The sequence below is a fragment of the Conexibacter arvalis genome (assembly GCF_014199525.1).
In the GTDB taxonomy this organism is placed as follows: domain Bacteria; phylum Actinomycetota; class Thermoleophilia; order Solirubrobacterales; family Solirubrobacteraceae; genus Conexibacter; species Conexibacter arvalis.
On the sequence record NZ_JACHNU010000001.1, the window covers coordinates 554,873 to 776,515 of the forward strand.

General features: G+C 73.3%; 218 protein-coding genes, 3 tRNA genes and 2 pseudogenes (2 of these 223 only partly in view). 92 read left to right on the forward strand and 131 right to left on the reverse strand.

Annotation, left to right across the window (positions count from 1 at the left end):
- A protein-coding gene (gene tkt / locus BDZ31_RS02570; RefSeq protein ID WP_183338680.1) for a transketolase crosses the window boundary here: on the reverse strand, nt 1-150 show its start. It extends 1,845 nt beyond the left edge of the window; the window shows 150 of its 1,995 coding nt (coding positions 1-150); the start codon lies at nt 148-150; its stop codon lies beyond the left edge, outside the window.
- Nucleotides 151-351: 201 nt separating this feature from the next.
- Between tkt and BDZ31_RS02575 the strand changes: the two genes are divergently transcribed.
- The 3 genes from BDZ31_RS02575 (at nt 352) to BDZ31_RS02585 (ending at nt 4,097) form a co-directional block, all read left to right on the forward strand.
- Entirely contained in the window at nt 352-1,242 is an 891-nt protein-coding gene (locus BDZ31_RS02575; protein ID WP_343075509.1) for a haloalkane dehalogenase, read from the forward strand.
- Nucleotides 1,239-2,057, forward strand: coding sequence for a methyltransferase domain-containing protein (locus BDZ31_RS02580; RefSeq protein ID WP_183338682.1), 819 nt, complete (start codon nt 1,239-1,241; stop codon nt 2,055-2,057). Before BDZ31_RS02575 ends, BDZ31_RS02580 begins: the two co-directional genes overlap by 4 nt.
- A gap of 138 nt (nt 2,058-2,195) precedes the next feature.
- Complete coding sequence (locus BDZ31_RS02585; RefSeq protein ID WP_183338684.1) at nt 2,196-4,097, forward strand: N-acetylmuramoyl-L-alanine amidase; 1,902 nt, start codon at nt 2,196-2,198, stop codon at nt 4,095-4,097.
- A gap of 83 nt (nt 4,098-4,180) precedes the next feature.
- On the opposite strand, the gene BDZ31_RS02590 is transcribed toward BDZ31_RS02585, so the two are convergent.
- The 6 genes from BDZ31_RS02590 to BDZ31_RS02615 all read right to left on the reverse strand — a co-directional run bounded on the left by BDZ31_RS02590 (nt 4,181) and on the right by BDZ31_RS02615 (nt 9,071).
- Nucleotides 4,181-5,173: an ATP-grasp domain-containing protein gene (locus tag BDZ31_RS02590; RefSeq protein WP_183338686.1), complete on the reverse strand. Its 993-nt coding sequence runs from the start codon at nt 5,171-5,173 to the stop codon at nt 4,181-4,183.
- A complete protein-coding gene (locus BDZ31_RS02595; RefSeq protein ID WP_183338688.1) occupies nt 5,170-5,769 on the reverse strand; it encodes a sugar transferase in 600 nt (199 codons plus the stop codon). The genes BDZ31_RS02590 and BDZ31_RS02595 overlap by 4 nt, the downstream gene beginning before the upstream one ends.
- Before the next feature lie 92 nt (nt 5,770-5,861).
- Nucleotides 5,862-7,031 carry a glycosyltransferase gene (locus tag BDZ31_RS02600; protein ID WP_183338690.1) on the reverse strand — a complete coding sequence of 390 codons (1,170 nt, stop codon included), beginning with the start codon at nt 7,029-7,031 and terminating at the stop codon, nt 5,862-5,864.
- Nucleotides 7,032-7,083: 52 nt separating this feature from the next.
- Nucleotides 7,084-7,257 (reverse strand): PIN domain-containing protein, encoded by a 174-nt coding sequence (locus BDZ31_RS02605; protein ID WP_183338692.1) that lies wholly within the window; start codon nt 7,255-7,257, stop codon nt 7,084-7,086.
- Between the two features lie 290 nt (nt 7,258-7,547).
- Nucleotides 7,548-7,754: a hypothetical protein gene (locus BDZ31_RS02610; protein WP_183338693.1), complete on the reverse strand. Its 207-nt coding sequence runs from the start codon at nt 7,752-7,754 to the stop codon at nt 7,548-7,550.
- A 90-nt stretch (nt 7,755-7,844) separates the two neighbouring features.
- Nucleotides 7,845-9,071: a glycosyltransferase gene (locus tag BDZ31_RS02615; RefSeq protein ID WP_183338695.1), complete on the reverse strand. Its 1,227-nt coding sequence runs from the start codon at nt 9,069-9,071 to the stop codon at nt 7,845-7,847.
- 23 nt (nt 9,072-9,094) lie between these two features.
- Here BDZ31_RS02615 and BDZ31_RS02620 point away from each other — a divergent pair, with 23 nt between their 5' ends.
- On the forward strand, nt 9,095-10,033 hold the full coding sequence (locus BDZ31_RS02620) for a glycosyltransferase family 2 protein (protein WP_183338697.1): 939 nt from the start codon (nt 9,095-9,097) through the stop codon (nt 10,031-10,033).
- A gap of 109 nt (nt 10,034-10,142) precedes the next feature.
- Here the strand turns inward: BDZ31_RS02620 and BDZ31_RS02625 are convergent, their stop codons facing one another.
- Entirely contained in the window at nt 10,143-11,630 is a 1,488-nt protein-coding gene (locus tag BDZ31_RS02625) for an oligosaccharide flippase family protein (protein ID WP_183338699.1), read from the reverse strand.
- Nucleotides 11,631-11,675: 45 nt separating this feature from the next.
- On the opposite strand from BDZ31_RS02625, the gene BDZ31_RS02630 reads away from it, so the two are divergent.
- The 3 genes from BDZ31_RS02630 to BDZ31_RS02640 all read left to right on the forward strand — a co-directional run bounded on the left by BDZ31_RS02630 (nt 11,676) and on the right by BDZ31_RS02640 (nt 14,226).
- Nucleotides 11,676-12,140, forward strand: a complete 465-nt coding sequence (locus tag BDZ31_RS02630; protein WP_183338700.1) for a hypothetical protein — start codon at nt 11,676-11,678, stop codon at nt 12,138-12,140.
- Between the two features lie 43 nt (nt 12,141-12,183).
- Nucleotides 12,184-13,611 carry a carotenoid oxygenase family protein gene (locus BDZ31_RS02635; RefSeq protein WP_183338702.1) on the forward strand — a complete coding sequence of 476 codons (1,428 nt, stop codon included), beginning with the start codon at nt 12,184-12,186 and terminating at the stop codon, nt 13,609-13,611.
- A gap of 69 nt (nt 13,612-13,680) precedes the next feature.
- On the forward strand, nt 13,681-14,226 hold the full coding sequence (locus BDZ31_RS02640) for a YqgE/AlgH family protein (protein WP_183338704.1): 546 nt from the start codon (nt 13,681-13,683) through the stop codon (nt 14,224-14,226).
- A 13-nt stretch (nt 14,227-14,239) separates the two neighbouring features.
- Here the strand turns inward: BDZ31_RS02640 and BDZ31_RS02645 are convergent, their stop codons facing one another.
- Both BDZ31_RS02645 and BDZ31_RS02650 read right to left on the reverse strand, forming a co-directional pair.
- A complete protein-coding gene (locus BDZ31_RS02645) occupies nt 14,240-14,710 on the reverse strand; it encodes a MarR family winged helix-turn-helix transcriptional regulator (RefSeq protein ID WP_183338706.1) in 471 nt (156 codons plus the stop codon).
- A 122-nt stretch (nt 14,711-14,832) separates the two neighbouring features.
- Nucleotides 14,833-16,419, reverse strand: coding sequence for a nitrite/sulfite reductase (locus BDZ31_RS02650; RefSeq protein WP_183338708.1), 1,587 nt, complete (start codon nt 16,417-16,419; stop codon nt 14,833-14,835).
- A 97-nt stretch (nt 16,420-16,516) separates the two neighbouring features.
- On the opposite strand from BDZ31_RS02650, the gene BDZ31_RS02655 reads away from it, so the two are divergent.
- Nucleotides 16,517-17,182, forward strand: a complete 666-nt coding sequence (locus tag BDZ31_RS02655; RefSeq protein ID WP_183338710.1) for a peroxiredoxin — start codon at nt 16,517-16,519, stop codon at nt 17,180-17,182.
- 12 nt (nt 17,183-17,194) lie between these two features.
- On the opposite strand, the gene BDZ31_RS02660 is transcribed toward BDZ31_RS02655, so the two are convergent.
- The 7 genes from BDZ31_RS02660 to BDZ31_RS02690 form a co-directional block, all read right to left on the reverse strand.
- Nucleotides 17,195-19,009 carry a N,N-dimethylformamidase beta subunit family domain-containing protein gene (locus BDZ31_RS02660; protein ID WP_183338712.1) on the reverse strand — a complete coding sequence of 605 codons (1,815 nt, stop codon included), beginning with the start codon at nt 19,007-19,009 and terminating at the stop codon, nt 17,195-17,197.
- A complete protein-coding gene (locus BDZ31_RS02665; RefSeq protein ID WP_183338714.1) occupies nt 19,006-19,806 on the reverse strand; it encodes a phosphosulfolactate synthase in 801 nt (266 codons plus the stop codon). The genes BDZ31_RS02660 and BDZ31_RS02665 overlap by 4 nt, the downstream gene beginning before the upstream one ends.
- 25 nt (nt 19,807-19,831) lie before the next feature.
- On the reverse strand, nt 19,832-21,190 hold the full coding sequence (locus BDZ31_RS02670) for a LytR C-terminal domain-containing protein (RefSeq protein WP_183338716.1): 1,359 nt from the start codon (nt 21,188-21,190) through the stop codon (nt 19,832-19,834).
- A 67-nt stretch (nt 21,191-21,257) separates the two neighbouring features.
- Nucleotides 21,258-23,195 (reverse strand): polysaccharide biosynthesis protein, encoded by a 1,938-nt coding sequence (locus tag BDZ31_RS02675; protein ID WP_183338718.1) that lies wholly within the window; start codon nt 23,193-23,195, stop codon nt 21,258-21,260.
- Between the two features lie 61 nt (nt 23,196-23,256).
- Nucleotides 23,257-24,288, reverse strand: a complete 1,032-nt coding sequence (locus BDZ31_RS02680; RefSeq protein ID WP_183338720.1) for a DUF354 domain-containing protein — start codon at nt 24,286-24,288, stop codon at nt 23,257-23,259.
- Nucleotides 24,289-24,291: 3 nt separating this feature from the next.
- Entirely contained in the window at nt 24,292-25,392 is a 1,101-nt protein-coding gene (locus tag BDZ31_RS02685) for a DegT/DnrJ/EryC1/StrS family aminotransferase (RefSeq protein ID WP_183338722.1), read from the reverse strand.
- Between the two features lie 48 nt (nt 25,393-25,440).
- Nucleotides 25,441-26,268, reverse strand: coding sequence for an aldo/keto reductase (locus tag BDZ31_RS02690; protein ID WP_183338724.1), 828 nt, complete (start codon nt 26,266-26,268; stop codon nt 25,441-25,443).
- Between the two features lie 136 nt (nt 26,269-26,404).
- Between BDZ31_RS02690 and BDZ31_RS02695 the strand changes: the two genes are divergently transcribed.
- Complete coding sequence (locus BDZ31_RS02695; protein ID WP_183338726.1) at nt 26,405-27,073, forward strand: VTT domain-containing protein; 669 nt, start codon at nt 26,405-26,407, stop codon at nt 27,071-27,073.
- Nucleotides 27,070-27,891, forward strand: a complete 822-nt coding sequence (locus BDZ31_RS02700; protein WP_183338728.1) for an undecaprenyl-diphosphate phosphatase — start codon at nt 27,070-27,072, stop codon at nt 27,889-27,891. The genes BDZ31_RS02695 and BDZ31_RS02700 overlap by 4 nt, the downstream gene beginning before the upstream one ends.
- 91 nt (nt 27,892-27,982) lie before the next feature.
- Here the strand turns inward: BDZ31_RS02700 and BDZ31_RS02705 are convergent, their stop codons facing one another.
- Genes BDZ31_RS02705 through BDZ31_RS25775 form a run of 3 tightly spaced genes read right to left on the reverse strand, consistent with a single transcriptional unit; the run spans nt 27,983 to nt 34,173 of the window.
- A complete protein-coding gene (locus BDZ31_RS02705; protein ID WP_183338730.1) occupies nt 27,983-30,043 on the reverse strand; it encodes a class I SAM-dependent methyltransferase in 2,061 nt (686 codons plus the stop codon).
- Between the two features lie 57 nt (nt 30,044-30,100).
- The gene (locus BDZ31_RS02710; RefSeq protein WP_183338732.1) at nt 30,101-32,281 is read right to left on the reverse strand and encodes an FkbM family methyltransferase; all 2,181 of its coding nucleotides are present in this window, start codon (nt 32,279-32,281) and stop codon (nt 30,101-30,103) included.
- The gene (locus tag BDZ31_RS25775) at nt 32,278-34,173 is read right to left on the reverse strand and encodes a glycosyltransferase (RefSeq protein WP_183338734.1); all 1,896 of its coding nucleotides are present in this window, start codon (nt 34,171-34,173) and stop codon (nt 32,278-32,280) included. The genes BDZ31_RS02710 and BDZ31_RS25775 overlap by 4 nt, the downstream gene beginning before the upstream one ends.
- Before the next feature lie 77 nt (nt 34,174-34,250).
- Here BDZ31_RS25775 and purM point away from each other — a divergent pair, with 77 nt between their 5' ends.
- Nucleotides 34,251-35,330: a phosphoribosylformylglycinamidine cyclo-ligase gene (purM, locus tag BDZ31_RS02720; protein WP_183338736.1), complete on the forward strand. Its 1,080-nt coding sequence runs from the start codon at nt 34,251-34,253 to the stop codon at nt 35,328-35,330.
- 19 nt (nt 35,331-35,349) lie between these two features.
- On the opposite strand, the gene BDZ31_RS25780 is transcribed toward purM, so the two are convergent.
- The 33 genes from BDZ31_RS25780 to fliJ form a co-directional block, all read right to left on the reverse strand.
- Nucleotides 35,350-36,084: a LuxR C-terminal-related transcriptional regulator gene (locus BDZ31_RS25780; protein ID WP_183338738.1), complete on the reverse strand. Its 735-nt coding sequence runs from the start codon at nt 36,082-36,084 to the stop codon at nt 35,350-35,352.
- A 49-nt stretch (nt 36,085-36,133) separates the two neighbouring features.
- Nucleotides 36,134-36,823: a CHAP domain-containing protein gene (locus BDZ31_RS02730; protein WP_183338740.1), complete on the reverse strand. Its 690-nt coding sequence runs from the start codon at nt 36,821-36,823 to the stop codon at nt 36,134-36,136.
- A gap of 196 nt (nt 36,824-37,019) precedes the next feature.
- Nucleotides 37,020-37,814: a flagellin N-terminal helical domain-containing protein gene (locus BDZ31_RS02735; protein WP_183338742.1), complete on the reverse strand. Its 795-nt coding sequence runs from the start codon at nt 37,812-37,814 to the stop codon at nt 37,020-37,022.
- Between the two features lie 138 nt (nt 37,815-37,952).
- On the reverse strand, nt 37,953-38,171 hold the full coding sequence (locus BDZ31_RS02740) for a hypothetical protein (protein WP_183338744.1): 219 nt from the start codon (nt 38,169-38,171) through the stop codon (nt 37,953-37,955).
- Nucleotides 38,172-38,179: 8 nt separating this feature from the next.
- The gene (locus BDZ31_RS02745; RefSeq protein WP_183338746.1) at nt 38,180-38,608 is read right to left on the reverse strand and encodes a hypothetical protein; all 429 of its coding nucleotides are present in this window, start codon (nt 38,606-38,608) and stop codon (nt 38,180-38,182) included.
- 17 nt (nt 38,609-38,625) lie between these two features.
- Nucleotides 38,626-39,294 (reverse strand): PilZ domain-containing protein, encoded by a 669-nt coding sequence (locus BDZ31_RS02750; RefSeq protein WP_183338748.1) that lies wholly within the window; start codon nt 39,292-39,294, stop codon nt 38,626-38,628.
- A complete protein-coding gene (locus BDZ31_RS02755) occupies nt 39,291-41,210 on the reverse strand; it encodes a hypothetical protein (RefSeq protein WP_183338750.1) in 1,920 nt (639 codons plus the stop codon). Before BDZ31_RS02755 ends, BDZ31_RS02750 begins: the two co-directional genes overlap by 4 nt.
- Nucleotides 41,194-43,272 (reverse strand): flagellar biosynthesis protein FlhA, encoded by a 2,079-nt coding sequence (flhA, locus tag BDZ31_RS02760; protein WP_183338752.1) that lies wholly within the window; start codon nt 43,270-43,272, stop codon nt 41,194-41,196. Before flhA ends, BDZ31_RS02755 begins: the two co-directional genes overlap by 17 nt.
- The gene (gene flhB, locus BDZ31_RS02765; RefSeq protein ID WP_183338754.1) at nt 43,269-44,345 is read right to left on the reverse strand and encodes a flagellar biosynthesis protein FlhB; all 1,077 of its coding nucleotides are present in this window, start codon (nt 44,343-44,345) and stop codon (nt 43,269-43,271) included. The genes flhA and flhB overlap by 4 nt, the downstream gene beginning before the upstream one ends.
- A gap of 7 nt (nt 44,346-44,352) precedes the next feature.
- The gene (gene fliR / locus BDZ31_RS02770; protein WP_183338756.1) at nt 44,353-45,153 is read right to left on the reverse strand and encodes a flagellar biosynthetic protein FliR; all 801 of its coding nucleotides are present in this window, start codon (nt 45,151-45,153) and stop codon (nt 44,353-44,355) included.
- Nucleotides 45,150-45,425: a flagellar biosynthesis protein FliQ gene (gene fliQ, locus BDZ31_RS02775; protein WP_183338758.1), complete on the reverse strand. Its 276-nt coding sequence runs from the start codon at nt 45,423-45,425 to the stop codon at nt 45,150-45,152. Before fliQ ends, fliR begins: the two co-directional genes overlap by 4 nt.
- Before the next feature lie 10 nt (nt 45,426-45,435).
- On the reverse strand, nt 45,436-46,077 hold the full coding sequence (fliP, locus tag BDZ31_RS02780; RefSeq protein WP_183338760.1) for a flagellar type III secretion system pore protein FliP: 642 nt from the start codon (nt 46,075-46,077) through the stop codon (nt 45,436-45,438).
- Nucleotides 46,074-46,634: a FliO/MopB family protein gene (locus BDZ31_RS02785; RefSeq protein ID WP_183338762.1), complete on the reverse strand. Its 561-nt coding sequence runs from the start codon at nt 46,632-46,634 to the stop codon at nt 46,074-46,076. The genes fliP and BDZ31_RS02785 overlap by 4 nt, the downstream gene beginning before the upstream one ends.
- A 131-nt stretch (nt 46,635-46,765) precedes the next feature.
- Complete coding sequence (locus tag BDZ31_RS02790) at nt 46,766-47,128, reverse strand: response regulator (RefSeq protein ID WP_183340956.1); 363 nt, start codon at nt 47,126-47,128, stop codon at nt 46,766-46,768.
- Nucleotides 47,125-48,039, reverse strand: coding sequence for a FliM/FliN family flagellar motor switch protein (locus tag BDZ31_RS02795; RefSeq protein ID WP_183338764.1), 915 nt, complete (start codon nt 48,037-48,039; stop codon nt 47,125-47,127). The genes BDZ31_RS02790 and BDZ31_RS02795 overlap by 4 nt, the downstream gene beginning before the upstream one ends.
- Nucleotides 48,036-49,067 carry a flagellar motor switch protein FliM gene (locus BDZ31_RS02800; RefSeq protein ID WP_183338766.1) on the reverse strand — a complete coding sequence of 344 codons (1,032 nt, stop codon included), beginning with the start codon at nt 49,065-49,067 and terminating at the stop codon, nt 48,036-48,038. The genes BDZ31_RS02795 and BDZ31_RS02800 overlap by 4 nt, the downstream gene beginning before the upstream one ends.
- On the reverse strand, nt 49,067-49,573 hold the full coding sequence (locus tag BDZ31_RS02805) for a chemotaxis protein CheD (protein WP_183338768.1): 507 nt from the start codon (nt 49,571-49,573) through the stop codon (nt 49,067-49,069). The genes BDZ31_RS02800 and BDZ31_RS02805 overlap by 1 nt, the downstream gene beginning before the upstream one ends.
- Before the next feature lie 31 nt (nt 49,574-49,604).
- Nucleotides 49,605-50,201 (reverse strand): chemotaxis protein CheC, encoded by a 597-nt coding sequence (locus BDZ31_RS02810; RefSeq protein WP_183338770.1) that lies wholly within the window; start codon nt 50,199-50,201, stop codon nt 49,605-49,607.
- A gap of 26 nt (nt 50,202-50,227) precedes the next feature.
- Nucleotides 50,228-52,285, reverse strand: a complete 2,058-nt coding sequence (locus BDZ31_RS02815; RefSeq protein WP_183338772.1) for a chemotaxis protein CheA — start codon at nt 52,283-52,285, stop codon at nt 50,228-50,230.
- Between the two features lie 7 nt (nt 52,286-52,292).
- Entirely contained in the window at nt 52,293-53,162 is an 870-nt protein-coding gene (locus tag BDZ31_RS02820) for a CheR family methyltransferase (protein ID WP_183338774.1), read from the reverse strand.
- On the reverse strand, nt 53,159-54,259 hold the full coding sequence (gene cheB / locus BDZ31_RS02825; protein WP_183338776.1) for a chemotaxis-specific protein-glutamate methyltransferase CheB: 1,101 nt from the start codon (nt 54,257-54,259) through the stop codon (nt 53,159-53,161). Before cheB ends, BDZ31_RS02820 begins: the two co-directional genes overlap by 4 nt.
- A gap of 35 nt (nt 54,260-54,294) precedes the next feature.
- The gene (locus BDZ31_RS02830) at nt 54,295-54,777 is read right to left on the reverse strand and encodes a chemotaxis protein CheW (protein ID WP_183338778.1); all 483 of its coding nucleotides are present in this window, start codon (nt 54,775-54,777) and stop codon (nt 54,295-54,297) included.
- 76 nt (nt 54,778-54,853) lie between these two features.
- Nucleotides 54,854-55,234, reverse strand: a complete 381-nt coding sequence (gene fliN, locus BDZ31_RS02835; RefSeq protein ID WP_183338780.1) for a flagellar motor switch protein FliN — start codon at nt 55,232-55,234, stop codon at nt 54,854-54,856.
- A gap of 9 nt (nt 55,235-55,243) precedes the next feature.
- The gene (locus tag BDZ31_RS02840) at nt 55,244-55,687 is read right to left on the reverse strand and encodes a flagellar basal body-associated FliL family protein (protein WP_183338782.1); all 444 of its coding nucleotides are present in this window, start codon (nt 55,685-55,687) and stop codon (nt 55,244-55,246) included.
- Nucleotides 55,684-56,565, reverse strand: a complete 882-nt coding sequence (locus BDZ31_RS02845; RefSeq protein ID WP_183338784.1) for an OmpA/MotB family protein — start codon at nt 56,563-56,565, stop codon at nt 55,684-55,686. The genes BDZ31_RS02840 and BDZ31_RS02845 overlap by 4 nt, the downstream gene beginning before the upstream one ends.
- On the reverse strand, nt 56,565-57,371 hold the full coding sequence (locus tag BDZ31_RS02850) for a flagellar motor protein (protein WP_183338786.1): 807 nt from the start codon (nt 57,369-57,371) through the stop codon (nt 56,565-56,567). Before BDZ31_RS02850 ends, BDZ31_RS02845 begins: the two co-directional genes overlap by 1 nt.
- Nucleotides 57,368-57,718: a flagellar FlbD family protein gene (locus BDZ31_RS02855; protein WP_183338788.1), complete on the reverse strand. Its 351-nt coding sequence runs from the start codon at nt 57,716-57,718 to the stop codon at nt 57,368-57,370. Before BDZ31_RS02855 ends, BDZ31_RS02850 begins: the two co-directional genes overlap by 4 nt.
- A 91-nt stretch (nt 57,719-57,809) precedes the next feature.
- On the reverse strand, nt 57,810-58,682 hold the full coding sequence (locus BDZ31_RS02860) for a flagellar hook-basal body complex protein (protein ID WP_221242791.1): 873 nt from the start codon (nt 58,680-58,682) through the stop codon (nt 57,810-57,812).
- Nucleotides 58,683-58,764: 82 nt separating this feature from the next.
- A complete protein-coding gene (locus BDZ31_RS02865; protein WP_183338792.1) occupies nt 58,765-59,169 on the reverse strand; it encodes a TIGR02530 family flagellar biosynthesis protein in 405 nt (134 codons plus the stop codon).
- Nucleotides 59,166-59,708, reverse strand: a complete 543-nt coding sequence (locus tag BDZ31_RS02870; RefSeq protein ID WP_183338794.1) for a flagellar hook capping FlgD N-terminal domain-containing protein — start codon at nt 59,706-59,708, stop codon at nt 59,166-59,168. The genes BDZ31_RS02865 and BDZ31_RS02870 overlap by 4 nt, the downstream gene beginning before the upstream one ends.
- Nucleotides 59,709-59,724: 16 nt before the next feature.
- Nucleotides 59,725-61,059, reverse strand: a complete 1,335-nt coding sequence (locus tag BDZ31_RS02875; protein WP_183338796.1) for a flagellar hook-length control protein FliK — start codon at nt 61,057-61,059, stop codon at nt 59,725-59,727.
- On the reverse strand, nt 61,056-61,772 hold the full coding sequence (locus BDZ31_RS02880) for a lytic transglycosylase domain-containing protein (RefSeq protein WP_221242792.1): 717 nt from the start codon (nt 61,770-61,772) through the stop codon (nt 61,056-61,058). The genes BDZ31_RS02875 and BDZ31_RS02880 overlap by 4 nt, the downstream gene beginning before the upstream one ends.
- Nucleotides 61,769-62,215 (reverse strand): flagellar export protein FliJ, encoded by a 447-nt coding sequence (gene fliJ / locus BDZ31_RS02885; protein ID WP_183338798.1) that lies wholly within the window; start codon nt 62,213-62,215, stop codon nt 61,769-61,771. Before fliJ ends, BDZ31_RS02880 begins: the two co-directional genes overlap by 4 nt.
- Nucleotides 62,216-62,418: 203 nt before the next feature.
- Between fliJ and BDZ31_RS25785 the strand changes: the two are divergent.
- Nucleotides 62,419-62,556 (forward strand): annotated as a pseudogene (locus tag BDZ31_RS25785) (type II toxin-antitoxin system Phd/YefM family antitoxin); the annotation flags it as partial.
- A gap of 328 nt (nt 62,557-62,884) precedes the next feature.
- Here the strand turns inward: BDZ31_RS25785 and BDZ31_RS02895 are convergent.
- The 12 genes from BDZ31_RS02895 to BDZ31_RS02950 form a co-directional block, all read right to left on the reverse strand.
- Entirely contained in the window at nt 62,885-64,363 is a 1,479-nt protein-coding gene (locus BDZ31_RS02895; RefSeq protein WP_183338800.1) for a FliI/YscN family ATPase, read from the reverse strand.
- Between the two features lie 115 nt (nt 64,364-64,478).
- Nucleotides 64,479-65,102 (reverse strand): FliH/SctL family protein, encoded by a 624-nt coding sequence (locus tag BDZ31_RS02900; protein ID WP_183338802.1) that lies wholly within the window; start codon nt 65,100-65,102, stop codon nt 64,479-64,481.
- The gene (fliG, locus tag BDZ31_RS02905; protein ID WP_221242793.1) at nt 65,095-66,174 is read right to left on the reverse strand and encodes a flagellar motor switch protein FliG; all 1,080 of its coding nucleotides are present in this window, start codon (nt 66,172-66,174) and stop codon (nt 65,095-65,097) included. The genes BDZ31_RS02900 and fliG overlap by 8 nt, the downstream gene beginning before the upstream one ends.
- A 6-nt stretch (nt 66,175-66,180) precedes the next feature.
- Nucleotides 66,181-67,701, reverse strand: coding sequence for a flagellar basal-body MS-ring/collar protein FliF (gene fliF / locus BDZ31_RS02910; RefSeq protein WP_183338804.1), 1,521 nt, complete (start codon nt 67,699-67,701; stop codon nt 66,181-66,183).
- 9 nt (nt 67,702-67,710) lie between these two features.
- Complete coding sequence (gene fliE / locus BDZ31_RS02915; RefSeq protein ID WP_183338806.1) at nt 67,711-68,052, reverse strand: flagellar hook-basal body complex protein FliE; 342 nt, start codon at nt 68,050-68,052, stop codon at nt 67,711-67,713.
- Nucleotides 68,049-68,495, reverse strand: coding sequence for a flagellar basal body rod protein FlgC (flgC, locus tag BDZ31_RS02920; RefSeq protein WP_183338808.1), 447 nt, complete (start codon nt 68,493-68,495; stop codon nt 68,049-68,051). Before flgC ends, fliE begins: the two co-directional genes overlap by 4 nt.
- Entirely contained in the window at nt 68,495-68,848 is a 354-nt protein-coding gene (flgB, locus tag BDZ31_RS02925; protein WP_183338810.1) for a flagellar basal body rod protein FlgB, read from the reverse strand. Before flgB ends, flgC begins: the two co-directional genes overlap by 1 nt.
- Nucleotides 68,849-69,008: 160 nt before the next feature.
- The gene (fliT, locus tag BDZ31_RS02930) at nt 69,009-69,341 is read right to left on the reverse strand and encodes a flagellar protein FliT (protein WP_183338812.1); all 333 of its coding nucleotides are present in this window, start codon (nt 69,339-69,341) and stop codon (nt 69,009-69,011) included.
- Nucleotides 69,338-69,727 carry a flagellar export chaperone FliS gene (gene fliS, locus BDZ31_RS02935; protein ID WP_183338814.1) on the reverse strand — a complete coding sequence of 130 codons (390 nt, stop codon included), beginning with the start codon at nt 69,725-69,727 and terminating at the stop codon, nt 69,338-69,340. Before fliS ends, fliT begins: the two co-directional genes overlap by 4 nt.
- 96 nt (nt 69,728-69,823) lie before the next feature.
- Nucleotides 69,824-71,230: a flagellar filament capping protein FliD gene (fliD, locus tag BDZ31_RS02940; protein ID WP_183338815.1), complete on the reverse strand. Its 1,407-nt coding sequence runs from the start codon at nt 71,228-71,230 to the stop codon at nt 69,824-69,826.
- Entirely contained in the window at nt 71,230-71,568 is a 339-nt protein-coding gene (locus BDZ31_RS02945; RefSeq protein WP_183338816.1) for a flagellar protein FlaG, read from the reverse strand. The genes fliD and BDZ31_RS02945 overlap by 1 nt, the downstream gene beginning before the upstream one ends.
- 121 nt (nt 71,569-71,689) lie before the next feature.
- Nucleotides 71,690-74,128: a tetratricopeptide repeat-containing glycosyltransferase family 2 protein gene (locus BDZ31_RS02950; RefSeq protein ID WP_183338817.1), complete on the reverse strand. Its 2,439-nt coding sequence runs from the start codon at nt 74,126-74,128 to the stop codon at nt 71,690-71,692.
- A 292-nt stretch (nt 74,129-74,420) separates the two neighbouring features.
- Between BDZ31_RS02950 and BDZ31_RS02955 the strand changes: the two genes are divergently transcribed.
- Nucleotides 74,421-75,233 (forward strand): sigma-70 family RNA polymerase sigma factor, encoded by an 813-nt coding sequence (locus tag BDZ31_RS02955; RefSeq protein ID WP_183338818.1) that lies wholly within the window; start codon nt 74,421-74,423, stop codon nt 75,231-75,233.
- A 34-nt stretch (nt 75,234-75,267) separates the two neighbouring features.
- Here BDZ31_RS02955 and BDZ31_RS02960 read toward each other — a convergent pair whose 3' ends face one another.
- Nucleotides 75,268-77,085 (reverse strand): glycoside hydrolase family 97 protein, encoded by a 1,818-nt coding sequence (locus BDZ31_RS02960; RefSeq protein ID WP_183338820.1) that lies wholly within the window; start codon nt 77,083-77,085, stop codon nt 75,268-75,270.
- A 115-nt stretch (nt 77,086-77,200) separates the two neighbouring features.
- Between BDZ31_RS02960 and BDZ31_RS02965 the strand changes: the two genes are divergently transcribed.
- The 9 genes from BDZ31_RS02965 (at nt 77,201) to BDZ31_RS03005 (ending at nt 84,505) form a co-directional block, all read left to right on the forward strand.
- Nucleotides 77,201-77,899 (forward strand): flagellar hook-basal body protein, encoded by a 699-nt coding sequence (locus BDZ31_RS02965; RefSeq protein ID WP_183338822.1) that lies wholly within the window; start codon nt 77,201-77,203, stop codon nt 77,897-77,899.
- A gap of 136 nt (nt 77,900-78,035) precedes the next feature.
- Entirely contained in the window at nt 78,036-78,776 is a 741-nt protein-coding gene (locus BDZ31_RS02970; protein WP_183338824.1) for a flagellar hook-basal body protein, read from the forward strand.
- A 178-nt stretch (nt 78,777-78,954) separates the two neighbouring features.
- On the forward strand, nt 78,955-79,239 hold the full coding sequence (locus tag BDZ31_RS02975) for a hypothetical protein (protein WP_183338826.1): 285 nt from the start codon (nt 78,955-78,957) through the stop codon (nt 79,237-79,239).
- Nucleotides 79,236-79,775, forward strand: a complete 540-nt coding sequence (locus BDZ31_RS02980) for a flagellar protein FlgN (RefSeq protein WP_183338828.1) — start codon at nt 79,236-79,238, stop codon at nt 79,773-79,775. The genes BDZ31_RS02975 and BDZ31_RS02980 overlap by 4 nt, the downstream gene beginning before the upstream one ends.
- Nucleotides 79,776-79,787: 12 nt before the next feature.
- On the forward strand, nt 79,788-81,116 hold the full coding sequence (gene flgK / locus BDZ31_RS02985; RefSeq protein ID WP_183338830.1) for a flagellar hook-associated protein FlgK: 1,329 nt from the start codon (nt 79,788-79,790) through the stop codon (nt 81,114-81,116).
- A 9-nt stretch (nt 81,117-81,125) separates the two neighbouring features.
- Nucleotides 81,126-82,025, forward strand: coding sequence for a flagellar hook-associated protein FlgL (flgL, locus tag BDZ31_RS02990; protein ID WP_281381459.1), 900 nt, complete (start codon nt 81,126-81,128; stop codon nt 82,023-82,025).
- A gap of 20 nt (nt 82,026-82,045) precedes the next feature.
- Nucleotides 82,046-82,507, forward strand: a complete 462-nt coding sequence (fliW, locus tag BDZ31_RS02995) for a flagellar assembly protein FliW (RefSeq protein WP_183338834.1) — start codon at nt 82,046-82,048, stop codon at nt 82,505-82,507.
- 49 nt (nt 82,508-82,556) lie between these two features.
- Nucleotides 82,557-82,790, forward strand: a complete 234-nt coding sequence (gene csrA, locus BDZ31_RS03000; protein WP_183338836.1) for a carbon storage regulator CsrA — start codon at nt 82,557-82,559, stop codon at nt 82,788-82,790.
- A 209-nt stretch (nt 82,791-82,999) separates the two neighbouring features.
- Complete coding sequence (locus BDZ31_RS03005) at nt 83,000-84,505, forward strand: protein kinase domain-containing protein (RefSeq protein WP_183338838.1); 1,506 nt, start codon at nt 83,000-83,002, stop codon at nt 84,503-84,505.
- A 68-nt stretch (nt 84,506-84,573) separates the two neighbouring features.
- On the opposite strand, the gene BDZ31_RS03010 is transcribed toward BDZ31_RS03005, so the two are convergent.
- From BDZ31_RS03010 to BDZ31_RS03040, 7 genes are all read right to left on the reverse strand, one after another.
- Nucleotides 84,574-86,574: a Stk1 family PASTA domain-containing Ser/Thr kinase gene (locus BDZ31_RS03010; RefSeq protein ID WP_183338840.1), complete on the reverse strand. Its 2,001-nt coding sequence runs from the start codon at nt 86,572-86,574 to the stop codon at nt 84,574-84,576.
- Nucleotide 86,575: 1 nt separating this feature from the next.
- Nucleotides 86,576-88,024, reverse strand: a complete 1,449-nt coding sequence (locus BDZ31_RS03015) for a peptidoglycan D,D-transpeptidase FtsI family protein (protein WP_183338842.1) — start codon at nt 88,022-88,024, stop codon at nt 86,576-86,578.
- A complete protein-coding gene (locus BDZ31_RS03020; RefSeq protein ID WP_183338844.1) occupies nt 88,021-89,352 on the reverse strand; it encodes an FtsW/RodA/SpoVE family cell cycle protein in 1,332 nt (443 codons plus the stop codon). The genes BDZ31_RS03015 and BDZ31_RS03020 overlap by 4 nt, the downstream gene beginning before the upstream one ends.
- Nucleotides 89,353-89,437: 85 nt before the next feature.
- Nucleotides 89,438-90,679: a Stp1/IreP family PP2C-type Ser/Thr phosphatase gene (locus tag BDZ31_RS03025; RefSeq protein WP_183338845.1), complete on the reverse strand. Its 1,242-nt coding sequence runs from the start codon at nt 90,677-90,679 to the stop codon at nt 89,438-89,440.
- Between the two features lie 29 nt (nt 90,680-90,708).
- A complete protein-coding gene (locus BDZ31_RS03030) occupies nt 90,709-91,236 on the reverse strand; it encodes an FHA domain-containing protein (protein ID WP_183338847.1) in 528 nt (175 codons plus the stop codon).
- A 4-nt stretch (nt 91,237-91,240) separates the two neighbouring features.
- A complete protein-coding gene (locus BDZ31_RS03035) occupies nt 91,241-91,999 on the reverse strand; it encodes an FHA domain-containing protein (protein ID WP_183338851.1) in 759 nt (252 codons plus the stop codon).
- Between the two features lie 45 nt (nt 92,000-92,044).
- Nucleotides 92,045-94,048 (reverse strand): protein kinase domain-containing protein, encoded by a 2,004-nt coding sequence (locus BDZ31_RS03040; protein ID WP_183338853.1) that lies wholly within the window; start codon nt 94,046-94,048, stop codon nt 92,045-92,047.
- A 130-nt stretch (nt 94,049-94,178) separates the two neighbouring features.
- Between BDZ31_RS03040 and BDZ31_RS03045 the strand changes: the two genes are divergently transcribed.
- Together BDZ31_RS03045 and BDZ31_RS03050 are read left to right on the forward strand one after the other, a co-directional pair.
- A complete protein-coding gene (locus BDZ31_RS03045; RefSeq protein ID WP_183338854.1) occupies nt 94,179-95,321 on the forward strand; it encodes a hypothetical protein in 1,143 nt (380 codons plus the stop codon).
- A 10-nt stretch (nt 95,322-95,331) separates the two neighbouring features.
- Nucleotides 95,332-95,856: a DUF4446 family protein gene (locus BDZ31_RS03050; RefSeq protein ID WP_183338856.1), complete on the forward strand. Its 525-nt coding sequence runs from the start codon at nt 95,332-95,334 to the stop codon at nt 95,854-95,856.
- Nucleotides 95,857-95,945: 89 nt separating this feature from the next.
- Here the strand turns inward: BDZ31_RS03050 and BDZ31_RS03055 are convergent, their stop codons facing one another.
- Nucleotides 95,946-96,608 (reverse strand): class I SAM-dependent methyltransferase, encoded by a 663-nt coding sequence (locus tag BDZ31_RS03055; RefSeq protein ID WP_183338858.1) that lies wholly within the window; start codon nt 96,606-96,608, stop codon nt 95,946-95,948.
- Between the two features lie 53 nt (nt 96,609-96,661).
- Here BDZ31_RS03055 and pheA point away from each other — a divergent pair, with 53 nt between their 5' ends.
- Nucleotides 96,662-97,510, forward strand: a complete 849-nt coding sequence (gene pheA / locus BDZ31_RS03060) for a prephenate dehydratase (RefSeq protein ID WP_183338861.1) — start codon at nt 96,662-96,664, stop codon at nt 97,508-97,510.
- 286 nt (nt 97,511-97,796) lie between these two features.
- Entirely contained in the window at nt 97,797-98,285 is a 489-nt protein-coding gene (locus BDZ31_RS03065; protein ID WP_183338863.1) for an HNH endonuclease, read from the forward strand.
- A 455-nt stretch (nt 98,286-98,740) separates the two neighbouring features.
- Here the strand turns inward: BDZ31_RS03065 and gyrA are convergent, their stop codons facing one another.
- From gyrA to dnaA, 6 genes are all read right to left on the reverse strand, one after another.
- Entirely contained in the window at nt 98,741-101,356 is a 2,616-nt protein-coding gene (gene gyrA, locus BDZ31_RS03070; protein WP_183338865.1) for a DNA gyrase subunit A, read from the reverse strand.
- A 79-nt stretch (nt 101,357-101,435) separates the two neighbouring features.
- Nucleotides 101,436-103,862, reverse strand: coding sequence for a DNA topoisomerase (ATP-hydrolyzing) subunit B (gene gyrB / locus BDZ31_RS03075; protein WP_183338867.1), 2,427 nt, complete (start codon nt 103,860-103,862; stop codon nt 101,436-101,438).
- A 173-nt stretch (nt 103,863-104,035) separates the two neighbouring features.
- Nucleotides 104,036-104,350 (reverse strand): DciA family protein, encoded by a 315-nt coding sequence (locus BDZ31_RS03080; RefSeq protein WP_183338869.1) that lies wholly within the window; start codon nt 104,348-104,350, stop codon nt 104,036-104,038.
- Nucleotides 104,347-105,456: a DNA replication/repair protein RecF gene (recF, locus tag BDZ31_RS03085; RefSeq protein WP_183338871.1), complete on the reverse strand. Its 1,110-nt coding sequence runs from the start codon at nt 105,454-105,456 to the stop codon at nt 104,347-104,349. Before recF ends, BDZ31_RS03080 begins: the two co-directional genes overlap by 4 nt.
- A 9-nt stretch (nt 105,457-105,465) precedes the next feature.
- Entirely contained in the window at nt 105,466-106,569 is a 1,104-nt protein-coding gene (dnaN, locus tag BDZ31_RS03090) for a DNA polymerase III subunit beta (RefSeq protein ID WP_183338873.1), read from the reverse strand.
- Nucleotides 106,570-106,695: 126 nt separating this feature from the next.
- Nucleotides 106,696-108,081 carry a chromosomal replication initiator protein DnaA gene (gene dnaA / locus BDZ31_RS03095; protein ID WP_183338875.1) on the reverse strand — a complete coding sequence of 462 codons (1,386 nt, stop codon included), beginning with the start codon at nt 108,079-108,081 and terminating at the stop codon, nt 106,696-106,698.
- Nucleotides 108,082-108,440: 359 nt separating this feature from the next.
- On the opposite strand from dnaA, the gene rpmH reads away from it, so the two are divergent.
- From rpmH to BDZ31_RS03150, 11 genes are all read left to right on the forward strand, one after another.
- Entirely contained in the window at nt 108,441-108,575 is a 135-nt protein-coding gene (rpmH, locus tag BDZ31_RS03100; protein WP_012937401.1) for a 50S ribosomal protein L34, read from the forward strand.
- The gene (gene rnpA / locus BDZ31_RS03105) at nt 108,575-108,970 is read left to right on the forward strand and encodes a ribonuclease P protein component (RefSeq protein ID WP_183338877.1); all 396 of its coding nucleotides are present in this window, start codon (nt 108,575-108,577) and stop codon (nt 108,968-108,970) included. The genes rpmH and rnpA overlap by 1 nt, the downstream gene beginning before the upstream one ends.
- A complete protein-coding gene (gene yidD, locus BDZ31_RS03110; RefSeq protein ID WP_183338879.1) occupies nt 108,967-109,230 on the forward strand; it encodes a membrane protein insertion efficiency factor YidD in 264 nt (87 codons plus the stop codon). The genes rnpA and yidD overlap by 4 nt, the downstream gene beginning before the upstream one ends.
- Nucleotides 109,231-109,242: 12 nt before the next feature.
- Nucleotides 109,243-110,181, forward strand: coding sequence for a YidC/Oxa1 family membrane protein insertase (locus BDZ31_RS03115; protein ID WP_183338881.1), 939 nt, complete (start codon nt 109,243-109,245; stop codon nt 110,179-110,181).
- Nucleotides 110,178-110,645 carry a KH domain-containing protein gene (locus BDZ31_RS25790; protein WP_183338883.1) on the forward strand — a complete coding sequence of 156 codons (468 nt, stop codon included), beginning with the start codon at nt 110,178-110,180 and terminating at the stop codon, nt 110,643-110,645. The genes BDZ31_RS03115 and BDZ31_RS25790 overlap by 4 nt, the downstream gene beginning before the upstream one ends.
- Nucleotides 110,646-110,754: 109 nt before the next feature.
- Entirely contained in the window at nt 110,755-111,117 is a 363-nt protein-coding gene (locus tag BDZ31_RS03125) for a hypothetical protein (protein WP_183338886.1), read from the forward strand.
- Nucleotides 111,114-111,851: a 16S rRNA (guanine(527)-N(7))-methyltransferase RsmG gene (rsmG, locus tag BDZ31_RS03130; RefSeq protein WP_183338888.1), complete on the forward strand. Its 738-nt coding sequence runs from the start codon at nt 111,114-111,116 to the stop codon at nt 111,849-111,851. Before BDZ31_RS03125 ends, rsmG begins: the two co-directional genes overlap by 4 nt.
- Before the next feature lie 123 nt (nt 111,852-111,974).
- Nucleotides 111,975-112,733, forward strand: coding sequence for a ParA family protein (locus BDZ31_RS03135; protein WP_183338890.1), 759 nt, complete (start codon nt 111,975-111,977; stop codon nt 112,731-112,733).
- On the forward strand, nt 112,726-113,616 hold the full coding sequence (locus tag BDZ31_RS03140; RefSeq protein WP_183338892.1) for a ParB/RepB/Spo0J family partition protein: 891 nt from the start codon (nt 112,726-112,728) through the stop codon (nt 113,614-113,616). The genes BDZ31_RS03135 and BDZ31_RS03140 overlap by 8 nt, the downstream gene beginning before the upstream one ends.
- A gap of 48 nt (nt 113,617-113,664) precedes the next feature.
- Nucleotides 113,665-113,738: transfer RNA gene (locus BDZ31_RS03145), tRNA-Ile, on the forward strand.
- Nucleotides 113,739-113,853: 115 nt separating this feature from the next.
- Entirely contained in the window at nt 113,854-114,345 is a 492-nt protein-coding gene (locus tag BDZ31_RS03150) for a bifunctional nuclease domain-containing protein (protein WP_183340961.1), read from the forward strand.
- Between the two features lie 63 nt (nt 114,346-114,408).
- Here BDZ31_RS03150 and BDZ31_RS03155 read toward each other — a convergent pair whose 3' ends face one another.
- Nucleotides 114,409-115,794 carry an aminotransferase-like domain-containing protein gene (locus tag BDZ31_RS03155; protein WP_183338894.1) on the reverse strand — a complete coding sequence of 462 codons (1,386 nt, stop codon included), beginning with the start codon at nt 115,792-115,794 and terminating at the stop codon, nt 114,409-114,411.
- A gap of 102 nt (nt 115,795-115,896) precedes the next feature.
- Here BDZ31_RS03155 and BDZ31_RS03160 point away from each other — a divergent pair, with 102 nt between their 5' ends.
- The 4 genes from BDZ31_RS03160 (at nt 115,897) to BDZ31_RS03175 (ending at nt 120,400) form a co-directional block, all read left to right on the forward strand.
- Nucleotides 115,897-116,487 (forward strand): DUF4126 family protein, encoded by a 591-nt coding sequence (locus tag BDZ31_RS03160; protein ID WP_183338896.1) that lies wholly within the window; start codon nt 115,897-115,899, stop codon nt 116,485-116,487.
- 16 nt (nt 116,488-116,503) lie between these two features.
- Nucleotides 116,504-117,985: an alkaline phosphatase family protein gene (locus BDZ31_RS03165; RefSeq protein WP_183338898.1), complete on the forward strand. Its 1,482-nt coding sequence runs from the start codon at nt 116,504-116,506 to the stop codon at nt 117,983-117,985.
- A gap of 82 nt (nt 117,986-118,067) precedes the next feature.
- Nucleotides 118,068-118,514 carry a GtrA family protein gene (locus BDZ31_RS03170; protein ID WP_183338900.1) on the forward strand — a complete coding sequence of 149 codons (447 nt, stop codon included), beginning with the start codon at nt 118,068-118,070 and terminating at the stop codon, nt 118,512-118,514.
- Entirely contained in the window at nt 118,511-120,400 is a 1,890-nt protein-coding gene (locus BDZ31_RS03175; protein ID WP_183338902.1) for a glycosyltransferase 87 family protein, read from the forward strand. The genes BDZ31_RS03170 and BDZ31_RS03175 overlap by 4 nt, the downstream gene beginning before the upstream one ends.
- On the opposite strand, the gene BDZ31_RS03180 is transcribed toward BDZ31_RS03175, so the two are convergent.
- Nucleotides 120,338-121,126, reverse strand: coding sequence for a TIGR00282 family metallophosphoesterase (locus BDZ31_RS03180; protein ID WP_183338904.1), 789 nt, complete (start codon nt 121,124-121,126; stop codon nt 120,338-120,340). The genes BDZ31_RS03175 and BDZ31_RS03180 overlap by 63 nt on opposite strands.
- A 57-nt stretch (nt 121,127-121,183) precedes the next feature.
- Between BDZ31_RS03180 and BDZ31_RS03185 the strand changes: the two genes are divergently transcribed.
- The 11 genes from BDZ31_RS03185 (at nt 121,184) to BDZ31_RS03235 (ending at nt 131,345) form a co-directional block, all read left to right on the forward strand.
- Complete coding sequence (locus BDZ31_RS03185; protein ID WP_183338906.1) at nt 121,184-121,969, forward strand: ABC transporter ATP-binding protein; 786 nt, start codon at nt 121,184-121,186, stop codon at nt 121,967-121,969.
- A gap of 9 nt (nt 121,970-121,978) precedes the next feature.
- The gene (locus BDZ31_RS03190; protein ID WP_183338908.1) at nt 121,979-123,322 is read left to right on the forward strand and encodes an ABC transporter permease; all 1,344 of its coding nucleotides are present in this window, start codon (nt 121,979-121,981) and stop codon (nt 123,320-123,322) included.
- Nucleotides 123,323-123,414: 92 nt separating this feature from the next.
- Nucleotides 123,415-124,398, forward strand: a complete 984-nt coding sequence (gene hemB / locus BDZ31_RS03195) for a porphobilinogen synthase (protein WP_183338910.1) — start codon at nt 123,415-123,417, stop codon at nt 124,396-124,398.
- Complete coding sequence (gene ahbA, locus BDZ31_RS03200; protein WP_183338912.1) at nt 124,395-125,480, forward strand: siroheme decarboxylase subunit alpha; 1,086 nt, start codon at nt 124,395-124,397, stop codon at nt 125,478-125,480. The genes hemB and ahbA overlap by 4 nt, the downstream gene beginning before the upstream one ends.
- 13 nt (nt 125,481-125,493) lie before the next feature.
- Nucleotides 125,494-126,786, forward strand: a complete 1,293-nt coding sequence (gene hemL / locus BDZ31_RS03205; RefSeq protein WP_183338915.1) for a glutamate-1-semialdehyde 2,1-aminomutase — start codon at nt 125,494-125,496, stop codon at nt 126,784-126,786.
- Entirely contained in the window at nt 126,783-127,307 is a 525-nt protein-coding gene (locus BDZ31_RS03210) for a hypothetical protein (RefSeq protein WP_183338917.1), read from the forward strand. Before hemL ends, BDZ31_RS03210 begins: the two co-directional genes overlap by 4 nt.
- Nucleotides 127,308-127,403: 96 nt before the next feature.
- The gene (locus tag BDZ31_RS03215) at nt 127,404-128,066 is read left to right on the forward strand and encodes a Rieske 2Fe-2S domain-containing protein (protein ID WP_183338919.1); all 663 of its coding nucleotides are present in this window, start codon (nt 127,404-127,406) and stop codon (nt 128,064-128,066) included.
- 3 nt (nt 128,067-128,069) lie between these two features.
- Nucleotides 128,070-128,876 (forward strand): cytochrome b, encoded by an 807-nt coding sequence (locus BDZ31_RS03220; RefSeq protein ID WP_183338920.1) that lies wholly within the window; start codon nt 128,070-128,072, stop codon nt 128,874-128,876.
- Nucleotides 128,877-128,882: 6 nt separating this feature from the next.
- Nucleotides 128,883-129,617, forward strand: coding sequence for a c-type cytochrome (locus tag BDZ31_RS03225; RefSeq protein ID WP_183338922.1), 735 nt, complete (start codon nt 128,883-128,885; stop codon nt 129,615-129,617).
- Nucleotides 129,618-129,627: 10 nt separating this feature from the next.
- A complete protein-coding gene (gene ubiE, locus BDZ31_RS03230; protein WP_183338924.1) occupies nt 129,628-130,371 on the forward strand; it encodes a bifunctional demethylmenaquinone methyltransferase/2-methoxy-6-polyprenyl-1,4-benzoquinol methylase UbiE in 744 nt (247 codons plus the stop codon).
- Nucleotides 130,371-131,345, forward strand: coding sequence for a polyprenyl synthetase family protein (locus BDZ31_RS03235; protein ID WP_183338926.1), 975 nt, complete (start codon nt 130,371-130,373; stop codon nt 131,343-131,345). The genes ubiE and BDZ31_RS03235 overlap by 1 nt, the downstream gene beginning before the upstream one ends.
- A gap of 6 nt (nt 131,346-131,351) precedes the next feature.
- Here the strand turns inward: BDZ31_RS03235 and BDZ31_RS03240 are convergent, their stop codons facing one another.
- Nucleotides 131,352-131,768 carry a hypothetical protein gene (locus BDZ31_RS03240; RefSeq protein WP_183338928.1) on the reverse strand — a complete coding sequence of 139 codons (417 nt, stop codon included), beginning with the start codon at nt 131,766-131,768 and terminating at the stop codon, nt 131,352-131,354.
- A 105-nt stretch (nt 131,769-131,873) separates the two neighbouring features.
- On the opposite strand from BDZ31_RS03240, the gene tatA reads away from it, so the two are divergent.
- The 4 genes from tatA to BDZ31_RS03260 all read left to right on the forward strand — a co-directional run bounded on the left by tatA (nt 131,874) and on the right by BDZ31_RS03260 (nt 134,053).
- Nucleotides 131,874-132,143: a twin-arginine translocase TatA/TatE family subunit gene (gene tatA / locus BDZ31_RS03245; protein ID WP_183338930.1), complete on the forward strand. Its 270-nt coding sequence runs from the start codon at nt 131,874-131,876 to the stop codon at nt 132,141-132,143.
- 17 nt (nt 132,144-132,160) lie between these two features.
- Entirely contained in the window at nt 132,161-133,165 is a 1,005-nt protein-coding gene (tatC, locus tag BDZ31_RS03250; RefSeq protein ID WP_183338932.1) for a twin-arginine translocase subunit TatC, read from the forward strand.
- 2 nt (nt 133,166-133,167) lie between these two features.
- A complete protein-coding gene (locus BDZ31_RS03255) occupies nt 133,168-133,872 on the forward strand; it encodes a hypothetical protein (RefSeq protein ID WP_183338934.1) in 705 nt (234 codons plus the stop codon).
- Between the two features lie 108 nt (nt 133,873-133,980).
- Nucleotides 133,981-134,053 (forward strand) — tRNA-Lys (locus BDZ31_RS03260).
- Nucleotides 134,054-134,115: 62 nt separating this feature from the next.
- On the opposite strand, the gene BDZ31_RS25380 is transcribed toward BDZ31_RS03260, so the two are convergent.
- Both BDZ31_RS25380 and BDZ31_RS03275 read right to left on the reverse strand, forming a co-directional pair.
- Entirely contained in the window at nt 134,116-136,740 is a 2,625-nt protein-coding gene (locus BDZ31_RS25380) for a M36 family metallopeptidase (protein WP_281381539.1), read from the reverse strand.
- Nucleotides 136,737-137,666, reverse strand: coding sequence for an SDR family oxidoreductase (locus BDZ31_RS03275; protein WP_183338936.1), 930 nt, complete (start codon nt 137,664-137,666; stop codon nt 136,737-136,739). The genes BDZ31_RS25380 and BDZ31_RS03275 overlap by 4 nt, the downstream gene beginning before the upstream one ends.
- 91 nt (nt 137,667-137,757) lie before the next feature.
- Between BDZ31_RS03275 and BDZ31_RS03280 the strand changes: the two genes are divergently transcribed.
- Nucleotides 137,758-138,546: an aminotransferase class IV gene (locus BDZ31_RS03280; RefSeq protein ID WP_183338938.1), complete on the forward strand. Its 789-nt coding sequence runs from the start codon at nt 137,758-137,760 to the stop codon at nt 138,544-138,546.
- Between the two features lie 29 nt (nt 138,547-138,575).
- Nucleotides 138,576-139,646, forward strand: coding sequence for a non-hydrolyzing UDP-N-acetylglucosamine 2-epimerase (wecB, locus tag BDZ31_RS03285; protein ID WP_183338941.1), 1,071 nt, complete (start codon nt 138,576-138,578; stop codon nt 139,644-139,646).
- A 3-nt stretch (nt 139,647-139,649) separates the two neighbouring features.
- On the opposite strand, the gene BDZ31_RS03290 is transcribed toward wecB, so the two are convergent.
- Together BDZ31_RS03290 and BDZ31_RS03295 are read right to left on the reverse strand one after the other, a co-directional pair.
- Nucleotides 139,650-140,921, reverse strand: coding sequence for a nucleotide sugar dehydrogenase (locus BDZ31_RS03290; protein WP_183338943.1), 1,272 nt, complete (start codon nt 140,919-140,921; stop codon nt 139,650-139,652).
- On the reverse strand, nt 140,918-141,934 hold the full coding sequence (locus BDZ31_RS03295) for a Gfo/Idh/MocA family protein (RefSeq protein WP_183338944.1): 1,017 nt from the start codon (nt 141,932-141,934) through the stop codon (nt 140,918-140,920). Before BDZ31_RS03295 ends, BDZ31_RS03290 begins: the two co-directional genes overlap by 4 nt.
- 90 nt (nt 141,935-142,024) lie before the next feature.
- Here BDZ31_RS03295 and BDZ31_RS25385 point away from each other — a divergent pair, with 90 nt between their 5' ends.
- Nucleotides 142,025-142,723 (forward strand): acyltransferase, encoded by a 699-nt coding sequence (locus BDZ31_RS25385; RefSeq protein ID WP_183338946.1) that lies wholly within the window; start codon nt 142,025-142,027, stop codon nt 142,721-142,723.
- Nucleotides 142,724-142,744: 21 nt separating this feature from the next.
- Here BDZ31_RS25385 and BDZ31_RS03305 read toward each other — a convergent pair whose 3' ends face one another.
- From BDZ31_RS03305 to BDZ31_RS03355, 11 genes are all read right to left on the reverse strand, one after another.
- Nucleotides 142,745-144,064: an adenylosuccinate synthase gene (locus BDZ31_RS03305; RefSeq protein WP_183338948.1), complete on the reverse strand. Its 1,320-nt coding sequence runs from the start codon at nt 144,062-144,064 to the stop codon at nt 142,745-142,747.
- 88 nt (nt 144,065-144,152) lie between these two features.
- Nucleotides 144,153-145,514, reverse strand: a complete 1,362-nt coding sequence (gene dnaB, locus BDZ31_RS03310; protein ID WP_183338950.1) for a replicative DNA helicase — start codon at nt 145,512-145,514, stop codon at nt 144,153-144,155.
- A gap of 185 nt (nt 145,515-145,699) precedes the next feature.
- Nucleotides 145,700-146,152, reverse strand: coding sequence for a 50S ribosomal protein L9 (gene rplI / locus BDZ31_RS03315; protein WP_183338953.1), 453 nt, complete (start codon nt 146,150-146,152; stop codon nt 145,700-145,702).
- Nucleotides 146,153-146,154: 2 nt separating this feature from the next.
- Complete coding sequence (rpsR, locus tag BDZ31_RS03320) at nt 146,155-146,475, reverse strand: 30S ribosomal protein S18 (protein ID WP_183338955.1); 321 nt, start codon at nt 146,473-146,475, stop codon at nt 146,155-146,157.
- A gap of 28 nt (nt 146,476-146,503) precedes the next feature.
- Nucleotides 146,504-146,992, reverse strand: a complete 489-nt coding sequence (locus BDZ31_RS03325) for a single-stranded DNA-binding protein (RefSeq protein WP_183338957.1) — start codon at nt 146,990-146,992, stop codon at nt 146,504-146,506.
- Between the two features lie 140 nt (nt 146,993-147,132).
- Nucleotides 147,133-147,504 carry a 30S ribosomal protein S6 gene (rpsF, locus tag BDZ31_RS03330; RefSeq protein WP_183338959.1) on the reverse strand — a complete coding sequence of 124 codons (372 nt, stop codon included), beginning with the start codon at nt 147,502-147,504 and terminating at the stop codon, nt 147,133-147,135.
- 775 nt (nt 147,505-148,279) lie between these two features.
- On the reverse strand, nt 148,280-149,671 hold the full coding sequence (locus BDZ31_RS03335; RefSeq protein WP_246344398.1) for an alpha,alpha-trehalose-phosphate synthase (UDP-forming): 1,392 nt from the start codon (nt 149,669-149,671) through the stop codon (nt 148,280-148,282).
- Nucleotides 149,672-149,732: 61 nt separating this feature from the next.
- The gene (locus BDZ31_RS03340) at nt 149,733-150,980 is read right to left on the reverse strand and encodes a glycosyltransferase (protein ID WP_183338960.1); all 1,248 of its coding nucleotides are present in this window, start codon (nt 150,978-150,980) and stop codon (nt 149,733-149,735) included.
- A 69-nt stretch (nt 150,981-151,049) separates the two neighbouring features.
- The gene (locus tag BDZ31_RS03345) at nt 151,050-152,252 is read right to left on the reverse strand and encodes a trypsin-like peptidase domain-containing protein (protein ID WP_183338962.1); all 1,203 of its coding nucleotides are present in this window, start codon (nt 152,250-152,252) and stop codon (nt 151,050-151,052) included.
- A complete protein-coding gene (locus BDZ31_RS03350; protein WP_183338964.1) occupies nt 152,249-153,649 on the reverse strand; it encodes a sensor histidine kinase in 1,401 nt (466 codons plus the stop codon). The genes BDZ31_RS03345 and BDZ31_RS03350 overlap by 4 nt, the downstream gene beginning before the upstream one ends.
- 16 nt (nt 153,650-153,665) lie before the next feature.
- Complete coding sequence (locus BDZ31_RS03355; protein WP_183338966.1) at nt 153,666-154,373, reverse strand: response regulator transcription factor; 708 nt, start codon at nt 154,371-154,373, stop codon at nt 153,666-153,668.
- 102 nt (nt 154,374-154,475) lie between these two features.
- Here BDZ31_RS03355 and BDZ31_RS03360 point away from each other — a divergent pair, with 102 nt between their 5' ends.
- The 3 genes from BDZ31_RS03360 (at nt 154,476) to BDZ31_RS03370 (ending at nt 157,390) form a co-directional block, all read left to right on the forward strand.
- Nucleotides 154,476-156,239: a zinc-binding metallopeptidase family protein gene (locus tag BDZ31_RS03360; protein ID WP_183338968.1), complete on the forward strand. Its 1,764-nt coding sequence runs from the start codon at nt 154,476-154,478 to the stop codon at nt 156,237-156,239.
- A gap of 48 nt (nt 156,240-156,287) precedes the next feature.
- Nucleotides 156,288-156,983: a class E sortase gene (locus BDZ31_RS03365; protein ID WP_183338970.1), complete on the forward strand. Its 696-nt coding sequence runs from the start codon at nt 156,288-156,290 to the stop codon at nt 156,981-156,983.
- Between the two features lie 194 nt (nt 156,984-157,177).
- Nucleotides 157,178-157,390: a hypothetical protein gene (locus tag BDZ31_RS03370; protein WP_183338973.1), complete on the forward strand. Its 213-nt coding sequence runs from the start codon at nt 157,178-157,180 to the stop codon at nt 157,388-157,390.
- Here BDZ31_RS03370 and thiL read toward each other — a convergent pair.
- The 4 genes from thiL to BDZ31_RS03390 form a co-directional block, all read right to left on the reverse strand.
- Nucleotides 157,372-158,361, reverse strand: a complete 990-nt coding sequence (gene thiL, locus BDZ31_RS03375; protein ID WP_183338975.1) for a thiamine-phosphate kinase — start codon at nt 158,359-158,361, stop codon at nt 157,372-157,374. The two genes, BDZ31_RS03370 and thiL, sit on opposite strands and share 19 nt — an antisense overlap.
- Nucleotides 158,362-158,408: 47 nt before the next feature.
- Nucleotides 158,409-158,627, reverse strand: a complete 219-nt coding sequence (gene infA / locus BDZ31_RS03380; protein ID WP_183338977.1) for a translation initiation factor IF-1 — start codon at nt 158,625-158,627, stop codon at nt 158,409-158,411.
- Nucleotides 158,628-158,735: 108 nt separating this feature from the next.
- The gene (locus BDZ31_RS03385) at nt 158,736-160,925 is read right to left on the reverse strand and encodes a transglycosylase domain-containing protein (RefSeq protein ID WP_183338979.1); all 2,190 of its coding nucleotides are present in this window, start codon (nt 160,923-160,925) and stop codon (nt 158,736-158,738) included.
- Between the two features lie 102 nt (nt 160,926-161,027).
- Nucleotides 161,028-161,846 (reverse strand): mechanosensitive ion channel family protein, encoded by an 819-nt coding sequence (locus tag BDZ31_RS03390; RefSeq protein WP_183338981.1) that lies wholly within the window; start codon nt 161,844-161,846, stop codon nt 161,028-161,030.
- Here BDZ31_RS03390 and BDZ31_RS03395 point away from each other — a divergent pair.
- The 5 genes from BDZ31_RS03395 (at nt 161,845) to BDZ31_RS03415 (ending at nt 166,655) form a co-directional block, all read left to right on the forward strand.
- On the forward strand, nt 161,845-163,104 hold the full coding sequence (locus tag BDZ31_RS03395; protein ID WP_183338983.1) for a mannosyltransferase family protein: 1,260 nt from the start codon (nt 161,845-161,847) through the stop codon (nt 163,102-163,104). The two genes, BDZ31_RS03390 and BDZ31_RS03395, sit on opposite strands and share 2 nt — an antisense overlap.
- Before the next feature lie 115 nt (nt 163,105-163,219).
- On the forward strand, nt 163,220-163,909 hold the full coding sequence (locus BDZ31_RS03400; protein WP_183338985.1) for an HAD family hydrolase: 690 nt from the start codon (nt 163,220-163,222) through the stop codon (nt 163,907-163,909).
- Between the two features lie 10 nt (nt 163,910-163,919).
- Nucleotides 163,920-164,933, forward strand: a complete 1,014-nt coding sequence (locus BDZ31_RS03405; RefSeq protein WP_183338987.1) for a CPBP family glutamic-type intramembrane protease — start codon at nt 163,920-163,922, stop codon at nt 164,931-164,933.
- Between the two features lie 32 nt (nt 164,934-164,965).
- Nucleotides 164,966-166,060: a L,D-transpeptidase family protein gene (locus BDZ31_RS03410; protein ID WP_183338989.1), complete on the forward strand. Its 1,095-nt coding sequence runs from the start codon at nt 164,966-164,968 to the stop codon at nt 166,058-166,060.
- Nucleotides 166,061-166,073: 13 nt separating this feature from the next.
- The gene (locus tag BDZ31_RS03415) at nt 166,074-166,655 is read left to right on the forward strand and encodes an orotate phosphoribosyltransferase (RefSeq protein ID WP_183338991.1); all 582 of its coding nucleotides are present in this window, start codon (nt 166,074-166,076) and stop codon (nt 166,653-166,655) included.
- Between the two features lie 43 nt (nt 166,656-166,698).
- Here BDZ31_RS03415 and BDZ31_RS03420 read toward each other — a convergent pair whose 3' ends face one another.
- From BDZ31_RS03420 to BDZ31_RS03430, 3 genes are all read right to left on the reverse strand, one after another.
- The gene (locus BDZ31_RS03420) at nt 166,699-167,331 is read right to left on the reverse strand and encodes a hypothetical protein (protein ID WP_183338992.1); all 633 of its coding nucleotides are present in this window, start codon (nt 167,329-167,331) and stop codon (nt 166,699-166,701) included.
- Nucleotides 167,332-167,364: 33 nt separating this feature from the next.
- The gene (locus BDZ31_RS03425; protein ID WP_221242797.1) at nt 167,365-168,522 is read right to left on the reverse strand and encodes an FUSC family protein; all 1,158 of its coding nucleotides are present in this window, start codon (nt 168,520-168,522) and stop codon (nt 167,365-167,367) included.
- Nucleotides 168,523-168,614: 92 nt separating this feature from the next.
- Nucleotides 168,615-168,688 (reverse strand) — tRNA-Arg (locus BDZ31_RS03430).
- A 170-nt stretch (nt 168,689-168,858) separates the two neighbouring features.
- On the opposite strand from BDZ31_RS03430, the gene BDZ31_RS03435 reads away from it, so the two are divergent.
- From BDZ31_RS03435 to BDZ31_RS03445, 3 genes are read left to right on the forward strand one after another with little or no spacing between them, the layout of a single operon-like run.
- Nucleotides 168,859-169,830 (forward strand): ABC transporter permease subunit, encoded by a 972-nt coding sequence (locus tag BDZ31_RS03435; RefSeq protein WP_183338996.1) that lies wholly within the window; start codon nt 168,859-168,861, stop codon nt 169,828-169,830.
- A 35-nt stretch (nt 169,831-169,865) separates the two neighbouring features.
- Entirely contained in the window at nt 169,866-171,653 is a 1,788-nt protein-coding gene (locus BDZ31_RS03440) for an ABC transporter substrate-binding protein (protein ID WP_183338998.1), read from the forward strand.
- A 46-nt stretch (nt 171,654-171,699) separates the two neighbouring features.
- Nucleotides 171,700-172,662 carry an ABC transporter permease gene (locus tag BDZ31_RS03445; protein ID WP_183339000.1) on the forward strand — a complete coding sequence of 321 codons (963 nt, stop codon included), beginning with the start codon at nt 171,700-171,702 and terminating at the stop codon, nt 172,660-172,662.
- A gap of 18 nt (nt 172,663-172,680) precedes the next feature.
- Here BDZ31_RS03445 and BDZ31_RS03450 read toward each other — a convergent pair whose 3' ends face one another.
- The 5 genes from BDZ31_RS03450 to BDZ31_RS03470 form a co-directional block, all read right to left on the reverse strand.
- Nucleotides 172,681-173,319 carry a hypothetical protein gene (locus BDZ31_RS03450; protein WP_183339002.1) on the reverse strand — a complete coding sequence of 213 codons (639 nt, stop codon included), beginning with the start codon at nt 173,317-173,319 and terminating at the stop codon, nt 172,681-172,683.
- Between the two features lie 10 nt (nt 173,320-173,329).
- Nucleotides 173,330-173,782 carry a D-aminoacyl-tRNA deacylase gene (gene dtd, locus BDZ31_RS03455; protein ID WP_183339004.1) on the reverse strand — a complete coding sequence of 151 codons (453 nt, stop codon included), beginning with the start codon at nt 173,780-173,782 and terminating at the stop codon, nt 173,330-173,332.
- Between the two features lie 6 nt (nt 173,783-173,788).
- Complete coding sequence (locus tag BDZ31_RS03460) at nt 173,789-174,772, reverse strand: galactose-1-phosphate uridylyltransferase (RefSeq protein ID WP_183339006.1); 984 nt, start codon at nt 174,770-174,772, stop codon at nt 173,789-173,791.
- Nucleotides 174,765-175,196: a GNAT family N-acetyltransferase gene (locus BDZ31_RS03465; protein ID WP_183339008.1), complete on the reverse strand. Its 432-nt coding sequence runs from the start codon at nt 175,194-175,196 to the stop codon at nt 174,765-174,767. Before BDZ31_RS03465 ends, BDZ31_RS03460 begins: the two co-directional genes overlap by 8 nt.
- Before the next feature lie 88 nt (nt 175,197-175,284).
- On the reverse strand, nt 175,285-175,863 hold the full coding sequence (locus BDZ31_RS03470) for a TlpA family protein disulfide reductase (RefSeq protein ID WP_183339010.1): 579 nt from the start codon (nt 175,861-175,863) through the stop codon (nt 175,285-175,287).
- Between the two features lie 205 nt (nt 175,864-176,068).
- Between BDZ31_RS03470 and BDZ31_RS03475 the strand changes: the two genes are divergently transcribed.
- Nucleotides 176,069-179,650 (forward strand): DEAD/DEAH box helicase, encoded by a 3,582-nt coding sequence (locus tag BDZ31_RS03475; RefSeq protein WP_183339012.1) that lies wholly within the window; start codon nt 176,069-176,071, stop codon nt 179,648-179,650.
- Nucleotides 179,651-179,661: 11 nt separating this feature from the next.
- Here the strand turns inward: BDZ31_RS03475 and BDZ31_RS03480 are convergent, their stop codons facing one another.
- The 12 genes and pseudogenes from BDZ31_RS03480 to BDZ31_RS03535 form a co-directional block, all read right to left on the reverse strand.
- Nucleotides 179,662-180,372 carry a biotin--[acetyl-CoA-carboxylase] ligase gene (locus tag BDZ31_RS03480; RefSeq protein WP_183339014.1) on the reverse strand — a complete coding sequence of 237 codons (711 nt, stop codon included), beginning with the start codon at nt 180,370-180,372 and terminating at the stop codon, nt 179,662-179,664.
- Between the two features lie 49 nt (nt 180,373-180,421).
- The gene (gene cobA, locus BDZ31_RS03485) at nt 180,422-181,948 is read right to left on the reverse strand and encodes a uroporphyrinogen-III C-methyltransferase (protein WP_183339016.1); all 1,527 of its coding nucleotides are present in this window, start codon (nt 181,946-181,948) and stop codon (nt 180,422-180,424) included.
- Entirely contained in the window at nt 181,945-182,889 is a 945-nt protein-coding gene (gene hemC, locus BDZ31_RS03490) for a hydroxymethylbilane synthase (RefSeq protein ID WP_183339018.1), read from the reverse strand. Before hemC ends, cobA begins: the two co-directional genes overlap by 4 nt.
- Nucleotides 182,886-184,226 (reverse strand): glutamyl-tRNA reductase, encoded by a 1,341-nt coding sequence (gene hemA, locus BDZ31_RS03495; RefSeq protein WP_183339020.1) that lies wholly within the window; start codon nt 184,224-184,226, stop codon nt 182,886-182,888. Before hemA ends, hemC begins: the two co-directional genes overlap by 4 nt.
- Complete coding sequence (locus BDZ31_RS25795) at nt 184,223-184,468, reverse strand: hypothetical protein (protein WP_183339022.1); 246 nt, start codon at nt 184,466-184,468, stop codon at nt 184,223-184,225. Before BDZ31_RS25795 ends, hemA begins: the two co-directional genes overlap by 4 nt.
- A complete protein-coding gene (locus BDZ31_RS03505; protein WP_183339024.1) occupies nt 184,465-185,286 on the reverse strand; it encodes a cytochrome c biogenesis protein in 822 nt (273 codons plus the stop codon). The genes BDZ31_RS25795 and BDZ31_RS03505 overlap by 4 nt, the downstream gene beginning before the upstream one ends.
- Before the next feature lie 4 nt (nt 185,287-185,290).
- The gene (locus BDZ31_RS03510) at nt 185,291-185,986 is read right to left on the reverse strand and encodes a heme exporter protein CcmB (protein ID WP_183339026.1); all 696 of its coding nucleotides are present in this window, start codon (nt 185,984-185,986) and stop codon (nt 185,291-185,293) included.
- A 15-nt stretch (nt 185,987-186,001) separates the two neighbouring features.
- Nucleotides 186,002-186,613 (reverse strand): annotated as a pseudogene (locus BDZ31_RS03515) (ATP-binding cassette domain-containing protein); the annotation flags it as partial.
- Nucleotides 186,614-186,665: 52 nt separating this feature from the next.
- Nucleotides 186,666-187,151 carry a MogA/MoaB family molybdenum cofactor biosynthesis protein gene (locus BDZ31_RS03520; RefSeq protein ID WP_183339030.1) on the reverse strand — a complete coding sequence of 162 codons (486 nt, stop codon included), beginning with the start codon at nt 187,149-187,151 and terminating at the stop codon, nt 186,666-186,668.
- A gap of 8 nt (nt 187,152-187,159) precedes the next feature.
- Entirely contained in the window at nt 187,160-187,606 is a 447-nt protein-coding gene (moaC, locus tag BDZ31_RS03525; protein WP_221242896.1) for a cyclic pyranopterin monophosphate synthase MoaC, read from the reverse strand.
- Nucleotides 187,607-187,669: 63 nt separating this feature from the next.
- Nucleotides 187,670-188,830, reverse strand: coding sequence for a sigma-70 family RNA polymerase sigma factor (locus tag BDZ31_RS03530; protein WP_183339034.1), 1,161 nt, complete (start codon nt 188,828-188,830; stop codon nt 187,670-187,672).
- A gap of 72 nt (nt 188,831-188,902) precedes the next feature.
- Nucleotides 188,903-189,640, reverse strand: coding sequence for a precorrin-2 dehydrogenase/sirohydrochlorin ferrochelatase family protein (locus tag BDZ31_RS03535; RefSeq protein WP_246344402.1), 738 nt, complete (start codon nt 189,638-189,640; stop codon nt 188,903-188,905).
- A gap of 85 nt (nt 189,641-189,725) precedes the next feature.
- Here BDZ31_RS03535 and BDZ31_RS03540 point away from each other — a divergent pair, with 85 nt between their 5' ends.
- The 3 genes from BDZ31_RS03540 to BDZ31_RS03550 all read left to right on the forward strand — a co-directional run bounded on the left by BDZ31_RS03540 (nt 189,726) and on the right by BDZ31_RS03550 (nt 192,737).
- Nucleotides 189,726-190,514 carry an oxygenase MpaB family protein gene (locus tag BDZ31_RS03540; protein WP_183339036.1) on the forward strand — a complete coding sequence of 263 codons (789 nt, stop codon included), beginning with the start codon at nt 189,726-189,728 and terminating at the stop codon, nt 190,512-190,514.
- 165 nt (nt 190,515-190,679) lie between these two features.
- Nucleotides 190,680-192,098 (forward strand): MFS transporter, encoded by a 1,419-nt coding sequence (locus BDZ31_RS03545; protein ID WP_183339038.1) that lies wholly within the window; start codon nt 190,680-190,682, stop codon nt 192,096-192,098.
- A gap of 33 nt (nt 192,099-192,131) precedes the next feature.
- Nucleotides 192,132-192,737, forward strand: a complete 606-nt coding sequence (locus BDZ31_RS03550) for a TetR/AcrR family transcriptional regulator (protein ID WP_183339040.1) — start codon at nt 192,132-192,134, stop codon at nt 192,735-192,737.
- Between the two features lie 31 nt (nt 192,738-192,768).
- On the opposite strand, the gene BDZ31_RS03555 is transcribed toward BDZ31_RS03550, so the two are convergent.
- Entirely contained in the window at nt 192,769-194,052 is a 1,284-nt protein-coding gene (locus BDZ31_RS03555; protein WP_183339041.1) for a replication-associated recombination protein A, read from the reverse strand.
- Between the two features lie 97 nt (nt 194,053-194,149).
- Here BDZ31_RS03555 and BDZ31_RS03560 point away from each other — a divergent pair, with 97 nt between their 5' ends.
- Genes BDZ31_RS03560 through ychF form a run of 6 tightly spaced genes read left to right on the forward strand, consistent with a single transcriptional unit; the run spans nt 194,150 to nt 198,881 of the window.
- The gene (locus tag BDZ31_RS03560; protein WP_183339043.1) at nt 194,150-195,454 is read left to right on the forward strand and encodes a M20/M25/M40 family metallo-hydrolase; all 1,305 of its coding nucleotides are present in this window, start codon (nt 194,150-194,152) and stop codon (nt 195,452-195,454) included.
- 53 nt (nt 195,455-195,507) lie between these two features.
- A complete protein-coding gene (locus BDZ31_RS03565; RefSeq protein WP_183339045.1) occupies nt 195,508-196,611 on the forward strand; it encodes a nicotinate phosphoribosyltransferase in 1,104 nt (367 codons plus the stop codon).
- Nucleotides 196,612-196,641: 30 nt separating this feature from the next.
- The gene (gene mce, locus BDZ31_RS03570) at nt 196,642-197,052 is read left to right on the forward strand and encodes a methylmalonyl-CoA epimerase (protein ID WP_183339047.1); all 411 of its coding nucleotides are present in this window, start codon (nt 196,642-196,644) and stop codon (nt 197,050-197,052) included.
- Entirely contained in the window at nt 197,052-197,273 is a 222-nt protein-coding gene (locus BDZ31_RS03575) for a hypothetical protein (protein WP_183339049.1), read from the forward strand. Before mce ends, BDZ31_RS03575 begins: the two co-directional genes overlap by 1 nt.
- A 25-nt stretch (nt 197,274-197,298) precedes the next feature.
- Nucleotides 197,299-197,805 (forward strand): phosphatase PAP2 family protein, encoded by a 507-nt coding sequence (locus BDZ31_RS03580; protein WP_183339051.1) that lies wholly within the window; start codon nt 197,299-197,301, stop codon nt 197,803-197,805.
- Nucleotides 197,802-198,881 (forward strand): redox-regulated ATPase YchF, encoded by a 1,080-nt coding sequence (gene ychF / locus BDZ31_RS03585; RefSeq protein ID WP_183339053.1) that lies wholly within the window; start codon nt 197,802-197,804, stop codon nt 198,879-198,881. The genes BDZ31_RS03580 and ychF overlap by 4 nt, the downstream gene beginning before the upstream one ends.
- Nucleotides 198,882-199,042: 161 nt before the next feature.
- On the opposite strand, the gene BDZ31_RS03590 is transcribed toward ychF, so the two are convergent.
- Both BDZ31_RS03590 and BDZ31_RS03595 read right to left on the reverse strand, forming a co-directional pair.
- On the reverse strand, nt 199,043-199,306 hold the full coding sequence (locus BDZ31_RS03590) for a hypothetical protein (protein WP_183339071.1): 264 nt from the start codon (nt 199,304-199,306) through the stop codon (nt 199,043-199,045).
- 84 nt (nt 199,307-199,390) lie between these two features.
- Entirely contained in the window at nt 199,391-200,263 is an 873-nt protein-coding gene (locus BDZ31_RS03595; RefSeq protein WP_183339073.1) for a 5'-3' exonuclease, read from the reverse strand.
- Nucleotides 200,264-200,387: 124 nt separating this feature from the next.
- Here BDZ31_RS03595 and BDZ31_RS03600 point away from each other — a divergent pair, with 124 nt between their 5' ends.
- Genes BDZ31_RS03600 through BDZ31_RS03610 form a run of 3 tightly spaced genes read left to right on the forward strand, consistent with a single transcriptional unit; the run spans nt 200,388 to nt 204,014 of the window.
- The gene (locus BDZ31_RS03600) at nt 200,388-200,843 is read left to right on the forward strand and encodes a MaoC/PaaZ C-terminal domain-containing protein (RefSeq protein ID WP_183339075.1); all 456 of its coding nucleotides are present in this window, start codon (nt 200,388-200,390) and stop codon (nt 200,841-200,843) included.
- 40 nt (nt 200,844-200,883) lie between these two features.
- Nucleotides 200,884-202,545, forward strand: a complete 1,662-nt coding sequence (locus BDZ31_RS03605; RefSeq protein ID WP_183339077.1) for an acetolactate synthase large subunit — start codon at nt 200,884-200,886, stop codon at nt 202,543-202,545.
- 53 nt (nt 202,546-202,598) lie between these two features.
- On the forward strand, nt 202,599-204,014 hold the full coding sequence (locus BDZ31_RS03610; RefSeq protein WP_183339079.1) for a hypothetical protein: 1,416 nt from the start codon (nt 202,599-202,601) through the stop codon (nt 204,012-204,014).
- Nucleotides 204,015-204,083: 69 nt separating this feature from the next.
- On the opposite strand, the gene BDZ31_RS03615 is transcribed toward BDZ31_RS03610, so the two are convergent.
- The 3 genes from BDZ31_RS03615 to BDZ31_RS03625 all read right to left on the reverse strand — a co-directional run bounded on the left by BDZ31_RS03615 (nt 204,084) and on the right by BDZ31_RS03625 (nt 206,941).
- On the reverse strand, nt 204,084-205,412 hold the full coding sequence (locus BDZ31_RS03615; RefSeq protein WP_183339080.1) for a class II fumarate hydratase: 1,329 nt from the start codon (nt 205,410-205,412) through the stop codon (nt 204,084-204,086).
- Between the two features lie 219 nt (nt 205,413-205,631).
- Nucleotides 205,632-206,471 carry an alpha/beta fold hydrolase gene (locus tag BDZ31_RS03620; RefSeq protein ID WP_183339082.1) on the reverse strand — a complete coding sequence of 280 codons (840 nt, stop codon included), beginning with the start codon at nt 206,469-206,471 and terminating at the stop codon, nt 205,632-205,634.
- A complete protein-coding gene (locus BDZ31_RS03625) occupies nt 206,468-206,941 on the reverse strand; it encodes a hypothetical protein (protein ID WP_183339084.1) in 474 nt (157 codons plus the stop codon). The genes BDZ31_RS03620 and BDZ31_RS03625 overlap by 4 nt, the downstream gene beginning before the upstream one ends.
- Before the next feature lie 108 nt (nt 206,942-207,049).
- Here BDZ31_RS03625 and BDZ31_RS03630 point away from each other — a divergent pair, with 108 nt between their 5' ends.
- Nucleotides 207,050-207,307 carry a MerR family transcriptional regulator gene (locus BDZ31_RS03630; RefSeq protein WP_183339086.1) on the forward strand — a complete coding sequence of 86 codons (258 nt, stop codon included), beginning with the start codon at nt 207,050-207,052 and terminating at the stop codon, nt 207,305-207,307.
- Nucleotides 207,308-207,496: 189 nt separating this feature from the next.
- Here the strand turns inward: BDZ31_RS03630 and BDZ31_RS03635 are convergent, their stop codons facing one another.
- Complete coding sequence (locus BDZ31_RS03635; protein WP_183339088.1) at nt 207,497-208,840, reverse strand: HD-GYP domain-containing protein; 1,344 nt, start codon at nt 208,838-208,840, stop codon at nt 207,497-207,499.
- A gap of 260 nt (nt 208,841-209,100) precedes the next feature.
- Here BDZ31_RS03635 and BDZ31_RS03640 point away from each other — a divergent pair, with 260 nt between their 5' ends.
- The 4 genes from BDZ31_RS03640 (at nt 209,101) to ileS (ending at nt 214,738) form a co-directional block, all read left to right on the forward strand.
- Nucleotides 209,101-209,988 carry a MerR family DNA-binding transcriptional regulator gene (locus BDZ31_RS03640; protein WP_183339090.1) on the forward strand — a complete coding sequence of 296 codons (888 nt, stop codon included), beginning with the start codon at nt 209,101-209,103 and terminating at the stop codon, nt 209,986-209,988.
- 31 nt (nt 209,989-210,019) lie between these two features.
- A complete protein-coding gene (locus tag BDZ31_RS03645; RefSeq protein WP_183339092.1) occupies nt 210,020-210,520 on the forward strand; it encodes a hypothetical protein in 501 nt (166 codons plus the stop codon).
- A gap of 111 nt (nt 210,521-210,631) precedes the next feature.
- Nucleotides 210,632-211,522 carry a MerR family transcriptional regulator gene (locus tag BDZ31_RS03650; RefSeq protein WP_183339094.1) on the forward strand — a complete coding sequence of 297 codons (891 nt, stop codon included), beginning with the start codon at nt 210,632-210,634 and terminating at the stop codon, nt 211,520-211,522.
- Between the two features lie 69 nt (nt 211,523-211,591).
- Entirely contained in the window at nt 211,592-214,738 is a 3,147-nt protein-coding gene (gene ileS / locus BDZ31_RS03655) for an isoleucine--tRNA ligase (RefSeq protein ID WP_183339096.1), read from the forward strand.
- Nucleotides 214,739-214,833: 95 nt separating this feature from the next.
- On the opposite strand, the gene BDZ31_RS03660 is transcribed toward ileS, so the two are convergent.
- Nucleotides 214,834-215,418: an ATP-dependent Clp protease proteolytic subunit gene (locus BDZ31_RS03660; RefSeq protein ID WP_183339098.1), complete on the reverse strand. Its 585-nt coding sequence runs from the start codon at nt 215,416-215,418 to the stop codon at nt 214,834-214,836.
- Between the two features lie 96 nt (nt 215,419-215,514).
- Between BDZ31_RS03660 and BDZ31_RS03665 the strand changes: the two genes are divergently transcribed.
- Nucleotides 215,515-216,036, forward strand: a complete 522-nt coding sequence (locus BDZ31_RS03665) for an SRPBCC family protein (RefSeq protein WP_183339100.1) — start codon at nt 215,515-215,517, stop codon at nt 216,034-216,036.
- A 5-nt stretch (nt 216,037-216,041) separates the two neighbouring features.
- Nucleotides 216,042-216,464 carry an ArsR/SmtB family transcription factor gene (locus tag BDZ31_RS03670; RefSeq protein ID WP_183340968.1) on the forward strand — a complete coding sequence of 141 codons (423 nt, stop codon included), beginning with the start codon at nt 216,042-216,044 and terminating at the stop codon, nt 216,462-216,464.
- 42 nt (nt 216,465-216,506) lie between these two features.
- On the opposite strand, the gene trxA is transcribed toward BDZ31_RS03670, so the two are convergent.
- Nucleotides 216,507-216,839 carry a thioredoxin gene (trxA, locus tag BDZ31_RS03675; protein ID WP_221242799.1) on the reverse strand — a complete coding sequence of 111 codons (333 nt, stop codon included), beginning with the start codon at nt 216,837-216,839 and terminating at the stop codon, nt 216,507-216,509.
- A gap of 134 nt (nt 216,840-216,973) precedes the next feature.
- Between trxA and polX the strand changes: the two genes are divergently transcribed.
- Nucleotides 216,974-218,749, forward strand: a complete 1,776-nt coding sequence (gene polX, locus BDZ31_RS03680; RefSeq protein WP_183339102.1) for a DNA polymerase/3'-5' exonuclease PolX — start codon at nt 216,974-216,976, stop codon at nt 218,747-218,749.
- Nucleotides 218,750-218,951: 202 nt separating this feature from the next.
- A protein-coding gene (locus BDZ31_RS03685) for a phosphodiester glycosidase family protein (protein ID WP_183339104.1) crosses the window boundary here: on the forward strand, nt 218,952-221,643 show its 5' portion. 1,595 nt of this gene lie beyond the right edge of the window; only the first 2,692 of its 4,287 coding nucleotides appear in the window; its start codon is at nt 218,952-218,954; its stop codon lies off the right edge, out of view.

The window sequence follows — 221,643 nt, forward strand, 5'->3', positions numbered from 1 at the left end:
GGCGAACAGCAGGTAGCCGACCGGCGCCATGCCCATCGGCATGCCCGGGTGGCCGTTGCCGGCGTGCTCGATCGCATCCATCGCGAGGGTGCGGATCGTGTCGACGGCGAGCTGCTCGGAGGTGGCGGACTTGGGCGCGGTGGTGGCCATGGGTTCCCGTGGTGGTCGGCGCGGACGGATGGCCGGACGCACGGCGACGCGCGCCGACCTCGCGCGAAAGGGTAACCGCGTGCGCGGGGCGGCATCGGCATGGTCCGCACCCGCTTTCCGGTGCGGCTGCCGGCGCCTCCGGCTGGCCGGCCGGCTAGCCTGCACGCTTCGGCCAAGGCGGAAATGGGGCGCTGAGTTGTCGTGAGCACCGGGACGGGTCAGATCTCGCGAACGCCGGAGGACCGCTTCGACGGCCTCCCGGAGTTCCCGTGGAGAGCGCGCTACCGCGAGGTCGACGGGCTGCGGCTCGCCCACCTCGACGAGGGCGACGGCCCCCCGGTCGTGCTGCTGCACGGCGAGCCGACGTGGTCGTTCCTGTGGCGCAAGACGATGCGGCCGCTGCTCGACGCCGGCTACCGCGCGATCGTCCCCGACCACGCCGGCTTCGGCCGCTCCGACAAGCCGACCGCGCTCGACTGGTACTCCTACGACCGTCACACGGCGCTCGCCGCCGAGCTGCTGGAGCGGCTCGACCTGCGCGACGCGACGATCGTCGTCCACGACTGGGGCGGGCCGATCGGGCTGCGGCTCGCGGTCGAGCAGCGCGAGCGGATCGGGCGGATCGTGATGACCGACACCGGCCTTTTCACCGGTCGCCAGCAGATGAGCCCGGCGTGGGAGGCGTTCCGCGACTTCGTCGCCGGCAGCGAGGACCTGCCGATCGGGATGCTCGTGAGAGGCGGCTGCCACGCCGATCCCGGCGAGGAGGTGATCGCCGCCTACGAGGCGCCCTACCCGGACGCCGCCTCGAAGGCCGGCGCGCGCGCCTTCCCGCTGCTGATCCCGCGCACCCCGGACGAGCCGGGCGCCGAGGTCGGCCAGCGGACGCTCGACGCGCTCGCCGCCGACACGCGGCCGAAGCTCGTGCTGTGGGCCGACGGCGACCCGGTCATCCCGCTGAGCACCGGCGAGCGGTTCGCGGCCGCGATCGGCTCCGAGGTCGCGCACGTCGTGCCGGAGGCGGGGCATTTCCTGCAGGAGGACCAGGGCGAGCTGGTCGGACGGCTGATCGCGGAGTGGCTGGCGGCATGACCATGCTCGACGAGACCGAGCTGCCGCTCGTCGTCTCGCCGGCGAGCGACCACGGCTTCGCGCTGCGCTTCCTCGACGCCGGCAACGCGCTGCCGGGGATCCGCGCGCTGAAGCCGCTGATGCTCGAGCAGCTGGCGCTGCGCCGCGGCATGCACGTGCTGGAGCTCGGCTGCGGCGCCGGCGACGACGTGCGCGCCTTCGCCCGCCGCGTCGGCCCCGAGGGGCGGGTCGTCGGGATCGACGCCTCGCCGCCGATGGTCGCCGAGGCGGCGCGCCGCACCGCCGGGCGCAACCTCGCCGTCGAGTTCGCCGTCGGCGACGCGCTCGCGCTCGAGCTCGAGCCGGGCAGCTTCGACCGCGTGCGGATCGAACGGCTGCTGATGCACGTCGCCGGCGACCCGGCGACCGTCCTGCGCGAGAGCGCGCGCGTGCTGCGGCCCGGCGGGCGCGCCGTCGTCTTCGACTTCGACTGGGACGCGCTCGTGATCGAGGGCGCCGACCGCGAGCTGACCCGCCGGATCGTGCGCAGCTGCTCCGACGCGATCCGCAACGGCTGGGTCGGACGGGCGCTGCCGCGGCTGCTGCGCGGCGCCGGCTTCGCCGACGTGACGGCGGTCCCGCACGGCGTCGCGATCCCCTACGACTTCTTCGGCTGGCTCGTCTCCAGCCACCTCGACGAGGCGCTCGCGACGGGGCTGTTCACGCCCCAGGAGCTGATCGCGTGGTGGGACGAGCTCGACCGCGCCCACGCCGCCGGCGACTTCTACGCGGCGCTGCTCGGCATCGTCGCGACCGGCACGATCGCCGCCCCGTAACGGCGGGCACGCGGGCCGATCCCACGCCCGCCCCCGGGCCGCATGCGATCGCGTGCGGGCGTCGCCGCGCGGTCAGCGCCCGTGCACGCGATCGTGCGGACGCGCATCGGGCGGCCTGCCAAGGTGTTGGGAGCCGTGATGTCGTTCCGTCGTGCCGCATCCGCCGTGCCGCTCGCCGTCGCCGCCGTGCTCGCGAGCGCTGCCGGAGCCTCCGCCGCGCCGGCCGGGCCCGCCGCGCAGGCCGCCCCAGCAGGCTCCGCCGCCACTGCGCAGGCGGCGCCGTCCGCCCCAGCCGACTTCGAGCAGCGCGCGCCCGCGCTGACCGGCTCCCCGACCGCGCCCGACCCGCACCGACCGGCCGACGCCGCGCACGCGGCCGACGCCGGGCATGGGGCCGGCGCGGGGCACGGGGCCGGCGCCGCGCGCGCGGCCGGGGCGGGGCGCGCGGCCGGGGCGGGGCGCGCGGCCGGGGCGGGGCGCGCGGCCGGCGCTGGGCACGGGGCCGAGGCCGCACTGCGCGCGAGCGCGCCGGTCCGCGCGCCGCGGCCGTTCGACCTGCTCGGCCTCCGCGCCCGCGGAGCGCGCGACCTCGGCCACGTCGAGGTGCGGGTCCAGCGCGCGAGCGGCCGCTGGAGCCGCTGGGGCGAGATCCCGCACGGCGAGGACGTGCCGGCCGCCGACGGCCGCGGCGCCGTCTCCGGCCCGCTCTGGACGGGCCGCGCCGTCGCCTACCAGCTGCGCGCCGAGCGGCTGCCGCGCGACCTGCGCGTGCACTTCGTCGCCGTCCCGCGCACCGCCGCGCCCGCGGCGCCGATCGCCGCGGCCGCCGTCGGCGGGCGACCGGCGATCGTGCCGCGCTCACAGTGGGACCCGAGCGGGAGCTGCCAGCCGCGCACCCCGCCGAAGTACGGGCGCGTCGACTTCACGGTCGTCCACCACACCGAGTCGCTGACCGGCTACTCGCGTGCGAGCGCGGCCGCGATGGTGCTCGGGATCTGCCGCTTCCACCGCAACGGCAACGGCTGGCTCGACATCGGCTACAACCTGCTCGTCGATCGCTTCGGGACCGTCTACGAGGGTCGCGGCGGCGGCGTCGAGCAGCCGGTGATCGGCGCCCATGCCGGCGGCTGGAACGGCGTCTCGGCGGGGGTCGCGCTGATCGGCAGCTTCAGCAGCCGGCGGCCGACGACGGCCGCGCGGCGAGCGCTGACGAAGACGCTTGCGTGGAAGCTGTCGCTCGCCGGCGTGCCGGCGAGGGGGACGATCGCGAAGGTCTCCAGCGGCGGCGCCGAGAACCGCTGGAGCAGCGGGACGCGCGTCCCCTTCCAGCGCGTCTCGGGCCACCGCGACGCCGATCACACCACCTGCCCCGGCGGCGCCCTCTACGCGCTGCTGCCGAGCGTGCGCCGCGAGGTCGACGCGCAGCTCGCCGAGCCGCGCGACCTGCTCACGAACGCGCCGTTCGGCGGCGTGCTGGCGCAGGGCGGCCCGGCCTACCTGACCGGCCGGCTGGCGCTCGCCGACGGCCGCCGTCCCAACGGCGCGCGGCTGTCGCTGCAGCGCCGCGACGACGCCGACGACGCGTGGGAGCCGCTCGAGACGATCAGGACCGGCGCCGACGGGATCTGGTCGGCGAGCGTGCCGGTGACGGTCAACGGCAGCTTCCGCGTCGTCTCCGACGCGGTCGGGATCGGCTCGCCGGCCGCCGCCGTGCGGGTCGCGGCCGGCGTCACGGCGACCGTCTCGCCGCAGCTGCTGCGGCCGGGCAGACGCGTGACCGTCCGCGGCACGACGACGCCGGCCAAGGCGACGGTCGCGCTGCGCGTCGAGCGGCAGGCGCGTGCCGGCGGCCCGTGGCGGCGCGTGCGGGCGACGACGGTGCGGACCGTCGACGGCGACTGGTCGACGCAGGTGCGTCTGCCCGCGGCCGGACTCCACCGCTTCGTCGTCACGACCGCCGCCGACGACCTCAACGCCGCCGGCGCCGCGCCGGTCCGCACCGCGCAGGTGCGGGCGGCCGCGCGGTCGACGCGGCGGTGAACCGCTTCATCCGGTCGTCCTCCGCTCGTCGACTCGCTCGCTTCGGGACCGTCCGCGGCGACCGCCGCCAGGCCGGGTCTCCGTCAGCGCGGCTTCGGCGGCCCGCCGGGGACGAGGTCGCGGTCGGTCGGCTCCAACCGCTCGTCGAGCTCGATCTGCCAGTAGTAGCGCGTGAAGGTGCGGCCGGCGTCGAACTCGCCGACGTGCGGGGCGATCGTCTCGCCGCTCGCCATCCGCGCGATCAGCTCGGGGTAGGTGCGGCCGGCGGCGAGGGTCGCGTAGGTCGGGCCGGGGAAGGCACCGCCGAAGCGGGTGTTGACGTCGGTGATGCCGAGGCCGATCTCCTTGTCGCGGAAGGCCTGCACCGTGCAGGGGCCGCGCACGCCGAGCGCCTCGACGACCTCGACGCCGAGGTCGATCAGCTCTCTGTCCGCGATCACGGTGCCCTTGATCGACTCGCCGCCGCGCGACTCGAGCATCGTGCGCGGGATCGCGTTGAGGCAGCGGCCGTCGAGGTCGGAGAGCAGGTCGATCGAGAACTCCGGCCCGTCCATCCACCGCTGCACCATCGTCGGCTCCTTCACGTATCTGACGAAGAAGGCCGCCTCCTCAGCGTCGTGGGCGAGGTGGATCGAGCGGGCGCCCGAGCCCTGGCGCGGCTTCACCATCACCGGGTAGGACTCCGGCTGCTCGCCGGGCAGGACGGTCGGCGGCGACGGCAGCCCGTGGCGTTCCAGCAGCAGGTGGGCCTCGTACTTGTCGTAGGTCGCGCGGGCGATCTCCGGGTCGGGCACGAACGCCGGCAGCAGCCCGTCGGCGCGCGCCTGCGCGAGCACCTCGATGTCGAGGTCGGTCAGCGGTATCACCGCGCCGACGTCCCATCTCGCGCATGCCTCCTGCAGCGCGGGGACGTAGCCGGGGTCGTCGATCCGCGGCGGGGCGAAGCGATGGGTGGCGGCGTACTGGGCCGGCGCGAGCGGGTTGGGGTCGGCGGCGACGACGGTCGTGTGCTGCGCGAAGCAGGAGACGATGTCGTAGCGCTTGCCGACCCCGGTCAGCAGCACGGCTCTGCTCATCTGCCCCATCCGCCCGTCTCTCCCTTGTAGAGGCCGTCGCCCTTGACGACCAGTCTCCAGGTCCGGCTCAGGATCCTCAGGTCGAGCGCCAGCGACTGGTGCTCGACGTACCAGAGGTCGAGCTCGATCCGCTCCGACCACGGCAGCGCGGTGCGGCCGTTGATCTGCGCCCAGCCGGTCAGGCCGGGCTTGACGGCGAGGCGGCCGCGCTGGCGCTCGGTGTACTGGTCGACCTGGACCTGCACGGTCGGGCGCGGGCCGACGATCGACATCTCGCCGCGGACGACGTTCCAGAGGTTCGGCAGCTCGTCGAGCGAGGTGCGGCGCAGCAGCCTGCCCATCCGCGTGATGCGGTCGTCGCCCTCCTGGATCGCGAGGCCGGCGCCGGTGAACTCGGCCCCTCTCACCATCGTGCGCAGCTTGTAGATCTGAAACGGCCTGCCGTCCTTGCCGACCCGCGTCTGCCTGTAGATCGGATGGCCGGGCGACTCGAGCCGGATCAGCACGGCGGCGAGCGCGACGATCGGCGCGCCGAGGACGGTGCCGATCGTGCCGAGGACGAGGTCGATCGCCCGCTTCGCCACCGCGTCAGTCATCGACCGACCTCATCGCCCGCGAGTCCCCGGGCATTCCGCGACGCGGCGCTCTTGTCGCTCCCACGCCGCGAGAACGAGCCGCCAGGCGAGATTCAACGCGTGCCCTCCGGAGGCTCCCAGCCGGCCTCGGTCTCGCTGCGCATCACGTCGAGCAGGCCGGCGCCGAGCGCGGCGGTCGTCAGCACGTAGTAGCGGGCGACGAGGAAGGGGCGGGCCGGGATCGCCCGCGCGAGCGCGGCGGCGGCGAGGATTCCGAGCTGGGCGAGCAGCGCGAGCGCGTACGGACGGCCGCGGCGGGCGAGCACGACGCTGGTCGAGAGGACCGCGAGGTGGAGGAACGGCGTCGCGTAGCGGAGCACCCGGTGGGAGAGGATCATCAGCCCGTAGAGCGGGCCGTAGCCGCGCGGATCGAGCATCCTGCCGCGCAGGACGATCGGCCAGCCGTGGGTCATCATCCGCCGCTTGCGGGCGAACTCGCCCTCGATCGACGGGACCATCTTCTCGGTCGCGCGGGCGTCGGCGGCGTAGAGCGCCCGCCAGCCGTTCTTGACCATGTTGAACGGGAACGAGAGGTCGTGGCCCATGATCGGATCGACCTCGACGTACGCCTCTCTGCGGGTCGCGTAGATCGCGCCGTTGCCGGCGGTGATCGAGCGCAGGTCGGACTCGATGCCGCGCAGCGCCATCTCGTAGCGCCAGTAGAGGCCCTCCTGGTTGGTGCCGCCGTCGTTGACGAAGCTGACCTGGCCGCAGACGTAGCCGACGTCGGGCTGGCCGGCGAACGGCGCGACGAGCCGGCGCAGCGCGTCGGGCTCCCAGAAGGCGTTGGCGTCGGAGAAGGCGACGATCGCGCCGCGCGCCTGCCGCACGCCGGCGTCCTGCGCGCGGATCTTGCCGCCGCGCGGCAGCTCCAGCACCGTGTCGGCGCCGGCCTCGCGCGCCCGCTGCGGGGTCGCGTCGGGCGAGCCGTCGCAGGCGACGACGATCTCGAGCTTCTCGGCCGGATAGTCGAGCGCCTTCAGGTTGGCGACCTTCTCGGCGATCACCGACTCCTCCTGGTAGGCCGCGACGATCACGGTGACGGAGGGCAGCAGCGCGTCCGCGGCCGCGTCGTCGTCCGCCGGCGGCACGAGCGCCGCCCCGACCCGCGCCGGCCGTCTCGGCAGCAGCTTCGACAGCAGCGCCAACAGCAGCCCGTACCCGGCCTGCGCGTAGACGACGAGCGCGGCGCAGAGCCAGAAGAGGAGCTTCACGACGGGCACGGACGGGGATTCTTGCGAACCGCGCCCCGCGGCGCCGCTCCCTACCCGCCCCTCACCCCAGGTCTCCGGTCGCGGCTGGATGGTTCGACGGCAGATAGACGACCTCGACCTCCAGCTCCGGCATCCGCGCGAAGGCCTGGTCGCAGGTGACGATCGGAACGCCGAGCGTCTGCGCCGTCGCGGCGATCCAGAGGTCGTTGTCGCTGAAGACGAGGCCCCCGCTCACGGCCGACGCGATCGATCCGCGCCCAGACAGTCGCGATCTGCTCGTCGACGTCGACGCGGGGGAAGCGGTCGAGCCATGCCGTGGACGCCGCTGCGCGGGTCGGCCGTTGCCCGACTCTCAGCACGCCCGATCGTGCCTCGCCGACGGTGACCACGCTGACCGCGATCTTCGCCGCCTTCAATCGGCGCACGACGATGCCCGACCAGCCGTAGTCGGCCCGGCGCTCGGCGACGCGCTGGGCTGCCCCGACGTACGACGTGTCGGCCACCATCACCTCTCTCGTCATCGCGTCACGGCTCCGCAGTGAACTCGTCGAAGATGCCGCCCCACAGCTCCTCCTCTTCCTCGTCGGTGCCGCGCTCGTAGAGCGCTTGCAGCTCGCCCCAGCTGAGCAGGGGGATTCCCTGCTTGCGGGCGATCTCCTCGATGCGCCGGCCGGCCTCGGGGTTGGCCCACGGCTCGTCGGCGTCGGTTTGGGCGTCGGTCGAGATCAGCATGGCGGTCATCTTCCGCTGCCCAGGCTGGCGCGTCTACAGCCTCTGTGATGTACCACTGCTGTGGTGTGGCGATGCCGGCGCGGCAGGACCTCAGCCGCGCGGTTGGAGCGAGCGGTAGAGCGCGAGGGTTCTGGCGGCGATGCCGTCCCAGGAGTAGGGGCCGGTCGCGGCGGCGCGCGCGGCGGCGGCGAGGCGGTCGCGGGCGGCGGGGTCGGCGAGCAGGCGGGCGAGGGCGGCGCGGAGGGCGGCGGCGTCGCCCGGCGGGACCAGCTCGGCGGCACCGGTGGCGGCGACCTCGGGGAAGCCGCCGACCTCCGTCAGCAGCAGCGGGGAGCCGAAGGCGAGCGCGGTGAAGAGGACGCCGGACTGGTCGATCTCGCGGTAGGGCAGCACGACGAGGTCGGCCCGCTGGAAGAAGGCCGCGATCTCGTCGTCGGCGACGAACCGCTCGACGAAGCGGACGTTCGGCGGAGCGGCCGCGTGCAGCGGCGCGACGTCCATCTTCGGCAGGCCGACGATCCACAGCTCGGCGTCGTCGATCCCGCGCCACGCCTCCAGCAGCACGTCGATCCCCTTGTACGGCCGCAGCAGGCCGAAGCAGAGCGCGACCGGCCGCTCGCGCGGCACCGCGGCCAGCTCGGGGGGGAGCGGGCGGGGGGCGGGAACGGCGCCGGCCGAAGCGGACGCGCCCGCGCCGGCCGCGGGGCCGGCCGCCATCGGGGCGGGAGGCCCGGCGGCGCCGCCCGGCACGAAGTGGTCGAAGGCGCCGTGCGGGATCACGTGGACCTTGGCGGGGTCGATCCCGAGCTCCTCGCGCAGCCGCGCGGCGCCGTGCTCGGAGTGGACGACGACGGCGTCGACGCGCTCGTACAGCCGCCGCTGGGCGTCGAGCTGGCCGGGGCGCGGCTCGCGCGGCAGCACGTCGTGGGCGGTCAGCACGAGCGGGACGCCGCGGCCGGCCTGTCTCAGCGGCGCCAGCAGGTGGACGTCGAGCGGCTGGACGGTCAGCCACTGGAAGTGGACGACGTCGGGCCGCGTGCGCCGCACGTGCGCGGCCAGCCGGCCCATGTCGGGGAGGTGCTGCGCCAACTTGGCGCCCAGCCGCAGCCGCGAGCCGGCGGCTCCCGGCGCGATCCGATAGAACGACCGGGAGGTTTTGTAGCCGTGCCCCTGCGGGACCTCCCCGTAGGCGAAGCGGCTCGTGACCAGCTCGACGTCGGCGCCGGCCCGCGCGAGCGCCGCGGCAAGGGCGTGGTCGTAGGGCGGCGTGAAGGCCGACGGGTCGATCAGCTGGACGCGCAGCGGCGAAGACGGCATCCCGGCATCATCCCCCACCTGCAATGAGCATCGAAGTCTCCTACTGCATCGTCAACACCGAGCAGCGCGCGCTGCTCGAACGCTGCCTCGACGCGATCGCCGCCGAGCAGCGCGAGCTGCCGTTCGCGACCGAGGTGCTCGTGCTCGACAACGCCTCGCGCGACGGCTCGGTCGGGATGGCGCGCGCCCATCCCGTCACGACCGAGCTGATCAGACGCGAGCAGCGCCGCGGCAAGGCCGAGAACGACAGCACGCTGATGCAGCGCGCCCGCGGCCGCTACTGCCTGCTGCTGAACGAGGACTCCGAGCTGCGGCCGGGGGCGACGAGAGCGCTCCACGACGCGATCGACGCGACCGAGAGAGCGGCGACCGCCGGCGCCAAGCTGCTGCGCCCCGACGGCGCCCAGTACCCGTCGGCATGGCGCTTCCCGACGCCGCGGACCGCCTTCTGGGGCGCGGTCGGGATGCACAAGACGATGACGGTGCAGAGCCGCGGCGACGCCGTCCGCGAGGTCGACTGGGCCCAGTCGGCGGCGCTGATGGTGCGGCGCGAGGCGGCGGCGCGGATCGGCTGGATGGACCCGGCCTTCTTCGTCTACTCCGACGAGGTCGACTTCTGCAAGCGCCTCCACGACGCCGGCTGGAAGAACCTCTACGTGCCGCAGGCCGAGGCGGTCCACCACGAGCAGCTGTCGACCGGCAGCGTGCCGAAGCGGCGGATCGTCGAGCTGTCGCGCAACCGCGACCGCTACATGCGCAAGCACCACTCGGCGCTGTCGGCGCTGGCGGTGCGGTGGCTGACCGCCTGGACCTACGCGCTGCGCGCGCTCGCCGCCTACGTGCTGCCGCGCCACGACCCGGCGCGCTACTGGCACCACGTGCGCGCGACGCTCCACCCCGACCGCGGCGAGGGCCTGCGCGAGGCGGCCGCCGACTACAACCGCGGCGGCCCCCGGCTGTAGCGCTCAGGCGCCGCCGCCCGACCGGTCGCCGCGCCGGCCGGACCTCTGTCATCCGATGGGTCTCCTCGACCCACTGGATGACACAGGTCCGCGCGGAGGGCGGCGCTCTCTACCCCCGCCGGCCCGGCAGCAGCCGCCGCAGCGGCGCCACCATCGCGCGCAGCAGCTCGCGCTCCTGGGCGCGGTAGAAGCGCAGCGGGATCAGCAGCAGCGGCAGGATCGCGGTCAGCGCCGCCCGCGGCAGGAAGCCCTCGATCCCGGCGGTCGGCAGCAGCAGCTCGCCGGCGGCCGCGGCGCCGCCGACCACCAGCGCGATCTGCGCCACGCGCAGCCACTCGAAGTCGACGCGGAAGAGGTCGCGCGTCAGCAACCGCATGACGACGAGCATCGCGACGTAGGCGCCGGCGAGCGCGAGGCCGGCGCCGGCGATCCCGAGCGCGTCGGTCAGCACGATCAGCAGCACGACGTTGACGGCGAGGCCGACGGCGGCCGCGGGGAAGTTGCGCGTCGTCACCTCGGCCCGCCCGGCGATCACGACGAAGATCACGAACAGGCCGTAGAGCGCCCACCCGAGCGCCAGCCAGGGGATCGCGACGTGCGCCTCGTAGAACTGCGGCGCGGCGAGCAGTCTCGTCATCCAGCGGCCGAGCAGCAGCAGGCCGGCGACCGCCCAGCCGGTCAGCAGCAGGTAGTAGGTCGCGACGAAGGCGTAGAACCTGGCCGCCTCGTCGTCGTCCTTGATCGAGTAGGCCAGCGGCGGCCACGAGTACTGGAAGGCGCGGACCGCGAAGGCGACGACGCCGGCGAGCTTGACCGCGAGCGAGTAGACGCCGGCGGTCGCGGCGCCGTACTTGTGGAAGAGGTAGTAGCGGTCGACGAGGTTGAGCGCGTAGACCGAGGCGTCGGCCGGGACGGTCGGGAAGCCGAATCTGAGCAGCTCGCGCAGCGAGTGCAGGCGCGGGTGGGCCGAGCCGCCGCGGCGCGGCAGCAGCCGGCGGCGCATCGAGAGCCACAGCGCCAGCAGCACGACCGTCGAGGCGCCGTAGTTGCCGAGCAGCAGGCCGCGCGCGCCCTCGTCGCGCACGACGACGAGGAAGACGGTCAGCGCGATCGTCATCAGCACGTTCGAGAGCGTCGTGATCGCGTACGCCTTCGCGCGCTCGTCGACGCGCAGCAGCGCGTAGGCGAGCTCGAGGTTGGTGAAGGCCCACAGGCCGAGCACGGCGATGCGGAAGACGGTCGCGTCGCGGAAGCCGAGCACCACCTCCGACAGCGGCCCGGCGAACAGCGCCAGCGGGATCGCGACGACGGTCGTCGCCGCCAGCAGGAAGCCGACCGCGCGGCGGGCGAGCGCGTCGCGTCGCTCCTGGTCCTCGTCGACGTAGTGGTAGCGGACCAGCGCCTCGCCGATCCCCAGCCGCACGAGGATGCTGAACAGCACGATGCCGGTCATCAGCAGCTCCGCGACGCCGTACTGCGCCTCGGTCACGTGGCGCGTGTAGACCGGCAGCAGCGCCACCGCGAAGACCTTCGAGACGAGGTCGCCGACCTGGTAGGCGACCGTCGTCGTCAGAAGGCGCTTGATCAAGCTCTGCACGGCCGGGGACGGTACTCGGTCGATCGACTAGCGTCCCGGAGAGCGATGGCCGAGCACCGAGACGACCCGCTCGCCCTGCTGCTGCTGCCGGCGCCGCTGGAGCAGTTCGAGCATGCCGAGCACGCCCGCGACCTGCTGCGCGCGCCGCGCGTGCTGGCGCTCGAGCCGCCGCGGATGTCGTGGCGGCGGATCGCGCGGCTGCCCGACACGCTCGCGCTCGGGATCGGCGTGCGCCAGGCGCGGCGGCTGAAGCTGCCCGGCACCGTCCGCGTCGTCGTCCTCTACGACGCGCTGCAGCTGCCGCTCGCGCAGGGGCTGGCGCTGCGCTTCGGCGACGCCGAGCTGTGGCGCGCCATGACGGTCGAGGCGGCGGCCGCGCAGGCAGCGTGGGCGTTCGACCCGGCCGACCCGGCCGCGCTCGGCGACGCGGCGGGGGTCGACGCCTTCGACCGCAACGAGCCGCTGTGGGAGCGGCTCGCGGCGCTCGGCGTCGCCGAGTTCGAGGAGTGACGCCAGCGGCGCGGCGGCCCGCGCCACGGCGTAGGGTCGGTCGATGAGCACGACGACGACCGACTACGCGCAGGGCTTCGCGACGCTGTCGGAGGAGGTGTCGCTCGACCGGCTGCCGCTGCGGGGGGCGCTGCCCGACTGGCTGGAGGGGACGCTGCTGCGGACCGGGCCGGCGCGGTGGGAGATCGGCGCGAGCACGCTGACGCACTGGTTCGACGGGCTCGCGATGCTGCACGCCTTCTCGTTCGCCGGCGGCGAGGTCTCCTACGCCAACCGCTTCCTCGCCTCCAGAGCGAGACAGGCCGCCGACGCCGCCGGCAGGCAGGTCTACGGCGAGTTCGCGACCGACCCCTGCCGCTCGATCTTCCAGCGCGTCCACGCGCTCTTCAGACCGCAGGCGACCGACAACGGCAACGTCAACGTCGCGCGGCTGGGCGAGCGGTTCGTCGCACTGACCGAGACGCCGATGGCGGTCGAGTTCGACCCGGCGACGCTCGCGACGCTCGGCTTTCCGCGCTGGGCGCCCGGCCACGTGACGACCGCCCATCCGCACGCCGACCGCGCCAGCGGCGAGGCGATCAACTACACGACCCGCCTCGGGCCGAGCGCGACCTACCGCGTCTACGGGCTGTCGGCGCCCGGCGCGCAGCCGCGCGCGATCGCGACCGTCCCGGCGAGACCGGCGGCGTACATGCACAGCTTCGGCCTCAGCGAGCGGTTCGTCGTGCTGGCCGAGTTCCCGCTCGTCCTCCACCCGCGCGACCTCGTGCTCGGCCGCGCCCCGTTCGCCGACTGCTTCGCGTGGGAGCCCGAGCGCGGCACGATCCTCACCGTCGTCGACCGCCGCGACGGGACGGTCCGCGGCCGCTTCGGAACCGACCCCTTCTTCGCCTTCCACCACATCAACGCGTTCGAGCAGGGCGACCGGCTCGTCGTCGACCTCTGCGCCTACGCCGACGCGGCGATCGTCAGATCGCTCTTCCTCGACCGCCTCCGCGGCGAGGCGCCGCGCGGCGACGGGGTCCCGGACGCCTTCCTGACGCGCTGCGAGGTCGACCTCGCGAGCGGCCGGGTCGAGCTGCGCCGCCTGTCGGAGACGCCGCTGGAGCTGCCGCGGATCAACTACAGCGCGGTCAACGAGCGGAGCTACCGCTGGGTCTGGGGCGCGGCGCGCGGCGCCGACGCGCCGGCCGACGCCTTCATCGACCGGATCGTGAAGATCGACGTCGACAGCGGCGCGGCCGCGACCTGGTCGCAGCCCGGCTGCTGGCCGGGGGAGCCGGTCTTTGTCGCGGCGCCGGAGGCGACGGAGGAGGACGACGGCGTCTGCCTCTCGGTCGTGCTCGACGGCGGGCGCGGCGCCAGCTTCCTGCTGGTGCTCGACGCGCGCGACCTGAGCGAGCTGGCGCGCGCCGAGGTGCCCCACCACATCCCCTTCGGCTTCCACGGCCAGTTCGCCCGCGGGCGCTGAGGAGCGCCCCGTCGCCCACTCATCCACGCTGACATCGGCACGGTCGGCGCGTGCGCCAGAATGGAGGCGATGGAGTCGCTGAAGGGCAAGCTGCTGCTGGCGTCGCCGACGCTGTCGGACCCGAACTTCGCGCGCACCGTCGTGCTCGTCGCCGAGCACAACGAGGAGGGCGCGATGGGCCTCGTGCTCAACCGGCCGGCGACGACGACGGTCGCAGAGAGCGCGCCGGAGCTGGAGGAGCTGGTCGACGCCGAGGAGCCGATCTACATCGGCGGGCCGGTCCAGCCCTCCGCGGTGATCGTGCTCGCCGCCTTCGAGCAGCCGGAGGTCGCCGGCCTGATCGTCCGCGACGACGTCGGCTTCCTGTCGGCCGAGGCCGACTTCGAGACCTCCAGGGACGCGGCGCGGCAGATGCGCGTCTTCGCCGGCCACGCCGGCTGGGGACCCGGCCAGCTCGACGAGGAGCTGGAGCGCGAGGACTGGATCGTCGAGCCGCCGCTCGCCGAGGAGCTGTTCAGCGCCGACGCCGAGGAGCTCTGGAGCGAGGTGCTGACGCGCAAGGGCGGCGCCTTCGCGCTGGTCGCACGGATGCCGCTCGACCCCTCGGTGAACTAGCGCCGGGCGACCGTCAGCCGGCCGTCGGCGGCGGCGGGCCGAAGGCGGCCCACGTCTCGGCGAGCTCAGGCGCGTGCTGCTCCAGCCAGCGCAGGTGCAGGAGGCTCAGCGCCTCCAGCCGCTCGGCGCCCTCCGCGGTCAGCCGCACGTGCACGTGCGTCGGGCGCGCGTCGTCGCGGACCCGCTCGACCAGCCCGGCGAGCGCGGCGCGGTCGACCAGGCCGACGACGCTGTGGTGGCGCAGCAGCAGCGTGTCGGCCAGCTCGGTCAGCGTCGGGCCGGCGGGGTCGTCGCAGGAGCGGACGGCGAGCGCGAGCTGGACCTGCGCCGGCGTCATCCCGTGCTCGCGGGCGCGCTGCTCGGCCCACGCGAGGTAGCGGCGGATCCCCGCCCGCAGCGCGGCGAGGCGGGCGTACCCGTCGTCGCCGACCGGCCGCGGGCGATCGGCGGGCGGCTCCGCGCCGGTGGCGTCGCGTCTGCGCATCGCCGGCAATCGTTGCACGCGCGGGCGCGGCCGCCCGCCCAGGCCACCGCGCCCGCGCCTGCAACGCACCGGTCGGGCCGCGCCGCCGCGCCCGCCGCACCGCCCTCCCCCGCTCGCGCCGGTCAGGCCGCCGCCCCCTGCGCGGAGGCGGCCTCCAGGCGCTCCTGCCACCACGCCGGCTCGACCCGCGACGCGAAGGCGCGGAAGCTCTCGCCGTCGTCGCGGTTGCGCTCGTAGAGGCCGAACAGCTCCAGCAGGGTCGCGTTCAGCTCCCAGTGCGGGACCTTCTTGACGACGACCTCGCCGAAGCGGGCCTCCGAGCCGAGCCGCCCGCCGACGCGGATGTCCATCGCCTCGACCATCTCGCCGTCGACCCGCTTCAGCACGCCCTCGATCCCGATGTCGGCGATCTGGTGCTGGGCGCAGCTCGACGAGCAGCCGGCGAAGTGGACGCGCAGGTCGTCGCCGTAGCCGCCGGCGCGCGCATGGGCGTCGAGGAAGGCGACGATCTCGGCGGCGCGGTCCTTCGTGTAGACCTTCGCCAGCCCGCAGAACTCCTTGCCGGTGCAGGTCTGCATCGCCCGCTCGAAGCGCGACGGCGCGGCCGGCAGCTCGTCGCGCACGAGCGGCTCGGCGAGCAGCGCCTCGACGCGCTCGTTCGGCACGTTCGGGATCAGCACGTTCTGCTGGTGGGTCAGCCGCAGCTCGCCGTCGCCGTAGTCGCGCGCGAGCGCGATCACGCGCTTGAACTGCTCGGCGCGCAGCCGGCCGAGCGGGACGCACAGCCCGACCGCGGAGCGGCGGCCGTCGCGCTGCGGCGTCACGCCGAGGTGGTCGTCGCCGCAGAGGTCGGGCGCCTGCTCGACGCCGCGCGGCAGCGGCCGGCCGACGCGCCGCTCCAGCTCCTCGCGGAAGGCCTCGGGGCCGATCCGGTCGAGCAGGAACTTCAGCCGCGCCTTGCCGCGCGCTCTGCGGTTCTCCTCCGCGTCGCGGAAGATCGCGGTCACGTGCTCGACGATCTCGGGCGCCTCCTCGGGAGCGACGAAGACGTCGATCCAGCGGGCGAAGCGCGGGACGGCCGAGAGGCCGCCGCCGACGCGCAGGTTGAAGCCGCGCCTCCCGTCGGGCGCGACCGCGCCGGACAGCGCGACGTCGTTGATCAGCCCGCGGGCGCAGTCCTCGGCGCAGCCGGTGACGCTGATCTTGTACTTGCGCGGGAGGTTCGAGTAGGCGCGGTTCCCGAGCAGGCGGTGGTGGATCGCGAGCGCGGTCGCGCGGCCGTCGACCAGCTCGTCGTGCGCGATCCCGGCGAGCGTGCAGCCGATCACGTTGCGCGTCACGTCGCCGCAGGCGCCGGTCGTCGTCAGCCCCGCCGCCTCGAGCCGGCGCAGGATCTCGGGCATCGCGTCGAGCGTGATCCAGTGGATCTGGACGCACTGGCGCGTCGTGCAGTCGAGCATCCCGCGGCCGTGCTGCTCGGCGATCCAGGCGATCGTCTCGGCCTGCTCGGGCGAGAGGACGCCCTGGACGACCTTGACGCGGAGCATGAAGTGGCCGTCCTTGGCGTTGTGCTCGTAGAGGCCGTGCCACTTCATGCGGAAGAGGTCGTCGGCGCTGAGCGCGTCGCGTCCCTCGCGCGCGCCGCGGAGGAGGTCCTCGCGGGCGTCGAGCGGATCCTTCTCGTGCTTGACGCGCTCGAATCTGTTCATCGCTGCTCCCTGGCCGCCGACATATCGTCCTGCGATATCGTAACACGATACCCGTAATTCCGATCAGGTTTCGACCAATCACAGGGAGAGGTCCATCATGGCGTTGACCATCGGCGATACCGCCCCGAACTTCCGAGCGCAGACGACGGAGGGGGAGATCGACTTCCACGCGTGGATCGGGGAGAGCTGGGCGGTGCTGTTCTCGCATCCGCGCGACTTCACGCCCGTCTGCACGACCGAGCTGGGGTACATGGCGGCGATCAAGCCCGAGTTCGACAGGCGCGGCGTGAAGATCATAGGGCTGTCGACCGATCCGGTCGACAACCACGAGAGATGGGCGCGCGAGATCGAGTCCTCGCAGGGGACGGCGCCGAACTATCCGATGATCGCCGACACCGACCACGCGGTCGCGAAGGCCTACGGGATGCTGCCGGCCGACGCCGACGGCGATCCGACGGCGCGCACGGCGGCGCAGAACGCGACGCTGCGCAACGTCTTCGTGATCGGGCCGGACAAGACGATCAGGCTGGTGCTCGTCTATCCGATGACGACCGGCCGCAACTTCGACGAGATCCTCCGCGTCATCGACTCGCTCCAGCTGACCGCCGAGCACCAGCTGACGACGCCGGCGCAGTGGCAGCCCGGACAGCCGGTGATCCTCGCCGGCTCGGTCAGCGACGAGCAGGCGAGAGAGCGCTACCCGGACGGCTGGGAGCAGCCGCTGCCGTACATGCGGATCGTCCCCGCGCCGAGCGGCGCGTAGGGCGCGATCCGATCAGCCGCCGGCGACGCGCGACCACAGCGCGCGCGCCAGCGAGGCGGCGTCGCCGTCGCCGTCGGCAGCGCGTCTGGCCAGCTCGGGCAGGCCGCTGTGGACGGCGAGGCCGTCGCCCACCCGCCAGGCGGCGACGACCGGCGTGTCGGCGTCGGGGCCGGCGGCGGCGATCAGCTCGGCGGTCGGGATCACCGACGCGAGCGTCTCCCAGCTCGTCCAGCCGGGGAACTGGCCGCTGGTGCCCTCGAACAGCGGTGCCGCCTCGTCGTCGACGTAGGTCGTCATCGTCGCCGTCTCACCGTCGGCGGCCTGCTCCAGCGGCTGCGTCGGGCGGGCGCCGAGCGCGTCGGTCGGCTCCGGCGCGCCGGGATGCTCGAGCCGGCCGTCGCGCAGTCTGACGGCGCGGCGCAGCGCGTCGGTCCCGAGCGACCAGACGCGGCCGCCCGCCTGCACACGGGCGCGCAGCTCGCGCCGCAGCTGCGGCGTGATCCAGCGCGAGTCGCCGGCGAGCACGACGCCGCGGTAGTCGGCGAGCGACGGCCCCTCGCCGGCCGCCAGCGCGGCGTCGGTCGTGAGGTCGTAGCGCAGCAGCTCGGCGTCGAGGAAGCGCAGCAGCGCGCCCTCGCGCGCCGGGATGCTCGCCGGCAGGCCGTGGGCGTACGGGCGCCGCAGCACGACGGTCGCGTCGCGGCCGGCGCCGTCGAGCGTGTTCGGCATCCCGTCGCCGTCGTCGTCGACGGCGTTGAGGCCCTGCCACGTCAGCGCGGGCAGCACGACGAGCGTCCTGCGCGGGACGGCGGCGCGGACGACGATCGGCACCTGCGTGCGATGGTCGGCGGTCGCGATCGTCAGCACGTGGAGGCCGGCCTGGCCGCGCGGCGCTCGCAGGCGCAGTCTCACGTCCCTGCCTCTGCCGCGCGCGAGCACCCTGTTCTCGCCGAAGCGGCGCAGCGCCCACGTGTAGCGCGCTCTGCGCGCGTCGACGTAGACGGTCGTCGACTTGCCGGCGGTCACCGGCGTGGCCGACGGCGAGGCGGCGAGATGGCGGACGGTGACGCCGGCGCGGCCGCGGACGCTGCCCGCCCTCGGCGGCACCGCGGCGGGGAAGGTCCCACGGTTGCCGGCGCGGTCGGCGACGAGCAGACCGAGCAGGTAGGTGCCGGCCGGCGCCGGTCTGCCGCCGACCGTCCCGTCCCACTCGACCTGCGCGGTCCGGCGCGGGATCTCCAGCTCCTCGACGACCCTGGCCGGGCTGACGTCGGTGCGCCACACCTGCAGCCGCGCTCTGCGGCCCTCGGTCCCTCTGATGTGGGCGGTGACGGCGTCGACGTCGCGCTGGGGCAGGAAGGCCGGGCCGGTCGCGCCCTCCGGCTCGACCCGCACGACGCGCGGCTGCGGCGGCTTCGTGTCGAGCGCGATCTCGATGCCGGGCAGGTCGGCGGTGCGGCCCTGGTGGATCAGCGCGACGCGGACTCTGTAGCGGCCGTCGGGGGCCAGCTCGCCGCCGTCGGTGCGGCCGTCCCAGTGCCAGCGCGTGCGCACCTCCTTCGGCACCTCGTCGCCGTCGACCAGTCTGCGGACGATCCTCCCGTCCGCGTCGACGATCGAGATCGCGACCGTGTCGCCGCGCTGGAGCCAGAAGGAGAATCTCGCCCGCCGCGGCTTGCCGGGCTCTCTCGTCAGCGGCGAGAAGACCGCGTAGGCGGCCGGCCGCATGATCAGCGGCGGGCTGCTCTTCAGCTTCTGCGAGACGACGAAGGCGCCGAGCGTCGCCACCACGAGCAGCGCGAAGATCACGCGGGCGGGGCGCGTCACCGGCGCTCGCGCTCCTCGCGCGCCGCGTCGCGCGCGGCGTCGGGCATCGCGGTGTCGGCGGTGTCGGAGCGCAGCCCTCGCCGCAGCGTCTCGAGCGACAGCACGTCGTCGGGCGCGATGTTGCCGAGGTTGACGTCGATCCCGAAGCGGCGCAGGAACCACACCTGCTGCTCGCGCTGCGGCGCCTCGAACAGCAGCCGCTGCGGCGGGATCGCGTGCGCGATCTCGTCGATCAGGCCCATCCGCACCTCGCCGTCGGCGCGGTAGATGCCGGCGGTGCCCGACTCGCGCGCCTCCGCGATCACCTTCCACGCGCCGGCGGCCAGCTCGCGCTCGATCTGCTCGACCCAGACGTACGGCGCCATGATCCGCTCGGCGTCCTTGGAGCCGACCTCCGAGAGGACGGTGAAGTCGGCCGCGAGCCGCTCGATCAGCGCCAGCTTGCGCTCGTGCGGCAGGCGGATCGTGCCGTCGGAGATCTCGACATGGGCGATCCCCAGCTCGCGCAGCCACGCGACGAGGCCCTCGACGCGCTCCTGCGCGATCGCCAGCTCGGTCAGCGTGCCGCCGAGCACGACCGGGATCCCGTGGTCGCGGTAGCGGGCGAGCTTCGCCTCGAGGTTCTGCGTGACGACAGCCGTCCCCCAGCCGAGCTTGACGATGTCGACGGCGTCGCCGGCGACCTCGATCAGCCCGTCGACCTGGGCCAGCGACAGCCCTCTGTCGAGCACGTGCGTCAGGCCGCGCTCGCGCGGCTTCCCGCCGCGCTGCGGGAGGTCGAGGAACGAGCCGGTCATCGCGCGCTTCGCTGCGGGCGCGGCGCTACGGCGTCGGGTTTCTGTCGGCGCCGACCGTGACGACGACCTGCGCCGTGCACGGGTCCTGCAGCGCGCAGGCGGCCTGCTCGGAGTCCGGGCGGATCGGCGAGACGGTGTCGGCGGTCAGGCCGAGGGCTCTCGCGACCTCGTCGGCGGCCGCCTCCTGGTTGTTGCGGTACTCGACCACCGTCACGCCGCGGTCGGTCCCGCTCGCGTCGCCGATCGGGCCCTCTCTCCAGCCGTCGACGGTCAGCTCGCCCATCACTCTGGCGGCCAGCCCGGTCACGCCGGTGCCGTTGAGGACGGCGACGACGACCTGGTCGCGCGGCGGGGCGGCCGGTCCTCTCGCCTGCTGTCTGCGCGCTCTTCTCGTCCCCGCTCTGCCGCTGCCCTCGGGCGCGACGACCTGCGTGCTCGACGGCTCGTCGTCGCCGCCGCCGACCACGACGTAGGCGCCGACGCCGACGACGACCAGCGCCAGCAGCACGACGAGGACGCCGACGAGCCGGCGACGGCCGTGGGGCGGCTCGGCGTCGGCCGCGGCGGGGCGGCCGCCGCCGCGCGCGGGACCGCCGGGCTGCGGGCGGCCGGCGGCGGGACGCGGGCGCGCCGCGGCCGCGCGGGCCGGCTGCTCGCGCCGCGGCCCGCCGGCGGGGCGGGCGGCCGGCGTCGCGCGCCGCGGGGCGGCGAGCTCGGTCGGCGGGTCGTCGTAGTGGCCGTTGGCGGAGGCCGGCGCGGGCTCCGCCGCGCGGCCGCGCGGCGCCGCGGCGGGCGTCGCCGCGACGACGCGCTCGCGCGCGCCGGCGCCGGTCGCGGCGGCGGCGACCGCCGGCCGGGCGGGCGCGGCCGCCGGGCGGGCCGGCGCGGCCGGCTGCGGCGCCGCTCTCGCGGGCGAGCCGGGCAGCGGGATCAGGACGGTCGCCGAGGCCAGCGCGGGACCGGCGACGCCGGCCGGCGACGCCGGCAGCGCCTGCGGACGGACCGGCGCGGCGGTCCGCGCCGGCCGCGGCGGGCCGCCGGCGGCGGTGGCCGCGGCGGCGCCGGCCGCCGCGCGGCCGCGCGCGACCTGGCCGCGGACCGGCGGCTGCGCCGGGCGGGCCGGCGCGGCGGCCGGAGCCGGCTGCGCGGCGCGGGGCGCGGCGGCGGCGCGGCGCGCCATGTCGAGCGCCGCCGAGACGCTGCGCTCGAGCTCGCCGATGCGGTCGTGGGCGTCGGCGCCCCAGTCGCGCAGGCGCTTGATCTCGCGCGCTTGCGCGAACAGCAGCAGGGCGAAGAGGGCGACGGCGACGACGGCGGCGAAGCCGGCGTACGCGCCGATGTCCTCGATGAAGTTCCGGACGGAGAAGGCGAACGTCAGGGTCATGAAGAAGCCGGGGCAGTGTAGAGGCCGGACACGGGCCGTACGCCGCACGTCGCGGCGCGCTGCGATCTCAAGAGGGTACCTGGGGTCCCGGAGCGGTTCGGACGGCGGCCAGCTCGGCGACCTTCTGGGCGAGCCCGTGGGCGTCGCCCTCCAGCACGAAGAGGTTGATCTCGGCGAAGGTCGCCTCGACCCACGCCTGGTCGAGCCGCGCGCGGTCGGCGCGGAGGATCTTCTCGGCCGGCGTCGCCTGCGGGCGCTCGTAGGAGTTGAACAGCTCCTCGTGGAACTTCTCGCCCGCCCGCGCGCCGACCACCTCGATCGCGATGTCCCTGTCGGGGTCGAGGCCGGAGAGGCGGATCATGTCGCGGGCGAGGTCGACGATCTTGACCGGCTCGCCCATCTCGAGCACGTAGACCTCGCCGCTGCGGTCGGCCAGCGAGCCGGAGCGGATGATCAGCTGGACCGCCTCGGGGATCGTCATGAACCACCGCTGCATCCGCGGGTCGGTGATCGTGACCGGTCCGCCGGCGGCGATCTGGCGGCGGAAGATCGGCACGACCGAGCCCGACGAGCCGAGCACGTTGCCGAAGCGGACGGTCGCGTAGCGGGTCTGCGGGTGGCGCGCGGCGGCCGCCTCGACCGCCCACTCGGCGAGCGCCTTGGAGGCGCCCATCACGGTCGCCGGCTTGACCGCCTTGTCGGTCGAGACGAGCACGAAGGTCTTGACGTTCTGCTCGCCGGCGATCGTCGCCACCAGCCGCGTCGCGAGCGCGTTGTTGCGGACCGCCTCGACGGGGTTCTGCTCCATCATCCCGACGTGCTTGTACGCCGCCGCGTGGAAGACGACGGCCGGCCGGTGCTCGGCGAAGACCTCGCGCATCCGCTCCTCCTCCTTGCAGTCGGCGAGGACCGGGACGGCGGTGCGGACGTGGCGCTCGTCCTCCAGCTCGCGGAGGATCTCGAAGAGGTTGTCCTCGGCGTGGTCGACGAGCACGATCCGGCGCGGGTTGACGCGCGCGATCTGGCGGCACAGCTCCGAGCCGATCGAGCCGCCGGCGCCGGTCACCATCACGACCTGGCCGGTCAGGTAGGCGCCGACCCGCTCCAGCTCCATCCGCACCGGCTCGCGGCCGAGGATGTCCTCGATCGACAGCTCGCGCAGCTGCCGCATCACCTGCATCCCGCCGGACTCGCTCTGCAGCAGCTCGAAGACGGTCGGCAGCGTGCGGACCGGGATGCCGCGCTCGCGGCACGCCTTCACGACGCGGGCGCGCAGCGTGCCGGGCGCGGAGGGGATCGCGATGATCACCTCGTCGGGCTCGGCGGCGTCGAGCACGCGCGCGAGGTCGGCCTCGGAGGTCGTCCCCAGCACCTTCAGTCCGTGCTCGTCCTTCATCCCCCGCTTGCGCGGGTCGTCGTCGAGGAAGCCGACGGGGCGCAGCCGCAGCATCGGGTTGCGGACCAGCTCGCGCACGACGAGGCGGCCGCCGTCGCCGCCGCCGACGACGAGCACGTCGCGGGCGCCCTTGACGACCCGCATGCCGCGCTTGCGGCCCTCGAAGGCGAGGTGGGCGAGGAAGCGCACCGCCGCCATCGAGACGCCCATCAGCAGCAGCCACAGGACGGCGACGCCGGTCGGCATGCCGACGGCGACCTGGACGCCGTGCTGGGTCTTCACCTGGACCGGGTGGATCACCGCGATCGCGCCGAGCACGAGCACGGCGCAGACGACGACCGCCTGCGCCAGCGCCTGGTAGTCGCGCTGGCCGACGTAGGTCCACAGCCGCTGGTAGAGCCCGAAGGCGACGAAGACGGCGAGGCAGACCGGCACGACCCAGTAGATCGTGTCGTCGCGCAGCAGCTCGTACCGGCCGGGAACGCCGGAGTCGAAACGCAGCTGGAATGCGAGGACGTAGGCGAGGGCGACCAGCGCACCGTCGACCACCAGCTGTATCAGCGAGTAGCGGTGCACGGGGAACGCTCCGGAGCGGTACCACCGGCGCATTGGCGGGGATTGTAGGGCAGCGCGAGGGCGGCGGACGACAGGCTCCGCCCAGCCGGACCGCTCAGATGCCGCCGACGGGCGCCGCCAGCAGGCGCGCGAAGTCGCGCGGATCGCGGCGGACGCGGTCGGCGCCGCCGCCCTCGGCCGACCCGGCGCGCTTGGCGACGACGACCGCGTCGGGGTCGGTCAGGCGGCGCAGGCGGCCGTCGGCGATCAGCTGCTCGTCGACGGCGCCCAATCTCCCCTCGAAGCTCGTGAAGACGGGCGTTCCGAGCGCGACCGCCTCGCGGTTCATCGTGCCGCCGGCGGAGATCATCAGGTCGGCGTAGGCGATCAGCGACTGCGCGTCGATCGCCCGCTCGGGCAGGATGAAGCCGCCGGCCTCGCGCAGCTGCTCGCGCTGCTCGGGCGTGCGCGGGAGCACGACCGTCTGGGCGCCGCTCCGACGCAGCTTCTCCAGCACCGCGCCGAAGGTGTCGTGCTCGAAGCGGTGGTAGAGCGAGACGACGGGCGGGGTGCGGACGACGACGACCGGCTCGGAGACGTCGAGCGACAGCTCCCGCAGGATCGCCGGATCGGGCTCGAAGTCGGCGAGGTAGAACTCCTCCTTCAGCCCGGGGTAGCGGCCGAGCTTCGGCACGGCGCCGTAGCGCGCCAGCCGCTGCGGCGGGATCGCCTCCGGCACGACGACCGCCTGCGCCAGCCGGCAGTTGACGGTGTGCTGGACGGTCGCCCACTCGTAGTCGAAGGTCGTCGAGCAGGGGATGCCGAGCAGGCGCGCGGCGACCGTCACGTCGTTGGAGCCGTGGCCGAGCGCGAGGTCGAACGGGCCGCGCTCGCGCGCCCGCCGCCGCGCCCAGCGCACGAGCGCGCCGGAGCGCTGCGCGAGGCCGAGCCCCTTCGCCGCCAGCCTGCCGCCGCGGTGGTGGCCGATCGCGGTGTGGTCGATGCGGAAGCGCTCGCACAGCTGCAGCGTCTGCGCGAAGTCGCGCGCGGTCACCTCGACCTCGTGGCCGTCGGCTCTCAGCAGCTCGATCACGGGCCGCATCACGAGCACGTGCGGCGAGTTGGTCAGGTCGACCCAGACGCGCATCGCCTACGCCGCCGCCTCGCCGCGCAGCGCCGCGCGCACCGCCGCCGTGACCTCCTCGGCCTCGGCGGCGCCGAGCAGCGGGTTCATCGGGATCGCGAGGTGGCGGTCGGCCAGCTCGTCGGTGACCGGCAGCTCGACGCCCTGCGCCCACGGCGCCAGCGCCTGTTGGCGGTGGAGCGGGGTGCGGTAGTAGCCGCGGGCGCCGATCCCCGCGGCCGGCAGCGCCTGCTCCAGCAGCCGCGCATGGGGCGTGCGGACGACCTGCAGGCCCCAGGCGGCCTCGGCGCCGTTCGTCTGCGCCTGCGGGGTCACCAGCTCCCACAGGCCGGCGTCGGCGTACGCGGCGTGGGCCGCGCGGCGGCCGTCGCACCAGCGGTCGAGCTCGGGCAGCAGCACGCGCAGGATCGCCGCCTGCAGCTCGTCGAGCCGCGAGTTCCAGCCGATCCGCTCGTAGCTGACCTTGTCGCGCGAGCCGTGGAAGCGGTAGGTGCGCGCCAGCTCGGCGACCGCGTCGTCTTCGGTGACGATCGCGCCGCCGTCGCCGAAGCAGCCAAGGTTCTTGGAGGGGAAGAAGGAGAGCGTGCCGACCGTGCCGAGCGCCGCGGTGCGGCGGCCGCCCAGCCGCGAGCCGGCCGCCTGCGCGGCGTCCTCGACGACCGGGATGCCGAGCGCCTCGATCTCGGGCACCGGCGCCGGGTTGCCGAACAGGTCGACGGCGACGACCGCCTTCGTGCGCGGCGTCAGCGCCGCCTTCACCGTCTCGGCGGTGACGTTCATCGTCTCGCCGTCGACGTCGCAGAAGACCGGAGCGGCGCCGGTCGGCGGGATCGCCTCGGCGCTCGCGTAGAAGGTGAAGGCGGGGACGACGACCTCGTCGCCCGGGCCGACGCCGAGCGCCTGCAGCGCGATCGTGATCGCGTCGGTGCCGTTGGCGACCGCGACGACGTGCCGCGCGCCGAGGTAGGCGGCCAGCTCGGCCTCGAAGGCCGCCACCTCGGGGCCAAGGATGAAGGCGCCGCCGTCGAGCACCGCGGCGATGCGCGCGTCGATCGCCGCGCGCAGCGGCGCGACCGGCCTCTTCGTGTCGAACAGCGGGACCGCCATGGAGCGGCGAAGGCTATCCGCCCTCGCCGCCGCGACGTCCGCCGGCGCTCAGGCGATCTCCATCTCGTCGGGGTGGAAGCCGGTGCGGTGGTCGCGGTCGAGCGCCTCGATCGCGGCGAGCTCGGCGTCGCTCAGCTCGAAGTCGAAGATCTGCGCGTTCTCGGCGATCCGCGCCGGCGTGACCGACTTCGGGAAGACGACGTTGCCGAGCTGGACGTGCCAGCGCAGCACGACCTGGGCGGCCGTCTTGCCGTGCGCCTGCGCGATCCGCCCCAGCGCCGGGTCGTCGAGCAGCTCACCCTGGGCCAGCGGGCTCCACGCCTCGGTGACGATCCCGTGCTCGGCGTGGAAGGCGCGCAGCTCCCGCTGCTGCAGGTACGGGTGCAGCTCGATCTGGTTGACGGCCGGCACCACGCCCGTCTCGGCCAGCAGCCGGCGCAGGTGGGCCGGCTGGAAGTTGGAGACGCCGATCGAGCGCACGCGCCCCTCGGTCTGCAGCCGCTCGAGCGCTCTCCAGCTCTCGACGTAGCGGTCGCGCGCCGGCGTCGGCCAGTGGATCAGGTAGAGGTCTGGCGCGAAGCCGAGCTGCTCGACGCTGGCGTCGAAGGCGGCGAGCGCGCGGTCGTGGCCCTGGTCGGCGTTCCACAGCTTCGTCGTGACGTACAGCTGCTCGCGCGGGATCCCCGCCGCGGCGATCGCCTCGCCGACCTCGCGCTCGTTGCCGTACGCCGCGGCGGTGTCGATGTGGCGGTAGCCGAGCCGCAGCGCCTCCGCGACCGCCTTCGCGGTCTCGGCCGGCGGGATCTGGAAGACGCCGAAGCCGAGCTGCGGGATCGAGGTGCCGTCGTTGAGGGGGATGTCCGGGATCTCGGTCATGACCCTACGGTCTACCCGCGATCGGCGGCGATCGTCCGCCGGGCGAGCGCCGACGCGCCGTGGCGGGCGCCGGCGCGAGCGCTGTCGGCGACTTCTCGGGTCGTCCCGGCGCCGGCCGGCGTTACCCTCCGTCGTCGTGCCATTCCTCCTCGCCTCGATCACCGAGCCGCTGATCAACCTCGCGACCGACGTCGTCGACAAGCTCGGCCTCGCGGGCGTCTTCGTGCTGATGATGCTCGAAAGCGCCTGCATCCCGATCCCGTCGGAGGCGACGATGCTGTTCGCCGGCTTCAACGTCTCGCTCGGCCACTACTCGCTGCTGGCGGCGACGCTGATCGGCGCGACCGCCAACCTCGTCGGCTCGTGGATCGCCTACGGCGTCGGCTGGTTCGGCCGCGTCGAGCTGCTCGAGCGCCATGGCAGCAAGCTGCACGTCTCCAGACGCCAGCTGGAGCAGGCCGACCGCTGGTTTCAGAAGTACGGCTCGGCGGCGGTGCTCGTGACGCGGATGCTGCCGATCGTGCGGACCTTCATCTCGCTGCCGGCCGGCGTCGCGCGGATGCCGTTCCTGCGCTTCTCGCTGCTGACCTTCGTCGGCTGCCTCCCGTGGGTCTTCGCGCTCGCCTTCATCGGCAAGGAGGCGCGCGACAACTGGACGGCGTGGAAGGACCACCTCCACTACGTCGACTACGCCGTCGCGGTCGCGCTGGTCGCGGTCGTCGCGTACTACGGCATCCGCTGGCACCGCCGCCGCGGCCAGGGCCCGGTCGACGGCGAGCCGGCGCAGGCCGACCTGTCCGCGTGAGCGACGCCGCCGCACCCGACCCGCTGCCCGCCGGCCAGGCGCTGGCGCTCGGCCTGCTGCACGGCCCGGCCGAGCTGCTGCCGATCTCCTCCTCGGGCCACATCACGCTCGTCCCGTGGCTGCTGCGGTGGCGCTACGCAGAGCTCGACCCGGAGCTGCGCAAGGCGTTCGAGGTCGCGCTCCACGCCGGCACCGCCGCCGCGCTGCTGATCGGCCTGCGCGCCGAGGTCGAGGAGGCGGCGCGCGGGCTCGACCGCCGGCGGATCGAGCTGCTCGTGCTGTCGTTCGCGCCGGCCGGCTTCTTCGCCTTCGCGCTCGAGCGCCCGATCGAGCGCCGCCTCGGCACGCCGGGGACGATCGCGGCCGGGCTGGCGGTCGGCGCGCTCGCGATGGCGCTCGCCGACCGCGCGCCGCAGGAGCGCGGCAGAGAGACGGCCGACTGGCGCGACGCGCTCGCGATCGGCCTCGCGCAGGCGTGCGCGCTCGTGCCGGGCGTCTCGCGCAACGGCGCGACGCTGGCCGCCGCGCGCGCCCGCCGCTTCACGCGCGAGGACGCCAACGCGCTCTCGCGCCACGCCGCGCTGCCGATCATCGTCGCCGCGACCGGCCTGAAGGGCGTGCGGCTGTGGAGACGCGGCCTGCCGCCGCGCACGCGCGGCGCCTTCGCGCTCGGCACCGCCGCCTCGTTCGCCTCGACGCTCGGCTCGACGTGGCTGATCCGCCAGGTCGAGCGCGACCGTTCGCTGGCGCCGTACGCCGCCTACCGGATCGCGCTGGCCGCGGTCGTGGCGCGGCGGCTGCTGCGGCGACGGCGGTAGGGCGCGCGGCGGCGGCGCGCTCCCTGCGGTTGACGCGGCCCGCCGGCTCCAGCGCGAGCCCGCGACGGTCGGCGCCGGCGCTCGGCGCCGCTCAGCCGACGGCGCCGGCGGCCGGGGCGGCCGTCCAGCGCTCGGCGGCGAAGGCGCGCAGGCGCTCGCTCTCGCCGGCGCCGAAGCGCGGCAGCGCGCCGTCGCCGGCCTCGTCGCGCTCGCTCAGGCGCGCGATCGCGCCGGCGGTGACGGCGACGTCCTCGCCGCCCGCGGGGTCGGTGCCGAACAGCAGGTCGGGCAGGTCGCGGCCGGCGGCCAGCTCGTCGCACAGCCGCTGCAGCCGCTGGACGTCGGTCGCGGCGCTGCCGCGCAGCAGCAGCGTGATCGGGTCGGCGGCGTCGAAGCGCTCGCAGAAGGCGGCCAGCAGGCCCGGCGCGCCGACGACCTCGTCGGCGTAGGCGAGCACCGCGACGACCCGCGGGCCGTCGGGCGCCGGCAGCGCGGCGAGCGCTTCGGTCCTCCCCTCGCCGCCGCCGGCGGCGGCGGCCGCGAACGCCTGCTCGACCGCCGCGAAGCGGGCGAGCCGCTCCTCCGCGCGCGGGCCGCAGGCGAGCGCGAGCGCGTCGGCGGCGAAGGCGGCCGGGGGGCGCTTCGCCCACGCCGCCGGGAGGTAGGCGCGGAAGCGGACCGAGAGGTGCAGCAGCCCGCGCCACAGCACGTAGTCGAGCGGCAGCGGCCGCTCGCAGCGCCACTCGCGGTCGATCTCCGCCCAGCCGCCGTCAGGGCCGACGACGACGTTCCACCACAGCGCGTCGAGCGCGGCACCGTCGAGCAGGGCGGCGCCGCTGTCGTCGACGCCGCCGGTCCCGTGGGTGCGCGCCAGCCAGCGCCCGAGCTCGCGGACCTGCTCGGCGAAGCGGGCGTCGATCCCGTCGCGGGCGATCGTCGCCAGCAGCGCGTTGGAGAGCAGCTCGCCGGGCTGGAACTGCTCGGACGGGAAGCGGTGCGAGAAGCCGCCGAGATCGGCCCACGCGCCGGCGCCGCGCCCCGCGGCGCCGAACGGCGGCGCGTGCTCGACCGGCGCGTCGGCGCCGCGCAGCGTGACGCGCTTGCGGCAGTCGGCGCGGCGGTCGAGCGAGTAGTGGCGGACGGTCCAGTCGAGCTCGATCCCGAGCCGCTCGCGCGATGCCGCGGGGTCGCCGGCGTAGGCGATCACGAGGAAGGAGTTGGCGAGGTCGCGCAGCAGCCCGGCCTTGACGACCTCGCGCTGGGCGAGCGTCTCGTTGAAGGTGAGCAGCGCGCGCTGCGGCGCACCGCGGTCGGGCGCCGGCCCCTCCAGCCAGTTGTGGACCTGGTCGGCGTCGGTCGCGCGCTCGGCGTTGACGACCGTCCTCACGAGCTTGTAGTCCGGGTACGGGACGAGCCAGTCGCTGTGCGCGAAGCCGGCCTCGGCGAGCAGCAGCTCCAGCTCGCGCGCGCTGAAGGTGACGGCGCTGGTGGCGAGCGGATAGCCCTCGATCGAGTCGAACGGGCGGCCCGAGTGGTCCTCGCGCGCGCCACTGAGGTACTTCAGCCCGAGCTTGTTCTCGATCGCCAGCACGAGCACCCCGTCGGCGCGCAGCGCGCGGCGCACGACGCGCAGGTTGGCGAGCGCTGCCTCCGCCGGGACGGAGGTCTCAGGGTGATAGAGGTGGCCGTACTCCAGCACGCCGATCAGCGTCGCGACGTCGAAGCGGTCCTCCTCCTCCAGCTGGGAGTAGTTGGCCGCGTAGACCTCGACGTTGTCGAGCTCGGCGCAGCGGGCGCGCGCGACCTGGGCGCGGTCGGGGCTGCCCTCGACGGCGTGGACCTCGGCGCAGTGCTCGCCGAGCCAGCGCGTCACGGCGCCGCAGCCGCAGCCGAGCTCCAGCACCCGCGCGTTGCCGCGCGTCAGGCCGATGCAGTCGAACAGGGTCGAGCGGTACGGCGTCAGGTGGTACTCGGTCGCCCAGTCCTCGCGGTGGCGGCGCAGCTCCTCGGAGAGGACGCTGCGGTCCGAGGCGGCGCCGAGCAGCTCCAGCAGGCGGCGCTCGGCCCCGTCGAGGTAGCCGGCGGGGGCGCTTCCGTCGGGGGCGAGCAGCACGCCGCTGGCGGCATGCCGGGTGAACTGGTCAAGCCTCATCTGGGCGAGGGGATCGGCGCGAGCGCGGGCGGCTTGAGCGGCGCGAGCCCGCTTGCGTCATCGCGCGGCTCCGGCGAGGCCGGCCGCGGCGCGCTCGAAGCCGGGCGGCGGCGTGCGGCCGAGCACCGCGGCGGCGAACTGGCCGAGCGCGTAGACGGTCGCCGGGTCGTCCGCGGCGCTGCCGAGCATGTCGGGCGCGTCGTCGCCGCCGAGGCCGGCGTCGGCGACCAGCGCCGTCAGCTCCTGCAGCCGCTCGGGGCGGCCGGGCGCCCACAGGAACAGCGTCGCGTCGGCGGCGGCGTCGTGCTCGGCGGCGTAGGCGCGCAGCAGCGACGGGTCGGCGAGCACGTCGTCGGCCCACGCGACGGTCAGGCGGTCGCGCAGCTCGTCGCCGAGCAGCTCGGCGACGACGCGGCGCAGCAGCGCCGACTCGTGCGGCAGGCCGACGAGGTTGGCGACGTCGACCGACCCATCGAGCGGATGGGGGCGCAGGTCGCGCGGGTCGCGCGCCAGCCCGAACAGCGCGTAGCCGTGCGCGCGCAGCTCGGCGTACAGGTCGCCGGGGGCGTAGCCGGCGTCGCGGCAGGCGTCGGCCTCGCATTCGATCAGCATGAGCGGCCGGTGGCGGCCGATCGTCTCGGCGCCGCCTCTCAGCGCGGCCAGCTCGGCGCCCTCGACGTCGATCTTGACGACCTGCGGCGGCTGCAGGCGCCCGTCGGCGACCAGCCGGTCGAGCCGCGCCAGCTCGATCCGCTCGCTGCCGAGCAGCGTGTGCGGGTGGTCGGCGCCGAACTCGCGTCTGTAGAGCGTGTTGCTGCCGCTCGAGCTCCAGATGTCGATCTCGGCGCTGCCGTCGCCGTCCGACAGCGCCAGCGCCAGCGGCTCGACGTGGGCGAGGCCGTTGCGCTCGACGTTGGCGCGCAGCGTCGCGTGGGTGCGCGAGACCGGCTCGAAGGCGTAGACGCGGCCGGCCGCGGCGCCGAACCGCACCGGGTAGTAGCCGATGTTCGAGCCGACGTCGTAGAAGACGGGGTCGGGCTGCTCGGCCAGCATCCGCTCCAACCAGTGGGTGACGCTGTGCTCGTAGTAGCGGCCGCCGGGGAAGGCCCACAGCCGCTCCTGGGGGACGCCGAGCTCGCCGTGGCCCTCGATCGGCACGGTCGTCAACGGCTCGCCGCCGGCCGCCGCGGCCGGCTCGGGAGCGCCGGGGATCGAGGCCAGCTCGACGCTGTTGCCGAGCCGGCTCCAGCCGTCGCGCACGTGCTGCGCGGCCTTCGCGTCGAAGGGGTCGTGGCCGAGCGCGCCGGCCGCCAGCCGGATCAGCTCGTGCGGGTCCTCGGCGACCGAGGCGCGCGCGAGGAAGCCGTCGCGCACGCGCCGCTCGCCGTCGGTGACCGGCAGCGTCGCGGCGGCCGCGCCGGGCTCCTGCTGCTCGACGATCGCCGCCCACTGCAGCAGCGTCGCGCAGGCGAGCACGACGTCGCGCGCCTCGACGGCCGGCGAGCACCACAGCTCGCGCAGCAGCCGCCGCCGGAAGCGCAGGTCCCGGCGGAACACCGGCGCGTTCCGGGCGGCGTCGTTGCCGAGGTTGCGGTTGCCGCCGTGGAGGCGATAGTCGACCAGCGGCGCGTCGATGCGATCGATCGCGGCATGACGAGCGACGGCCGTCGCCAGCCACCAGTCCTCGGCCGGCGCGTCCTCGGCGAACGGCAGCGCGTGCGCGAGCAGCTCGGCGCGCAGCGCGGTGCCGCTGAGCGTTATCGAGTTGGCCGACAGCAGCTCGCCGAGCCGCGGGCCGCTCGCCGGGTCGATCCCGTGGGCGCGCGCGAACGACTCCTGCAGGACGCGGCCGTCGGCGTCGACGACGCGGCGGTCGACCGCGCACAGCCCGACCTCCGGCCGCGCCCGCAGGCGCTCCAGCTGCCGGGCGACCAGCTCGGGGTGGAGCGCGTCGTCGCCGTCGAGCATCACGATCACCGCGCCGCGGGCGGCCAGCAGGCCGCGCTCCAGCGATCGCGCCGAGCCGGCGTTGGGATGGCGCAGGCTGCGGACGCGGTCGCCGTAGCCGGCGACGACGTCGGGCGTCTCGTCGGTCGAGCCGTCGTCGACGACGATCACCTCGAGCAGCTCGGGCGGGTGGCGCTGGCTGAGCGCGCTGTCGATCGCGCGTCCGACGAAGCGGCCGAACTGGTGGGTGAGCACGACGACGCTCACCGCGGTGCGGTCGGCCGCGCTCATCGCGCCGCCCCGGCGACGTTCGCGCCGTGCTTGGCCTCGAAGGCCTCCTTGTCGGCCTGCACCTGCTGCGCGATCCACTCGTGCAGCTCCGGCTCGTCGCTCTTGACCGTCGCCGACAGCAGATGGCGGATCCGCGACGCCGGCACGTGGACCGGCGGCCGGCCGGCCCGGCGCAGACGCTGCAACAGGTCGGTGTCCTGGTACCAGACGACCAGCTCCGGGTCGAGGAACTCGCCGTCGGCGACCGCGAACCGCTCCAGCGTCGCGCGCGAGAGGGCGAAGCACCATGCGGCGAAGTCGTGGCGCGTCCCGCCGTCGACCGTCTCGGGGAAGACGACCGCCGCGCCGGCGTCGAGCGCGTCGCGCAGCGGCTCCCACCAGCCCGGCAGCAGCTCGACGTCGTCGTTGAGCACGAGCAGGTAGCGGCCGCGGGCGGCGCGCAGCCCGGCGTTGACCGGCGCGGTGAAGCCCTGCGGCGGCGCGCCGTTGTCGATCACGATCAGCTCGTGGTCGACCTCGGTCGTCAGCTGCGCGGCCTCGACGCAGCGGCGGGTGCGCTCGCCGGCGGCGTCGAGCGTCGGGATCACGATCGACAGCTCGAGCTCGCCGTCGCCGGGGGCGCGGCGCATCTGGCGCGCGACGGCGGCCGGCGCGCCGGCGCGGCTGGCGGGGACGGCGACGACCTCGCCGCGGCGGGCGAGCGCGGTGCAGAGCGCGGCCAGCTCGAGGCCGCGCGGCGCCGGCGCCAGCGCGGCGGGCAGGTCCCGGCGGCGGGCGGCGAGCGCGGCGGTGGCGACCGCCGGGGCGTTCGGCTCGCGCGGGTCGACGGCGGCCGCGGCGGCGACGGCCTCGTCGCCGAGCGCCTCGACGAGCGGGGCGAGGAAGTCGGGCGCGACCGACGGCGCGCCGTGGAGCAGGACGACCAGCTCGCCGCGGCAGCGGGCGATGCCGCGCGTCGCCGCGGCGGCGAAGCCGACGGGGCGGTCGGTGCGCTCGACGGCGACGTCGCCGTCGAGGCGCCGCAGCAGCGGCTCGAGCTGGGGTGCGCAGTCGGCGACGACGACGACCTCGTGGTCCGGCTGGTCGGCGCGCAGCTCGCTGATCGCGGTCACGCAGCGCAGCGCCTCGTGCTCGGGCCCGTCGAGCACGACCAGCAGCGAGACCGACCCGGCGGAGCTGCCGCCGGCGGGATCCGATGCCTCCATGTCCGATGCTGTCGGCCGGCCGCCGCCGTACTTGAGCGACGTGGCGTCGCCGGGGTCGCCCAGCGACCACTTCCGCCGCAGCCGCGCGTCGCAGCGCGCCCAGACCGCTCTGTCGCCGTAGCCGCCCTTGGTGTGGTGGACGACGCCGAGGTCTGCGGCGAGCACCGTTCTGCCGGCGGCGCGGGCGCCGAGGCAGATGTCGACGTCGTAGCCGTGGAAGCCGTCGAAGGTCTCCGCGTCGAAGCGCAGGTTGCGGACGGCCCACGGCGACAGCGCGAGCAGCAGGCCGTCGACCGCGTCGACCGGGCCGCCGGAGCCGGGCGTGCCGACGACCCCGCGCGTCTCGCGCACGAAGCCGACGTGCTCGCCCCTCCACCACGCCAGCGATCTCACGCCGCGGGCGCCGATCGTGCCGAGCACGGCGACCTCGGGGTCGCGCAGGCGGGCGCGGACGGCGTCGCAGAAGCCGCCGTCGGTCAGCTCGACGTCCTCGTGCAGCAGCACGAGCGCCTCCAGCTCGTCGTAGGAGGCGAAGTGGTCGAGCGCCTCGTTGTAGGCGACGTGGATCGAGCTGGCGTCGCTCAGCTCGGCGAGCACGCTGTCGGGCTCGCGCACGAGCGCGTAGCTGCGCAGCGCGCGCCGCGCGTGGACCGCGGGGTTGCCGACGCAGACGACGAAGCCGATCACGGTCCTGTGGTCGACATCGGACCGGGCGATCTTGAGCCGTGCCGACGCCCGCGCCCGTCATCGGCGAGAATCACGCTGTGAGCGACTCCTACGCAGCTGCCGGCGTCGACATCGCCGAGGCGGACGCGGGCGTCCGCGCGCTCGTCGACGTCCTGCGCACGATCAACCCCGGGCGCCCCTCCCTGTCGGCGCTCCCCTCCGGCCACTACGCCAACGTGCTGAGAGTGGCGCCCAACCTCGGCATCGCCCTCGGCGCCGACGGCGTCGGCACGAAGGTGATCGTCGCCGAGCAGACCGGCCGCTACGACACGGTCGGCATCGACTGCATCGCGATGAACGTCAACGACGTCGTCTGCGTCGGCGCCGAGCCGCTGGCCGTGCTCGACTACCTCGCCGTCGAGCAGGCCGACCCGGCGGTGCTGCGCGACATCGCGCTCGGCCTCAAGGCCGGCGCCGAGCAGGCCGGGGTCGAGATCCCCGGCGGCGAGCTGGCGCAGCTGCCGGAGCTGATCAAGGGCCATCCGTCGCCGAAGGGCTTCGACCTGACCGGCGCCTGCTTCGGCACCGTCGCGCTCGACGCGATCGTGACCGGCGAGCGGATCGCCGCCGGCGACGCGCTGATCGGGCTGCCGGCCTCCGGCGTCCACTCCAACGGGCTGACGCTCGCGCGCCGCGCGCTGCTGGAGCAGGGCCGCCTCGGCCTCGACGAGCGGCCGGCCGAGCTCGGCGGGGCGTCGGTCGCCGACGTGCTGCTGGAGCCGACCGTCATCTACGTGCGCGCGATCCTCGAGCTGCTGCGCAGCGACCTGCCCGTCCACGGCCTCGCCCACATCACCGGCGGCGGCGTGCTCAACCTGCTGCGGCTCGGCAAGCGGATCGGCTACGAGATCGACCGGCCGCTGCCGGTGCTGCCGGTCTTCGAGCTGATCGCCCGCCTCGGCGCCGTCGACGCGGCCGAGATGTGGAAGGTCTTCAACATGGGCTGCGGCTTCGTCGTCACCGTCCCCGCCGACGCCGCCGACGCCGCCGTCGCGCTGCTGTCGCGGCGCCACCCCGGCGCGGCGCGGATCGGCCGCGTCACCGCCGAGGCCGGCCGCGTGACGCTGCCCGGGCTCGGGCTGGCCGGCGACGCCTCCGGGCTGGCGCAGGCCGGCTGATCCGGCGCCGGCAGCCCGCCTAGACCTGGATCGCCTCTTCGCGGATCGCTATCGCGACCGCGTGGGCGCGGCTGGAGGCCTCGAGCTTGCGCATCACGTTGCGCAGGTGGGTGCGGACGGTGTGCGGGGAGAGCGACAGCGCCGCGGCGACCGCCTCGGTCGAGCGGCCCTCGGCGACGAGCGCGAGCACGCGCAGCTCCGCCTCCGACAGCGCGGCGGTGCGCCGCTCGCAGAGGTCGGTGAGGACCGCCGGCGTCGCGCGGCGGGCCGGCGGCGTCGCGTCGCCGCGCTCGTTGAACCAGACGCCGCCGCCGGCGACCGTCCGCAGCGCGTCGGCCAGCTCGCCGATCGCGCGGCGCTTGCCGATCACGCCGGCGGCGCCGCCGCGGACGGCGAGGGCGGCCTGCCGGCCGTCCTCGTGGTCGACGTAGAGGACGATCGCGGTCCGCGTGCCGCGCTGGACCAGCCGGCGCAGCAGCACGATCCCGTCGACGTCGGCGAGGTCGAGCGCGATCAGCGCGATGTCGGGCTCGTGCTGGCCGACGAGCGCCTCGCCGGCGTCGGCGGTCGAGGCGGCGGCGATCACCGCTATCCCCTCGCCGCGCAGCAGCAGGGGGAGGCCTTCGCGCACCGGCGCGTGAGGGTCGACGACGACGGCCGTGACCGGCCGCCGGCGCACGTGGACCGGGCCGTCCCCGTCGGGGCCGGCGAGCGAGGCGAGGTCGTCGGATCGGTCGTCGTCGCGAAGGGTCACGGGCTGCTCTTTCGCCGTCGATGCCCCCGGCACCTTGTGCGCAGGCGCCTCAGCTCATGCGCACGTAGCCGAGCGCCGAGCCGGCCTCGTGGACGTTGCGCTTGACCTGGTCGGAGGAGTTGCCCTCGATCGTCTGGACGCGGCCGTCGGGCAGCACCTGCTCGACGATGCCGATGTGCTCGTCCCAGACGATCAGGTCGCCGGGGCGGGGCACGGCGCCGGGGCCGTTGGGGACGGCGCGGCCGACCCGCTGCGCCCAGGCGTAGACGTCGTCGACGCGGCCGAAGCCCTGGCCGTCGTCGCCGAGCGGCATGCCGGCCTGCTGGCCGAGCCAGCTCGTGAAGTACGCGCACCACGGCCCGACGCCGCTGCCGGCGGTCGCCGTGCGGTACTCGGCGATCCGCGGCGAGTCGTTGGAGCCGGGCGGGAACTCGGCCTGGCCGAGCTCGCGCTGCGCCAGCTGGACGATCAGCTGGTTGCCGAACCCGGCGCCGCCGTTGACCGGCAGCGCGCCGCCCGCGCCGGGCAGCGCGTTCGGCGCGAAGACGCCGGGGATCGTGACGCCGCGACCGGCGAGCGCGCCGTCGAGCAGGTTCGAGAAGCCGCCGGCGGTCGCGGCGGAGGCGAGCGCGGCCGGCGCGGCGGCGCCGCCGTTGGTTACCTGGACCGGCTCGGGGATGCGCGGCGAGAGCGCGCCCTGGATCTCTTCGACGCGCGCGATGGCTGCTGCGAGGGACATCGTCCCATTCGATCGGCAGTCGGCCGCGAATCTTGACCCCCGGGCCGGCACGACCGCCGCGACGCGGCGCCGCGGGCGCGTCGGCGCTCACGACAAAAAGAAGGCGAGCGGCCGCAGCCGCTCGCCTTGTGGTCGGTCCCTCGATGGAGCCGATCTGTACGCCCGCCCCAAAGGCGGGCGAGGTTTGTGGTCCCTGTTAGCGCAGCAGCGAGAGGACGGCCTGCGGCGACTGCTGGGCCTGCGCGAGCATGCTCGTGCCGGCCTGCTGGAGGATCTGGTTCTTCGTGAAGTTGACCATCTCCGCCGCCATGTCCACGTCGCGGATGCGGGACTCGGACGCGCTCAGGTTCTCCTGGTACGTCGCGAGGTTGTTGTAGGTGTGCTCGAGGCGGTTCTGCACCGCGCCGAACGACGCGCGCTGCGCCGAGACGCTGTCGATCGCCGCGTCGATCGACGCGAGGACCGTCGCGCTGGCCAGCGAGATCGTGCCGACCGACTCGCCCAGGGAGATCGTCGAGACGGTGATGACCTCACCGTCGTTGGCGCCGACCTGGAAGGTGATCGTCGCGGCCGAGTCGAGCAGTCTCGTGTTGTTGAACTGCGCGGTCGTGCCGATGCGCTCGATCTCGTCGGTCAGCTGCACGACCTCGGAGTTGATCGCGAGTCTGTCCGAGGCGTTGAGCGTGCCGTTCTGGTACTGGACGGCCAGCTCGCGGACGCGCTGGAGCATGCTGTGGACCTCGGTGAGCGAGCCCTCAGCCGTCTGGACGAGCGAGATGCCGTCCTGCGTGTTGCGACGAGCCTGGTCGAGGCCGCCGATCTGGCCGCGCAGCTTCTCGGAGATCGCCAGGCCCGCGGCGTCGTCGGCGGCGCGGTTGATGCGGAAGCCGGACGACAGGCGCTCCATCGACTTCGCGAGCTTGCCGCTGGTGTGCTCGAGGTTGCGATGCGCGTTGAACGCCTCGACGTTCGTGTTGATGCGAAGGGACATGCTCATCTCCTTGATGTTCGTCCCAGGCGACTCCATGTCGCCCTAGCTGCCCCGTACATCGGCCGTCCGCGATGAAGCTTTAGCCGCTCGGGAGGATCTGGACGGCCTGGCGCGAAGGCGCTCGCGAGCGCCGCCCGCCTACGCCGTCACGTCGATCGAGCCGCCGCCCTCGGGCCGCGGCCGCGGGCGCTGCGCGGCGCGCTCGCGCCGCTGCTCGCGCAGCGCCTCCTCGCGCTCCTCCTCGCGCTCGCGGCGGCGCCGCTCGCGCTCCTCCGGGTCGACTCTCTGGTGGCCGACCGGCGGGACCGGGAAGAGGTCGGGGTTGCGGGGGATGATCGGGTTGACGCGATCGACCATCGTCGCTCCTACGCCTCGGCCGGCTGCTCGGCGGCGTCGGGCGGCGGCGCGGCGGCGCGGCGGGCCGCCGCCTCCTCCTCGCGCTGCTCGCGCACGACTCTGAGCTCGGTCACGACCAGCTGGCGCCAGACGGCGACCGCGCACGCCCACACGACGAGGTAGGCGACGATCCCGCCGGCGAGCGCGCGCAGCAGCAGCTCCTCGACCGGGACGTCGGCCTGCCACGAGATCAGCGCGACGAGCGCGAAGCCGGCGAGGCCGCCCCACGCCTTCGCCTGCTTGACCTGCTCGCCGGCTCTCGGGTGGTTGGCGACGCTCGGCAGCACCGGCCCTCCGGCCCGGCCCCTGCCGGGGCCGCCGCGCCTGCCGCGCGCCGGCGGCGCCGCTGCGCGTCTGCCCGCCTGGCGCTGTCGCGGGCGCGTGTTGCTCGCTGCCATCGTCCGACTCCTCCCGGTCACAGCTCGCTGTCGCGCGTCATTCTGCGCGCGATCCGCTCGCGTTCGAAGATGAAGGCGACGAGGCGGCGCCGGTCGTTGTCGCTGAGCTCCTCGATCGCGATCCCGCGGTGGCCCTCGTCGCTCGTGCGCGCGACGCGTCCGAGCCCCTCGATCGGCGGCTCCCCGTCGACGACCCGCAGCCGGAAGCGCACCGCGTCGTCGATCTGCAGCGTGTCGGGGCCCGAGGCGAGCAGCCCGTTGCCGCTCACGTTGACGGTGAACGTGTCGACCCACCTCCCGACGCGGTTCTCGTCGTCGACGCGCGCCAGCGCCAGCGGGCGGACCGCGCTGACGCGCACGAAGTCGCGCCGCTGCTGGACCTCGACGGCGCCCTCCAGCGTCAGCTGGACGGCGTCGGAGGCGAGCACGCGGCCCGAGCCCTCGATCCGCACGAGGCCGCGCGGGCCGGGGAACTCGATCGCCATGCCGTCGACCTGGCCCTGCCGCATCGAGGCGGGCAGGTCGAGCAGCAGCACGAGCACGACCTCCGCGTCGGAGACGCGCGTGACGCGCGCGGCGTAGCGCTCGTCGCCCGGGAGCGCGAGGTCGACGTCCTGGCGCACCTCGGGCAGTGGGAGGGCGCCGGCCCCGCCGCCCTTGGTCGTCCGCTTGCGCAGCGGGCTCATCGCAGCAGCCGCTCCGCGAGCGCGTGCGGGTCGGCCGGCGCCAGCGCGCCCGGCAGCTCCACGCCGCTGTTGACGTAGGCGAGCGGCAGCCGCGTCGCGCAGGCCAGCTCGACGACGGCGCCGATATGGTCGGTTGCGTCGGCGTGGGTCATCGCGATCCCGGTCGCGCCGAGCGGCGCCAACCGCTCGACCAGCTCCTGCGCGACGGCGTCGCTGAGCGTCGCCGGCACGACCAGCTGGACCTCGTCGAGCGCGAGCGGCTCCAGCTGCGCCGCGAGCGCCTCGACGGCGGCCGGGTCGCCCGGCGAGACGGCCGGCGTGTCGAGCACGACGACCGCCTCCCGGCGCAGCGCGGCGAGCCGCTCGGCCGCCCGCTCGCCGTCGACGACCTCGACGCGGACGCCGTGCGGCTTCAGCAGCGCGGTCAGCTCCGCCCCGCCGTCGGCCGGCGCGAGCGAGAGGCAGGCGACGGGGACCGTGCTGCCGTGGGCGTAGGCGGCGGCAAGGCCGGCGCTGCAGCGCGTCTTGCCGCCGCCGCCGGCGCCGACGAAGGCGACCGCGCGGCCGCCGATGCGCGGCGGAGCGAGCGTCGGGATGCGGCGCGCGAGCGCGGTGCGGACCGCCGCTCTGACGTCGCCGCCGGGCGTGAAGGGGAGCACGTGCGCGGTCGCGTCGAGCAGCAGCTCCTCGGTCGCCGCCGGCGCGAGGCCGCGCGTCGCGAGCTGCTCGCCGACGAGCGTCGCCTCGGGGCTCCCGACCGCGCGGCGCGGCGTCGTCGGGCCGAGCCGGCGCCGGCGGTTGAAGAGGCTGCGCCGCGGCGCGAGCGTCGCGGGGGCCGGCGCCGACGGGCGGGAGGGCGCGGCGCCGGTGCCGGCGGGGGCGGCCGGGGCGGGCTCGGCGGCGGTCGTCGCCGCGTCGCCGTCGCGCCCGCCGCGGGCGGCGACGCTCGCCGCGATCGCCGCGGCCAGCTCGAGCGCCTGGGTCGTCTGCGGGCCGACGCCGCCGTCGAGCGGCGCGGGGTCGTCCGCGACCGCCGGCTCCGGCGCGGCGGCGGCCTTCGCGGCCGCGGCTCGCTTCGCCGCGCTCGGCTTGGCGGCCGCTCTGGCGCCTCTCGCCTGCGCTCTCGCGCGACCTCTCGCCGCTCTCGGCTCGGCGGCGCCGGCGCCTCTCGCCTGCGCGCTCGCGCGGCCTCTCGCCGCTCTGCGCTTCGCGGCTCTTCTCGCCGCCGGCGCGGCGGCGGCGCTGCCGTTCGCGCCGTTGGCGCCGCTCGTCCCGTTGGTCGCGCTCCCGTTCGCGGCCGCGGCCGGCGGCAGGTCGGGCGCCGGCGCCGGTCTCTGCGGCAGCGGGACCGGCTCCTCGGTCGTCTCGGCGACGACCGGCGGCCGCGGCGTCGCGTAGGCGCGGCGCTGGGGGATCTCCGGCTCGGCCGTCTCGACGTCGGCCGAGGCGGCGCCGGCGGTGACGACCGGCTCGGCGCGCTCCTCGGCGGCGGCGAGCTGGCGGGCGAAGGTGTCGCTGTGCCGGCGCAGGATCTCCGCCGGCGTGCGGCCGGCGCCGTCGCCGCCGGTCGCCTGGCGCAGCAGCTCGGCCGCCGTCAGCGGCGCGCCCTGCTCGGCGGCGGGCGCGTCCGCGGGCGGAGCGGCCGGCGGCGGCGCCGGCGCGGCCGGCTGCTCGTCGTAGAGGTCGATCCGCCGGCTGCCCGCCCGCGCCTGCACCTCGACGAACTGCTGCTGGAAGAAGCCGCCGATCCCGCCCATCAGGCCTTCGCGCTGGCGCACGACGACGGCGTCGGGGCCGAGCTCGGCGCGGATCTGCGGGAGGACCTCCTCCAGCGATCTGCCGCGGAAGGTGCGGAGCGCCGGATCGGCCGGCAGGTGCCCGTTCGCCTTCGGGCGATCGTCAACTTGCGAGCTCATGCTCGATCACTCCAATCGTCTCCACCGTGATGCCGGGTGCGATCTCGTTGTACGAGCAGACCGCGAGGTGCGGGATCGCCTGCTCGACCAGTCTCCGCATGTGGCGGCGCACGCGAGCCGAGCACAGCAGCACCGGCCGACTGCCGCGCGCGACTGCATGCTCCACCTGTGTTCGGAGCGCGCCGACCAAAGCCTGCGCGCGCGTCGGGTCCATCGCGAGGAACTCGCCGTCGGAGGTCTGCGTGATCGCGGCCGCGACCTCCTGCTCGATCGCCGGGTCGAGCGCGATCGCGCGCAGCCGCTGCTCGGCGTCGACGTGCGGCGCGGTGATCGTGCGGCCGAGCGCCTGGCGGGCGTACTCGGCCAGCAGCGAGGTGTCGCGCGTCAGCCGCGCCTTGTCGCCGACCGCCTCGACGATCGTGCCGAGGTCGCGGATCGAGACGCCCTCGGCCAGCAGGCCCTGGAGCACGCGCTGGATCTCGCCGAGCGTGAGCATGTCGGGCACGACCTCGTCGACGACCGCCTGGTTGGTCTCCTTCAGCTGCTCCAGCAGCGCTCTCACGTCCTGGCGTGTGAGCAGCTCGGCGGCGTGGCTGCGGATCGTCTCGGTCAGGTGGGTGACGATCACCGACTCGCCGTCGACGACGGTGTAGCCGAGCGCCTCCGCCTCGGCCCGCTGCGACTCGGCGACCCACGTCGCCGGGAGGCCGAAGGCCGGCTCGGTCGTCGGCACGCCCTGCAGCTGGCCGACCGCGTCGCCGGGGTCCATCGCCAGCTGGTGGCCGGCCATGATGCGGCCGCGCGCGACCTCGGTGCCGCGCACCTTCAGCACGTACTCGTGCGAGTCGAGCCCGAGCTCGTCGTGGATCCGCACCGGCGGGATCACCATGCCGAGCTCGGTCGCGATCTGGCGGCGGATGACGCTGACGCGCGACAGCAGCGTGCCGCCGTTGCCCTGGTCGACCAGCCGCACCAGCCCGAAGCCGATCGCCAGCTCGAGCGGGTCGATCGGCAGCGCCTCCAGCGCGGCGTCGCGCGGCTGGGCGACGGCCGAGCCCTCGGCGTCGGCGAGCGCCTTCTTCTCCTCCTCCTCGGCCTCGGCGGCCTCCTGTCTGCGCAGCGTCCAGCCGATGAACAGCAGCGCGCCGCCGATCACGACGAACGGCAGCTTCGGCAGGCCCGGCACGAGCGCGAAGGCGAGGATCGCGCCGCCGGCTACGAGCGGCGCCTTGCGCTGCTTGAGGATCTGCTGCGCGACGTCGGAGCCAAGGTCCCTGTCGGAGGCGGCGCGCGTGACGAGGATGCCGGTCGCGACCGAGATCAGCAGCGCCGGGATCTGCGCGGCGAGGCCGTCGCCGACGGTCAGCAGCGAGAAGTGCTGGATCGCCTCGTTGAACGGCATGTCCATCTGCATCATCCCGACGGCGAGGCCGCCGATCAGGTTGATGACGACGATCACGATCGCGGCGATCGCGTCGCCTCTGACGAACTTCGAGGCGCCGTCCATCGAGCCGTAGAAGTCGGCCTCCTTGGCGATCTCGGCGCGCCGCGCGCGGGCCTCCTCGTCGGTGATCAGCCCGGCGTTGAGGTCGGCGTCGATCGCCATCTGCTTGCCGGGCATCGCGTCGAGCGTGAAGCGCGCGCCGACCTCGGCGACGCGGCCGGCGCCGTTGGTGACGACGATGAACTGGATCACGACGAGGATGAAGAAGATGACGAGGCCGACGATCACGTTGCCGCCGACGACGAACTCGCCGAACGCTCTGATCACGTGGCCGGCGTCGCCGGTCGTGAGGATCAGGCGCGTGACCGAGACGTTGATCGCCAGCCGGAACATCGTCGTCAGCAGCAGCAGCGACGGGAACGAGGAGAAGTCGAGCGCCCGTCTGAGGTAGAGCGTCGCGACGACGATCGCGATGCCGGCCGAGATGTTGAGCGTGATGAAGAAGTCGAGCAGCAGCGGCGGCAGCGGCACGACGAGCATCACGACGATCAGCACGACGCCGAGCGCGGCGAGCAGGTCGGTCTGGCCCAAGAGCTTCTTCAGCACCGGCGAGTTCATCCGGCCGCCACCTTTCGGCGGGCCTTGCCCGCGACTCTGTAGACGTGGGCGAGCACCTGCGCGACCGCCTGGTACAGCTCCTCCGGGATCAGCTGGCCGATCTCGACGCTGCCGTGCAGCGAGCGCGCCAGCGGCGGGTTCTCGATCACCGGCACGTCGTGCTCGGCGGCCAGTCTGCGGATCTGGAGGGCGATCAGGTCCTGACCCTTGGCGACCACCTCGGGCGCGGGCTTGCTGCCGTCGTACTTGAGCGCGACGGCGAAGTGGGTCGGGTTGGTGACGACGACGTCGGCCTCCGGGACGGCCGCCATCATGCGGGCGCGCGCCTGCTCCATCTGCCGGCGGCGCAGCGCGCTCTTGACCTCGGCCGGCAGCTGGTGCGATCTGAACTCGTCCTTGACCTCCTGCTTGCTCATCCGCAGCTGCTTCTCGTGCTGCCAGCGCTGGTAGGCGTAGTCGACGAAGCCGATCACGAGGTAGGCGAGCGCGGCGCGCTGGGCGACGGCGAAGACCATCGAGGCGAGCTCGGCGCCGAGCTGGCCGGGGGTGGTGCCGACGGTCGCGGCCAGCTCGGTCATCCGCGGGATCAGCGTCATCGCGACGATCACGCCGACGACGGCGACCTTCGCGATCGACTTGCCGCCCTCGAAGAACATTCTCGGGCCGAAGACGTTCTTCGCGCCCGACAGCGGGTTGATCCGTCTCGGCTGCGGCTTGAGCGCCTCCGGCGCGGGCTTGAGCCCGACCTGGCCGAGGTTGGAGACGACGGCGGCGAGCGCGCAGATCAGCGCGACCGGCGCGATCGCGAGCGCGAGCGTCTGCAGCGACGCCATGAAGGTCACCTCGAGGCCGCGGGCGCTGAGCGCCTCGCCCGGCGCCGCGATGCGGTCGAAGGCGTCGCGCATCGCGGTCTCCATCCCGCCGACCACTCTCGGCCCAAGGAGGCTGAGCGCGAACAGGCCGGTGATCAGCACGACGGCGCCGTTGACGTCCATCGAGCGCGCGACCTGGCCTCTTCTGCGCGCGTCTTCCCGCCGTCTCGGTGTCGCTCTCTCGGTCTTGTCGTCGGCCATCGTCAGATCACCCCATCCGGACCGTGTCGAGGGCCTGGCTGACGCTGACCGTCAGCTGGTCGGAGATCCAGCCGCCGACGAACGGCAGCGAGGCGGCGACGACGAGCAGGCCGACGAGCACCTTGACCGGGAAGCCGACGGCGAAGACGTTCATCTGCGGCACGACGCGCGAGACGACGCCGAAGCCGGCGTCGGTCAGCACGCAGGCGATGATCACCGGCGCGGCGACCTGCACCGCCGAGGCGAAGATCGTCGTGAAGGTCGCGACGACCCCCTCGCCGATCGAGGCGAAGTCGGGGAAGGCCGACAGCGGCACGAGATCGAAGGTGCGCGACAGCCCCTGGATCAGCCAGGCGTCGCCGTTGATCGCGATGAAGATCGCGATCGCGACGAGCGTGTAGACGCGCGTCAGCACCGCCGAGTTGTTGCCGGTCATCGGGTCGACGGTCGCGCCGAAGGCGAAGCCGACCATGAAGTCGAGCAGCGCGCCGGCGGTGTCGATCGCCGCGAACAGGACGGCGATGCAGAGCGCGAAGGCGAGCCCGACGAGCAGCTCCTTGACGACGAGGCCGACGATCGGGACGACGCCGTCGGGCAGCGTCTGGCCGGCGATCGCCAGCGGATAGAGGCCGAGCGCGATCGCGAGCGCGACGATCGTTCTCGCGCGCGCGGGGATCTGTCTGGAGGAGAAGAGCGGGGCGACGATGAAGAGCGGCGTGATCCGCGCCAGCACGAGGAAGAAGCCGAGCACGTTTCTGACGCCGAGGGAGGCGAGCAGCTGGTTGGCCGTCTGCTGCGTCGCGTTCATCCGCCACCGACCAGCGTCGGGATCGACCGATACAGCTCCTCCGTGTAGGAGAGCAGCTGGTTCATCATCCACGGGCCCGCGACGATCAGCACGACCGCGGTCGCGATGATCTTCGGGATGAAGGTGAGGCTCTGCTCCTGGATCTGCGTGATCGCCTGGAAGACCGAGACGACGAGGCCGACGACGAGGCCGACGAGCAGGATCGGCAGGCCGACCTTGATCGCCAGGTCGAGCGCCTGCGTCGCCAGGTGCATGACGGTGTCCTGATCCATCACCGCACCTTCAGCTGAAGCTCCGCACGAGCGAGTCGGTGATCAGCGCCCAGCCGTCGACCAGCACGAACAGCAGGATCTTGAACGGCAGCGAGATGAAGATCGGCGGGAGCATGATCATGCCCATGCTCATCAACGTCGACGCGACGATCAGATCGATGATCAGGAACGGCAGGAAGATCATGAAGCCGATCTGGAAGGCGGTCTTCAGCTCGCTGACGATGAAGGCCGGGATCAGCGTCGTCATCGGGATGTCGGCGCGCGTTCTCGGCTGCTCTCTGGTGCCGGAGAGGCGCACGAACAGCGCCAGGTCGCTTCTGCGCGTCTGCTGGAACATGAAGTCGCGCAGCGGCAGCTGGGCTCTCTCGATCGCCTGAGCGGTGTTGATTCTGCCGGCCTCCAGCGGGTCCCAGGCGGTCGTCTTGATCTGGTTGAAGGTCGGCGCCATCACGAACAGCGTCAGGAACAGCGCGATCCCGACGAGCACCTGGTTGGGCGGCGCCGTCGGCGTGCCGATCGCGGTGCGGATGAAGCCGAGGACGATCAGGATCCGCGTGAAGCCGGTGAGGCAGAAGAGCGCCGCGGGGATCAGCGTCAGCGCGCCGATCAGCAGCAGTACCTGGACCGCGCTCTCGCCGTCGACCTGGCTCATCTGCGCACCGTCCAGCGGCGCATCGCGCCGACCAGGTCGCGCGGCGCGCGCGCCGTCGCCGCGCCGCCGCCGGCGGCTGCGGCGGCGAGGACCGGCTCGGCCGGCTCGACCAGCTCGCCCCACTCGTCGATCAGGCCGGCGTCGCGCGCCTCCTGCTCGGTGTAGGCGCGGACCGGCGTGACGGCGTGGTCGGCGACCCCCACCAGCACCAGCTCGTTGCCGGCGCGGACCAGCTGCAGCGAGCGGCCGCCGCCGAGCGGCACCGACGCGACCGCGGCGAGGCCGCCGCTCGCGCGCTCGGCGCGACTCTGCTTGACCTGTCTGAGGACCCACGCGATCCCGTAGATGACGCCGATCACGACGGCGAGGCCGACGATCGTGCGCACGAGGCTGCCGCCGCTGCCGCCGACGTCGGCGCCGGGCTGCGTGGAGGTGCCGAGGTCGACCGGGGTGTCCTCCGGGTCGCTCGCGGCCAGCGCGAGCGCGGGCGCGAGCAGCACGATCATGAGGGCAGCGGCGAGCGCGGCCGCCCGTGGGAGCAGGGAAGCCTGAATCATCGAGGGATCGACTCCGAGGGAGAGTCGCTCCTGATGATCGGCGCCCCGGCGGAGAGCTTTAGCCCGGACGTTTCAAAATGTCCGCGGAGGGTGCTATGCCGGCGCGTCGAACGCGCGCGAGGGCGCTGGCGTCAGGCCAGCGCCTTCCCGACCGCGTCCAGGACCCGCTCGGCCTGGAACGGCTTCACGACGAAGTCCTTGGCGCCGAGCTTGATCGACTCGAGCACCTTCGCCTCCTGGCCGAGCGCCGAGCACATCACGACCTTCGCGCTCGGGTCGATCGCCATGATCTCCCGCAGCGCCTCCAGGCCGTCCTTCTCGGGCATGGTGATGTCGAGCGTGATCAGCTCGGGACGCAGCTCCTGGAAGCGCTGTATCGCCTCCACGCCGTTGCCGGCCTCGCCGACGACCTCGTGGCCGCCGTTGGAGAGCGCGTCGGTCAGCATCTTGCGCATGAACGCAGCGTCGTCGACGACGAGCACACGTGCCATCAGGACACCGCTCCTTCCTGTTCGGGGGTTTTCGTCTGCGTCTCGGAGCCCTCGCGCCCGGCGACCTCGGCGAGGCGCAGGGCCCATTCGCCGTCGTCGCAGAGCACGAGCGTCCCGCTCGCGAAGCGCAAGCCGTTGACGTAGAGGTCGACCGGCTCCTCGGCCTTGCGGTCGAGCTCGAGCACGTGGCCGGCCGGCATCTCGGGGGCGGCGCCGAGCGGCACGCGCGCGCGGCCGAGCTCGGCCCAGACCTTGACGCGGATGTCGCGCAGCGCGTCGTCGAGCGCCACCTGCTCAGGCACCTCGCCGTCGTGGTGGTCGCCGCCGGCGCCGTTGCCGCTGACGTGCTCGATGCCCATCTCGTCGAGCGCGCGCGTCATCCGCACGACGAAGGCGTTCGGCACCAGCTGCACGAGGCGGCACGGCTCGTCGCAGACGCGGAAGGTCGCGCGCGTGCCGTGCGGCGCCAGCTCGTAGGCCTCGTTGGCCTCCGAGGCGCTGGCGAATATGCGCGTCTCCGGCGGCGCGATCTCGACCTCCTGGCCGAGCACGACGCCGGTCGCCGCGGCCGCCGCCGCCATCATCTGGTTGGCCGCCTCGGCGACCGCCGACAGCTCCAGCACCGTCAGCTCGGTGCCGTCGTCCTCGGGCGCCGGCTGGCCCATCATCGCGGCGGCCATCCGCCGCGCGCCCGTCGCCGTCATCACGAAGACGTTGCCGCCGGTGACGCCGTCGACGTAGGCGACGCTGACCGCGATCGCCGGCGTCTCGAGCGTTGCGAACGGGTTCGTGTCGGGGTTGAGGACCGAGACGTCGCCGCGCTCGACCTGCTCGGGGGCGAGGCTCTCCAGCACCTTCGCGATCGCCTCGGCGGTCGAGGCGCCGAGGCGCATCAGGGCATCTCTGGTGCTCATCGGAAGGTCCCTCCGTCGGGCGCGGGAGCCGCGGACGGCTGCTCGCCGGGCGAGCCGGCGCCCGCGGCCGCCGGGTCGCCGGTGATCTGGACCGCGCGACGCGCGCCGCTGCGGCCGGGCTGGGCGTGGTGGACCGGCACGTCCTCGGCGTAGAGGACGACGCCGTCGCTCGCCTGCATCCCGAGCTTGACGAGGTCGCCGGGCGCGAGGCCGAGCACGTCGTCGATCGCCAGCTCGACCTCGCCGACCTGCGCGCGCATCGTCACCGAGGCGCTGGCCAGCGCCGCCTCCAGCAGCGCCGCGGAGCGCGGGTCGGCGGCGCGCGCGCGGGTGTCGCGGCCGGCGATCTGGTCGGCGACCTTGTCGATCGCCGCCCACGGGATCAGCAGCGCCAGCGTCGAGGAGTGGCGGTTGATGCGCGACTCGAGCGTCACCGTCAGCGTCGGCTCGGAGATCGCGGCGATCTGCATCCCCTCGACGTGCGAGTCGATCTCCTGCGCCGTCAGCGACTGACCGGCGAGGTCCTGCCAGACGATCGACAGCTGCGTCGTCAGCGTCTCGAACAGGCGTCTGGAGAGGACCCAGTCGATCTCGCTCAGCTTGCGGACGCGCGGCGGTCTCTCCGGCGCGCCGCCGAGCAGGTACTCGATCGCCATCAGCATGAACGGCAGCTCGGCCGTCATCAGCATCCGCGTGTCGTGCGGCTGGACGTCCAGCGGCGCGCCGAGCGACGCCGGCGGCAGCTGCTGCTGCGCGGCCGACCACGTCAGCTGCGTCGTGTTGATGACCTCCAGCTCCAGCGGCACGCGCAGCTCGGCCGTCAGGCGCGCGGCGGCCGTCTGGCAGAACATGTCGAGCGTGCGCACGATGCGCCGCTCCTGCTCGCTGGTGAACTTGGTCGGGCGCGCGAAGTCGACCGTCTTCAGGCGGCGCCCGCGACGGCCCGCGGCGGAGTCGTCGGGCAGGTCGCCCTGCTTGGCCGCCTCGACGAGGGCGGCGATCTGGTCGTTGGTGAGGATCTCGCTCATCAGTGCATGACCTCCGCTGGTGTCCGTCGCGTGCTCGGCGAGCCGCTCCACAGCTCGACCTCTCTGCCGCCGGCCTCCTTGACGGTGATCGTCATCGGACCGACGTGCAGTCGCATCGTTCGACCGCGACGGCCGCCGACCTCCTCGGCCCGCACGGGGATGCGCGCCTGCGAGAGCGCCGCGCGCACCGCGGTCGCGTTGCGGGCGCCGATGTCGAGCGCGCTGCCGACGCCGACGTCGAACATCTGCGCGCCGCCGACGAGCACCGCCTCCAGCCGCATGCGGCGCGCGCCAAGGCGCTCGACCTGCTCGACCAGCGCCGGCACGGCGCGGTCGGCGTACTTGCCGGGCGGCGCCTCGGGGTCGGCGGCGGCGTCGGGCAGCATCACGTGCGCGAGCGCGGCGACCCCTCTCGCGCGGTCGACGACCGCGACGCCGATGCAGGAGCCGAGGCCGATCGACATCAGCTCGTCCTCCGGGCTCGCGCTCACCGCGAGCTCGCCCATCCGCACGATCCTCACCGCTCCCGTCCGACCATCAGGCGTTTCCGACGCCGAGGCGCCCGAGCAGCTCGGCGACGCCGCCGGTGGTCGGCAGCAGGAGGAAGGAGAGCGAGCAGGCGGCGTCGGCGACGTCGAGCTCGGAGTCGAGCACGAGCGCGACGCCGGTGTCGCCGACCGTGCCGGTCAGCAGCGACGCGACGATCGCGCCGAGCATGTCGCAGACGACGTGCGGCGGCTTGGGCTCCAGCGCCAGCCCCGCCATCGACGCCAGCGCGTTGATGTACGAGGTGCCAAGGATGTTGCCTATCTCGCCGATCGCCGAGTCGCCGACCTCGCTGCCCGGCTCGACGCCGAGCAGGCCGCAGAGGGTCGCCGCGTCCGCGGGCGGGAACAGCAGCAGCACGAGCGCGTCGATGTCGCCGGTGATCGGCAGCACGACGCTGCTGACGGTCGCGTCGGCCGGGCCGACCGCGTCGACGGCGTCGGCGAGCGGCAGCGCGAGCGCGCGCGGCACGGCCAGCTCGACCTCGCGGCCGAGCATGCTCGCCAGCGCCGTCGCGGCGGTCCCCGAGCCGATGTTCGCGAGCTCTCGCAGCGCGTCGAGCTGCAGGTCGGTGTAGTCGGTCGACACGTTCGGAGCTCCTTCCTGCGGCGACATCAGGACACGGGGACGGCTTCGGGCGAGCGCGCCGTGAGCGCGTCGCAGTCGACGATCAGGGCGATCTCGCCGTTGGAGAGGACGGCGCCGCCGGAGACGGCGGCGCGGTCGCTGACCTCGGGCGGCAGCGGGCGCGTGACGAGCTCGCGCTGGCCGACGAGCGTCCCGACCGCGAGCGCGAGGCGGCGGTCGCGGCCGCGCACGATCACGGCGTGGTCGTGGGCCTCGCCCGACGGCATGCAGCGGCCGGCGAGCGCGTCGCCGGCGTCGATCAGCGGCAGCACGCCGTCGCGCAGCACGAGCATGCGCGAGCCGGCGACGGAGCGGACCGCGTGGTCCTCCAGCCGCAGCGTCCGCTCGACGCGGTCGAGCGGGATCGCGAACGGCATCTGCTCGGCCTCGACCAGCAGCGCCGACATGATCGCGAGCGTCAGCGGCAGGCGGATCTGCGCCTCCATCCCGGCGCCCAGCTCCGAGGAGACGATCACCTCGCCGCCGAGCTCGCGGATCTTCGCCTGCACGGCGTCCATCCCGACGCCGCGGCCGGAGATGTCGCTGGTCGTCTCGGCGGTCGAGAAGCCGGCGGTGAAGAGCAGCTCGGCGGCCCGCTGGGAGTCGACCGTCGGGATCGCCTCCTCGCTGATCAGGCCGCGCTCGAACGCCTTCTGCGCGACCCGCGCGGGGTCGACGCCGCGGCCGTCGTCGCGGACGCTGATGATCACGTTGCCGCCGGCGTGGCGGGCCGAGATCTCCAGCACGCCGGTGCGCGGCTTGCCGGCCGCCTCGCGCTCCTGCGGCGGCTCGAGGCCGTGGTCGAGCGCGTTGCGGACGAGGTGGACGAGTGGGTCGCCGAGCGCGTCGACGACGGTGCGGTCGAGCTCGGTCTCCTGCCCGACGAGCTGCAGCTCGACCTCCTTGCCGAGCTTGGAGGAGAGGTCGCGCACGAGCCGCGGGAAGCGCAGGAAGACCGCCTCGACCGGAATCATGCGGACCTGCATCACCATCGCCTGGAGCGCCTGCGAGCTGCGCGCCAGGTCCTGGATCGCCTGCTGCAGCCCCGGCACGTCGGCGTCGCCGGCGAGCGTCTCCACGACGGTGCGGTGGATCACCAGCTCGCCCATGAAGTGCATCAGCTGGTCGAGCCGCTCGGCGTCGACGCGGACGGTCGCGCCGGCGTGGGCGTGGTTGGCGGCGCCGGCCCGTCTCGCCGGCGCGGCCGCGGCCGCGCCGCCGTCGCCGTTCGCGGTCGGGTCGCCGCCGTTGCCGCCGCCCGCGGCGACGACGACCGGCTCGACGTCCGCGGCCTCGGCCGACAGCGTCTCGCGCGAGGGCGGCGCCGGGAGGCCGTCGGCCTCCTCGACGACGACCCGCTCGACGTCGCTGACGCCGGCGGCGGCGCGCTCGATCACGTCGTCCTCGCGGTCGCTCGCCACCCATGCCTCCAGGCGGTGGCCCTGGAACTGCTCGACGCCGTCCTGCGCGGGGATCGAGCCGATCACCTCGCCCAGCTCGCCGAGCGCCTGGAACAGCATGAAGGCGCGCACCGACGGCATCAGCGCCTCGTCGGAGAGGTCGGCGACGACGTGGACGACGCGCGTCCCGTCGACCAGCTCGCCGACGGTCGGGAGGTCGGGCAGCTCGACGCCGCCGATCCGGTCCAGCTCCTGCTCGGGCGTGCGCTCGCGCACGAGGCCCTTCAGCTGCTCGACGAGCGGCTCGGGGTCGAGCTGCTCGGCGCCGTCGGTCGCGATCTCCTCGACCGCCGCCTCGAGCGCGTCGAGGCACTTGAAGAGGACGTCGACCGCCTCGCGCGAGAGGCCGTCGGCGCGCTGCCGCAGCAGCTCGAAGACGTCCTCCATCTGGTGGGTCAGCGCGGCGATCGCCGCGAAGCCCATCGTCGCGCTCATGCCCTTGAGCGAATGCGCGATGCGGAAGATCTCGTCGACCGTCTCGCGGTCGTCGGGGTTCTCCTCGATCCGCACGACCGCCAGGTTCAGCTCCTGGAGGTGCTCGCGCGACTCGGCGAGGAACATCGGGAGGTACTCGGAGGTGTCCATCAGCGGCTCACTGGCTCTTGCGATAGGTGAAGGGATGCGTGGCGTCGAGGCCCAGCTCGCGAGGCCGGCTGACGCGCTCGGTCGAGCCGATCACGAGGTAGCCGCCGGGCCGGAGGGACGCGACGAGCCGCTCGTGCAGCGCGTCGCGGACCTCCTCGGTGAAGTAGATGACGGTGTTGCGGCAGAGGACGAGGTCGTAGGCGTCGCGCCGCGGTCTCATCCGCAGCAGGTCGCCGACCTCGAAGCGGACGAGCGACCGCAGCTCGCGTCTCGCCTGCCACTCCTCGCCCTCGCGCGTGAACCACCGTTCGAGCAGCTCGCGCGAGGCGCTGCGGGCGTCCTCGTCGCTGAAGCGGCCGCGCTCGGCGCGCTCGACCATGCGGCGGTCGATGTCGGTGCCGACGATCTCGGCGCGGCCGCCGCCGTCGAGCTCGCGGCAGAGCGCCGCAAGCGTGTACGCCTCGGCGCCGTAGGAGCAGCCGGCGCTCCACGCTCTCATGCGGCGGAGCGGCGCCGCCGCGATCAGCTCGGGCAGCACCTCGCGCTCGAGCACGCGCCACTGCTCGGGGTTGCGCCACAGCTGCGAGACGTTGATCGTCACGCGGTCGAGGAAGCCCTCCAGCTCCGCTCTGTCGGAGCGCAGGGCCGAGAGGTACGCGAGCAGGTCGGGCGTGCCGCGGCGCTGGGCGAAGGTGCGGATGCGCCGCTCCATCTGCCCGCGCTTGTACTGCCCCAGGTCGATCTGGGTCAGCGACCGCACGCCATCGCAGAAGGCGACGTACTCGTCGCCGAACCGCTCGGCCTGCGGCCTCGGGTTCGGTCGGGAGATCTCGCCCGGAGGGCTCGTTCTGCCAGTGCGGGGAGCGGTCGCGCTCATCGGCCACCCGCTTCGGTGGTGATCGCGGCCGGCAGCTCGTGCAGCGGCAGGACCTCGTGCGCGAGGCCGGCCTCGGCGATCGCGCGCGGCATGCCGTAGACGGTGCAGGTCGACTCGGCCTCGACCAGCACGCGGCCACCGCGACGGCGGACCTCGCGGGCCCCCTCGAGCCCGTCCCTGCCCATCCCGGTCAGGACGACGAGCAGCATCTTCTCGCCGAACGCCCTCGCGACGTCGACGATCGTCAGGTCGGCGCGCGGCCGCAGGCCGCCGATCTCGGGCTCGTCGCTGAGCTGGGTCACGCGCGCCGGGTCGGTCAGCCGCAGATGGGCGCCGCCGGGCGCCAGCAGCGCGACCCTTGGGTCGAGCGTCTCGCCGCCGGCGGCCTCGCGCACGTTCAGGTTGGAGACGCGGTCGAGGCGCGCGGCCAGCGAGCCCGTGAAGCCGGGCGGCATGTGCTGGACGATCAGCGTGCCGGCGCCGAGCGGGGCCGGCAGCGCCGGGACCAGCTCGGCGAGCGCCTTCGGGCCGCCGGTCGAGCAGGCGATCACGACGATGCGTCGCGTCGCGGCGTGGGCGCGGGCCCGCCGCTCGGTGCGGCCGGAGCCGGCGGCGCCGGCGCCGCTCGGCGCGGTCCGCACGCGACCGCCCTCCGCGGGCGGCTGCGGCGCGCGCCGGCGCGCGCCGCGGCGCGAGGCGGCCGCGAGGCGGACCTTGTCGCTCAGCTCGTTGGTGAAGCGGTCGATGCCGTCGCCGACGGCCGGCTTGGCGACGAGGTCGAAGGCGCCCTCCGCGAGCGCGTCGACGGCGCGGGCGCCGTGAGCCGGCGAGAAGGCCGACACGACGACGACCGGCGTCGCCCGCTCGCCCTGCCTGCGCAGCGCTCTGAGCACGCCGATGCCGTCGAGCCCGGGCATCGCGAGGTCGAGCGTCATCGCGTCCGGCTGCTCGCGCTCGCACAGCGCGAGCGCCTCGTCGCCGTCCTTCGCGGCGCCGACGACGGTGAAGCCGGAGTGCTCGAGCGTCGCGGTGACGACGCGGCGCATCAGGCCGGAGTCGTCGGCGACGACGACGCGGGTGGCGGTGGCGCTCGACATCTGTGCGGTGCGGGAGTCCTTCGCGGCCCGGCGGGCTACGCGTGGACCAGGTCGGCGACGCCGTTGCCGCTCGGCTCGCCGCTCCCGGCGATCGTGCCGGCGGAGGCGAAGATGCCGGCCGGGTTGAGCAGGATCACGAGCCGGTCGTCGATCTTCGCGATCGCCTCGATCGACTCGTTGTCGGCGGCGGGAACGTCCTCGATCTGGGCCGACTCGACCGTCAGGACCTCCTCGACGTCGTCGACGATCACGCCGGCCATGTCGGTCGCGGTCTCGACGATCACGATCTTCGCCGACTCCTTGCGCTCGGAGGCGAAGCCGAGGCGCGAGGCGAGGTCGTAGACGGGGACGATCTTGCCGCGGAGGCTGATCACGCCGCGGACCCAGTCGACGTCGGAGGCGACGGAGCGCGGCTCGGTGTAGCGGATGATCTCGTGCACCTGCGTGATCGGCAGGGCGTACTCCTCGTCGCCGAGCGAGAAGACGACGAGCTGGCGTGTGGTCTGGCCTTCTGACATGGGGCTCTCCGGCGGTTCGGGGTGCCCTCCGGTGATCGGCACGCCGCTGCCGCTCTTGAGCGGCGGCAGCGGGCGATCAGACCGTGCCGGGCGCCTCGGCGGCCGGCTCCTGCGCCGGCTCGGGCGCGTCGTCGCGCGTGCTCGCGCCGGCGGCCCCGCCGCCGATCACGTCGGTGATGCGGAGGCCGAACTCCTCGTCGATCACGACCACCTCGCCATGGGCGATCGGCGTGCCGTTGACGAGCAGGTCGACCGGCTCGCCGGCCATGCGGTTGAGCACGACGATCGAGCCGGGACGCAGCTCGAGCGTCTCGCCGACCGTCATCCGCGTGCGGCCGATCTCGACCGCCAGCTCGACGGGGACGTCGCTGAGCCGGCCGAGGTCGTTGGCCGCGTGGCCGTCGTGGCCGTTGCGCTGGGGGCGCTCGAACGCCGGCAGCTCCATCTCGTGGCTCATCCGGGGCTCCTACTGGACGGCGACGTCCGTGATCAGGACGTCCTTGGTTCTCACGTCGGTCGTTCTTCTGATCTGGACGAGGATCGCCTGCTTGATTCTCTCGCGGCCGTCGGCGCTGATCAGCGTGTCGCCGTCCTGGTTGGTGACGACGTCGGTGACGATGTCGCGCACGACCGCCTCCTGCTCGAGCGTGCCGAAGCCCTCCGGCGGTCTCGGGCCGCCGCCGTGGCCGCCCGTGTCGGGCGCGGTCGCCTGGTGCGGGTCGAGCACGAGCGCGACGTTCAGCTTCGCGTAGCGGCCGTCGCTGAGGTTGAGGAGGAACTCCTTCGGCAGCACGTAGACGGTGCCGTCGATCTTGTGTCTCTTCTCGTCCTTGGGCTTGGCCATCGTGTAGGCGGCGCCGGCGCCCACGATCAGGGCTGCCAGCACGAGGATGACGACGTTCTTTCTCATGGTGTCAGGCCTTTCGATGTGTCAGGTGCGGCGTCGCGGTCGGAGGGAAGGGTGTTGATGCGCTGGAGCACGACCTCGACGCGGCGGTTGCGGGCGCGGCCGCGGTCGCTGCCGTTGCTCGACAGCGGGTGCTGGTCGGCGTAGCCGGAGGCGCCGATCCGTCTCCCCGGCACGCCGCGCTCGATCAGGAAGCGGACGACCTCGGTCGCGCGCGCCGTCGACAGCTCCCAGTTGGAGGCGAACCGCGAGGTGCTGATCGGCACGTCGTCGGTGTGGCCCTCGACGAGGACCGGATGCTCCTCGTCGATCTTCACGAGGTTGCCGACGTGGGCGAGCAGCGGTCTGCCCTGGGCCTTGAGGTCGGCGAAGCCGGAGTCGAACAGGACTCTGTCGGTCAGCAGCCGCACGACCAGCCCGCGCCGGGCGACGACGGCCTCGACCTGGTCCTCGAGCCCGTGCGCCTTCGCGTACGCCTCGATCTGGGCCTTCAGCCTCCGGAACGAGTCGTCCTCGCGACGCGCGTCGAGCGCGGCGGCGGCCGTTCTGTCTCTCGGCGTCGCGATCTGCGGCGTCGGCGGCGTGATGTTCGGGATCACCGACGACGGCGTCTCTCTCGTCGCGCTGACGCCGGTCTCGACGATCCCCTCGCCGCCGCTGATTATCTTGCCCGAGAAGGCGTCCCGCAGGGAGGTCTGCAGCGCCTCGAACTTCGACGTGTTGAGCGACGAGATCGAGTAGAGGACGATGAACAGCGCCAGCAGCAGCGTCAGCATGTCCGCGTAGGTGATCAGCCAGCGCTCGTCGCCGCTGCCGCCATGTCCTGCGCCATGTGCGCCGCCCCGTCCGCGGCGGCGACCGCCACGCTTGGGGGCGGACATCAGGCAGCCTCGCGCCGTTGGCCGTCGAGCGAGGTGACGTTGTCGTCGGCCGCTCTGCGCTCGGACGGCGGGACGTAGGAGCTGAGCTTGTCGGCGACGACGCGCGGGTTGTCGCCCGCCTGCACGGCGAGGATCCCGTCGAGCGTCAGCGAGCGCAGCTCGACCTCCTCCTCCGACAGCGCCTTCAGCCGGGAGGCGACGGGGAGGAAGACGACGTTGGCGCCGCCGACGCCGTAGAGCGTCGCGATGAAGGCGACCGAGATGGCGGGGCCGAGCGAGTCGGGGTCGGAGAGGTTCCCGAGCACCGAGATGAGGCCCATGACGGCGCCAAGGATGCCGAGCGTCGGGGCGTAGCCGCCGGCCTTCTCGAACGTGTTGGCGCCGAGCGCGTGCCGCGCCTGCATCGCGTCGATCTCGGCCTCGAGGATCTCGCGCACGAGATCGGGGTCGGTGCCGTCGACGACCAGCTGCAGGCCCTTGCGCGTGAACTCGTCGTCGATGTCGGCGAGCTGCGCGTCGAGCGCGAGGAGGCCCTCGCGGCGCGCCTGCTCGGCGATCGAGACGAGCAGGTCGACGCGGGCGCGCAGATCCTGCTCGGGCGGGTTGAAGGTGATCCGGTACAGCGTCGGGATCCGCTTCATCTGGTCGATCCCGACGCTCGCCATCGTCGCCATGAACGTGCCGACGAGCACGATCATGATCGCGGGGATGTTGATGAACGTCGAGGGCGACGTGCCCTCGAGCATCCCCGTCAGGAGGATCGCGACGAGGCCGCCGACGAGTCCGATTGCAGTCGATGCCTTCATCGCTCTGGGTGATCGACCGAAGTCGGCGGATTTTCAGTCGTGCGCGGCTCGTTGCCGTCGAGGGCGGTCAGCGACGGGCGGTCGCCGAGCCGCGAGGAGACGACGCGGGCCATCGCCGAGCCGCGCGCCGGCGGCTCGTCGCGGCGCCGGCCGAGCGCGTCCTTGAGGATCTCGCTGCGCCATGCGCGCACCTCCTCCGCCACGCGCACGGGCGACTCGACGACGACGATCTTCGCTCCGGTCGTGAGCGTCACGACGGTGTCGGGCGTCGCCTCGACGGTGAGGATGAGGTCTGGGTTGAGATGGAACTGCTCGGCGTTGTGGCCGAGGCGGTGCAGGACGATCACGCGGTGTCTCCTCCATGGACGTGGGCCGGCATGGCAGGGCTCGTGCGGCGGTCCCTCGTCCGCCGCACGAGCGCCTAGCCGGCTGCGGCGATCAGCGCTTCAGGTTCACCAGGTCCTGCAGCATCTCGTCCGAGGTCGAGATGACGCGGGAGTTGGCCTGGAAGCCGCGCTGCGCAGTGATCATGGTCGTGAACTGGGTCGCGAGGTCGACGTTGCTCATCTCGAGCATGCCGGCGATCGTCTGCCCGTTGCCGTTGACGCCGGCGGTCTCGACGGTCGCCGGGCCGGAGGAGGCCGACTCGGTCCACAGCGAGCCGCCGTTGCGCTGCAGGCCGGCCTCGTTGGCGAAGCGGCCGAGCGCGATGTAGCCGGCGACGACGCGCTGGCCGTTGGTCGGCGAGGCGGCGTCGCGGTCGACGTAGGAGACGCTGCCGTCCTGGCCGATCGCGGGGTCGGTCGAGCCCGGCGGGATCACGATGTAGGAGTCGGTCGCGTTCGGCGCGTAGGTGAAGCCGCCGGCGCCGTCGGGCGTCGCGGTCGCGCCGCGGCCGATCACGTAGTGGCCCGCCGACGTGATCAGAAAGCCGTCGCTGTTGGTCGTGAAGTTGCCGGCGCGGGTCCAGAGGAAGTCGGCCGTCGGGACCGCCGGCGGCGTGCCGTTGGCGACGCGGAACCAGCCGCCGCCCTGGATGTAGACGTCGAGCGGGGAGCCGGTCGTCATCGGGGCGCCGCCCTGCATCAGGTTGTCGACCGAGCCGAGCTGGACGCCGAGGCCGACCTGCAGCGCGTTGGAGCCGCCGTTGCCCTGGCCGGGCGCGGCCGCGCCGCGCTGCAGCTGGGCGAGCGAGTCCTGGAAGGTCGTGCGGGCCGACTTGTAGCCGACGGTGTTGACGTTCGCGAGGTCGTTCGCGGTCACGTCGAGCATCGTCTGGTTGACCTTCAGGCCGCTGATCGCGGAGAACATGCCTCGCATCATGAGGACATCACTTCCTTTCGCGGCTTCCTCGAGGAGGGCCGGCCGCAGTGGGGGTGTCGCGCCGGTCGCGTCATGCGATGACGGCGCTGTCGATGTTCGTGAACACGTGCTCGCGCATGTGCTCGGGGTCGACCGCCGTGATGACGGTGCGGTTTCTGACCGAGACGACGAACGCCGTCCCGTCGACGAAGACGACCGACTCGCGCGAGCCCTTGCCGGCCGCGCGCTCGACGCCGTCGCTGAGCCGTGCGAGCGTCTGCTCGCCCAGCTCGATGCCGCGCCGCTCCAGCCGCTGCAGCGCATGGCGCGAGAACTCGACGCCCTGCGCCTCCTGGGTGCGGCTGCGCAGGACCTCCTGGAAGGAGGGGCCCTGCACCGGCGCGTCGCGGCGCGGCGCGCCGGCGGGCGGCGCGGGCGCGGCGACCGGGGCGACGCCCGGCGGGACGAGCGCGGCGTTGGGGACGTTCAGGCTCACACGCCGCTCGTTCCGCTCGCGCCGACGTCGCCCTCGGCCTCGCCGCCCTCGTCATCGCCGCCCGGGGGCGGGTCGGTCGGGGGCGGGTCGGTCGGCGGCGGCGGTCCGTCAGGCCCCCAGACGGCGGTGACCGAGACGGGCATCACCTTCGCGCTGTCCTCTCTGATCGTCAGCTGCGGGCCCTGGTTGGTGAAGGTCACGCTCTCGACGGTCCCGGTGTACGTTCTGAGCTCTCTGCCGTCGAGTCTCAGGTAGGAGATCTGCTTGCCGATCAGGGCGATCGCGTTCTGGTCGTACTCGTTGGAGGAGGCCGCGGCCATCGTCTGGCCGAGGTTCGTGATCTGCTCCAGGATCGAGAACTGCGTCATCTGCGCCATGTACTGGGCGCCGTCGGTCGGGTTGAGCGGATCCTGGTTCTGCATCTGGCCGATCAGCAGCTTCAGGAAGTCGTCCTTGCCGAGGATCGACGGGTCCTTCGGTCTCGTCGTGTCGTAGACGGACGGGGCTCTGGTCGACGAGTTGGCGGGATCTACGGGCATCGGTTCACGTCCTTGTTCACGCGAGCACGTCGACGAGCGCGCCGTTGGAGAGCTGGAGCGCACCGCGCGGAGCGGCGGGCGCGTCGGTCGCGACCGCGATCACGGTCTCCTCGCCGCTCGCGGCGCCGCGACCGCCGGAGCCGGAGCGGCCGGCGGCGAAGGCGCCGAAGCCGCGCTGGCCGCCGGCCTGCCCGGCCTGCTCGCCCGAGGCGCCGATGTCGAGCCGCACGAGCGAGAGGCCCTGCTGCTCGAGCGAGCGGCGCAGGTCGCCGCCCGACTGCTGCAGCAGCTGCGCCGCGGCGGCGCTGTCGGCGACGACGCGCGCGACGATCCCGTCGGCGGTGTTGCGGAGGTGGACCTCGATCGAGCCGAGCTCGACCGGCGACAGCGAGATGCGGGCGTGGGTGACGCCGCGCTCGGCGCCGGCGCGCAGCGCCAGCCGCACCGTCTCGACCGCATGGTCGAGCGTGACGGCGCGGCCGTGCGGCGCCGCCGTCCCGGCCGGGGCGGCGGCGTCGGCGAGCTGGTGGAGCGCCGTCGGCAGCGGCGCGGCGGGCGCGCTCGCCGGCGTGCTCGCCGCGGCGGCGGGCTGGGACGCGGCGGGCGCGGCCGCGCTCGCGGTCGTCGAGGCCGCGGTCGTCGGCTCGCCGGCGGCCTTCGCCGTCGTCGCCGCCGGATCGGCGGCGTGGCCGGCCGCGGGGCGCTGGGCGCCGCCGCCGGAGTCGGTGCGGCCGTCGCCGCCGCTCGCCTGACCGTCGCCGGCGGAGGCGCCGGCTCTCGCCTGCGTCTCGCCGCGGGCGGCGCTCGGCAGCTCGATCCGGCCCTCCGGCGCGGTCTGGGCCTGGTCGGCGGAGGCGGGGAGCGCGGGCGTCTCGACGGCGGTCGCCGGGACGGCGGCGACGCTCGACACAGACGCGGGGAGGGCCGTCGGCGCGGCCTCGCCGGCGACGGCCGGAGCGACCGGCGCGCCTGCCGGCGCCGCGTTCGACGCGATCGGCGGCGCGGCGGGCGCGGCCTGCGCGGCAGCAGCCGTCGCGGTCTGCTGCGGCGGCGCGGGCGCGACGCCGTCGAGCAGCGCGGCGAGCGCGGCCGCCAGCGTGGCGGGGTCGCCGGCCCCCGGCTGCGCCGGGTCGGCGTCGGCGGGCTGCGAACCGGTGCCGGGGCGGCCGGTCGCGCCGCCCGCGCCGTTCGCGCTCTGCTGCTTGGAGAGGCCTTCCGCAGTGGCGGTCCGGGCCTGCTGGTCGAGCACCGAGGCGAACGGGTCGCGTTCCGACGGTGCGGAGCGGCCCTTAGGCGGCCCCGTGGTCGCCGGCGGCGGCGCGGCCACCGGCGGCGGACTGGAGATGCTCATGTGATCGATCCCGATCCGGTCGTGGGAGGGAGCGCGCCGTGGGCCGGCGCGGCCGGTGCGCTGCGGTACTGGTCGGCGTAGGCGACGACCTTCTGCACGTACGCCTGCGTCTCGGCGTACGGCGGCACGCCGCCGAATCTTCTGACGGCGCCGGGGCCGGCGTTGTAGGCCGCGAGCGCCAGCGTGAGGTCGCCGCCGAAGGCGTCGAGCTGCTGGCGCAGGTAGCGCGCGCCGCCGTCGATCGACTGGGCCGGGTCGAGGCGGTCGGTGACGCCGAGCGAGGCGGCGGTGCCCGGCATCAGCTGCACGAGCCCGGCGGCGCCGGCGCCGCTGGTCGCGGACGGATCGAAGTTCGACTCCGCCCGGATCAGCCCCTTGAGGACGGCCGGGTCGAGCCCGTATCTCTGCGCCGCGGCGGCGATCAGGCCGTCGAACGGGCTCGGCTCGCCGAGGTTGGCGGTGCCCGCGGCGGTGACGTTCGAGCCGTAGCCGGCGCCCGGGGCGCCGAGCGCGGCGGAGGCGACCTGCTGGCCGACGCCGGCGGCGGTGAGGGCGGAGGCGAAGCTGGCGCCGCCGTGCTGCGCGGGCGCGGCCGGCGCTACCTGCTCGGCGCCGGTGGCGCGCGCGACGAGCGCCTGCAGCTCGGCGATCCGCGCGATCGCCGACTGCGCGCCGACGGCGCCGGGGGCGGCGACCGCGTCGACGGCGCTCACGGCGCTCTCCGGCGGTGGAGGGTGAGGGCGATCTCGTCCATCGCGGCGCCCTCGACGCGGGCGAGCTCGCGGACGTGGTCGATCCGCTGTCTCTCCTTCAGGCGCTCGAGCGCCTGGCGGTCGCGGGCGGCGACGACGAGCGCGGCGCGGCGCTGCTCGACCTCGGCCTCGTGGCGGACGAGGTCCTGCTGCCCGGCGACGCGGTCGCGCTCGACCCGCTCGAGGTACTGCTGGCGGGCGATCAGGTCGATCGCGCTGGTCGGCGCGGCGGCGAGGCTGCGCTGCTGCTCGCGCGCGGCGTCGAGCGTCTGCGCCGTCCTGCGCAGGCGCTCCTCGCAGTCGGTCCGGCGCGAGAGCGCGCCGGCGAGCTCTTCCTTGGCGAGGTCCTCGCCGCGCTCGCGCAGTGCGCGCACGCGCTCGAGGCGGAACTGGAAGGCAGTCACGACCCGGTGATCGACCCGACCCGCCCAACATTCACCCCCTGGACGGATGTTCGACTCACCTGCCTCGCCACAGATGGAGCCATGCCTACGCAACATCGTTGCGGCGCGCCTCCCACACGTGCATTCCATCTCGGCAGGCTGGGCCCATGACCGCCCTCGCACCCCCAACCCAGCCGGCCGATGTAGCGCCTACGCTCCTTCACATGACGCGACAAAGAGGACCGCTCAGACAGGAGGTCGGCGTGCGCGAACTTCACGACCAGCTCAGCCGCTACGTTCAGCACGTCGCAGACGGCGCCGAGGTCACCGTGACGATGCGCGGCACCCCGGTCGCCCGACTCGTCCCGGTCGACCCGCCGACCCGCTCGCAGAGCTGCGCGCCCGCGGCCTCGTCCGCGAGCCGACGACGACGCGACGGTCGCTGCCGAGACGGATCAGAGCGCGCGGCTCCATCTCCGAGCTTGTGGAGGAGCAGCGCTGAACGCCTACTTCGACACCTCCGCGCTCGTCAAGCTCCTGTTCGAGGAGGAGGGCTCGGACGTCGGCAGCGCGGGCGACCGGCTCGTCGTCGTCACCTGGGACCGACGGCTGGCCGACGCGGCCGTCGCCTGCGGCTGCGCGGTCGTGCCGCGCTGACGGCGGCGGCCGGCTCGGACGCGGTCGGTGCCCTCAGGCGAGGTTGGGCATCGCCGGTATCGCCGGGTTGCCGCCGCCCTGGGGCGGGGCCGCGGCGGGCGGCGGGGGCGCGGCGGGGGCCGCGGCCGGCTCGGGGCCGACGCCGGTGTGCTCGCCGACGCGGGCGGCGATGTCGAGCAGCAGCTGGTCGGCCTCGGCCGCCGTCGTCAGCTCCTCGACGCCCTGGCGCAGGAAGCGGTCGATCTGCGGTCGCAGCGCGATCGCGGCGTCGACGGTCGGATCGGTGCCGGACTGGTAGGCGCCGATCGCGATCAGATCTTCCTTCTCCTTGTAGGCCGCCATCAGCTGGCGGACGGCCTGGCCGGCGGCGCGCACCTCGGGCGAGACGACCTCGCCGACGAGGCGCGAGACCGACTGCAGCACGTCGATCGCCGGGTAGTGCGAGGCGTGCGCCAGCTCGCGCGTCAGCACGATGTGGCCGTCGAGGATCGAGCGGACCGCGTCGGCGATCGGCTCGTTCATGTCGTCGCCGTCGACGAGCACGGTGTAGAGGCCGGTGATCGAGCCGACCCTGGCGGTGCCGGAGCGCTCCAGCAGGCGCGGCAGCTGGGCGAAGACGCTCGGCGTGTAGCCGCGCGTCGCCGGCGGCTCGCCGATCGCCAGGCCGACCTCGCGCTGCGCCATCGCGAAGCGCGTGACCGAGTCCATCATCAGCATCACGTTCCTGCCCTGGTCGCGGAAGTGCTCCGCGATCGCGGTCGCCGTGAACGCGGCCTTGATGCGCACGAGCGCCGGCTGGTCGGAGGTCGCGACGATCACGACCGAGTGGGCGAGCGCGTCGCCGAGGTCGCGCTCGACGAACTCCTTCACCTCGCGGCCGCGCTCGCCGACCAGCGCGATCACGTTGACGTCGGCCGTCGTCGAGCGGGCGATCATGCCCAGCAGCGACGACTTGCCGACGCCGGAGCCGGCGAAGATGCCGAGCCGCTGCCCGCGCCCGCAGGGGACGAGCGCGTCGAGCGCGCGCACGCCGAGGTCGACGCGCTGCTGGATCCGCGGCCGCTCGAGCGGGTCGGGCGGCGAGGCGATCGTCGAGCGGGGCCTGCCGCCGGTCGCGCGCGGCATCCCGTCGATCGGCTTGCCGAGCCCGTCGATCACGCGCCCGAGCAGGTCCTCGCCGACGCGGATGCGGAAGGGGGTGCCGGTCGCGCGCGCGGTCGTCGCCGGCCCGATGCCGTGCATCTCGCCGAGCGGCATCAGCAGCGTGCGGGCGCCGCGGAAGCCGACGACCTCGGCCGGCACCGGCGGATGGCCGCGGTCGCCGTTGACCATGCAGATCTCGCCGACCTCGGCCTGCAGCCCGGTCGCCTCGACGACCAGCCCGATCAGGTCGCTGACGCGGCCGTGGCGGCGCGCCAGATCGCTCGCCCGCAGCACGTTGCCGACATGTCTGAGCGTGTCGCCGATCTCGGAGACGACGACGGCGTCGGGCGCCTGCTCCTCCGGGGTCACGCGAGCGCTCCTTCGTGCCACCTCGCCGGAAGAGCGAGCCGCCAGATCGCGGAAGGACGAGCCCCAAGGCGAGTTCTTCCAATGGAATGCAAGGCCTCCGGCCGCGGCATTCCACTCATTCCCCCAACTCCAGCTCCACCAGCTCGCGCGCGCGCATCAGCTGGGTCGCGACGGTCGCGTCGATCTGGCCCTCCTCGGTGCGCACGAGCGCGCCGCCGGGCGCGATCCGCCGCTCCGCCTGGACCTCGCAGTGCTCGATACCGCCGAGCCCGGTCACGAACGAGTCGGTCGCTTCGCGCACCGTCTCGAGGTCGTCGGGGTTGACGAGGATCGTCACGCGGCGCCGCTCGGCGAGGCGGCGCAGCGCGCCGCGCACGACGTCGACGATCCGCTCCGACTCGACCGCGAGCGCGCCGGCGACGATCTTCTCGGCCAGCTGCAGCGCCAGCTCGATCGCGTCGCGCTCGACCTTCGCGGCGGTCTCCTCGCGCACCTGCTCGACGCCGGCGACGGCCGCCTGCAGCGCGGCGACGGCGGCATCCAGCCCCGGCTGCGCCGCGGCGAGCGCGGCGGCCTGGCCGGCCGCGAAGCCCTCGGCGCGCGCCTGCTCGCGGATCTGCTCGGCCTCGGCGCGCGCGGCCTCCAGCGGATCCTCGACCTCTCTCAGCGCGACCGGTCTCGGCGGCTCGAGCTGCTCGAAGGCGTAGAGCGTGACCGGGTCCGCGGCGGCGTCAGACAATGGTGTCGCTCCCGCCGCGGCCGATCACGAGCGCGCCCGCGTCCTCGAGCCGGCGCACGATCGCGACGATCCGGCCCTGGGCCTCCTCGACGACGCGCTTGCGCTGCGGCGGCTGGTACTCCATCTCCTCGCGCAGCAGCGTCGCGCCGCGCTCGGACATGTTGCCAAGGATCCGCTCTCTGACCTCGTCGTCGACGCCGCGGAGCGCCAGCGCCAGGTCTCTCTGGTCGGCCTCGCGCAGCACGAGCTGGATCGAGCGGTCGTCGAGCTTGGCGATGTCCTCGAAGACGAACAGCAGCCGCCGCACCTCCTCGCCGAGCTCGGCGTCGCGCTCGGTGAGCGTGTCGAGCACGTTGCGCTCGGTCGGGCGGTCGGTGTAGTTGAGGATCTCGGCGAGCGACTTGACGCCGCCGGAGGAGCTGTACTCCTGCTGGACGACCGAGGCGAGCTTCTGCCGCATCACGCCCTCGATCTCCTTGACGACGTCCGGCGGCGTCTCGCTCATGCGCGCGATCCGCAGCGCGATGTCGGCCTGCTCCTCCTCGGGCAGGTGGGCGAGCACCTGCGCGGCGAGCGTCGTGTGGAGGTTGGCGATCACGAGCGCGATCGTCTGCGGCGCCTCGGCGCGCAGGAAGGTGACGATGTGCTCGGGCGGCGTGCGGCGCAGGAACTCGAACGGCCGCATCTCGATCACGGTCGAGAGCCGGCCGATGATCTCGGCGGCGCGCTCGGGCCCGAGCGCCCGCTCCAGCACCTCGCGCGCGTAGTCGACGCCGCCGGCGGCGAGCGAGTCGTAGGCCTGGACGGTCGCGACCAGCTCCTCGAAGACGAAGCCGACCGCCTCGTGGTCGATCTGCGTGAGCTTCGCCATCTCCAGCGAGAGGGTCTCGATCTCCTCGTCGCGCAGGTGCTTGAAGATCTCGGCGGCCTTCTCGGGCCCGAGCGCGACCAGCAGCACGGCCGCCTTGTGCCGGCCTCTCAGCCGCACCGGCGTTCTCTGCGGCAGGCGACGCGGCGCCGGCATCACGCCGGTCGGATCCTCGGCGCCTGCGGCTGGGAGTTGGATCGCCATGCTGCGCTAGTCCTCCTGCATCCACGCGCGGACGTGCTGCGCGACGCGCTCGGGGTCGCGCTCGACCAGTTCCTCGACCTGCATCCGCGCCGGGTTCTCGGGCGATCTGAGCGGCAGCACTCTCGTCGGCGCGACCGGCTCCTCGAACCGCTCCAGCTCGGCGAGCGTGCGCGGCGACTCGATCTCGCGCAGCCACGTCGGCTCGCCGGCGAGCGCCTCCTGCTCGCGCTTGCGCAGCTGGCGCGTGACGAGCGCGAGGAAGGCGAGCGCGGCGAGGCCGATCAGGGCGTATCTGGCGTACTCCCAGATGTCGTCGACCGGCGAGGCGGCCGGCGCTCTCGGCGGCTGGACGAAGGCGAGCTGGGAGACGGTCAGGACGTCGCCGCGCTCCTCGTCGATGCCGGCGGCGCTCATCACCGCGTCTCTGATGCCGGGGATCATCGTGGCCGGGATCGAGTCGTCGATCAGCACCGCGACCTGCTGTCTTCTGATCGAGCCGGGCGCGATTCTCGTGCGCGTGACGGTCTTGTTGACGGCGAGCGCCTCGTCCTCGGTCTCGCGTCTGTAGTCGGAGTCGCCGCCGCCCTGCTGGGCGTACGTCGGCGGGTTGTTGCCGGCCGTCCCGGCCGGGCCGCCGGCGCCGCCGGCTCTGCCGACGAGCGTCTCTCTCTCCGTTCTCGTCGCGGTCGGCGTCCCCGCTCTGCCGTAGACCAGTCTGTCCTGGGTCGCCTCGTTGGCGTCGAGGTCGGCGTTGACCTGGACCTGGACGTTCTCGGCGCCGATCGTGCGCGCCAGCATCGCGGTGATCGCGGAGGCCGCCTGCTGGTTGTAGCGCGCCTCGGCCGCCTGCTTGGCGAGCAGGCCGGAGGAGCCGCCCCCGCCGCTGGTCGCGGTCGGCCACAGCATCGTGCCGCTGCTGTCGGTGATCGTGACCTTGTCCGATCTCAGCCCGGAGACGCTGTTGGCGACCAGCTGCGCGATGCCGCGCACCTGCCCCTCGTCGAGCGCCGTTCCGCTCAGCAGCACCGCCGCCGTCGCGGGGTTGACGTTCTCGGCGAACAGCTGCGCCTCTCTGTCGGGCAGCACGAGCTGGACCTGGGCGCTGGAGACGCCGTCGATCTGCTCGATCGTCCGGGCGATCTCGCCTTCCTTGGCGCGCTGGTAGTTGACCTGCTGCTGGAAGTTGGAGGTGCCGAGCTTCTGTCTGTCGAGGATCTCGTAGCCCTCCTGCGTGCTGGCGGGCACGCCCGACTCGGCGAGCGCGATCCGCGCCTGCGCGGTCTCGCCTCTCTGGACCGCGACGGCGGTGCCGTTGTTCTGCAGCTCGAAGGGGATGCCTCTCGCCGACAGCGCCTCGGTGACCTTGCCGGTCTGCTTCGGGTCCAGGCCGGTGAGCAACGTCGTGTAGCTCGGCGCCGTGGCGATCCGGAAGAGCGCGAAGAAGACGACGACGACGGCGAGCGCCCCGACGGCGAGGACGATCTTGCCGCGGGTCGAGAGGTTTGCGAGCAGAGCGCGAGCGGGCATCGATCAGGGTCAGATCTGGGTGCGGAAGATCTCGGCGAGGGCCTCGGAGCCTCTCGTCCGGATCTGCCCCGCGAACTGCATCGCGAGCTGCGCCTTCTCGACGGCCACGACGGCGGAGACCAGATCGGTCGCCGTGCCGTTCGCGAGCGCCTGCCCTGCTTCGGCGGCATTCGTCTGCAGCTCGGAGAGCTTGCCGACCTCATTCGCAAGCATCTCGCCGAATCCTTCGCCGCTCGCCGGAACGGCGTCGACGGCGGGCGTGCCGGTCTCGACGGGCGGCAGCTGCGGGATGCCCTCGACCTGCCACTCGGCGGCGCCGGGGACCATCGAGGGATCGATCGCCTCGATCATCTGAGCAGCTCGAGCGTCTTGGTGAACATCTGCTTGGACGACTGCATCGCGGTCACGTTCGCCTCGTAGGAGCGGGAGGAGCTGATCAGGTCGACCATCTCGGTCACCGGGTTGACGTTCGGCATCTCGACGTAGCCCTGCGGGTTGGCGTCGGGATGGCCGGGGTCGTAGACGAGCTTCGTCGTCGGGTCCTGGACGATCGCGCCGACCTGCACGCCTCTGGCGCCCTCGACCGGGCGCACGCCGCCGATCGCGCCGGTGAGCATCGTCGAGAAGCTGGAGCCGCCGGCCTGCTGGAGGACGACCTCCTTGCGCTGGTAGGCGCCGCCGCCGGCCGCCCGCGTCGTCTGCGCGTTGGCGAGGTTCTCGGCGGTGACGTCCATCCGCAGGCGCTCGGCCGTGAGGCCGGAGCCGGCGATGTCGATCGCGTTGAAGAGGCCCATCAGCGGACGCCGATCGCGGTCTGCATGATGTGGACGCGCGCGGTCATCACCTGCACGAGCGACTGGTACTCGAGCGCGTTCTTCGCCAGCGAGGCGGCCTCCTGGTCGGCGTCGAGGCCGGAGCCGTCGGCGCGGACCGTGCGGGCCGGATCGGTCGTCGGGCGGAACGAGACGGTCGTCGGATCGGCGCCCGACGCCTGCGCCGCCCGCAGCGCGCTGTGGAAGTCGAGATCCTGCCGCTGGTAGCCCGGCGTGTTGATGTTCGCGAGGTTGTTCGTCAGCAGCTCCTGGCGCATCGAGGCGCCGCGGAGGGCGGTCTCGAGCGCAAGCTGCGTGCTGTCGAAGAGGCTCATGCGGGTCGCGGGTCCTTTCGGCCGTCCATGGAATCTCGGCGAGGTTGGGCGGGCCTGCTCATGGAGGTCCCTGCTTCTTCATGCCAGAACATCGGCCGCGCGAGAAGGTTCTTGAGCGGTGACATCCGGCCTGTCTGCTTGGCGACGGATCGGGCCGCTCTCAGCCGGCCCAGTCGAGGCCGCCCGAGGCGACGCCGGTCGTGCCGTAGCCGCGCGCGACGCGGCGGCCGAGCTCGACGTCGCCGATCGAGCGGCGCACCTCGGCGGCGCGCCGCCCCAGCTCGGCGGTCGTCTGCTCCTGCAGCGCCATCGCGCGCGCGAGCGCCGGCCGCGCGCCGGCCGGCGGCTCGGCCGGCAGCGCCTCCACGAGCGCGTCGCGCTCTCTCAGCAGCGCGTCGAGCTCCTCCAGCGTCGGCAGCTGCTCGCCGCGCACGAGGACCAGCTCGCGCTCGGCGAGCGCGGCGAGCGCCTCGTAGGGCTCGAGCTCGCTCATGCCGGAGCGGCGGCCGCGCCGCCGAGCTGGTCCCAGGCCTCGCGCAGCTCTCTCAGCAGGCCTCTGACCTGCTCGAGCTTCTCGGGGTCCTGTCTGATGCGGCCCTCGGCGATCAGGCGCTGGCAGAAGATGTAGATCGACTCCAGCCGCTGCGCGATCTCGCCCTGGCTCATGTCGAGCGTCGCGAGCAGGTGGTCGATGATCGCCTCCGCGCGACGAAGGCGGTCGTGCGAGGTCTGGATGTCGCCGCCGGCCATCGTGACCGCGGCCTGGTGGAGGAAGCGGCAGGCGCCGTCGTAGAGCATGACGACGAGCCGCTCCGGCGGCGCGGTCAGGACCGCGCTCTCACGATAGGCCTGCGGCGACGCCGCGAGATTGATGCTCATTGGCCTTCCGGGGATCGAGGGATGAAACCAACCGTCGTCCAGAGTGATCGGATCGGCGGCCGGGAGTTTGAGCCGGCCGCCGTCCTCTGACCGCGATCAGGCGCCGAGCGACGCCAGCTGGCCCGACAGCCACTGGCTCTGCTGCTGGCTCTTGGCCAGCGCGACCTCGAGCGCCGTGAACATCGCCTGCAGGCTTCTCTCGCGCACCGACAGGCGCGCGTCCATCTGCGTCATCTGCGCCTTGAGGTGCTTCAGCTCCTCGTCGGCGCCGTCGATGCGCGTGTGGAGCACGCCGTCGGCCCGGACGGCGGTGTCGATCGCCGCCTCGAAGCCGCGCGCCCAGCCGCCGACGTTGTCGACGCCGGCGAGCAGGTCGCGGACGCCGTTGGGATCGTTGGTCAGCGCCGTCGTCAGCTTCTCGACGTCGAGCGTCAGTCTGCCGGCGAGCGCGTCTCTGGAGGTCGAGGAGGAGGCGGCGCCGGTCGAGATGCCGAGGTCGGCGAGGCTGTTCATCTCCTCGGGCAGCCCGCTGAGCGGCGTGTAGATCAGCTGGCGCATCTCGGTCAGCAGGCTCGACAGCTGGCGGTCGCCGAAGAGCACGCCGGCCTTGAGCTGCGCCGCGGTCCGTCTGTCGGGGACGCCGTTCTTGATGTCCTGCTGGGTCCGCTCGTCGGGCACCGACTTCTCGTCGAGCTTCGAGCGGATCGCGTCGAGCGCGCCGTTGTAGGCGTCGACGAACGCCTGCAGCTTTCTCTGGATCGCCTCGGTGTTGGCGCCGGGGGCGCCGACCGAGACGGTGACCGGGCCCGACGCCGAGGTGATCCCTCTGAGCGTCAGCGTGACGCCGGCGATCGCGTCTCTGACGACGTTCTCGCTCGATCTGCGGAGCTCGCCGTCGACGGTGAAGATCGCGTCTCTGCCGGCGCGCGCCTTCGTCTCGTCCTCGACCAGCGAGCCGTTCGGGCCGACGTCGATGAAGCTGTCGACCGCGCCGGTTCTGCGGCTGGAGAAGACGATCGTCCCGTCGTCGATCGCGGCCGCGTAGACGGTCGCGTCTCTGTCGGTGTTGAAGGCGGTCGCGAACTCCTGCGCCGTCATCCCGGCGGTCACTCTCGTCGCGTGGCCGTCGATGACGATCTCGCCGTCCGCGGTCGGGCTCGTGAAGGCGAAGGTGCGCTGCGCGGCGTTCGCCAGCTGCGAGACCTCGATCTGGTAGCCGCCGACGCCGGCGCCCGAGGTGCTCGTCGCCGCGACCTTCGTCGGGTCGCTCGACTCGACCGCCTGCGTCTGTGCCCACAGCGCGACCGAGCGCAGGTCGGCCGCGGCCGTCTGGACCGCTCTCAGCTTCGTCTGGAAGTCTCTGAGCAGCTGCTGGCGGGCCTCGATCAGCGTCTGCTTGGTGTCGAGCAGCATCCGCGGACGCTTCTCGATCGCCATCATCTGGGCGAGGATGTCCGCGGTGGGGAGACCGGACGCGAGGCCCGAGACGCTCCAGGTCGACATCAGTCGAGTCCTCCTGTCGTGGCGACGTCGAGCAGCTTGCTCGGCGGGATTCTGCGAAGCAGGTTTCCGTCGAGGTCGCGGACCTCGATCGTGAGCCGTCCGGAGTCGGCGTCCTGCGAGAAGCGCAGCTCGCGCCCCTGGGCGCGCAGCTGCTGGTAGGCGCGGGAGGCGGCGTCCATCGCGTCGAGGACCTCGCGCGGCGGGCTGTCGGGGATCGTGTCGCCCGAGATGTCGGCGCGCACGACCGGCACGGGCTGCAGCGGGCGCGGCGCCGGCGAGGGCGTCCGATGCGCGGGGCTGTAGCTGGTCGGTCCGACTGGCGCGACGTCCAGGTTCATGGGCGGGTCCTCCGGGCGTCCACCCCCCGGTGGGACGCCGTCTCCGTTGCGGTCTCCCATCGTGGTCGGCGGGCCGCAGGCGAACTTGAGGCCCGCTCGACGGACGATCGAGCGCCGTCGCTCAGGCCGCCAGCGGCTCGAGTCGCTGCAGCAGCCGCGCCGCACGCGCATCCTCCGGATCGAGCGCATGCGCCTCGCGCGCGAAGTCGAGCGCCTCTTCGGTCATCCCCTGCGCGGCCGCGGCCTGCGCGATCCCCACGAGCGCGCGCACGTCGCGCGGGTCTTCGCTGCAGACGGCCATCCACTCCTCCGCGGCCGAGGCGAGGAAGCCGCGGCGGAGGTACATGTCGGCGAGCAGCTCGCGGCGCTCGCGCGGCGGCAGCGGCGTGCGCTCGACGAGCGCGACGAGCTGCCCGAAGGCGTCGACCTCCTCGACGCGCAGCAGCGCCTCGAGCGTGACCGCCAGCAGCGGCAGCGCCGCCGCCGGCAGCTGCGCCACCGGCGGCTCGCCGCCGTCGGCGAGCGCCAGCCACGACTGGAACAGCTCGCGGTCGCCGGGCGCGAGCGAGGCGGTCGCCGCCAGCACCTCGGCGGCCCGCTCGAGCTCGCCGCCGACGATCCGCGCGAACAGCTCGCTGCGGCGCGCGGCGCCGGCGTGGGGCTCGGCGTCGTCGAGCGCGGCGGCGGTCTCGGCCGCCTCCGCGTAGCGCCGCTGCGTCAGCAGCGCCTCCGCGAGCGCGACCCGCGCCGCGCCGTTGGCCGGCTGGCGCTCCAGCAGGACGCGGTACTGCGCCTCGGCCGCCGCGGCCTCGCCCTGCTCGTACAGCGCGGTCGCGAGCATGTAGCGGACGGTCGGGCCGAGGTCGCCGACGTGGTGCTCGACGCGCGCGACGACGGCCGCCGGGTCGAGGCCGTCGGCGAGCATCGCGCTCGCGAACGGCAGCACGATCCCGAAGAACTCGGGATGGGCCGACAGGCAGGGGTCGAGCAGCGCGACGGCGGCGGCGTGGTCGCCCTGCCGGCGGCGGATCTCGGCGAGCGCGATCGTCGGCAGGTAGGTGCCCATGCCGACCGTCGCGGTGTAGCGGCCGGGCGCGTCGCCCATCTCGATGCAGCGCTCGAACCGCGCGACGGCGGCGTCGAGGCGCCCGAGCTCCTGCTCGCAGCAGGCCTGCTCGTAGACGAGGTCGGTGAAGCCGGGGAAGAGCTCCAGCCCCTCGGCGGCGCGCGCGATCGCGTCCTCGTGGCGGCGGCAGACGCGCAGCGCGCGCACGAGGCGGCTGACGAGCGCCGGCATGTAGCCCTGCGTCGTCTCGCCGCCTTCGGCGCGCGCCATCCGCCACGCCGCCTCGAACTCGGCCAGCGCGCGCTCGGCCTCGCCGGCGGCGGCGTACTCGGAGCCGAGGTTGAAGAGCAGGAAGGTCGAGTCGCCCTGCTCCTCGCGCTGGCGCAGCAGCAGCTCGACGTTGCGGCGCGACTTCTCCTTCGCGTCGCGGACGGCGCCGAGGTAGCCGTAGTGCTCGACGCGGATGTCGGTCGAGCGGATCCGCTCCGGCAGGTGACGCGGGAGCGTGTCGAGGATCTGCTCGTGCAGGCGCCCGGTGAAGCGGTACTGCGGCCGCGCGCGGAAGACGCGCAGCGCGTTGTGGACGGTGGCGCTGCCCTCGCCCAGCTCGCCGGTGTAGTTGGTCTCCGACAGGAAGAACGCCTCGCGCCAGGTCTGGCCGAGCAGCGACCGCAGCTGCGGGCCGTCCTCGACGACGAGCACCTCGTCGGCGTCGAGGTACATCAGCCAGTCGCCGGTCGCGGCGTCGAACGAGACGTTGCGCGCGTCGGCGAAGGAGCCGGTCCACTCGTGGTGCAGCACGCGCGCGCCGAACGACTCGGCGATCTCGACGGTGCGGTCGGTCGAGCCGGTGTCGACGATCACGAGCTCGTCGGCGAACTCGGCGACGGCCGCCAGGCAGCGCGGCAGCATCTCCTCCTCGTCTCTGACGATCATGCAGAGCGAGAGCGTCAGCCCCTCGGCCGGCCGCGCCCGCTCGGCGACCCGCTCGGCGCGGCGGCCGAGGCCGGCGACGGCGACCGCGAGCGCCTTCGGCACCGCGTTGGCGGGCGGCGCGCCGGCGCGGCGGCGGCGGGCGAGCTCGGCGAGGTTGCGCCCGACCTCGGGCAGCTCGGGATCGAGCCGCCGCGCGGCGGTGAACAGCGCGTGGGCGGCCGGCAGGCCCCACAGCTCGTAGAAGAGGACGCCCGCGTAGTTGAGCAGCACCGGCTCGCGCGGCTCCTCCTCGAGCACCGCGACCAGCTCGTGCGCGACGGCGGCGTAGAGCGCGGCGACGCGCGAGCGCTGCTCGAGCTGGGCGTGGCGCAGGCCCGCCTCGACGAGCGCCTTGCGACGGGCGTAGCGCTCGTGCACGTCGTCGAGCGCGGCCGCCTCGGCGAACAGCGCGCGGAAGCCGTCGAGGTCGCCGCGCGCGAGCAGCGCCGCGGCGGCGGCCGCCGGGTCGATCGGCGTCGATGCGGAAGACGGTGTGGAGCCGGTGAGGCGGAGCGCCATGGGGAGGGACCTCCAACGGGAGCGGACAACCGCAGTCATCGGCCGCAGGCGCCGACTCCTGAGCGAGCTGGTCGGATCGACCCTCGGAAAGGCCCGTAAACCCTGGGTTTTCACGCTTCCGGGACGAGCCCTTCCCAAACGGGGTTATGTCCCCGACTCCCCCTCCCTGGACGGATGTTGGGTGCCGGGTACCCCAATCGGGCTATCCAGGCCGCGCCGTCGCAGTCCGATACCTGCCGCGCACCCCCAACCCCACAGGTAGTCCCTCGAACCCCCAGGAAGGCACCGGAGCATGAAGCTCGACACGAGGCGTCACACCCGCATCTCCGCAGAAGATGCGCTGACGCTGTGGCGGCAGTACAAGGAGAGCGGGGATCGCGCCGTGCGCGACCGCCTCGTCCTCACATTCGCCCCGATGGTGAAGTACATCGTCTACAAGAAGGTGCGCGAGATCCCGGCCCGCTGCGAGGTCGAGGACTTCATCTCATGCGGCCTCGAGGCGCTGATCCACTCGATCGAGCGCTACGACCCCGCCAAGGGTGCGACGCTGGAGCAGTTCGCCTGGACCCGGATCCACGGCGCCGTGCTCGACGAGCTGCGCCGCCAGGACTGGGCCCCGCGCTCGCTGCGCCGTTGGGAGCGCGACATCAACCAGGCCCGGGAGCACTTCATCGGCGTCCACGGTCGGCGGCCCTCGCGCGAGGAGCTGGCCGGGGCGATCGGCACGACGCCCGCCGAGCTGCGTGCCCGCGAGGACGAGATCGTCGCCTCCGACGTGACGTCGCTGAACACGCTCGTGCTGAGCGACGACGAGACCGCGATCGAGCGGATCGACACGCTCGTGAGCGAGGACCGCTTCGCCGACCCCGAGCACCACACCGCCCGCGACCAGGCGAAGATGCGCTTCCGCGAAGCGTTCGAGCGGCTCCCCCGCCGCGAGCGCGAGGTCGCCGTCCTGCTGTACGTCAAGAACCTGACCCTGCGCGAGATCGGCGCGATCCTCGGCGTCTCCGAGAGCCGCGTCTGCCAGATCCACGGGCAGCTCAAGCGGATGCTCAAGGAGGAGCTGTCCGCCGACTCCGTCCTCTTCAGCGAGGTCGCCTGACCGTCGCGGCGGCGGAGGACCGCCGCCGCGACCGTCAACGCGGGACGATCCGGACCGTCGCGCCGCCGTCGGCCGCCACCGGCAGCGCGAGCGTGTCCGAGCGGGTGACGAGCTCGCGCCGGAGGAGCAAGCCGTCGCCGGGGCCGTCGCCGACGATCGTCGCGTCGTACCGCCGCCCGGCGGCGAGGAACCGCAGCGGCACCGAGACCGTCGCGGCCGCGCCGGCGCGGATCGTGCCGACCCACCAGTCGCCGCCGTCGCGGCGGGCGAGCGTCGCGTCGCGGCCGGGGTAGCCGCCGACCAGCCGCGTCTCGTCCCACGCCGCCGGCACGGCCCGCAGCAGCTCGAGCGCCTCGGGACGGGCCGCGTACGCCTCCGGGCTGTCGGCGAAGTGCTGCAGCCCCGACTCGAACACGACCGACAGCGCCAGCTCGTGGCCGGCGGTCGACGCGCGGCCGGACGCCGAGAAGGTGACCGGCGTGTAGTCCATCGAGCCGACCGCGTTGCGCGTGAACGGCAGCGTCGCGTTGTGGGCGGGCGTGACCGCGCTGCCGCCGCTCATGTTGAACTCGGCGCCCATCACCGCCTCCATCGTCATCACGTTCGGCCAGCGGCGCTGGATGCCGCGCGGCAGCGTGCAGCCGTGGAAGTTGACGAGCAGCCGGTGGGCGGCCGCGGCGCGGGCGGTGCGGTCGAACCACGCCATCCGCGGCTGCGCGTCGGACTGCGGGAAGTCGAGCTTCACGCCGGCGACGCCCCAGCCGGCCCAGCGGGCGAACAGCTCGGCCCGCTCGGCGTCGGTGTCAACGTCGCTCCAGCGCGCCCACAGCAGCACGCCGACTCCGCGCCGGCGCGCGTGCTCGACCAGCTCCGGCACCCAGCCGTCGCTCCAACCCTCGTCGACGAGCACGTACTCCCAGCCGGCGTCGGCGGCGAAGTCGACGAACTGGCGCTGGCGCTCGAACGACCACGGGCTGCCGGGATCCGACCACCACGACCAGGCGACGCGGCCCGGCTCGATCCAGCTCGCGTCGGCGATCTGGGAGCGGCCGCCGAGCGCGGTGACGAGGTCGGACTCGACGATCGTCGCGAGGTCGCCGACGACCGCGACGCGCCACGGCGTCGCGAGCGGCCGCCTCGCGTCGATCCGGCCCTGCGGCACGACACGCAGACGGTCGCGCCGCGCCGCCGAGACGACGAGGTGGGAGGCGGCGTAGCTGCCGGTGACGTCGCTCTCGCTCAGCAGCGCCCACGTTCCGCCGGCGAGGGAGAAGAGCGCCGGGAAGGCGTAGCGGCCCGGCGCGACGGCGCGCATCCGCGCCGGCTCGTAGGGCTGCTCGTAGTTGGAGACCCAACGCTGCAGCCACGAGCGGGCGCCGCCGGGGACGGTGAAACTCGACCGCTCGCCGGTGACGCGGACGCGGCCGCCGCCGCGCAGCAGGTAGCGGTAGGCGACGCCGTCGGCGGTCGCGACGAGCTCCAGGTCGACCCGCGCCTTCCCGCGGCGGAAGCGCAGCGTCTGGCCGCGGCCGCGGAGGCGGTGGAGCCGGCGCTTGCCGGTCGGCGTCGACCAGCGCTGGTCGACCGTGCGCGTGGCGCGGCCGGCGAAGCGCAGCCCGCGCGCGAGCGACCCGGCGGAGGTCGCGATGCCGAGCTCGCCGCGGAGCACCTGCGCGCCGGCGCGCCGGACGGTCAGCCGCAGCGGCGCGCCCGGCTGCCGTTGGCTCACCTCGGCGCCGATCCGGCCGTCGAGCGAGCGGATCGTCCAGCGCTGCGGCTGGGCCGCGCCGGCCGCGACCGCCGGCATGAGGAGCGCCGCCGAGAGGACGGCGGCGACGATCGCCTTGAGCATCCGGCCGGAGGGTACCGGGAGCGCCCGCCGCGACCGCGCCGCACGGCGCCCCCGGCCCGCGAGACGGCGCCGGTCGCTAAAGCTCCGCGCCGGGCGGCCGACCACCAGGGGCACTATGGAGCGTGGTCTCTACATCGCCGCATCCGGCATGCTCGCCGAGCAGATGCGGCAGGACGCGATCGCGAACGACCTCGCGAACGCCTCGACGCCCGGCTACAAGGCCGACCGCGTCACGCAGACGAGCTTCGGCGACCTGCTGCTGAGCAACAGCGCGACCGGCCAGGTCGTCGGCCCGCTCGGCATGGGCGCCTTCGCCGACGAGATGGTCACCAACCTCGCGCCGCAGGCGCTGCGGGTGACCGACGAGCCGCTCGACCTCGCGATCGCGGGCGAGGGCTGGTTCGCCGTCCAGACCGAGCAGGGCGTGCGCTACACCCGCAACGGCCAGTTCAGCTCCTCGCCCGACGGGATCCTGATCGACCAGCTCGGCAACCCCGTGCTCGGGCCCGGCGGCCAGCCGGTGCGGCTCGACGCGAGAGGGCAGGTCGTGCCCGGCAGCGTCGGGGTCTTCGCCGTCGCCAACGCGGCGAAGGTCGGCGACAACTACTTCACCGGCGCCGCCGGCGGCCAGGCCGCGGGCGAGGTCAAGGTCGGCGCGCTGGAGGGCTCGGGGATCGACCCGGCCCGCACGATGGTCGACATGATCGCCTCCTTCCGCGCCTACGAGGCCGGCCAGAAGGTGATCAGCACGATCGACGACACGCTGCGCCGCACGTCGACCCAGGTCGGCAACTCGACCGGCGGGGCGTTCTAGCCGAGACGGCGGCGCTCAAGTCCCGCGCGCCGCGACCGATCACCAGGGACGAACGAACCGGGAGCCGACGCGCTGGACCGCACTGCGGAGGCCGCGCTCCCACACCCGATACGACCTCCAACGCTCGAGGACAGGGATGCTCCAAGGCCTCTATTCGGCGGCCGCCGGCATGACAGCGCAGCAGCAGCGGATCGACGGCGTCGCGAACGACCTCGCGAACGTCTCGACGACCGGCTACAAAAGCGTGCGCGTCGGGTTCCGCGACCTGCTCTACAACCCGCGCGGCGACCAGGCCGGCGAGACCGTCGCCGCCGGCGCCGGCACCGCGGCGACCCTCTTCGGCCGCTCGCAGGCGCAGGGCGCGCTGTTGACGACCGACCAGCCGCTCGACGTCGCGATCCAGGGCAGCGGCTTCTTCCAGGTCCGCACCGCCGACGGCCAGCTCGCGCTGACGCGCGACGGCACCTTCCGGCTCGACAGCCTTGGGCGCCTCGGCACCGCCGACGGCGCGCTGCTCGTGCCGCCGATCCAGGTCCCGCGCGACACGCCGATCGACAGGATCTCGATCGCGACCGACGGCACGGTGCGCGTCAACGAGGGCCAGGTCGTCGGCCGCATCCAGCTCGTCACCGTGACCGCCCCGGACGGCCTGCGCCCACTCGGCGACAACCGCTTCGCCGTGACGCCCGAGAGCGGCGCCGCGCGGGCCGCCGGCGCCGACGCGCAGCTGCTGCAGGGCCGGCTCGAGGGGTCGAACGTGAACATGTCCGACGCGATGGTCGACATGATGAACGCCCAGCGCGCCTTCCAGCTCGCCTCCAGAGCGATCCACATGCAGGACCAGATGCTCGAGGTCGCCAACCAGGTGAAGCGATGACGGGAAACTGCGGCCTGCGGCCTTGTTTCCTTGGCGAGAACTCGCCTGCGGCTCCTTCTCGCCGGGCGCAGCCTCGCCTCCGCGGCGGGGCCTCGCCTGCGGCTCCTTCTCGCCGGGCGCAGCCTCGCCTCCGCGGCGGGGCCTCGCCTGCGGCTCCTTCTCGCAGCGGGGTGTCGCGATGAGCGGCGGGCTCGCTCCGATCGACGCGGCGCTGCTGCCGGCCGACATCCGCCAGGGCTCGCAGACGCGCCGCGACGCCTACGTCGCGTCGCTCGGCTTCGAGCAGATGCTCGTCCAGCAGCTGACCGAGTCGCTCACCTCCTCCGCCAGATCGGCGGTCGGCGGCGACTCGCCGTACGCGAGCATGATGCCGACGGCGATGGCCGACGGGATCATGGAGGCCGGCGGGCTCGGGCTCGCGCGCCAGCTGACCGACTCGATCGTGCCGGAGGAGCGGAGATGAACCCGACCGCCCAGCGCCAGGCGCTCGTCGACCCGCTGCTGACGGGCGACGTGATCGGGCACCTCGACGCGCAGATCGCCTCGGCCGCCCGGCTGCTGGAGATCGTGATGGCCCAGCACGCCGCGATCGGCGAGCGCGACATCGACGGCGTCCTGCACCAGGTCAGCGCGCTCCAGGCCGAGTTCCAGCGCCGCGCGCGGATCGAGGAGGAGCGCGCCCGCCTGCTGGCGCGCGCCGGCGCCTCGCTTGGGCTGTCGCCGGCCGAGGTGACCGTCACCCGCATCACGATGCTGATGGACCCGGCCAACGCGCAGATCGCGCAGGCGCGCAGCGGCGAGCTGCAGCGGCTGCTGGCCGAGCTGACGAGGCAGCACGCGCTCAACCAGGCGCTGATGCGCCAGGAGCTGTCGTTCCTCGACCACCTGCTCAACGTCGTCGAGCCGGTCGGCGCGCTCGGCTACGAGTCGCGCGGAACCGCCAACGCGATGCCGGCGGCGACGCCGCCGGGCCACCACTCCCTCGACCTCCACGCCTGAAGGGCCCAGCACATGCCGATCTCATCCTTCATGGGCCTGCAGACGTCGCTGCGAGGCCTGATCGCCCACCAGCAGGCGATCAACGTCACCGGTCACAACATCTCCAACGCGAACACGCTCGGCTACTCCCGCCAGGAGGCGGTGCTGACGGCGATGAACGCGCTCGTGGTCCCGGCGAACTCCGTCATCACCGGCGCCGGCGCGCAGCTCGGCACGGGCGTCGACGTGACGCAGATCCGCCGCATCCGCGACACCTTCCTCGACATCCAGTACCGCACGGCCAACATGCAGCTCGGCGGCGCCGCGGCGCGCTCGAACTCGCTGGAGCAGATCGAGCTGTCGTTCGGCGAGCCGTCGGAGAACGGCGTCAACGAGCTGCTGAAGAACTTCTGGGACGCCTGGAGCAACGTCGCCAACGCGCCCGAGCCGGCGCCGGCCCGCACCGCCGTCGTCGAGGCCGGCAACTCGCTCGCCTCCGCGCTGCAGACGGTCTACCAGCAGCTGACGACCGTCGCCAGACAGGCGCAGGCCGAGTACGACAGAATCACCGGCGCCAACGGGAACGTCGAGCTGTGGGCGCGCGAGCTCGCGCAGCTCAACGAGACGATCGCCCACGCGGTGATCGTCGGCCAGGCTCCCAACGACCTGCTCGACCGCCGCGACCTGCTGATCGACAGACTCTCCGAGCTGGCGCAGGTCTCCGTCGCCGAGACCGACAGCGGCGCGGTCAGAGTCGAGTTCGGCGGCGTCACGCTGGTCGACCCGGCCGCTGCCGGCGGCTTCACCTGGCCGCAGACGCTGACGAGACCGGGCGGCAAGCTCGGCGCGCTGCAGGACCTCGCCGCGCCGACCGGCCCGGCGCTCAGCTTCCGCGACAGACTCGACGCGGTCGTCGCGGACCTCGTCAGAAGAGTCAACGCGATCCACTCCGGCCCCGGCGGGGTCGACTTCTTCGACCCGGCCGGCCTGACCGCCGACAGCATCTCGGTCGTCGCGACCGAGGCGACCGTCGTCAGAGGCAGCACGCCAGACGCCGGCAGCAACGACGTCGCGCTGGCGCTGGCGCAGCTGCGCGGCGGCTCGCAGGACAGAGCGTACGCGGCGCTCGTCGCCGAGGTCGGCGGCGTCGTGCGGGCCAACATCAACGAAGAGGCCAACCAGCAGGCGCTCGTCGACGCGATCGAGAACCGCCGCCAGAGCGTCCAGGGCGTCTCCCCCGACGAGGAGATGGTCAACCTGATCCGCTTCCAGCGCGGGTACCAGGCGTCGTCGCGCACGATGTCGACGCTCGACGAGATGCTGGACACGCTGATCAACCGGACCGGAAAGGTTGGGCTGTAGCCGATGTCGATGCGGATCACCGCCCAGATGACCGCCCGGAGCACGCTCCGCGACCTCCAGGGCAACCTCAACTCGCTCTCCGACCTGCAGCGCAAGATGTCGTCGGGCAAGGAGATCACGCGCCCCTCCGACGATCCCTACGGCGCCAGCCGCGCGCTCGAGCTGCGCGGCGAGCTCGGCGGGCTGCAGCAGTATCAGCGCAACGTCGACGACGGGACCTCGTGGCTCGACGCCAGCGACACCGCGCTCGGCAAGATCGGCGACGCCGTCCAGCGCATCCGCGAGCTGCTGATCCGCACCAGCACCGACTCGGCCGGCCCGAGAGCGCGCGAGGCCGCCGCCGAGGAGATCGACCAGCTGATCGAGACGATCAAGCAGGAGGCGAACGTCCAGTACGCCGGCCGCTACATCTTCTCGGGCACCGCGACCGACAGAGAGCCCTACACGCTCGGCGGCGCGGACACCTTCAACGGCAACACCGACGGGGTCCGGCGCGAGATCGGCCCGAGAGTCGAGCTGACGGTCACGACCGACATCTCGGGGCTGCTCGGCAACGGCACCGCGGCCGCCGACGACGGCCTGCTGCACACGCTGCGCGACATCGCCGCCGACCTGCGCGCCGGCGAGGGCGACAGACTGCGCGGCACCGACATCCAGCGCCTCGACGCCAACTTCGACCGGCTGAACGCGATCCGCGCCGACATCGGCGCCCGCACCAACCGGATGGTGATCGCGGACGCGCGCCTCGCCTCGCTGGAGGAGAACTCGATCAGACTGCTGTCGAGCGTCGAGGACGCCGACGTGCCGAAGACGCTGATCGAGTACACGACCCAGCAGGCCGCGTACAACATGGCGCTGAAGGCGGGCGCCAACGTCGTCCAGAACTCCCTGATGGACTTCCTGCGCTAGCGACTCCCGGAGGAGCTGCCTTGCCTCTCACGATCGACAGCACGCGCTTCGGGACGATCGAGATCGACCCCGACAGCGTCGTCGAGTTCCCGCACGGCCTGATCGGCTTCGAGTCGCGCCGCTTCGCGCTCGTCGCGCGCGAGGCCGACGCCGAGTTCCTCTGGCTGCACTCGGTCGAGGACCCCGCGCTCGCGATCCCGGTGACCGATCCGCGCCGCTTCTTCAGCTCCTTCACGCTGGAGCTCGACGACGAGGAGCTGGAGCGACTCGGGCTGCCGCGGCTCCCCGCGACCGACATCTATGTCACCGTTCGAGCAAGCGACCAGCTCGAGGGCTTCACCGCGAACCTCCGCGCGCCGATCGTGATCGCCGGGGGTCGCGGCCACCAGGTGATCAACCAGGCGGCCGGAGCGCCGTTGCGCGCCCCCCTCTTCGGGGAGCTCGCGGCGGAGGCGGCGAACGCGGCGGAACGCGCCGCCTGACGCTCCCCGGGCCGGGTCGGCCATCCACCCGAGTCCAAGGAGGAACGTCGTGCTGATCATCACCCGGAGGCCGGGCGAGAAGATCGTCCTCGGCGACGACATCACGGTCACGGTGATGGAGGTCAGCGGCCAGACGGTCCGCCTCGGGATCGACGCGCCGAAGTCGCTGCCGATCTACCGCGAGGAGATCTGGGCGGCGGTCAAGCAGGAGAACGAGGCGGCCGCCGGCGCCGGCGAGATGCCGCCGCTGCCCGGTCGCCGCACGCCCCCCGCGAGAGACTGACGAGCACCGGTCCGGAACGGGTCCGATGCGCGCCGGCGCGCCCAGCTCCAGCGCCGGCCGGCAGAGCGCCCGCGCTGGCCGCGACCGGGACCGTCCTCCGCTTCGCGGCGCCGTAAGGTGGTCTTCATCGCCCACCACCAAGGACACGCGGGATCGGTGTAGTAGGACGCATGGATGACGGGCACGCGTCGCACAATCTCGGTCACCCCATGAGCACGATGCTGGGAACGCTGCTGAACGGTCGCTATCGCCTCGAGGCCCGCATCGGGACGGGCGGCATGTCGACGGTCTACCGCGCGCTCGACGAGACGCTCGAGCGCCAGGTCGCGATCAAGCTGATGAACCGCGAGATCGCGTCGGACTCCGACCAGCTGGAGCGCTTCCGCCGCGAGGCGCGCGCCGTCGCCCAGCTCTCCCATCCGCACATCGTCGGCGTGATCGACGCCGGCGAGGACGCCGGCCGCCCGTACATCGTCTTCGAGTACGTCGAGGGCGAGACGCTGAAGGAGCGGATCCGCCGCCTCGGCCAGCTGCCGATCGGCGAGGCGGTCGCGTACGCGATCGAGATCGCGCGGGCGCTCGGCGCCGCGCACGCGCGCCACATCGTCCACCGCGACGTCAAGCCCCAGAACGTCCTGATCGACGAGGAGGGCAGCGCGAAGGTCACCGACTTCGGGATCGCCCGCACGCTCGACGAGGAGGGGCTGACGCAGGACGGCCGCGTTCTCGGCACGACCGACTACGTCTCGCCCGAGCAGGCGCTCGGCCACGACGTCACCGGGCAGTCGGACCTCTACTCGCTCGGCGTCGTGCTGTTCGAGATGCTGACCGGGATCGTCCCGTTCAGAGGCGAGAACCAGGTCGCCGTCGCGATGAAGCACGTGCGCGAGGAGCTGCCCGACGTGCGCGAGCTGCGGCCGGAGGTGTCGGCGTCGCTGGCCGCCGTCGTCGACCGCGCGACGGCGAAGGACCTGCGCGAGCGCTACCGCAGCGACGAGGAGCTGATCGACGACCTCGCCGAGGTGCTCGCGCTCGAGACGGCGCGCGCCGGCAGCGCGACCGGCGAGGTGACGAGCGTCATCAGGACGCTCCCGAGAAGCGCGCAGCGGCGGGTGCCGCTGCGGGTGCGGCGGCCGGCGTGGGTCGCGCTCGCGGCGCTGCTCGTCGTCGCCGCGCTGGTCGTCGCGATCGTCGTCCTGCCCGAGCGCACCCAGCGCGGCACGGGGACCGACAGCCGCACGCCGCAGAGATCGTCCGGCGGCGCCCAGCTGTCGCAGATCAGCCTGAGGTCCGACAGCGCGACCGACTACGACCCCGAGGGCGACGGCGTCGAGCACGCGAACGAGACCCAGTTCGCCGTCGACAACAACCAGTCGACCTTCTGGAGCACGGAGACGTACGAGAACGCCGTGCTGCCGAAGGCCGGCGTCGGGCTCGCGGTCGACCTCTCGCCGGGCGCGGTGCTGAAGCGGATGGTCGTCTCGACCTCGACGCCCGGCTTCTCGGCCGACGTCTACGTGACCGACTCCGCCGAGCTGCCGGAGCAGATCTCCGACCCGGCGTGGACGAAGGTCGGGAGCGCCGCCGACGTGCGCGGGAGACAGCCGATCGACCTCGACACGGCCGGGCGCAGAAGCCGCCACGCGCTGCTGTGGATCACGAGACTGCCGTCGGGCGGTCAGGTCGAGATCAGAGAGATCGCGCTGCTGCGCTGAGCGGCCGCGCGGTCGCGCCGGCGTGCGCCCCGCCCGGCGTGCGCCGACGCGACGGCCGGACTGCCGGCTCAGTCGTCGCGGTCGAACCAGCGCCCGTTCGGGGTGCCCTCCGCCGGCCCGTTCCCGCTCCCGTTTCCGTTCCCGTTGCCGTTGTTCCCGCTGTTCCCGTTGCCGTTGCCGCTGCCCGGCCCGGGCGCGCCGCCGTCTCCGTCGCCATCCCCTCCTGGGTCCCCGCCGCCGGGGTCGACCGGGGCGACGTAGCGGCCGACGAAGATCCGCACCGGACCGCCGGCTCTCGTCGTGGTGCCCGCGGCGGGCCGCTGGTCGACGACGATCCCGTCCTGCGCCTGGTCGCTCACGTCGCGGCCTGAGATCCGCGGCACCAGCCCTCTTGCGCTGAGCGCGGCCTCGGCGTCGGGCTGGCTGAGCCCGGTCAGGACCGGGACCTCGACCGGCGGCGCGGTCGCGACGACGATCGTCACGGTCGAGCCGAGGTCGGCCGCGGCGTCGCCGGCGGGCGACTGCGAGATCACGTCGCCGGCCTCGACGTCGGTCGACTCCTCCTCGGTCACCGAGACGTTGAAGCCGGCGTTTCTGAGCGTCGCGTCGGCGTCGGCCTGCGAGAAGCCGACGACGTCGGGGACCGTCACCTGCTCGGGGCCGGTGGAGACGTACACCTTCACCGTCGAGCCTCTCTCGACGTTGGCGCCGGCCCGCGGCGAGGTCTGGATCACGATCCCCTCCGCGACCGAGTCGCTCGCCTGTCTGATCACGTCGCCGACGACCAGCCCGGCGTTCTGCAGCGCCGCCCGGGCCTTGTCGAGCGGGTCGCCGTCGACCGCCGGCACGTCGATCGTGCCGGGGCCGCCCGAGACGCTCAGCACGACCGTCGTGCCCTTCTCGACCGTCCTGCGCGCTCTCGGGCTCTGTCTGACGACCTCGTCGAGCGGCTCCGTGCTGCGGACCCGCTCGATCCGCCAGTCGAGGCCGGCCGCCTCGATCCGTCTCTGCGCGACCTGCATCTCGAGTCCGACGACGCCCGGCACGCGCACCTCGCTCGGCTGCGTCAGCAGCACGATCGCGGCGACGACGCCGGCGACCGCGAGCATGGCCGCCAGCCACGCCCACCACGGCGGGCGACGGCGTGCGGCGCGCTCCTCCTCCGGGGCCGGCTCCTCGCCGAGCGGCACCGCGCCGGGGACGAAGGTCGCCGTCCGCTGCCCGGGCGCCTCGCGCGCGAGGATCAGCTCGCGCGCCTCCTCGAGCGCGTGGATGAAGGCGTCGGCGTCCTGCGGCCGGTGGGCAGGGTCCTTCTCCAGCGCCCACAGCACGATCGTCTCCAGCTCCGGCGGGACCGAGGGATCGAAGGCGCTCGGCGCCGGCGGCGGCTCGGAGACGTGCTTGAGCGCGATCGTGACGGCCGACTCGGCCTCGAACGGGACGTGGCCGGTCAGCAGCTCGAACAGGATCACGCCGACCGAGTAGAGGTCCGACTGCGGGCTGACCGCCATCCCCTGCGCCTGCTCGGGCGAGAGGTACTGGGCCGTGCCAAGGATCGAGCCGGTCTCGGTCATGTCCGAGGCGCCGGCGCGCGCGATCCCGAAGTCGGTGACCTTCGCGCGGTCCTCGTCGTCGACGATCACGTTGTGCGGCTTGAGGTCGCGGTGGACGATCCCGCGCCGGTGGGCGAAGCGGGCCGCCTTCAGGATCTGCACCGTCAGGTCGGTCGCGCGCACCGGGTCGATCGGCGAGTCCTGCTGGATCACCTCCTTGAGCGTCCGCCCCGGCAGGTACTCCATCGCGATGTAGTAGGTGCCGTCCCATCTGCCGCGGTCGTAGATCCCGACGACGTTGGGGTGCTGGAGGCTGGCGGCGCTCGACGCCTCGCGGCGGAAGCGCTCGACGAACTCCGCGTCGGAGGCGAAGCGGGCGTGGAGCAGCTTCAGCGCGACCTTGCGCCCGAGCGACTGGTCCTGGACGCAGAAGACCTCGGCCATCCCGCCGGCGCCGATCCGCGAGAGGACCTTGTAGCGCTCGTCGATGACGGTGTCGGGGGCGATCTCGGTCATCTCATCCGTCCAGCAGGCTCGCGAGCACGTCCCGCGCGATCGGCGCGGCGACGGTGCCGCCGAAGCCGTTCTGCGTGTTCTCGACCGTCACCGCGATCGCGATCTGCGGGTCGGTCGCCGGCGCGAAGGCGATGAACCACGGCTGCGTGATGTCCTGCGCCGGGTTGGTCTCGGCCGTGCCCGTCTTGCCGGCGACGTCGATGCCCGGCAGCTGGACGGCGGTGCCGGTGCCCTCGTCGACCACTCTGCCCATCATCTGCGTCAGCTGCTCGGCGGTCTGCTCGGAGATCGGCTTGCTGTGCTCCTGCGGCTCGATCGTCTTGATCGTGCGCCCGTCGGGGTCGACGACCTTGTCGGTCAGCCGCGGCTTCATCAGCGTCCCGCCGTTGGCGACGGCGGCGGCGACCATCGCCATCTGCAGCGGCGTGACCGCCAGCTTGTCCTGGCCGATCGCCATCCGTCCGACGTCGACCAGCGGGCTGGTGACCGGGATCAGCCGCCCTCTCGGGCCCCGCTCGCCGCTCGCGACCATCTGGTCGCTGGGATAGTCGAGCGGCGGCAGCGAGTAGAAGCCGAATCTCCGCATGTAGTCGTCCATCGTCTGCTTGCCGAGCTGCTCGCCGAGCTGCGCGAAGGCGGTGTTGACGGAGTAGGTCAGCGCCTCGGTCAGGTCGATCTGCCCGCGCGAGACGCCGTCGTCGTTTCTCAGCGGGACGCCGGAGACGATCCGCGGGGTGTTGCCGTCGAGGACCGGCGCGTCGGGGGTGACCTTGCCGCTGTCGAGCGCCGCCGCGGCCGTCACGACCTTGAAGGTCGAGCCGGGCGGGTAGGCGCCCTGCGTGACGCGGTCGAACAGCGGCGCGTTGGCGTCGTCGGTGTTGAGCGCCCGCAGCTGCTCGGGGTCTCTGACGACGTTGGGGTCGTAGCCGGGCGAGCTGGCCAGCACCTTGACGGCGCCGTTGCGCGGGTCGAGCGCGACGATCGCGCCCTTCTGCCCGCTGAGCCGGTCGGTCGCGACGCGCTGCGCGTCGGGGTCGAGCGTCGTCACGACCGTGTTGCCGGCCCGGCGCTTCCCCTGAAGCTGATCGATGATCGAGTTCAACTCGCTCGTCGTCCCCGACAGCTCGTCGTTGCGCGAACGCTCCAGGCCCGACAGCTGGCCCTGGATGAGGTTTGCGTACCCGACCGGGTGGCCGAACAGGCTTCCGGTCGGGTAGTCGCGCGCCCATATATCCCCTCTTCTCGCTCTGACGCTGCGCGCCAGGACCGTGCCGTCGGCGGCGCGGATCGCGCCGCGCTTCACTCTCAGCGCGGTGAACAGCGGCCGCTTGTCGAGCGAGTTGTCGCGCAGCGCCTGCGCCTCGAAGACCGACCAGCGCGAGGTCCACGCGACCAGGATCACGAACAGCACGACGATCGCCGCGAACAGGCGCATGATCGCGACGTTCATCGCAGCGCCCCCCGCGCGCGCTCCTCCGGTCGCCGCGCCTTGTCGGAGACGAGCAGCAGCAGCGCCAGCAGGACGAAGTTGGCGAGGATCGACGAGCCGCCGTAGGAGATGAACGGCAGCGTCACGCCGGTCAGCGGGATCACGTTCGTGACGCCGCCGACGATCACGAACACCTGCAGCGCGAAGACGGCCGAGAGGCCGGCGGCCAGCAGCGTCGAGAAGGAGTCTCTCGCCAGCAGCGCGATCTTGAAGCCCCGCTGGACGAACAGCAGGTAGGTCGCCAGCACCGCAACGGCGCCGACCAGTCCGACCTCGTTGACGATCAGCGCGTAGATCAGGTCGGTCTCCGCCGCCGGCAGCAGCGGGCTGTCGAACGGCGTTCGCAACAGCGCGCCGCCGAAGCCGCGCCCGAACAGGCCGCCGTCGGCCTGCGCGAAGAGCGAGTTGGCGATCTGGAAGCCCTCGACCTGGTAGCGCTGCGGGTTGAGCGGGTCCATCCACACGTCGACGCGGTCGATCACGTGCGGGACGGTCGTGCTCAGGTACCAGCCGCCGATGCCGAACAGCACGAGGCCGATCAGCACGAACGAGAGCCGGTTGGTCGCGACGTAGAGGAGCGCGAGGAAGGCGCCGAAGAACATCAGCGACGAGCCGAGGTCGCGGATCACGACCAGCAGCAGCATCGCCATCCCCCAGATCACCAGCAGCGGGCCGAAGTGCTTCAGCGGCGGCAGCGTCACGCCGAGCACGCGGCGGGCGCCGACGACCAGCACCTGGCGCGTGTCGCGCAGGTAGCTGGCGAGGAAGACGACGATCCCCAGCTTCGCGAACTCGGTCGGCTGGAAGACCATCACGCCCGGGATGCGGATGCCAAGGTAGGCGCCGTTGACCTGCGCGCCGATCAGCGGCAGCCGCGGCATGCACAGCAGCACGAGGCTGCCGGCGGCGATCAGGTAGCGGTACTGCTCCAGCTTGCGGTAGTCGCGCAGGAAGACGATCGTCGCCGCGAACAGGATCAGCCCGACGACGAACCACTGCGCCTGCTGGCGGGCGAGCGTGTCGTCGATCCGGTAGATCATCACCAGCCCGAAGCAGGCCAGCACCGCGACGAGCGGGAACAGGTACGGATCGGCGTGCGGCAGCGCGATCCGCAGGAAGACGTGGGCGGCGACGCAGAGGCCGAGGAAGATCGCGCCGTAGGTCAGCGACGCCTCCGACAGCTGGTCCTGGGAGAGCGACCCGCGCTCGATGAAGACGGCGGCGAAGCCGGCGGTCACGAGCAGCGACGCCGGGATCAGCCCCAGCAGCTCGCGATTGCGGGCACTCACGTCCAGCCCCCCATACGCCGGAAGAGCGAGCCCTCAGGCGAGCTCTTCCGGTGGAAGGCAAGCCCTCTGGGCGCAGCTTTCCACCTCATGGGGACAGTCTTCCGAGCTCCAATTGGGCGACGAGGTCGCGCGCGTCGCTGCGCGAGCGCAGCTGGTGGTCGAGCAGGTCGTCGCGGCGCGCCGGCGGCACCGCGGCCGCCGGGACGCCGGAGACGGAGTACTCCGAGTACAGCTTGATCCCGGCCGGCAGCTCGAACGGGAGGCCCTTGTAGATCGTGACCATGCCGCGGTCGTCGGTGCCGATGAAGAAGACCGCTCTCGTCGCGAACATCGCCGCGATGCCGAAGATCGCCAGCACGATCAGCGTCGCGGTCGTCGCGGCGAAGATCTTCACCTTGCGCGGCAGCGGCTTGCCCTCGCGCTCCTCGCGGCGGCGGCGCGCGGCGGCGAGCGCCGGCGACTCGTGCGGGGGGACCTGCTGCCGGGCGGTCGCCGGCTCGGCGGCGGCGACGGCGGTCCTCGCCGCCGGAGCGGCCGCGGCCGCCGGCTGCGCCAGCGTCGGCTGCTCGAGCGCCTCGGTCGCGACCGCGCCGGCGGCCGGCGCGCCGGCCGCGACCTCCTCGACGCGGACGAGGACGACGGTGATGTTGTCGCGCCCGCCGGCGGCGTTGGCGGCGTCGATCAGCTCGCGGCCGGCCTGCTCGATGCCCTCGGCGCCTCTGAGGATCCCGGCGATCAGCTGCTCGGAGATCATCGACGTGAGCCCGTCGCTGCACAGCAGCAGCACGTCGCCGCCCTGGCCGCGGTAGGTGCGCGTGTCGACCTCGACGTCGGGCTCGGGCCCGAGCGCGCGCGTGATGATCGAGCGCTGCGGGTGCTCGGCCGCCTCCTCCTCGGTCAGCTTGCCGCGCCGCACCAGCTCGTCGACGAGCGAGTGGTCGCGCGTCAGCCGCGTCAGCTCGCCGTCGCGCCACAGGTAGGCGCGGCTGTCGCCGACGTGCGCGACGACGATCTCCTCGCCGTCGAGGCAGGCGGCGGTGAGGGTCGTGCCCATCCCGGCGCGCTCGCGGTCCTCGCGCGACAGCGTGTGGATGCGGGCGTTGGCCTCCAGCACCCGCGTCGCCAGCCGCTCCTCGGTCGTCCCGCCCTCCGGCAGGCCGTGCGAGAAGGCGTCGGCCGCGACTCTGGAGGCGACCTCGCCGGCCTGCGCGCCGCCCATCCCGTCGGCGACGACGAACAGCGGCGCGCGCGCGAAGAAGTTGTCCTCGTTGGCGCGGCGGGCGCGGCCGGTGTCGGACTTCTCGAAGTGCTCGGCGACGCGCAGCATCAGCTGGTGGCGGGGGTCATGGGGTTCGATCAGTCCTGAAGGTACGAGAACTCGCTGTCGCCGATCCGGATGCGGTCGCCGTGGTGGAGCGGCTGGATGCCGCGCAGCGGCTCCTCGTTGAGGAACGTTCCGTTCGTCGAGCCGAGGTCCTCCACGACCAGCATGCTGCCCTGGCGCTCGATGCGGGCGTGGCGACCGGAGGCGAACGGGTCCTCGAGCCGGATCTCGACGTCGCCGCGACCGAGCGTGACGCCGTCTGAGAGATCGTAGGCGATCCCGGCCGGATGCCCGGCCGCGTGCTCGACGACGAGCCGCGGCTCGCCGCCGCCGATCGGGTCTGCGAGCACGTCGTCGGCCGCGCTGTGCATCGCGGTCGCGTCGGCCTGCGGAGCGGCGAGATGGCCCGGCTCGTCGGCGATCAGCGCGCCGGCGCCGCCGTCGCGCGCCCGCCGCAGGTCCTTCCACGCGCTGCGCACGATCCACATCAGGAACAGGTAGAGGACGGCGAGGAAGCCGAACTTGAGCGCGACGGAGATCGGTTCGAGGCTCTCGCTCATCGCCTCACTCCAGCTCGAACGTCAGCGTCGTGGTCCCGACCTCGAGCCGGTCGCCCGGCCGCAGCACCTGCGCCTGCTCGATCCTGACGCCGTTGACCGTCACGCCGTTGGTCGAGCCGAGGTCGGCGACGATCCAGCCGTCGCCGCGGGGGCGGATCTCGGCGTGCCGGCGCGAGACGTTCGCGTCGTCGAGCACGATGTCGCAGTCGCGGCTGCGCCCGAGCGTCGCGCCCGAGGCGGCGACGACCATCCGCTTGCCGTCGCCGACCAGCAGCGCCGTCGCGGCGCGCTGGCGGGCGCGCTCCTCCAGCGGCTCCTGCAGCCGCTCGGCGGCGCTGTAGACCATCGTGTGGCCGCTGTCGCCCTGCGACGGCGGCGCGGTCGGCTCGGCGGCGGCCTTGACGAGCCGCGCCTGGATGCCGAACTCGCCCAGCCGCAGGCGGTCGTCGGTGCGGAATTCGATCACCGGGCGCGACATCAGCGCGAATCTCTCCCGCCGCGCGTGCTCCAGCAGGTAGCCGGCGAAGTCGTCGACCAGCTGCCCCTCCAGCTCGGCGAAGCGCCTGCGATCGGCCGGCGAGAGGTAGACGACGTACTCGTTCGGGACGTAGACGCGCGAGATCGACAGCGACGTGTGCTCCTCCATCTCCCGCGCGAGCTTGCGCGCGATCTCGACAGGGCGGACCTCCGAGCGGAACGCCCGGCTGAAGGTGCCCTCGACGAGGCCTGCGATCTTGCTTTCGAGACTGCGGAAGACGCTCATAGCGTGCGCGACGGCGCGGTTCCATGCTACGGCAGTGCCGGATCCCTACGACCTGCCCGGGGCGGACGGGAAGCTCACGACGGCCTGCGGATCGGCCGCGTGGAGGCGCTCGGAGCGCCGCCGCGCCCGCGCCGTCCGCACCGCCTGCGCGCCGACGGCGAGCAGCACCGCGCCGGCCGCGCCGAGCGCGGCGCCGCGCGGGTCGGGGCTGGGGACGGCGCCGTCGAGCGAGCTGCCGATCGCGCTCGCTCCCGCCGCCAGCGCGGCCGCCCAGACGGTCGCCGCGACGAGGTCGAGCGCCGCGTGGCGGCCGCGCACCAGCCACGGCAGGACCGCCGCGCCGGCCGCCCACAGCGCCGCGCACAGCAGCGCGCCCGACTGCACCAGCGGCAGCAGCGCCTGGTCGACGGCGTCGGGCAGCGACTCCTTCCAGGCGCGCGGCGGGCGCGTCCCGTCGGCGCGGCCGTAGAAGAGCGTCTCGCGCACGACCGGCTCGGCGAGCGCGAGCAGCCAGAAGCCGAGCGCGCCGAGCGCGGCCCGCCGCCACAGCGTCCGCGCCTGTCCGGCGAGCGCCGGGTAGGCGCCGGCGAGCATCGCCGCGCCGAGCAGCGGCGCCGCGAACGGCAGCGACCAGCAGCGCTTGCCGAACGGCAGCGCGAGCGGGATCGCCGCCAGGCCGCAGGCGGCGATCAGCGCGACGCCGGGCACGCCGCCCGGGCCGGCCATCCAGCTCAGCAGCACGGCCATCGCCGCGATCCAGCCGATCCGCGGCAGCAGCCCGATCGCGGCCGCGGCGGCGGCGCCGGCCAGCAGCGGGCTCGGCACCGCGACGCTCGCCGCGACCGGCGCGCTCGCGAGCGCCAGCGCGACCGCGCCGCCGCCGGCGAGCCCGGGCAGCAGGTGGCCGGCGACGAACGGCGCCGGTCGGCGCAGCGGGCCCGGGCGCGGCGGCTCGAGCGGCTCGGGACCGGCTCCCGGCTCGTCGCGGTGAGCGCCGGCGCGCCGATCTTCGACGTTCCATGCCGGCGACGCGCCCAGCTCGGCCGCGACGGCGGCCAGCTCCTGCTCGCGCGAGCGGCGCCGCCACCCCTGGCGGCCGCGCTCGGCGACCTGCGTCAGCGCCGTCGCGACCCGCTCGACCGGCGGCGCCTCGATCGTCCCCGGCTCGTCGCCGAGCTGCGGCAGCGCCGCTCTCAGCGCGCGGTGGAGGTGGGCGACGGTGCCGCGGTCGCGCGGGCGCGGCAGCAGCGCCCGGTCGATCGCCTCGCACAGCTCGGGCGGGAGATCGCGCCGCTGGCGGGCCAGCGGCGGCAGCGTCGCGCCGAGCTTGCGCGCGGTCGCGACGGCGGTGCCGCCGCGGATCGGGTTGACGCCGCTGAGCGCCTCGTAGAGGACGAGCGCCGCGGCGTAGAGGTCGGCCGGCGCCCCGGCCTCTCTCCCCTCCGCCTGCTCGGGCGCCATGTACGCGAGCGTGCCGACGACGTCGCCGGTGCGCGTCAGCGCCTCCCCGCCGGCCCCCTCGACGATCCGCGCGACGCCGAAGTCGGTCAGCTTGCACCACGACCCGCCGGCCTCGGCGCCGCCGGCGTGGGGCGTCTCGGGCACGAGCACGTTGGAGGGCTTGACGTCGCGGTGGACGACGCCCTGGGCGTGCGCGTGCGCCAGCCCCTGGCAGAGCGAGATCCCGATCTCGGCGACGTCGCGGTCCGACAGCGCCCCGTCGGCGAGCAGCTCGGCGAGCGTCCCGCCGCGCACGAGCTCGGTCACGAGGTAGGTCGTGCCGCCCTCGACGCCGGCCTCGTAGAGCGTGACGATCGCCGGGTGCGCGAGCCGCGCGGCGGCGCGCGCCTCCTGCTCGGCGCGGCCGGAGGCGTGGTCGAGCGCGATCGCCTTGACGGCGACCTCGCGCGACAGCCGCTCGTCGTAGGCGCGCCAGACGACCCCGAAGGCGCCGGCGCCGAGCTGCGACAGCAGTCGATAGCGCTCGAGCACGAGCTCCTGTTCGCCGCGGCGGGGCAGCCGGGCGGTCGGTGCGTCGGTCCGGCTCACGTTGCGATGTTCCACGTTTTGCAGGCACTCCCTGCTGCACGTCGAACCACGTGCGGAAGTCCGGCGACCGGATGTCCGGCCGTCGACATGGTCATACTGAATCTTCTGCATTCCGCAAGGAGCCCGATCATTGTCGTTCTTCGACGAGGCTGACGAGCCGCGCACGACACGACCGCGCCGCCCTCCGTCCGGCGGAGGGGGAGGCGCCCGCCGCCGCCCGCCGACCGACGAGCAGACGCTGCTGGTGCGCCGTCTCGTCGCCGCGGGCGCGGTCGTCGTCGTGATCGTGCTGCTGGTCGTGCTCGTGCGCGGATGCGTCGGCAGCCGTCGGGAGCAGGCGCTCAAGGATTACAACCGCGAGGTCCGCACCCTCGTCGAGCGCTCGAGAGAGTCGGTCGCGACCCCGCTGTTCCAGGCGCTGAACGGCGCCGCGAACAGAAGAGGCGAGGACGTCACGACGACGATCAACCAGCTGCGCGTCGTCGCCGAGGACCAGCTCGAGCAGGCCGAGGGCTTCGACGTCCCCGACCAGATGAAGGACGCCCAGCACAACCTCGAGCTGGTGCTGTCGCTGCGCCACGACGGCGTCCAGCAGATCGCCGACCGCGTCCAGGCGGCGATCAGCAGATCGGCGCAGGCCGGCCAGGCGGTCGACGACATCGCCGCGCAGATGCAGGCCTTCAACGCCACCGACGTCGTCTACTCCCAGCGCGTCGCGCCGCTGATCCTGCGGGCGCTGCAGGACGACGGGATCGCCGCCAGCTACGACGGCGACGACGGCGAGCAGGTCGAGCCCTACGCGCCGTTCCTGTACGGCGACAACTTCACGCTGATGGCGCCGGAGAACGTCGCCTCGCTGCTGGGCGCGAGCGCCACCGGCACGAGCACCGACGACGGCGAGGTCGCCCCGGGCCTCCACGGCCACCAGCTCGACTCCGTCAGCGTCGGCGGCACGACGCTCGACCCGAGCACGACCGTGACGCTGCCGTCGAGCCCGGCGCCGACCTTCGACGTCGCCTTCACCAACGGCGGCGAGCACGACGAGCAGAACGTCAGAGTCGAGGTGACGATCTCGGGCTCGGGCGGCTCGCCGATCAGAGCCTCCGCGACCGTGCCGACGACGAGCGCCGGCCAGGCGGCGACCGCCCAGGTCGCCTTCAGACAGTCGCCGCCGACCGGCGGCGTCGCCGAGATCAGAGTGACGATCGCGGGCGTCGGGGGCGAGAGATCCCTCGACAACAACACCGCGACGTACAACGCGCTGTTCGAGTAGGCCGCGCCGCGTGGACGAGCTGACGAGCACGACCGGCATCGTGGCGATCGCCGGCTGCGCCGTCGCGCTCGCCGCGCTCGGCGTCGCGGTCGCCGCGGTCGTCTCGCTGCGGCGGATCCGCCGCGACCAGCGCGCCGTGCTCGGCGACTACGGCGAGCACGACCTCGTCACCCACGCCGCCGGCCTCGAGCGCGAGTTCCGCTCGCTGCACGCCTTCATGGAGGACGCGGCCCAGCGGCTGCACGAACGGATGGGGTCGGCGGAGGAGCGGCTCGACGGCGCGATCTCCCACAGCGCGCTCGTGCGCTACGACGCCTACGGCGAGATGACCGGCCACCAGTCGACCTCGATCGCGCTGCTCGACGCGCAGCGCAACGGCGTCGTGCTGTCGTCGATCATGCACCGCGACGCCGGCCGCCTCTACGCCAAGCAGGTGCGCGCCGGCGAGGGCCACGTCGTCGCGCTGTCGCCCGAGGAGGCCGAGGCCGTCCGCCTCGCGCTCGAGGGCGACGACGAGCCGGCGCCCGACGGCTGACGCGCGCGGCGACTCCCGCTCGACGGCGCTCGTCGCGACCGCGCTCCGGACGAACCGCAGACGCGGCGCGCCGATGTGATTGCCGGCGTTCAGCCGGTCGCCCGCACGGTGACGAGGCGATGCGTCTCGTCGACGATCTCCCACCCGTCGACGGCGCCGTCGCCGCGGAAGAGCGAGTCGACGACCGCCGTCGGTCCGGGCGCGCCGTCGCCGCCGGGCTGCGAGAGGCGGGCGTCGTGGAAGGCGACGACGCCGCCGGCGGTGACGTGCGGGTGGAACAGCTCCCAGTCGAGGCGGCACCCCTCCTCGCTGTGATCGCCGTCGATGAAGACGAGGTCGATCGGCGTCCGCCACGCCCGTCCGACCTCGCCGCTGGGCGCGACGTGCCAGTGGATCTTCGGGCTGCCGTCGCGGCGCGCGCGCTCGACGACGCGACGGCTCGCCGCCTCGGTCGCGCCCCAGCCGGGCGGCAGCGCGTGGCCGGTCGCGTCGACGAACGGGTCGATCAGGTGCAGCTCCGCACCGCGCGGCAGCGCACCGCAGAGGACCGCGGCGGAGGCGCCCTCGTAGACGCCGATCTCGACCGCCGTCGAGGCGTCGCGCGCGAGGCGGGCGATCACCTCGGCCTCGGCCGGCGAGTGCAGCACCCGCGGCGGGATCACGCCCGCGCCGACGGCGAGCGCCCGCAGGCGGCGGTCGTCGCGCAGGCGATCGGGGGTCAGCCGCCGTACGGCCTTGGGAAGCGAGAGCATGCGCGACAGATTCGCAGACGCCTCGGCTCCGGGCGATCATCTAGGCTCCCGCCGTGCGCGTCGGCTATCTCGGACCCGAGGGGACCAACTCCCACGAGGCGCTGCTCGGCGCCCTGCCCGCCGTCGGCGGGGAGGCGTGGGAGCAGGTGCCGCTGGCGACGATCTACGACTGCGTCGTCGCCGTCCAGGAGGGCGAGGTCGACCGGGCCCTCGTGCCGATCGAGAACGCGATCGAGGGCGCGGTCAACGCGACGCTCGACGCGCTCGTGCTCGACGCCGAGCAGGTCGTCGTCGTCGGCGAGGCGATCCATCCGATCCACACCTGCCTGATCGCGCGCGAGCCGCTGGAGCTGAGCGCGATCGAGACGCTCGTCTCGCATCCGCAGCCGGTCGGCCAGTGCGCCCACTTCCTGCGCACGCGGCTGCCGCAGGCGGCGGTGCGGACCGCCAGCTCGACGGCCGAGGCGGTGCGGCTGGTCGCCGAGGGCGCCGCCGGCGCGAACGCCGCCGCGCTCGGCAGCAGACTGGCCGCGGAGCAGTACGGCTGCGAGGTGCTGCGCGCCGGGGTCGACGACGTCGCCGGCAACGAGACGCGCTTCGTCTGGCTCGCGCCCGAGGGGACGCCCGCCGGGGAGCACGGCCCGTGGAAGACGGCGCTCGTCTTCTGGGGCGTCGGCGCCGAGGCGCCGGGCTGGCTCGTGCGCTGCCTGTCGGAGTTCGCCTTCCGCGGCGTCAACCTGACGCGGATCGAGTCGCGGCCGCGCAAGCAGGGCCTCGGCCGCTACATGTTCTTCCTCGACCTCGAGGGCCGCGCCGAGGAGGGCCCGGTCGCCGAGGCGCTCGCGGGGCTGCGCGGCCATGTCGAGCACCTGCGCGTGCTCGGCTCCTTCCCCGCCGCCTGAGCGCCGCGCCTTCCGCGCACGCCTGACGCGCATCCACCTGCGCGTGCCTCCTCGCACGCGCCGGCACGCCTCCCGCGCACGCCTCCCCGCACACATCTGCGCTCGCGTCCGACCGCACGCGCGCCTTCCCTCACGTGCCTCCGCCGCGCGTGTCGCGATGGTCACAAGGCGCCCGCCACGGGTCGCTACACTGCCTCAAGCGGTTATGGCCACCTCCGTACCACCAGCGCAAGCCGAGTCCGCGTCGCCCCTGGAGCACCAGCGACGCGGGCGTGACGGTGGCCGGGTGCTCGTGCTGAACGCGACCTTCGAACCGATCAACGTCTGCACGGTCCGTCGCGCCGTGATCCTCCTGCTGAAGGAGAAGGCCGAGATGCTGGAGGTCGGCGACTACGTCCTCCACTCCGGCAGCTCGACCGTCGCCAGGCCGGTCGTGATCCGCCTCAAGAGCTACGTGCGCGTCCCGCGCGACACGCATCGCCGCAAGATCACCCGCCGCGCCGTCTTCGCCCGCGACGACTGGACCTGCCAGTACTGCGGCTCGCGCGGCAACCTGACCGTCGACCACGTCATCCCCCGCTCGAAGGGCGGCGGCTCGACGTGGGACAACATCGTCGCCTCCTGCGCGCCCTGCAACCGTCGCAAGGGCGACTCGCTGCCCAACCAGGCCGGCATGATCCCGAAGTCGACGCCGCGCACCCCGGGGCCGAACGTCTTCATCCAGGTCGCGAGCCCGACGATCCCCCGCGCCTGGCGCCAGTACCTGACGATCTGAGCCGACCCGGCCATCCTGCCTACTCAGGCGCCGGCATCGTCGTGCCTGGCGCGGACGCAGGGAGCGACCACGGACTTCGTCCGCGGTGCCCGGGCCCCCGCCCACGAGCGCCCGAGGACAAAGCCAGGCGCGACGAGGCCAAGCCTGAGAAAGACGAAGGGCGCTGTCGACTGCAGCGCCCTTCGCTCAATGCTCTGGCTGGACATGAACCTCGACCAGCTTCCGTGTCAGGGCCAGAGGGACCAGTCCTGGCACCGATCGAGGCGGTGTCTCGGTGTGGACTCCGCTAAGCGGGGTCAGCCATCCGACCTAGCGGCCGGACACCTCCAGGGTCCCGCGAAAACTGTCAGACAACTGCGGACCACCTCCTTTCTCTGGTCGACCCAGAGTAGCGGGTCCGTCAGACGGCGACGAAGCCGTGTCAGACTTCGTCCCCGTCTTTGCGGACTCGCCGATCAGGCGTCGCCGGCCGGCTCGTCGTCGTCGCCGCCGGCGGGCGTCTCGCCGTCGGCGCCGTCCGGAGCGGCGGCGTCGCCGGCCTCGTCGACCGCGACGACACCGTCGCCGGCGGCCGGCTGGCCGTCACCGAGCGCGAGCTCGAGCGCCCCCTCCTCGCTGTCGGGCGCCGACTCGACGACCAGCGCGATCGCGCGGACGCTGTCGTCGTCGCGCACGTTCATCACGCGCACGCCGGTCGCCGCGCGGCCCTGCTGGCTGATCCCGCGCACGCCGGTCCGCTGGACCATGCCGGACTGCGAGATGAAGACCAGCTCCTGATGGTCACGGACGACGAGCGCGCCGGCGAGGCCGCCCTTCGTCTCGGTCAGTCTGATCGTTCTGACGCCCTTCGCGCCGCGCGAGGTCTTGCGGTACTGGTCGATTCTCGTCCGCTTGCCGTAGCCGTTCTCAGTCACGACGAGCAGGTCCTGGTCGTCGCGCGCGACGTCCATCGCGATCACCTCGCCGCTGGGCCCGACGTCCATCCCGCGCACGCCGCTGGTGTCGCGGCCCATCGCGCGGGCGTCGTCCTCGCTGAAGCGGACGGTCAGGCCCGCGCGCGAGACGATGATCACCTCGTCGCCGATCTCGACGCGGCGGACGGCGACCAGCTCGTCGTCCTCACGGATCTTGATCGCGATGATGCCGTCGGCCTTGATCGGCGTGTTGTACGCCTGCAGCTCGGTCTTCTTGACCGTGCCGTTGCGGGTCGCGAACAGCAGGTACGGCGCCTCGCTGAAGTCGCGCGTCGACAGCACCGACTGGACCCGCTCGCCCTCGCGCAGCGGGAGGATGTTGACGAGCGCGCGGCCCTTCGCGGTGCGCGACGCCTCCGGCAGGTCGTAGACCTTCGAGCGGTAGACCTTGCCGCGGTTGGTGAAGAAGAGCAGGAAGTCGTGGGTCGAGCAGACGAACAGGTGCTCGATGTAGTCCCCGTCCTTCATGTCCATCCCGGTCACGCCGACGCCGCCGCGGCGCTGCTGACGGTAGGTCGCGAGCGGGAGCGACTTGATGTAGCCGGTCTGCGTGATCGTGATGACCATCTGCTGATCGGCGATCAGGTCCTCGATGTCGATCTCGCCCTCGGCGTAGGAGATCTGCGTGCGGCGCTCGTCGCCGTACGCCTCGCCGATCTCGTTCAGCTCCTCCTTGATGATGTCGAGCACCCGCTGCTCGTCGCCAAGGATGTCGCGCAGCTCTCTGATGCGCTCCATCAGGTCGGCGTGCTCCTGCTTGAGCTTGTCGACCTCGAGCGCCGTGAGGCGGCCGAGCGTCATCTGCAGGATCGCCTCGGCCTGGCGCTCGGAGAGCTCGAATCTGTTGACGAGGTTGACGCGCGCCTGCTCGCGGTCGGCCGATCCGCGGATGATCGCGATCACCTCGTCGATGTTGGCCTGCGCGATCAGCAGGCCCTCCAAGATGTGCGCCCGCTCCTCGGCCCGCCGCAGCTCGTACTTCGTCCGGCGGACGATCACCTCGCGCTGGTGGTCGACGTAGCGGCCGATCACCTCGCGCAGCGAGAGCGTCTTCGGCACGTTGTCGACGAGCGCGACCATGTTCACGCCGAAGGTCGTCTGCATCGACGTGTGCTTGTAGAGCTTGTTCAGCACGACCTTCGGCAGCGCGTCGCGCTTCAGCTCGATCACGAGCCGCATGCCGTGGCGGTCGGACTCGTCCCGGATGTCGGTGATCTCCGGGATCTTCTTGTCGTTGACGAGCTCGGCGATCTTCTGGATCAGCCCGCCGTCGCCGCCCTTCTTGACCTGGTAGGGCAGCTCGGTGACGACGATCGCCTCCTTGCCCTGCGACAGCGGCTCGATGTGCGCGCGCGCCTGGACGCGGACGCGGCCGCGGCCGGTCGCGTAGGCGTCGCGGATGCCGCCGACGCCAAGGATGATGCCGCCGGTCGGGAAGTCCGGGCCTCTGACGTGCTGCAGCAGCCCGTCGACGTCGATCTCGGGGTTGTCGATGTAGGCGATCGTCGCCGCTATGGTCTCTCTGAGGTTGTGCGGCGGGATGTTCGTCGCCATGCCGACGGCGATCCCGGACGAGCCGTTGACGAGCAGGTTCGGGAAGCGCGCCGGGAGGACCAGCGGCTCCTGGTTCTTGCCGTCGTAGTTGGGCCCGAAGTCGACGGTGTCCGCGTCGATGTCGCGGAGCATCTCCGTCGCGATCCTCGCGAGGCGCGCCTCCGTGTAGCGCATCGCCGCGGCCGGGTCGTCGTCGACCGACCCGAAGTTCCCCTGCCCGTCGACGAGCGTGTGGCGCATCGAGAAGTCCTGCGCCATGCGGACGATCGTGTCGTAGATCGAGGCGTCGCCGTGCGGGTGGTACTTGCCCATCACCTCGCCGACGATGCGGGAGGACTTCGCGCGCGGGCGGTTGGGCTGCACGCCCATCTCGTTCATCGCGAAGAGGGCGCGGCGATGGACCGGCTTGAGACCGTCGCGGACGTCGGGCAGGGCGCGCCCGACGATCACGGACATGGCGTAGTCGAGATACGCCGATCTCATCTCCTCCTCGAGCGCGCGCGGCTCGATGTTGCCGCCGCTGAGCTGATCGGTTGCGCTCATCGCTGATCCTTCCTAGTCCCGGAAGAGCGAGCCTCCAGGCGAGTTCTTCCAATCTGATGCAAGGCCGCGGGCCGCCGCATCAGACGTCCAGGTTGGTCACGAGGCTTGCGTTCTCCTCGATGAAGTTGCGCCGCGGCTCGACCTGATCGCCCATCAGCATCGAGAAGACGCGCTCGGCGGCGGCGGCGTCCTCCATCGTCACGCGGGCGAGCGTGCGGGTCGCGGGATCCATCGTCGTCTCGCGGAGCTGCTCGGCGTTCATCTCGCCGAGGCCCTTGAAGCGGTTGATCTCGACGCCGCGGCTGGCCATGTCCATCACCTTCGCGCGCAGCTCGTCGAACGAGACCGCCGTCTCGCGGTGGTCGCCGAGGCGGATGTCGAACGGCGGCGAGCCGACCGCCTGCACGAGCTGCTCGTGCACGCGCACGAGCTGGCGGTACTCGTTCGCCTGCAGCATCGAGCGGCGGACGTGGCGGGTGCGGGCGTGGCCGGTTCTGCGCTCGACGGAGCGGACGACCAGCTCGTCGTCGTTGCGGTCGGCCAGCTCGACCGTGAAGGCGGCGCCGTCGACCTCCGGCTGCTCGAGCAGCCTGACGAGGCCCTCCTCGTCGGTCACGTGCGCTTCGAGGATCCCCGACTCGTGCAGGAAGTCGACGACGTCGTGGCGCGACAGCGCACGCAGCGCCGAGGCCCAGCCGCCGTACTGCTTGAGCAGGCGCGTGAACCGCTTCCAGCGCGCCTCGGTCAGTCTCTTCTCGTCGCCGGTGCGGTCGAAGACCGAGAATCTCTCGAGCTTGTCGGCGAGCAGGATCTCCTCCAGCTCGGAGTCCTTTTCGATGTAGCGCTCGGTCTTGCCCGCCTTCATCTTGTAGAGCGGCGGCTTGGCGATGTAGACGTAGCCGGCGTCGATCAGCGGCAGCATCTCGCGGAACAGCAGCGTCAGCGCGAGCGTGCGGATGTGGGCGCCGTCGACGTCGGCGTCCGTCATCAGGATGATCTTGTGGTAGCGCGCCTTCTCGATGTCGAAGTCGTCGCGCACGCCGGTGCCGATCGCGGTGATCAGCGCCTGGATCTCGGCGTTGCTCAGGACCTTGTCGATGCGGGCCCGCTCGACGTTGAGGATCTTGCCGCGCAGCGGCAGGATCGCCTGGGTCGCGCGGTCGCGGCCCTGCTTCGCGGAGCCGCCGGCCGAGTCGCCCTCGACGATGAACAGCTCCGAGAGGGCCGGGTCCTTCACCGAGCAGTCGGCGAGCTTGCCGGGCAGGCGCGAGTTCTCCAGCGCCGACTTGCGCCGCGTCAGGTCGCGCGCCTTGCGCGCCGCCGAGCGGGCCTGCGCCGCCTGGACCGCCTTGAGGATGATCGCCCGCGCGTCCTGCGGGTTCTCCTCGAGGAACTCGTCGAGGCCCTTGTTGACGATCGACTCGGTCAGGCCCTGCATGCCGGGGTTGCCGAGCTTCGTCTTCGTCTGCCCCTCGAACTGCGGCTCCGACAGCTTCGCGGAGACGACGGCCGTGAGGCCCTCGCGCACGTCCTCGCCGGCGAGGTTCGGGTCTCTCTCCTTCAGCAGCTGTCTCTCGCGCGCGTACTTGTTGAGCGTGCGGGTCAGCGCCGAGCGGAAGCCGGAGAGGTGGGAGCCGCCCTCGTGGGTGTTGATGTTGTTCGCGAACGAGAAGACCGACTCCTGGTAGGAGGAGTTCCACTGCATCGCGACCTCGACCGCGCCCTCCTCGGACTCGCTCGAGAAGTAGACGATCTTTCTCTGGACCGGCTCCTTGTTCTCGTTCAGGTACGCGACGAAGTCCTGGATGCCGCCGTCGTACTGGAAGTCGACGCTCTTGCCCTCGCCGCGCTCGTCGGTCAGGCCGATTCTCAGCCCTCTCGTGAGGAAGGCGGTCTCGCGCAGGCGCTCCTCGAGCGTCGAGAAGTCGAAGTCGAGCGTCTCCATCACCTCGGCGTCGGGCAGGAAGGTGATCGTCGTGCCGGTCGCGGTCGTTCTCTCGCCTCTGGCCAGATCGGCCTGCGGCACGCCGCGGACGTACTCCTGCGTCCAGACCCAGCCGTCGCGGCGGATCTCGACGCGCAGCGACTCCGACAGCGCGTTGACGACCGAGACGCCGACGCCGTGGAGGCCGCCGGAGACCTTGTAGCCGCCGCCCTCGCCGAACTTGCCGCCGGCGTGCAGCACCGTCAGCACGACCTCGACGGCCGGCTTGCCCTCCTTCTCCATCACCGCGACCGGGATGCCGCGGCCGTCGTCGACGACCGTGATCGAGTTGTCCGGGTGGATCGTGACGTGGACTTCGCCGGCATGGCCGGCGAGCGCCTCGTCGACCGAGTTGTCGACGACCTCGTAGACGAGGTGGTGCAGACCGCGGATACCGGTCGAGCCGATGTACATGCCGGGACGCTTGCGGACCGCCTCGAGTCCTTCGAGGACGGTGATGTCCTGGGCGTCGTAGCTGGGCGAGGGGTTCGGCTTGTCAGCCGCGGGTCTGTCGGTGGCCAACGATCCTCCGATGACGTTGCAACGCCCCGGACCCGCGCCGATGCAGAGGCGCGCCGGGGCGTGAGAGGCAGGTGATCTGAAGAATAGCACAGCGGCCGGTGCGAACCGGCCTGGAAGACCGGGTGAAATCCCTGCAAATCACGGGAAACGAGGGGCGTGAATCGACCCGGTTCTCACCGCCCTCCCCGCCCGCCGCGCGTTCCGGTGACACATCTGAGCTTTCTGACGGCCGGACGGCCGATCGCTCCGTTGAGCTGCTCGATCATCGCCGGAGCCATCAGCGCGAGCTCGTTGGCCCACGTCGCCGAGCTGCACGCGACCGTCACCGTGCCGCCCCGCTCGAAGACCGGCTCGGCCTCCCTCGCGATCAGGGGGCCGACCGCGCCGGGCCACGCGCGCTGGACCTCGGCCAGCAGCGTCGCCGGCGCCAGCGACCGCTGCAGCGCCTCGACCGCCTCGCCGATCGGACGCGGCGCGCGCCGTCTCACGGTTGCTCCCGCAGGTCGTCGGCGCGCACCTCGCCGTCCTCGACGCGCAGGCGCCGCACGTCGGCGCCATCGCCGCCGGGCACGTGCTCGAGGTCGGTCGTCGTGACGACGCTCTGGCCCACGCCGCGCAGCAGCTCGACCAGCCGCCCGCGCCGCTCCCTGTCGAGCTCGCTCATCACGTCGTCGAGCAGCATGACGGGCACGGCGTCGCGGGTCGCGGCGATCGCCTCGCGCTCGGCCAGCAGCAGCGCGAGCAGCGCCAGCCGCTGCTGCCCCTGCGAGCCGTAGGCCCGCAGCTCGCGGCCGTCGCGCGTCAACGCGAGGTCGTCGCGGTGCGGCCCGTGGCCGCTGAAGCCGCGCTCGAGGTCGCTCGTGCGGCGCTCCTCCAACTCGGCGACGAGGCCGTCGGCGTCGGTCGCCTTCGAGCGCGGCCGGTAGGCGACGCGCGGGTCGCCGTCGAGGCCGAGGTCGGCCGCGATCGCGCCGAAGCGCTCGGCGACCGCGTCGATCGCGGCGGCGCGATCGGCCATCAGCGCGATCCCGTGGCGCGCCAGCTCGCGGTCCCAGGCGGCGAGCGACGTCGGCGAGACGGCCCCGTCGCGCACCCGTGTCAACAACGCGTTGCGCTGTGCGAGCGCCTGTGCATAACCGCGGCGCGTCGTCGTGCGCGCCGGCCACAGCGCCGCGACGACCTGGTCGACGTGGGCGCGGCGCAGCGACGGCGTCCCCTTCACCAGCTCGAGGCGATCGGGCAGGAAGACGCTCACGAGCGGACGGCCCGGAACGTCGAGCAGCCGCTCGACCCGCACGCCGTCGGCGGTGAGCCGCTTCGGCTGGCCGGCCTCGAAGCCGACGCTGAGCCGGTGCGGCCCGTCGTCGGCCTCGGTCTCGACCTCGACGCGTGTCACCTTCTGACCGAAGCGGACCAGCTCGCGATCGTTGGTCGTCCGCGCCGAGCGGCCGGTGCAGCCGAAGTAGAGCGCGTCGAGCAGGTTCGTCTTGCCGGCGCCGTTGCGGCCGGTGACGACGGTCAGCCCGGCGCCCAGCTCGACGTCGGCGCTCTCGTAGCTGCGGAAGTTGCGCAGCGACAGGCGCACCACCCGCATCGGCGCGCGCTACACGTTCAGGCGGATCGGCATGATGAGGTAGAGGAAGCCGCCGTCCTCGGCCGACTGGATCAGCCCCGGCCGCAGCGGCGAGATCAGCTTCAGCAGCACGTCGCCGGAGCCGACCGCCTCGAGGCCGTCGCGCAGGAAGTCGGGGTTGAAGCCGATCTCGAACGGCTCGCCCTGGAAGGCGACCGGCAGCGACTCTCTCGCCTCGCCGATGTCGGGCGTCTGGGACGACACCGTCAATTCGCCGGGCGCGAACGACAGCCGCAGCGGCGCGTTCTTCTGCGCCAGCAGGCTGATGCGGCGGACGACGTCGGTGACCTCGCCGCCGGCGATCGTCAGCTCGTGCTCGTAGCTCTCCGGCAGCAGCTGGCGGTAGTTGGGGAACTGGCCCTCGATCAGGCGCGAGGAGAGGATCACGTCGCCGATCTGGAAGACGACCTGGTTCTGTCTGACGCCGACCGTCAGCGTCTCGCCGTCGACCTGCTGGACCAGGCGCGCCAGCTCCTGCAGCGCGCGCGCCGGCACGTTCGCCTCGAAGCCGCCGGCGAGCGGGTGCTCGAGCTGCGTCTCCTTGACGCTGAGGCGGTACGAGTCGGTCGCGACCATCCGCAGCTCGCGCTCGGAGGCCGAGACCATGATCCCGGTCAGGACCGGGCGCGTCTCGTCGCGCGAGGCGGAGTTGGCGACGCGCAGGACGGTGTCGACGAACGCCCGCGCCGGGACGGTGACGTTGCCCTCCTGCTCGGGCTCGGGGAAGGGCGGGAAGTCCTCGGAGCGCAGCGTCCGGATGTGGAACTGGGCGTTGCCGGCGACCAGCTCGACGTCCTGCTCGGCGGGGCGCTGCTCGAGCGAGACCGACGGCGCCGACAGCGAGCGGACGACGTCGACGAGCAGGCGGGCCGGCAGCAGGATCGTGCCCTCCCGCTCGACCTCCGCGGTCAGCGGGACGCGGAGCGCGATCTCCTGGTCGGTCGCGCGCAGCTCGACGCGGCCGCCGGCGGCGATCAGCTGGACGCCGGAGAGCGCCTGGGCGCGCGTCGAGGCGACGCGGCTGACGGTCTGAAGCTGGGCGAGCAGTTCTTCGCGCGCGGCCGAGATCTTCACGATGGATACCTCGAGATAAGGATGTTCTTCGTAGTAGGGAGCAAGGAGATGTGCACAACTCGTCGAAATGCCCGCACATAGCGGGCAGGCTGCGCACATCGGCGCGCCCGCGGGCTCAACAGTCTGTCAGGAACCCCGGTCGGCATCGGGCTCCTGGAGGCGGGCGGTCAGCCCCTGCACGAGCTCGAACGCCTCGGCGTCGGCCGCCATCCGCTCGCTGGCGCGCCGGCAGGCGTGCAGCACCGTCGTGTGGTTGCGGCCGCCGAAGGCCCGTCCGATCGACGGCAGCGTCTCGTCGGTCAGCTCGCGCGAGAGGTACATCGCGACCTGGCGCGCCCAGGCGACCCTCGCGCTGCGGTCGGGGGAGCGCAGCGCCTCGGGCGAGACGCCGAGCCGCTCGCAGGTCGCCTCCTGGATCTCGGTCAGGGTCCGTCTGCGCGGCTGCGACGAGCCGGGGTAGAGGCCGTCGAGCACGTGGGTGACGAGCGCCTTGTCGATCGGTCTGCCCGTCAGCGAGTGGAAGGCGACGACGCGGATCAGCGCGCCCTGGAGGGCGCGGATGTTGCTCGTGATGCGGTCGGCGATCGGCTCGATCGCGTCGGGCTCGGCGAGGCTGACGCCGTCGTGTTGCACGCGCTTGCGCAGGATCGTCATGCGCGTGGCGAGGTCGGGCGGCCTGATGTCGGTCACGAGGCCCGACTCGAACCGCTCGCGCAGCCGGTCGGCGAGCGCGTTCATGTCGCGCGGCATGCGGTCGCAGGTGACGACCAGCTGGCTGCCGGTCTCGTACAGCGCGTTGAAGGTGTGGAAGAACTCCTCCTCGGTCTTCGCCTTGCTCTCGAGGAACTGGACGTCGTCGATCAGGAGGATGTCGGTGTCGCGGTAGCGGCGCTTGAACTCCTCGACGTTGGAGGAGTGGAGGGCGTGGATGAAGCGGTTCGTGAACGCCTCGATCGTCGTGTAGCGGACGGTGAGGCCGTCGCCGTACTCGCGCACGTAGTTGGCGATCGCGTGCAGCAGGTGCGTCTTGCCGAGGCCGGGGGGGCCGTAGATGAAGAGCGGGTTGTACGCCTGCCCGGGCAGCTCGGCGACGGCGAGCGCGGCGGCGTGCGCGAGGCGGTTGCCGTCGCCGATCACGAACTGGTCGAAGGTGTACTTCGGGTTGAAGCTCTCGTCGGCGTTGGCCGCGGTCGGGCGGCGGGGCGGCGCGCTCGCCGCCTGCGCGGCCTCGGCGGCCGCCGGCTCGGCGCCGTCGGGCAGCGGATCGTCGAGCGAGACGACCTCGACCGTCGTCGCGGGTCCAAGGATCGCGGCGGCCGAGCTCTGCAGCACGCGCGAGAAGCGGTCGGCGACCCAGGTGCGGATCTCGTCGGGGGCGCCGATCAGGAGGGCCTGGCCGTGGAGCGCGCGGGCGCGCAGCGGTGCCAGCCAGAGGTGGTAGGTCGAGTCGGTGACGGAGCGCCGGAGCTCGGCTTGGATCTGGGACCAGGTGTGCTCGAGCTGCGTGTGCACAGGCGTCGTCGACCGACTCCTCGTCGGAAGGTGAGAGGGGGATGGAGGGGTCCGGGAGACCCCGGCAGGGCGGCGAATATAGCAGTGGCCGGACGGCATGCTCGGCCTGCGCGCCGGCACCCGCGAGGGGAGTGCGCAAATCGCGGGAAAAAGGTTGAGGAGCCGCCGATCGGCGGGTTGTCGACAGCTGTCGAGCGGCTGTTCGCAACCATGTGCACAGTGCGCTCGCGTCACGCTCCCGGCCGCGGGCCGCGACGGCGGCGTCGTCCGGGGCGCGGTGTATGGCGGCCCGCCCCGGCAGGGCTTTCGGCCGCAAGCCTGCGTATACTTGCGTGCCCCCTCGAACGGGAACGTGAGCCATGAAACGCACCTACCAGCCCAAGAAGCGCAAGCGCGCCCGCACCCACGGCTTCCGTGAGCGGATGCAGACGCGCGCCGGTCGAGCCACGCTCAAGCGTCGCCGCGACAAGGGCCGCAAGCGCCTCACCGTCTGATGAGCGCGCGGCCGGGCGTCGCAGCCCGGCGGAGCAAGCGGGGACGGCTGTCCCGCAGCGCCGAATTCGACCGGGTGTTTCGTCAGGGACGCTCGATTGCGAACCGCGTCCTTGTTCTGTACGCCTTCCCTCGCGCAGAGGAGGGCGAGCCGCGCCTTGGCCTGTCCGTCTCCAAGAGAGTCGGCGGAGCCGTCGAGCGAAACCACGTGAAGCGCCTCCTGCGGGAGGCGTTCGCGCATGAGTCCTCCGGGCTCCCCGACGGCGTCGACATCGTCGTCGTCGCCCGTCCCGAGGCGCGGGTCGTCGCCGAGAGCGACGGGCTCGACGGGATCAGAGCGGCGCTCGCCGAGCTGATCGGAAGAGCGCGCGAGCGCGCCGCCGGGGAGCGGAGATGACGTGGGCCAGGCGGGCGGCGATCGCGCCGATCCGCTTCTACCAGCGGTTCATCTCGCCCGCTCTCCCGCGGCGCTGCAAGTACGAGCCGACCTGCTCGGCCTACGCCGCGCAGGCGATCAAGGAGTACGGCATACTGCGCGGGCTGGTGCTCGCGGGCTGGCGGCTGATGCGCTGCAATCCGTGGAGTCATGGGGGCTATGACCCCGTCCACGACCAGCGCCTCTTCCCCCAACGCCGACCGACCGCTCCGAGCGCCTGACCGACCCTTTCGATGCCCGTCGTCTTCGCGAACATACTCCAGCCCCTGATCGACCCGCTGCACGAGGTCCTGCTCTTCTTCCACGGCCTCGTGGACAGCTGGGGGCTGGCGATCATCCTGCTGACCATCAGCGTCCGGCTCGTCCTGCTTCCGCTGACGCTGAAGCAGGTCAAGTCGATGCAGCGCCTGCAGCTGCTTGCGCCTGAGCTGAGAAGAATCCAGGCGAAGTACAGAAACGACAAGCAGCGCCAGCAGCAGGAGATGATGCGGTTCTACCAGGAGAACAGAGTCAATCCGCTCGCCTCCTGCTTCCCGCTCCTCTTCCAGCTGCCGTTCTTCATCGCGCTGTACTACATGCTCCAGTCCGACCTGCGACTGGACATCTGCGGCCAGGACGCGGTCGCCTGCGCCAGCGCCAGCGCCGCCGACTTCGCGAAGGCCGGCTCGACCCCGGGCGCGGAGAGCTTCCTCTTCATACCCGACCTGACGGGCAGAGCGACCGGTGCGGTCCTGATCGTCCTGATCCTGCTCTACGTCGGCTCGCAGATCGCCTCGGGCCTCCTGAGCACGGCGTCGATGGACAGAAACCAGCGCATGATCATGCTGGCGCTGCCGATCGTCTTCGTCGCGTTCATCATCAACTTCCCGGCCGGCCTGATGGTCTACTGGATCACGACCAACTTCTGGACGATCGTGCAGCAGCTGATCGTGCGCAAGACGGTCGGCCTGCCGAACAGAAATGCCGCGCTCGCGACCGCGGGCGCACCAGGCGGAGCCGCGGCGCTCGCCAGAGGCAGCGGGTCCGGCGGTGGCCGCGCGAAGGCCGGCAAGGTCTCGGGTGGCAAGGGCAACGGCAGTGCCGCGCCGAGAACTGAGACTCCGGTCCGCTCGACCGGAGGGCCTCCGCCGTCGGCGCGGAGAAGAAAGAAGCGATCGGGGAGGCGTCGGTGACACCTGCGCGTAGTGAGGCCGCCGAGCGGGTCGAGGAGCTGCTGACGCGGATCCTCGACGCGGTCGGCGTCGATGCGGAGGTCGAGATCTCCGAGGATGCCGAGGCGGTGACGGCTGTGATCGAGGGCGAGGACCTTGGGCTGCTGATCGGCCGTCACGGACAGACGATCGATGCGATACAGCACCTCGCCTACCGTGCGGCCTTCCGGGGTGCCGACGGGCGCAAGCGCGTCACCGTCGATGCCGCCGGCTATCGCGAGCGGCGCGCCGCGCTGCTCCAGCACGACGCCGACGAGGCCGTCGAGGAGGCGCTGCGCATCGGCGCTCCGGTGGCGCTCGACGCGATGAACGCCGTCGAGCGGCGGGTCGTGCACGAGTACCTGCGCGATCGTGACGGCATCGAGACGTACAGCGAGGGCGTCGAGCCCGACCGGCACCTCGTGGTGGCGCCGGCGAAGCAGTAGGCGCATGCTGGTCGCTCCGCGCCGGCGTCGCCACGGCGGCGCGATGAGGAGCGGCCAGCGCGATCCCGGTGTTTCACGTTTTTCATGACGGTGAAACAGATTCCTCGCGATGGCTGAGTTGACCGCGTTCGAGCAGGGGCTGTTCGTCGGCATCCTCGTCGGTGAGGGGTCGTTCGGCGGCGACGGCAGACAGCCTCAGATCACCGTCCGTATGCACACGCGGCATGAGGCGCTCTTCCAGTGGATCGCCGCTCGCTTCCCGAGAACCAAGCTGTACGGGCCCTATCACCATGGCGAGCGGTCGTACTACCAGTGGATGGCGCGCGGCCCTGCCCTGGTCGAGGACGTGCTGCCGGTCCTGGAGCGGTCGTTGACGCCCGAGATTGATGGTCATGCGTTCGCCCGTTTCGAGGCGATGAAGCAGAAGTACGCCGACTACATCGCGCGCATCCGGGCGCGCGCGGAGCTGTGAGCGGCGCGGTCGACGCACGGATCGCGGAGCTCGTCGCCCGCTACGGACTTCCCGACGAGTCGACGCGCCCCCTCGCGCAGCTCCTCGAAGCGCTCGACGACGAGCATGCGCCGACCACCGTGCGCGCGCCGGAGGAGGCGATCGACGTCCACCTCGCCGACTCGCTCGCCGGACTCGAGCTGCCCGCGATCCGCGACGCCCGTTCGATCGCCGACCTCGGCGCCGGCGCCGGCTTTCCCGGATTGCCCCTCGCCGTCGCGCTGCCCAAGGCGCGGATCACGCTGGTCGAGAGCATCGCGCGCAAATGCGCCTTCATCTCCGCCGCCGCGCGCGCGGCGGCGATCGAGAACGCGGAGGTCGTCGCCGCGCGTGCTGAGGAGTGGGCGGACGGCATCGGGCGCAACGACGTCGTGACGGCTCGCGCGCTCGCGCCGCTCGGGGTGCTCGCCGAGTACGCCGCGCCGCTGCTGCGCGAGGGCGGGCTGCTCGTCGCGTGGAAGGGCCGGCGTGACGACGACGAGGAGCGGGTCGCGGCCGCCGCGGCCGCCGAGCTGGGGCTCGAGATCGAGGAGATCCGGCCCGTCGCGCCGTATGCCGGCGCCGATCATCGCCATCTCCATCTCCTGCGTAAGGTCGCCCCGACACCTGCGAGATTCCCCCGCCGGCCGGGCATGGCGCGGAAACGACCGCTCGGAGCGAGGGTCGGCGGTTCGTCCGACCGCCCTCAGCGCTAAGGTCCACGACCGTAGAGTCGCGCTGGGGGCGCCGCCCGCGCCTCCACCGCAGGAGGACCGAACTTCGCTGCCTGACCGGCAAACGGCGCCGGCGCGTCAGCTCGAGCCACGAAGGAACGATTGATGGCAACCGTCTACGCGATCGCGAATCAGAAGGGCGGCGTCGGCAAGACCACGACCGCGGTCAACCTCGCAGCGTGCATCGCCGAGGCCGGCTACGAAGCGCTGCTGATCGACATGGACGCCCAGGCGAACGCGACCGTCGGCCTCGGCATCGCGAAGGACAGCGAGCCGAGCGTCTACGACGTGCTCGCCGGTGATGCGACGATGGAGGAGGCGATCCGGCCGACCGGCATCGAGCACCTCTCGCTCGTCCCGGCGAGCCCCGATCTCGCGGGCGCCTCGGTCGAGCTGCCGCGGATCGAGAACTCCGAGGTGCGGCTGCGCGAGGCGATCGCCCCGATCCGCGACCGCTACACCTTCACGATCCTCGACTGCCCGCCGTCGCTGGGCCCGTTGACGGTCAACGCCCTCGTCGCCGCCGATCGCGTGATCGTGCCGGTGCAGGCCGAGTACTTCGCGCTGGAGGGCCTCGCGGGCCTGCTCGACACCCTCGGCCTGATCCAGCGTGAGCTCAACCCCCGCCTCACGATCGCCGGGATGCTCCTGACGATGCACGACGGCCGCACCCGGCTGGCGCAGGACGTCGAGCGCGAGGTCAGGGAGCACTTCCCGACGCTCGTCTTCGACACCGTGATCCCGCGCAACATCCGCGTCGGCGAGGCGCCCAGCTTCGGGCGCCCGGTGATCCACCACGATCCCCATTGCGCCGGGTCGGACGCCTACTTCGAGCTTGCGAAGGAGGTGGCGGCACGTGGCTGAGAAGTCGCGCGGGATGGGCCGCGGGCTGTCGGCGATCCTGTCGGCGGCGCCGAGAGAGGACGGCGAGGAGCTGCGCACGCTCCCGGTCGACCTGATCGCGCCCAACCCCAACCAGCCGCGGCGCAGCTTCGACGAGGAGGCGCTCGTCGCGCTCGCCGAGTCGCTGAAGGCGCGCGGCGTGCTCCAGCCGGTGCTCGTGCGTCCCGTCGCCGGCGGCGGCTTCGAGCTGATCGCCGGCGAGCGGCGGTGGCGCGCGGCGCGGATCGCCGGCCTCGCCGAGATCCCCGCGATCGTCCGCCAGCACGACGACGCGGCCTCGCTCGAGCTGGCCGTCATCGAGAACATGGCGCGCGAGGACCTCAACCCCGTCGACGAGGCGCGCGCCTGCGCCGCGCTCGTCGAGGAGCTGAACCTGACGCGCGAGGACGTCGGCCGGCGCGTCGGCCGCAGCCGCGTCGCGGTCTCCAACCTGATCCGGCTGCTCGACCTGCCCGACGAGGCGCTGACGCTGCTGGAGCGCGGCGAGCTGACCGAGGGCCACGGCCGGGCGCTGCTGCTGGCGACCGAGCACGACGACCGGCGGCGCCTCGCCCGCGACACCGTCGTCAACGGCTGGTCGGTCCGCGAGCTGGAGCGGCGCGCCCGGCATGCCGCCGAGGTCGCCGCGGACGCACCGCGCGTCCCGCGCCGAGCGGCCGCTCCAAGGATCCATCCCGACCAGCAGCACGCGATCGAGCGCCTGTCGGACACCTTCTCGCAGGCGGTCGGCTCCGACGTGAGAGTCGCGGCGCAGGGCAGCGGATACCGCGTCCAGCTGACGTTCGAGTCGATCGAGGAGGCGCTCGAGATCGCCCGCCGACTGGGCGTCGAAGCGGTTCTGTGAGGTCACCACGCACGAGATGGCCTCGGCCCGCTAGAATCGCGCTTCGCGGGGCGATTAGCTCAGTCGGTTAGAGCGCTTCTCTGATAAGGAAGAGGTCCCTGGTTCGAATCCAGGATCGCCCACTCCACGAGGCCCGCGTCGCGGGCCTCGTCTCGTCCTTGGGGTCGCCGCAGCGCGTTCGAGCTTCCCGGATCGCTGCCTATACTTGGATCTCACCCCAGGCTTAGGAGCATGGAAGTGCAGGAAATGGTCATCTACGGCGTCAGCTTCGACATGGTCGGCAAGCAGCCGATCGTGCTGCTGAAGACCGTCGACAGCAACAAGTTCCTGCCGATCTGGATCGGTCACCCCGAGGCCGCCGCGATCCTGATGAAGCTTCAGGGCGCGACGACGCCCCGGCCGATGACGCACGACCTCCTCTCCGAGATGCTGTCGGAGCTCGACGTCAACTGCTCGCGCGTCTCGGTCACCGAGCTGCGCGAGAACACCTTCTACGCCTCGATCACGCTCAGCGTCAACGGCCGCGAGCTGGAGATCGACTCCCGCCCGAGCGACGCGCTCGCGCTCGCGGTCCGCTCCGGCGCGCCGATCTTCGCGGCCGAAGAGGTGATCGCGGAGTCGGCGATCGAGTTCGAGCACGAGGTCGAGGACACCGAAGAGGTCGTCGAGAAGTTCAAGGACTTCCTCGACCAGGTCACGCCGGAGGACTTCGCCGGCGGCGAGAGCTGACGGCGCGCGCGCACCGCTCCACGCCGGCGACCGGTCGCCGGTCGGCCACGGCGCGCCGACTCCTCAGCGGTCCTGCTCGGCGCGCTGCTGCGACGCCTGGCGGCGGGGCAGCTCGACGACCCGCGCCAGCTCCTCCGCGCCGGGCTCCTGCCCGTTGGCGGCCGCGAGCGGGGGCGCCGGCTCCATGCCGGTGAGCGTGCCGTAGAGCGCGACCTGCTCGGCGACGACCGCGCCGATCCGCCGGATGCCCTCGCGGATCTCGTCCTCGCTGACGCCGGAGAAGTTCAGCCGCATCGAGGAGCCGCCGCGGCCGTCGAGGTAGGCCTGGCGACCGGGCACGAAGGCGACGTTGTCGCGCAGCGCGCGGGCGAGCAGATCGGTCGTGTCGATGTAGTCCGGCAGCGTCGCCCAGATGAACATGCCGCCCTTGGGTCGCGTCCACTGCGCCTCGCGCGGGAAGTGCTCGGCGAGCGCGTCGAACATCACGTCGCGGCGGCGGCGGTAGACGTCGCGCAGCGAGTGGACGTAGCGCTGCCAGTCGCCCGCCGAGAAGTAGGTGCTGACGAACAGCTGCGTCAGCGACGACGAGCAGAGGTCGGCCGCCTGCTTGCCGATGTTCATCTTCTGCAGCACCGGCCGCGGCGCCGCGGCCCAGCCGAGGCGGATGCCGGGCGAGAGGATCTTCGAGAAGGTGCCGAGGTAGATGACGAACTCGCCGCCGTCGAGCGCGTAGAGCGGCGGCAGCGGCTCGCCCTCGTAGCGCAGCATCCCGTACGGGTTGTCCTCCAGCACGAGCAGCTCGCGCTCGTGGGCGATCCGCACCAGGCGCTGACGGCGCGGCAGCGACATCGTCACGCCGCCCGGGTTCTGGAACGTCGGGATCGTGTAGATGAACTTCGGCCGGCGCCCCTCGCGCTCGAGCCGGTCGAGCGTCTCCTCCAGCTCGTCGATCCGCATCCCGTCGGCATCCATCGAGATCTGCACGACGTCGGCCTGGTAGGAGCAGAAGGTCGGGACGGCGCCGGGATAGGTCGGCGCCTCGGCGACGATCACGTCGCCGGGATCGATCAGCGTCTTGCAGACGAGGTCGATCACCTGCTGGCCGCCGGTCGTGACGAGCAGCTCGTCGGCCGTCACCTGCATCCCCTCGGCCGCCATCACGGCCTGGATGCACGCGTCGATGTCGTCGATCCCCTCGGTCGGGCCGTACTGCAGCGAGCGGGCGAGCGCCTCGCTCGCGATCGTCTGCATCACGCCGGCGTAGGTGTCGCGCGGGAACGACGAGGTGTCGGGGAGGCCGCCGGCGAGCGAGATCACCTCGGGACGCTGCGTGAGCGCCATCAGGTCCCGCATCGCGGAGGATTTCATCACCTGGGTGCGCGAGGAGAACAGCGCCGCGTAGCGCTCGATGTCACGGGCGTTCGATCGGGTCGGTTCTCTTCGCGTCATGGCGGGCCTCGCCGGTCCTCTCGCTCTGGACTTCGCCGCAACGGACCGAACACCTCGCCCCGTCGACTATCGTCATGCTTCTTTTTCAAGCTACCGGACCCGATGACACTCTTCCTCGCCATCTGCCTCGGAATCGGTCTCGCGCTCGGCGTGGGGCTGCGCCCGTTCCTGCCCGCCCTCCTGATCGGCGCGCTCGCGCGCGGCGACATCGGCATCGACTTCAGCGGGACCGATCTCTCCTTCCTCGAGTCGCCGGCCTTCCTGCTCGCGCTGCTGCTCGGCGTGATCGCGCTGGTGATCGCGGAGCGCCGGCTCGGGCCCGACAGAGTCGAGGCGGGCCCGGCCGGAGCGGTCGTAGCGGGCGTCGCGCTCGGGCTCGGCGCGCTCTACTTCGCCGGCGCGCTGGCCGACGACGACTACGCCTGGTGGCCGGGGATCGTCGGCGGCCTGCTGTGCGCGGCGCTGGCGGTCGCGACGGCGCGGGTCTTCTTCCGCCGCACGCGGGCGCGGCTCGACGCCGAGGCGCAGCGGGCGCTCCCCGTCTACGCCGAGGGGGCGGGCCTCGTGATCGCAGGCCTCTCGATCCTGTTCGCCCCGCTGGCGCTGATCGCGCTCGCCTTCGTCGCCTGGCTGCTGCTCGGCCAGCGCAGACGCGAGGGCCAGAAGTACGCCGGCCTGCGCGTCCTGCGGTGAGCGGCGGGGCCGGCTGATGCCGCGCAAGCTCGTCCTCACCGTCATCGACGGCATGAAGCCGGCGATGCTGGAGCGGGCGATCGCGACCGGGCGGGCGCCGACGCTGAAGGCGATCCGCGACCGCGGCGCCTACGTCGACGACTGCGTCGCCGCCTTCCCGTCGGTGACGCCGGTCTGCGCCGCCAGCATCGCGACCGGCGCGACGCCCGACGCGCACGAGATCCCGAGCATGAACTGGTTCTCGCGCGAGGAGGGCCGCTACGTCGAGTACGGCTCGTCGTTCTCGGCCTCGCGCAAGTTCGGCGTCCTGCGCTCGCTGACCGACACCGTCTACAACATGAACGCGCGCCATCTCTCGCGCGCGACGCCGACCGTCTTCGAGCTGCTCGACGACGCCGGGGTGCGGACCGCCGGCACGACGTACCTGATGTACCGCGGTCGCCACGAGCACCACGTGACGACCGACACGCCGCTCGCCCGGATCGCCAACGCGACCGTCTTCAGGGAGCCGGTGATGGGACCGCGCGAGCTGTTCTACGCCGATCTCTTCGCGAGCCGGCGGACCGGCTGCCGGGGCCAGTTCGGGATGCCGGGCGCCCGCGACGCCCACACCGGCTGCGTCGGCGCCTACCTGGAGGAGCACGACCTCTACGACTTCATGCTCTTCTCGCTGCCCGACAACGACACCTGGTCGCACCGCAACGGACCGCACGCGCAGGCGACGTCGATAGCGGCCGCAGACCGCCAGCTGGAGCGGCTCGTCCACGCCGGCGGCGGGCTCGACCGCTTCCTCGACGAGCACGCGATGATCGTGATGGCCGACCACTCGCACACCCAGGTCGAGCGGCGGATCCGGCTCGAGCCCGCCTTCGCCGACTGGTCGCTGGCGCGCCCGAACGGCGGCGGCTCGACCGACGGGGAGATCGCGATCAGCCCGGCGCAGCGCTCGGCGATGATCTACGTGCTCGCCGAGGAGCGGCGGTCGCAGCGTGCGGCCGAGGCGGCGAAGGTCGCGCTCGGCGTCCCCGGCGTCGACCTCGCGATGCGCCGCGCCGCCCCGCGCGAGGGCGTGATCGAAAGCGAGCGCGGCGAGCTGCACTTCGCGCCCGGCGGCGACCTGGTCGACCTGCGCGGCCGCCGCTGGAGCGTCGACGGCGAGCTGGCGGCGATCGGCGGGAGGATCGAGGACGGCCGCCTGCTGTCGTCCGACTACCCCGACGCGCTCGGGCGCGTCTGGTCGGCGCTCACCTGCCCGACCGCCGGCGACGTGCTGCTGTCGGCCGGTCCCGGCTGGGAGTTCGTCGACTGGGGCGGCGCCGCGCACGTCGGCGGCGGCAGCCATGGCTCGCTCCATCGCAGCGACTCGCTCGGCGCACTGCTGTGGTGCGGCGTCGGCCCGGCCCGGCGCGACGCGCGCGAGCAGTGGACGGTCCGCGACGCCTTCCCGATGGTCGCCGAGCACTTCGGCGTCGCGGCGCCGGCCGGCACCGCGCGCTGACGCGCCCGACGGCGCCCCGCTGGGGGTCGCCGGCGCGCGTTCTCATCTGAGCTTCGGCCGACAGCGGGGTACGCTGTTCCGGATGTCAGAGGAAGCGACCGTCGCCGTCCTGCCGCTCCACCGCCGCCTGCGGCACGGTCTGAGGCACCCCCGCAACTGGCTGCAGCTGGTCCGCTTCGGCCTCGTCGGCGCGAGCGGCTACGTCGTCAACCTCGCCGTCTTCACGCTCGCGGTCCACCCGCTCGGCGTCGGCTACCGCGTCGCGGCCGTGCTGGCCTTCGTCGTCTCGGTGCTGAACAACTTCTGGTGGAACCGCCACTGGACCTTCGCCGCCCGCGACGGGCATGCCGGCTTCCAGGCGGCCCGCTTCTTCCTCGTCAGCGTGATGGCGTTCGGCTTCAGCTACGGCGTGCTCGTCGCGCTGGTCGAGGGCGCCGGCCTGCCGAAGGTGCTCGCGCAGGCGCTCGCGATCGTCGCCGCGACGCCGTTGAACTTCCTCGGCCAGAAGCTCTGGAGCTTCCGGCGATGAGGCGGGCCGCGGCGCTGATCGCCGCGGTCGCGCTGGTGGCGGTGCTGATCTGCGCGCCGCCGTTCGCGGCGCCGGCGGCGGCGCAGAGCGTGCCCGGCGCGACGACCGCCGCGACGGAGGCGATGCCGCCGCCGCTCGTCAAGCCGGCGCAGCTCGGAGCGACGGTGCAGGGGGCGACGGCCGCGACCGCGCCGCCGTCGGGCGCGACGAGCACCCCGACGGAGACCGACCCGAACGCGCTCGCGACGCCGCCGAGCCCGGCGATCCCGCCGCCCGGGCGCCGCCTCAGCGCCAGACAGGCGATCGCGATCGCCGACGCGATCCCGAAGATCAGAGCGGAGGTCGCCGACCACCCCGGCTCCTATCCGACGGCGTACACGAAGGGCGCGGTGCAGTGGCAGGTCAGCTACTTCTCCAGAGATCGCCGCGAGATCGGGCAGGTGCTGATCGACGACCTGACCGGCGAGGTGCGCGAGGCGTGGACCGGCTACCAGGTGCCGTGGACGATGGCCCGCGGCTACGAGGGCGCCTTCGGCCGGCGCGTCAACGCCTGGTACGTGTGGGGCCCGATGTGCCTCCTGTTCGTCGCGCCGTTCGTGCCGTGGCGCCGACGGCCGTCGTGGCTGCACCTCGACCTGCTCGTCCTGCTCTCCTTCTCGGTCTCGCTCGCCTTCTTCAACGACGCGCGGATCGGGCTGTCGACGCCGCTGATCTACCCGCCGCTGCTCTACTTCCTGCTGCGGATGCTGGCGGTCGCGCGGCGCGGCGGCCTGCGCCGCCCAGAGCCGCTGCGCCTGCTCGTGCCGGTCTCGTGGCTCGCGGTCGCGCTTGTCTTCCTGATCGGCTTCCGCGTCGGCCTCAACGTCACCAACTCGAACGTGATCGACGTCGGCTACTCCGGCGTGATCGGCGCCAACAAGCTGGTCGAGGGCGAGCCGCTCTATGGCGGCTGGCCGAGAGACAACGCCCACGGCGACACCTACGGCCCGGTCAACTACCTCGCCTACGTCCCCTTCGAGCGAATCTTCGGCTGGAGCGGGAGATGGGACGACCTGCCGGCCGCCCACGCCGCCGCCGTCGTCTTCGACCTGCTGACGATCGGCGCGCTGTTCCTGCTGGGGCGGCGGATCCGCGGCCCGTCGCTCGGCCTCGTGCTCGCCTACGCATGGGCCGCCTTCCCGTTCACGCTCTACGTCTCGACGACCAACGGCAACGACGCGCTCGTCGCGCTGCTCGTCGTCTGCGCGCTGCTGGTCGCGCAGCGGCCGGCGGCGCGCGGGGCGGTCGCGGCGCTCGCCGGGCTGACGAAGTTCGCCCCGCTCGCGCTCGCGCCGCTGCTCGCGCGCACGCCGGTCGACGCGATCCCGCGCGGAGCGGCGAGCGCCCGCCGCGGCGTGCGGGCCTTCCTCGCGTATGCGGCGGCGTTCGTCGTCGTCGCCGTCGTCGTGATGCTGCCGGTGATCGTGGAGGGCAACTGGCGGACCTTCTGGGACCACACGCTCGGCTTCCAGCGCGATCGCGGCTCGCCGTTCTCGATCTGGGGCCTGTGGGGCGGGCTCGACGTCGTCCAGACGGCGGTCCAGCTGGCGGCGGTCCTGTTCGCGGCGACGCTCGCGTTCGTGCCGCGCCGGCGGACGCTGATCCAGACGGCGGCGTTCGGCGCGGCGGTCCTGATCGCGCTCCAGCTGAGCCTGACCTACTGGTTCTACCTCTACATCGTGTGGTTCTTCCCGCTCGTGCTGGTGGCGCTGCTCGGCCGCCACGACGGCGTCACGTGGCGCGGCGCGCCGGCCGCCGCTCCCGCGACCGCCGGCGCGCCGGGCTCAGCGGAAGCCGGCGGGGGCGGGGACGAGCAGCTGCTCGATCCCGTCGGCGCGCAGCGGTGAGCTGCCGGTGATCACGACCGCGTTGAGCCACGGGTCGACGTCGGAGGGCTCGAAGCGGACCGGCATCTGCGTCACGAGCGCCTCGACCGCCTGCTCGCGCTTGACGCCGATGACGCCGCCGCGCGCGCCGGTCATGCCGACGTCGGTGACGTAGGCGGTCCCGCCGGGCAGGACGCGGGCGTCGGCGGTCGGCACGTGCGTGTGGGTCCCGACGACGGCCGTGACGCGCCCGTCGAGGTGCCAGCCCATCGCGACCTTCTCGCTCGTCGCCTCGGCGTGCATGTCGACGAGGACGTGGTCGACCCTGCCGCGCAGCGCGTGAAGCGCCGCGTCGGCCTCGGCGAACGCCGAGCGGCCGGCTCTCACGTAGAGGTTGCCGGAGAGGTTGACGACGCCGAGCCGCACGCCGGCGCGCTCGACGACGCAGTGGCCGTGGCCGGGCTGGCTCTTGAGGAAGTTGGCCGGGCGCAGGATCTCCGCCCGTTCGTCCAGATATGCGTAGATCGATCGCTGGCGATAGGTGTGGTTGCCGAGCGTGATCACGTCGACCCCGTTGGAGAACAGCTCGTCGGCGAGCTTGGGGGTGATGCCGGCGCCGCCGGCGACGTTCTCGCCGTTGACGACGACGAAGGTCGCGTCGTGCCGCTCGCGCAGCTCCGGCAGCAGGCGCAGCAGCAGGCGGCGGCCGGCGCTGCCGACGACGTCGCCGACGAAGAGGATGTTCATGGCGGCGAGTATGGCGACCTGCACCGCGCCGCGCCGCGCCCCGGTTAGCCTTGCGCGATGCCGAACGCCGGCAACAACGTCGCCGCCCGCGGCGATCGCGACGCAGCCGCGCCGCCGGGGCGCGACGCCGTGCCCGCGCTCGCCGTCGCCGGCCTCGCGAAGCGCTACGGCGAGCGGGTCGCGCTGCGCGACGTCAGCTTCGAAGCCGGCGCCGGCGAGCTGGTCGCGCTGACCGGGCCCAACGGCGCCGGCAAGACGACGCTGCTGTCGATCCTCGCCGGGATCCAGCCGCCCGACGCCGGCACCGTCTCGCGGCCGCCGGGCGAGATCGGCTGGGTCCCCCAGCAGCCGGCCGTCTACTCGAAGCTGTCGGTCGCCGAGAACCTGCGCCTGTTCGCGCGCCTGGAGCGGGTCCGCGACGTCGACGCCGCCGTGCGCGGGATGCTCGAGCAGACCGGCCTCGCCGATCGCGCCGACGACGAGGTCGGCCGGCTGTCGGGCGGGAACCGGCAGCGCGTCAACATCGCGGTCGGGCTGCTCGCCGCGCCGCCGGTGCTGCTGCTCGACGAGCCCTCCTCCTCGCTCGACCCGCGCCAGCGCGAGCGGCTGTGGGAGTTCATCGCCGCGCTCGCCGCGCGCGGCACGACCGTCGTCTACTCGACTCACAACGTCCAGGAGGCCGAGCGCCACGCCGACCGCGTGCTCGTGCTCGCCGACGGCGAGCTGCTGTTCTGCGGCACCCCCGCCGAGCTGGAGGCGGCGGTCGACGGCGAGGCCGCGGCGCGCGGCGCGCGCGACTTCGAGACGTCGTTCGTCCGCTTCCTCCACGAACGCGGGCACTGAGGGGACGGCGTGCGCTGGCTGCTGCTGAAGGACCTCCAGATCCTGCGCCGCTCGCCGCTGCTGGTGGCGCTGCTGATCGTCTACCCGATCCTGATCGCGCTCCTGATCGGCTCGGCGCTGTCGCGCGGCCCGGGCAACCCGTCGATCGCGATCTTCAACGAGGTGCCCGCGGAGCAGCGGACCTTCGAGGTCGGCGGCTCGTCGGTCAACGCCGACGAGTACCTGCCGCAGCTGTCGAGATCGGTCGACGTCGTCAGCGCCGAGTCGCGCGAGGAGGCGATCCGGCTCGTCGAGCAGGGCAGGGTGCTGGCGGCGGTGATCCTGCCGCCCGACATCGCCGAGCAGCTCGCGAGCGGGCGCCGGCAGCCGACGATCGAGGTCGCCTACAACGGCGAGGACCCCGTCAAGCAGCGCTACGTCGAGTCGGTCGTCAAGGCGCGGATGGCCGACGCCAACGCCGCGCTGACGGAGAAGTACGAGCAGGTCACGCTCAGATACATCGACATGCTGCGCGACGGCGGCGAGCTGACGATCCTTGGGCGCGAGGTGCCGATCCTTGGCCTGCGCGACTCGAGACGGATCCTCGACTCCGTGATCGCGACGCTTCCCCGCGACGCGCCGGAGCGCACCGCGCTCGACCAGGTCAACCGCTTCGCGACGCTCGCGATCCAGAACCTCGGCGTCTCGACCGACGTCCTGCGCTCGGTCGGCGAGCCGATCGCGGTCAGACAGACGGTGATCGGCGGCAGAAGGACGCCGCTGGACGACTACGCGATCGCCGTCGCCGCGGCCGTGTCGCTGCTGTTCCTGACCGTCCTGCTGGCGGCCGGGCTGCTGGCGCTCGAGCGCGAGGAGCACGCCTTCTCGCGGCTGGTGCGCGGGCTCGTCTCCAAGCTCGGGCTGCTGGCGGAGAAGGTCGGCCTCGCCGCACTCTGCTCGCTGCTGGTGACGCTGGCGCTGCTCGTCGGCCTCGGCCTCTTCTTCGTCGAGCTCGACTTCGCGCGGATGCCGCTGTGGCTCGCGGCGCTGGCGCTCGGGTCGACCGCCTTCGCGGCGCTCGGGGTCGCGCTCGGCGGGCTGGCGCGGGAGGTGCGCGCCGCGTCGCTGCTCGCCTTCCTGCTGTCGCTCCCGATCGCCTTCCTCGCGCTCGTCCCGGCCGGCTCCGTGTCGGGCTGGGCCGCCGACGCGATCGCGGTCGTCTGCGCCCTGTTCCCGTTCAAGGCGACGCTGCAGGCGCTCGACGTCGCGCTCAACGACGCGCCCGAGAGCTTCGCCGCGCCGCTCCTGCACCTCGCGGCGCTGACGGGGCTCTACGTCGCGATCGCGCGGCTGGCGCTGCGGCGCTTCGCCTGAGCGCGAGCGGCCCGGAGCGGGCCGACGGTGTCCGGTCAGCGCCCGCCGGCTCGGCGCGAGCGCGCATCCGCTCGCCGTTATCCTGGCCAGGAATGGCCTTTCCCCTCACCCGCATGCGCCGCCTCCGCCGCACCGGCGCGCTGCGCGGGCTCGTGCGCGAGACGCAGCTCGACGCGGGCGACTTCATCCTCCCCTTCTTCGTGACCCACGGCAGCGACCGCCGCGAGCCGATCGCCGCGATGCCCGGCGTCGAGCGGCTGTCGATCGACCACGTCGTCGCCGCGGCCGGCGAGGCGGCGGCGCTCGGCATCCCGGCCGTGATGCTGTTCGGGATCCCCGACCACAAGGACGACGACGGCTCGGGCGCGTGGGACGACGAGGGGATCGTCCAGCTCGCGACGCGCGCGATCAAGCGGGCGCACCCCGACCTGCTCGTGATCCCGGACCTCTGCCTCTGCGAGTACACCAGCCACGGCCACTGCGGCGTCCTGCGCGCCGACGGCCACGTCGACAACGACGCCTCGCTCGAGCTGCTCGCGCGCACCGCCGTCTCGCAGGCGCGCGCCGGCGCCGACGTGATCGCGCCGAGCGACATGATGGACGGGCGCGTCGGCGTGCTGCGCGGCGCGCTCGACGAGGCCGGCTTCGCCGACCTGCCGATCCTCGCCTACTCGGCGAAGTTCGCCTCCGCCTTCTACGGCCCCTTCCGGGAGGCGGCCGTCTCGACGCCGGCCTTCGGCGACCGCCGCAGCTACCAGATGGACCCCGCCAACGGCGACGAGGCGCTGCGCGAGGTCGCGCTCGACGTCGAGGAGGGCGCCGACATGGTGATGGTCAAGCCGGCGCTCCCGTACCTCGACGTGATCCGCCGCGTCAAGGAGATGACCCGCCTGCCGGTCGTCGCCTACAACGTCAGCGGCGAGTACGCGATGGTGAAGGCCGCCGCGGCGGCCGGCCACCTCGACGAGCGCGCGACGGTGCTCGAGACGCTCACCGCGATCCGCCGGGCCGGCGCGGACGTGATCATCACCTACCACGCCAGCGACGCCGCCCGATGGCTCCAGGAGGCGACATGACCGACGCCGGACAGGCGACCCCGAAGCTCCGCAGCCGCAGATACGGCGCCGCGATCCCGCTCGACGAGCTCGACAGACGGCTGCTCAACCTGATGCAGGGGAAGTTCCCGCTGCAGCCGCGCCCGTTCCGCGCGGTCGCCGAGCTGGCGGAGGTCGACGAGGCGACCGTCCTGCACCGCGTCCAGCACCTGCTCGACCAGCGCATCATCCGCCAGGTCACGCCGATCTTCGACACGCGCGCGCTCGGCTACGAGTCGATGCTGGTCGCCGCCAAGGTCGACCCCGACAACCCGCACCGCGCCGCGAGAGTGATCAACTCCCACCCCGGCGTCTCGCACAACTACCTGCGCAACCACGACTTCAACATGTGGTTCACGATCGCGACCGAGCCCGACTCGAAGCTCGGCCTCGAGGGGACGCTCGACGTGCTCGCGCGCGAGGCGGGCGCCACCTCGGTCCGTCAGCTGCCGACGCTGAAGCTGTTCAAGATCCGCATGGACCTGGAGATGGAGGGCGACACGAGAGCGCTCGCCGCCCAGGCCGTCGCCGCCGATCCGGTCGAGCTCGAGCCGCAGCCCTACGACGACTTCGACGTCGCCGTGATCCGGGCGCTGCAGGGCGACATGCCGGTCGTCGAGGAGCCGTACGCGCCGGCGGCCGCGCAGCTCGGCGTCACGCAGGAGCGGCTGCTCGACCACCTCGCGGGGATGCAGGAGCGCGGGCTGCTGCGGCGCGTCGCCGCGATCCTCTTCCACCGGCGGGCCGGCTTCTCCGCCAACGGCATGGGCGTCTGGAAGGTGCCCGAGGCGCGGATCCTCGAGGTCGGCCGGCAGATGGCCGCCGTGCGCGGGATCTCCCACTGCTACCAGCGTCCGACCTACGAGGACTGGCCCTACTCGGTCTTCACGATGGCCCACGGCCGCTCGAAGGAGGAGTGCGACGCGATCCTCGACTCGATCGCCGAGACGCACGGCATCAGCGAGCGCGCGACGCTCTACTCCTCGACCGAGTTCAAGAAGATCCGCCTGCTCTACTTCACCGACGAGTTCAAGGCGTGGGAGCGCGAGCACGCCGGCGTGTGACACGCTGCCGCGCATGCCAGAACCGACGCTGAACGACGCCCGCTCGGCCGCGCTCTATGCCGAGGCGCTGCGGGTGCTGCCCGGCGGCGTCAACTCGCCGGTCCGCGCGATGCGCTCGATCGGCCGCGATCCGATCTTCGTCGCCGGCGGCGAGGGACCGGAGATCGTCGACGTCGACGGCAACCGCTACCTCGACTACGTCTGCTCGTGGGGGCCGCTGATCCACGGCCACGCCCATCCCGTCGTGCTCGACGCCGTGCGCGAGGCGGCGGCGCGCGGCACCAGCTTCGGCGCGCCGACCGCCGGCGAGGTCGAGCTGGCCGAGGAGGTGGCGGCGCGGATCCCGTCGGTCGAGATGGTGCGGATGACCTCGTCGGGCACCGAGGCGTCGATGAGCGCGCTGCGGCTTGCCCGCGCCGCGACCGGCCGCGAGACGATCCTCAAGTTCTCCGGCGCCTACCACGGCCACGTCGACGGGCTGCTGGCGGAGGCCGGCTCCGGCCTCGCGACGCAGGGGATCCCCGCCAGCCCGGGCGTCCCGGCCGCCGCGACGGCCGCCACCGTGATCGTCGGCTGGAACGACGCCGAGGCGCTGCGCGCGGCGACCGAGCGCCACGAGCTGGCCGCGATCGTCGCCGAGCCCTATCCGGCGAACATGGGCCTCGTGCCGCCCGCGCCGGGCTTCCTCGAGCTGCTGCGCGAGCGCGCCGACGCCAACGGGGCGCTGCTGATCTTCGACGAGGTGATCAGCGGCTTCCGCGTCGCCCGCGGCGGCGCCCAGCAGCTGAGCGGCGTCACCCCCGACCTGACCGTGCTCGGCAAGGTGATCGGCGGCGGGCTGCCGGCGGCCGCGTACGCCGGCCCGCGCGCGCTGATGGAGCGGGTCGCACCCGCCGGCGACGTCTACCAGGCGGGGACGCTGTCGGGCAACCCGCTCGCCGTCGCCGCCGGCCTCGCGACGCTGCGCCTGCTCGACGACGACGCCTACGCGCGGCTCGCGGCGACGACCGAGCGGCTCGCGAGCGGGCTGCGGGCCGCGGCCGCCGACGCCGGCCGCGCCGTCCACGTGACCGCGGCGACCGGCCTGCTGACCGTCTTCTTCGGCGCGGGGCCGGTGCGCGACTACGCCGACGCCGCGGCCTGCGACCGCGACGCGCACGCCGCCTGGTGCCGCGAGCTGCTCGCGCGCGGGGTCTATCCGCCGCCGTCGCAGTTCGAGGCGTGGTTCCCTTCGCTCGTGCACGACGACGACGCCATCGACCGGACGATCGAGGCGGCTGCGGCCGCCTTCGCCGCGATCGCATGACCGCGCTCGACGACCTCGGCGCCGCGCTGCGCGCGGAGGGCGGACTGCTCGCCGCCGCGCTGGCGCCGCCGGCCGCTCCCGACCCGCATGCCGAGCTGGTCGCCGCCGGCCCGCGCGCGCGGCAGGCGCCGGCCGAGTACGGCCTCGTCTTCGCCGCCGTCCGCGAGGGCTACCTGCTCCACTACGGCGACGGCCGCGTCGTGCGGCCCGACGATCCCGACCTCGGCCTGCTCGGCGGCGACCGGCTCTACGCGCTCGGCCTCGCCCGGCTCGCCGCGCTCGGCGATCTCGAGGCGGTCGCGGAGCTCGCCGACCTGATCTCGCTCTGCGCCCAGGCGCACGCCGACGGGGACGTCGAGGAGGCGCGACGGCTCGCCGACGCCGCCTGGGCGGCGGCCGCGACCGCGGTCGGACATGGCCCGAGCGACGCGCACGCGCGCGCCAAGGATGCGGCCCGCTCCGGGGACGCCGACGCGCCCGCCTTGCTGCTGGCAGTTGCCGACGCGCCGGATCGCCCATAGCTGTCGGGTCGGACGCAACCCGTGCGACGCGTGGTGGTGTTCAATCGCTATGGTTCCCGCCGCGATCCATCCGGGTCGACGAAACGGACTCTGAACGTGACCGACAAGCACAAGAAGACCTCCCCCTACACCGCCGATCGCGGCATCCCCGGCGCGTTTGAGGGAGAGACCGTCACCCGGCGCCGGTTCATGAACGTGACCGCGCAGGGCCTCGGCGGCGTGGCGGTGGCCGCCTTCGCGCTCCCGGCTCTCGGCTTCGCCATAGGGCCGGTCTTCGAGCGCACGAAGATGCAGTGGCAGGACCTCGGCCCGCTCGGCGACTTCAACGACGAGGAGTACATCCCCCGCGTCTTCACGATCGTCAACGGGATCGGCGAGGCCGGCAAGACGACCGCGTATGTCCGCCTGCGCAACCCTGAGATCGACACCGAGCCCGAGGACCAGTACAACCGGGTCATCGCGATTTCGACGCGCTGCAACCACCTTGGCTGCGCCGTCCGCTTCACGCCCGCGGCCGGCAAGTTCCTCTGCCCCTGCCACGGCGGCGTCTACGACTTCCGCGGCCTGCGCGAGGGCGGTCCGCCGGTCCGCCCGCTCGACCGTTTCTACACGAGAATCGAGAACGGCACCGTGCTCGTCGGCGCGCGCTACAGCGTCAACAGCGAGCTGCGCCGCTTCTCGCCGCGCGACCCGGGCCAGCCGCTCGACGGCATCGGCCAGTACCTGTACCCGGCCCGCTTCTCGACGCCGGAGAAGTAGTCCATGCCCAGATTCAGAATCCCCACGCCCACCGTGCCTGCGGCGCTCCAGCCGAAGCCGAAGCGCCCCGGCTCCGCCCAGGGCCCGGCGACGCCTGCCGAGCAGGCCGCCGAGGGCGGCATCCACGTCGTCGACTGGATCGACGAGCGCACCTCGCTCTCCGGCGGGCTGCGCTGGATGATGTTCCGGAAGGTGCCGAAGGGGACCAACTGGTTCTACACGCTCGGCTCCGCGACGATGTTCGCCTTCCTGTCGCAGGCCGTGACCGGGATCTTCCTGGCGATGTACTACGACCCGTCGCCGACGCGCGCGTACGAGTCGGTCCGCTACATCGTCAACGACGCGTTCCTCGGCGAGTTCGTCCGCGGCATGCACAGATGGGGCTCCACCGTGATGGTGATCCTCGTCTTCCTGCACATGGCGCGAACGTTCTTCTTCGGCGCCTACAAGTACCCGCGCGAGCTGAACTGGGTCATCGGCGTCGCCCTCCTCATCCTGACGATGGCGATGTCGTTCACCGGCTACCTGCTTCCGTTCGACCAGCGGGCCTACTGGGCGACGATCGTCGGCGTGAACATCAACGGCACCGGTCCGCTCGTCGGTCCGTACCTGTCCGACTTCCTGCGCGCCGGCCCGGAGTTCGGGGCGACGACGCTCTCGCGCTTCTACGCGATTCACATGATGCTCGTACCAGGTCTCATCGCCGCGCTGATCGGCGCGCACCTCTACCTCGTCGCGAAGCTGGGCACGACCGCCCCGCCGTGGCTGAGAGCGAAGACCGAGACGAAGCTTGACGAGGACGAGGTCTGATTCGCGATGAACCAGCTCGAGAAGGAGCAATACCTCCGCGAGTACGCGCAGCTGAAGGCGCAGGGCAAGCCCTTCTTCCCCTACGCGATCGCGAAGGACTCGGCGATGGCGGTGATCACCCTCGCCGTCATCATCATCATGTCGATCGTCCTCGGCGCCGAGCTCGGCCCGAAGGCCGACCCGACGACGACGACCTACGTCCCGCGCCCAGAGTGGTACTTCTTCTTCCTGTTCGAGGTGCTGCGGATCATCAAGCCGCCGGAGTACGTCCCGATGGCGACGATCGGCGTGCCGACGCTGTGCATGATCCTGCTGTTCCTGCTGCCGTTCTACGACCGCGGCGCGGAGCGTCGGCCCGAGCGTCGTCCGATCGCGACGACGGCCGGCATCCTGACGATCTTCGCGATGGCCTACCTGACCTTCCTCGGCGCGAACGCCGGCTCCCCGAACGAGATCGACATGGCGCCGCCGTCCGATCTGAAGGGCGCCGCGCTGACCGAGTGGAACGAGGGCCGTCTCGTCGTCGCCCAGTCCGGCTGCCTCGCCTGCCACCAGATCGGCGAGAACGGCAACCACGGACCGGGTCCGAGACTGACCGACATCGCGAGAAACCTCCCGGCCGCGGCGATCGCCGAGACGCTGCGCAACCCCACTGCGCCGATGCCCTCCTTCGAGAGACTCGCGCAGGAGGAGCCGGAGAAGTTCGACGCGATGGTCGCCTTCCTCGGCTCGCTCAAGTAGGACGCCGCCGATGAGCGGCGGCAGCGTCGAGCCGGGGCCGGCCGCCGGCCGGCTGGAAGAGCCGCAGGTGCGCGCGATGTTCGACCGCATCGCGCGCGTCTACGACCGCATGAACTCGGTCATGACGGCCGGCCTGCACCACAGGTGGCGCGGCCGGGCCGTCGACCTCGCCGCGGTCGCCCCGGGCGACCGCGCCCTCGACGTCGCCTGCGGGACCGGCGACCTGTCGCTGGAGCTGGCGCGCCGCGTCGGGCCCTCCGGCGCCGTCGTCGGCTGCGACTTCTCCGAGCAGATGCTCGTGCTGGCGCGCGAGAAGGCCGCCAAGCAGCCGGACCTCGGCGCCGACCTGCGCTTCGAGTGGGCCAACGCGCTGGAGCTGCCCTACGAGGACGGCCAGTTCGCGGCTGCCACCGTCGGCTTCGGCGCCCGCAACTTCTCCGATCTCGAGCAGGGCCTGCGCGAGATGCGCCGCGTCGTGCGCCCCGGCGGCAAGGTCGTCGTGCTGGAGATAACGACGCCGACGCGCCCGCCGCTGTCGACCTTCTACCGCGTCTGGTTCGACCGGATCGTGCCGGCGCTCGGACGCGTCGCCGGCGACAGCGACGCCTACACCTATCTCCCGAGCTCGGTCCGTCGCTTCCCCGGCCCGCAGGAGCTGGCCGCGACGCTCGAGCGGGCCGGCTTGACGAGGATCCGCTACGTGCTGACCGCCGGCGGGATCATCGCGACCCACGTCGGCGAGGTCCCAAGCTAGTGGCGACCGCGGCGACGCTCGACGCCGTCGTCCGTGCCGCCGGGCCGCAGCTCGGCCCCATGATGGAGCGAGTCGAGGCGCGGCTCGCCGCGCTCGCGAGCGGCCACGGTCCCGTGCTGGCGCGCCATGGCGGCGCGACGATCGCGGCGGGCGGCAAGCGCCTGCGGCCGCTGCTCGTCTTCCTCGCCGCCGGCGAGGAGGCCGCGACGGCCGCCGACCGGCTCGTGCGCGCCGCGGCGGCGGTCGAGCTGATCCACAGCGCCAGCCTCGTCCACGACGACGTGCTCGACAGAGCGCCGCTGCGCCGCGGCCAGCCGACGGTCGTCGCCGTCGCCGGCCGCACGGTCGCGACCGCGACCGGCGACCTGCTCTTCTCGCGCGCCTTCGCCGAGGTCGCCGGCGGCGGGGAGATCGCCGACGTGCGCGCCCTCTCGGCCGCCAGCTCCGCGTTGGCGGCCGGCGAGCTGATGCAGCGGGCCGACGCGTGGGACGTCGGCGTGCCGCTGGAGCGCTACGTCGAGCGCTGCGAGCTGAAGACCGGCAGCCTGTTCGAGGCGGCCTGCCGGCTCGGCGCGCTCGCCGTCGGCGGGCCGGCAGACGAGCTCGCCGCCTTCGGGCGCCGGATCGGTCTCGCCTTCCAGCTGCTCGACGACGTGCTCGACGTGTCGGGGCCGGCGAGCCGCACGGGCAAGGCGCGCGGCACCGACCTGCTCGACGGCACCGTGACGCTGCCGCTGATCGTCGCACGCGAGCGCGATCCGCAGCTGGCCGCCGTCGATCTCCAGGCGCTCGACGGCGAAGCTGCCGCCGAGGCGATCTGCGACCGCATCGCGGCGACCGGAGCGTTGGTCGAGGCGAAGCGCCGGGCGCTCGACGTCGTGGCCGAGGCGAAGGCGCTGCTGCCGCGGCTCTCCCCGCGCCAGCGCGCGACGTTGGAGCTGGTCGCCGACGGCGTCGTCGAGCGCTACGCCTGAGGCTGCTCAGAAGTCCATCGGCCAGATCTGATCGGCGGCGAGCGCCGCGACGAAACGGTCGATCTCGTCCTCCATGTTGGCCCGCATGAGGCGCTGGAGGTCGAGCACGAGCGCCTCGGTGCCGCGATCGAGCTCCTCGTCGAACCGCTCGACCAGCTCCTCGGCGAAGACGCCCCTGCCGAGCCAGTCACAGTTCGGACAATGAAGGGTGACGTCCCAATGAGCCGGCCCGGCCTCCTCCCACGCCACCGGCGAGACGAGCTTCGACGCGCAGTGCGGGCAGACGTGCAGACCCTCGACCGTGTCGTCACGTCCTGGAACGCCCGTCGTGTCGGGAAGGTCCTCGAAGTAGAGCACCTCGATCGTCTTCCCGCTGGGGAGCAGGACGCGGCGGATCGAGCGGTGGTCGGCGGGACGACTCATGGTGTGCTCACTGGATCGACCGCAGTGGCGCTTCACTTGAGTGGGATTTCCGTATGGCACGGAGCGCGACTCGGTACCCTTCACGAGACTCCACCGGAGGAACCCATGCCCAATATCGGCCCACTCGAGCTCATCGTCGTCCTCGTCATCGTCCTGCTGATCTTCGGCCCGAAGCGGCTGCCGTCGCTCGGCAAGCAGCTCGGCGGCGGGATGCGCGAGTTCAAGGACTCGCTCACCGGCAAGGACGACGACGACCAGACAGACGCCACCGGCCGCCCGCAGGTGACGCAGACCGCCGGCGAGGAGCCGGCGCCGACCAAGCCGGTCGAGCAGCACGCCGCTCCCGCTGACGCAGCGCCCGAGCAGCGCGCCTGACCGCAGAGCCCCGCCCCATGGCGACCGCCCTCAAGCCGATCGGCCACGACGATCGGCTGACGATCGTCGATCACCTCGACGAGCTTCGCACGCGCCTGATGATCTGCGCGGCGTCGCTCGTGGTGATCTTCGCGATCTGCTTCTGGCAGAACCACGCGCTGCTGGACTTCCTCAACCAGCCGTTGAAGGACAGCACGCCGACCGTCCAGGACCCGAAGAACAACGGACGGCTCGGGCGGGTCGCCGCCGCCCAGAGACAGGTCGGCGAAGGGCTCGCCGCCGGCGCGGCCGCCTTCAGAGCGATCCAGGGCGAGAGATCGATCTCGCCGGCGACGAAGGCGACGCTCGGCAGAGCGATCGAGCAGATGAACCAGGCGGCCGCCGCGCTGCCGAGAACGAACCCGGAACGGGTGCCGATCACGACCGGCGTCGGAGAGCCGTTCACCGCGACGCTGACGGTCGTCGCCTACTTCGCGCTGCTGTTCTCGCTGCCGATCATCCTCTACCAGGCATACGCGTTCATCCTGCCGGCGTTCAGCCCGTCTGAGCGGAGGGTGGCGCTGCCGTTGATGCTGATGGTGCCGGTGCTGTTCATCGGCGGCGTCGTCTTCGGCTACTACCTCGTGATGCCGCCCGCGATCTCGTTCCTGCAGAACTGGAACGACACCGACTTCGACGTGCTGCTGCAGGCGCGCGACTACTATCGCTTCGCGGCGATGGCCTTGCTGTCGTGCGGCTTGATCTTCCAGCTGCCGATCGGCCTGCTGATCGTCAACCGCGTCGGGATCCTGAGCGCGAAGCAGCTGCGCTCGTCGTGGCGGTACGCGATCGTGCTGATCGCCGTCGTCGCCGCCGTGATGCCCGGCGTCGATCCGGTCACGACGGTGATCCTGATGGTTCCGCTGCTCGTGCTGTACGGACTCAGTATCGTCCTCCTCACGATCGCCGATCGGCGACGGGGGGACCGCGGCACGTTTGCCGGTCTGGAGCCGCTCGACGGGGACGACCACGAGGAAACCTGAGCATGCTGTTCGACCTGCAGAGCAGAGGGCGGAAGACCGCCGTCAAGATCGTCTATCTCGGCCTCGCCATCCTGATCGGCGGGGGTCTCGTGCTGTTCGGCGTCGGCACCAGCGGTGGCGGCGGCCTGCTCGACGTGTTCAGCGACCAGTCGCAGGACACGAGCTCGCAGATCAGCAACGCCGAGAAGAGAGCCCAGAGAGCGGTCAGACTCAACCCGAGAGACGCGCCGGCGTGGGCCGAGCTCGCCCGCGCCCGCTACCTGCGTGCCGGGCAGGGCGACAACTTCAACGAGACCGAGCAGACCTTCACCGAGCAGGGGCAGGAGCAGCTGCGCTCCGCCGCCGCTGCGTGGAACAGATACCTCGCGCTGCAGCCGGACAGACCGGACCCCAACGTCGCCCGCCTGATGGCGAACGCCTTCTCGGAGACCGCGCTCAACCAGCCCGCGGAGGCGGCGAGAGCGCTGGAGATCGTGACCGAGCAGGACCCCTCCTCGGCCGCCTTCTCCAATCTCGCGACGTACGCCTGGCTGGCGGGGCAGCAGCGCAAGGGCGACCTCGCCGCCGCGGAGGCGGTCGAGCTGGCGCCGGAGAACCAGCGGAGATCGCTGAGAAGACAGCTCGACAGAATCAACGAGGAGATCCAGAGACAGGCGATCCAGGACGCCATCGACAGCGGCGCCCTGAGAACGTCGACGACGAGATGAGCCGCTCGGCGCCCGCGGAGGCGGGCGCCGCCGTCGCCCGGCACGCATCGTCGCCCCGGACCATCTAAGATTCTCTGGTCGCTTCGCGCCCGGCGCGGAGTCACCCGCGGGCCGTTAGCTCAATTGGCAGAGCAGGGGACTCTTAATCCCAAGGTTGTAGGTTCGATTCCTACACGGCCCACTCTTCCGAGAGCCCCGCAGCCGCGGGGCTCTCGCCGTTTCGGGGGCCGCCGCCGATGGCGCTCAGCGGCGATCGAGCCGGCGCGCGAAGGTGCGCGTCGAGCGGGCGCCGGAGCGGTCGATCGCCGTCACGGCGACGCGGACCCGCAGCGTGCGCACGGCGGCGAGCCGCTTGCGCGCACGCGGCGCCACGCGGAAGCGGACGGTCGCGCGGCGGCCGGAGGCGACGCGAGCGCTCGTGCGCGCGAGCCGGACGGCGACGCGGCCGCGTCTCGCGAGGCCGTTGCGGCGCGCGACGGCGGCGGGGACGGTGACGGCGGCCGTCACGCGCGACGCCGCGTCGACGGTCAGCCGCGCCGACAGCCCGCGTCGGCTGAGCAGCTGCCGGAGCGGTCGGCGCGGCAGCGAGAGCGCGACGACGCGCGGGCGGCCGGCGCTGCCGGCGGCCGGCGGCCGCGGAGTCGTCGTCCCGCCGTCTGCGGGCGGCGACGGCTCATCCGCAGGCGGCGGTTCGCCCACTGGCGGTTCGCCCGGGGGCGGCGGCTCGCCCGGCGGCGGCTCACCGGCAGGCGGTCGCTCGCCAGGAACGGAGAAGTCGGCCCGCGGGTTGGTGTCGGCGAATCCGCCGGTGCTCGCTCCGACGCCCATCCCGCGGGCCGCGAAGATGGCCCAGAGCAGGTCGCGATCGCGGGCGCCGACCGCGAGGTCGGCGAGCAAGATGCCGTCGCGGAGGTCGAGGAACGACGGCTGCGGCGGCACCAGTCGCAGGCCCTCGGTCACCAGCTCGCGCACGCGGCGGATGCCCTCATCGCGGCCGTGGGCGGCGATCAGCGCGGTGCGCAGGTCCCACAGCGTCTGGGCGATGATCTCGCCGTCGGCGTGCGCCTCGAAGATCGGCCCGTCGTCGTCGTGCTCGATCCGCGCCAGCTGCGCGTAGGTGAAGCCGCCGCCCTCCGGGCAGCGCGCGGCCGTCGTCGGCGCCGTCGGGCAGTCGATCGCCGCGTGGCGCATGCCGGTCGCGCCGCGGGTCAGCTCCGCCGCGGCGAGCAGGTCGCCGGGGACGTCGGGATCGTCGCTCACCGCGCCGCTCTGCTCGAGGAAGTCGAGCGCGTAGAAGTCGCTCAGCCCCTCGCCGAGCGCCGCCGCCTGGACGATCGTCATCGCGTTGATCCCACGCGAGTCGGTCACCAGCCGGCCGGTGAGGCCGTGGCCGTACTCGTGGTACACGACCATCGCGTGCTCGGCGGCGTTGCCGTCGACGACGGGGAAGCGGGCATCCGTGCCGCCGAACAGGTACAGGAGCATCTGCGGAGACTCTCCGTCCGGGAAGACGGTCATGCGCGCGTTGTTGCGGCTCCGCGACCACGGCAGGCCGCCGTTCTCCGCGGCACCGAAGAAGGCCAGCGCGCGCACCGGGTCTCCGTCGGCCGAGCCGGGCGCGTCGGCCTCGAAGTTGCCCGAGGCGGCGTCGAAGCCGATCGGATCGGCGAGCAGGTGGTCGTGGAAGCGGTTGACGTACGTGAACGTCTGGACGGTCGCGTGGCGGAGGTTGGCCGCCCAGCTGTAGGGCGTCGAGCTCGTCCACGAGCACGGGAACGCAGCCGAGCAGCCGACCCCGCCGCCCGGCTCGGTGATCGCCGTGTGGGGCTCGTCCCAGAACGGCCTCCCATCGCCGTCGACGCCGCTCGCCGGCACCTCGCCGCCGTTGCCGAGCGGGTCGACGCTCGGCACGCCGGCGCCCATCACGTCGGCGAAGGCGTGCGCGAAGTCGCCGCGCAGCGCTGTCGCCGTCGTCACCCAGCGAGCGGGGAAGTCGATCCAGCGGCGCGGGCCGGTCGGCGCCGCCTCCCAGACGCGCGCGCGGCCGCTGACCGCGTGCGTGAGCGCATGGCGGGCGAGCAGCGTGCCGTCGTCGGCGGCGACGAGCACCGCATGCGCCCCGTGGTGGCCGTCGCGGACGATCACCTCCCACGCCGGTCGCGGGCCGCGCCGGGTCGCCGCCGCCACCAGCCGGGCCGTCGATCCGTCGGCGAAGGAGGTCGCGCGGACCGGCCCGCGGCCGCGGCGGCGGACCGGCGGCGCGCTGCCGGTCGCGCCCGTGGCGCGGCGGGCGCGGACGAGCGCGTCGCCGCCCGAGATCGCCGTGGTGCTCGGACGCGACGCGACCGCCGGCAGCGGGCCGCCCTGGACGGCCAGCAGCCGCCCGTCGGCGGCGACGTGGGCGCGGAGGTCGGCGCCGGCCACCGGCAGGCCGCGATGCGTCTGGCTCCAGCGGAGGTGACGGGTGCCGTTCGGCGAGACGATCGCCCGCGGGCGTCCGAGCGCCCGCAGCTCCGCGGCGGAGAGGCCGAAGAGCGCCGGGCGCCCGCGGACGTAGTCGAGCGCGATCGCGGCCGCGGCGCGGTCGCTCGGCGGCGTGAGCGCCCGGTCGGTCCGTGTGAGCTGCCGCGGCGTCCCGTGGGCGGCCGAGACGGAGATCCGGCCCTCGCCGCCGAGCCGCCGCTCGAGCGCGGCCGCGGCCGGCGATCCCGTCCGGGCGGCCGGCGCGGCGGTGCGATCGAACGAGCGCGGAGCCTCGGTCGCGGCGGCCGCCGCAGGGGAAGGTGCGGCGCATGCGGCGGCGAGCAGCAGCGCGATCGGCCCGCGCCGGGCGCCCGGGCGCGCTCGTGCGGGGGCAAGGCGTCTCAGTCGCCCGCCGCCTCCCGCGACGGCACCGCCTCCGTCCGCTCCCCGGCGCCCGGCGTCGCGATCTCCTCCGGTGCCGCCGGCAGCTGGGCGCTCCCGCGCACCGCCTGCCGCTCGTAGGCCGCGCGCGCCGAGGCGTCGGCGCCGGCGAGCACTCTGTCGGTCCGCATCAGGCGCCCGACCGCCTCGTAGACCGGCCGCGGCATCAGCGCGCCGAGGCGGACGGTGCGCCCGATCGCGCGCGGGACGAAGACGTCCTGGCGCGGCCGCTCGAGCGCGCCGACGATCGCCTCGGCGACCTCCCTGGGCTCGACCAGCCCGATCCCGCGTCCCTTCTGGAGACCTGCCGCCAGCTGGGTGTTGACCGGTACCGGCATCACGATGCTCGTCTCGACCCCGCTGCCGCGCACCTCGGCGCGGATCGCCTCGGTGAGGCCGACGACCGCGTGCTTGGTCGCCGAGTAGGTCGCGCCGCCGGGCACGCCGGCCTTGCCGGCCGTCGAGGCGACGTTGACGAGGTGGCCGGCGCGACGCGGCAGGAACCGCTCCAGCGCCAGCTTGGAGCCGGTGATGACGCCGTGGAGGTTGATGTCGACCTGGCGCGTTGCCACTTCCTCGGACTCTTGCACAAAGGGGCCGACGTGCATGATCCCGGCGTTGTTGACGAGCACGTCGAGCGGCCCGAGCCGCGCCTCGACCTGCTCCAGGAAGGCGGCGAACGAGCCGCGGTCGGTGACGTCGAGGCCGAGCGCGACGACCCCGCCGCCGAGCTCCTGCGCCGTGCGCTCCGCCAGCTCGCGGTCGAGGTCGCCGATCGCGACCTTCGCACCCTTGCGCGCGAGCGCCGCTGCCGTGGCGCGCCCGATCCCGCGCGCGCCCCCGGTGATCGCGACGACCTTGCCGGCGAGGTTGCGGGGTTGCTTGGCCATCGGGCGGGACCTCCTCGTGGGTGGGCGACTGGCTGCCTGGCCAGTCTCGCGGCAACGGCGCGCCGGCGCAACCCATTAGCATCCTGCGGCGATGGCCACCGCGCATCTCGCCTGCATCGACGGCGTCGTCCTCCCGGCCGCGGAGGCGGTGATCCCGGCGACCGACGAGGGGCTGCTGCGCGGCGACGGCGTCTTCGAGGTCCTGCGCCTCTACGAGGGGCGTCCGTTCGCGCTCGCCGACCACCTCGCGCGCCTCGAGCGCTCGGCGGCGAACATGCGGCTGCCGCTCGACGTCGACGCGATCCACACCGACGTCGCCGAGCTGCTGACGGCGGCGGGGACCGGCCCCGAGCATGGCTGTCTGCGGATCGTCGTCACGCGCGGCGGCCGCCGCCTGCTGCTGACCGAGTCGCTGCCCGACAACCCGCCGGAGATCCGGCTCGGGTCGGTCACCTACGCGCCGACGCGGATCCTCGACGGCGTCAAGTCGCTCTCCTACGGCGCGAACATGCTCGCGACCCGGATCGCGCGCGAGCAGGGCTTCGGCGAGGCGCTGCTCGTCACCCCTCACGGGCGCGTCCTGGAGGCGCCGACCTCGACGCTCTTCTGGGTCCGCGACGGCGCGCTGGAGACGACCCCGCTGGAGGACCACGTGCTCGCCTCGATCACGCGCGCCCGCGTGATCGAGCTGACGGGCGCGCGCGAGCGCGCGTGCACGCTGGAGGACCTGAAGCGGGCCGACGAGGCCTTCCTCGCCTCGACCACGCGCGAGGTGCAGCCGGTCGTCGCCGTCGACGACGCCGAGCTGGCGGTCGGCCCCGTCACCCGCGACGCCGCGGCGCGGCTGCACGCGCGGATCCGCGCCGAGCTGGCCGCCTGAGCGGCCCGACCCTGGAGACCACCGACGAGATGCGCGTCCTGACCGTCATCGGCAACCGCCCGCAGTTCATCAAGGCCTCGGCCGTCTCCTCCCGCCTGCGCGCCCGCGCCGAGGAGATCACCGTCCACACCGGCCAGCACTACGACCGCGAGCTGTCGCAGGTCTTCTTCGACGAGCTGAAGCTGCCGCCGCCCGAGCACCTGCTCGGCATCGGCGGCGGCACGAACACCGCGCAGACGGCGCGGATGCTCGCCGCGCTGGAGCCGCTGCTGTCCGACCTGCGCCCCGACGCCGTGCTCGTCTACGGCGACACCAACTCGACGCTCGCCGGCGCGCTCGCGGCCGTCCAGGCCGGGATACCGGTCGCCCACGTCGAGGCCGGCATGCGCTCGTTCGACCGCGCGATGCCCGAGGAGGTCAACCGCGTCGTCTGCGACCACCTCTCGTCGCTGCTGCTCGTGCCGTCGAAGACGGCGGTCGACAACCTCGCGCGCGAGTCGGTCCCCGGCCGCGTCGAGGAGGTCGGCGACGTGATGGTCGACGTCGCGCTGCTGCTGCAGCCGGCCTGCCGCGCCCGCACCGAGGCGCTGGAGCCCTACGGCGTCGAGCCCGGCGGCTACCTGCTCGCGACCGCGCACCGCGCCGGCAACGTCGACGATCCCGCCCGGCTGGCGCAGCTCGTCGACCTGCTGCTGTCGCTGCCCGATCCGGTCGTGCTTCCGCTCCATCCGCGCACCCGCGCCCGCCTCGAGGCGGCCGACCTGCTGCGCGCGGTCGAGGCCGCGCCCGACCTCCACCTCGCGCCGCCGCTCGGCTACCTCGACTTCACCGCGCTGCTCTGCAACGCGCGGGCGGTCGTGACCGACTCCGGCGGCGTGCAGAAGGAGGCCTACCTCGCCGGCGTGCCGTGCGTGACGATGCGGCCGAGCACCGAGTGGGTCGAGACGGTCGAGACCGGCTGGAACGCGCTCGTCGACCTCGACGGCGAGCGGGCGCGCGCGGCGCTGGCGCGGCCGCTGCCCCGCGAGCGGCCGCAGCTCTACGGCGACGGCCAGGCCGGGCAGCGGGTCGCCGACGCCGTCGCGACGCTCGCCGGCTGAGCGCTACGGGCGCCCGATCCGCCGCACGGCGACGCCGGCGGCGCGGAACGGCGCGGGATCGAGCGCGTCGCGCCCGTCGACCAGCGCCCGCAGCCCGGGCAGGTCGCCCGGCGCGAGACGCCGGTACTCGTCGTGGTCGGCCTGCAGGATCGCGCCGTCGACGGCGCCGCCGTCCCACGGCTCGAAGCCGAGCGCGCGCAGCTCGCCGTCGTCGTAGAGCGGGTCGGCCGCGAGCGGCACCGCACCGGCGGCCGCAAGCGCGTCGTGCAAGCCGAAGGCGCCGGAGAAGGCGGTCTCCTTCACGCCGCCGCGATAGGCGACGCCGAGGATCAGGACCCGCCGCCCCGCCAGCTCGCCCAGCTCCGCGGCGAGCTGGTCGACGGTGTAGCGCGGCATCGCGCCGTTGACCTCGCGGGCCGTCGCGGGCAGCCGCGCGCCGGCGTCGCCCTGCAGGTAGAAGTGCGGGTAGACCGGGATGCAGTGGCCGCCGACCGCGACGCCCGGCCGATGGATGTGGCTGAACGGCTGGCTGTTGGCGGCGTCGATCACACGGCCGACGTCGACGCCGAGCGCGTCGGCGTGGCGGGCGAACTCGTTCGCGAGCGCGATGTTGACGTCGCGGTAGGTCGTCTCGGCCAGCTTCGTCAGCTCGGCGGCCTCGGCGGAGCCCATGCCCCACACCTCGGCGCCGTTGCCGATGAAGGCGCGGTAGAGCTCGACGCCGCGCGTCTCGCCGGCCGCGCTGAGGCCGCCGACCAGCTTCGGGTAGGTGTCGAGGTCTCTGAAGACGCGGCCGCTGTAGACCCGCTCGGGGCTGAAGACGCAGAAGAAGTCGCGCTCCCCCTCCAGGCCGCTGCCGGCGGCGAGCGCCGGCGCGATCCGCCCGCGCGTCGTGCCGGTCGGCACCGTCGTCTCGATGCTGACGGTCGTCCCCGCTCTCAGCCCGCGCGCGACGTCGGCGACGACCGCGTCGAGGATCGTCCAGTCCGGTCTCGCCTGCGCGTCGACGATGAGCGGCGGCACGGCGATCACGAGGTCGGGCCCGGCGGCGACCGCGGCGGTCGTGTCGGTCTGCGCGCGCAGGCGGCCGTCGCCGACGACCTCCTCCAGCGCCGCCTTCAGCCCGGTCTCGCCGGGGAACGGCTCCTCGGCGCGGTTGACCTTCGCGCAGACCTCCGGGTCGACGTCGCAGCCGACGACCTCGTGGCCGGCCCGCGCGGCGTGGACCGCGAGCGGGAGGCCGATCTTGCCGAGCGCGACGACGACGACTCTCATGGCGCGACCTGCACGGTCCGGCCGCCGGCGGCGCTCTCGAGCACCGCCTCGGCGGTGCGGACGGCCGCGAGCCCCTGCGCGAGCGTCACGACCGGGGCGTCCGGGTCGCCGGCGACGAGGTCGCGGAACGCCTCCAGCTCGGTCCGCAGCGGCTCGCTGCGGGCGAGCGCGTAGCGGGTCGCGTCGCCCTCCGAGACGCCGCGCAGCGCCTGCGCGCTGGTCCAGTCGGAGGTGACGCGGCCGTTCTCGTAGAAGGTCAGGTCGGCGGTCACCGTCTCGGCGACGAGCATGCCGCGATCGCCGAGCACGCGGGTGCGGCGGGTCTTCGTCGGCGTCAGCCAGTCGACGATCGTGTTGAACGGGACGTCGGAGGCGAGCCGGCCGGTGACGAGCACGAGGTCCTCGTGCGGCCGCCCGGTGCGATGGGCCGTCTGGGCCGAGACGGTCGCGATCGGCGCGTCGGCGACCCAGCGGACGATGTCGAGGTCGTGGGTCGCGAGGTCCTTGACGACGCCGACGTCGCGGATCCGCTCGGGGAACGGCCCGACCCGCTCGGTCGCGACGAGGAAGACGTCGCCGAGCTGGCCGGCGAGCAGCCGCTCGCGCAGCGCCATCAGCGACGGGTTGAAGCGCTCGACGTGGCCGACCGCGGCCGCGAGGCCCCGTCTGCCGATGGCGTCGATGATCCGCTCGGCCTCCGCCGAGGAGGCGGCGAGCGGCTTCTCGATCAGCATGCTGACGCCGGCGTCGGCGAGCGCCAGCGCCGCCGGCAGGTGCTCCTCGGTCGGCAGCGCGATCACGGCCATGTCGACGCGCGTCGCCTCGAGCAGCCGCTCGAGCGACGGGAAGACGAGCTCGGCGTCGCGCACGGCGCCGTGGCGGTCGCCGGCCGGGTCGACCGCGCCGGCGAAGGCGACGCCCGGCAGCGCCTGCAGGATGCGGGCGTGGTGGCGGCCCATCATGCCGAGGCCGAGCACGGCGGCGCGGAGGGGTGCGGGGGCGGGCTGCGTCATGGACCGCGCGAAAGGGTATCTGTCCGCCGCCTCGCGCCCCTCCGCCGTCGACCGGCCGCTCGCCCGGCCGACGCCATACGCTTCACGGCCATGACCGCACCAGGCCTCGTCCTCAGCCCCTCCGCCCAGGTCGGCGAGGGCGTCCGCTTCGGCGCCAACGTCGTCGTCCACGACGGCGTCGTGATCGGCGACGGCGTCACGATCGAGGACGGCGCCGTGCTCGGCAAGGGCCCGCGGCTGGCGCCGGGCTCGGCCGCCGCGGCGGCCGGCGGCGCGCGGCCGCTGACGATCGGCGACGGCGCGACGATCTGCTGCAACGCCGTCGTCTTCAACGGCGCGACGATCGGCCCGCGCGCGATCGTCGGCGACCAGGCGTACGTGCGCGAGCGAGCTGTCGTCGGCGAGCGGACGGTGATCGGCCGCGGCTCCGCCGTCGACAACGACGTCGCGATCGGCGCCCGCGTGAGAGTCCAGACCTCGGTCTACCTGACCGCCTTCTCGGTCGTCGAGGACGACGTCTTCGTCGGCCCGTGCGCGATGACGACCAACGACGACGCGATGGGCCGGATCGCGCCGGGCACGCCGCTGCGCGGCGCGGTGCTGCGGCGCGCCTGCCGGATCGGCGGGGGCGCGGTGCTGGTGCCCGGCGTCGAGGTCGGCGAGGAGGCGTTCGTCGCCGCCGGGGCCGTCGTCACGCGCGACGTGGCGCCGCGCGCGGTCGTGATCGGCGTCCCGGCGCGCGTCGTGCGCGAGGTGCCCGACGACGAGCTGATCGAGCGCTGGCGCTGACGCGCCCCGGCCGCCGGCTGCTCAGCCGGCGGGGATCGCGCGGCCCGGAGCGGTCTCCAGGCCGGCCTCGGTCCACATCGTCTGCTCGCGGCCGGGGCCGACCGAGACGAGCACGATCGGCACGCCGATGAACTCCTCCATGAAGCGGAGGTAGGCGCGCGCGTTCTCGGGCAGCTCCTCCTCGCTGCGGGCGTCGGAGATGTCCTCGCTCCAGCCGGGCAGCTCGACGTACTCGCCTCTCGCGTGGTGGAGCACCGTCTGGTGGTACGGGTAGGTCTCGAAGACCGCGCCGTCCTCGCCCTTGTAGCTGGTGCAGACCTTGATCGTGTCGAGGCCGGAGAGGACGTCGAGCTTCGTGACGACCATCGCCGTCATCGAGTTGAGGCGCGCGGCGTAGCGGAGCGCGACGAGGTCGAGCCAGCCGGTCCGGCGCGAGCGGCCGGTCGTCGTGCCGAACTCGCCGCCTCTCTGGCGCAGCTCCTCGCCGAGCTCGCCGTCGAGCTCGGTCGGGAAGGGCCCGGAGCCGACGCGGGTGCTGTACGCCTTTGCGATCCCCCACACCTCGTCGATGTCCTTCGGGCCGACGCCGCTGCCGATGCAGGCTGAGGCGGCGATCGGGTTGGACGAGGTGACGAAGGGATAGGTGCCGTGGTCGAGGTCGAGCAGCGCCCCCTGGGCGCCCTCGAAGATCACGATCTGGTCGCCGTCGAGCTTCTCCCACACGAGGCTCGTCGTGTCGGCGATGTGCTCGGAGAGGCGGCGGCCGTAGGCGAGGTACTCCTCGGCCATCGACTGCAGGTCGAGCCGCGGGTCGCGCGCGAACGGGCGCAGCGCAAGCCGCTTGGGCTCGAGCGCGGCGACGATCTTCTTCTTGAGGATCTTCTCGTCGAGCAGGTCCTGGACGCGGATGCCGATCCGCGACGCCTTGTCGGCGTAGGCGGGGCCGATGCCGCGGCGCGTGGTGCCGATCTTCAGCTTGCCGAGTCTCGCCTCGCCGGCGTCGTCGAGCATCATGTGGTACGGCATGATCAGATGGGCGTTGGCGGAGAGACGCAGCCCGCTCGTGTCGACGCCGCGGCCGCGCAGCTCGTCGAGCTCCTCGGTCAGCACCTTCGGGTCGACGACGACGCCGTTGCCGATCACGCAGGTCTTGCCGGGATAGAGGATCCCGGACGGCATCAGGTGGAACTTCCACGTCTCGCCGTGGCGGACGATCGTGTGGCCGGCGTTGTTGCCGCCCTGGAAGCGGATCACCGCGTCCGCCCGCTCGGCGAGCAGGTCGGTGATCTTGCCCTTGCCTTCGTCGCCCCACTGGGCGCCCACGATCACGATGCCTGACATAGCGATGGACAGTGTAGGGGAGATGCGCGCCCCTCCACGGGACGGTCCGGTCGCCGGGCGCGCCTGCGTCGCCTCGCTCCGGCGGTCGCTACTGGAAGCGATCTCCGGCGAAGTTCATGAACTTCGGGTACTCCTTCTGGAACGTCAGGACGACGTCCGCCAGGCCGCCGTTGCGGTGCTTGGCGATGATGATGTCGGCCTCGCCCTCGCGCTCGGACTCTCTGTCGTAGTACTCGTCGCGGTAGATGAACATGACGAGGTCGGCGTCCTGCTCGATCTGGCCCGACTCGCGCAGGTCGGAGAGGATCGGTCTCTTGTCGGTGCGGGTCTCGACCGCGCGCGACAGCTGCGACAGCGCGATCACCGGCACCTGCAGCTCGCGCGCGAGGATCTTCAGCCCGCGCGACATCTGGCCGACCTGCTCGACGCGGCTCTCGACGCGGCCGTCGGGTCGCAGCAGCTGGAGGTAGTCGACGATGATCAGGCCGAGCCCGCCGGGGTTCTGCTGGTGGAGGCGCCGGGCCTTCGCGCGCACCTCGAGCATCGACATGTCGGAAGAGTCGTCGACGTACAGCGGCGAGTCGGCCAGCCGCTGGCTCGCCTCGAGGATCTTCGGCCAGCGGTTCTCGGCGACTCTGCCCTTGCGCAGGTCCTCGCCCTTGATCCGCGCCTGGGAGGCGACGAAGCGCTGCGCCAGCTCGGCCTCCGACATCTCGAGCGAGAACAGCGCGACCGGCTTTCTGTGCATGATCGCGGCGTTCTCCGCGATGTTCGTGACGAACGCCGACTTGCCCATCGAGGGGCGCGCGGCGAGGATGATCAGGTTGCCCGGCTGGAAGCCGCCGGTGATCTCGTCGAGGTCCTTGAAGCCCGACGGCGTGCCGGTCATGACGGTCGACTGGACCGACATCCGCTGCAGCTTGTCGAGCTCGTCGTCGAGCACCGCGCCGATCGAGCGGAAGTCCTTCTGGCGGTCGTCGTGGGCGACGTCGAGGATGTCGCGCTCGGCCCACTCGACGACCTCGCGCGCCGGCGCCGCGTGGTTGTAGACGTTGGCCTGGATCTCGCGGGTCGTTCTCAGCAGCCGCCGCAGCAGCGCGTTGTTGTGGACGATCCGCGCGTACTCGCGCACGTTGCCGGCGGCCGGCACGGCGCCGGCGAGCGCGTCGATCGCCGTCGGCCCGCCGACCTCGTCGAGTCTGCCGATCGAGCGCAGGTGCTCGGTGACCGTCAGCACGTCGATCTCGCGGCTCTCGCCGTAGAGGTCGAGCATCGCCTGGTAGACGGTCGCGTTGCTCTCGCGGTAGAAGTGCTCGGGCTTCAGCCCCTCGTTGATGATGAGGCCGTAGAGCGTCCCCTCCGCCAGCAGGATCGCGCCGAGCACCGACTGCTCGGCCTCGAGGTTGTGCGGCGGGGCGTGCTGGAACTCGTGCTGCTCGGTGGCGGACATGGATCAGGGGGTGGGACGCGTCCGCCGCATGCGGCGGACGCTAGCAAGGCCGTTATCAGGCGACCCGGACGGAACATCTTTCGGCCGCTATTTGCGAAGGAATGCGCGCGAAGAGGGCGCAGAACGACGACGGGCCGCGGTCAGACCGCGGCCCGCTGGTGCGAGACGAAGGCTCGAAGCGGAAGCTACTTCTGCTCGACGACCATCGTCTTGACGGTCGCGTGCACGCCCTCGTCGACCTCGACGACGACCATGTGCGTGCCGATGTTGCGGATCGGCTCCTCGAGCTGGATCTTGCGCTTGTCGACCTTGATGCCGCGGGCGTCGCGGATCGCGTCGGCGATGTCCTGCGCGGTGACCGAGCCGAAGAGACGGCCGTCGTCGCCGGCCTGCTGCTCGATCGTGAGCACCGTGCGGCCGAGCAGCGCGGCGTTCTCCTGCGCGCGGTCCTTCGCCTCTCTGGCGGCTCTCTCGGCGGCGGCCTGCCGTCTCTGAGCGGCCTCGAGCGCGCCCTTCGTGGCCGGCTCGGCGAGCTTGCGCGGGATCAGGAAGTTGCGCAGGTAGCCGGGCGAGACGTCGACGACTTCGCCTCTCTCGCCGAGCTGCTCGACGTCATGAAGAAGGATTGCCTGGGGCATCGTCAACGCTCCTCGCGGTCGCCGCGGTCGCGCCGGCCGCCCGCCCGCTCGGGCGCGCCGTCGGCGACGTAGGGAAGAAGGGCCAGCTCGCGCGCCCGCTTGACGGCGCTCGAGACCTGATTCTGGTGGCGTCGGCAGGCACCGGTGAGGCGACGCGAGCGGATCTTGCCGCGGTCGGAGACGAAGGCTCTCAGCGTGTCGACGTCCTTCCAGTCGACCTGCGCGACCTTCTCCTTGCAGTACGGGCACGGCTTGCGCCGGTTGGAACCGAATCCGCCCTTCTTGTCACGCCGTCTCGAAGGACGGCTGCGCTGCTTCGCCACTCTTGGCCTTACCTCGTAGTCGTGCTGCTCAGAACGGGATGTCGTCGTCGGCCGGCGCCGCCGGAGCGGGCGCGGAACGGAAGTCCTGCGAGTCGATCGGGACGTCGCTCCCTCCAGAGACGTCCGGACGCGGACCGGCGAACCCGTTCCCTCCGCCGCCACCGCCACCGAAGTCGTCGCGGCCGCCGAGGAACTGCACCGAATCGGCGATGATATCGATCGCCTGGCGTCTCTGCCCGGACTCTCTGTCGGTCCACTCGCGCCACTCGAGGCGGCCGTCGATCGCGACCGGGCGGCCCTTGGTCAGGTAGCGGGCGCAGTTCTCGCCCTGCGCCCCCCAGACGGTGACGTCGAAGTAGTTGGGCTTGTCGACCCAGTTGCCGGTCGAGTCCTTGCGGCGCGTGTTGCAGGCGATGCGCAGGCTGCAGACCGACATGCCGCTCTGCAGGGCGCGCAGCTCGGGGTCCCGGGTCAGGTTGCCCGTCATCACGACCCGGTTGATGTTGGTGGCGGCCATGAGGCTCCTTTCGGCGGCAGGTTCAGCGGCGTTCGAGTCTAGACCGCGTTCCGGGGTGTGAGAACGTCGCTACCCCGGAACGTGCGCTGAAACTTCACAGCCGCGCGCGAGCGTCGTGACGAAGGCGAGCGCGCTCGCGCTCAGGCGACCGGCTCGGCGGCCTCGGCGGGCGCGTCGATCGCGCCGGCCGGCGGCTCGAGCGGCGTCTGCGCGCCGGGAGCGACCTTGATGATGCGGTGGCGCATGACGCCGTCCGCGATCTTGAGGTTGTAGGAGAGCGCCTCGACCAGCTCGGCCGGCCCGCTGAACTGCAGCAGGTTGTACTCGGCGTCTCTGACGTGGTCGATCTCGTAGGCCAGCGGGCGCACGCCCCACTCCTGCGTCAGCTCGATCTGGCCGGCGTGGTCGGCGATCGTCTGCTCGACGTCGGCGCGGATCTGCGCGCGACGCTCGTCGTCGATCGACGTCTGGAGCAGGATCATGAGGTCGTAGATGGGGGTGAGTTCGGCCATGGGCTTTCGTCTGCTTGACAGCGGCGGAGCACTATACCAAGGGGGCGAGCTTTGGCGTCCGGATCACTCGGTATGGAATGCGCCCGGACCTGCGACCCCCTCGCGACGAGCGGCGATCGGAGCGGCCTCGGCCGCCCGCGTGGAGCGGCGGCTGGGGCGGCATCGCGCGGATCGCGGCCGTCGTCGCGACCGTCGCGCTCGCCGTCGTCTGGAGCCGCGGCGGCGAGCCGCCGCGCCTGCCCGCGGCGATCGAGCGGCAGCCCGCGGAGCTGCCCGCCGTCCCGGCCGAGCCGCCGCCGTCGCAGCCGCCCGCCGCACAGGGCGAGCCGCCGCCGCGCGGTGGTGAGCGCGCGCACGGAGGGGAGCGGCGGGGTGAGCGGGAGCAGCGCGGTGAACGCGAGCGGCGGGGTGAGCGGGAGCCGCACGGTGAACGCGAGCGGCGGGGTGAGCGAAAGCGGCGCGGTGAACGCGAGCGGCGCCGCCAACGGGAGCGGCGCGGTGCGGTGCGCGGATCCGGCGAGCGGCCGAGAGGCGCGGGGCGCCGGCGGCAGGGCCCGCCCGCGGCGGGGGATGCCGCGCCGGCGTCGTCTCCGGCTCCCGCACAGGCGGCCCCGGCCGATCCGGCACCGCCGGAAGCCGCTGCGCCCGCGCCAGCCCCGGCGTCGGCGGCGCCCGCCGCCCCGGCTCCCGCTCAGCCGGCTCCCGCTCAGCCGGCTCCCGCCCCCGCCCCGTCGCGGCCCGGCGAGTTCGGCTTCGAGTAGCGCGCCGTCGGCGCTCAGGCGCCGTCGGCGCGCTCCTTCTTGCGGATGTCGGCGAGCTGCTCGTCGATCCAGTCGCCGGGGTCGCGCATGGTGACGATCCCCTTCAGGCCCTCGACGCGGCGCTCGCGCTCCTCTCTGCTCATCGTCAGGGCGGCGTGGATCGAGTCGGCCAGCTCCTGGATGTCGAAGGGGTTGACCGAGAGCGCGAACTCGCCGAGCTCCTCGTGGGCGCCGGTGTTCTCCGACAGGATCGAGACGCCGGCACGCTCGTTGACGAGCGGGCCCTCCTTCGCGACGAGGTTCATGCCGTCGAACATCGCGTTGACGAGCAGCACGTCGTAGTTCTTGTAGGCGGCGACCGCCTCCTCGAGGTCGTCGCGCAGCTTCAGGTGGATCGGCATCCAGTCGGGGGTGCCGTGGCGGTGGTTGACGACCGCGACGACCGCCTCGATCCGCTCGAGGTACTCGGCGTACTCGGGCACGTCGGTCCGGGACGGCATCAGCTGCGCGACGAAGGTGACCCGCTCGCGGAACTCGGGATGCTGCTCGAGGAAGACGTCGAAGGCGGTGAAGCCGCGCAGCACGTTCTTGCTCAGGTCGGCGCGGTCGACGCGGAGGATCAGGTGCTCGCGGCGGCGGCGCAGCAGCTCGCCCTCGAACTCGGCCGTCCGCGGGCGCCTGGCGACCGCGCGCGTCTGCTCGGCGTCGATCGGCAGCGGGTAGGCGCGAACCCACACCTCGTGGTCGTCGTGGAAGACGATCCCGCGCTCGAAGTCGACCTCGAGGTCCATCAGGTCGCGGCAGCACTGCAGGAAGTTGCGCCGGTAGGAGCGAGTGTGGAAGCCGACGATGTCGTTGGCGAGGATCCCCTCGTAGATCTCGGTGCGGATCTTGGAGGGCAGCACGCGCCAGGCGTCGGGCTGGGTCCACGGGATGTGGACGAAGTGGTGCAGGAAGGCGTCCGGGCGCTCCCTCCGCACCAGCCCGGGCAGCGTGTAGAGGTGGTAGTCGTGGACCATCACGACCGGCTCTCTCTCGCCGTCGATCTCCTCCAGCACCGCCCGCGCGAGGTCCTCGTTGACGACGTTGTAGCCGAACTCGAACGCCTCGACCTCCTCGCGGCGGATGTCCGGCGCGTTCGACAGGTCCCACAGGTAGTGCTGGATGAACCACAGCATCGGGTTCGCGAAGACGTTGTAGAAGCGGTCGTAGGCGCCGCTGTCGGAGGCGACGAGCCGGACCTTGTAGCTGCCGCCGTCGGGCAGCTCGGCGGTGAACGGCCCGCCGCCGTGCTGCTCGGAGACGGCGACGTCCTGCTCGGTCATCGCCGAGGCGATCCAGATCGCGTCGCGGTGGGAGGCGAGGCCCGTCAGCGCCGTCACGAGCCCGCCGCCGCCGCGGCGCATCTCGCCGCCCGGCCCGAAGGTGACCGGGCCGCGGTTGGAGACGAGGACGAGCGGCGCACCTTCAGCGGACAGGGGACTGATCCTCCAGCTCGTTGATCATCTTCAGCCAATCGCGCAGCAGCCGCGGCATCAGGAAGTGCTTGCGGATGTGCTCCTTGCCCGAGAGCCCGAGCCTGCGGCCGAGCCCCGGGTCCTGCAGGATCGCGGTCGCCCGCGCGGCGCATTCCTCGACGCTCTCGACGAGGTACCCGGTGACGCCGTCCTCGACCTGCAGCGGGATGCCGCCGACCCTGCCGCCGATGAACGGGCGCGCCTTCCAGATCGCCTCCGAGACGGTCAGGCCGAAGCCCTCGCGCGTCGACTTCTGGATCAGCACGTCGGCATGCGACTGGAAGGCGTTGACCTCGATCGCGCCGACGTTGTTGAAGTTGTTGAGGATGTGGATGTCGGGGTCGCCGTCGGCGTGGGCGACGGTCGCGTTGAAGAAGTCCCAGCCCTCGGGGTCGTCGGTCGCCATCGAGCCGACGAGCGCGAGCTGGACGTCGGGGACCTCCTCCTTGACGATCCGGTAGGCGTCGATCACGCCGAGCGGGTCCTTCCAGGGGTCGAAGCGCGACACCTGGCAGAGCAGCGGCCGGTCGACGTCGATCCCGAACTGCTGGCAGATGTAGGTCGCGTCCTCGGGCGAGAAGGCCATGTTCTTCGGCGCCAGCGGGTCGATCGCCGGCGGCACGATGTGGATCTGCCCCTCCATCCCCGCCGGCACGTACTGCTCCATGTGGAAGACCGACGCGGGGTAGGTCTGGATGTACGGGAGCAGCCGCTCCATCGTCGCCGCGTTCGGGGTCGAGAGGTCGATGTGGCAGCGCCAGATCCAATGGCGCGCCTTCTCCGGTACGAGCGTGTGCATCGCCGCCGGCTGCGGGTCGTGGACGATCGCGACGTCCCAGCCGCGCGACAGCTCGCGGGCGTTCATCTCGTTGTAGCGGCGCCACGACTCCCACTGGTCCTCGGTCAGGTCCTGCGGGTTGCCCTGCAGCGCGTTGTGCATCACCTTGGTCGCGTTGAAGAACTCCTCGCGCCCGTAGATCACCTGCCACTCGACGTCGAGGCCGACGTCCTTCATCAGCGGGACCATCGTGTAGAGGATCTCCGACACGCCGCCGCCGAAGGCGGTCGCGGAGAGGTGCAGGACCCGCGTGCCGCGGAGCGGGTCGGCCAGCTCGCGGATCTCCTCCACGAGCGTGCGTCCGACGATGCTGGCGTAGTCCGCGAGGGTCTTGTGTCCGACGGCGACTGGTTGGAGCATGGACGCGCTGGCTGAGTCGATTGGCTGGCGCGCGGACCATATCGGCTGCGCGCCCCGCCTGGGAAGGGATCAGCCCGGGCGTGTCCCGAGCGTCACCTGAACCGTGCGCCGTTCGCCGCCGCGCCAAACCTCCAGCGCGACGACGTCGCCCGGCGAGCGCGGCGCGATCGCGGTCGCGAGGTCGTACTGCTGCGTCAGCGCTCTGCCGTCGGCCTTCGTGATCAGGTCGCCGCCGATCGTGTAGCGCGACGCCTGGAACGGCACGTCGCGCTCGTCGCCGGCGACGAGGCCGGCCCGCGCGGCCGGGCTCTCGGGCGTGACCTGCTGGACGAGCGCGCCGCTGTCGCTGGCGAGGTCGAAGCGGTCGGCGAGCTGGGGGAAGACCTGGACGGTCGAGACGCCGATCCAGGAGTAGTCGACGGTGCCCTTCTCGGCGAGCTGGTCGAGCGACCGTCTGACGGTGTCGACGGGGATCGCGAAGCCGACCCCCTCGCCGCCGCCGCCGGTCGTCTGGATCTGCGCGTTGACGCCGATCACGCGGCCGCGCGCGTCGACGAGCGGGCCGCCGGAGTTGCCGTGGTTGATCGCCGCGTCGGTCTGGATCGCGCCGCCGATCGCGAAGCGGCCGCCGCCGTGCTCGCCGCCGGAGTTGAGCGAGTCGATCGTGCGGTTGACGCCCGAGATGACGCCGACCGAGAGCGACTGCGGCTCGCCGAAGGGGCTGCCGATCGCCGCGACCGGCGCGCCGACCGTCAGCCCCCTGCTCGTGCCGAGCGGCAGCGGGCGCAGCGTCAGGCCGGCCGGGTCGACCTTGATCAGCGCGATGTCGGAGTTGAGGTCGGTGCCGACGATCTCGGCCGGCACCTGGTTGCCGTCGGCGAACTGGACGTAGACGGTCTCGGCCTCTCGCACGTTCGCCCCGGTGCCGTTCGTGACGACGTGGGCGTTGGTCGCGATGCGGCCGTCGCCGGCTATCACGAAGCCGGAGCCAAGGCCCTCGGCGCCGCTCGGTCTCTCGCCCTCCCTGTCGCCCTCGAAGAGGCTGATGACGGTCACGACGCCGGTCGCCTCGCGGGCGTAGACGACGCTCGGGTCGAAGCGGCCCTCGGCCAGGTGGCCGATCACCTCGACGCGCGTCGTCGCCGTCCGCACCGGCCCGTCGGCGGCGGTCGCGGCCAGCCCGCGCTCCTCGCCGTCCCCGCCGCAGGCGGCGAGGCCGGTCGCGAGCGCGAGCGCGGCGGCGCAGGCGGTGATCGTGGCGCGGGCTCTCACGCTGGCAGCTCCAAGGTGAAGACGGTGCGGCCGGGACGCGACTCGACGCCGAGGCGGCCGTTCATCCGCTCGGCCAGCTCGCTCGCGATCGCGAGGCCGAGGCCCGATCCCTGCGCGTCGTCGGAGGTGTAGAACGGCTCGAAGATCTGGGAGAGCGCCTGCCGCTCGATCCCGCGGCCGTAGTCGCGCACGGCCAGGCGCGCGAAGCCGTCGTCGCGCGTGGCCGAGACGACGACGTCGGTGCCGGGGCTCGAATGGGTGAGGGCGTTGTCGATCAGGATCCGCATGATCTGTGCGACGCGGACAGGATCGCAGAGCGCTTCCACCGGCCTGCCCGTCAGCCGCACCTCCAGGTGGGCGTCGCGCTGCGCGAGCACCGGCTCGAACTCGCCGCTGACCGCCTGCGCCAGCTCGGAGAGGTCGACCGGCTCGGGCCGCAGCTCGAGCGAGCCGGCCTCCAGGCGCGAGAGGTCGAGCAGGTCGATCGTCAGCTTGCGCAGCCGCTCGACCTGCAGCCGCATCTGCGCGAGGAACCGCCGGCGCGTCTCCTCGTCGAGCTCCTCGTCCTCCAGCAGCTCGACGAAGCCGCCGAGCGAGAAGAGGGGCGTGCGAAGCTCGTGCGAGGCGGTCGCGATGAACTGCTTGCGGGCGCGGTCGAGCTGGGCGAGCTGGCGCTGCATGTCGTTGAAGGCGCGCGCCAGCTGGCCGAGCTCGTCGTCGGAGTCGACCGGGATCTGGCGCGAGAAGTCGCCGGCCGCGACCTGCTCGGCGGCCTGCTCCAGGCGCTTGACGCGCTGCGCGAGCGCGCGGGCGACCAGCCAGCCGGCAAGGACGGCGAGCGCGAGCGCGAGCGCGCCGGCGATCACGATCTGCCGGCGCACGACGTCGACGTTGCCCTCGACGTCGCTCATCGGCGTCGAGTAGACGGCGACGCGCGCGACGTTGCCGCCGGCGCTCGGCCGCAGCGGGACCGCGACCTCCGCGACCGGGCCGTCGATCTCGGTCTCGGCCGCGGACTCGACCTGGCCGCTGGCGACGGCGCGCTTGGCGAGCGCCTCGAACGAGGCCGGCGCCCGTCTGTCGGTCGAGTCGGTCAGCGGCACTCCGTCGACCGTCGGCCCGCCGGCGGTGGTGTAGACGTGGAAGAGCGTGATGCGGGCGTTGGCGGCGTCGGCCGCGTCGCGCACGAGCTCCGCGATCGCGTCGAAGCCCTCCTCGCTGTCGATCGTCCGTCCGATCTCCGCGCTCGTCTGCTGGGCGGCGGCCTCCAGCTGGGCGATCTTCTCGTCGCGCAGGCGCGACTCCAGCTGCGGCGCGAGGTAGAGGTAGAGCGCGCCGATCGCCGCGAGCGTGATCGCGAAGAAGAGGAACGCGAGGCGGTTCCGCAGCGAGCGCATCGGCGGTGGTGGCGGGTCAGGCGTCGGTGTCGCGGAAGCGGTAGCCGACCCCGCGCACGGTGAAGAGGTACTCCGGCTCCTTCGGGTCGCGCTCGATCTTCTCGCGCAGGTGGCGGATGTGGACGTCGATCGTGCGCGGGTCGCGGTACGCCGAGTCACCCCACACGCGCGCGAGCAGCATGTCGCGCGTGAAGACGCGGCCGGGGCTCTGGGCGAGCGTGATGAGGATCTCGAACTCGACGAAGGTCGTCGCGATCGCCTCGCCGCGGACGGTCACCGTCCGCTTGTCGGGATCGATCCGCAGCTCGTGGGCGTCGAGCGCGCCGCCGTCGCGCTCGGCCGAGCGCAGCAGCTCCGAGCGGCGCAGCGCCGCCTTCACGCGGCTGCGGAACTCGCGCATCGAGAACGGCTTGGTGATGTAGTCGTCGGCGCCGATCTCGAGGCCGACGACCTTGTCGATCTCCTCCGACTTGGCGGTCAGCATGATGATCGGGACCGACGAGCGGCTGCGCAGCCGGCGGCAGACCTCGAGGCCGTCGAGCTGCGGCAGCATCACGTCGAGCACGACGAGGTCGAACGGCCGCTCGTCGAACCGCTCCAGCGCCTCGCGGCCGTCGGTCGCCTGCACGACCTCGTAGCCGTCTCTGCGCAGCGGGTACGAGAGCAGGGTCTGGATCGACTGCTCGTCGTCCACCAGCAAGATGCGCGTCGCTCGTTCGGTCATCCGCCTCCGGGTGGGAAGGTTAGTGGCGGGGCGCACAGGCGGAAAGGCGAGCCGCTGCGAGCGGGTGACGGGCCGGCGCAGGCGGGTGGATAACCTGCCGGTGTGCTCGACCCGCGGATCTACCGCGCCGCCTTCCTGCCCGTCATCTTCGCGCTCGTGCTCGTCGGCTTCTCGCTGCGCGACCAGCCGCCCGGCGCGACGACGACGCTCGCACCCGACGCCTTCGACGGCGAGGTCGCCTTGACGCAGCTCGACGCGCTCGCGGCGGCGGCGCCGAACCGCGAGCCGGGCTCGCCCGGAGACCGGCTCGTCGCCGAGCGCGTGCGCGAGGGGCTGGAGGGGATCGGCTTCAGAGTCAGAACGCGCCGCTTCGGCGCCGCGACCGTCGACGGCACGCGCCAGGTCGCCTCCGTCTACGGCGAGCGGACCGGCTTCTCGAGCGAGCGCGTCCTCGTCGTCGCCCAGCGCGACGCCGTCGGGAGCGGCGCGCGGGCGCAGCTCTCCGGCACGGCGGCGCTGCTGGAGCTGGCGCGCGTCGTCGGCTCGCGCACGCTCAACCGCACGCTCGTGCTGGCGTCGATCAGCGGCGGCCCCGCGGCGGCGCGCGACCTCGCCGAGCACCTCGGCGGGCCGGTCGACGCGGTGGTGGTGCTCGGCGACCTCGCCGGCGACGAGACGGTCAGACCGCTCGTCGTGCCGTGGGGCGACGGCCCGCGGACGGCGCCGCTGGAGCTGCGCCGCACGGTCGAGACGGCGCTCTCGGCCGAGGCCGGACTCGCCGCCGGCCGCGCTCAGCCGGCCACGCAGTTCGCCCGTCTCGCCTTCCCGCTGACGCTCGGTCTGCAGGGGCCGTTCGTCGGCGACGGGATCCCGGCGGTGCTGCTGTCGGCGAGCGGCGAGCGGCCGCCGGCCGCCGACCAGGAGGTCTCCGAGGAGCGGCTGGAGAGATTCGGCCGCGCGGTGCTGCGCACGATGAGCGCGCTCGACGGCGCGAGATCGATGCCGGAGGCCGAGGGCTACGTGCTGCTGGAGAGAAAGCTGCTGCCGGCGTGGCCGATCCGGCTGCTCGGCGCCGTCCTGCTGCTGCCGGTGCTGATCGCGACGATCGACGGCTTCGCGCGCGTCCGCCGCCGCCAGGAGCCGGTCGGCCGCTGGCTGCGATGGGTCGCCCTCTGCGCGCTGCCGTTCGTGCTCGGCGTGCTGCTGGTGGTCGCGCTGAAGCTGACGGGCCTGATCGGCGCCGCGCCGCCGGGGCCGGTCGCGGCCGACGCGATCCCGCTCGAGGGCGGCGGGCTCGCCGCGTTGGCGGCGGTCGTCGTCGTGATCGCGCTCGCCTGGTTCCTGCTGCGCCCCTACCTCGGCCGGGTCGTCGGCGCGCCGCGCGACCCGAGCACCCCCGGCGCCGCCGCCGCCGTGATGATCGTGCTGTGCGCGGCGGCGGTCGTCGTCTGGATCGCCAACCCGTGGACGGCGCTGCTGCTCGTGCCGGCGCTCCACCTGTGGCTGCTGGCGATCGCGCCGGAGACGCGGCTCCATCCGCTCGCCGCGCTCGCGCTGTTCCTCGTCGGCCTCGTCCCGCCGCTGCTGATCGCGATCTCCTACCTCGGCCAGTTCGACGTCGGCCCGCTCGAGCTGGCGTGGACGGGGCTGCTGCTCGTCGCCGGCGGCGGGATCTCGCTGCCCGCCGCGCTGGGCTGGGCGGTCGTGCTCGGCTGCGCCGGCGCGGTGCTCGCGATCGGCATCCGGCAGGCGCTCGGCGAGCCGCCGCTGTCGGGCGGGCCGGGCGCGCCCCCGTCGGTCCGCGGCCCCCGCACCTACGCCGGGCCGGGATCGCTCGGCGGCACCGAGTCGGCGCTGCGCCGCTGAGGCGGCCGCGACGGCTCGCCGAACCCGGCCTCACGCAATACTTGGACGATGCGACGAGCGCTGCGCGCCTTCTCCACCGTGCTGATCGTCGCAGGGGTCCTGCTGATCGCCGACGCGGGCGTGACGCTCGTCTGGCAGGAGCCGGTCTCGGCGCTGATGGCGTCGATGCAGCAGAGCAGGCTCTCCGACGAGCTGGAGAGGATCGAGGAGAGAGCGCCGACGCCGGTCCAGAGACGGGTGCTGGCGAAGCTCGACAGCGACAGACGCCGGGTCGCCTTCCTCGCCCGCCTCGCCCGCCGCGACGCTCGCGACGGAGAGCCGTTCGGGCGGATCGAGATCCCCGAGATCGGCGTCGACGCCGTCGTCGTCCAGGGGACGAACGCCGACGACCTCAGGAAGGGCCCCGGCCACTATCCCGAGACGACCTTCCCGGGCCTGAGAGGCACGGTCGCGATCGCCGGCCACCGCACCACCTACGGCGCGCCGTTCCGCGACGTCGACCAGCTCACCGGCGGCGAGGAGATCGTCGTCGAGATGCCGTACGCCCGCTTCGTCTACCGCGTCGAGAAGCAGCAGATCGTCACGCCCGACGCGATCTGGGTGACGAGAGACGTCGGCTACGAGCGGCTCGTGCTGTCGGCGTGCCACCCGAAGTACAGCGCCGCGGAGCGGATCATCGTCTTCGCGCGGCTGGACTCGGTGCAGGAGCGCGGAGCGGCCGTCCAGGGCGCCGCGCGCGACTGAGCGCGGCCGCGCCCGGCACGCGGACGGCAGGACGCTCGGCCGGCCGCGTCTGGCCGGATGTCCAACCCTGCGAGATGTTCCTCATGCGCCAACTGCCGGCTCCCGATAGGGACGGCAGGACGGGCATCCTGGCAGGCGCTCCGCTCCCGCGGGGCGCCGGAGTCGGCCGTGGCTGCCGCCGTGCCGGAGACTCGATGGAACCCACCAGGACCGTGAAGATCAACGACTTGAGAACCCGCATCGCGCGGGCCGACTACGACGTGGACGTCGATGCCGTCGCCGAGGCGTTCGTGGCGAGGATGCTGGCCGTGCACAGAGCGCTCCGCCGCGCCGACGTGCGCGAGCTGCTCGGCGACCTATGCGACGAGCTCGGCGGCGGCGCCGCCGCTCAGAAGCCGTGCTCGTAGCCGCGCAGCCGCTCGCCGGCGGCGTCGGCTGACGCGTCGCCGCCGAGCTCCGCTCCGGGCGCTCCGCCGGCCGCCTCGACCGTCCCGATCCACGTGACCTCGGCGGCCGCCTCGACCGCGGCGCGCCGCGACGGCTCGACGCAGAAGCACAGCTCGTAGTCCTCCCCGGCGGTCGCCGCGAAGGCGGCCGGCCGCTCGCCCAGCGCGCGCGCCACCGCGGCGACGCCGGGCGCGAGCGGGAGCCGCTCCAGCGCCAGCGACAGCCGCACGCCGCTGCGGCGCGCGAGGTGGTCGGCGTCGGTCGCAAGGCCGTCGGAGAGGTCGATCATCGCGCGCGCGCCGGCCGCGGCGAGCGCGCGACCCGCGGCGATCCGCGGCTGCGGCCGCAGGTGCCGGCGCGCGAGCGCGGCGTCGAGCTGCGGGTCGCCGGCGCCGGCGCGCCGCTCGAGCACGGCGAGGCCGGCCCCCGACGCGCCGAGCGCGCCGGTGACGCCGACGAGGTCGCCCGGGCGGGCGCCGTCGCGGCCGACGATCTCCTCCTCGCGGTCGGCCCAGCCGACGACGGTCACGCTCGCGACGAGGACCGGGCCGCGCGCGAGGTCGCCGCCGGCGATCGTCGTGCCGGTCGCGGACGCGAGCGCCTGCGCGGCGCCGAACAGCTCGTGCACGCCGGCCTCGTCGAGCCCGGGCGGCAGCACGAGCGCGATGTACGCCTCGCCGGCCTCGGCGCCCATCGCGGCCAGGTCGGAGAGCGCGCCGGCGAGCGCGCGGTGGCCGACGTCGGCGAGCGAGGCGAAGCCGTCGGGTCCGGCGTGACGGAAGTGGACGCCGTCGACCATCGTGTCGACGGAGGTGACGGCGAACGGGCGCGCCCGCACGACCGCGGCGTCGTCGCCGATCCAGCGGACGACGCGCGCATGCTCATGGGTGAGGATCTCGCTCAGCGCGTCGATCAGCGCGAGCTCCCGCATCTCAACCCGCTCCGAGGCGGCTGATCGGGCCGCGCCCGGCCACCGGCTCAGCGGTGGCGATAGACGATGCGCGCGCGATCGAGGTCGTACGGGGAGAGCTCGACGCGCACGCGGTCGCCCGGCAGGATGCGGATGCGGAAGCGGCGCATCTTGCCGGCCACGTGGCCGAGGACGAGATGCCCGTTGTCGAGTCTCACGCGGAACATGGCGTTCGGCAGGGCCTCGACGACCTCGCCTTCGAGCTCGACCTTTTCTTCCTTCGACAAACCGTGTCCTATCTGGCGTTGGGTTGGAGTGGGCGCGCGCAGACGCGAAACGCGCCCGCGCCCAGCCGCTAACGGTACCAGCCCCGTGCGGGCGCGGGGAGGGGTCGCTCAGCCGGTCGGCGCGCCGGCGCCGCCGCCCTCGGCGCCCGTGCCGCCGGCCCCGGCCGGCGTCTGTATCTCGGGCTCGCCCTGCGGCGGGCGGGCGTAGGCGCCGTCGTCGCCGCCGGTCGATCCGTCGGCGGCGGCGCCGTCGTAGCTGGCGCCGTCGTAGCCGGCCCCGTCGCTCGAGTCGCCGTCGGAGGAGTAGTCGTCGTCGCTGTCGCCTCTGCCCGTCGTGGCGTATCTGCCGAAGAACGACTGCGACTGGAACGCCGGCGCGTCGGGCCAGTCGGCGCCGCAGTAGTCGCCGCGGGCGGTCGACATGTAGGCGCCCCAGATCGGCGCGGGGAAGGTGCCGCCCTGGACCGACATCCCGTGGACGACCATTTCCTGCGGGGTTCTGTAGCCCATCCAGACGGCGGTCGACAGTCTCGGCGTGAAGCCGACGAACCACGCGTCCTTGATGTCGGAGGTGGTGCCGGTCTTGCCGCCGGCGGCGCAGCCGATCGAGGCGCTGCGGCCGGTGCCGCTGGTGATGTTGGCCTCCAGCACCTTGCGGGCCTCGGCCGCCTCGGCGGCGGAGAAGGTCCGCTTGCGCTTCTTGTACATCGCGTCGGCGATCTCGTCGACTCTGCCGTCGGGGTGCTTGACTCTGACGATCACGGTCGGCTTCATCCGCACGCCGCCGTTGGCGATCGTCCCGTACGCGTTGGCCATCTCCAGCACGGTGACGCCGTGTCTGAGGCCGCCAAGGGCCTCCGCCAGGAAGCCGTCGAGTCTCGACGTGACGCCCATGTCGTAGGCGGCCTGCCGCACCGCGTCGGGCCCGACGTCGACGGCGAGCTGCGCGTACACCGTGTTGTCGGAGGAGAGCGTCGCGGAGGTGAGGCTCATGTTGCCGCTGTAGCTGTTCCCGAACGTCTTGACGCTGTACGTCGGATCGCCGGAGTACCACCCGGCCTGCAGCGGTCTCGAGGCGTAATAGGTCGAGTCGGGGTCGATGCCCTTGCGCAGCGCGGCCATCAGGACCATCGTCTTGAAGGTCGAGCCGGGCTGGCGCTTGGCGGAGGCGGCGTAGTTGTAGTTCGTGCCGCCGTCGCTGTCGTCGCCGTATCTGGCCGAGGAGGCCATCGCGAGGATGCGGCCGTTGGCGACGTCGGTCGTGACGATCGCGGCCGGCGGGTCGGCCGGGTCGTAGAGGATTCTCGCGATCGCCGCGCGCGCCGCCTCCTGCTTCTTGAGGTCGATCGACGTGTAGACCTTCAGGCCGCCGGCGCGGACGACCTCGGGGCCGTAGCGTCTGATCAGCTGCTGTCTGACGTAGTCGAAGACGAACGGCTCCTTGCGCTGGCGGTAGTAGCCGTTCTGCTTGACGCCCAACGGCGCCTGCTGCGCCTCGGCGGCCTCGGCGGCGGTGATGTATCTCGCGTCGGCCATCGCCCGCAGCACGTCGCCGCGGCGGCGTCTCGCATCTCTCGGGTTGTCGAACGGGTTGTAGCTCGACGGCGCCTGCGGCAGGCCGGCGAGCAGCGCCGCCTCCGACAGCGTCAGCTGCGACGCCTGCTTGTCGAAGAAGACGCGCGCCGCCGCCTGCACCCCGATCGCCTCCTGGCCGCCGACCGTGCCGAACGGCACGTTGTTGAGGTAGGAGGTGAGGATCCAGTCCTTCGTGTGCTGCTTCTCCAGCTCGTCGGCGAGCTTCGCCTCGCGGATCTTGCGCGTCCACGACTTCTTGAATCTGTTCTCCGGGATGTAGAGGTTGCGCACCAGCTGCATCGTCAGCGTCGAGCCGCCCTGCGAGGCGCGGTCCTCGGTGACGTTCTTGACGGCGGCGCGCACGACGCCGACGTAGTCGACGCCGCTGTGCGAGTAGAAGCGGCGGTCCTCGATCGCGACCGTCGCGCGCTTCATCACGAGCGGGATCTGCCTGCTCTTGACCGGGGTCCGGAGGATGTCCCCGGCGATGAAGCCCAGGCGCGTGCCGTCGGAGGCGTAGACGGTCGAGACCGCGCCGGCCGGCTGCTCGCGCAGCGCCTCGATGTCGGGCGTGTCGTTGACGACGCTGACCACCCAGCTGGCGAAGGCGGCGCCGCCCGCGATCGCGGCGACGACCGTCAACGTGACGACCACGACGACGGCGCGCCGCAGCGGGCGTCCGTTCTTGCGCCTGCGGCGCTTCTGTCGCTCTCGACGGCTCACGGGGGCGAGGTTGGCGCGACGCCGCGTCCGGGCGGCGCCGATCGGAACAGCATAGCCAGCAGCTCCTTTCGGCCTGCCGGGGCGCGCTCCTGCCCGCGTCGGTCAGGTTGCGGCCAGCGGCGCGAGCAGACCGGCCTCGCGCAGCGCGCGCAGGGCGTCGGCGCGCAGCGCGGAGGCGTGCGCGGCCCGCTCGCGCGGCGGCACCGTGCCGCGGGAGATCGTGTAGCGCACGCCGTCGGAGGCGATCGCGGCGACCCGCACGACCGGGCCGCCGTCGAGCCCCGTCAGCGCCGCGATCGCGCGATCGGCGTCGGCCTCGAGCGGCAGCCACAGCTCGATCTCGAGCGCGACGAGCGGCTCGACGATCGTGTCGTTGCGCAGCACGCCGGAGGCGAGCCGCTCGTTGGGGATGAAGAGGCGATGGCCGTCGCCGCCGCGCACGACCGTGTAGTTGAGGCGGACGTCCTCGACCGTCCCGCTCTCGTCCTCGACGGTGACGGTGTCGCCGATCCGCAGCGGCTGCGCGATCGTCAGCATCACGCCGGCGACCAGGTTGGCGAGCGTCTGGCGGGCCGCGAAGCCGAGCACGGCCGCGAGCAGGGCGCTCGACGCCAGCACGGTCGTCGCCAGTCTGTTGAGCCCGTCGAACTGCGCGATCGCCGTCATCACGCCGAGCACGAGGATCACGAGCGTCACGAGCCGTCGCAGGAAGCGCATGCGCGTGTCGACCGCGGCCGTGAGGTCGTCGCGCATGACCGCCTCGGCGAGGCGCTGGCCGCGGTGCATGATCGCCCTGTCGACGATCCACGCGACGACGACGGAGACGACGATCGCCAGCGCGGCGCCGATCTCCCTGTGCTCGTCGAGGAAGGTTCTGACCGTCGCCGCGACGAGCGTGCTGCCAACATCGGCGAGGAACATGAGACGCGAGCGTAGCGGCCCTCTGCTGGAAGCGTGGCGCCCGTTCTGGACCTCCCGCGCGGCGGTCTGGGCCGCCGGGCTCCTCGGCGTCCTGTGGCTCGGGCAGGCGCCCGGCAGCGAGCAGTACGACCCGGCCGGGGTGACGAGGCCGTTCTCGCCGTTCGTCGACCTGCTGCTCGCGCCGGCTGCGCGCTGGGACGCCGTCTGGTTCCTGTCGATCGCCGACAACGGCTACGGCGACACGGGCGACCACGCGAAGGCCGCCTTCTACCCGCTCTATCCGCTGCTGTCGAAGCTCGTCGGCTTCGTCGTCGGGTCGACCGCGATCGGCGCGCTGGTCGTCTCGCTCGCCTCCTTCTTCGCCGCGCTCGTACTGCTGCGCAAGCTCGCCGAGCTCGAGCTCGGCCCGCGCGACGGGCGCGTCGCGGTGCTGCTCGTCGCCTTCTTCCCGTCGGCCTTCTTCTTCTCCGGGATCTACTCGGAGTCGCTCTTCCTGCTGCTGTCGGTCGGGGCGCTGCTGGCGGCGCGCAACGACCGCTGGATGTGGGCCGGGATCGCCGGCGGCCTCGCCGCGCTGACGCGCAACAGCGGCGCCGTGCTGCTGCTCCCGCTGCTGCTGATCTACCTCTACGGGCCGCGCGGCGCGGACCCGCCGCAGGCCTCGCCGCGGCCGTGGTGGCGCCCGCGCCACGCGATCGGCCCGGACCTGCTGTGGCTGCTGCTGATCCCATGCGCGCTCGCCGGCTACCTCGCCTACATCGGCGTCGTGCTCGGCGACCCGTTCGCGCCCTTCCGCGCGCAGGAGCTGTGGGGCCGCCACCTGGTGCCGCTCGGCGGGATCTGGGAGGGGGCGCGGGCCGCCTGGCTGGGGCTGCGGCAGCTCGTCCACGGCAGCATGACGCCGAACTACTTCAGCGAGGCCGGCGGGGACCCGTTCGTCAACGCCGGGCAGAACCTGATGCTGTTCGGCTTCCTCGTCTTCGCGCTCGTCGCGGCGGTCGGCGCGCTGCGGCGGCTGCCGCTCGCCTACGGCGCCTACGCGCTCGTCGCGCTGGCGCTGACGCTCTCCTACCCGGTCGACGCCCAGCCGCTGATGTCGCTGCCCCGCTTCGTGCTCGTGCTCTTCCCGCTGCAGATGTGGCTGGCGCAATGGGTCGGCCGCCGCGGCGACGGCGGCGGCGAGCGGGCGGTCGCCGTCTGCGCCGTCCTGCTCGGCCTGCTGACGGCGCAGTTCGCCCGTTGGGGCTTTGTGGCATGAGGGGCATCTGCGGCCGGTGGCCTTGGAGCCGCTCATGCCATTGGAAGAACTCGCCTGGCGGCTCGTTCTTCCGGGGGGCGCGCCAGGAATTCCGCGGCGTGGCACGATCACTGCCGTGAACGCTCCGAAGGCATACCTGCTCGACGCGCTCGGGACGCTGCTGGAGCTCGAGCCGCCGGTCGAGCCGCTGCGGCGCGAGCTGCGCGAGCGCTTCGGGCTGGAGCTGACCGCGGCCGAGGCCGGCGCCGCGATCAAGGCCGAGATCGCCTGGTACCGCGCGCACCACGACGAGGCCTCCGACCGCGTGCGGCTGACGACGCTGCGCCGCGACTCTGCGCTCGCGCTGCGGGCGGCGCTGCCGCCGGCCGGCGCCGAGCTGCCGGTCGAGCCGCTGACCGACGCGCTGCTGGCGTCGATCCGCTTCCGCCCCTATCCCGAGGTCCCGGAGGTGCTGGAGCGGGCGCGGGCGCGCGGGATCCGGCTGGTCGTCGTCAGCAACTGGGACGTCTCGCTCCACGACGCGCTGGAGGAGACCGGCTTGGCGCCGCTGCTCGACGGCGTCGTCACCTCGGCCGAGCTCGGCAGCGCCAAGCCCGACGGCGCGATCTTCGCCCGCGGGCTCGCGCTCGCGGGCGTCTCTGCGGCGGAGGCGCTGCACGTCGGCGACGACGTCGCCGCCGACGTCGAGGGTGCGCGCGCCGCCGGCGTCGACGTGCGGCTGGTCGTGCGCGACGGCGCGACGGCGCCGCCCGGGGTCGCCGCGATCGGCTCGCTGCGCGAGCTGCCGGGGATCGGCGCCGCGTAACCTGTCTGGCGTGAGCAGCGTCCCGCCCCCACGGTCCGGCCAGGAGCCCGAGCTGCCCGAGCGGCCGTCGGGCGCGCCCCGCTTCACGCCGCCCGTCTCGCCGACGCCCGGGCCGACGCCCGGCCCGCCTCCCGGCCCGCCGGCGCAGCCCTCGCCGCCCGGCGGCTCGGACGGTGACGGGCGCCCGCGGTTCGTCGTCGCGGACGCCGAGCAGCCGCCGGGCGAGCCGGAGACGGCGTGGCGCGGCTGGATGGCGCCGCTGGCGCTGTTCGGTGCCTTCGTCGTCGCCTTCCTTGGGCAGGCGGTGATCCTCGCCGTCGGCAGCATCTTCGGCATGGACGCCAGCGACCCGTCGCCGGCGGCCAACATCGTCGCGACGCTGTTCCAGGACGCCGCCTTCGTCGGGGTCGCGATCCTCTTCGCCCGCTCGGTCGGCCCGGTCACCCCGCGGCAGTTCGGCCTGCAGCGGACCCCGTGGGGGCCGGCGATCGGCTGGTCGGTGCTCGTCGCGCTCTCCTTCTACCTGCTGAGCGGCCTGTGGGGCGCGCTGATCGACGTCGAGGGCAACGACCAGCTCCCCGACTCGCTCGGCGTCGACCGCAGCACGGTCGCGTTCGTCGCCGTCTGCGTGCTGGTGACGGTGATCGCGCCGCTCGCCGAGGAGTTCCTCTTCCGCGGCTTCTTCTTCGGCGCGCTGCGCAACTGGAGCGGCGTCTGGATCGCGGCGATCATCACCGGCGTCGTCTTCGGCGGGATCCACGCCGGCGGCACCGACGTCGAGTACCTGCCGCCGCTGATGCTGCTCGGCTTCCTGCTCTGCGTGCTGCGCTGGAGGACCGGCTCGCTGCTGCCGTGCATCGGCCTGCATGCCTTCAACAACGCGATCGCGTTCGGCGTGACGGCGGCCGACTGGGACGCCTGGCAGGTGATCCTGCTGGTCGTCGGCGCCGTCGCCGTCTCGCTGCTGCTGTGCCGTCCGCTGCTCGACCTCGGCGCGCAGGGGCGACGGCGCGCGGCGACCTGACGACATGCGGCTGCACTAGGATCTCGCCCCCCATGACCGGTCGTACAGCACTCTCCGCCTTCGCCGCCGCGCTCGCGCTGGCCGCAGCTCCCGCCGTCGCGCTCGCCGACGAGGCGCCCGCTACCGCCGACCCGATCGCCGCGGCCGCGGCGACGCCGAGCGCGCAGCAGCAGGCGCCGGAGGGCGCGCCGGCCGAGGGCGCGGAGACGCCGGCGCCCGCGCCGAGAAGAGCGGTGCGACAGGCCGGCGGTCGGATCGGCGCGTCGTTCGTCAGCGGGGTCTACCGCGTCGGCGGCAAGACGCTGACGATCCCCGGCAGAGTCGTGCGCGTGAGAGGGCGGGTCGTCCCGTACGTGCCCGGTCAGAAGGTCAGAGTGCGGGTCTGGCTCGGCGACAGGCTGGCCAAGCAGGTGACGGTCGCGCCGAAGCCGACGAAGACGAAGAAGACCGCGGTCTTCCGCGCGAAGTTCACCGCCGGCAGAGTCGGCGACGTCAAGGTCTTCGCGGTCCACGAGGAGACCCCGGCGCAGAAGCGGCTGGCGTCGAAGGCGGCCGCCGTCTCGGTCGTCGCGCCGACGGCCGGCTTCGGCACGCGCAGCCCGTTCGTCCAGCTCGTCCAGCAGAAGCTCGCCGCGCTCGGCTTCGCCGTCCCGCGCAGCGGCGTCTACGACGGCGGCACGGCCCGCGCCGTCGAGGCCCATCGCAAGATGCTCGGGTTGGCCCGCCTGCAGACGCTCGACGCGACGGTCGTCGACAAGCTGCTGCGCGGCCAGGGCGGCTTCAAGGTCCGCTACCCGCAGCACGGCCGCCACGTCGAGGCCCACCTCGGCAAGCAGGTGCTCGCGCTGATCGAGAACGGCAGAGTCGTCCGCGCGTACACGACCAGCTCCGGCACCGCCGCGACCCCGACGGTGCTCGGCACCTACCGCTTCTACTGGAAGCAGCCCGGCGTGAACAACAGAGAGATGGTTCACTCGAGCTACTTCATCCGCGGCTACGCGATCCACGGCTACAAGTCGGTCCCGACCTACCCGGCCAGCCACGGCTGCCTGCGGGTCCCGATCCCCGACGCGCTCAGCATCTACAACTGGGTGCGGCTCGGCGACCGGATCGACGTCTACTACTGATCGGCGGTCGCAGATGAGTCTCGTGCAGCCGCCGTTCGCCGCCAAGGAGGCGCGCTCGCGCCTGATCGCCTCGCTGCGCGAGGAGGCGCTCGTGATCGGCGAGGTCGTCCTCACCAGCGGCAAGGTCGCGCAGTATCTCGTCGACGTGAAGCGGGCGATCCTGCTGCCGGAGCCGTTCTTCGCCGCCGGCGTGCTGATCGCCGAGCAGGCGAGAGCGCTCGGCGCGACCGCCGTCGGCGGGATGACGATGGGCGCCGATCCGCTCGCCTGCGCGGCGCTCGCCGGCGGCGCCGACGTGAAGGGCTTCTTCGTGCGCAAGGAGACGAAGGCCCACGGGCTCAGCCGCCGGATCGAAGGGCCGCTGCTCCAGGCCGGCGACCGCTGCCTGATCGTCGAGGACGTCGTCACGACCGGCGGCTCGACGATCCGGGCGATCGAGGCCGTCCGCGCCGAGGGTCACGAGGTCTGCGGCGTCGTCTCGATCTGCGACCGCCTCGCCGGCGGGGCCGCGGCGATCGAGGAGGCCGCGCAGGCGCCGTACGTCGCGCTCTGCACGATCGACGACGTCTACCCGCAGCGCCCCGACCGGGGGTAAGGGAGCGCGGCCGGCGCCCGCCGGGCCCGCGGCCCGGCCTGGCTCAGCTCGGCCGCTCGGAGTGGAGCGAGTCGACGACCCTGCCGACGACGCGGCGGGCCGGCGCGTCCGGCGACAGGGCGCTGCGGAAGGCGAGCAGCGTGAAGGTGGCGGCGCCGCGGCGCTGCAGCGCGACCAGCGTGATCGCCTGTCTCACGCCGGTCTGTCTGAACGTCCCGGTCGCCGTCGCGACCGCGCCCGGGTACGGGGAGGCCTCGAGCCTGCGCGGCGCGGTCGAGCGCAGCCGTCTGTAGCCCTGCAGCGAGGCGATCGCCTCGCGCGCGTAGGTCTCCGGCGCGACGACTCTCCCGGGCGCGCTCCTGTCCGCGCCGAGGGCGATCGCGAGCGTGCGGTCGCGCGAGCGCAGCACGAGCGTGCCGTCGCTGCGGCGGGCCGTCCACCCGGGCGGGAGCCCGACGGTGAAGCCGCCCTCGGGATCGCGTACCCGGCGCCAGCCGTCGGGCAGGCGCGGCTGCGGACCGGCCGGCGCGACGGGCACGGGCGCGACGGTGCCGGTCGTCGCGATGATCGTCTTGGCGTCACTGCCGCCGCGGTCGCCGAAGACGGCGACGGTCAGCGCGGCGGCTGTCAGCGCGCAGGCTGTGAGCAGCACTGCGCGTCGGGCCGACCTCGACATCGGTCAAGCGTAGAAGATGCCCCGGGCGGGAGGTCACGGCGCAACAGCGCGATCTGGTCCCTCGCCCGTCGGAGCGGTCGCTTCCAGCTCCTCCGTCGCGGCCCTCCGCGCGGCCAGGCGGACCGCCCTGCGCGCCTCGTCGCCGTCGAGGCCGAGCGCGCGCAGCAGGTCGACGGCGGTCGAGCGCACCTGGCCGACGAGCACGCTGACCGAGAGGTTGCCGGTCCGCTCGAGCACGAGCGTCGCGCGCGCCGCCGCCCGCAGCGCGTCCGCGCGCGGCCCCTCGACGCCGGCGTCTCCCGCGAGGGCGCCGTCGAAGCCGCGCACCGCGGCCGCCAGCTCGCGCAGCGCGAGCGGGATCTCCGGCGGCACGTGGTCGGCGAGCTGCAGCGCCCGCAGCGCGCCGCGGGCCAGCACGCGGGTGTTGCGGACGGCGTGGTCGAGCTGCGGGTCGGCCTCGGCGTACTGCGCGACCCGCTCGCGCGTCCGCCACCGCGGCGGTGCGAGCCGCGCGGTCTCGCCGGCCGCCAGCACCGCGCTGTGGAAGGCGCCGGCCTTCGCGTCGAGGCCGCGCGCCCGCGCCAGCGCCCGCTCGCCGGCCGCCGCGTCGCCGTCGGCGAGCGCCTGCGCGACGGCGTCGAGCGTCGCCGCCAGCTCGCTCAGCAGCGGCCGGACCGTCCGCCGCGCGAGCGCGAGCGGGTCGACCGGCAGCGCGATCGAGACGGCGAGCCCGACGAGGCCGCCGGTGAAGGCGTCGATCACCCGGCCCCAGTAAATGCCTTCCGTCGGCGGCTGGAGCGTGACGACGAGGATCGCGGAGACGCCGGCCTGGGTGATCAGCAGCGGGCCGCCGCCGAGGAATACGGCCGCGCCCATCGCCAGCGCGATCACCAGCATCAGCTGCCAGGTGCCGACGCCGATGCCGGCGATCAGCAGGTCGCCGATCGCGATCCCGAGCGAGACGCCGACGATCAGCTCGATCGTCCGCCTGCCGCGCTCGACGTAGGTCGCGCCGAGGCAGATGATCGCCGCGATCGGCGCGAAGAACGGCCGCGCGTGGCCGAAGAGGCCGGTCGCGATCAGCCATGCGCCGCCGGCCGCGAGCGCCGCCTGCACGATCGCGAGTCCGGCGCGGCGGACGTCGTCGAGGCGGCTGCGCAGCCGCAGGCGGTCGCGGGCGATGCTGTTCACGGTGAACAGCATGCCCGCGACCGCGGCGCGGCAGCGTGAGCGACGCCACGGAGGGCGGAGCGAGGGGCGCGAGCGGGGCAACCGACGACGGATGCCCCGACCTGGATTCGAACCAGGGGCCTGCTCCTTAGGAGGGAGCCGCTCTATCCAGCTGAGCTATCGGGGCGCGAGGCACAGCGTAATGGTTCATGTATACGCCGCGAGCCTGTGCTATGTCTCGATCCGAACAGGAGTCGCGCCTTCGCACTCGAACAGTGAGCGAGGTCGGTCAGTTCGGGATGCGACGATGAGAACGGCAGCGCACTGCGACGCGAAACGGGCGGCCGGAGCCGGCCCGTGAGCGTCGGCGTGCCGGACCTGCTGGGCGCTCCGCCCGGGGGCGCCGGCCTCGAAGGCGGCGGCAGCGCGCGCACCCCCGCGCAGCTGTTCTGGGCGCGGCTGCGCCGCGACCGCGCCGCGATGGTCGCGCTGGCCGTCGTCGCGCTGCTCGTGCTCGCGGCGCTGCTCGCGCCGCTGCTGGTGAGCGTCCTCGGCCTCCCCGGACCCGACGCGCGCGACCCCGACGCGCTCGACGCCTTCGGCACGCCGGCGGGGCCGAGCGCCGCCCATCCCTTCGGCGTCGACGACTTCGGCCGCGACGTCCTCTCGCGCACCATCTACGGCGCCCGCGTCTCGCTGCTGATCGGCATCGTCGGGACGGCGCTCGCCGTCGTGCTCGGCGTCGCGCTCGGCCTCGTCGCCGGCTGGTACCGCGGCTGGCTCGACACGCTGCTGCAGGGGTTGGTCGACGTGATGCTGTCGTTCCCGGTGCTGCTGCTCGGGCTCGGCATCGCCTCGGCGTGCACGTTCGGCGAGGGCTGCGCCGGCGGACTGATCCAGCCGGGCCTGCGGACGGTGCTGCTCGTCGTCGTGGCTGTCGGCTGGACCGTCGTGGCGCGCGTCGTGCGCGGGCAGGTGCTCGCATTGCGAGAGCGCGAGTTCGTCGATGCCGCGCGGGCTTCCGGCGCCTCCGATCGACGGATCCTGATCGGTGAGATCCTGCCCAACCTGCTCCCGACGGTGATCGTCTACTCAAGTGTGATGATCCCGCAGACGATCTTGTTGGAAGCGGCGTTGTCCTTCCTGGGTGTGGGAGTGTCACCGTCGACGCCGAGCTGGGGCTCGATGATCGCGGACGCCGCACCGAACTTCGACACGCAATGGTGGTACATGCTGTTCCCCGGCCTGGCGCTGCTCGTCACCGTGATGGCGTTCAACGTCCTCGGTGACGGCGTGCAGGACGCACTCGACCCAACGACAAGACGGTGAAGACGATCTCCTCCCTGACGATGAAAGGACCGGCGATGCCCCGGCTCCTCGCGCGGATTCTCCTGGCGGGCCTCCTGTGCCTCACGCTCCCGCTCCTCCTGGCCGCGTGCGGCGGCGACGACGACGGCGGGGCGGACGGGACCGCCGCGGCGACGACGCCCGGCGCCGGGGACGGCGCCGGCGGCAGAAGCGGGGGCGTGCTGAGAATCGTCACCGAGGAGGACCTCGCCGCGCCGCTCGACGCCGGCGCGACCTACTCCGCCGGCGCGTTCAACGTGCTGACCGCGACCAACCGGCCGCTCTACCGCTACCTGCCCGACGATCCGACCAGAGCGGTCCCCGACCTGGCGGCCGCCGCGCCGGAGGTCTCCGACGACGGCAGAACCGTCACGGTGAGAATTCGCGACGGCGTCAGATACAGCCCGCCGGTGAATCGAGAGGTCGTCGCCAGAGACGTCAAGTACGCGATCGAGCGCGGCTTCAGCCCCGCGGTCGGCAACGGCTACGCCGGCCTCTACTACGGCGCCGTGATCGGCGCCGACAGAGCGACCGGCGGCCCGATCGCCGGCATCACCGCGCCCGACGACCGGACGCTCGTCTTCAGGCTGCGCCGGCCGACCGGCGGGCTGCTGGCGGAGGCGCTGGTGCTGCCGCTGTCGGCGCCGGTGCCGGCGGAGTACGCGCGCAGATTCGACCGCGTCGGCGAGGGCGAGACCAGCCAGTACGTCAACCATCAGGTGGCGACCGGCCCCTACCGCTTCAAGGCCGACGCGAGCGGCAGAGTCCTCGGCGCCGGCATCGTCCCCGGCCGCAGATACGTGCTCGAGCGCAACCCCAGCTGGGACCCGGCGACCGACGACCGCCCCGCCCACCTCGACGGGATCGAGTGGTCGGTCGGCAACGACCCGAACGTCGCCGGCCGGCAGGTGCTCGAGGGCAGCGGGATGTCGCTCGGCGACACGCCGACCGCCGCGCTGATCAAGCGGGCGGTCGAGCAGCACCCCGACCAGATCTTCTTCAGCCCCGGCGCCGGCTCGCGCTTCGCGGCGCTCAACACGCAGATCCCGCCGTTCGACGACCCGAACCTGCGCAAGGCGGTCGCGGCGGCGCTCGACCGCAACCAGATGCGGCTCGTGCGCGGCGGCGAGGTGCTCGGCGACCCCGCGACCCACTTCCTCTACCCCGGCGTCTCGGGCTTCGAGGAGGCCGGCGGCATGGAGGGCCCGGGCGTCGACTTCCTCGCCAACCCGGACGGCGACATGGAGCTCGCGAGAAGGTACCTGGCCGCCGCCGGCTACCCGGACGGGAGATACACCGGCAGCGAGACGGTCGACGTCGTCGGCGACTCCGGCGACCCGTCGGACAAGAACGCGCAGATCTTCGACGAGACGCTCAGATCGCTCGGCTTCAGAACGAAGCTGCGGCTGGTCGACTCCGGCACGATGTACGGCAGATTCTGCACCGTGCCGAGAGCCAAGGTGGAGGTCTGCCCCAACCTTGGCTGGCAACGCGACTTCGACGACCCGCAGACGGTGCTCTACGCCGCCTTCAGCGGCGACGCGATCGCCGCGCAGAACAACACGAACATCCCGCAGCTCGACGACCCGGCGATCAACGCCGCGATGGCGAGAGCGGAGTTGCTCGTCGACAAGCAGGAACGCGCCGAGGCGTGGGCGAAGATCGATCGCATGATCACCGAGACCGGTGCCGCGATCCCGTGGCTGTGGGACAAGCAGCCGGTCCTCTCCTCAAAGGACGTCCACTGCGCGCACCAGGTCTGGAACCAGGGGCACTGCGACCTCGCGTTCAGCTCGCTGAGATAGCGCCGCGCCCGCGCCGGTGCGGCCCCGCGGCGGGGGCGCGCCGGCGATGATGCGCTACGTCGCGCGCCGCCTCCTGTGGGGGGCGGCGCTGCTGCTGCTCGTCTGCGCGCTCACCTTCGTCCTCTTCTTCCTGCTGCCGTCGGGCGACCCGGCGGCGCTGCGCGCCGGCAGAGACGCCTCGCCCGAGACGCTCGCGCGCGTGCGCGAGCAGCTGCGGCTCGACGAGCCGGTCTGGGTCCAGTTCTGGACCTACGTGAAGGGCGTCGTCCTCCACTTCGACCTCGGCTACAGCTACTACAGCAGCGCGCCGGTCTCGACGCTGCTGTGGGACCGCCTGCCGGCGACGATCGCGCTGGCGCTCGGCGCGGCGGTGGTGTGGCTGGCGATCGCGACGCCGATCGGGATCCTCTCGGCGCTGCGGCGCCGCAGCTGGCTCGACCGCGTCTTCATGGGCGGCGCGCTGATCGCGATCTCGGCGCCGGTCTACTGGGTCGGCCTGCTCGCGCTCTACCTGTTCGCCGACGACATCGGGCGGTTCCCGCTGCTGCCCGGCGCCAACTCCTACGTGCCGCTGACCGACGACCCCGGCGCGTGGTTCGGCTCGCTGCTGCTGCCGTGGCTGGTGCTGGCCGGCGCCTTCGCCGGCATCTACGCGCGGCTGCTGCGCACGAGCCTGACCGAGACGATGTCGCAGGACTTCGTCCGCACCGCGCGCGCGAAGGGGATCTCCGAGTCGCGGGTCGTCGTGCGCCACGGCGTGCGCGTCGCGATCACGCCGGTCGTGACGCTGCTCGGCGTCGACCTCGGCGTCCTGCTCGGCGGCGCGCTGCTGACCGAGGCCGTCTTCAACATCCCCGGCATCGGGCGGCTCGGCCTCGACGCGATCGTCTACGCCGACTTCCCCGTGATCCAGGGGACGGTGCTGCTGGCGGCGCTGTTCGTCGTGCTCGCCAACCTCGTCGTCGACGTCGTCTACGCCTTCCTCGACCCGCGCGTCCGCTACGCCTGAGCGCGCCGGACGCGGCGGCTACTCCTCCTCGTCCTCCTCGTCGTCGTCGTCCTCGACGTAGAGGCTCTCGCGGGCGAGCTCCTCGCCGCCGGCCGAGAACAGCTTCACGTCGAGGAAGTCGCCGCGGTAGTCGTCGGGCGCGATCAGCGTGAAGCGGTAGTCGACGAGCGTGCACTGGTCGACGGCGAGGTCGGCCAGCTCGGCGGTCACGACGGCGCCGTTCTTGACGAGCGGGATGCCCCAGACCAGCGTCATGTCGGCCGTTCTGCCGTGCTCGCCGCGCCACCGGCCGACGATCTCCTCGTTGACGTCGATCTGCCAGTCGGGGTTCTCGTCGGCGGTGTCGGAGGTGAAGTCGGCGTGGGCGGCGAAGTCGTCGGGCGCGCCGTTCTCGCCCTCGGCGAAGGAGACGTAGCCGTACAGCTCCAGACCGGTCGAGGTGCGAGCCGTCGCCGGCACGTAGGTGCGGCCGTTCCAGCCGCGGTCGGGGAACCAGACGACCTCGCCCGGCTCTCCCAGCTCCTCGTCGCCCGGGTCGATCTCGTTGACGGCGGCGAGGAACCAGCTGCGGAGCGTCTCGGCCCAGCGGCCGTACGGGAGCGTCTCCTGCGGCGGCTCGGCCGCGAAGCGGATGACGTAGCGATCGGTCGGCGGCATGGCGGGCAGCCTACTGTGGGCCGCTGCCCGGCGGCGGCGCGGGCGGCGCGACCTCGAGCGACAGCGTCACCGGCCCGTCGTTCACCAGCTCGACCTCCATCTGGGCGCCGAAGACGCCCCGCTGCGCACCGAGCAGCTCGCAGACGCGCTCGTACAGCGGCCGCGCCAGCTCCGGCGGCGCCGCGGCGACGTAGCTGGGGCGCGTTCCCTTGCGCGTGTCGCCGTAGAGCGTGAACTGGCTGACGCACAGCACCTCGCGCGCGCCGAGCGGCTCGTTCATCCGCCCGTCGGCGTCCGGGAAGAGGCGCAGCGCGCGGACCTTCTCGGCGATCCGCGCCGCCTCCCGCTCCCCGTCGCCGTGGGTGACGCCGAGCAGCACCAGCAGGCCGGGGCCGATCGCGCCGACCGTCTCGCCGTCGACCCGCACGCTCGCGCGCGAGACGCGCTGGACCAGCGCCCGCACCGCCGCCTACGCCTCGCGCAGCTCGGCCGCCGCCTGCTCCGGCGCGACGATGTTGAGGTGGACGCCGCTGCCCAGCTCCAGCCCGGCGAGGTGGGTCAGCCGCGGCAGCACGTCGATCCGCCAGCAGAAGTGGTCGGCGCCGCTCGGGGCGGTCCGGACCCACAGGTTGAGCGGCGGGTTGGCGCCGAGGCGGCGCGCCAGCCGGCCGAGCACGTCGTGCAGCAGGCGGGCGCCGAGCGGGCCGTCCTCCTCGAAGCGGGCGCGCGTCCGGCGCGGCACGATCATCAGCTGGTACGGGAGCCGGCTGCCGTACGGCGCCATCGCGACCGCCTCGTCGTCGATCGCGACGATCCGCTCGCGGCGGCGGACCTCCTCCTGCAGCAGGTCGGCGAGCAGGTTGCCGCCCATCGTCCGCACCGCGTAGGCGGCGAACCGCTCGCGCTCGCGCGCGATCGCCGCCGGCACGAAGTCGAGCGCGTACAGCTGCGCGTGCGTGTGCGGCAGCGAGGCGCCGGCCTCGCGCCGCTCGTTGACGATCAGGTGGAGGCAGGAGGCGCTCGCGGCGTGGTGGCGCATCCGCTCGCGCCACGCCTCCATCGCGACCTCGACCTGCTCGACCGGGAGGTCGGCGAGCGCCGTCGCCGACTGCGGCGCGTTGACGATCACCTCGTGGGCGCCGATCGCCGGCGCGGAGGTGAAGAGGTCGCGATGGGACTCCGGCTCGGGATCGTCGCCCTCGGGCGCCAGCGCCGGGTAGAGGTTCGGCACGACGCGCACCGTCCAGCCGGGCGTGTCGGGGGCGCTGCCGTCGGGGCGGACCGCGTACAGCTCGGGCGGCGTCTGCGCCTCGTGGCCCTCGGCGAACGGGTCGCCGGCCGGGTCCAGCGGCGGGCCGGCGGTCGCGCTGAGGCCGGCGTTGGGGCGGTCGGCCCGCTCGGCGGCGACGACCGTGCGCAGCCCGGTGAGCGGGTCGACGCGGATCTCAGGCAAGGCGCTTCTCCATCGCGATGTGCTCGATCTCGGCCTCGACGAAGACGTGGCCGCGCGGCTCGTAGCCGTCGGCGAGGTAGAGGTCGCGCGCGTAGGTCTGGGCGTGCAGGACGATCCGCCGCGCCCCGGCGCCGATCGCCTCCGCGTCGGCTGCCTGCAGCAGTCGCGTCGCGATCCCGCGGCGGCGCGCGCCGGGGTCGACCGCAAGCCGGCTGAACTGGACCGTGCGCTCGACGAACAGCAGGCGGCAGGTGCCGATCACGCGCCCCGCCTCGACCGCGACGAGGTGGACGGCGTCGCCGTCGCGGCCGTCGACCTCCTCGCGCTTGGGGACGCCCTGCTCGACGCAGAAGACGCGGTGGCGGAGCTCGAGCGCGGCCGCCATCTCCGCCTCGTCGGCGACACGTCGGATCTCGACCGTCACGCGCCGCTCCCCGCGCGCGTGGAACGACGAGCCCCGTGGGCGAGGCCGTCCGGCGCGAGCCGAGGCCGCAGGCCGAGCGCGTGGGCGGTCACGAGGAGGGGACCGCGCCGAGGTAGCGCTGGAGGTCGCGTTCGAAGGCCGCGTCGTCGCGGTAGGGGCCCTGCTTGGTGTACGCCAGCTCGCCGTCTCTGCCGATGAAGACGGTGCTGGGGATCCCGACGGTGACGCCGATCGACTTGCGCAGGTCGCCGTCGGGGTCGGCATAGCTGGGGTAGGAGATCCAGTGGTCGTCGAGCCACGCGCGCGCGTCCTTCTCGACGTCCTCGGTGTCGAGGCCGAGGAAGGCGACGTTGCCGCCGTATCTGGCGGAGGCGCGCTGCAGCACCGGGAACTCCTCCTTGCACGGTCCGCACCACGCCGCCCACACGTTCACGACGACGGGATACCCCTTCAGCTCCTCCAGCCGTCCTCTGAACGCCGGTGCGCCGCCGTCGAGCAGCTCGGCGGCCTGCGCGTGCACGGCCGCCAGCGGCGGCGGCGACCCTCTCAGCGCGGCCCTCGCCTCGGCCGGCGTCGGCACGTCGCCGTCGGAGCCGCTCGATCCGCAGCCCGCGACCAATGCCGCCGCGAGCATGCAGAGGGCGATCAGGACGGCGGGCAGGCGCATCGCGAAAAGCTTGGCACATCGGCTGTTCCACACGCCCTATCTGCTTCAATACGGCTATCCTGCTGTGTTGCACGGGGGGAGTGCAGTGAGGACCTCCTCCGTGCCCGGCTCCCGCCGGTCCTCTGAGTCGCAGATCAGCTTCGCCGCGGCTCATCCCTGATCTCAGAGGCAAGTCCAACTCGAGGCCACGCCCTGTACGCCGTTCATGGCTGTATCGACGCCCCTTCCTGACGCCAGATCGATCGAACGCGCCGAGCGCTTCACGCGCGAGCGGTTCGTGCACGACGGCGAAGAGACCGCCGACGCGCTCGCGCCCGGAAGCGCCCGTCGCCGCGCGCTCGACGCCGCGCTGAGCGAGATCGCGGCGGGCGCGAGGGTGCCGTCGATCGCGTGGCGGCGCGAGTACTCGCTGCTGCTCGGCCTCGAGCGGCTGCTGAGCGAGGAGGAGCCTCGGCTCGCCGACGGCACGCTGCTCAATCCCCACCAGGTCGACGCGCTCTCCGGCACGCTGACCGCGCTGATGGCCGAGGTCCAACGCGCCGGGAACGGGTCCAACGGTGCGCCGGGCCACTCCTCCGACGACGAGCCGGGCGAGCTCGCCTCCTCGGCGATCCCCGGCGAGGAGGACGTCGACCTCGAGGAGGGCGAGCCCGACGAGGAGCCGCAGGACTGGCACGACGAGCCCGGCGAGGAGGACGACGAGGTCCAGCTCGCCGAGCAGCCCGAGGACCCCAACGCCGCGCGCCGCTTCTGGTTCGAGCACGCGACCGGCGCCGGCAAGACGGTCGCGGCGCTCGGCTTCGTCGAGGCGTCGCGGACCGGCGGCGTGCTGATCCTCACCCACCGCCGCAACCTCGTCGACCAGTTCCACGGCGAGCTGAGAGAGCGCGGCTACGCCGACCGCATAGCGGCGCCGCTGCTGGCCGGCCAGGACAGCCCGAAGGGCCCGGTCACGGTCGAGACCTACCAGTGGTTCGTCCGCAACGCCGGCAGAATCTCCGACGCGTACACGATCGTCATCTGCGACGAGGCGCACACCGCGCTGGGCGAGAAGACGAGCGGCTCGATCCGACAGTGGTCGGGGCCCGTCTTCATCGGCATGACGGCGACCGGCGCGCTGATCGCCCGCCACGTCACCGACCTCTTCCCGACGCAGACCTCGCGCTTCGACCTCGCGCAGGCGGCCCGCCGCGGCGTGATCGCGCCGCTGCGCTGCATCCGCATCCCGCCCGGCCCGGGCGTCCGCACGATCGCCAAGGTGCCGCTGCGGCGCGGCGAGGTCGACACCGAGTTCGACCAGGAGATGCTGGCCGAGCTGCTCGATCAGCTGCCGTTCAACCTGGCGATCGCCGACCTCTACAAGACGCGCTTCAACAACGTGCCCGGCGTCGTCTACACCGCGGGCGTGCGCCACGCGTACAACGTCGCGCAGGCCTTCCGCGACGTCGGCCTGAAGGCGCAGGCCGTCTCCGGCGAGACGCCCAAGCGCGAGCTGGCGCGGATCCTCGCCGACTACGAGCGCGGCAAGGTCGACGTGCTGATCAACGCGCAGCTGCTCGCCGAGGGCTGGAACTCGCCGCGGGCGACGGTCTGCATGCACCTCGCGCCGACCGCCTCCAGACGGATCTACCAGCAGCGCGTCGGCCGCGTCACCCGCCGCCAGCAGGGCAAGGAGGCCGGCATCGTCGTCGACTTCGTCCATCCCGCGACGAAGCACGACGAGGCGGTCGTCACGCTCCACTCGCTGCTCGACCGCGACGTCTACCGCGGCGGCGCGATCGTCGTCGGCCCGGTCCGCCGCGGCCGCGGCCGCCGTGTCCGCGTCGAGCGGCGGGTCCTCCCCGTCACGCCCGATCCCGACAGGCGCGCCGAGGTCTTCGAGCGCGAGCTGTGGCGGATCGCGGTCGACCATCTCGACTACGGCGAGCAGCACGTCTGGGCGGCGCTCGCCGGCGCCCGCGTCGCGCCCAACGGCTGGCGGCGCGCCAAGGCGATGCTCCACTTCGACCGCCAGGGCGATCTCAGGCGGCGCTTCCTGATCACCGCGGTCGAGCGCAACCGCAACGCGCAGCTGCGACTGAGGGCCCTGCAGGAGATCGCCGCGGCGAGGGACGCCGAGGCATTCGACCAGGCGATCGACCTGATGGCGACCTGGCCGCGCGACGAGCGCCGCGAGGGCGTCAAGATCATGCTGCAGGCGCTCGCCGAGAAGCGGATCGGCCGCAGGGATCAGGCCAACGCGTGGATCTGGCGGATGGCCGAGTACACGCGTGAGGTGCATGAGGAGTACGCCGTCCAGCGCTGGCCGGAGACGAAGCGGCTGCTCGGCCTGCTCGTCAACTCCTCCGGCGGCGCCCACGCCCGCAACGCGCGCAGGCTGGTCCACGCCTCGCGCAGACAGGACCGGCGCCTCTCCGCCGCGCTGCTCGCGGCCGCCTTGGCGCACACGCCCGAGGCCGAGGAGGCGCTGCGCGGCGCCCGCACGCGGATGGCGCGCAAGCCCTCCGCGCTGGCGCGCGAGCTGCTGAGGAACTTCCCGAGAGGCCGCCGCTCGCGCGGCGCGCGACGCCGCCGCAAGGGGGCGAAGGAGGCGGTCGCGCCGGAGGAGACGCTCGCGGCGACCGCCGCGGCGACGACCGACGGGAGCGCTCCCGCCGGCGGCGACGGGCCGCCGACCGAGGTGCTCGACGAGGCGCTCGGCGACGGCGGCGACGCGAAGGTCCTGCCCGACGGCGGCACGGAGTCGAGACGGTCGAGACGTTCGCGCAGACGGCGCGGCGGGCGCGGCAAGGCGGCCGCGGCGCAGTCGGCCGAGCGCGGCGACGGCGCCGAGGAGCGCGGGGCGCGGGCCGGCGAGGGTCCGGAACGAGCCGAGGAGCGCGCCGAGCAGCCGCGCGACGTGCCGGCCGAGGCGCCGGCCGAGCCGGGCGAGTCGGGCGCGACCGATCGGATCGAGGAAGTGCCGAGAGCGAGACGGAGAGCGCGTGCGCGCAGAGCGCCCGCCGCCGAGTCTGCCGCGAGAAGAAGAGCGGCGCGCGGCAGGAGAGCGGCTGCCGAGACCACCGCCGGCGACCAGTTGGAGCTGGTGCCGTCGGTCGTCGAGGAGCTCCACCGCCCGACGACCCGCGGCCGCCGCACCTCCGCGGCGCTGCTCGACGCCGTCTCCGCCGCCGCCGAGGCCGTCCGCGCCGTCGCGGGCGACAACGGCGTCGCCTCGGCGAGAGCGGGCGCGAGCAGAGCGGCCAGAAGAGCGCCGGCGAGGAGAGCCGCGGCCAGAAGAGCCGCGACGAGAAGAGCGGCGGCCAGAAGAGCCTCCGCCAGAGCGGCCGCGAGCAGAGCCGGGGCGAGAAGAGCGGTCGCGAGAAGAGCCTCCGCCAGAGCGGCCGCGAGAAGAGCGACCGCCGGAAGAGCGAGAGCGAGCAGAGCCGGGGCGAGAAGAGCGGTCGTAAGAAGAGCCGCGGCCAGAAGCGCGCCCGCGGCGAGAGCGGTCGCGAGGGAGGCCGCCGCGGAGAGGGCCGTCAGAGCGACGGCGAGAAGGGCGGCCGCCAGAAGAGCCGCGGCGAGAAGAGCTTCGCCTGCCGTGGCGAGAAGAGCCGCGGCGAGAAGAGCTTCGCCCGCCGCCGCGAGAAGACCCGCCGCGAGAACCGCGGGCCGGGGCGCGAGAAGAGCGGTCGCGAGAAGAGCTGCGGCCAGAAGAGCGCCCGCCAGAAGAGCCGCCGCGAGCGCGAGCAGAGCGTCCGCGAGAAGAGCCGCCAGAAGAGCGCTGAGAAGAGCCGCGGGCGAGTAGCGCCCGGCCGCTCAGCGCGGCAGGGCGCCGAGGTGGACCTCGCCGGCGTCGAGCAGGCGCTCGCCGCCGTCGTCGGTCCGGACCCGCAGCCTGCCGTCGTCGGCGATCCCGTCGGCGACGCCGCTGCCGCCCTCCCAGGCGATCGTCCGGCCCGCGAGCGCGTCGCGGGCGCGGTAGGCCTCCAGCAGCTGCGGCGCGGGCGCCTCCAGCCAGCGCTCGAGCGCCGCCAGCAGCAGCGCCAGCGCCTCCTCGACGTCGCCCGGCTCGCGGCCGAGCGTCGTCGCCCGCTCGCGCAGCTCCGGCGGGAACGTCTCGGCCGGCACCGCGACGTTGATCCCGATCCCGAGCACCGCCCAGCGCTCCTGCAGCCGTCCCTCGGCGAGGATCCCGGAGACCTTGCGGCCGTCGAGCAGCACGTCGTTGGGCCATTTGATCGCCGGCGCGCGTCCGTCGGCGTCGAGCGCGACGGCGACGTCGGCGACCGCGAGCGCCGCCGCCAGCGTGACGAGCGGCGGCGGGTCGCGCAGCACGACCGAGACGGCCAGCGCCGTCCCGGCCGGGGTCGACCACGCCCGTCCCTGTCGGCCGCGGCCGGCCGTCTGCTCGGCCGCCGTGACGATCGTCCCGTGGGGCGCCCCGGCGGCCGCCAGCTCCTGCGCGCGGGCGTTGGTCGAGCCGAGCGTGCGGCGATGGAGCCGCGGGCTTCCGAGCGCGCCGCTCACGCCCGCTCCCCCGCGAGCAGACCGGGACCGGTGAGCGTGGCGCCCCGGCTCACGCCCGCTCCGCTCCCGACGCGGCCGCCCGCGACGCCGCGTCGGCGAGCAGGGCGTCGACGAGGCCGTCGACGTCGTGGCGCGCGGCCTCGACGTGCGGCTCGAGACCGTGCTCGCGCAGCGTCGCGCTCGTGACCGGTCCGATCGAGACGAGCCGCGTGCGCGCGCCGATCGCCTCCCGGCCGCCGAGCGCGGCGAGGAAGAAGCGGACGGTCGAGGAGGAGGTGAAGGTGACGTAGTCGGCCGCCGCGGCCGCCGCGCGCTCGGCGTCGGAGAGCCGCTCGGCGACCGTCTCGTAGAGGTCGACGACCTCGACCTCGGCGCCGCGAGCCCGCAGCGCGTCGGGGAGCACGTCGCGCGCGACGCTCGCGCGCGCGACCAGCGCCCGTCTGACGGGGAGGTCGGCGAGCGCCTCGACGAGCGCCTCGGCGACGAACCGCTCCGGCACGACGTCGGGGATCACGCCGTGCTCGCGCAGCGCCCGCGCCGTCCCGGGGCCGATCGCGGCGACGGTCGCGCCGGCCAGCGCGCGTGCGTCGCGGCCGCCGGCGGCCAGCCGCTCGAACAGGCATCCGACGCCGTTGGGCGAGGTCAGGCAGACGAGGTCGAAGCCGCTCGGGTCGAGCGGTGCGCCGGCGTCGAGCGGCTCGATCCGGATCGCCGGCGTCTCCAGCGCCTCGGCGCCGAGCTCGCGCAGCCGCGCCGCCAGCCCGCTCGCCTGCGCCCGCGCGCGCGTGACGGCGACCGTGAGACCGTGCAGCGGGCGCTGCTCGAACCAGCGCAGGCCCTCGTCGCGCAGCGCGGCGACCGGTCCGACGAGCGTGATCGACGGCGGTCTGATCCGCTCAGCCTCGGCCCGCTCCGCGAGCGTCGCGAGCGTCGCGACGACCGTCCGCTGGCCGGGCAGCGTCCCGCGCTCGACGACCGCCGCCGGCTCGTCGGGCGCGCGGCCGCCGGCGATCAGCCGCTCGGCGATCCGCGGCAGCTGCTTGACGCCCATGTAGAAGACGAGCGTGCCGGGGAAGGCGGCGAGCGCCGGCCAGTCGATCGCCGACTCGGGCTTGGCGGGGTCCTCGTGGCCGGTCACGAGCGCGACGGCGCTGGCGCGGTCGCGGTGGGTGACGGGGATGCCGCCGTATGCCGGTGCCGCGACGCCCGACGTGACGCCCGGGACGACCTCGAACGGGATCCCGGCCTCGCGCAGCACGAGCGCCTCCTCGCCGCCGCGGCCGAAGACGAAGGGATCGCCGCCCTTCAGCCGCACGACCCGCTTGCCGGCGGCGCCGTGCTCGACCAGCAGGCGGTCGATCTGCTCCTGCGGCATCGACGGGCCGCGGCCCTCCTTGCCGACGTAGACCAGCTCGGCCTCCGGCCGCGCGCCGGCGAGCGCGGTCGCGGGGATCAGGCGGTCGTAGAGGATCGTGTCGGCGGCCGCGATCAGCTCGAGCGCGCGCGCCGTCAGCAGCCCGGGATCGCCCGGGCCGGCGCCGACGAGGTAGACGCGACCGACGCCGCTCGCGCTCAAATCCTGACGCCTTCCGGGGTCGAGGCCGGCGGCGGCGATCCCTCGGCGGCCGCCTCGGCGGCGGCGAGCAGGTCGGTCGCGCCGGCGGCGGCGAGGCGGGCTCCCATCGCGGCGCCGAAGGTCTCGGCGTCGATCCCGGCGGCGACCGTCAGCTCGTCGCGCAGCCACTCCGAGCCGTCCGGCAGGCCGGCGAAGGCGCGCAGCCGCAGCCCGCCGTCGTCGGTGCGGACGGCGTGGGCGCCGAGCGGGGTGTTGCAGGTCGCGCCGAGCTTGCGCACGAGCGCCCGCTCGGCGGCGAGGCAGGCGGCGGCGTCGCGGTCGCCGATCGCGATCGCGGCATCGCGCGCGGCGCCGTCGCCGGCGCGCGTCTCCAGCGCCAGCGCGCCCTGGCCCGGGGCCGGCACGAGCTGGTCGAGGACGGCGTCGATCGCGTCGCCGCGGTCGAGCCGCCGCAGGCCGGCGACGGCGAGCACGATCGCCGCGGCGCGGCCGTCGGCGAGCTTGCGCAGGCGCGTGTCGACGTTGCCGCGCAGCGAGACGACGTCGAGGTCGGGACGCAGCGCGCGCAGCTCGGCGGCGCGCCGCAGGCTGCTGGTGCCGACGACCGCGCCGGGGGGGAGCGCGTCGAGCGACGGCGCGCCGCAGAGTGCGTCGCGGGCATCCTCGCGCGCCGGCACGGCGGCCAGCTCGAGCCGGTCGGGCAGCTCGGCGGGAAGGTCCTTCGCGGAGTGGACGGCGACGTCGATCTCGCCGGCCAGCAGCGCCGCCTCCAGCTCCTTCACCCAGCGCGACTTGTCGCCGAGCAGGCGGCCCTGGTCGCCGCTGGTCGCGATCGGGACGATCTCGACGCCGGCCTCCTCGCCGCCGAGCAGGCCGGCGACGTGGCGCGCCTGCGCGAGCGCCAGGGCGCTGCCGCGCGTGCCGACGCGCAGCGGGGTCACGTCCCCGGCTGGTTGCGCCGCCGCAGCGGGCGGACCTCCGCGAGCGGCTCCTCGGCCTCGATCCCCTCGGGCACGTCCTCGAGCCCGAAGAGGTCGCGGATCACCTGCATCCGCAGGTGGACGCGGTCGTCGGCGACGTTCTTCATCCGCAGCGTCGGCTCGTGCAGGATGCGGTTGACGACCGCCTGCGCGAGCGCCGCGACGCGCTCGAGGTCCTTCTCGGAGGCCGACTCCCAGCGGCCGGCGTTCTCGCGCACGATCTGCTCGGCGATCGCCTGGCCGCGGGCGCGCAGGGCGCCGAGCGTCGGCATCACCTCGAGCGCGCCGAGCCATTCGGCGAAGCGCTGGATCTCCTCCTCGACGATCCCCTCGGCGTGCTGCGCCTCGACCTGGCGGACCGAGCGGTTGCGGCGCACGACCGCCTGCAGGTCGTCGATGTCGCAGAGCGAGACGCCGGGGACGTCGCGCACCTCCGGGGCGACGTCGCGCGGGACGGCGAGGTCGAGGATCAGCAGCGGCCGCCCGCCGCGCGCCTCCATCACCGCCTCGACGTCCTCGCCGGTCAGGATCGGGTGCGGCGAGGAGGTCGTGCACAGCAGCGCGTCGGCGCGCTCGAGCTGGCGCGGCAGCTCGTCGAAGCTCATCGCCTGGCCGCCGAAGCGCTGGGCGAGGCTGATCGCCCGGTCGCGGCGGCGGTTGGCGACGAAGATCGCCTCGACGCCGTGGTCGGAGAGGGCGCGGGCGGCCAGCTCGCTCGTCTCGCCGGCGCCGACCAGCAGCACCTCGCGCCGCTCCAGGCCGTCGAGCTGCTCGCTGACGAGCGCGGCGGCGACCGAGGAGACGCTCATGCGGCGCGAGCCGATCCGCGTCTCGCTGCGGACGCGCTTGCCGGTCGCGAGCGCGGCGCGGAAGAGGTGGTTGGTGAGCGGGCCGGTCGACTTCGCGGCGAGCGCGTCGTCGTAGGCGCGCTTGACCTGGCCCTGGACCTCGGCCTCGCCGACGATCATCGACTCCAGCCCGCTGGTGACGCGGTAGAGATGGCGGGCGGCGTCGCAGTTGCGCAGCGCGTAGATCGATCCGGCCAGCTCGGTCGGGCGGATGCCGGCCTTGCGCGCGAGCATGCCGAGCACGCGCGTCTCGGCCTCGACCGGGTCCCTCGCCACGACGTAGACCTCGGTGCGGTTGCAGGTCGAGATCGCGACCGCCTCCTGCACGTCGCCGACCGCGAGCGTGTCGCGCAGGAACTCGCCGACGCTGCCGGGGGTGAGCGCGAGGCGCTCGCGGACCGCGACCGGCGCGGTCTTGTGCGAGACGCCGATGCCGAGGACCTCGCTCACGACGCCTCCGCGCCGACCGGCGGTTCGTCGGCCGCGCTCGCGGCGGCCTTCGCCCGCTCCTGCTCGTCGAGCGCTCTGTTGAGCTCGCTCAGGTCGCGCTCGAGCCGCTGCAGCTTCGTCGCCATGATCGCGACGTAGATCAGCACGCAGGCGAACAGCACGATGAAGGCGGCGGCGACGAAGCGGCCGGCCTTCTCGTACGGGACCGCGGGGGCGGCGGCGAGCAGGGCGAGCGGATTCACGTTGCGATCTCCTCTGGCCCGCGAGAGCGAGCCTCTGGCGAGTTCTCGTACGAAACCCGAGGCCTCTGGCCGAGCGGTTTCGCGGCCTCCGGGGCGATCGTCGGCGCGGCGCTGCGGCCGATTGGTGCGACGGCGTCGTCGCCGAGCAGGCGCCGTCTGAGGGCGCGAATCTGCCACGTCACGTTCTTCTGCGTGATCTCGTACTTCACCAGCAGCCAGAAGAGCAGGCTCATCGCGACCAGCGAGACGAGGAAGACGAACATCATCTCGCCGGGCAGGCCGCCTTCGGCGGTCGCGAACGTGCGCGGGTGGACGAGGCTGCTGGCCATCCGCACCGCCATGAAGTTGAGCGGCACGAAGGCGCCGGCGATGACGGCGAAGACCGACGCGTAGCGGGCCTGGCGCTCCGGGTCCTCGATCGAGAAGCGCAGCGGCTGGTAGGTCGCGTACAGCAGGAAGACGATCAGGAACGACACGAGCGTGGGCTCGTCCCAGACCCACCAGTGGCCCCACGACGCCTTCGCCCAGATCGCGCCGGTCAGCAGGCCGACGACGTTGAAGATCAGCGCGATGTGGATGACGACGTAGGAGCGCACGTCCCACTTGCGGTCGTCGGTTCGCAGCTGCTTGAAGGCGAAGATGCCGCCGACCACGTACGCCACGAGCGTCACGATCGCGACCGGGACGTGGACGTAGAAGATCTTCTGGATGAAGCCCTGGTCCGCGTCGTTGGGTGCCCAGAACACCACGAGCGCGAACGTTGCTGTGAGGGCGACGAGGGTCGCGAGCGTCAGCGCCCGCAGCCCCTTCCCGTACATCAGGTCAGTCCTCCAGGAGGAAATCGAAGACGGCGTAGGCGAGGAGCCCGAAGACGAGATCATAGAGCGCGAGCACCGCGAGCCACTTCGCCGCCGGCCACGACGCGCCGCCCTCGGCCAGCAATGGCGCGCAGGAGCGCGACGCGGCGATCAGCGCCGGCACCAGCAGCGGCAGCCCGATCATCGGCACGATCAGGTCGCGCGAACGGGTGCGGATCGCGAGCGCCGAGACGAGCGCGCCGACCAGCGCGAGCGCCCCGTTCACGAGCGCCAGCACGACGACCAGCCCACCGAGCGCGTCCCACGGCGACGGCCCCAGCAGCAGGATCGCGAAGGCCGGCACGGCGACCAGCTCGACGAGCGTGAGGAAGAGGAAGAGCGCCATCGCCTTCGACAGGAACAGCGCCGTGCGGTCGATCGGCGCCAGCAGCACCGCGTCGAAGCCGCCCTCGGCCTGCTCGGAGACGAACAGGCGGTTGATGCCAAGGATCGCGGCGAAGAGGATCGTGACGAGCAGGACCCCGGCGGCCAGCGAGCCCTCGACCTCGTCTCTGCCGAGGCCGAAGTGGAACAGCACGAAGGTCGTGATCGAGAACAGCACCATCGCCGGCACCGACTCGGGCGCCCGCCGCTCCAGCAGCAGGTCCTTGCGCAGCAGCACCCAGGTCGGCCGCATCGGGCGCGGCTCGCGACTACGCATGGAGCGACCTCCGCCTCACCGGTAGAGCGCCTCCACGGCGACGACGTCGACCTCGCCGGCCGGCGCCAGCAGCGCCGCCCTGCCGTCGCGCAGGCCGAGCGCGAGGTCGGCCTCGGCCAGCCCGCCGACCGGGTCGTGGCTCGTGACGACGCGCGTCCGTCCGCTCTCGCGCCCGATCAGCGGCTCGATCAGCGCGGTCGCCGCCGGGTCGAGGTTGGCGCGCGGCTCGTCGAGCAGCAGCAGCGGCGGGTCGTGCAGGATCGTGCGGCAGACGGCCACCCGCTGCAGCAGCCCCTTCGACAGCGTGCGGACGGGGTCGTCGGCGCGGCCGGTCAGCCGCGTCCGCTCCAGCAGCTCCTCGACGCGCGCCGCCGGCTGCTTGTGCAGGCGCGCGTGGAAGCGGAGGTTCTCGCGCGCGCTGAGGTCCCTGTAGAGCAGCGCGTCGTGGGCGAGCAGCCCGATTCTGCCGCGCACCGCCCACTCCCTTCTCGGCAGCGACTCGCCGAGCACCGTCACCTCGCCGCCGTGGGGGCGCAGCAGCGACGCCAGCAGCCGCAGCAGCGTCGACTTGCCGGCGCCGTTGGGGCCGAAGACGACGAGCGTCTGCCCGCTCGGCACCGTCACCGAGAGGTCGCGCAGCGCCCAGCGCTCGCCGTAGCGGCGGGAGACGCCGCGCAGCTCAATGGCGGGCGCCGCGTCCACCGTCGCGTCCGAGCTGCGCGACGACGTGGGCGAGCGCCGGCGCGAGCACGGGGAAGAGCTGGGCGATCGCCTTCGGGCTGCCCGGCAGGTTGACGATCAACGTCCGCCCGGCGATGCCGGAGACGCCGCGCGAGGCCATCGCGAACGGGGTGTGCTTGAGCGACTCGGCCCGCAGCGCCTCGGCGAAGCCCGGCGCCTCGCGGTCGATCACGTCGCGCGTCGCCTCGGGCGTGCAGTCGTCGGGCGTGAGGCCGGTGCCGCCGGTCGTGAAGACGAGCGGCAGCCGCTCGCTCGCGTAGCCGCGCAGCATCGAGGCGATCGCCGAGCGGTCGTCGGTGACCCGGTCGCGCGCGACGACCTCGCAGCCGGCCGCGGCCGCCAGCCGCGCCAGCTCGGCGCCGGAGAGGTCGTCGCCCTCGCCGCGGGCGAGCGTCGTCGAGATCGTCAGGATGGCCGTCTGCATCGCGTCCGCTACGCCTCGTCGCGGCGCCACGCGCCGGAGCGGCCGCCGGACTTCTCCAGCAGCACGACGTCGGCGATCTCGACGCCCTTCTCGAGCGCCTTGACCATGTCGTAGACGGTCAGCGCGGCGACGCTGGCGGCCGTCAGCGCCTCCATCTCGACGCCGGTCTGGGCGCGCGTGCGTGCGGTCGCGACGAGCACGACGCGACCGTCCCGCTCTCCGACCTCGACCTCGGCGGTCACGTCGACGGAGGAGAGCGGGAGCTGGTGGCAGAGCGGGATCAGCTCCCACGTCCGCTTCGCCGCCTGGATGCCGGCGATCCGCGCCGGGCCGAGCACGTCGCCCTTCGGCGCGTCGCCGTCGCGGACGGCGGCGGCCGTCGCGGCGCTCATGCGGACGGTCGCACGGGCGACGGCCCGGCGGTCGGTGTGCGCCTTGTCGCCGACGTCGACCATCCGCGCGCGGCCCTCGTCGTCGATGTGCGTCAGCTGCTCGCTCACGCGAGCAACGGTACCGCGCTACGCCGCCGCGGCGAGCGGTGCCAGCCCGGCATGGCGGCGGGCCGCCTCGACCAGCCCGTCGCGCAGGCGCCGCCCCGCCTCGCTCGCCTCGGGCAGCTCGGCGTGCCACTGGACGCCGACGGCGAACGGCAGCCGCGGGTCCTCGACCGCCTCGACCAGCCCGTCGGCGGAGGTCGAGGTGACCGTCAGTCCGCGGCCGACGCGGGCGACCGCCTGGTGATGGAGCGTCGGGACGGCGGCGGTGGCGCCGAGCATCCGCCGCGCCAGCGAGCCGTCCTGCGAGCGGATCGGGTGGGTGCCGCTGCTGTGCCCGGCGCCGTCGTGGCCGATCTCGCTCAGGTCCTGGTGGAGCGAGCCGCCGCGCGCGACGTTGATCAGCTGGTGGCCGCGGCAGATCCCGAGCACCGGCATGCGGGTCGCGAGCGCCTCGCGGACGATCGCCAGGTCGGTGCGGTCGGCCTCGATCCGCGGGTTGCGGGCGGCGCGGATCTGCTGGCCGTAGGTCGCCGGGTGAACGTCGTGCGTGTCGCCGGTCAGCACGAGCGCGTGCGCGGTCGCGAGCTGGCGCGAGGCCTGCTCGGGCGCGACGCGGCGGACGCGCACCTCGCCGGCGCCGAGCCAGCTCTCGTAGATCTCGGGCTGCTGGTCGCGGGCGACGAGCAGCACCAGCGGCGACTCGGCCGCGGGGCGCAGCGCCTGGTAGGCGACGCGGAAGCGCTCGCGGGCGCGGGTCAGCCGCTTGCGCGCCGCCTCGGGCGTCGTCTGCAGCAGGCGCGCCGCGTCGGTCGGGCCGAAGCCGGCGAACTGGAGCGTCACGAGCGCCCGCTCGCGCGCCGGCAGCTGCGCCAGCGCGGCCTCGATCGTCAGCCGCTCGTCGAGGTCGTCGGCGCCGCCGGCGACCTCGCCGCCCACCGCGTCGAGCAGGACGGCGTCGTCGTGCGGGCGGCGGGCGCGCAGCGCGTCGATCGCGGCGTTGCGGGCGACGCGGAACAGCCACGCCCGCCGGCGCTCGGGCGAGAGGTCGCGCGGTGCGTGCAGCCACGCGCGCAGGAAGACCTCCTGGGCGAGGTCCTCGGCGAGGCCGGGGTCGCCGACGTAGCGCCGCAGGTGGCGCTCGATCGCCGCGCGGTGGGTGGAGATGAGGAGGTCGAGATCCATGTCACCCGTTGAGACGGATCTCGCCGTGCGAAGCGGACGGCCGGCTCGTCCCCGCGCCGGCCGCCATCGCGCTCAGGCGGGCGCGTGGGTCCGCTGGGCGGCCGTGATCAGGTCGACGACGGCCTGCTCGTCGCCGGCTCTCAGCAGCGCGATCGGGTCGGGCTCGCCGTTGACGATCGACTCGAAGAACTCCTTGCGGTCCTGGTAGGTCGGCAGCGTCGACTTCGCCCAGCCGCGGGCGTCGTTGAGCAGCACCGCCAGGCGCGCGTACTCCTCGCCGAACAGCTGCGAGATCTCGGCCTTCATCCGCTTCGCCAGCGCCGGCGAGGCGCCGGCGGTCGAGATCGCGATCGCGAGTGGGCCGGTGCGGACGATCGCCGGCAGGATGAAGTTGCAGAGCGGCGGGACGTCGACGACGTTGACGAGCATCGCGCGCTTCTCCGCGTCGTCGTAGACGCCGATGTTGACCTCGGAGTCGTTCGTGGCGGCGATCACCATGAACGTCCCCTCCAGGTCGGCGGGCTCGTACCGGCGGGCGATCCACTCGATCGAGCCCTCGTCGGCGAGGCGCCGCAGCTCCGGCTGCAGATCGGGCGCGACGACGGTCACGTCGCCGTCGCAGGCGAGCAGCCCCTCGACCTTCTCGAGGCCGACGTCACCGCCGCCGACGACGAGGCTGCGCCGGCCTCTGAGCTTGAGGCAGGCGATGTAGAACGGCGTGTCGAGCATGTCGCGGACGCAGGTCTGGTCGCAGATGCCCTTGCGGTACTGGCAGACGCATTCCTTGCCGCTGTAGGCCTGTGCTGGCATGAGAGACAGGGTACGCGCCCCGTCGCGCGGCGACGCGTCAGCGGCCCGACCGGCCATTTCGGGGATCCGTCCTACCCTCGAAGGGATGACGGCCGGGGTGTTCGACGACGACGCGACGATCCGCCGCGTCCACCGCGAGCAGGTGCTCGCGCTGGCGGGGCCGCGGGCGCTGCTGATGCAGGCCGCCCACCCGGTCGCGTTCGCCGGCTTCTTCGCCCACACCGGCGCGCTCGACGAGCGGCTCCACCGCACCGCGCAGGCCGTCGACCTCGTCGTCTTCGGACCGCGCGCCGAGGCCGAGCGGGTGACCGCCGCCGTCCGCGACGTGCACGCGACCGTCCGCGGCGAGCTGGCCGAGCCGGCCGGCCGCTTCCCGGCCGGCACGCCGTATGCCGCCGACGACCCGGCGCTGCTGCTGTGGATCCTCGCGACGCTGGTCGACTCCGGGCTGACCGTCTACCAGCGCTACGTGCGCCGCCTCTCGCGCGACGAGCGCGACGCCTACTGGCGCGACTTCCGCGTCTTCGGCCGCATGTTCGGCCTGCGCGAGCAGGAGATGCCGCCGACGATCGAGGCCTTCGACCGCTACCTGCGCGAGATGCTGGAGGGCGGCGAGCTCCACGTCGGCGAGCGGGCGCGCGAGCTGGCCGTCCAGATCGTGATGCGCCCGCCGGTGCCGCTGCACGTGCGGCCGCTGCTGGAGCTCGCGAACTTCGTCACGGTCGGCCTGCTCCCGCGCGAGATCCGCCGCCTCTACGGCTTCTCGTGGGATCCCGCCCGCGGGCTGGCGCTGCGCGGCGGCGCCGAGTACGCCCGCCGCGTGCTCGTGCCGCTGCTGCCCGGCCGGCTGCGCTACGTGCGCCGCGCCGCGTAGCGCCGGCGCGGCGGCCGCGCATCTCCCTCCCGACGACCCGGGCGTCGCCCGGGCGCTCGCTGCTGGGCGGTGCACGGAAGTCGCCGCGCTTACATCTCATACACGACTGTAAGAGTTAGTGGTAGCTTTGACATCACTGTAAGAGCTACTGCCCTGGAGGCTCTCATGCCAGCGCTCATCCTGCTGTGCGCCGCGCAGTTCATGGTCATCCTCGACATCACCGTCGTCAGCATCGCGATGCCGTCGATCCAGCAGGACCTCGGCTTCGCGATCGCCGACCTCCAGTGGGTCGTGACCGCCTACACGCTCGCGTTCGGCGGGCTGCTGCTGCTCGGCGGCCGCGCGGCCGACCTGCTCGGGCGACGGCGGGTCTTCCTCACCGGCCTGACGGTCTTCACGGGCGCGTCGCTCGGCGCCGCGCTCGCCGGCTCGCCGACCGCCCTGCTCGCCGCGCGCGCCTGCCAGGGCGTCGGCGCGGCGATGCTGTCGCCGGCCGCCCTCTCGCTCGTCACGACCGCCTTCCCAGACGGCCCGCAGCGGCGGCGGGCGCTGGCGGCATGGGCCGCGGTCGCCGCCAGCGGCGGCGCGTTCGGCGTGCTCGCCGGCGGGCTGCTGACCGAGACGCTCGACTGGACCGCGATCTTCCTCGTCAACGTCCCGATCGGGATCGCCGTCGGCATCGGCGCGCTGCGCCTCCTGCCGGTGGGCGGCGGCGCGAGCCCGTCCGCGCGCGGGCCGATCGACGTCGCCGGCGCGCTGCTGGCGACCGGCGGCCTCGTCGCGCTGATCTACGGCCTCGTCGAGGCGCCCGGCGCCGGGTGGGGCTCCCTGCAGACGATCGGGCTGCTCGCCCTCGCCGCCGCGGCGCTCACCACGTTCGTCGCCGTCGAGGCGCGCGTGCGCCAGCCGCTCGTCACCCTGAGCGTCTTCCGCCGGCGTCCGACGACGACGGCGCTCGTGCTGATGGTCGCCGGCATGGGGACGATCCTCTCGACCTTCTTCTTCCTCACGCTCTACCTCCAGCACGTGCTGGGGCACTCCGCGCTGCGGAGCGGCCTCGAGTTCCTGCCGGGCGCGCTCCTGCTCGTGCTCGCCGCGCACGCCGGCGGGCAGCTGACCGCGCGGCTCGGCGCCAAGCCGGTGCTCGCCGGCGGCATGACGCTCGCCGCGCTCGGCGCGCTGCTGCTCAGCGGCGTCTCGCCGGGCGGTAGCTACCTCGCCGACGTGCTCCCCGGCCTGCTCGTGCTCGACCTCGGCGTCGGACTGGCGGCCTCGGCGATCTTCATCGTCGGGATGTCCGGGGTCGGCGACGAGGAAGCCGGCATGGTCTCCGGCCTGCTGAGCACGGCGCACGAGCTCGGCGGCGCGCTCGTCCTCCCGGTGCTCTCGACGATCGCGGTCAGCGGCGTCGGGGCGGCGACGCTCGACGCCGCCTCAGGGCTCGACCCCGTCCTCGCGACCAAGGGCTTCGGCGACGCCTTCCGCGCGGCCGCCGCGATCGCCCTCGCCGCCGCGCTGCTGGCGCTCGCCGCGCTGCGCCGCTCCGACGTCGCGACCGGCACGCCGCACGCGTTCGCCCACTGAGGGCGCCGGTCCGGCCCGCTAGCGTTTCCTGCGATGCCCGACGCGCAGACCCCGTCGCGCCCCAGGCGCCGCGCCGACGCCGAGCGGAGCGTCGCCGCCATCCTCGAGGCGGCGGTCGAGCTGCTCGGGCGGCGGCCCGACGCGAGCATGAGCGAGATCGCCAGCGCGGCGGGCCTGACGCGCCAGACCGTCTACGCGCACTACGCCTCCCGCGAGGCGCTGCTGACCGCGGTCGCCGAGCGGGCGCGGGGGCAGGCGCTGGCGGCGATCGACGCCGCGGCGCCGGCCGAGGGCCCGCCCGCGGAGGCGCTCGAGCGGCTGATCGCCGCGTGGTGGGAGACGGTCGCCCGCCACGCCCGCGTGCTCGGGACGCTCGCCGGCGCCTACCCGAGCGACGCCGCGGTGCGCGAGCTGCACGCGCCGATCGTCGAGCGCCTGGAGCGGCTCGCCCGCCGCGGCCAGCGCGCCGGCGACTTCGACCGCGACCTGCCGGCCGGCTGGATGGCGGCCGCCTTCCTCGGCCTGATGCACGCGAGCGCCGAGCAAGTCGCCGTCGGCGGCGTCGACGCGGCCGACGCCGGACGCGCCCTCGCGCGCGCCGTCCCGCGCGCCTGGGGCGCCGGCGTCGCGGGGCGATAGCGCGGGCCGTCGTCGCCGTCGGCGGGGCGCGTCAGGGCTGCTTGCCGCGCGCTCTGCGGATCCGCTCGTGGCGCTCGCCGAGCGCTCGCTCGGTCGCGGTCGGCTGCCAGAAGCGCTGGCCGGCGACCGGCTCGGGCAGCAGCTCCTGCGGCGAGACGTGGCCGGGGCGGTCGTGCGGGTAGTCGTAGCCCTCGCCGCGTCCGCCCGAGCGCAGCGGCACCGGCGGCCGCGCCGCGCCGTGGTCGCGCACGTACTGGCGCGCGCGCTTGAGCGCCTTGTAGGCGGCGTTCGACTTCGGCGCCAGCGCGAGGTAGACGGCGCACTGCGCCAGCGCGTGCGCGCCCTCGGGCAGGCCGACCAGCTCGATCGCCTGCGCCGTCGCGGTCGCGACCTGGAGCGCCTGCGGGTCGGCGTTGCCGATGTCCTCGCTGGCGAGGATCACCATCCGCCGGGCGATGAAGCGCGGATCCTCGCCGCCCTCCAGCATCACCGCGAGGTAGTAGAGCGAGGCGTCGGGATCCGAGCCGCGCGTCGACTTGATCCACGCCGAGATCGTGTCGTAGTGGTTGTCGCCGGCGCGGTCGTAGTGGAGGATCCGCCCGGCCAGCGCGTCGGCCGCGATCTCGACGCCGACGACCCCCTCCGGTGCCGCGTCGGCGGCCCGCTCGAGCGCACTCAGGGCGGCGCGCGCGTCGCCGGCGGCGCGCGCGGTCAGCAGCTCGAGCGCCTCCTCGTCGACCCTCGCGAGGCCGAGCTCGCCCCGCTCGACGGCGCGGTCGAGCAGCGTGCGGACGTCGGCGTCGCTCAGCTCTCTCAGCTCGTAGACGCGCGCTCGCGACAGCAGCGCGCCGTTGACCTCGTAGGAGGGGTTCTCGGTCGTCGCGCCGATCAGCGTCACGAGCCCCTCCTCGACCGCCGGCAGCAGCGCGTCCTGCTGGGCCTTGTTGAAGCGGTGGATCTCGTCGAGGAAGAAGACCGTCCGTCTGCCGAGGCGGCGCCGCTGCCCCGCCCGCTCCATCACGCCGCGGACCTCCGGTCTGCCGGCCTGCACGGCGCTCAGCTCCTCGAAGACGGCGTCGGCGCTGTCGGCGACGATTCGCGCGAGCGTCGTCTTCCCGGTCCCCGGCGGGCCGTGGAGGATCATCGAATGCGGTCTGCCCGACTCGATCGCCGCCCGCAGCGGCGAGCCGTCGTGCAGCAGGTGGCCCTGGCCGACGTACTCGGCGAGCGTGCGCGGCCGCATCCGCGCCGCCAGCGGCGCGCCGGCGCGGACCGTCTCGGCGTCGGGCTCCGGCGGCTCGAAGAGGGACGACATGCGTCAAGTCTGGCGCACGGCGGCCCGCCGGCGCAGGCGAGCGGACGCGCGGCCGGTCGCCGGCGCCCGACGGCGGCGCGCCACTAGAGTCCTCGTCATGCCCGCCGACCTCCAGCAGGAGACGACCGAGCTGCTGCGCCGGCTCGTCCGCTTCGACACCGTCAACCCGCCAGGCAACGAGCGCGCCTGCCAGGAGTACCTGGCCGGCTACCTGACCGAGGCCGGCTTCGAGGTCGAGCTGCTCGGCGCCGTCGCGGAGCGGCCGAACCTCGTCGCACGGCTGCGCGGCGAGCAGGAGGGCCCGGTGCTCGGACTGCTCGGCCACGTCGACACGGTGCTCGCCAAGCCGGAGGAGTGGGAGTACGACCCGTGGTCGGGCGAGATCGCCGACGGCTTCCTGTGGGGCCGCGGCGCGCTCGACATGAAGGGCCAGGTCGCCGCCGAGATCGCCGCCGCGACGGCGTTGGCGAGATCGGGATGGCGGCCGAGAAAGGGCGACCTGCTGGTGATCGCCGTCGTCGACGAGGAGACCGGCGGCGCGCTCGGCGCCCAGTGGCTGACCGAGCACCATCCCGACAAGGTCCGCTGCGACTACCTGCTCAACGAGGGCGGCGGCGAGCACTTCGTCTACCGCGGCCGCCGCCGCTACGGCGTCTGCACCGCCGAGAAGGGCGTCTTCCGCTTCACGATCGCGACCGACGGCGTCGCCGGCCACGCCTCGCAGCCGAAGATGGGCGACAACGCGCTGCTGAAGATGGCGCCGCTGCTCGATCGCCTCGCCAGCCGCCAGCCCTCCTACGAGCTGACCGAGGCGCCCGCCGCCTTCCTGCGCGGCCTCGGCGAGGACGCCGGCGACCCCGTCGCCGCCGTCGCGCGGATGGAGCAGGCCGACCCGCGGCTGATCCCGCTGTTCGAGCCGATGTTCGGCGTCACCTTCACGCCGACGAAGATCTCCGCCTCCGAGAAGATCAACGTGATCCCGAGCGAGGCGCGCCTCAGCGTCGACTGCCGCGTCCCGCCCGGCCTCGGCGAGGAGGCCGTCCGCCGCGCGCTGGCGGAGGTGCTCGGCCCCACGGAGGGGTTCCGGATCGAGTGGGACACGCAGGTCGAGGGCAACGGCTCGCCGATCGGCTCGCGCCTGCGCGAGGCGATCAACGGCTGGATCGCCAGCCAGGACCCCGGCGCCTCGACGGTGCCGCTGATCCTCCCCGGCTTCACCGACTCGCGCCATTTTCGCGCCGCCTTCCCCGACTGCGTCGCCTACGGCTTCTTCCCGCAGATGCACCAGTCCCGCTTCGACACCGCCCCGCTCGTCCACAGCGCCGACGAGCGGATCGACGTCCGCGACCTCGGCTTCGCCGCCAGCTTCTACCGCGACGTCGCGGTCGAGCTGCTGAGATAGGGCGCCGGGGGCGCGCAGGTTCGCCGCGCGCCGCCTGCGGATATCGTCGCCTCATGGCGGCATCCGAGCAGCGGCAGCGCGAGCGGCTCGCGCCCGAGACCTTCAGGCTGCCGGTCGAGCGGATCCGGGACGGCTGGTACTCCGACGCCTACTTCGTCTCGACGAAGCGGCTGCTGGAGGACGACGGCCGCCACCCGCACGTGCTGATGCAGGTCTTCCAGAAGCGCGACTCGCTGCTCGGCGGGATCGACGAGGCGATCGCCGTCCTCAAGCTCTGCTCCGGCACGCGCGAGCTCGACGGGACGTGGACGCCGGGCTGGGAGCGGCTGGAGGTCAAGGCGCTCCACGAGGGCGACCGGATCGCCCCGCGCGAGGCGGTCATGACGATCGCCGGCGACTACACGCTGTTCGCCCACCTGGAGACGGTCTACCTCGGCTCGCTCGCGCGCCGCTCGCTGATCATGCGCAACGTCGCCGACGTCGTCGAGGCGGCGAGAGGCAAGCAGATCTTCTACTTCCCCGCCCGTCACGACCACTGGCTGGTGCAGACCGGCGACGGCTGGGCGGCGCACGTCGCGGGGGCGATCGGCGTCTCGACCGAGGCGCAGGCGTCGTGGTGGGGCGGGCGCGGCATCGGCACCGTCCCGCACGGGCTGATCGCCGCCTACGACGGCGACACGGTGCTCGCCGCGCGCAAGTTCGCCGACCGCTACCACCCCGACGTCAACGTGACGGTGCTGGTCGACTTCGCCAACGACTCGGTCGACACCGCGCTCGCGGTCGCCGACGCGCTCGGCGACCGCCTCTGGGGCGTCCGGCTCGACACCAGCGAGCAGCTCGTCGACCGCTCGCTGTGGGACGAGATGGGCGCCTTCAAGCCGACCGGCGTCAACCCGCGGCTGGTCGAGAAGGTCCGCGGCGCGCTCGACGCCGCCGGCCACGGCGGGGTGCGGATCGTCGCCTCCGGCGGCTTCGACGCCGCCCGCATCCGCGCCTTCGAGGCGGCCGGCGTCCCGGTCGACGCCTACGGCGTCGGCTCGTCGCTGATCCGCGGCGAGAACGACTACACCGCCGACGTCGTGCGCGTCGACGGGCGGCCGCTGGCGAAGGTCGGGCGGCGCGAGAACCCCAACCCGCGCCTGCAACGCGTCGTCTGAGCGGCCGGAGGGGCTATGCTCCCCGCCGTCATGCTCGGCCGAATCGACCACATCGGCGTCGCCGTCGAGGACCTCGACGCCGCCCTGGAGCTGTACGCGAACGGGCTGAAGATGCCCGTCGTCCACCGCGAGACCGTCGAGGAGCAGGGCGTCGAGGCGATCCTGCTCGACGTCGGCGACGGCCACGTCGAGCTGCTCGCGCCGCTCGGCCCCGACACTCCGGTCGGCAAGTACCTCGCCAAGAAGGGCCCGGGCATCCACCACGTCGCCTACCAGGTCGAGGCGATCGAGCCGGTGCTCGCCTCGCTGAGAGCGACCGGCATGCGCCTGATCGACGAGACGCCGCGGATCGGCATCCGCGGCTCGAAGGTCGCCTTCGTCCACCCGGCCTCCACCGGCGGCGTGCTGACCGAGATCGTCCAACCGGCGGAGGGACACTGATGGCTGGCGCGGAGCAGCGGATCACGATCGGCTTCCGTGGGCAGACGCTGCCCGTGCGCACGACGCCCGACCAGGTCTCCGGCCTGGTCGGCGCGCTGCGCGAGGGCCGCGGCGGCTGGTTCGACCTGAGAAGCGAGGACGGCTCGATCTTCCTCGATCTCGCCAAGGTCGAGTACGTGCGCATCGACGAGCACGAGCAGCGCGTCGGCTTCGGCCTCTAGCCGCGCTCGCCCGAGGCCGCATGCCGTGCTGACGTTCCCCGCTTCGCTGCAGGCGCTCGACCTCGCCGGGCTGCGGCTCACGCGCACCGTCGCGCACACGCCCCAGGTCGAGCGGGCCGTCCGCGGCTACTCGCAGCTGGGCCAGTACGCCGGCTGCTGGCTGGCGATCGGCGTCGCCGGCACGCTGCTCGACAGACCGCGCCGCGGCCGCTGGGCGAGAGCGCTCGCCGGCGTCACCGCGGCCTACGTCGCCAACCAGTCGATCAAGTTCACGGTGCGGCGGCCGCGACCGCAGCTGGAGGAGCTGCCGGCGCTGATGAAGACGCCGACGCAGCTGAGTTTCCCGAGCGCGCACGCGGCCTCGTCGTTCGCCGCCGCGGAGGCGTACGCCGGACTGCTGCCGGCGGGGCCGCTGAAGGCCGCCGCCTACGCGATGGCCGGCTCGCGCCTCTATCTCGGCGTGCACTGGCCGTCGGACATCGTCGTCGGAGCCGTGCTCGGCACGGTCATAGGGAAGGGCGCTCGCTCATGAAGGTCGGAATCGTCGGCATGCCGAACGCGGGCAAGTCCTCGCTCTTCAACGCGCTGACGCGCGCGGGCGCCGAGGCGGCCAACTACCCGTTCACGACGATCGAGCCGAACGTCGCCGTCGTCCCCGTCGCGGACGAGCGGCTGACGGCGCTGGCCGAGCTGCTCGGCGCCTCCGAGATCGTCCCCGACTCGATCGACTTCCACGACATCGCCGGGCTCGTCAGAGGCGCCCACGAGGGCGAGGGCCTCGGCAACCAGTTCCTCGCGAACATCCGCGAGACCGACGCGATCGTCCACGTCGTCCGCGCCCATCACGACGACAACGTCATCCACCCGGAGGGCGAGGTCGACCCGCTGCGCGACATTGAGACGATCGAGACCGAGCTGATCTTCGCCGACCTCGAGCAGGCCGAGCGGCGCCACCAGCGCGTCGTCCGCTCCGCGCGCGGCGGCGACAGAGCGGCGATCGCCGAGGAGGCGTGGCTGAGCGCGCTGATCGCCGCCCTGCAGGCCGGCAGACCGGCCCGCACCGTCCCGCCGCCGGACGAGGCCCCCAACGCGCTGCGCGACCTCTCGCCGCTGACCGCCAAGCCGGTGCTGTTCGTCGCCAACGTCGACGAGGGCAGCGACGAGGTGCCGGCCGCGATCGCCGAGCATGCCGCGACCCACGCGGCGAAGGCGGTCGCGATCTCCTCGCGGATCGAGGCCGAGCTGTCCGAGCTCGACGACGACGAGGCGCAGGCGATGCGCGACGAGCTCGGGATCGCCGAGTCCGGCCTCCAGCGCATCGTCCGCGGCGCCTTCGACCTGCTCCAGCTGAACGCCTTCTTCACCGTCGGCTCCGGTAAGCGCGCCCAGTCGTGGCATTTACGCAGGGGCCTCACCGCCTGGCACGCCGCCGGCCAGATCCACTCCGACATCCAGAGAGGCTTCGTCCGCGCCGAGGTGATCGGCTGGAGAGAGTTGATCGATGCCGGCGGCTACGCCGCCGCGAGAGAGAAGGGCACCCTCAGACTCGAGGGCCGCGACTACGTGATGCAGGACGGCGACGTGATCACCGTCAAGTTCACGCCGTAGCGCCCGCGCCGCGCCGGCGCATGATCCGGCGCCACAATCTTCGTCAGATCGGGGTGTAGGAGTCCGGCGTGATCGTGTCGCCGAAGGCGTCGATCCACTCCCATCTGTAGGCCTCCGGCGGCCACTCGATCGGTTCCTTCTTCCTGAACATCTTCGCGACCTTAGGCTCCGACGATCCGCGCCGCAACAGTGCCGGCGAGTTGAACGATCAACGCCGATGCTCCGATTCTGAAGGCGATCGACAGGTAGGCGATGCACTGTGCCATTGCCAGCTGCCGGGTTGCCATGTTGGCGGTGAACTCCCTCTGCAGCAGCGCCGTATCGGCAGTATCGGTGCGTGTCAGACGGCTGACGTGCTGCACGAGCTTCGGCGCTTCGGCCAACTGCCGACGCGGCCAGATCACGGCGAGGGTGATGATGCTCACGACGAGGAACGCTGCGAGCGCGACCCACGCCGCCCGTGACGATTGTGCGCAGTCGCCGCCGCGAAGTTGCGGCCGCCCGCGGCTCTACAGCCTCGCCGGGTCGCCGGCGGCGTCGCGGAGGCGTCTGGCGAGTCTGTTCATGCCGAGCGCCTCGGCCGCGGCGGCGCCGCCGTCGAGGTCGAGCGGAGCGTCGGCGGGGCGGTCGACCGCGACGCGCTGGAGGGCCGCGATCGCGAGGTAGTCGCGCAGCTCGTCGGCCTGCTCGCGCAGCGCTCTGGCGACGCGCGGCTTCTCGCCGTCGGGGTTCGCGAGCGCGGCCTCCAGCGAGCCGTGGCGGCGCAGCAGGTCGGCGGCGCCCTTCTCGCCGATCCCTCTCGCTCCCGGCAGGCCGTCGGAGGGGTCGCCGCGCAACGCGATGAAGTCGGGCACGAGCTCCGGGCCGATCCCGTAGCGCGCCTCGACCGCGGCCGGGTCCATCGGCTCGAACCCTCTCACGCCGGTCTTCAGGTAGAGGACCGTCACCTGCGGCGCCGCGCACTGGAACATGTCGCGGTCGCCGGTCATCAGCAGCGCGCTGCCGCCGGCCTCGACCTCGGCGAGCGCGAACGAGTGGAGCAGGTCGTCGGCCTCCAGCTCGTCGGTGCGCGCGAGCGTCCAGCCGAAGCCGGCGAACAGCTCGCCGGCGCGGTCGAACTGCGCCTGCAGCCCCTCCGGCACCGGCGGGCGGTCGGCGTGGTAGCCGCCGTAGCGCTCGACGCGGTAGCTCGCCGCCTCGGCGCCGTCGCAGATCACGACGGCCCGCGGCGCATGGTCGGCGACGACCCGGACGATCGCGTTCGTCGCGCCGAGCAGCGCGTTGACCGGCATCCCGCCGGCGCCCTTGATCGAGTCGGGCAGCGCGAACCAGGCGCGGTAGAGCAGCGACGGGGCGTCGACGGCGAGCAGGGGGGCGGACATGGCCGGCAGCCTAGCGGGCGTCCCCGCCGGCGCGCCCGCGGAAGCGCCCGGCAAGCGGCGCCCCGGCGCGACCTCGGCACTAGCCTTGCGCCGTCCACGACAGCGAGGGAGAGGGAGAGGCGACGTGATCACGCTCGACGGCATCGACGACATCAAGGCCCGCGTGGGGCAGGAGCTCGGCGTCAGCGAGTGGGACGAGGTCACGCAGGAGAAGATCGACGCCTTCGCGGAGGCGACCGGCGACCACCAGTGGATCCACGTCGACCCCGAGCGCGCGCAGCAGACGCCGTTCGGCGGGACGATCGCCCACGGCTACTACACGCTGTCGCTGGCGCCGAAGCTCACCTACGAGCTGTACACGGTCGAGAACGTCGCCTTCGCGCTCAACTACGGGCTCAACAAGGTCCGCTTCCCGGCGCCGCTGCCGGTCGGCTCGAAGGTGCGGATGCGGGCGACGATCGCGTCGGTGGAGGACATCCCCGGCGGCATCCAGATGGCGACCGCGCTGACCTTCGAGCGCGAGGGCGGCGACAAGCCGGTCTGCGTCGCCGAGACGCTCGTGCGCATCTACGCCGGCTGAGGAGTTTGAACGAGGCGGCGCGGTGGCACGGTGATCCCCGATGCCGCCGCGCCGCGCCTCCGACCTCTTCGTCGAGTGCCTCGAGGCCGAGGGCGTCCGCTACGTCTTCGGCATCCCGGGCGAGGAGACGCTCGACCTGAACGAGTCGCTGCACGACTCGTCGATCGCGTTCGTCCCCGTCCGCCACGAGCAGGGCGGCGCCTACATGGCCGACATGCACGGCCGGCTGACCGGCCGCGCCGGGGTCTGCCTCGGCACGCTCGGCCCCGGCGCGACCAACCTCGTGACGGCGATCGCCGACGCCTACCTCGACCGCGCCCCGCTCGTCGCGCTGACCGGGCAGGCCGGCGTCGAGCGGATGCACAAGGAGTCGCACCAGTTCATCGACCTCGTGCAGGTGCTGAGACCGATCGTGAAGTGGAACGCGCGCGTGTCGAGCCCGGAGATCGTCCCCGAGGTCGTGCGCAAGGCCTTCAAGCTCGCGGAGACGGAGAAGCCCGGCGCGACCCACCTCGAGCTGCCCGAGGACGTGATGGCCGCGGCGGCGCCGCCGCCCGACGACGTCGCCGGGTCGAGCCCGCTGCCGCCCGAGCGGCCGGTCCGCGTCGAGCCGCGCGCCCGCGACCTGCTGCGCGCCGCCGAGCTGATCCGCGACGCGCGCAAGCCGGTCGCGCTCGCCGGCAACGGCGTCGTGCGCGGCGGCGCGGCGCCTGCGCTGCGCGAGTTCGCGCGCGCGACCGGCGTCAAGGTCGCCGAGACGTTCATGGCCAAGGGCGTCGTCGACGCCGACTCGCCGACCGCGCTGGGGACGGTCGGGCTGCAGGCGAAGGACTACGCGCTCGCCGGCTTCGAGGAGGCCGACCTGGTGATCGCGATCGGCTACGACCTCGTCGAGCACGCGCCGAAGCACTGGAACCCGCGGCGCGACAAGCGGATCGTCGTGATCGACACCGTCCCGGCCGAGATCGACGCCAACTTCGTCCCCGACGTCGAGCTGATCGGCGACATCTACGGCGTGCTCGCGCGGCTCGCCGACGAATGCCGCGACGCGCTCCACGCCGGCGGCTCGTCGCGGCTGCGGGAGCTGGTCGCCGCGCAACTCGCCGCCGCGGCCGACGACGACGCCTTCCCGGCCCATCCCGCGCGCGCCCTGCTGGAGATCCGCCGCGCGCTGCGCCGCGACGACCTGCTGATCTCCGACGTCGGGCTGCACAAGCTGTGGATCGGGCGCCTCTTCCCCGCCCACGAGCCGAACACCGTGCTGATCGCCAACGGCCTCGCGGGGATGGGCTTCGCGGTGCCGAGCGCGATCGGCGCCAAGCTCGTCCACCCCGAGCGCAACGTGGTGACGGTCTCCGGCGACGGCGGCTTCCTGATGAACTGCCAGGAGCTGGAGACGGCGAAGCGGCTGAGAACGCCGTTCGTCAACGTGATCTGGGAGAACCGCCAGTACGGCTCGATCGTCTGGAAGCAGGAGAAGAAGTTCGGCCGCAGCTTCGGCACCGACTTCGACAACCCCGACTTCGTCAAGCTGGCCGAGTCGTTCGGGCTGCCGGCGTGGCGCGCCGCGTCGGTCGACGACTTCGCCGAGCGCCTCCGCCACGCGCTCGGGCTCGACGTGCCGTCGCTGATCGTGCTGCCGATCGACTACGCGCCCGACGTCGCGCTGACGGAGCTGGGCGCCGAGACCGTCGCGACGTGAACGTCGCGCCCGCCGAGGCGACCGACTCGGCGAGCGGCCCCTACCTTTAGCGGATGCCCTCGCCGCTCACCCGCCGCGACCTGATCGAGCGGGCCGCCCGGCTCGGGGCGGCCGCGGGCGCCGGCGCCCTGCTGGGAGCGCCCGCCGCGATCGCCCAGACCAAACCCGCGACCGCGCCGCCGCCGGCGTCGACGCCGCCGATGCTGAAGGCGGTCTCGCTGATCGGCGACGTCGACCTCTACGGCGACGCGCACGGCCTGCGCCCCTACCTGCTCGACGGACCGCGTCCGACCGACGCGATCTCGCTGTGGATCTTCTGGCCGCAGCTCCAGCCGACGCCGCCGGAGCCGTTCACGCTCGCCGGCGCCTTCCGCCAGCTGAGCGACCCGGCCGGCCCGGCCGCGTTCCCGCTCTCGGTGCTCGAGGAGCAGATCGCGCGCGCCAACGCCGACGGCCGGCGCGTCGTCATCACCGTCTTCCAGTCGTTCCCGGAGTGGTCGCATCCGAGCACGGGGCCGTTTGACTGGACGCGCGAGCCGGGCAACGGCGGCAGGCCGTATCCCGGCCAGGGCCGCCGCGGGCTCGGCGCCCGCGTCCACGACGATCCCGGCGAGGACGGCCCGTGGGCGTGGTTCGTCGCGTGGTGCTGCGCCCGCTGGGCCGACACCGGCGGCGAACCGACACCGGGCGCCGGCCTGCCCGGCGTCGCCGTCGGCAACCCGCGCGGCGCGCACGTCGACTGGCTGGCGCCGATGAACGAGCCGAACCTGACGTGGTGGCCCCAGCGCTCGGAGGGCTATCCGGACGGGACGATCGTCTCGTTCGTCGCGCAGCTGATGCGGACGGCCGCGACCGTCGCCGCCCGCTACCGCAACGGCACGGCGCTGCCGCAGGGACCGGCGCTGCTGCTGCCCAACCTCGCCGACGTCGTCGACGAGGAGGACGACCCGGAGCGCGGCACGCCGTGGCGGACCTTCACGACCGGACTGCTCGAGCAGCTGTCCGGCTGGCAGCCGGAGACGCCGGTCGGGTGGGCGCTGCACAACTACACCGACGTCAAGTACGGGCCCCAGCGCGACGGTCCCGGCGCGGGGCGCTGGCGGACCGAGGAGACGATCGAGCTGCTGCGCGCCGGCGGCTGGCCCGACCCGGCCGTCTGGCTGACCGAGGGCGGCTACCAGTTCGGCGTCAGACGGGTCGACGACGGCCGCTTCCACGTCGCGCCGCGCAAGACCGCCGACCCGGCCGCGGCCGACGTCTTCGCCGAGCAGGTCGCGCTGCTGCGCGCCAACTGGGACGCGATGGCGGCGCTGCCGGTCCGGATGTGGACCCAGTACAAGGTCAACGACGCCGACGAGTGGTTCCAGAGCAGCCTGCGCGGCCCCGCGCGCCAGCAGGCCGACGGCAGCTGGAGACTGCACGACCCGCCGTATCCCGCCTACGCGCTCTGGCCGCGCCTCGGCGCATAGGGCCGGCCAGACCCCGAGAACGAGCCGCCGGTCCGTTCTCGAAGCCTGACCGAGGCCGCGAGCGGCGCGTCAGGCCGCCGAGCCGCGCGCGATTCTGCGCAGGTCGATCGCCTCGTTGTACGTCTCCTCGCTGACGCCCTGCTCGAAGGCGACCTCGCGCAGCGGGCGCCCGGAGGCGGCGGCCTCCTTGACGATCGCGGCCGCCTTGTCGTAGCCGATGAACGGGTTGAGCGCGGTCGCGACGGCGAGCGTCGACTCGGCCGAGCGCTCGCAGCCGGCGTAGTTGGGCTCGATCCCGTCGACGCACTTCTCCGCGAACAGGCGGGCGGTGTTCGCCAGCAGCCTGATCGACTGCAGCAGGTTGCGCGCGATCAGCGGGATCCGCACGTTCAGCTCGAACTGGCCCTGGAGGCCGCCGACGGTGATCGCGGTGTCGTTGCCGATCACCTGCGCGCTGACCTGCAGCACGACCTCGGGCAGGACCGGGTTGACCTTGCCCGGCATGATCGACGAGCCCTTCTGCAGCTCGGGCAGGAACAGCTCGCCGATGCCGGCGCGCGGGCCCGAGCCCATCAGCGCGAGGTCGCCGGCGATCTTCGTCAGCGAGACGGCGACGACCTTCAGCGCGCCCGACAGCTCGACGAGCGCGTCGCGGTTGCCCTGCGCCTCGAAGGGATCCTCCGGCGCCTGGATCTCCAGCCCGCTCGCCTCCGACAGCTTCGCGCGCACGCGCGCCGCGAACTCCGGGTGGGTGTTGAGGCCCGTGCCGGTCGCGGTGCCGCCGAGCGGGATCTGCGCCACCTGCGGCAGCGCGTTGCGGACGCGCTTGCCGCCGAGGCGGATCTGCGCCGCGTAGCCGGAGAACTCCTGCCCGAGCGTGACGGGGACGGCGTCCATCAGGTGGGTGCGGCCCGACTTGACGACGTCGTCGAAGGCGGCGGCCTTCGCGGCGAACGACGCCTCCAGCTGGGCGAGCGCCGGCAGCAGGTCGTTGGTCGCCTCGTCGAGCGCGGCGAGGTGGACGGCCGACGGGAAGACGTCGTTCGACGACTGGCCCATGTTGACGTGGTCGTTGGCGTGGGCGCCCTCGCCGGCGAGCGTCGCGATCACCTCGTTGGCGTTCATGTTCGACGAGGTGCCCGAGCCAGTCTGGAAGACGTCGACCGGGAACTGCGCGTCGTGCCTGCCGGCCGCGATCTCGTCGCCGGCGGCCGCGATCCGCTCCGCGATCGCCGCGTCGAGCAGCCCCAGCTCGCCGTTGACGCGCGCCGCGGCGCCCTTGATGCGGCCGAGCCAGCGCACGACCGGGACCGGCACGCGCTCACCGGAGACGGGGAAGTTGGCGATCGCCTTCGTCGTCTCGCCGCCCCACAGCTGCTCCTGCTCCTGCACGCCCATGAAACCTCCGCCTCGCTGTTCGTTCTCGTTGTCGGACAATCCGACCTCGAACGCTACTCCGCCGGCGCCGTCCGCGACCGCTGGTACGCGCGCCCGTGTATCGAAAAGGCCATCCGAGCAACGAGATCGGCTCGCGCGCGAGGCTTAGTGGGCTATCGCGCGGTCTATCTCAAGAAGGAGATCAACTCGCGCGCGAGGCTTAGTGGGCTATCGCGCGGTCTATCTCAAGAAGGAAATCAACTCGCGCGCGAGGCCCACTGGGTCGTCGTAGGCCATCAGGAAGCCGGTGTCCGGCAGCACGCGCAGGTCGGCGTCCGGCAGCAGGTCGAGCGCCTCGCGCGCCGTCGCGAGCGGGTGCGCCGGGTCGTCGTCGGCCCACAGCAGCAGCGTCGGCGCGGCGATCGCGCGGTAGCCGTCGAGCAGCTGCCGCTGCGGCTCGCTCGGCCAGCGGCGGGCGAAGCGGGCCCACGAGCGGGCGCGGTTGCCGTTGCCGCCGACGTCCATGAAGGCGTGGCGCACGAGGTCGCGCGCGGCCGGGTTGCGGGTGTGCGAGAGCCGCTCGCCGATCGCCGGGCGGAAGACGACCGTCGCCCCGCGCGCCAGCAGCCGGTCGAGGCCCGGCAGCGCCGCGGCCCGGCAGGCCCCGCGCCACAGCGCCCGCTCCAGCCGCAGCTCGTCCTGGCGGTGGAGCCGCGTCGGCATCACGACCATCCGGCGCGGGACGAGCTGCCCGCCGGCTGCCGCTCGCAGCAGCAGCTCGGCGCCGAGGTCGTGGCCGCCGACGAGCGGCCGCGGGCCGACCGTCTCGACGCAGAAGCCCGCGATCACCTCCGTCAGCCACTCCGGCGTGTACGGATGGCGGGGCCGGTCCTCGCTGTCGCCGTGCAGCGGCAGATCGGGCAGCACGAGCCGGAAGCGGCGCGACAGCGGCTCGACGACCGGCTCCCATTCCCGATGCGACAATCCGAGCGAATGGAGCAGCACGAGCCCCGGGCCGGTGCCGACCTCGCGGTAGGCGATCCGCGCCCCGTCGTGGTGGTGGTGGAGCCGCAGCCTCATCCCGCGCGTCTTCCGGCGGCGATGCCGCGCAGCACGTCGGCGCGGTCGCGCGCGCGCTCGGCTTGGAAGGCGATCGCCTGCTGCAGCCGCTGCACGAGCTCGCCCTGCGTGCCGCCGGTCGGGCCGGCGCCGCGCTCGGCGGCGCCGACGAGGAAGCCGAGCCGGAAGGCGGCGTCGCGGTCGCGGCCGACCTGCGCGGCGAGCTGGTCGGAGACGGCGACGAAGGTCAGCCCGAGCGTCTGCAGCTGGGCGTCACTCTCAGCGCGGTCGACGCACTCCGACAGGAGCGTCCCGTCGGCCAGCGCGGCGTGGTCCGGCGCGCCGTCGAGCGCCCGCATGACGTCGGCCCCGGTCGCCTGCATGCAGGCCGAGGGCGGCGGCGCCTCCGCGCCGCAGCCGACCGCGAACGGCAGCGCGACGACGGTCGCGAGCGCTGCCGTGCGCGCACCCGGGCGAAGCGAACGTCCCACTGGGCGCATCCTCTCAGGTCGAACCAGATGCATCACCTTCATGCGCGGAGGTTGTGCAAAAGCTGCGAAACGCTACGCAGTCGCTGCGAAACGGTGAGAAATGCATCCATGCCTTTGCAGATGCATGGGATGAACTCGCGTCCACTGGGTCTTTCGACCTCGCAGGCAGCGCGCGAGCTCGGTGTCTCGCTCGGCACGGTGCGTCGTTGGTCGGACATGGGGTATCTCCAGTCCTACCGCACGCCCGGCGGGCAGCGACGCTTCAGCGTCGAGCACATCGAGCAGTTCGTGCGCTCGCTGCAACAGGGCGGCATGGCCGCGCGCGACGAGCGCGACCAGTCCGTCCAGCAGCGCGCCGCGGGGTAGGCAGGACCAGCAGGCAGGGAGTCTCACCACAGCCATCGACGCGCCGCTTCGGGAGAGGGCGCCGCGTCCCCATATCGCGCGCGAGGTCGCACCGCGCAGGTCGCAGAACACGACGCGCCCCGTGGGCGCGCGTCCTCGTTCCAGATTCGCCGCGGCTCGGTTGCCGCCGCTTCGACGATCCGCCGCCGCTCAGTTCGCGGCCGCCTCGCCGATCCGCCGGCCGAGGTCGAGCTCGCGCCCGAAGTCGGCCGCGTCGGCGTGCCGGTAGGTGATGTCGCTGCCGGCGAGCAGCTCGGCGAGGATCTCGACGTAGCGGCCGTCGAGCTGGGTGCCGCTGACGCGCCGCAGCTCGGTCAGCGCCTCGAACGAGCTGACCGGCGTGCGGTACGTGTCGTGCGCCGTCAGCGTGTCGTAGACCTCCGCGACGGCGATGATCTTCGCCGCCTCCGGGATCTCGTCGGCCTTCAGGCCGAACGGGTAGCCGCGGCCGTCGATCCGCTCGTGGTGGGCGCGCACGATCTCGGCGACCGGGCCGTAGAGGCCGAGGTCGCGCAGCATGTCGGCGCCGAGCTCGGGGTGGCGGCGGATCGCGGTCCAGTCCTCCTCGTTGAGGACCCGCCCGCGCTCGGCGACCCGGTCCGACAGCGCGAAGTGGCCGATGTCGTGGAGCAGGCCGGCGGTGTGGACCAGCTCGCACTCCTGCGGTCCCATCCCCGCCGCTCTGGCGATGTCGCGCGAGAAGGCGGCGACCGCCGCGGCGTGGCGGGCGGCGCGCGGGTCGCGCACGTCGAGCGTGCGCAGCAGGCCGGAGAGGACGCCCCATGACAGCGAGGCGTACTGCCGGCTGCGGTGGCGGGCGGTCGCGACGAGGTTGGCCATGTAGGCGAAGGCGATCAGCGTGAAGGCGGCGAAGGCGGTGCCGCCGATCCCCAGCTCGAGGCAGAGGCCGGTCGCCGCGAGCGCGAGCGGCACGTTGATCGCCAGCGACAGCAGCAGCATCTTCGAGGCGCCCGCGACCGTCTCGGCGAACGGGTCGCGGTCGAGCAGCGTCGCCAGCCGCGCGACGATCAGCAGGTTCAGCACCAGCATCAGCACCGCGGCGAGCGCGAGGGCGAGGTAGAAGCCGGCCGAGCCCTCGCCGGCCGGCTTGACGGCCTCGAAGACCGTGCCGGCGATCAGCGCGGGGGCGCCGCTGCCGAAGAGGTTGATCGCGACCCGTTCGAGCGGGTAGCGCTCGACGATCCAGACGATCAGCTCGGCGACGGCGACGAGGGCGAAGGCCCACGCCGGTCCGAAGAAGGCGATCACGACGACCGCGGCGAGCGCCGAGCCGGAGATGGTGACGCGCTGCGCGTCGGTGCGGGCGTCGAACAGGTTCGCGCCGACCGCACCGAGCGCAAGCACACCGAAGAGCCAGTCCAACCGCTGCACGTCGGCGACGGCGAACGCCCACACCAGGCACGCGAACGTGCCGGCGATTGCGATCGCCTTGACGAGACTGGCCCGGTCCGGCCACACGCGCGTGACACGCATGCCCGGACGGTAACGGTCCTCGCGGACCATTACGAACTGCTGAAGGTGACTACTTCGTCCGCCAGAACACCGCGACCCTCCTTCACGTTTCGGCGCTTCCTCAGGGCCCCGATGCGCCCCCAAGGTGGCGCCGGCCCGCTGCGTTGCCCAAAGGACGATAGCCCAGCGATGGAGCTTTTGCAGCATTTGGGCGCCAAAACTTGTGCAATGTTGCGCGGAGCGTGCGTGAGAGGTCAGCTGACGCCCGACCTTTGTTCGTAATGCGCTACCTGAAGACGAGCGAGGCGGCTGCGTTGCTGAACGTCAGCCCCAACACCCTGCGCGCCTGGGAACGCCGCTTCGGGTTCCCGCGGCCGCAGCGCTCGCCGGGGCGCCACCGCCTGTACACGCACGGGGAGATCGCGGCGCTGCGCGACGCGCTGCTCGACGGCCTCTCGATCTCCTCAGCCGTTTCACGCGCGCGTGAGGGGCTCGGCGCCGACACGAACGCGCTCGTGGGTGCGCTCAACGCCTTCGACGCCGGCCGCGCCGACGCCGCGCTGGAGGGCGCGCTCGCGCTGCGCTCGCTCGACCGCGCCGTTCAGGAGGTGCTGCTGACGGCGCTCGACGAGGTCGCCCGCCGCCATGGGACCGACTCGGTCCAGTGGGCGTTCGCGGCCCGCTGGGGCAACAGCTGGCTGCGGCGGGCGCAGCGGCTCGTCACGCCTTCGGTGCGCGCGATCACGGTCGTGCTCGGCGACGCCTCGCGCGACGACCTCGACATCGACGCCGCCTACATCCGCGCGCTGGAGCTGCTGCTCGCACGCTCCGGCGCCTCGGTGCTCGGCCTGTCGGTGCGCGGCGTCTCGAACATGTCCGAGGCGCTCGCCGCCCATCGCCCCGACGCCGTCGTGATCGCCGGCGGCGCGCTCGCCGACGACGCCGTCGCCCGCTGGGCGTACGCGGTGCGCCTGGCGACGGGGGCGCTGCCGGTCGCCGTCTACCGGCGCGGCTCGCAGCGCCAGCGCGTCAGGACGACCGGCGCAGGACTGCTGCCGAGCACGCCGGGCGAGGCGGCCCGGCACCTGATGGAGCTGGCGAGCCACTCCGTCTCGAACCCGACCACCAGTCGCACGACCCCGCCGCGCCTGCTGGCGGACGGGGCATGAGGCAGGAACGCATGGCACGGAGGCCCAAGCGATGAGCTCCCCAGATCGCCGCGCGATGTTGCGCCTCGTCCCGTCGACCGCCGAGGACCACTGCCCGTCGCAGTGGTTCTGCGGCCACTGCGGCGCGCCGCCGCCCAACAACGAGACGCCGGCGCCGCCGGCTCGCGTCTGCGGCGAGTGCGGCCTCGGGCTGCTGCTGGAGGCGCGCGCGGACGCCGTCCCGCGGCCGAGCGACCCGTTCCTGATCGTCGACGGCTCGCTGTCGGTGTGCGCGCTGTCGGCCGAGGCCGAGCGACTGCTCGCGGTCGCCGAGACCGACGTCATCAACCGCCCCGTCACCGAGCTGGTGACGCCGGCCGACGCCGAGGCCGCCGGCCCCGAGTCGCTCGCGGCGGCGATCATGTGGGCCGCCCGCGGCGAGGACGAGCCGCGTCGCGTGATGGTGCGGCCGGCGAACGTCTTCGGCGTGCGGATGCCGCTGCGGGTCGGCGCCTGCGGGCCGCCGCGCGCCGCCCTGCTCGTGCTCGAGTAGCGGTCGCCGCCGCGCGCCGGTCAGCGGGCTGCCCCGCTTCGCAGCGGATTCGTGCAGGTTTCGTTGCGGATCTTGCCGGAAGTCGCGCATTCGGGGATAACGCTCTCCGCGATGAGCGGAATCCGGACGAATGCCGCGGCGGTGATGCTGGGCGTCAGCCCGAACACGCTGCGCAGCTGGGAGCGGCGCTTCGGCTACCCCTCCCCGGCGCGCACCAGCGGCGGCCACCGCCAGTACGAGCTGCACGAGATCGAGGCGCTCAAGCAGGCGTTCGAGGAGACCCACAACGTCTCGTCCGCGATCGCGCTCGCCAGACAGCGCGGCGCCGGTCCGCCGTCGTCGAGCCGCCTCGGCCAGGCGCTCGCGCGCTTCGAGGAGGAGAAGGCGGCGCTGCTGCTGGAGGAGAGCCTCGCGCTGCGCTCGCTCGAGCGCACGATCGAGGAGGTGCTGCTGCCGGCCGTCGCCGAGCGCGCCGCCGACGCGGTCGGCGCCGCCGAGCACGAGTTCGCCTGGCGCTTCGCGACCGGCTGGATCTCCGCGCTGCGGCGCGTCGCGCCGCCGGCGACGCGCCCCGAGTCGGTCCTGATCTTCGACTCCTCCGTCCCCTGCGACGCGGAGGCGCTGCAGGTCCAGGCGCTCGAGCTGATGCTGCGCCGCGTCGGGATGCGCACGCTCGTGCTGACCGCCGGCGTCGACCCCGCCCGGCTCGGCCGCGCGCTGCGCGCCCTGCGGCCCGGCGCGCTCGTGCTCGGCGGCCGCCGCGCCTCGCTCGACGCGATCGGCAGACTGGTCTACGCCGTCCGCGCGACGGCGCCCGAGATCGCCGTCTACGACTTCGGCGGCGCGCTGCCCGACACCGGCGCGAGCACCGTCGCGCGGCTCGGCGCCGCGCCGATCGCCGCCTGCGACACGCTGCTTGAGCGGCTCACCGCCCCGGCCCCCGCGCCCACCGCGGAGCCGGGCGGGCACGAGCCCGAGCCACGCCGCCTGCTGAGCATCTGAGCGGCGCAGGAAGCGCGCCGCTCCGCCGCGCCGCGCCGCGCCGCTTCCTCCTCCTACAATCAGCGCTCGATGTCAGCGCCCCATTCTCCCGTCGATCCGCAGCAGTCGTTCCCGAAGCTCGAGGAGCAGGTCCTCGCGCGCTGGAAGGAGGAGCGGATCTTCGAGCGGACGGTCGAGCGCCGCGCCGGCGCGAGACGGTGGGTCTTCTACGAGGGCCCGCCGACCGCCAACGGCAGACCGGGCGTCCACCACGTCCTCGCGCGCGTCTTCAAGGACATCTTCCCGCGCTACCGCACGATGACCGGCCACCAGGTCGAGCGCAAGGGCGGCTGGGACACGCACGGGCTGCCGGTCGAGCTGGCGGTCGAGGCCGAGCTCGGCTTCGACAAGAAGGAGGACATCGAGGAGTACGGCATCGCGAGGTTCAACGCGAAGTGCCGCGAGTCGGTCTTCCGTTACCTGGAGGACTGGTCGCGCCTGACCGAGCGGATCGGCTACTGGGTCGACCTCGACGACGCCTACCGCACGCTCGACGACTCCTACATCGAGTCGGTCTGGTGGGCGCTCAAGACGATCTTCGACAAGGGGCTGCTGTACGAGTCCTACAAGGTCGTGCCGCACTGCCCGCGCGACCAGGTCACGCTCTCCTCGCACGAGCTCGGCCAGCCGGGCGCCTACCGGGACGTGATCGACCCCTCGGTCTACGTGCGCCTCCCCGTGCGCGCCGCCGCCGGCCCGCTGCGCGACGGCGACGAGCTGCTGATCTGGACCACCACGCCGTGGACGCTGCCGACCAACGCGGCCGTCGCGGTCGATCCCGAGCTGACCTACGTCCGCGCCCGCGGCGGCGACAAGCCGCACGAGAGCGGCAGCGAGACGGCGGTCGTCGTGCTCGCGGAGGCGCTGGTCGAGCGGGTGCTCGGCGAGGGCGCCGAGATCCTCGACCGCTTCCCGGGTCGCGAGCTGGAGGGGATCGGCTACCAGCCGCCGTTCGACTTCATCCCCGGCTCCGCGTACGGCGAGCGCGGCCACACCGTCCTGCTCGGCGACTTCGTCACCGCCGACGACGGCACCGGCATCGTCCACACCGCGATCGCGTTCGGCGAGGACGACTTCCGCCTCGGCGAGGAGTACGGGCTGACGGTCGTCAACCCGGTCAAGCCGAACGGCACCTACGACGAGCGGATCGGCGACTACGCCGGGCGGTTCGTGAAGGAGGCCGACCGCGACCTCGTCGACGACCTCCGCGGCCGCGGCAGGCTGCTGCGCGCCGAGGACTACGAGCACGCCTATCCGCACTGCTGGCGCTGCGGCACGCCGCTGCTCTACTACGCGAAGCCGTCGTGGTACATCCGCACCTCCGAGATCCGCGACAGGCTGCTCGCCTCCAACGAGTCGGTCACCTGGTACCCGCCGCACGTCAAGCACGGCCGCTTCGGCAACTGGCTGGAGGGCAACGTCGACTGGGCGCTGTCGCGCGAGCGCTACTGGGGCACGCCGCTGCCGATCTGGCGCTGCGTCCACGGCCACGTCCACGCGATCGGCTCCTTCGCCGACCTCGAGGCGCGCTCCGGGCAGAAGCTCGACGACGCCCACCGCCCGTTCGTCGACGAGGTCACCTTCCCCTGCGAGCAGTGCGGCGAGACCGCCCGGCGCGTGCCGGAGGTGATCGACGTCTGGTTCGACTCGGGCTCGATGCCGTTCGCGCAGTGGCACGCGCCGCACGAGCACGAGGAGCGCTTCAGAGCGCGCTTCCCGGCCGACTACGTCTGTGAGGCGCTCGACCAGACGCGCGGCTGGTTCTACTCGCTGCTGGCGATCTCGACGCTGCTGTTCGACCAGTCGTCGTTCAAGAACGTCGTCTGCCTCGGCCTGATCCTCGACGCCGACGGCCAGAAGATGTCGAAGTCGAGAGGCAACGTCGTCGTCCCCGACGAGGTGCTCGACAGATTCGGCGCCGACGCGCTGCGCTGGTACTTCTTCACCTCCAAGCAGCCGTGGGACGGCTACCGCTTCTCGCTGGAGACGATCTCCGAGATGGTGCGGCAGTTCCTGCTGCAGCTGTGGAACACGTACGGCTTCTACGTGATGTACGCGAACGCCAACGGCGTCGCGCCGCCGCCGGCGCCCGACCCGGCGGCGCTGGAGAGCGACCTCGACCGCTGGGTGCTGTCACGCCTGTCGGCGACCGTCGAGACCGTCCGCGAGCGGATGGACGACTACGACGCGACGACCGCCGGCCGCGCGATCCAGGCGTTCGTCGACGACCTCTCCAACTGGTACGTGCGCCGCTCGCGCCGCCGCTTCTGGGACGGCGACGCCGACGCCTTCGCGACGCTGCGCCACTGCCTCGTCTCGGTCGCGCAGATGCTGGCGCCGTTCACGCCGTTCCTCGTCGACGAGATCTACCGCAACCTCGATCCCGACGGCGAGGCGAGCGTCCACCTCTGCGACTTCCCGGTCGCGGCGCCGCGCGACGAGGAGCTGGAGTTCGCGATGGGCGTCGCGCGCGAGGCGGTCACGCTCGGGCTCGCCGCCCGCGGCCAGTCGAAGATCAAGCTGCGCCAGCCGCTGCGCGCCGCGGTCGTCGTCGCGACCGGCAGGGAGCGGGCGGCGATCGAGCGGCTCGCCGACGTCGTGCGCGACGAGCTGAACGTCAAGGAGCTGCGCTTCGCCGCCGCCGCCGACGAGCTCGGCCGCGTCGAGGTGAAGCCCAACTACCGCGCGCTCGGGCCGCGCTTCGGCAAGTCGATGCCGCTCGTCGCCGCGGCGGTCGCCGCGCTCGACCCGGCCGGCGTCGCGCGGGCGCTGCGCGAGGGCCGCACGGTCGGGATCGTGGTCGACGGCGCCGACCACGAGCTGGGCCCCGACGACCTCATCACCGCGATGCAGCCGCTGGAGGGCTACCAGCTGGAGCGCGAGGGCTCGCACGCCGTCGCACTGGAGCTGACGCTCGACGAGGAGCTGCTGCGCGAGGGCAAGGCGCGCGAGATCGTCCACGCGATCCAGGCGGCGCGCAAGAGCGCCGGGCTCGACATATCCGACCGCATCGCGCTCGCGCTCGGCGGCGAGGCGACGCTGCTCGACGCCGCCCGCGCGCACGAGTCGTACATAGCGCGCGAGACGCTAGCGACGACCGTCAGCTACGACGGCGCCGACGCCGAGCCGGTCGCGATCGACGGCGCGTCGCTCAACATCGCCGTCGCGCGCGTCTGAGCGGACGGCGCCGTCGCCGGGCGCGGGGCGCGCCGGGCGCCCGCGTCTGAGCGGACGGCGCCGCCCCAGGGTGCGGGGCGCTGGGCGCCCGCGCCTCACCGCGTCGCGTAGACCCTGTCGATCAGCCCGTAGTCGACCGCCTGCTCGGGCGTGAAGTAGCGGTCGCGCTCCATGTCCGCGTGGATCTGCTCGATCGGCTGGCCGGTGTGGTGGGCGTACAGCTCCTCTATCCGCCGGCGCGAGGCGAGCGTCTCCTCGGCGTGGATCGCGATGTCGGTCGCCTGGCCCTGGAAGCCGCCCGAGGGCTGGTGGTTGAGGATGCGGCTGTTGGGCAGCGCCATCCGCTTTCCTCTCGTCCCGCCCATCAGCAGGAAGGAGCCCATCGACATCGCGATCCCGACGCAGATCGTCGCGACGTCGGGGCCGATCAGCTGCATCGTGTCGTAGATCGCGAAGCCGGCCGAGACCGACCCGCCGGGCGAGTTGATGTAGAGGTGGATGTCCTTGTCGGGGTCGACCGACTCGAGGTGGAGCAGCTGGGCGACGATCAGGTTGGCGATGTCGTCGTCGACCTGCTGGCCGAGGAAGATCACGCGCTCGTTGAGCAGGCGCGAGTAGATGTCGAACGAGCGCTCGCCGCGCGGGCTCTGCTCGATCACCATCGGGACGAGGGGTGACATGGCGTCGCTCCTTGGATCGATACGCAACCTTAGGGTTGCGCTTTGTCTGGCGCTAGACTAGCAACCCATGAGTTGCGCGATCGAGAAGGAGCCGTCATGAGCGCCGAGCCCGCCCCCGCCGTCCACCGCGCGATCGTGCTGCCGATCTCGCGCGAGCAGGCGTGGGAGGCGATCACCGACGCCGACCAGCTCGCCTGCTGGCTCGCCGACGAGGTCGAGCTCGACGCGCGCGAGGGCGGCGCCGCCCGCTTCGCGTGGGCGGACGGCACGCGCCGCGTCGGCGTCGTCGACGAGCTGGCCGAGCGGCGCCGGATCGCCTTCCGCTGGCGCCCTGAGGAGGGCGACGGCGCCGGCGACCGCGCCGGGGGCGGCGACGGCGCCGAGGGCGCCGGCGACCGCGCCGCGCTGCCCGCTGACGAGGGCGGGCCGCTCGGCGACGAGTCGCTCGTCGAGCTGACGCTCGACGAGGTCGAGGGCGGGACGCGCGTCTCGGTCTTCGAGGTCCGCACGCGCGTGCTGGAGCAGGGCGACGTGCCGCTCCAGCCGGCCGGCGTGCCGAGCGCCTGGACGCCGCGGATGGCGGCGCTGTCGGCCTGCGCGGCGGTCTGCTGGGCGTGAGCGCGATGGCCGGCGGCGGGCGCGCGGCGAGCGGGCCGCCCTTCGGCGCGGCCGCCGGCGGCGGCGCGGTGCCGGGCGGGGCGGCCGGCGGCGGGGCGGCGTTGCCGCTCGACGCCTCGGCCGGCGCGGTCTTCCACGCGCTCGCCGACCCGACGCGGCGCGCGGTCGTGCGTGAGCTGTCGCGGCAGGAGACGGTCACCGCCTCGGCGCTGACCGCGCAGCTGCCGATGACGCGCCAGGCGATCGCCAAGCACCTCGCGACGCTGGCGGACGCGGGGCTGGTCGCGGCGGAGAGAGCGGGCCGCGAGACGCGCTACCGGCTCACGCCCGACCCGCTGGAGGAGGCGATGCGCTGGATGGCCGAGGTCGGCGGCCAGTGGGACCGCCGCCTCGAACGGCTGCGCCGCCACGTCGGCGGCGGCAGCTGAGGCCGGCGCCGCCGCGACGAGGCGGCGGCGCGGGCGGCGCTGCTAGGCGGCGAGCGCCGGCTCCAGCTCGGCCTCGAGCTTGCGCTTCGGATAGGCGCCGACGACCTTCTTCGCGATCGCGCCGTTCTTGAAGAGGATCAGCGTCGGGATCGAGAGGACCTCGTAGCTCATCGCCGTCTGCTGGTTGTCGTCGACGTTGAGCTTGACGATCTTCAGCGCCTCGCCCTTCTCGCTCGCGATCTCCTCCAGGACCGGGGCGACCATGCGGCACGGGCCGCACCAGGGGGCCCAGAAGTCGACGAGCACGGGGACGTCGGACTCGATGACCTCGGACTGGAAGTTGTTGTCGGTGACCTCGGTGATGGTGCCTGCCATGAGAGGGGCTCCTTGCGGGGTGGGCGGGTGTCGCTTCACAAAGTATAGTGGCCGCGCTCCAGCGGCCCGATCGGGTCAGGATCGCATGCTCGCGCCTGCGCGCGTGCGCTCGGGTGGTGGGCTAGGTTCTTCCCATGGCCGATCCCACCAACGCCCAGATCGCCGCCGCCTTCGACGAGCTCGGCGACCTCTACGAGCTCGACGGCGCGATCGTCCACCGCGTCGTCGCCTATCGCAACGCGGCGAAGGTCACGCGCGACGCCTCGGTCTCGGTCGCGGCGCTGACGCGCGCCGGCCGCGTCACCGAGCTGCCCGGGATCGGCGCGACGCTGGAGACGAAGCTGGTCGCGCTGGTCGAGACCGGCGACATCCCGCAGGCGCAGAGACTGCGGGCGAAGTTCCCGGCGGGGCTGCTGGAGATGACGCGCCTGCCCGGGCTCGGCCCCAAGCGGGCGCGCCGCCTCTACGAGGAGCTCGGGATCGACTCGCTGCAGTCGCTGGAGACGGCCGCCAGACAGCAGCGGATCCGCGAGCTGAAGGGCTTCGGCGCGAGAGCGGAGGAGAACATCCTCGCCTCGATCGTCCGCTACACGACCGCGCTGGCCGAGAACGGCGGCGACGGCACCGGCCGCTTCGTGCTCGACCGCGCGCTGCAGGTCGCCGAGCCGATCGTCGCGGCGCTGCGCGACCACCCGGCGGCCGAGCGCGTCGAGCTGGCCGGCTCGGCGCGGCGCTGGGCCGACTCGGTCAAGGACCTCGACATCATCGCGACCGCGCACGACCCGCGCGCGCTCGCCGAGGCGCTGACCGAGATGGACGTCGTCGAGTCGGTCGCGGGGATCGGCGACAACGGCGCGCGCGTGCGGACCCACCGCGGGATCGGCATCGACCTCAAGGTCGTCGCGCCCGACCAGTTCGGCAACGTGCTCCAGCACTTCACCGGCTCCAAGGAGCACAACGTCGCGCTGCGCGAGGCGGCCGTGAAGAGAGGCCTCCACGTCTCCGAGTACGGAATCCTCGACGACGCGACCGGCGAGACGCTCAGATGCGCGACCGAGGAGGAGGTCTACGCCGCGCTCGGCTACGCCTGGATCCCGCCGGAGCTGCGCGAGAACCGCGGCGAGCTGCAGGCGGCGCTGCTCGACGGCGGCAGCGGCCTGCCCGAGCTCGTGCGCGAGGAGGACATCCGCGGCGACCTCCACAGCCACACCGTCGCCTCCGACGGCAGAGACGAGATCGAGGCGATGGCGGAGGCGGCGCAGGCGCTCGGCTACGAGTACCTCGCGATCACCGACCATTCGGCCTCGCACGGCTTCGGCGACGACGTCTCGCCGGCGGAGCTGGAGGCGCAGATCGAGCGGATCCACGCCGCCAACCACGCCTTCGACGGAATCGAGCTGCTCGCCGGCAGCGAGGTCAACATCCTCCCCGACGGCTCGCTCGACTACCCCGACGAGCTGCTGGCGCGGCTCGACTGGGTGATCGCGAGCGTCCACTCCTCCTTCCGCATCGACGAGCGCGCGATGACCGAGCGGGTGCTGGCGGCGATCGAGCACCCGTGGGTCGACGCGATCGGCCACCTGACCGGCCGCAAGATCGAGGCGCGCGACCCGTACGCGATCGACGTCGAGCGCGTCTTCGCCGCCGCGGCCGCCAACGGCACGATGATCGAGATCAACGCCGCTCCCGACCGCCGCGACCTCAACGACGTGCACGCGCGCGCGGCGGCGCAGGCCGGCGTGATGATCCTCCTCGACACCGACGCCCACCGCGTCGCGACGCTGCGCTCCAGCCGCCGCTACGGGATCGCGACGGCGCGGCGGGCGTGGCTGACGCGCGAGCAGGTCGCCAACACGCGGCCGTGGGCGGAGTTCGCGCCGCTGCGCAAGCGCGCCCGCGGCGGCGGCTGACCGACCCCGAGCACGGCTCGGCGGGGCCGCCGCGGCGGCTCCGGAACCCGGTCGGACCGGACTTGAGGGCCGTTCACAGGATTCTCACGACTCGATGACGCGGCGGTCACGAGCGGGGGTCGGAGGGTCGGGACAGTCACGGTGACTCGTGGCATGGACGCGGTGCGAGTCGCCAACCCGTCTCTCTCACCGAAGGACTCAATTGACCTCCTCATCCACGCTGCGCAAGCGGCGCTGGTCGAGCCTGCCCGCGACGCTCGCGGCGGCGGCGCTGATCGCCGCGCTGCCGCCCGCTGCCGACGCCGCCGGGCTCCACCTGATCGACGAGACCGAGCAGCTCGGCCCCGGCATCGAGCTGCGTCACCTCAAGACGCTCGAGCCCGGCGGCTGGTACGACCACCAGATCATCACCGCCAGACTCGGGGGTCCCGTCAGCTCCGACCTCCTCTCCGGCGACAAGGTCACCGACCGCGGCCCGATCTCGATCAAGGCCGACAGAGCCGGCGCGGTCGCAGGCGTCAACGGCGACTTCTTCGACATCGACAACTCCAACGCGCCGGCCGGCGCCGCCGTCAGAGGCGGCGAGCTGCTGAAGACCAGCGACCGCAACGCGCCGCGCCCGCAGGCCGGCGTGACGCGCGACGGCATCGGCCAGCTCGTCAACATGGCGGTCGACGCGAAGGCGACGATCAAGGGCGAGACCCGCCAGCTGATCAGCGTCAACGCCGCCAACGGCGGCAGCACCGCGGCCGACGGCATGGTCGCCTTCACCTCCAACTGGGGCGCGAGCCGCGCGCGTCCGTTCGCGGGCGTCGCCGACGTCGCCGAGGTGCTCGTCGTCGACGGCAGGGTCGTCTCCGTCAGAGCCGACGGCGCCGGCAGCGACGAGATCCCGGAGAACGGCTTCTACCTCGTCGGCCGCGACGCGGCCGCCGCGCAGATCCGCGACCTCCAGCCCGGCGACGAGGTGACGCTCGACTGGCAGCTGACCGACGAGGTCGCCAGACAGCTCCAGTTCGCCGTCGGCGGCAACGAGGTGCTGATCCGCGACGGCGCGGTGCTGCCCAACCTCGACCAGACGATCCACCCGCGCACCGCGATCGGCTTCAAGGACGGCGGGCGCACGATCATGCTGATGACCTCCGACGGCCGTCAGGCGCCGATCCTCGGCGTCACGACGCAGAAGGTCGCCGAGGTCCTGCACGAGATGGGCGCCGAGACGGCGATCAACCTCGACGGCGGCGGCTCGACGACGATGGTCGCCCGCCACCTCGGCGACAGCAGAGTCACCGTCCGCAACAGCCCCTCCGACGGCTACGAGCGCCACGACCCCAACGGCGTCGGCCTCTTCGTCGCGCCCGGCAGCGGCGTCGCGGAGGAGCTCGTCGTGACGCCGTCGGGCGAGCAGGCGCGGATCTTCCCGGGCCTGCACCGCACGCTGCGCGTCAAGGCGGTCGACGACCACCGCACGCCGGTCTCGGTCGCCCGCGGCGACGTCCGCTGGAGCGTCAACGAGGGCAGCGTCGACGGCGGCCTGCTGCACGCGCCCGAGAACGTCTTCGGCCACGTGCGCGTGAAGGCGACGACCGACACCGCCCAGGCGACGGTCGCCGTCAGAGTGCTCGGCGAGCTGTCGTCGCTGGAGATCGACAGAACCCGCCTCGCGATCGCCGCGCCCGGCGCCGGCAACGCCGTCACCGTGACGGTCACCGGCCGCGACGAGGAGGGCTACACCGCTCCGGTCGGCGCCGCCGACCTCGAGCTCGACTACGACGCCTCGGTCGTCTCGGTCCAGCCGAGCGGCGACAAGCTGAGAGTCACCCCGAAGGCGATCGGCGGCACGCTGCTGACGATCTCCGTCGGCGGCGAGGAGGTCAAGCTCCCGATCTCCGTCGGCGTCGAGACGAGAACCGAGTACGACTTCTCCGACGGCGGCGCCGCCAGCGGCCGCTGGATCACCAACGGCACCGGCGGCAGAGCGAAGACGCTGACCGACACGCCCGAGGGCCTGCGGCTCGAGTACCAGGCCGCGCGCAACATGGGCTTCGGCGCGAGAGTCGCGTGGGACGACTCGGTCCCGCTCGCCGGCCAGCCGCTCGCCGTCCGCATCAGAGTCCGCTCGCAGGAGCCGGTCTCGCTCACCTACGCGGTCTTCCGCGATCCCGACAACAGAGCGGTGACGGTCTACGGGCCGGCGCTGAGAGGCGGGAACCAGTGGGAGACGGTCGAGTTCACGCCGCCCCCGTCGACGAGATTCCCGGTCCGCTTCAGCTACTTCCAGGCGATCGAGACGAACGTCGCGCTGCAGAGAGACGGCGTTCTCACCTTCGCCGGGATCGAGACCGACAACCCGAGCGAGGTCGAGATCCCCGCGGCCCCGCCGCTGAAGAGCGACCCGCTCGTCTCGCCTGACGGCGAGCTGCAGGGCGGCGAGGAGGAGTTCACCTTCGCGGCGATCTCCGACGTCCAGTTCACGCACGTCAACCAGGAGATGGTGCCGGTCGCGATCGAGGCGCTGAAGCGCATCCGCGCGACCGATCCCGACCTGATCGTGCTCAACGGCGACATCGTCGACCTCGGCCAGAAGGCCGACATCGACCTCGCGCGCACGACGCTGGAGGCCGGCGGCTGCGAGCTGGTCGAGCTCGGCAGCCCCTCGGTGCCCGAGCCGACTGCCGACAGAACGCCGTGCCTGTACGTGCCCGGCAACCACGAGTCGTACATCCCCGGCGGCCAGGGCACGCTCGACGCGTTCAAGGCCGAGTTCGGCAGACCGTACGGCTACACCGACCACAAGGGCACCCGCTTCATCACGCTCAACAGCGCCTACGGCACCTTCCGCGGCAGCGACTTCGCGCAGCTGCCGATGCTCCAGGAGGCGCTCGAGAGCGCGG

Coding starts and splice junctions, on each gene's coding strand:
- BDZ31_RS02980 (WP_183338828.1), top strand. CDS start 79,236: ATGAACCCGACCGCCCAGCGCCAGGCGCTCGTCGACCCGCTGCTGACG.
- BDZ31_RS25385 (WP_183338946.1), top strand. CDS start 142,025: ATGACCGCACCAGGCCTCGTCCTCAGCCCCTCCGCCCAGGTCGGCGAG.
- BDZ31_RS02645 (WP_183338706.1), bottom strand. CDS start 14,710: ATGCGCAGACGCGACGCCACCGGCGCGGAGCCGCCCGCCGATCGCCCG.
- BDZ31_RS03025 (WP_183338845.1), bottom strand. CDS start 90,679: ATGCTGCGCGTCGCCGAGCACTTCGAGAAGTCCGACACCGGCCGCGCC.
- BDZ31_RS03005 (WP_183338838.1), top strand. CDS start 83,000: ATGAGCACGATGCTGGGAACGCTGCTGAACGGTCGCTATCGCCTCGAG.
- BDZ31_RS03620 (WP_183339082.1), bottom strand. CDS start 206,471: ATGAGGCTGCGGCTCCACCACCACCACGACGGGGCGCGGATCGCCTAC.
- BDZ31_RS02830 (WP_183338778.1), bottom strand. CDS start 54,777: ATGTCAGAAGGCCAGACCACACGCCAGCTCGTCGTCTTCTCGCTCGGC.
- BDZ31_RS02755 (WP_183338750.1), bottom strand. CDS start 41,210: ATGAGCTCGCAAGTTGACGATCGCCCGAAGGCGAACGGGCACCTGCCG.
- BDZ31_RS02975 (WP_183338826.1), top strand. CDS start 78,955: ATGAGCGGCGGGCTCGCTCCGATCGACGCGGCGCTGCTGCCGGCCGAC.
- fliP (WP_183338760.1), bottom strand. CDS start 46,077: ATGAGCCAGGTCGACGGCGAGAGCGCGGTCCAGGTACTGCTGCTGATC.
- BDZ31_RS02875 (WP_183338796.1), bottom strand. CDS start 61,059: ATGAGCATCTCCAGTCCGCCGCCGGTGGCCGCGCCGCCGCCGGCGACC.
- BDZ31_RS03565 (WP_183339045.1), top strand. CDS start 195,508: ATGGCGGCATCCGAGCAGCGGCAGCGCGAGCGGCTCGCGCCCGAGACC.
- BDZ31_RS03550 (WP_183339040.1), top strand. CDS start 192,132: ATGCCCGACGCGCAGACCCCGTCGCGCCCCAGGCGCCGCGCCGACGCC.
- ychF (WP_183339053.1), top strand. CDS start 197,802: ATGAAGGTCGGAATCGTCGGCATGCCGAACGCGGGCAAGTCCTCGCTC.
- moaC (WP_221242896.1), bottom strand. CDS start 187,606: ATGGTCGACGTCGGCGACAAGGCGCACACCGACCGCCGGGCCGTCGCC.
- BDZ31_RS03295 (WP_183338944.1), bottom strand. CDS start 141,934: ATGACGCAGCCCGCCCCCGCACCCCTCCGCGCCGCCGTGCTCGGCCTC.
- BDZ31_RS03015 (WP_183338842.1), bottom strand. CDS start 88,024: ATGAACGTCGCGATCATGCGCCTGTTCGCGGCGATCGTCGTGCTGTTC.
- BDZ31_RS02735 (WP_183338742.1), bottom strand. CDS start 37,814: ATGTCCCTTCGCATCAACACGAACGTCGAGGCGTTCAACGCGCATCGC.
- BDZ31_RS03535 (WP_246344402.1), bottom strand. CDS start 189,640: ATGCCAGCACAGGCCTACAGCGGCAAGGAATGCGTCTGCCAGTACCGC.
- BDZ31_RS02815 (WP_183338772.1), bottom strand. CDS start 52,285: ATGGACACCTCCGAGTACCTCCCGATGTTCCTCGCCGAGTCGCGCGAG.
- fliE (WP_183338806.1), bottom strand. CDS start 68,052: ATGATCGAGGCGATCGATCCCTCGATGGTCCCCGGCGCCGCCGAGTGG.
- BDZ31_RS02965 (WP_183338822.1), top strand. CDS start 77,201: ATGGAGCGTGGTCTCTACATCGCCGCATCCGGCATGCTCGCCGAGCAG.
- BDZ31_RS03395 (WP_183338983.1), top strand. CDS start 161,845: ATGAGACGCGAGCGTAGCGGCCCTCTGCTGGAAGCGTGGCGCCCGTTC.
- BDZ31_RS03365 (WP_183338970.1), top strand. CDS start 156,288: ATGCGACGAGCGCTGCGCGCCTTCTCCACCGTGCTGATCGTCGCAGGG.
- BDZ31_RS03255 (WP_183338934.1), top strand. CDS start 133,168: ATGCTGTTCGACCTGCAGAGCAGAGGGCGGAAGACCGCCGTCAAGATC.
- BDZ31_RS03225 (WP_183338922.1), top strand. CDS start 128,883: ATGAACCAGCTCGAGAAGGAGCAATACCTCCGCGAGTACGCGCAGCTG.
- BDZ31_RS03445 (WP_183339000.1), top strand. CDS start 171,700: ATGATGCGCTACGTCGCGCGCCGCCTCCTGTGGGGGGCGGCGCTGCTG.
- BDZ31_RS03390 (WP_183338981.1), bottom strand. CDS start 161,846: ATGTTCCTCGCCGATGTTGGCAGCACGCTCGTCGCGGCGACGGTCAGA.
- BDZ31_RS02630 (WP_183338700.1), top strand. CDS start 11,676: ATGGCCGAGCACCGAGACGACCCGCTCGCCCTGCTGCTGCTGCCGGCG.
- BDZ31_RS02750 (WP_183338748.1), bottom strand. CDS start 39,294: ATGAGCCCGCTGCGCAAGCGGACGACCAAGGGCGGCGGGGCCGGCGCC.
- BDZ31_RS03475 (WP_183339012.1), top strand. CDS start 176,069: ATGGCTGTATCGACGCCCCTTCCTGACGCCAGATCGATCGAACGCGCC.
- BDZ31_RS02795 (WP_183338764.1), bottom strand. CDS start 48,039: ATGAGCACCAGAGATGCCCTGATGCGCCTCGGCGCCTCGACCGCCGAG.
- BDZ31_RS03635 (WP_183339088.1), bottom strand. CDS start 208,840: ATGCGTGTCACGCGCGTGTGGCCGGACCGGGCCAGTCTCGTCAAGGCG.
- fliD (WP_183338815.1), bottom strand. CDS start 71,230: ATGTCGACCTGGAGCGTCTCGGGCCTCGCGTCCGGTCTCCCCACCGCG.
- BDZ31_RS02745 (WP_183338746.1), bottom strand. CDS start 38,608: ATGGCAGCGAGCAACACGCGCCCGCGACAGCGCCAGGCGGGCAGACGC.
- BDZ31_RS03010 (WP_183338840.1), bottom strand. CDS start 86,574: ATGACCGAGATCGCCCCCGACACCGTCATCGACGAGCGCTACAAGGTC.
- BDZ31_RS02655 (WP_183338710.1), top strand. CDS start 16,517: ATGGCGTTGACCATCGGCGATACCGCCCCGAACTTCCGAGCGCAGACG.
- BDZ31_RS03610 (WP_183339079.1), top strand. CDS start 202,599: ATGCCCTCGCCGCTCACCCGCCGCGACCTGATCGAGCGGGCCGCCCGG.
- BDZ31_RS03605 (WP_183339077.1), top strand. CDS start 200,884: ATGCCGCCGCGCCGCGCCTCCGACCTCTTCGTCGAGTGCCTCGAGGCC.
- BDZ31_RS02590 (WP_183338686.1), bottom strand. CDS start 5,173: ATGAGCAGAGCCGTGCTGCTGACCGGGGTCGGCAAGCGCTACGACATC.
- BDZ31_RS03450 (WP_183339002.1), bottom strand. CDS start 173,319: ATGCCGCCGACCGATCGCTACGTCATCCGCTTCGCGGCCGAGCCGCCG.
- BDZ31_RS02690 (WP_183338724.1), bottom strand. CDS start 26,268: ATGACCGAGATCCCGGACATCCCCCTCAACGACGGCACCTCGATCCCG.
- BDZ31_RS02845 (WP_183338784.1), bottom strand. CDS start 56,565: ATGTCCGCCCCCAAGCGTGGCGGTCGCCGCCGCGGACGGGGCGGCGCA.
- BDZ31_RS03615 (WP_183339080.1), bottom strand. CDS start 205,412: ATGGGCGTGCAGGAGCAGGAGCAGCTGTGGGGCGGCGAGACGACGAAG.
- fliF (WP_183338804.1), bottom strand. CDS start 67,701: ATGCCCGCTCGCGCTCTGCTCGCAAACCTCTCGACCCGCGGCAAGATC.
- BDZ31_RS03325 (WP_183338957.1), bottom strand. CDS start 146,992: ATGGCCGCCACCAACATCAACCGGGTCGTGATGACGGGCAACCTGACC.
- BDZ31_RS02840 (WP_183338782.1), bottom strand. CDS start 55,687: ATGAGAAAGAACGTCGTCATCCTCGTGCTGGCAGCCCTGATCGTGGGC.
- BDZ31_RS02970 (WP_183338824.1), top strand. CDS start 78,036: ATGCTCCAAGGCCTCTATTCGGCGGCCGCCGGCATGACAGCGCAGCAG.
- BDZ31_RS03055 (WP_183338858.1), bottom strand. CDS start 96,608: ATGCTCTCGCTTCCCAAGGCCGTACGGCGGCTGACCCCCGATCGCCTG.
- BDZ31_RS03240 (WP_183338928.1), bottom strand. CDS start 131,768: ATGAGTCGTCCCGCCGACCACCGCTCGATCCGCCGCGTCCTGCTCCCC.
- BDZ31_RS03160 (WP_183338896.1), top strand. CDS start 115,897: ATGACACTCTTCCTCGCCATCTGCCTCGGAATCGGTCTCGCGCTCGGC.
- BDZ31_RS03175 (WP_183338902.1), top strand. CDS start 118,511: ATGAGGCGGGCCGCGGCGCTGATCGCCGCGGTCGCGCTGGTGGCGGTG.
- fliQ (WP_183338758.1), bottom strand. CDS start 45,425: ATGGATCAGGACACCGTCATGCACCTGGCGACGCAGGCGCTCGACCTG.
- flgL (WP_281381459.1), top strand. CDS start 81,126: ATGCGGATCACCGCCCAGATGACCGCCCGGAGCACGCTCCGCGACCTC.
- BDZ31_RS03560 (WP_183339043.1), top strand. CDS start 194,150: ATGCCCGCCGACCTCCAGCAGGAGACGACCGAGCTGCTGCGCCGGCTC.
- BDZ31_RS03290 (WP_183338943.1), bottom strand. CDS start 140,921: ATGAGAGTCGTCGTCGTCGCGCTCGGCAAGATCGGCCTCCCGCTCGCG.
- BDZ31_RS03155 (WP_183338894.1), bottom strand. CDS start 115,794: ATGACGCGAAGAGAACCGACCCGATCGAACGCCCGTGACATCGAGCGC.
- BDZ31_RS03115 (WP_183338881.1), top strand. CDS start 109,243: ATGCCCGTCGTCTTCGCGAACATACTCCAGCCCCTGATCGACCCGCTG.
- BDZ31_RS03035 (WP_183338851.1), bottom strand. CDS start 91,999: ATGAGCGTCTTCCGCAGTCTCGAAAGCAAGATCGCAGGCCTCGTCGAG.
- BDZ31_RS03575 (WP_183339049.1), top strand. CDS start 197,052: ATGGCTGGCGCGGAGCAGCGGATCACGATCGGCTTCCGTGGGCAGACG.
- flgC (WP_183338808.1), bottom strand. CDS start 68,495: ATGGGCCTCTTCAACGCGATCGACATCGCCGGCTCCGGCCTCACGGCC.
- BDZ31_RS02870 (WP_183338794.1), bottom strand. CDS start 59,708: ATGCCCGTAGATCCCGCCAACTCGTCGACCAGAGCCCCGTCCGTCTAC.
- BDZ31_RS03275 (WP_183338936.1), bottom strand. CDS start 137,666: ATGGCCAAGCAACCCCGCAACCTCGCCGGCAAGGTCGTCGCGATCACC.
- fliN (WP_183338780.1), bottom strand. CDS start 55,234: ATGAGCCACGAGATGGAGCTGCCGGCGTTCGAGCGCCCCCAGCGCAAC.
- BDZ31_RS02800 (WP_183338766.1), bottom strand. CDS start 49,067: ATGAGCGAGATCCTCACCAACGACCAGATCGCCGCCCTCGTCGAGGCG.
- BDZ31_RS02680 (WP_183338720.1), bottom strand. CDS start 24,288: ATGCGCGTCTGGGTCGACCTGACCAACTCGCCGCACGTGCTCGTGATG.
- fliT (WP_183338812.1), bottom strand. CDS start 69,341: ATGAGCGAGCTCGAGCCCTACGAGGCGCTCGCCGCGCTCGCCGAGCGC.
- BDZ31_RS02665 (WP_183338714.1), bottom strand. CDS start 19,806: ATGACCGGCTCGTTCCTCGACCTCCCGCAGCGCGGCGGGAAGCCGCGC.
- BDZ31_RS03440 (WP_183338998.1), top strand. CDS start 169,866: ATGCCCCGGCTCCTCGCGCGGATTCTCCTGGCGGGCCTCCTGTGCCTC.
- BDZ31_RS02805 (WP_183338768.1), bottom strand. CDS start 49,573: ATGGGCGAGCTCGCGGTGAGCGCGAGCCCGGAGGACGAGCTGATGTCG.
- rpmH (WP_012937401.1), top strand. CDS start 108,441: ATGAAACGCACCTACCAGCCCAAGAAGCGCAAGCGCGCCCGCACCCAC.
- BDZ31_RS03125 (WP_183338886.1), top strand. CDS start 110,755: ATGGCTGAGTTGACCGCGTTCGAGCAGGGGCTGTTCGTCGGCATCCTC.
- mce (WP_183339047.1), top strand. CDS start 196,642: ATGCTCGGCCGAATCGACCACATCGGCGTCGCCGTCGAGGACCTCGAC.
- polX (WP_183339102.1), top strand. CDS start 216,974: ATGGCCGATCCCACCAACGCCCAGATCGCCGCCGCCTTCGACGAGCTC.
- BDZ31_RS02615 (WP_183338695.1), bottom strand. CDS start 9,071: ATGCCGTCTTCGCCGCTGCGCGTCCAGCTGATCGACCCGTCGGCCTTC.
- BDZ31_RS03660 (WP_183339098.1), bottom strand. CDS start 215,418: ATGTCACCCCTCGTCCCGATGGTGATCGAGCAGAGCCCGCGCGGCGAG.
- BDZ31_RS03340 (WP_183338960.1), bottom strand. CDS start 150,980: ATGCTCCAACCAGTCGCCGTCGGACACAAGACCCTCGCGGACTACGCC.
- BDZ31_RS02640 (WP_183338704.1), top strand. CDS start 13,681: ATGGAGTCGCTGAAGGGCAAGCTGCTGCTGGCGTCGCCGACGCTGTCG.
- BDZ31_RS03420 (WP_183338992.1), bottom strand. CDS start 167,331: ATGTCGAGGTCGGCCCGACGCGCAGTGCTGCTCACAGCCTGCGCGCTG.
- BDZ31_RS02710 (WP_183338732.1), bottom strand. CDS start 32,281: ATGAGCGCGGCCGACCGCACCGCGGTGAGCGTCGTCGTGCTCACCCAC.
- BDZ31_RS03530 (WP_183339034.1), bottom strand. CDS start 188,830: ATGGATCTCGACCTCCTCATCTCCACCCACCGCGCGGCGATCGAGCGC.
- BDZ31_RS02945 (WP_183338816.1), bottom strand. CDS start 71,568: ATGAACCTGGACGTCGCGCCAGTCGGACCGACCAGCTACAGCCCCGCG.
- flgK (WP_183338830.1), top strand. CDS start 79,788: ATGCCGATCTCATCCTTCATGGGCCTGCAGACGTCGCTGCGAGGCCTG.
- BDZ31_RS03670 (WP_183340968.1), top strand. CDS start 216,042: ATGGCCGGCGGCGGGCGCGCGGCGAGCGGGCCGCCCTTCGGCGCGGCC.
- rplI (WP_183338953.1), bottom strand. CDS start 146,152: ATGCCCCAGGCAATCCTTCTTCATGACGTCGAGCAGCTCGGCGAGAGA.
- dnaB (WP_183338950.1), bottom strand. CDS start 145,514: ATGTCCGCCACCGAGCAGCACGAGTTCCAGCACGCCCCGCCGCACAAC.
- BDZ31_RS03210 (WP_183338917.1), top strand. CDS start 126,783: ATGACCGCGCTCGACGACCTCGGCGCCGCGCTGCGCGCGGAGGGCGGA.
- tatA (WP_183338930.1), top strand. CDS start 131,874: ATGCCCAATATCGGCCCACTCGAGCTCATCGTCGTCCTCGTCATCGTC.
- BDZ31_RS02730 (WP_183338740.1), bottom strand. CDS start 36,823: ATGTCCCTCGCAGCAGCCATCGCGCGCGTCGAAGAGATCCAGGGCGCG.
- BDZ31_RS02585 (WP_183338684.1), top strand. CDS start 2,196: ATGTCGTTCCGTCGTGCCGCATCCGCCGTGCCGCTCGCCGTCGCCGCC.
- BDZ31_RS03220 (WP_183338920.1), top strand. CDS start 128,070: ATGCCCAGATTCAGAATCCCCACGCCCACCGTGCCTGCGGCGCTCCAG.
- BDZ31_RS03370 (WP_183338973.1), top strand. CDS start 157,178: ATGGAACCCACCAGGACCGTGAAGATCAACGACTTGAGAACCCGCATC.
- wecB (WP_183338941.1), top strand. CDS start 138,576: ATGCGCGTCCTGACCGTCATCGGCAACCGCCCGCAGTTCATCAAGGCC.
- BDZ31_RS02650 (WP_183338708.1), bottom strand. CDS start 16,419: ATGAACAGATTCGAGCGCGTCAAGCACGAGAAGGATCCGCTCGACGCC.
- BDZ31_RS02635 (WP_183338702.1), top strand. CDS start 12,184: ATGAGCACGACGACGACCGACTACGCGCAGGGCTTCGCGACGCTGTCG.
- BDZ31_RS03595 (WP_183339073.1), bottom strand. CDS start 200,263: ATGTCCGCCCCCCTGCTCGCCGTCGACGCCCCGTCGCTGCTCTACCGC.
- BDZ31_RS02580 (WP_183338682.1), top strand. CDS start 1,239: ATGACCATGCTCGACGAGACCGAGCTGCCGCTCGTCGTCTCGCCGGCG.
- flhA (WP_183338752.1), bottom strand. CDS start 43,272: ATGAACTCGCCGGTGCTGAAGAAGCTCTTGGGCCAGACCGACCTGCTC.
- yidD (WP_183338879.1), top strand. CDS start 108,967: ATGACGTGGGCCAGGCGGGCGGCGATCGCGCCGATCCGCTTCTACCAG.
- BDZ31_RS03305 (WP_183338948.1), bottom strand. CDS start 144,064: ATGTCAGGCATCGTGATCGTGGGCGCCCAGTGGGGCGACGAAGGCAAG.
- gyrA (WP_183338865.1), bottom strand. CDS start 101,356: ATGAGCGCAACCGATCAGCTCAGCGGCGGCAACATCGAGCCGCGCGCG.
- trxA (WP_221242799.1), bottom strand. CDS start 216,839: ATGGCAGGCACCATCACCGAGGTCACCGACAACAACTTCCAGTCCGAG.
- BDZ31_RS02610 (WP_183338693.1), bottom strand. CDS start 7,754: ATGCTGATCTCGACCGACGCCCAAACCGACGCCGACGAGCCGTGGGCC.
- BDZ31_RS03510 (WP_183339026.1), bottom strand. CDS start 185,986: ATGCGTAGTCGCGAGCCGCGCCCGATGCGGCCGACCTGGGTGCTGCTG.
- BDZ31_RS02860 (WP_221242791.1), bottom strand. CDS start 58,682: ATGTTCTCCGCGATCAGCGGCCTGAAGGTCAACCAGACGATGCTCGAC.
- BDZ31_RS03180 (WP_183338904.1), bottom strand. CDS start 121,126: ATGAACATCCTCTTCGTCGGCGACGTCGTCGGCAGCGCCGGCCGCCGC.
- BDZ31_RS02820 (WP_183338774.1), bottom strand. CDS start 53,162: ATGAGCGCGACCGCTCCCCGCACTGGCAGAACGAGCCCTCCGGGCGAG.
- BDZ31_RS03170 (WP_183338900.1), top strand. CDS start 118,068: ATGTCAGAGGAAGCGACCGTCGCCGTCCTGCCGCTCCACCGCCGCCTG.
- ileS (WP_183339096.1), top strand. CDS start 211,592: ATGTCAGCGCCCCATTCTCCCGTCGATCCGCAGCAGTCGTTCCCGAAG.
- BDZ31_RS02740 (WP_183338744.1), bottom strand. CDS start 38,171: ATGGTCGATCGCGTCAACCCGATCATCCCCCGCAACCCCGACCTCTTC.
- BDZ31_RS02785 (WP_183338762.1), bottom strand. CDS start 46,634: ATGATTCAGGCTTCCCTGCTCCCACGGGCGGCCGCGCTCGCCGCTGCC.
- flhB (WP_183338754.1), bottom strand. CDS start 44,345: ATGGCCGACGACAAGACCGAGAGAGCGACACCGAGACGGCGGGAAGAC.
- BDZ31_RS03650 (WP_183339094.1), top strand. CDS start 210,632: ATGAGCGGAATCCGGACGAATGCCGCGGCGGTGATGCTGGGCGTCAGC.
- tatC (WP_183338932.1), top strand. CDS start 132,161: ATGGCGACCGCCCTCAAGCCGATCGGCCACGACGATCGGCTGACGATC.
- rpsF (WP_183338959.1), bottom strand. CDS start 147,504: ATGGCCGAACTCACCCCCATCTACGACCTCATGATCCTGCTCCAGACG.
- BDZ31_RS03415 (WP_183338991.1), top strand. CDS start 166,074: ATGAGTCTCGTGCAGCCGCCGTTCGCCGCCAAGGAGGCGCGCTCGCGC.
- fliG (WP_221242793.1), bottom strand. CDS start 66,174: ATGGCGATCCAACTCCCAGCCGCAGGCGCCGAGGATCCGACCGGCGTG.
- BDZ31_RS03555 (WP_183339041.1), bottom strand. CDS start 194,052: ATGTCGTCCCTCTTCGAGCCGCCGGAGCCCGACGCCGAGACGGTCCGC.
- BDZ31_RS02675 (WP_183338718.1), bottom strand. CDS start 23,195: ATGCGCCGGTGGTACCGCTCCGGAGCGTTCCCCGTGCACCGCTACTCG.
- BDZ31_RS03505 (WP_183339024.1), bottom strand. CDS start 185,286: ATGTACGGGAAGGGGCTGCGGGCGCTGACGCTCGCGACCCTCGTCGCC.
- ahbA (WP_183338912.1), top strand. CDS start 124,395: ATGACCGACGCCGGACAGGCGACCCCGAAGCTCCGCAGCCGCAGATAC.
- BDZ31_RS02670 (WP_183338716.1), bottom strand. CDS start 21,190: ATGACCCTGACGTTCGCCTTCTCCGTCCGGAACTTCATCGAGGACATC.
- hemB (WP_183338910.1), top strand. CDS start 123,415: ATGGCCTTTCCCCTCACCCGCATGCGCCGCCTCCGCCGCACCGGCGCG.
- BDZ31_RS02685 (WP_183338722.1), bottom strand. CDS start 25,392: ATGGCGGTCCCGCTGTTCGACACGAAGAGGCCGGTCGCGCCGCTGCGC.
- hemL (WP_183338915.1), top strand. CDS start 125,494: ATGCCAGAACCGACGCTGAACGACGCCCGCTCGGCCGCGCTCTATGCC.
- cheB (WP_183338776.1), bottom strand. CDS start 54,259: ATGTCGAGCGCCACCGCCACCCGCGTCGTCGTCGCCGACGACTCCGGC.
- BDZ31_RS03335 (WP_246344398.1), bottom strand. CDS start 149,671: ATGCGCCGCGGCGGCGGCGGGCTCGTGACGGCGCTGACGGGCCTCGCC.
- BDZ31_RS03030 (WP_183338847.1), bottom strand. CDS start 91,236: ATGAGCGAGAGCCTCGAACCGATCTCCGTCGCGCTCAAGTTCGGCTTC.
- BDZ31_RS02960 (WP_183338820.1), bottom strand. CDS start 77,085: ATGCTCAAGGCGATCGTCGCCGCCGTCCTCTCGGCGGCGCTCCTCATG.
- BDZ31_RS03135 (WP_183338890.1), top strand. CDS start 111,975: ATGGCAACCGTCTACGCGATCGCGAATCAGAAGGGCGGCGTCGGCAAG.
- fliS (WP_183338814.1), bottom strand. CDS start 69,727: ATGAGCATCAATCTCGCGGCGTCGCCGCAGGCCTATCGTGAGAGCGCG.
- ubiE (WP_183338924.1), top strand. CDS start 129,628: ATGAGCGGCGGCAGCGTCGAGCCGGGGCCGGCCGCCGGCCGGCTGGAA.
- BDZ31_RS03540 (WP_183339036.1), top strand. CDS start 189,726: ATGACGGCCGGGGTGTTCGACGACGACGCGACGATCCGCCGCGTCCAC.
- BDZ31_RS03185 (WP_183338906.1), top strand. CDS start 121,184: ATGCCGAACGCCGGCAACAACGTCGCCGCCCGCGGCGATCGCGACGCA.
- rnpA (WP_183338877.1), top strand. CDS start 108,575: ATGAGCGCGCGGCCGGGCGTCGCAGCCCGGCGGAGCAAGCGGGGACGG.
- BDZ31_RS02620 (WP_183338697.1), top strand. CDS start 9,095: ATGAGCATCGAAGTCTCCTACTGCATCGTCAACACCGAGCAGCGCGCG.
- flgB (WP_183338810.1), bottom strand. CDS start 68,848: ATGAGCCTCTTCGACAGCACGCAGCTTGCGCTCGAGACCGCCCTCCGC.
- BDZ31_RS03645 (WP_183339092.1), top strand. CDS start 210,020: ATGAGCTCCCCAGATCGCCGCGCGATGTTGCGCCTCGTCCCGTCGACC.
- BDZ31_RS02950 (WP_183338817.1), bottom strand. CDS start 74,128: ATGGCGCTCCGCCTCACCGGCTCCACACCGTCTTCCGCATCGACGCCG.
- recF (WP_183338871.1), bottom strand. CDS start 105,456: ATGCGGGTGGTGCGCCTGTCGCTGCGCAACTTCCGCAGCTACGAGAGC.
- BDZ31_RS03520 (WP_183339030.1), bottom strand. CDS start 187,151: ATGCAGACGGCCATCCTGACGATCTCGACGACGCTCGCCCGCGGCGAG.
- BDZ31_RS02955 (WP_183338818.1), top strand. CDS start 74,421: ATGAAGCTCGACACGAGGCGTCACACCCGCATCTCCGCAGAAGATGCG.
- BDZ31_RS02595 (WP_183338688.1), bottom strand. CDS start 5,769: ATGACTGACGCGGTGGCGAAGCGGGCGATCGACCTCGTCCTCGGCACG.
- BDZ31_RS03640 (WP_183339090.1), top strand. CDS start 209,101: ATGCGCTACCTGAAGACGAGCGAGGCGGCTGCGTTGCTGAACGTCAGC.
- BDZ31_RS02850 (WP_183338786.1), bottom strand. CDS start 57,371: ATGAAGGCATCGACTGCAATCGGACTCGTCGGCGGCCTCGTCGCGATC.
- BDZ31_RS03355 (WP_183338966.1), bottom strand. CDS start 154,373: ATGACCGAACGAGCGACGCGCATCTTGCTGGTGGACGACGAGCAGTCG.
- BDZ31_RS03165 (WP_183338898.1), top strand. CDS start 116,504: ATGCCGCGCAAGCTCGTCCTCACCGTCATCGACGGCATGAAGCCGGCG.
- BDZ31_RS03280 (WP_183338938.1), top strand. CDS start 137,758: ATGGCCACCGCGCATCTCGCCTGCATCGACGGCGTCGTCCTCCCGGCC.
- BDZ31_RS03410 (WP_183338989.1), top strand. CDS start 164,966: ATGACCGGTCGTACAGCACTCTCCGCCTTCGCCGCCGCGCTCGCGCTG.
- thiL (WP_183338975.1), bottom strand. CDS start 158,361: ATGCGGGAGCTCGCGCTGATCGACGCGCTGAGCGAGATCCTCACCCAT.
- fliR (WP_183338756.1), bottom strand. CDS start 45,153: ATGAACGCGACGCAGCAGACGGCCAACCAGCTGCTCGCCTCCCTCGGC.
- BDZ31_RS03470 (WP_183339010.1), bottom strand. CDS start 175,863: ATGCGCCTGCCCGCCGTCCTGATCGCCCTCTGCATGCTCGCGGCGGCA.
- BDZ31_RS03350 (WP_183338964.1), bottom strand. CDS start 153,649: ATGCGCTCGCTGCGGAACCGCCTCGCGTTCCTCTTCTTCGCGATCACG.
- BDZ31_RS03630 (WP_183339086.1), top strand. CDS start 207,050: ATGCCTTTGCAGATGCATGGGATGAACTCGCGTCCACTGGGTCTTTCG.
- BDZ31_RS03545 (WP_183339038.1), top strand. CDS start 190,680: ATGCCAGCGCTCATCCTGCTGTGCGCCGCGCAGTTCATGGTCATCCTC.
- BDZ31_RS03665 (WP_183339100.1), top strand. CDS start 215,515: ATGAGCGCCGAGCCCGCCCCCGCCGTCCACCGCGCGATCGTGCTGCCG.
- BDZ31_RS02705 (WP_183338730.1), bottom strand. CDS start 30,043: ATGAGGCTTGACCAGTTCACCCGGCATGCCGCCAGCGGCGTGCTGCTC.